At 63.1% G+C, this 230,686-nt stretch carries 187 protein-coding genes and 1 tRNA gene (2 of these 188 cut by a window edge); 82 read left to right on the top strand and 106 right to left on the bottom strand.

All coding sequences use genetic code 11. The features are described from left to right. Nucleotides 1-793, bottom strand: partial view of a 5-dehydro-4-deoxy-D-glucuronate isomerase gene (gene kduI, locus B0919_RS07790; protein ID WP_078011670.1) — the 5' portion only. The gene continues 26 nt to the left of window position 1, outside the view; the window shows 793 of its 819 coding nt (coding positions 1-793); its start codon is at nucleotides 791-793; the stop codon falls past the left edge of the window. A 101-nt stretch (nucleotides 794-894) separates the two neighbouring features. Beyond that, the gene (gene kduD, locus B0919_RS07785; RefSeq protein ID WP_078011669.1) at nucleotides 895-1,668 is read right to left on the bottom strand and encodes a 2-dehydro-3-deoxy-D-gluconate 5-dehydrogenase KduD; all 774 of its coding nucleotides are present in this window, start codon (nucleotides 1,666-1,668) and stop codon (nucleotides 895-897) included. A gap of 275 nt (nucleotides 1,669-1,943) precedes the next feature. Here kduD and B0919_RS07780 point away from each other — a divergent pair, with 275 nt between their 5' ends. Then, complete coding sequence (locus B0919_RS07780) at nucleotides 1,944-2,972, top strand: LacI family DNA-binding transcriptional regulator (protein WP_078011668.1); 1,029 nt, start codon at nucleotides 1,944-1,946, stop codon at nucleotides 2,970-2,972. A gap of 80 nt (nucleotides 2,973-3,052) precedes the next feature. Here B0919_RS07780 and B0919_RS07775 read toward each other — a convergent pair whose 3' ends face one another. From B0919_RS07775 to B0919_RS07765, 3 genes are all read right to left on the bottom strand, one after another. After that, entirely contained in the window at nucleotides 3,053-4,117 is a 1,065-nt protein-coding gene (locus tag B0919_RS07775) for a T9SS type A sorting domain-containing protein (protein WP_078011667.1), read from the bottom strand. Between the two features lie 261 nt (nucleotides 4,118-4,378). Beyond that, complete coding sequence (locus B0919_RS07770; RefSeq protein ID WP_078011666.1) at nucleotides 4,379-6,325, bottom strand: glycoside hydrolase family 88 protein; 1,947 nt, start codon at nucleotides 6,323-6,325, stop codon at nucleotides 4,379-4,381. 174 nt (nucleotides 6,326-6,499) lie between these two features. Then, nucleotides 6,500-8,152, bottom strand: coding sequence for a glycoside hydrolase family 28 protein (locus B0919_RS07765; RefSeq protein WP_078011665.1), 1,653 nt, complete (start codon nucleotides 8,150-8,152; stop codon nucleotides 6,500-6,502). A gap of 342 nt (nucleotides 8,153-8,494) precedes the next feature. Between B0919_RS07765 and B0919_RS07760 the strand changes: the two genes are divergently transcribed. The 9 genes from B0919_RS07760 to B0919_RS07720 all read left to right on the top strand — a co-directional run bounded on the left by B0919_RS07760 (nucleotide 8,495) and on the right by B0919_RS07720 (nucleotide 17,359). Next, nucleotides 8,495-10,039, top strand: coding sequence for an aldehyde dehydrogenase family protein (locus tag B0919_RS07760; protein ID WP_078011664.1), 1,545 nt, complete (start codon nucleotides 8,495-8,497; stop codon nucleotides 10,037-10,039). Nucleotides 10,040-10,350: 311 nt separating this feature from the next. Then, entirely contained in the window at nucleotides 10,351-11,013 is a 663-nt protein-coding gene (locus tag B0919_RS07755) for a hypothetical protein (protein ID WP_078011663.1), read from the top strand. Nucleotides 11,014-11,536: 523 nt separating this feature from the next. Next, nucleotides 11,537-12,181, top strand: coding sequence for a sensor histidine kinase (locus B0919_RS25175; RefSeq protein ID WP_176132919.1), 645 nt, complete (start codon nucleotides 11,537-11,539; stop codon nucleotides 12,179-12,181). After that, nucleotides 12,181-12,900, top strand: a complete 720-nt coding sequence (locus B0919_RS07745; RefSeq protein ID WP_078011661.1) for a LytR/AlgR family response regulator transcription factor — start codon at nucleotides 12,181-12,183, stop codon at nucleotides 12,898-12,900. Before B0919_RS25175 ends, B0919_RS07745 begins: the two co-directional genes overlap by 1 nt. 158 nt (nucleotides 12,901-13,058) lie before the next feature. Next, the gene (locus B0919_RS07740) at nucleotides 13,059-13,877 is read left to right on the top strand and encodes a carboxypeptidase-like regulatory domain-containing protein (RefSeq protein ID WP_078011660.1); all 819 of its coding nucleotides are present in this window, start codon (nucleotides 13,059-13,061) and stop codon (nucleotides 13,875-13,877) included. 77 nt (nucleotides 13,878-13,954) lie between these two features. Further along, nucleotides 13,955-14,425 carry a hypothetical protein gene (locus B0919_RS07735; protein WP_078011659.1) on the top strand — a complete coding sequence of 157 codons (471 nt, stop codon included), beginning with the start codon at nucleotides 13,955-13,957 and terminating at the stop codon, nucleotides 14,423-14,425. Between the two features lie 101 nt (nucleotides 14,426-14,526). After that, complete coding sequence (locus B0919_RS07730) at nucleotides 14,527-15,726, top strand: pyridoxal phosphate-dependent aminotransferase (protein WP_078011658.1); 1,200 nt, start codon at nucleotides 14,527-14,529, stop codon at nucleotides 15,724-15,726. Between the two features lie 274 nt (nucleotides 15,727-16,000). Next, nucleotides 16,001-16,666 (top strand): cytochrome b/b6 domain-containing protein, encoded by a 666-nt coding sequence (locus B0919_RS07725; RefSeq protein WP_078011657.1) that lies wholly within the window; start codon nucleotides 16,001-16,003, stop codon nucleotides 16,664-16,666. Between the two features lie 177 nt (nucleotides 16,667-16,843). Further along, the gene (locus B0919_RS07720; RefSeq protein ID WP_078011656.1) at nucleotides 16,844-17,359 is read left to right on the top strand and encodes a hypothetical protein; all 516 of its coding nucleotides are present in this window, start codon (nucleotides 16,844-16,846) and stop codon (nucleotides 17,357-17,359) included. Between the two features lie 175 nt (nucleotides 17,360-17,534). On the opposite strand, the gene B0919_RS07715 is transcribed toward B0919_RS07720, so the two are convergent. Then, the gene (locus B0919_RS07715) at nucleotides 17,535-18,578 is read right to left on the bottom strand and encodes an NAD(P)-dependent alcohol dehydrogenase (RefSeq protein ID WP_078011655.1); all 1,044 of its coding nucleotides are present in this window, start codon (nucleotides 18,576-18,578) and stop codon (nucleotides 17,535-17,537) included. A 102-nt stretch (nucleotides 18,579-18,680) separates the two neighbouring features. Here B0919_RS07715 and B0919_RS07710 point away from each other — a divergent pair, with 102 nt between their 5' ends. Further along, complete coding sequence (locus B0919_RS07710; protein ID WP_078011654.1) at nucleotides 18,681-18,983, top strand: DUF3817 domain-containing protein; 303 nt, start codon at nucleotides 18,681-18,683, stop codon at nucleotides 18,981-18,983. A gap of 161 nt (nucleotides 18,984-19,144) precedes the next feature. Here B0919_RS07710 and B0919_RS07705 read toward each other — a convergent pair whose 3' ends face one another. The 3 genes from B0919_RS07705 to B0919_RS07695 form a co-directional block, all read right to left on the bottom strand. After that, complete coding sequence (locus tag B0919_RS07705) at nucleotides 19,145-19,819, bottom strand: DUF1990 domain-containing protein (RefSeq protein WP_078011653.1); 675 nt, start codon at nucleotides 19,817-19,819, stop codon at nucleotides 19,145-19,147. After that, the gene (locus tag B0919_RS07700; RefSeq protein WP_078011652.1) at nucleotides 19,806-20,381 is read right to left on the bottom strand and encodes a DUF1990 family protein; all 576 of its coding nucleotides are present in this window, start codon (nucleotides 20,379-20,381) and stop codon (nucleotides 19,806-19,808) included. Before B0919_RS07700 ends, B0919_RS07705 begins: the two co-directional genes overlap by 14 nt. Before the next feature lie 92 nt (nucleotides 20,382-20,473). Beyond that, nucleotides 20,474-21,121 carry a dienelactone hydrolase family protein gene (locus B0919_RS07695; protein WP_078011651.1) on the bottom strand — a complete coding sequence of 216 codons (648 nt, stop codon included), beginning with the start codon at nucleotides 21,119-21,121 and terminating at the stop codon, nucleotides 20,474-20,476. 271 nt (nucleotides 21,122-21,392) lie between these two features. On the opposite strand from B0919_RS07695, the gene B0919_RS07690 reads away from it, so the two are divergent. After that, nucleotides 21,393-22,970, top strand: a complete 1,578-nt coding sequence (locus B0919_RS07690) for a serine hydrolase (RefSeq protein WP_078011650.1) — start codon at nucleotides 21,393-21,395, stop codon at nucleotides 22,968-22,970. A 212-nt stretch (nucleotides 22,971-23,182) separates the two neighbouring features. Continuing rightward, a complete protein-coding gene (gene nfi, locus B0919_RS07685) occupies nucleotides 23,183-23,872 on the top strand; it encodes a deoxyribonuclease V (protein WP_078011649.1) in 690 nt (229 codons plus the stop codon). On the opposite strand, the gene B0919_RS07680 is transcribed toward nfi, so the two are convergent. The 7 genes from B0919_RS07680 to B0919_RS07650 form a co-directional block, all read right to left on the bottom strand. Continuing rightward, nucleotides 23,853-24,782 (bottom strand): glutamate--tRNA ligase family protein, encoded by a 930-nt coding sequence (locus B0919_RS07680; protein WP_078011648.1) that lies wholly within the window; start codon nucleotides 24,780-24,782, stop codon nucleotides 23,853-23,855. The genes nfi and B0919_RS07680 overlap by 20 nt on opposite strands. A gap of 292 nt (nucleotides 24,783-25,074) precedes the next feature. Continuing rightward, nucleotides 25,075-26,256 (bottom strand): efflux RND transporter periplasmic adaptor subunit, encoded by a 1,182-nt coding sequence (locus B0919_RS07675; RefSeq protein ID WP_078011647.1) that lies wholly within the window; start codon nucleotides 26,254-26,256, stop codon nucleotides 25,075-25,077. 334 nt (nucleotides 26,257-26,590) lie between these two features. Next, nucleotides 26,591-31,060 (bottom strand): CusA/CzcA family heavy metal efflux RND transporter, encoded by a 4,470-nt coding sequence (locus B0919_RS07670; protein ID WP_078011646.1) that lies wholly within the window; start codon nucleotides 31,058-31,060, stop codon nucleotides 26,591-26,593. A 129-nt stretch (nucleotides 31,061-31,189) separates the two neighbouring features. Next, the gene (locus B0919_RS07665) at nucleotides 31,190-31,600 is read right to left on the bottom strand and encodes a hypothetical protein (RefSeq protein ID WP_078011645.1); all 411 of its coding nucleotides are present in this window, start codon (nucleotides 31,598-31,600) and stop codon (nucleotides 31,190-31,192) included. A 322-nt stretch (nucleotides 31,601-31,922) separates the two neighbouring features. Next, entirely contained in the window at nucleotides 31,923-32,930 is a 1,008-nt protein-coding gene (locus B0919_RS07660) for an NADP-dependent oxidoreductase (protein WP_217701012.1), read from the bottom strand. 77 nt (nucleotides 32,931-33,007) lie between these two features. After that, on the bottom strand, nucleotides 33,008-33,457 hold the full coding sequence (locus tag B0919_RS07655; RefSeq protein ID WP_217701008.1) for an organic hydroperoxide resistance protein: 450 nt from the start codon (nucleotides 33,455-33,457) through the stop codon (nucleotides 33,008-33,010). 34 nt (nucleotides 33,458-33,491) lie between these two features. After that, on the bottom strand, nucleotides 33,492-33,941 hold the full coding sequence (locus tag B0919_RS07650) for a MarR family winged helix-turn-helix transcriptional regulator (RefSeq protein WP_078011643.1): 450 nt from the start codon (nucleotides 33,939-33,941) through the stop codon (nucleotides 33,492-33,494). Nucleotides 33,942-34,123: 182 nt separating this feature from the next. Here B0919_RS07650 and B0919_RS07645 point away from each other — a divergent pair, with 182 nt between their 5' ends. From B0919_RS07645 to B0919_RS07625, 5 genes are all read left to right on the top strand, one after another. Continuing rightward, nucleotides 34,124-35,446, top strand: a complete 1,323-nt coding sequence (locus B0919_RS07645) for a serine hydrolase (protein ID WP_078011642.1) — start codon at nucleotides 34,124-34,126, stop codon at nucleotides 35,444-35,446. Between the two features lie 407 nt (nucleotides 35,447-35,853). Then, complete coding sequence (locus B0919_RS07640; protein WP_078011641.1) at nucleotides 35,854-36,372, top strand: hypothetical protein; 519 nt, start codon at nucleotides 35,854-35,856, stop codon at nucleotides 36,370-36,372. 6 nt (nucleotides 36,373-36,378) lie between these two features. Further along, nucleotides 36,379-37,140 carry an LVIVD repeat-containing protein gene (locus tag B0919_RS07635; protein ID WP_078011640.1) on the top strand — a complete coding sequence of 254 codons (762 nt, stop codon included), beginning with the start codon at nucleotides 36,379-36,381 and terminating at the stop codon, nucleotides 37,138-37,140. Then, on the top strand, nucleotides 37,140-37,841 hold the full coding sequence (locus tag B0919_RS07630) for a hypothetical protein (RefSeq protein ID WP_078011639.1): 702 nt from the start codon (nucleotides 37,140-37,142) through the stop codon (nucleotides 37,839-37,841). Before B0919_RS07635 ends, B0919_RS07630 begins: the two co-directional genes overlap by 1 nt. A gap of 234 nt (nucleotides 37,842-38,075) precedes the next feature. Continuing rightward, a complete protein-coding gene (locus B0919_RS07625; protein ID WP_078011638.1) occupies nucleotides 38,076-40,511 on the top strand; it encodes an alpha/beta hydrolase family protein in 2,436 nt (811 codons plus the stop codon). 87 nt (nucleotides 40,512-40,598) lie between these two features. Here B0919_RS07625 and B0919_RS07620 read toward each other — a convergent pair whose 3' ends face one another. Then, entirely contained in the window at nucleotides 40,599-40,898 is a 300-nt protein-coding gene (locus B0919_RS07620) for a winged helix-turn-helix transcriptional regulator (RefSeq protein WP_254846509.1), read from the bottom strand. Nucleotides 40,899-41,140: 242 nt separating this feature from the next. On the opposite strand from B0919_RS07620, the gene B0919_RS07615 reads away from it, so the two are divergent. From B0919_RS07615 to B0919_RS07600, 4 genes are all read left to right on the top strand, one after another. Beyond that, nucleotides 41,141-41,857, top strand: a complete 717-nt coding sequence (locus tag B0919_RS07615) for a pirin family protein (RefSeq protein WP_078011636.1) — start codon at nucleotides 41,141-41,143, stop codon at nucleotides 41,855-41,857. A gap of 51 nt (nucleotides 41,858-41,908) precedes the next feature. Next, complete coding sequence (locus B0919_RS07610) at nucleotides 41,909-42,307, top strand: OsmC family protein (protein WP_078011635.1); 399 nt, start codon at nucleotides 41,909-41,911, stop codon at nucleotides 42,305-42,307. A 285-nt stretch (nucleotides 42,308-42,592) separates the two neighbouring features. After that, entirely contained in the window at nucleotides 42,593-44,329 is a 1,737-nt protein-coding gene (locus B0919_RS25930; RefSeq protein WP_078011634.1) for an OmpA family protein, read from the top strand. A gap of 174 nt (nucleotides 44,330-44,503) precedes the next feature. Then, nucleotides 44,504-46,099, top strand: a complete 1,596-nt coding sequence (locus tag B0919_RS07600) for an OmpA family protein (RefSeq protein ID WP_078011633.1) — start codon at nucleotides 44,504-44,506, stop codon at nucleotides 46,097-46,099. A 328-nt stretch (nucleotides 46,100-46,427) separates the two neighbouring features. Here B0919_RS07600 and B0919_RS07595 read toward each other — a convergent pair whose 3' ends face one another. After that, entirely contained in the window at nucleotides 46,428-47,027 is a 600-nt protein-coding gene (locus B0919_RS07595) for a nitroreductase (protein WP_078011632.1), read from the bottom strand. A 214-nt stretch (nucleotides 47,028-47,241) separates the two neighbouring features. On the opposite strand from B0919_RS07595, the gene B0919_RS07590 reads away from it, so the two are divergent. Both B0919_RS07590 and B0919_RS25630 read left to right on the top strand, forming a co-directional pair. Further along, nucleotides 47,242-48,108, top strand: coding sequence for a hypothetical protein (locus B0919_RS07590; RefSeq protein WP_078011631.1), 867 nt, complete (start codon nucleotides 47,242-47,244; stop codon nucleotides 48,106-48,108). 154 nt (nucleotides 48,109-48,262) lie between these two features. After that, nucleotides 48,263-51,094 (top strand): class I SAM-dependent DNA methyltransferase, encoded by a 2,832-nt coding sequence (locus B0919_RS25630; protein ID WP_078011630.1) that lies wholly within the window; start codon nucleotides 48,263-48,265, stop codon nucleotides 51,092-51,094. Between the two features lie 203 nt (nucleotides 51,095-51,297). On the opposite strand, the gene B0919_RS07580 is transcribed toward B0919_RS25630, so the two are convergent. Further along, nucleotides 51,298-51,783 (bottom strand): hypothetical protein, encoded by a 486-nt coding sequence (locus B0919_RS07580; protein WP_078011629.1) that lies wholly within the window; start codon nucleotides 51,781-51,783, stop codon nucleotides 51,298-51,300. Nucleotides 51,784-52,004: 221 nt separating this feature from the next. On the opposite strand from B0919_RS07580, the gene B0919_RS07575 reads away from it, so the two are divergent. Continuing rightward, the gene (locus B0919_RS07575; RefSeq protein WP_078011628.1) at nucleotides 52,005-55,787 is read left to right on the top strand and encodes a T9SS type A sorting domain-containing protein; all 3,783 of its coding nucleotides are present in this window, start codon (nucleotides 52,005-52,007) and stop codon (nucleotides 55,785-55,787) included. A 277-nt stretch (nucleotides 55,788-56,064) separates the two neighbouring features. Here the strand turns inward: B0919_RS07575 and B0919_RS07570 are convergent, their stop codons facing one another. The 4 genes from B0919_RS07570 to B0919_RS07555 all read right to left on the bottom strand — a co-directional run bounded on the left by B0919_RS07570 (nucleotide 56,065) and on the right by B0919_RS07555 (nucleotide 63,148). Next, a complete protein-coding gene (locus B0919_RS07570) occupies nucleotides 56,065-59,298 on the bottom strand; it encodes an efflux RND transporter permease subunit (protein WP_078011627.1) in 3,234 nt (1,077 codons plus the stop codon). A gap of 242 nt (nucleotides 59,299-59,540) precedes the next feature. Then, nucleotides 59,541-60,782, bottom strand: a complete 1,242-nt coding sequence (locus tag B0919_RS07565; RefSeq protein WP_078011626.1) for an efflux RND transporter periplasmic adaptor subunit — start codon at nucleotides 60,780-60,782, stop codon at nucleotides 59,541-59,543. 23 nt (nucleotides 60,783-60,805) lie between these two features. Beyond that, entirely contained in the window at nucleotides 60,806-62,164 is a 1,359-nt protein-coding gene (locus B0919_RS07560) for a TolC family protein (RefSeq protein WP_176132918.1), read from the bottom strand. 249 nt (nucleotides 62,165-62,413) lie between these two features. Then, the gene (locus tag B0919_RS07555) at nucleotides 62,414-63,148 is read right to left on the bottom strand and encodes a DUF72 domain-containing protein (protein WP_078011624.1); all 735 of its coding nucleotides are present in this window, start codon (nucleotides 63,146-63,148) and stop codon (nucleotides 62,414-62,416) included. Between the two features lie 132 nt (nucleotides 63,149-63,280). Between B0919_RS07555 and B0919_RS07550 the strand changes: the two genes are divergently transcribed. Together B0919_RS07550 and B0919_RS07545 are read left to right on the top strand one after the other, a co-directional pair. Beyond that, on the top strand, nucleotides 63,281-64,081 hold the full coding sequence (locus B0919_RS07550; RefSeq protein WP_078011623.1) for an SDR family NAD(P)-dependent oxidoreductase: 801 nt from the start codon (nucleotides 63,281-63,283) through the stop codon (nucleotides 64,079-64,081). Between the two features lie 170 nt (nucleotides 64,082-64,251). Beyond that, on the top strand, nucleotides 64,252-65,205 hold the full coding sequence (locus tag B0919_RS07545; protein ID WP_078011622.1) for a 1-phosphofructokinase family hexose kinase: 954 nt from the start codon (nucleotides 64,252-64,254) through the stop codon (nucleotides 65,203-65,205). An 88-nt stretch (nucleotides 65,206-65,293) separates the two neighbouring features. Here B0919_RS07545 and B0919_RS07540 read toward each other — a convergent pair whose 3' ends face one another. Further along, nucleotides 65,294-66,034 carry a DUF72 domain-containing protein gene (locus tag B0919_RS07540; RefSeq protein ID WP_078011621.1) on the bottom strand — a complete coding sequence of 247 codons (741 nt, stop codon included), beginning with the start codon at nucleotides 66,032-66,034 and terminating at the stop codon, nucleotides 65,294-65,296. A gap of 170 nt (nucleotides 66,035-66,204) precedes the next feature. On the opposite strand from B0919_RS07540, the gene B0919_RS07535 reads away from it, so the two are divergent. Next, entirely contained in the window at nucleotides 66,205-66,771 is a 567-nt protein-coding gene (locus tag B0919_RS07535) for a hypothetical protein (protein WP_078011620.1), read from the top strand. Between the two features lie 107 nt (nucleotides 66,772-66,878). Here the strand turns inward: B0919_RS07535 and B0919_RS25170 are convergent, their stop codons facing one another. The 4 genes from B0919_RS25170 to B0919_RS07520 form a co-directional block, all read right to left on the bottom strand. Next, entirely contained in the window at nucleotides 66,879-67,019 is a 141-nt protein-coding gene (locus B0919_RS25170; protein WP_176132917.1) for a hypothetical protein, read from the bottom strand. Between the two features lie 95 nt (nucleotides 67,020-67,114). Next, a complete protein-coding gene (locus tag B0919_RS07530; RefSeq protein WP_176132916.1) occupies nucleotides 67,115-69,124 on the bottom strand; it encodes a gliding motility-associated C-terminal domain-containing protein in 2,010 nt (669 codons plus the stop codon). Between the two features lie 90 nt (nucleotides 69,125-69,214). Beyond that, nucleotides 69,215-69,706, bottom strand: a complete 492-nt coding sequence (locus B0919_RS07525) for a DUF2243 domain-containing protein (RefSeq protein WP_078011618.1) — start codon at nucleotides 69,704-69,706, stop codon at nucleotides 69,215-69,217. An 18-nt stretch (nucleotides 69,707-69,724) separates the two neighbouring features. Continuing rightward, on the bottom strand, nucleotides 69,725-69,937 hold the full coding sequence (locus tag B0919_RS07520) for a hypothetical protein (protein ID WP_078011617.1): 213 nt from the start codon (nucleotides 69,935-69,937) through the stop codon (nucleotides 69,725-69,727). A 145-nt stretch (nucleotides 69,938-70,082) separates the two neighbouring features. Between B0919_RS07520 and B0919_RS07515 the strand changes: the two genes are divergently transcribed. Next, nucleotides 70,083-70,670: a hypothetical protein gene (locus B0919_RS07515; protein ID WP_078011616.1), complete on the top strand. Its 588-nt coding sequence runs from the start codon at nucleotides 70,083-70,085 to the stop codon at nucleotides 70,668-70,670. An 85-nt stretch (nucleotides 70,671-70,755) separates the two neighbouring features. On the opposite strand, the gene B0919_RS07510 is transcribed toward B0919_RS07515, so the two are convergent. After that, nucleotides 70,756-71,388 carry an HPP family protein gene (locus B0919_RS07510; protein ID WP_078011615.1) on the bottom strand — a complete coding sequence of 211 codons (633 nt, stop codon included), beginning with the start codon at nucleotides 71,386-71,388 and terminating at the stop codon, nucleotides 70,756-70,758. A gap of 394 nt (nucleotides 71,389-71,782) precedes the next feature. Between B0919_RS07510 and B0919_RS07505 the strand changes: the two genes are divergently transcribed. Both B0919_RS07505 and bla read left to right on the top strand, forming a co-directional pair. After that, nucleotides 71,783-72,706: a DUF808 domain-containing protein gene (locus tag B0919_RS07505; protein WP_078011614.1), complete on the top strand. Its 924-nt coding sequence runs from the start codon at nucleotides 71,783-71,785 to the stop codon at nucleotides 72,704-72,706. A 244-nt stretch (nucleotides 72,707-72,950) separates the two neighbouring features. Next, a complete protein-coding gene (gene bla, locus B0919_RS07500; protein ID WP_078011613.1) occupies nucleotides 72,951-73,700 on the top strand; it encodes a subclass B1 metallo-beta-lactamase in 750 nt (249 codons plus the stop codon). 146 nt (nucleotides 73,701-73,846) lie between these two features. On the opposite strand, the gene B0919_RS07495 is transcribed toward bla, so the two are convergent. Next, nucleotides 73,847-74,512 carry a hypothetical protein gene (locus B0919_RS07495; RefSeq protein ID WP_176132915.1) on the bottom strand — a complete coding sequence of 222 codons (666 nt, stop codon included), beginning with the start codon at nucleotides 74,510-74,512 and terminating at the stop codon, nucleotides 73,847-73,849. A gap of 431 nt (nucleotides 74,513-74,943) precedes the next feature. On the opposite strand from B0919_RS07495, the gene B0919_RS07490 reads away from it, so the two are divergent. From B0919_RS07490 to B0919_RS07480, 3 genes are all read left to right on the top strand, one after another. Then, the gene (locus B0919_RS07490) at nucleotides 74,944-75,639 is read left to right on the top strand and encodes a hypothetical protein (protein ID WP_078011611.1); all 696 of its coding nucleotides are present in this window, start codon (nucleotides 74,944-74,946) and stop codon (nucleotides 75,637-75,639) included. Between the two features lie 169 nt (nucleotides 75,640-75,808). Beyond that, entirely contained in the window at nucleotides 75,809-76,060 is a 252-nt protein-coding gene (locus B0919_RS07485; protein WP_078011610.1) for a hypothetical protein, read from the top strand. Further along, nucleotides 76,057-76,503 carry a type II toxin-antitoxin system VapC family toxin gene (locus tag B0919_RS07480; protein WP_078011609.1) on the top strand — a complete coding sequence of 149 codons (447 nt, stop codon included), beginning with the start codon at nucleotides 76,057-76,059 and terminating at the stop codon, nucleotides 76,501-76,503. Before B0919_RS07485 ends, B0919_RS07480 begins: the two co-directional genes overlap by 4 nt. A gap of 166 nt (nucleotides 76,504-76,669) precedes the next feature. On the opposite strand, the gene B0919_RS07475 is transcribed toward B0919_RS07480, so the two are convergent. Beyond that, nucleotides 76,670-78,550, bottom strand: coding sequence for an SIR2 family protein (locus B0919_RS07475; protein ID WP_078011608.1), 1,881 nt, complete (start codon nucleotides 78,548-78,550; stop codon nucleotides 76,670-76,672). Between the two features lie 263 nt (nucleotides 78,551-78,813). On the opposite strand from B0919_RS07475, the gene clpB reads away from it, so the two are divergent. Continuing rightward, nucleotides 78,814-81,429: an ATP-dependent chaperone ClpB gene (clpB, locus tag B0919_RS07470; RefSeq protein ID WP_078011607.1), complete on the top strand. Its 2,616-nt coding sequence runs from the start codon at nucleotides 78,814-78,816 to the stop codon at nucleotides 81,427-81,429. 115 nt (nucleotides 81,430-81,544) lie between these two features. After that, nucleotides 81,545-82,250, top strand: a protein-coding gene (locus B0919_RS07465; protein WP_410503616.1) for an IS1 family transposase whose coding sequence is annotated in 2 segments (ribosomal slippage) — nucleotides 81,545-81,828 and nucleotides 81,827-82,250 — 708 coding nt in all. Because the reading frame shifts where the segments join, the coding sequence is not laid out codon by codon here. Nucleotides 82,251-82,286: 36 nt separating this feature from the next. Here the strand turns inward: B0919_RS07465 and B0919_RS07460 are convergent. Beyond that, nucleotides 82,287-83,048: an IS5 family transposase gene (locus B0919_RS07460; protein ID WP_078011606.1), complete on the bottom strand. Its 762-nt coding sequence runs from the start codon at nucleotides 83,046-83,048 to the stop codon at nucleotides 82,287-82,289. A gap of 88 nt (nucleotides 83,049-83,136) precedes the next feature. On the opposite strand from B0919_RS07460, the gene B0919_RS07455 reads away from it, so the two are divergent. Beyond that, nucleotides 83,137-83,439, top strand: coding sequence for a hypothetical protein (locus tag B0919_RS07455; protein WP_078011605.1), 303 nt, complete (start codon nucleotides 83,137-83,139; stop codon nucleotides 83,437-83,439). Nucleotides 83,440-83,676: 237 nt separating this feature from the next. On the opposite strand, the gene B0919_RS07450 is transcribed toward B0919_RS07455, so the two are convergent. The 8 genes from B0919_RS07450 to allB form a co-directional block, all read right to left on the bottom strand. Beyond that, entirely contained in the window at nucleotides 83,677-84,876 is a 1,200-nt protein-coding gene (locus B0919_RS07450) for a tol-pal system protein YbgF (protein WP_078011604.1), read from the bottom strand. A gap of 392 nt (nucleotides 84,877-85,268) precedes the next feature. Further along, nucleotides 85,269-85,820: a hypothetical protein gene (locus B0919_RS07445; protein WP_078011603.1), complete on the bottom strand. Its 552-nt coding sequence runs from the start codon at nucleotides 85,818-85,820 to the stop codon at nucleotides 85,269-85,271. 69 nt (nucleotides 85,821-85,889) lie between these two features. Then, nucleotides 85,890-87,326, bottom strand: a complete 1,437-nt coding sequence (locus B0919_RS07440; RefSeq protein WP_078011602.1) for a DUF6986 family protein — start codon at nucleotides 87,324-87,326, stop codon at nucleotides 85,890-85,892. 275 nt (nucleotides 87,327-87,601) lie between these two features. Beyond that, nucleotides 87,602-87,943: a hydroxyisourate hydrolase gene (gene uraH / locus B0919_RS07435; RefSeq protein WP_078011601.1), complete on the bottom strand. Its 342-nt coding sequence runs from the start codon at nucleotides 87,941-87,943 to the stop codon at nucleotides 87,602-87,604. Next, nucleotides 87,940-88,446: a 2-oxo-4-hydroxy-4-carboxy-5-ureidoimidazoline decarboxylase gene (uraD, locus tag B0919_RS07430; protein WP_078011600.1), complete on the bottom strand. Its 507-nt coding sequence runs from the start codon at nucleotides 88,444-88,446 to the stop codon at nucleotides 87,940-87,942. Before uraD ends, uraH begins: the two co-directional genes overlap by 4 nt. 122 nt (nucleotides 88,447-88,568) lie before the next feature. Continuing rightward, nucleotides 88,569-89,318, bottom strand: a complete 750-nt coding sequence (gene allE / locus B0919_RS07425; protein ID WP_078011599.1) for a (S)-ureidoglycine aminohydrolase — start codon at nucleotides 89,316-89,318, stop codon at nucleotides 88,569-88,571. Next, complete coding sequence (locus B0919_RS07420; protein WP_078011598.1) at nucleotides 89,319-90,569, bottom strand: allantoate amidohydrolase; 1,251 nt, start codon at nucleotides 90,567-90,569, stop codon at nucleotides 89,319-89,321. A 4-nt stretch (nucleotides 90,570-90,573) separates the two neighbouring features. Further along, a complete protein-coding gene (gene allB, locus B0919_RS07415) occupies nucleotides 90,574-91,908 on the bottom strand; it encodes an allantoinase AllB (RefSeq protein WP_078011597.1) in 1,335 nt (444 codons plus the stop codon). 234 nt (nucleotides 91,909-92,142) lie between these two features. Here allB and B0919_RS07410 point away from each other — a divergent pair, with 234 nt between their 5' ends. Further along, entirely contained in the window at nucleotides 92,143-93,552 is a 1,410-nt protein-coding gene (locus tag B0919_RS07410; protein ID WP_217701007.1) for a urate hydroxylase PuuD, read from the top strand. 6 nt (nucleotides 93,553-93,558) lie between these two features. Here the strand turns inward: B0919_RS07410 and B0919_RS07405 are convergent, their stop codons facing one another. The 8 genes from B0919_RS07405 to B0919_RS07370 form a co-directional block, all read right to left on the bottom strand. Further along, nucleotides 93,559-94,431 carry a hypothetical protein gene (locus tag B0919_RS07405; protein WP_139361974.1) on the bottom strand — a complete coding sequence of 291 codons (873 nt, stop codon included), beginning with the start codon at nucleotides 94,429-94,431 and terminating at the stop codon, nucleotides 93,559-93,561. 51 nt (nucleotides 94,432-94,482) lie between these two features. Next, on the bottom strand, nucleotides 94,483-96,534 hold the full coding sequence (locus B0919_RS07400; protein WP_078011595.1) for a beta-N-acetylhexosaminidase: 2,052 nt from the start codon (nucleotides 96,532-96,534) through the stop codon (nucleotides 94,483-94,485). A gap of 102 nt (nucleotides 96,535-96,636) precedes the next feature. After that, nucleotides 96,637-98,001, bottom strand: a complete 1,365-nt coding sequence (locus tag B0919_RS07395; protein WP_078011594.1) for a DUF58 domain-containing protein — start codon at nucleotides 97,999-98,001, stop codon at nucleotides 96,637-96,639. A 231-nt stretch (nucleotides 98,002-98,232) separates the two neighbouring features. Next, nucleotides 98,233-99,267, bottom strand: coding sequence for an AAA family ATPase (locus B0919_RS07390; protein ID WP_078011593.1), 1,035 nt, complete (start codon nucleotides 99,265-99,267; stop codon nucleotides 98,233-98,235). Between the two features lie 87 nt (nucleotides 99,268-99,354). Beyond that, nucleotides 99,355-100,599: a DUF4350 domain-containing protein gene (locus B0919_RS07385; protein WP_078011592.1), complete on the bottom strand. Its 1,245-nt coding sequence runs from the start codon at nucleotides 100,597-100,599 to the stop codon at nucleotides 99,355-99,357. Beyond that, nucleotides 100,599-101,372 carry a DUF4129 domain-containing protein gene (locus B0919_RS07380; RefSeq protein ID WP_078011591.1) on the bottom strand — a complete coding sequence of 258 codons (774 nt, stop codon included), beginning with the start codon at nucleotides 101,370-101,372 and terminating at the stop codon, nucleotides 100,599-100,601. The genes B0919_RS07385 and B0919_RS07380 overlap by 1 nt, the downstream gene beginning before the upstream one ends. Then, nucleotides 101,372-102,310 carry a hypothetical protein gene (locus B0919_RS07375; RefSeq protein WP_078011590.1) on the bottom strand — a complete coding sequence of 313 codons (939 nt, stop codon included), beginning with the start codon at nucleotides 102,308-102,310 and terminating at the stop codon, nucleotides 101,372-101,374. The genes B0919_RS07380 and B0919_RS07375 overlap by 1 nt, the downstream gene beginning before the upstream one ends. Before the next feature lie 67 nt (nucleotides 102,311-102,377). Next, entirely contained in the window at nucleotides 102,378-103,370 is a 993-nt protein-coding gene (locus tag B0919_RS07370) for a stage II sporulation protein M (RefSeq protein ID WP_078011589.1), read from the bottom strand. A gap of 80 nt (nucleotides 103,371-103,450) precedes the next feature. Here B0919_RS07370 and B0919_RS07365 point away from each other — a divergent pair, with 80 nt between their 5' ends. Continuing rightward, complete coding sequence (locus tag B0919_RS07365) at nucleotides 103,451-104,197, top strand: RDD family protein (protein WP_139361973.1); 747 nt, start codon at nucleotides 103,451-103,453, stop codon at nucleotides 104,195-104,197. A 70-nt stretch (nucleotides 104,198-104,267) separates the two neighbouring features. Then, a complete protein-coding gene (locus B0919_RS07360) occupies nucleotides 104,268-104,636 on the top strand; it encodes a hypothetical protein (RefSeq protein ID WP_078011587.1) in 369 nt (122 codons plus the stop codon). Between the two features lie 153 nt (nucleotides 104,637-104,789). Here B0919_RS07360 and B0919_RS07355 read toward each other — a convergent pair whose 3' ends face one another. From B0919_RS07355 to B0919_RS07345, 3 genes are all read right to left on the bottom strand, one after another. Next, nucleotides 104,790-108,377, bottom strand: coding sequence for a M36 family metallopeptidase (locus B0919_RS07355; protein WP_139361972.1), 3,588 nt, complete (start codon nucleotides 108,375-108,377; stop codon nucleotides 104,790-104,792). A 245-nt stretch (nucleotides 108,378-108,622) separates the two neighbouring features. Further along, nucleotides 108,623-110,377 carry a bifunctional GNAT family N-acetyltransferase/carbon-nitrogen hydrolase family protein gene (locus B0919_RS07350; protein WP_078011585.1) on the bottom strand — a complete coding sequence of 585 codons (1,755 nt, stop codon included), beginning with the start codon at nucleotides 110,375-110,377 and terminating at the stop codon, nucleotides 108,623-108,625. A gap of 144 nt (nucleotides 110,378-110,521) precedes the next feature. Next, on the bottom strand, nucleotides 110,522-111,631 hold the full coding sequence (locus B0919_RS07345) for a hypothetical protein (RefSeq protein ID WP_139361971.1): 1,110 nt from the start codon (nucleotides 111,629-111,631) through the stop codon (nucleotides 110,522-110,524). Nucleotides 111,632-111,777: 146 nt separating this feature from the next. Between B0919_RS07345 and B0919_RS07340 the strand changes: the two genes are divergently transcribed. Further along, nucleotides 111,778-115,329 carry a fibronectin type III domain-containing protein gene (locus B0919_RS07340; RefSeq protein ID WP_078011583.1) on the top strand — a complete coding sequence of 1,184 codons (3,552 nt, stop codon included), beginning with the start codon at nucleotides 111,778-111,780 and terminating at the stop codon, nucleotides 115,327-115,329. Between the two features lie 71 nt (nucleotides 115,330-115,400). On the opposite strand, the gene B0919_RS07335 is transcribed toward B0919_RS07340, so the two are convergent. The 12 genes from B0919_RS07335 to B0919_RS07280 all read right to left on the bottom strand — a co-directional run bounded on the left by B0919_RS07335 (nucleotide 115,401) and on the right by B0919_RS07280 (nucleotide 131,359). Next, on the bottom strand, nucleotides 115,401-116,060 hold the full coding sequence (locus B0919_RS07335; RefSeq protein WP_078011582.1) for a CoA transferase subunit B: 660 nt from the start codon (nucleotides 116,058-116,060) through the stop codon (nucleotides 115,401-115,403). 17 nt (nucleotides 116,061-116,077) lie between these two features. Continuing rightward, complete coding sequence (locus B0919_RS07330) at nucleotides 116,078-117,388, bottom strand: serine hydrolase domain-containing protein (RefSeq protein WP_078011581.1); 1,311 nt, start codon at nucleotides 117,386-117,388, stop codon at nucleotides 116,078-116,080. 22 nt (nucleotides 117,389-117,410) lie between these two features. Beyond that, complete coding sequence (locus B0919_RS07325; RefSeq protein WP_078011580.1) at nucleotides 117,411-118,115, bottom strand: CoA transferase subunit A; 705 nt, start codon at nucleotides 118,113-118,115, stop codon at nucleotides 117,411-117,413. Between the two features lie 66 nt (nucleotides 118,116-118,181). Continuing rightward, complete coding sequence (locus B0919_RS07320; protein WP_078011579.1) at nucleotides 118,182-119,438, bottom strand: carboxypeptidase-like regulatory domain-containing protein; 1,257 nt, start codon at nucleotides 119,436-119,438, stop codon at nucleotides 118,182-118,184. 18 nt (nucleotides 119,439-119,456) lie between these two features. Next, complete coding sequence (locus B0919_RS07315) at nucleotides 119,457-120,863, bottom strand: T9SS type A sorting domain-containing protein (protein WP_078011578.1); 1,407 nt, start codon at nucleotides 120,861-120,863, stop codon at nucleotides 119,457-119,459. Nucleotides 120,864-121,198: 335 nt separating this feature from the next. Then, nucleotides 121,199-122,452, bottom strand: a complete 1,254-nt coding sequence (locus B0919_RS07310; protein WP_078011577.1) for a carboxypeptidase-like regulatory domain-containing protein — start codon at nucleotides 122,450-122,452, stop codon at nucleotides 121,199-121,201. 30 nt (nucleotides 122,453-122,482) lie between these two features. Next, a complete protein-coding gene (locus tag B0919_RS07305) occupies nucleotides 122,483-123,436 on the bottom strand; it encodes a bifunctional riboflavin kinase/FAD synthetase (protein WP_078011576.1) in 954 nt (317 codons plus the stop codon). Nucleotides 123,437-123,686: 250 nt separating this feature from the next. Continuing rightward, the gene (gene truB / locus B0919_RS07300) at nucleotides 123,687-124,520 is read right to left on the bottom strand and encodes a tRNA pseudouridine(55) synthase TruB (RefSeq protein ID WP_078011575.1); all 834 of its coding nucleotides are present in this window, start codon (nucleotides 124,518-124,520) and stop codon (nucleotides 123,687-123,689) included. Continuing rightward, a complete protein-coding gene (locus tag B0919_RS07295; protein ID WP_078011574.1) occupies nucleotides 124,517-125,323 on the bottom strand; it encodes an undecaprenyl-diphosphate phosphatase in 807 nt (268 codons plus the stop codon). The genes truB and B0919_RS07295 overlap by 4 nt, the downstream gene beginning before the upstream one ends. Nucleotides 125,324-125,332: 9 nt before the next feature. Continuing rightward, nucleotides 125,333-125,632, bottom strand: a complete 300-nt coding sequence (locus B0919_RS07290; RefSeq protein WP_078011573.1) for a DUF3098 domain-containing protein — start codon at nucleotides 125,630-125,632, stop codon at nucleotides 125,333-125,335. A 138-nt stretch (nucleotides 125,633-125,770) separates the two neighbouring features. Then, nucleotides 125,771-126,664: a cell division protein FtsX gene (locus B0919_RS07285; protein ID WP_078011572.1), complete on the bottom strand. Its 894-nt coding sequence runs from the start codon at nucleotides 126,662-126,664 to the stop codon at nucleotides 125,771-125,773. Between the two features lie 102 nt (nucleotides 126,665-126,766). Beyond that, nucleotides 126,767-131,359, bottom strand: coding sequence for a translocation/assembly module TamB domain-containing protein (locus B0919_RS07280; protein ID WP_078011571.1), 4,593 nt, complete (start codon nucleotides 131,357-131,359; stop codon nucleotides 126,767-126,769). 237 nt (nucleotides 131,360-131,596) lie between these two features. Between B0919_RS07280 and tsaD the strand changes: the two genes are divergently transcribed. From tsaD to B0919_RS07255, 5 genes are all read left to right on the top strand, one after another. Then, the gene (gene tsaD / locus B0919_RS07275) at nucleotides 131,597-132,616 is read left to right on the top strand and encodes a tRNA (adenosine(37)-N6)-threonylcarbamoyltransferase complex transferase subunit TsaD (RefSeq protein ID WP_078011570.1); all 1,020 of its coding nucleotides are present in this window, start codon (nucleotides 131,597-131,599) and stop codon (nucleotides 132,614-132,616) included. A 79-nt stretch (nucleotides 132,617-132,695) separates the two neighbouring features. Further along, nucleotides 132,696-133,289 carry an SMI1/KNR4 family protein gene (locus B0919_RS07270; protein ID WP_176132913.1) on the top strand — a complete coding sequence of 198 codons (594 nt, stop codon included), beginning with the start codon at nucleotides 132,696-132,698 and terminating at the stop codon, nucleotides 133,287-133,289. 198 nt (nucleotides 133,290-133,487) lie between these two features. Further along, a complete protein-coding gene (gene smpB, locus B0919_RS07265; RefSeq protein WP_078011568.1) occupies nucleotides 133,488-133,958 on the top strand; it encodes an SsrA-binding protein SmpB in 471 nt (156 codons plus the stop codon). A gap of 297 nt (nucleotides 133,959-134,255) precedes the next feature. Next, nucleotides 134,256-135,059: a C40 family peptidase gene (locus B0919_RS07260; RefSeq protein ID WP_254846508.1), complete on the top strand. Its 804-nt coding sequence runs from the start codon at nucleotides 134,256-134,258 to the stop codon at nucleotides 135,057-135,059. Nucleotides 135,060-135,429: 370 nt separating this feature from the next. Further along, the gene (locus B0919_RS07255) at nucleotides 135,430-135,927 is read left to right on the top strand and encodes an HNH endonuclease (protein WP_078011566.1); all 498 of its coding nucleotides are present in this window, start codon (nucleotides 135,430-135,432) and stop codon (nucleotides 135,925-135,927) included. 355 nt (nucleotides 135,928-136,282) lie between these two features. On the opposite strand, the gene B0919_RS07250 is transcribed toward B0919_RS07255, so the two are convergent. Further along, nucleotides 136,283-137,182 (bottom strand): alpha/beta fold hydrolase, encoded by a 900-nt coding sequence (locus tag B0919_RS07250; RefSeq protein ID WP_078011697.1) that lies wholly within the window; start codon nucleotides 137,180-137,182, stop codon nucleotides 136,283-136,285. A gap of 241 nt (nucleotides 137,183-137,423) precedes the next feature. On the opposite strand from B0919_RS07250, the gene B0919_RS07245 reads away from it, so the two are divergent. Both B0919_RS07245 and B0919_RS07240 read left to right on the top strand, forming a co-directional pair. Next, nucleotides 137,424-138,635 carry a DUF3298 and DUF4163 domain-containing protein gene (locus tag B0919_RS07245; RefSeq protein ID WP_078011565.1) on the top strand — a complete coding sequence of 404 codons (1,212 nt, stop codon included), beginning with the start codon at nucleotides 137,424-137,426 and terminating at the stop codon, nucleotides 138,633-138,635. A 213-nt stretch (nucleotides 138,636-138,848) separates the two neighbouring features. Next, nucleotides 138,849-139,925 carry a fatty acid desaturase family protein gene (locus B0919_RS07240; RefSeq protein WP_078011564.1) on the top strand — a complete coding sequence of 359 codons (1,077 nt, stop codon included), beginning with the start codon at nucleotides 138,849-138,851 and terminating at the stop codon, nucleotides 139,923-139,925. 149 nt (nucleotides 139,926-140,074) lie between these two features. Here the strand turns inward: B0919_RS07240 and B0919_RS07235 are convergent, their stop codons facing one another. After that, nucleotides 140,075-141,616, bottom strand: a complete 1,542-nt coding sequence (locus B0919_RS07235) for a hypothetical protein (protein ID WP_078011563.1) — start codon at nucleotides 141,614-141,616, stop codon at nucleotides 140,075-140,077. A gap of 433 nt (nucleotides 141,617-142,049) precedes the next feature. Between B0919_RS07235 and B0919_RS07230 the strand changes: the two genes are divergently transcribed. From B0919_RS07230 to B0919_RS07180, 11 genes are all read left to right on the top strand, one after another. Beyond that, nucleotides 142,050-142,949, top strand: a complete 900-nt coding sequence (locus tag B0919_RS07230) for a branched-chain amino acid transaminase (protein WP_078011562.1) — start codon at nucleotides 142,050-142,052, stop codon at nucleotides 142,947-142,949. A 138-nt stretch (nucleotides 142,950-143,087) separates the two neighbouring features. After that, entirely contained in the window at nucleotides 143,088-143,792 is a 705-nt protein-coding gene (gene gpmA, locus B0919_RS07225) for a 2,3-diphosphoglycerate-dependent phosphoglycerate mutase (RefSeq protein WP_078011561.1), read from the top strand. A gap of 341 nt (nucleotides 143,793-144,133) precedes the next feature. Next, nucleotides 144,134-145,300 (top strand): 2-isopropylmalate synthase, encoded by a 1,167-nt coding sequence (locus tag B0919_RS07220; RefSeq protein WP_078011560.1) that lies wholly within the window; start codon nucleotides 144,134-144,136, stop codon nucleotides 145,298-145,300. A 171-nt stretch (nucleotides 145,301-145,471) separates the two neighbouring features. Beyond that, nucleotides 145,472-146,920: a 3-isopropylmalate dehydratase large subunit gene (gene leuC, locus B0919_RS07215; protein WP_078011696.1), complete on the top strand. Its 1,449-nt coding sequence runs from the start codon at nucleotides 145,472-145,474 to the stop codon at nucleotides 146,918-146,920. A 13-nt stretch (nucleotides 146,921-146,933) separates the two neighbouring features. Beyond that, on the top strand, nucleotides 146,934-147,530 hold the full coding sequence (gene leuD / locus B0919_RS07210) for a 3-isopropylmalate dehydratase small subunit (protein ID WP_078011559.1): 597 nt from the start codon (nucleotides 146,934-146,936) through the stop codon (nucleotides 147,528-147,530). Continuing rightward, nucleotides 147,518-148,639, top strand: a complete 1,122-nt coding sequence (leuB, locus tag B0919_RS07205; protein WP_078011558.1) for a 3-isopropylmalate dehydrogenase — start codon at nucleotides 147,518-147,520, stop codon at nucleotides 148,637-148,639. The genes leuD and leuB overlap by 13 nt, the downstream gene beginning before the upstream one ends. 151 nt (nucleotides 148,640-148,790) lie before the next feature. After that, entirely contained in the window at nucleotides 148,791-149,051 is a 261-nt protein-coding gene (locus tag B0919_RS07200; RefSeq protein ID WP_078011557.1) for a hypothetical protein, read from the top strand. 50 nt (nucleotides 149,052-149,101) lie between these two features. After that, entirely contained in the window at nucleotides 149,102-149,464 is a 363-nt protein-coding gene (locus tag B0919_RS07195; protein WP_078011556.1) for a hypothetical protein, read from the top strand. A gap of 265 nt (nucleotides 149,465-149,729) precedes the next feature. Next, nucleotides 149,730-150,794 (top strand): fatty acid desaturase family protein, encoded by a 1,065-nt coding sequence (locus B0919_RS07190; RefSeq protein ID WP_078011555.1) that lies wholly within the window; start codon nucleotides 149,730-149,732, stop codon nucleotides 150,792-150,794. 642 nt (nucleotides 150,795-151,436) lie between these two features. Further along, complete coding sequence (gene rpsA, locus B0919_RS07185; RefSeq protein WP_078011554.1) at nucleotides 151,437-153,479, top strand: 30S ribosomal protein S1; 2,043 nt, start codon at nucleotides 151,437-151,439, stop codon at nucleotides 153,477-153,479. Nucleotides 153,480-153,666: 187 nt separating this feature from the next. After that, a tRNA-Cys gene (locus B0919_RS07180) sits at nucleotides 153,667-153,740 on the top strand. A 145-nt stretch (nucleotides 153,741-153,885) separates the two neighbouring features. Here the strand turns inward: B0919_RS07180 and B0919_RS07175 are convergent. The 6 genes from B0919_RS07175 to B0919_RS07150 form a co-directional block, all read right to left on the bottom strand. Continuing rightward, nucleotides 153,886-154,104 (bottom strand): hypothetical protein, encoded by a 219-nt coding sequence (locus B0919_RS07175; RefSeq protein WP_078011553.1) that lies wholly within the window; start codon nucleotides 154,102-154,104, stop codon nucleotides 153,886-153,888. A 240-nt stretch (nucleotides 154,105-154,344) separates the two neighbouring features. Further along, the gene (locus tag B0919_RS07170; RefSeq protein WP_078011552.1) at nucleotides 154,345-154,785 is read right to left on the bottom strand and encodes a hypothetical protein; all 441 of its coding nucleotides are present in this window, start codon (nucleotides 154,783-154,785) and stop codon (nucleotides 154,345-154,347) included. A 216-nt stretch (nucleotides 154,786-155,001) separates the two neighbouring features. Continuing rightward, nucleotides 155,002-155,832, bottom strand: coding sequence for a DUF4097 family beta strand repeat-containing protein (locus B0919_RS07165; RefSeq protein ID WP_078011551.1), 831 nt, complete (start codon nucleotides 155,830-155,832; stop codon nucleotides 155,002-155,004). After that, nucleotides 155,829-156,710: a DUF4097 family beta strand repeat-containing protein gene (locus B0919_RS07160; RefSeq protein WP_078011550.1), complete on the bottom strand. Its 882-nt coding sequence runs from the start codon at nucleotides 156,708-156,710 to the stop codon at nucleotides 155,829-155,831. Before B0919_RS07160 ends, B0919_RS07165 begins: the two co-directional genes overlap by 4 nt. After that, complete coding sequence (locus tag B0919_RS07155) at nucleotides 156,658-157,578, bottom strand: HEAT repeat domain-containing protein (RefSeq protein ID WP_078011549.1); 921 nt, start codon at nucleotides 157,576-157,578, stop codon at nucleotides 156,658-156,660. The genes B0919_RS07160 and B0919_RS07155 overlap by 53 nt, the downstream gene beginning before the upstream one ends. Nucleotides 157,579-157,587: 9 nt before the next feature. Continuing rightward, nucleotides 157,588-158,112, bottom strand: coding sequence for an RNA polymerase sigma factor (locus B0919_RS07150; RefSeq protein WP_078011548.1), 525 nt, complete (start codon nucleotides 158,110-158,112; stop codon nucleotides 157,588-157,590). 750 nt (nucleotides 158,113-158,862) lie between these two features. On the opposite strand from B0919_RS07150, the gene cphA reads away from it, so the two are divergent. Continuing rightward, entirely contained in the window at nucleotides 158,863-161,508 is a 2,646-nt protein-coding gene (gene cphA / locus B0919_RS07145; protein ID WP_078011547.1) for a cyanophycin synthetase, read from the top strand. Between the two features lie 97 nt (nucleotides 161,509-161,605). Here cphA and B0919_RS07140 read toward each other — a convergent pair whose 3' ends face one another. Then, nucleotides 161,606-162,553 carry a hypothetical protein gene (locus tag B0919_RS07140; RefSeq protein ID WP_078011546.1) on the bottom strand — a complete coding sequence of 316 codons (948 nt, stop codon included), beginning with the start codon at nucleotides 162,551-162,553 and terminating at the stop codon, nucleotides 161,606-161,608. A gap of 125 nt (nucleotides 162,554-162,678) precedes the next feature. Between B0919_RS07140 and B0919_RS07135 the strand changes: the two genes are divergently transcribed. Together B0919_RS07135 and kdsA are read left to right on the top strand one after the other, a co-directional pair. Then, nucleotides 162,679-163,275, top strand: a complete 597-nt coding sequence (locus B0919_RS07135; RefSeq protein ID WP_078011545.1) for a methyltransferase domain-containing protein — start codon at nucleotides 162,679-162,681, stop codon at nucleotides 163,273-163,275. Nucleotides 163,276-163,430: 155 nt separating this feature from the next. Further along, nucleotides 163,431-164,255 carry a 3-deoxy-8-phosphooctulonate synthase gene (kdsA, locus tag B0919_RS07130; protein WP_078011544.1) on the top strand — a complete coding sequence of 275 codons (825 nt, stop codon included), beginning with the start codon at nucleotides 163,431-163,433 and terminating at the stop codon, nucleotides 164,253-164,255. A 245-nt stretch (nucleotides 164,256-164,500) separates the two neighbouring features. Here kdsA and B0919_RS07125 read toward each other — a convergent pair whose 3' ends face one another. Both B0919_RS07125 and apaG read right to left on the bottom strand, forming a co-directional pair. After that, entirely contained in the window at nucleotides 164,501-165,310 is an 810-nt protein-coding gene (locus B0919_RS07125) for an O-methyltransferase (RefSeq protein ID WP_078011543.1), read from the bottom strand. Nucleotides 165,311-165,322: 12 nt separating this feature from the next. After that, nucleotides 165,323-165,709, bottom strand: coding sequence for a Co2+/Mg2+ efflux protein ApaG (gene apaG, locus B0919_RS07120; RefSeq protein ID WP_078011542.1), 387 nt, complete (start codon nucleotides 165,707-165,709; stop codon nucleotides 165,323-165,325). Nucleotides 165,710-165,830: 121 nt separating this feature from the next. Between apaG and B0919_RS07115 the strand changes: the two genes are divergently transcribed. Further along, entirely contained in the window at nucleotides 165,831-166,493 is a 663-nt protein-coding gene (locus tag B0919_RS07115; protein ID WP_078011541.1) for a uracil-DNA glycosylase, read from the top strand. Nucleotides 166,494-166,811: 318 nt separating this feature from the next. Here the strand turns inward: B0919_RS07115 and B0919_RS07110 are convergent, their stop codons facing one another. The 7 genes from B0919_RS07110 to B0919_RS07080 all read right to left on the bottom strand — a co-directional run bounded on the left by B0919_RS07110 (nucleotide 166,812) and on the right by B0919_RS07080 (nucleotide 173,513). Beyond that, nucleotides 166,812-167,729, bottom strand: a complete 918-nt coding sequence (locus B0919_RS07110) for a helix-turn-helix domain-containing protein (protein ID WP_078011540.1) — start codon at nucleotides 167,727-167,729, stop codon at nucleotides 166,812-166,814. Between the two features lie 122 nt (nucleotides 167,730-167,851). Next, nucleotides 167,852-168,757 carry an SDR family NAD(P)-dependent oxidoreductase gene (locus B0919_RS07105; RefSeq protein ID WP_078011539.1) on the bottom strand — a complete coding sequence of 302 codons (906 nt, stop codon included), beginning with the start codon at nucleotides 168,755-168,757 and terminating at the stop codon, nucleotides 167,852-167,854. A gap of 468 nt (nucleotides 168,758-169,225) precedes the next feature. Beyond that, complete coding sequence (gene lepB / locus B0919_RS07100; RefSeq protein ID WP_078011538.1) at nucleotides 169,226-170,380, bottom strand: signal peptidase I; 1,155 nt, start codon at nucleotides 170,378-170,380, stop codon at nucleotides 169,226-169,228. A 192-nt stretch (nucleotides 170,381-170,572) separates the two neighbouring features. Next, entirely contained in the window at nucleotides 170,573-171,292 is a 720-nt protein-coding gene (gene dapB / locus B0919_RS07095; RefSeq protein WP_078011537.1) for a 4-hydroxy-tetrahydrodipicolinate reductase, read from the bottom strand. Nucleotides 171,293-171,297: 5 nt separating this feature from the next. Beyond that, a complete protein-coding gene (locus tag B0919_RS07090; protein ID WP_139361970.1) occupies nucleotides 171,298-171,999 on the bottom strand; it encodes a DUF5683 domain-containing protein in 702 nt (233 codons plus the stop codon). Between the two features lie 19 nt (nucleotides 172,000-172,018). Continuing rightward, on the bottom strand, nucleotides 172,019-172,969 hold the full coding sequence (locus B0919_RS07085; protein ID WP_078011535.1) for a ParB/RepB/Spo0J family partition protein: 951 nt from the start codon (nucleotides 172,967-172,969) through the stop codon (nucleotides 172,019-172,021). Nucleotides 172,970-173,150: 181 nt separating this feature from the next. After that, a complete protein-coding gene (locus B0919_RS07080) occupies nucleotides 173,151-173,513 on the bottom strand; it encodes a hypothetical protein (RefSeq protein WP_139361969.1) in 363 nt (120 codons plus the stop codon). A gap of 123 nt (nucleotides 173,514-173,636) precedes the next feature. Between B0919_RS07080 and B0919_RS07075 the strand changes: the two genes are divergently transcribed. Together B0919_RS07075 and B0919_RS07070 are read left to right on the top strand one after the other, a co-directional pair. Then, on the top strand, nucleotides 173,637-175,634 hold the full coding sequence (locus B0919_RS07075; RefSeq protein WP_217701006.1) for a site-specific DNA-methyltransferase: 1,998 nt from the start codon (nucleotides 173,637-173,639) through the stop codon (nucleotides 175,632-175,634). 203 nt (nucleotides 175,635-175,837) lie between these two features. Next, nucleotides 175,838-178,567 carry a DEAD/DEAH box helicase family protein gene (locus B0919_RS07070; RefSeq protein ID WP_078011533.1) on the top strand — a complete coding sequence of 910 codons (2,730 nt, stop codon included), beginning with the start codon at nucleotides 175,838-175,840 and terminating at the stop codon, nucleotides 178,565-178,567. A 141-nt stretch (nucleotides 178,568-178,708) separates the two neighbouring features. On the opposite strand, the gene B0919_RS07065 is transcribed toward B0919_RS07070, so the two are convergent. The 3 genes from B0919_RS07065 to B0919_RS07055 all read right to left on the bottom strand — a co-directional run bounded on the left by B0919_RS07065 (nucleotide 178,709) and on the right by B0919_RS07055 (nucleotide 180,796). Beyond that, on the bottom strand, nucleotides 178,709-180,058 hold the full coding sequence (locus B0919_RS07065; RefSeq protein WP_078011532.1) for a D-alanyl-D-alanine carboxypeptidase/D-alanyl-D-alanine-endopeptidase: 1,350 nt from the start codon (nucleotides 180,056-180,058) through the stop codon (nucleotides 178,709-178,711). A 102-nt stretch (nucleotides 180,059-180,160) separates the two neighbouring features. Continuing rightward, on the bottom strand, nucleotides 180,161-180,556 hold the full coding sequence (locus tag B0919_RS07060; protein WP_078011531.1) for an OsmC family protein: 396 nt from the start codon (nucleotides 180,554-180,556) through the stop codon (nucleotides 180,161-180,163). A gap of 27 nt (nucleotides 180,557-180,583) precedes the next feature. Further along, entirely contained in the window at nucleotides 180,584-180,796 is a 213-nt protein-coding gene (locus tag B0919_RS07055) for a hypothetical protein (protein ID WP_078011530.1), read from the bottom strand. Between the two features lie 620 nt (nucleotides 180,797-181,416). On the opposite strand from B0919_RS07055, the gene B0919_RS07050 reads away from it, so the two are divergent. Continuing rightward, on the top strand, nucleotides 181,417-182,277 hold the full coding sequence (locus B0919_RS07050) for a T9SS type A sorting domain-containing protein (protein WP_078011529.1): 861 nt from the start codon (nucleotides 181,417-181,419) through the stop codon (nucleotides 182,275-182,277). 108 nt (nucleotides 182,278-182,385) lie between these two features. On the opposite strand, the gene B0919_RS07045 is transcribed toward B0919_RS07050, so the two are convergent. Both B0919_RS07045 and B0919_RS07040 read right to left on the bottom strand, forming a co-directional pair. Then, on the bottom strand, nucleotides 182,386-182,967 hold the full coding sequence (locus B0919_RS07045; RefSeq protein ID WP_176132911.1) for a helix-turn-helix domain-containing protein: 582 nt from the start codon (nucleotides 182,965-182,967) through the stop codon (nucleotides 182,386-182,388). Between the two features lie 254 nt (nucleotides 182,968-183,221). Then, nucleotides 183,222-183,569: a nuclear transport factor 2 family protein gene (locus B0919_RS07040; RefSeq protein WP_078011527.1), complete on the bottom strand. Its 348-nt coding sequence runs from the start codon at nucleotides 183,567-183,569 to the stop codon at nucleotides 183,222-183,224. A 333-nt stretch (nucleotides 183,570-183,902) separates the two neighbouring features. Between B0919_RS07040 and B0919_RS07035 the strand changes: the two genes are divergently transcribed. After that, the gene (locus B0919_RS07035) at nucleotides 183,903-185,000 is read left to right on the top strand and encodes a hypothetical protein (RefSeq protein ID WP_139361967.1); all 1,098 of its coding nucleotides are present in this window, start codon (nucleotides 183,903-183,905) and stop codon (nucleotides 184,998-185,000) included. 161 nt (nucleotides 185,001-185,161) lie between these two features. Here the strand turns inward: B0919_RS07035 and B0919_RS07030 are convergent, their stop codons facing one another. The 3 genes from B0919_RS07030 to B0919_RS07020 form a co-directional block, all read right to left on the bottom strand. Then, nucleotides 185,162-186,154 (bottom strand): transglutaminase domain-containing protein, encoded by a 993-nt coding sequence (locus tag B0919_RS07030; protein WP_078011525.1) that lies wholly within the window; start codon nucleotides 186,152-186,154, stop codon nucleotides 185,162-185,164. A gap of 10 nt (nucleotides 186,155-186,164) precedes the next feature. Continuing rightward, a complete protein-coding gene (locus B0919_RS07025; RefSeq protein ID WP_078011524.1) occupies nucleotides 186,165-187,103 on the bottom strand; it encodes an alpha-E domain-containing protein in 939 nt (312 codons plus the stop codon). 85 nt (nucleotides 187,104-187,188) lie between these two features. Beyond that, nucleotides 187,189-188,643, bottom strand: coding sequence for a circularly permuted type 2 ATP-grasp protein (locus B0919_RS07020; protein ID WP_078011523.1), 1,455 nt, complete (start codon nucleotides 188,641-188,643; stop codon nucleotides 187,189-187,191). 478 nt (nucleotides 188,644-189,121) lie between these two features. On the opposite strand from B0919_RS07020, the gene B0919_RS07015 reads away from it, so the two are divergent. Next, on the top strand, nucleotides 189,122-190,201 hold the full coding sequence (locus B0919_RS07015; protein WP_078011522.1) for a putative zinc-binding metallopeptidase: 1,080 nt from the start codon (nucleotides 189,122-189,124) through the stop codon (nucleotides 190,199-190,201). A gap of 81 nt (nucleotides 190,202-190,282) precedes the next feature. Here the strand turns inward: B0919_RS07015 and B0919_RS07010 are convergent, their stop codons facing one another. From B0919_RS07010 to B0919_RS06995, 4 genes are all read right to left on the bottom strand, one after another. After that, entirely contained in the window at nucleotides 190,283-193,015 is a 2,733-nt protein-coding gene (locus B0919_RS07010) for a PAS domain-containing protein (RefSeq protein WP_139361966.1), read from the bottom strand. Between the two features lie 649 nt (nucleotides 193,016-193,664). Further along, complete coding sequence (locus B0919_RS07005; protein ID WP_078011520.1) at nucleotides 193,665-194,504, bottom strand: DUF3667 domain-containing protein; 840 nt, start codon at nucleotides 194,502-194,504, stop codon at nucleotides 193,665-193,667. A gap of 110 nt (nucleotides 194,505-194,614) precedes the next feature. After that, nucleotides 194,615-195,496: a DUF3667 domain-containing protein gene (locus B0919_RS07000; RefSeq protein ID WP_078011519.1), complete on the bottom strand. Its 882-nt coding sequence runs from the start codon at nucleotides 195,494-195,496 to the stop codon at nucleotides 194,615-194,617. Between the two features lie 88 nt (nucleotides 195,497-195,584). Further along, the gene (locus tag B0919_RS06995) at nucleotides 195,585-197,120 is read right to left on the bottom strand and encodes an alpha/beta hydrolase family protein (protein ID WP_078011518.1); all 1,536 of its coding nucleotides are present in this window, start codon (nucleotides 197,118-197,120) and stop codon (nucleotides 195,585-195,587) included. 253 nt (nucleotides 197,121-197,373) lie between these two features. Between B0919_RS06995 and B0919_RS06990 the strand changes: the two genes are divergently transcribed. Further along, a complete protein-coding gene (locus tag B0919_RS06990; RefSeq protein ID WP_078011517.1) occupies nucleotides 197,374-198,393 on the top strand; it encodes a sensor histidine kinase in 1,020 nt (339 codons plus the stop codon). Continuing rightward, entirely contained in the window at nucleotides 198,390-199,112 is a 723-nt protein-coding gene (locus B0919_RS06985; RefSeq protein WP_078011516.1) for a LytR/AlgR family response regulator transcription factor, read from the top strand. The genes B0919_RS06990 and B0919_RS06985 overlap by 4 nt, the downstream gene beginning before the upstream one ends. Before the next feature lie 174 nt (nucleotides 199,113-199,286). On the opposite strand, the gene B0919_RS06980 is transcribed toward B0919_RS06985, so the two are convergent. Then, on the bottom strand, nucleotides 199,287-200,318 hold the full coding sequence (locus B0919_RS06980) for a hypothetical protein (RefSeq protein ID WP_078011515.1): 1,032 nt from the start codon (nucleotides 200,316-200,318) through the stop codon (nucleotides 199,287-199,289). A gap of 349 nt (nucleotides 200,319-200,667) precedes the next feature. Here B0919_RS06980 and B0919_RS06975 point away from each other — a divergent pair, with 349 nt between their 5' ends. The 3 genes from B0919_RS06975 to B0919_RS25165 all read left to right on the top strand — a co-directional run bounded on the left by B0919_RS06975 (nucleotide 200,668) and on the right by B0919_RS25165 (nucleotide 205,950). Beyond that, a complete protein-coding gene (locus tag B0919_RS06975; RefSeq protein WP_078011514.1) occupies nucleotides 200,668-202,329 on the top strand; it encodes a CTP synthase in 1,662 nt (553 codons plus the stop codon). A 392-nt stretch (nucleotides 202,330-202,721) separates the two neighbouring features. Beyond that, the gene (gene yidC, locus B0919_RS06970) at nucleotides 202,722-204,557 is read left to right on the top strand and encodes a membrane protein insertase YidC (protein ID WP_078011513.1); all 1,836 of its coding nucleotides are present in this window, start codon (nucleotides 202,722-202,724) and stop codon (nucleotides 204,555-204,557) included. Nucleotides 204,558-204,696: 139 nt separating this feature from the next. Beyond that, complete coding sequence (locus tag B0919_RS25165; RefSeq protein ID WP_176132909.1) at nucleotides 204,697-205,950, top strand: DUF6438 domain-containing protein; 1,254 nt, start codon at nucleotides 204,697-204,699, stop codon at nucleotides 205,948-205,950. A 74-nt stretch (nucleotides 205,951-206,024) separates the two neighbouring features. On the opposite strand, the gene B0919_RS06960 is transcribed toward B0919_RS25165, so the two are convergent. Next, nucleotides 206,025-207,728, bottom strand: a complete 1,704-nt coding sequence (locus B0919_RS06960) for an ABC transporter substrate-binding protein (RefSeq protein ID WP_078011511.1) — start codon at nucleotides 207,726-207,728, stop codon at nucleotides 206,025-206,027. Nucleotides 207,729-207,815: 87 nt separating this feature from the next. Between B0919_RS06960 and B0919_RS06955 the strand changes: the two genes are divergently transcribed. The 3 genes from B0919_RS06955 (at nucleotide 207,816) to B0919_RS06945 (ending at nucleotide 211,336) form a co-directional block, all read left to right on the top strand. Next, the gene (locus tag B0919_RS06955; protein WP_078011510.1) at nucleotides 207,816-208,496 is read left to right on the top strand and encodes a metal-dependent hydrolase; all 681 of its coding nucleotides are present in this window, start codon (nucleotides 207,816-207,818) and stop codon (nucleotides 208,494-208,496) included. 92 nt (nucleotides 208,497-208,588) lie between these two features. After that, nucleotides 208,589-209,395 (top strand): ParA family protein, encoded by an 807-nt coding sequence (locus B0919_RS06950; RefSeq protein ID WP_078011509.1) that lies wholly within the window; start codon nucleotides 208,589-208,591, stop codon nucleotides 209,393-209,395. A 300-nt stretch (nucleotides 209,396-209,695) separates the two neighbouring features. Further along, nucleotides 209,696-211,336, top strand: coding sequence for a PA14 domain-containing protein (locus tag B0919_RS06945; protein WP_139361965.1), 1,641 nt, complete (start codon nucleotides 209,696-209,698; stop codon nucleotides 211,334-211,336). Between the two features lie 90 nt (nucleotides 211,337-211,426). On the opposite strand, the gene B0919_RS06940 is transcribed toward B0919_RS06945, so the two are convergent. Then, a complete protein-coding gene (locus B0919_RS06940) occupies nucleotides 211,427-212,023 on the bottom strand; it encodes a hypothetical protein (protein WP_078011507.1) in 597 nt (198 codons plus the stop codon). Nucleotide 212,024: 1 nt separating this feature from the next. Continuing rightward, the gene (serA, locus tag B0919_RS06935; RefSeq protein ID WP_078011506.1) at nucleotides 212,025-213,926 is read right to left on the bottom strand and encodes a phosphoglycerate dehydrogenase; all 1,902 of its coding nucleotides are present in this window, start codon (nucleotides 213,924-213,926) and stop codon (nucleotides 212,025-212,027) included. 120 nt (nucleotides 213,927-214,046) lie between these two features. Here serA and B0919_RS06930 point away from each other — a divergent pair, with 120 nt between their 5' ends. The 3 genes from B0919_RS06930 (at nucleotide 214,047) to B0919_RS06920 (ending at nucleotide 215,536) form a co-directional block, all read left to right on the top strand. After that, nucleotides 214,047-214,487 carry an alpha/beta hydrolase gene (locus B0919_RS06930; protein ID WP_078011505.1) on the top strand — a complete coding sequence of 147 codons (441 nt, stop codon included), beginning with the start codon at nucleotides 214,047-214,049 and terminating at the stop codon, nucleotides 214,485-214,487. A 42-nt stretch (nucleotides 214,488-214,529) separates the two neighbouring features. Beyond that, nucleotides 214,530-214,721, top strand: coding sequence for an alpha/beta hydrolase (locus B0919_RS06925; protein WP_176132907.1), 192 nt, complete (start codon nucleotides 214,530-214,532; stop codon nucleotides 214,719-214,721). A gap of 101 nt (nucleotides 214,722-214,822) precedes the next feature. Next, nucleotides 214,823-215,536 carry a hypothetical protein gene (locus B0919_RS06920; RefSeq protein WP_078011503.1) on the top strand — a complete coding sequence of 238 codons (714 nt, stop codon included), beginning with the start codon at nucleotides 214,823-214,825 and terminating at the stop codon, nucleotides 215,534-215,536. A gap of 88 nt (nucleotides 215,537-215,624) precedes the next feature. On the opposite strand, the gene B0919_RS06915 is transcribed toward B0919_RS06920, so the two are convergent. The 3 genes from B0919_RS06915 to B0919_RS06905 all read right to left on the bottom strand — a co-directional run bounded on the left by B0919_RS06915 (nucleotide 215,625) and on the right by B0919_RS06905 (nucleotide 217,676). Next, nucleotides 215,625-215,957 (bottom strand): hypothetical protein, encoded by a 333-nt coding sequence (locus B0919_RS06915; protein WP_078011502.1) that lies wholly within the window; start codon nucleotides 215,955-215,957, stop codon nucleotides 215,625-215,627. Nucleotides 215,958-216,276: 319 nt separating this feature from the next. Beyond that, complete coding sequence (locus B0919_RS06910; RefSeq protein WP_254846507.1) at nucleotides 216,277-216,681, bottom strand: DUF983 domain-containing protein; 405 nt, start codon at nucleotides 216,679-216,681, stop codon at nucleotides 216,277-216,279. A gap of 131 nt (nucleotides 216,682-216,812) precedes the next feature. After that, nucleotides 216,813-217,676: a helix-turn-helix domain-containing protein gene (locus tag B0919_RS06905; RefSeq protein ID WP_078011501.1), complete on the bottom strand. Its 864-nt coding sequence runs from the start codon at nucleotides 217,674-217,676 to the stop codon at nucleotides 216,813-216,815. Nucleotides 217,677-217,959: 283 nt separating this feature from the next. On the opposite strand from B0919_RS06905, the gene B0919_RS06900 reads away from it, so the two are divergent. Then, nucleotides 217,960-218,928 carry a transglutaminase-like domain-containing protein gene (locus B0919_RS06900; RefSeq protein WP_139361978.1) on the top strand — a complete coding sequence of 323 codons (969 nt, stop codon included), beginning with the start codon at nucleotides 217,960-217,962 and terminating at the stop codon, nucleotides 218,926-218,928. Between the two features lie 186 nt (nucleotides 218,929-219,114). Continuing rightward, the gene (locus B0919_RS06895) at nucleotides 219,115-219,513 is read left to right on the top strand and encodes a DUF3224 domain-containing protein (RefSeq protein ID WP_078011499.1); all 399 of its coding nucleotides are present in this window, start codon (nucleotides 219,115-219,117) and stop codon (nucleotides 219,511-219,513) included. Here B0919_RS06895 and B0919_RS06890 read toward each other — a convergent pair. After that, nucleotides 219,510-223,058, bottom strand: coding sequence for a PAS domain S-box protein (locus B0919_RS06890; RefSeq protein WP_078011498.1), 3,549 nt, complete (start codon nucleotides 223,056-223,058; stop codon nucleotides 219,510-219,512). The genes B0919_RS06895 and B0919_RS06890 overlap by 4 nt on opposite strands. Nucleotides 223,059-223,160: 102 nt before the next feature. Then, entirely contained in the window at nucleotides 223,161-223,979 is an 819-nt protein-coding gene (gene proC / locus B0919_RS06885) for a pyrroline-5-carboxylate reductase (RefSeq protein WP_078011497.1), read from the bottom strand. A 148-nt stretch (nucleotides 223,980-224,127) separates the two neighbouring features. On the opposite strand from proC, the gene B0919_RS06880 reads away from it, so the two are divergent. Beyond that, nucleotides 224,128-227,133, top strand: a complete 3,006-nt coding sequence (locus B0919_RS06880) for an ATP-binding protein (RefSeq protein ID WP_078011496.1) — start codon at nucleotides 224,128-224,130, stop codon at nucleotides 227,131-227,133. A 123-nt stretch (nucleotides 227,134-227,256) separates the two neighbouring features. Here B0919_RS06880 and B0919_RS06875 read toward each other — a convergent pair whose 3' ends face one another. The 4 genes from B0919_RS06875 to B0919_RS06860 form a co-directional block, all read right to left on the bottom strand. Beyond that, nucleotides 227,257-227,991 carry a LytR/AlgR family response regulator transcription factor gene (locus tag B0919_RS06875; protein WP_176132905.1) on the bottom strand — a complete coding sequence of 245 codons (735 nt, stop codon included), beginning with the start codon at nucleotides 227,989-227,991 and terminating at the stop codon, nucleotides 227,257-227,259. A 523-nt stretch (nucleotides 227,992-228,514) separates the two neighbouring features. Then, nucleotides 228,515-229,231: a DUF421 domain-containing protein gene (locus B0919_RS06870; RefSeq protein ID WP_078011494.1), complete on the bottom strand. Its 717-nt coding sequence runs from the start codon at nucleotides 229,229-229,231 to the stop codon at nucleotides 228,515-228,517. 105 nt (nucleotides 229,232-229,336) lie between these two features. Further along, nucleotides 229,337-230,320 (bottom strand): pectinesterase family protein, encoded by a 984-nt coding sequence (locus B0919_RS06865; RefSeq protein WP_254846506.1) that lies wholly within the window; start codon nucleotides 230,318-230,320, stop codon nucleotides 229,337-229,339. Between the two features lie 20 nt (nucleotides 230,321-230,340). After that, on the bottom strand, nucleotides 230,341-230,686 hold the 3' portion of the coding sequence (locus B0919_RS06860) for a pectinesterase family protein (protein ID WP_078011492.1). Its footprint extends 608 nt past the window's final position; only the last 346 of its 954 coding nucleotides appear in the window; the start codon falls outside the window, past its right edge — the gene reads right to left on this strand; it ends in the stop codon at nucleotides 230,341-230,343.

Genomic DNA, 230,686 nt, shown 5'->3' with positions numbered 1-230,686 from the left:
GGTCCATGTCGGTGTATTCGAGGTTTTCGCCGGCCATACCCCAGATGAAGGCGTAGGCCGCGGTGCCGCAGCCGGTGTGGATGGACCACGGCGGCGAGAGGATGGCCTGCTCGTCGGACACCCATAGGGGGCGCGTCTCGCTCGGCTCGCCCATCAGGTGCAGCACGCGCTGGTTTTCGGGCAGGTTGAAGTACAGGTAAGCCTCCATGCGCCGCGTGTGCGTGTGGCTCGGCATGGTGTTCCACACCGAGCCGGCTTTCAGCTGCGTCAGGCCCATCACCAGCTGGCAGCTTTGGATGCCCTCCGAGTAGATGTACTTGTAGATGGTGCGCTGATTGGCCGTTTCCATAGCGCCCATTTCCACGGGCGTGGCTTCGGCTTGCGTTTTCAGCGTGGTGGGGTATTCCTTGTGGGCCGGGGCCGACAGCACGTAGTACTTGGCGCCCGCGCCGGCGAAGCTCACTTCCTTCGAGCCGCGGCCCACGTACAGACAGTCCTGGTTGCCGAGCTCGTAGGTCTGGCCGTCCACCGTCACCTGGCCGGGCTGGCCGATGTTGAGGATGCCCAGTTCACGGCGCTCTAGGAAGAAGTTCGCCTTCAGCTCGTCGGGGTTGGGCAGGCTGATGATTTGGCCGGCCGGTTCCACGCCGCCCACAATCATGCGGTCGTAGTGGGTGTACACCAACGTGATGTCGCCGCTGACGAAGAGCTGCTCAATGAGAAAATGGTCCCGCAGCTCGGCGGTGTTCATCTGGGCGGTTTCGCGGGGGCTGACGGCGAAGCGTTGGGTCATCGGGAGAAGGAAGAAGGAGAAATAAAACAGGAGGAATGAAATCGTGCGAAGGCTAGGATGTGGGTGGGGCTCCTTAGTCCTTCTTCATTCCTCATTAGAGCTTAGCGGCCCATCCAGCCACCGTCGACGGTGAGGATGGTGCCGTGCACGTAGTCGGCAGCCGAGGAGGCGAGGAACACCGTCGGGCCTTTGAAGTCGTCGGGGGTGCCCCAGCGGCCGGCCGGGATGCGGCCGAGGATGCTGGCGGAGCGGTCGGGGTCGTTGCGCAGGGCTTCGGTGTTGTCGGTGGCGATGTAACCCGGAGCAATGGCATTAACGTTCACGCCGCGGCCAGCCCATTCGTTGGCCAGGGCTTTGACCACGCTACCGATGGCGCCTTTGCTGGCCGCGTAGCCCGGCACGTTGATGCCGCCCTGGAAGGTGAGCAGCGAGGCCGTGAAGATGATTTTGCCGCTCCCCTGCTGTAGCATGCGCCCGCCGATGGCGCGGGCCAGGCGGAACGGCGCGTCGAGGTTGATCTGCAGCACTTCATCCCACAGCTCGTCGGAGTGCTCGGCGGCCGGGGCGCGCTTGATGGTGCCGGCGTTGTTGACGAGGATGTCGAGGCGCGGGAAGTCCTGCAGCACCTGGGCAATGAAGGCGTCGACTTTGGCGCGCTGACTGAAGTCGCACTGGTAGGCGGTGAAGCGGCGGCCGAGGGCCTGCACCTGCTGCTCGGTGTCGCTGCCGCTGAGCGGCATGCTGGCCGATACCCCGACGATGTCCGCGCCGGCTTCGGCCAGGCCCAGCGCCATGGCTTGGCCAATGCCTTTGTTGCAGCCCGTCACCAGGGCTACTTTGCCAGCGAGACTAAACCATTCGGGAACGTGGGCCATGTGGGGCGGGGTTAGTAACTTTTCGGGGTTCAATCAGCTGGCAACGAAGTCGTTTGAAGCCAGCTGGTTTGTTAATTTTCATAGCTCCCCGCACAAAAGGAAACGGCCTTCTGACTTTATTTGCGCAAACGTTATCGGGAACGTTGCCATCCGGCGCAATAAGTCAAACGCCAACAGTTTGACTTTCGGACTCTGCTGTACCCACCTGCTTCGGAGCCAAAAAAAAGCCTTAACTACGCGTCCCGATTAATTGTACTTTCACCAGCCCACCCGTCTTGGATACCGTCACCATAAAAGACATTGCGCGCGCCCTGAACCTGTCGACCTCCACGGTTTCGCGGGCTTTGCGCGGCAGCTACGAAATCAATCCGGAAACCAAGCGTCTGGTGCTGGAGTACGCCGAGCGCCTGAATTACCGCCCCAACCCCATTGCGCTGAGTCTCAAGGGCAGCAGCTCCCGGGCCATCGGCGTCATCGTGCCGCAGATTGCCAATTACTTCTTCTCGCAGGCTATCAACGGCATCGAGGCCATTGCCTACAACCGCGGCTACCACGTCATCATTTTTCAGACGCACGAGTCCTACGAGCGGGAGGTGGCCAACGTGCAGCAGGCCATGTCGCGCAAGGTCGACGGGCTGCTGATTTCCCTGTCCAGCGAAACCTCCGACGTGGAGCACCTGCGCGAACTACAGGAGCGCAACATGCCCATCGTGCAGTTCGACCGCGTATCGAACGAGCTGAACACGACCAAGGTGGTGGCCGACAACTTCGCCGGGGCCTTCGCCGCCACTGAGCACCTGATCAAGGCTGGGCGCAAGCGCATTGCCCACCTGACCATTCCGCCGTGGATGTCCATCACGCAGGACCGCCTGGCCGGCTACCGCGCCGCCCTGGAGCAGTACGGGCTGGAGTACGACGAGAACCTGGTGCGCTACGGCACTTTCGGGCCCGACGAGGCCACCGGTATGGTGGACGAGCTACTGGCTCAGTCGCCGCGCCCCGACGCCTTCTTTACCGCCTCCGACCGCCTGGCCCTGGGCGCGCTGGCAGCCCTGCAGAAGCGGCACATTGCCATTCCGCAGGAAGTCTCGCTGATCGGCTTCACCAACCTGAACGTGGCCGACCTGCTCTCCCCCTCGCTGAGCACGGTGGTGCAGCCGGCCCAGGAAATCGGGCAGATGGCGGCCGAGCGTCTCATTGAATTGATTGAGCGGAAGCAAAAAGCCGCCCCGCCGAGCACCATCACCATTCCCTCGCACCTAGTGGTGCGCGAATCGACGCGGCCCGCAGCCGAAGCACTGTAGCCCCCGATGGGTATTAACGACCGAGCGCCGACAGGAAAGTCCTGCCGGCGCTCAGTGCTTTTAGGGGTACTTGGCGTAGCTTATTCCTTCACCAGGCGCGACGTCACGCGGGCGTTGTCGCTGGCGTACTCCACCAGGTAGATGCCCTTGGCCAGCTCAGCCGTCGAAATGGGCGTCTCGGTGGTGTTAGGACGGGTTACGAACGAGGCTACTTTCTGGCCGGTAGCGGCGTACACGTTGATGCGGGCAGCCGTGCGGGTAGCTTCGTGGTTTACCGTCAGCTTGTCCTGCACCGGGTTGGGGTACACGGCCAGGCCAGCGGTGGCTTTCGGCACTTTGGTGCCAGTTACCAGGCGCTGCGTGCTCTTCACCAGCACGTCCTTCAGCAGGGCGTAGCGCGAAGCGTTGGCGGCGTTGGCGCTGCAGCTGTAATAGAGGCGGATGCTCAGCGTCTGCGGGGCGGTTACGGTCACGCCGGCGGCATTGTTCAGGGCCAAGCGGTAGGTAGCAATGTTGCCGGTGGTGGTGTTCACCTGCGACAATGCAATGGGCGCCGGGCCATCGGCGGGCAGCGTAGCCGTGGCCGGGAAGCCGCCACCGACGGTGTTGCCCGAGGGGCTCTTGCCGCCAGTGATGGTGGTAGAGTCGCTCACAAAACCCGATTTCGAGTAAGCCACTGCCAAAAAGGTGTTCGAGGAGGTCAGCAGGAACATCGTGTTGGCAATCAGCGAATCGACGCGCACCGTGGAGCCGGTAGTCGGCGTAACGTTGAACTGCACGTAGAAGCGGCGGTTTACCGTGCCGCCCGGGCCGTTGAGGCTGCTGTTCCAGCCGCTGCCATCGGCCGCCGGCGCGAAGGCCATGCCGTACTTGCTGGAGTACGTGGGCACGGGGTTGCGCGTGGTGCCGTTGTCGTTGATGCTCTGGTTGTTCGACACCACCAGACGCTTGAGCGTGGGCGTGGTAGCCGAGACGTTGGAGGAGCGCACGGCGGAGCTATCCTGGTTGTTGACGCGCAAGGACCAGAACTGGTACACCGGCGTAGCCGTCTGAGCTACGGCTTGCGTGCCCAGGCCCGAGAGCAGTGCCGCGGCACAGGCCATGCCAACCTTGCGAGTGAGTTGCGAGAGTAGGAGTTGTTTCATAGAATTTATGTAAGGGAATGGTTCAGATGAGCTGGCCTAAAGATTAAGTTGGCCAGAAACTGACATGTAAATTGCACTATTTACAATGTATTCACGCAGACCCGGTCTTAATAATTTACTGCAAACGTTATCGGGAACGTTGCCAACGACTTTTTAGCCGCATTTTGTGCAGAGTGAGTAATCACTAAACAGCGCGGCGCGGCTGCTTCGCCAAGGAAACAACCGCGCCGTCTATGGTATAATTCACAGAACAAGCTGTGCCTACCTGGCCTGCTGTAGCAGCCAGGTAGCAAGGTCCTTGGCAGCGGCGAAATTCTGGAACTGCGCCGGAATCTTGCGGCCGTCCACGTACTCGGTGTACAGCCACGGGTCGCCCACGGCGAAGACGGTGCCCTTGCCCACCTTGGCCGAGGCCATGATAACGTACTTGTCCTTGCTGATGACCGGCTTGGCCGGGCCGCTGAGCGTGAGCGGGGCCAGCTCCTTGATGTAGGCAGCGCGGGCGGTCTTAAACACCGGGTTGCCGGCCGGCAGCTCCACCAGCCCCTGCTCGAACTGGCTGCCTTTCACCATGTTCAGGTTCACCGCGTCGAAGTGCATGCCGAAGGCTTCAGCCAGCTTGTTGAAGCGCGGGATTTCGCAGTTGCTCGTGTCGTTGGCCATCAGCACCAACACGCCGCCGGCTTTCACCCAGTCGGTCACGGCCTTGATGTGCGCGGGCTGCACGAAGTTGGGCTGCGGTGTTTCCTTCCTGGTGTCCGGATCGACGATGATGTACACGTCCACGTTCTTGAGCGAGGCCGCGGTGGGTGCCGAAGTCACATAGTTGGTTTGGGCGCCCAGGTCGCGCCACTGCGTGCCCCAAAAGTAGAAGCCGCCGTGGGTGCGGTCGTCCCAGGTGTAGTGCCAGGTTTCCTGCTCGCCGGTGATGGGGTTCTTGCGCAGTTCGTGGTTGAAGTAATTGTCCACGGCCACGGTCTTGCTCTTGCCTACGGCCTGGTCGCCGGCCGTTTCCATCTCGATGCTGGCCAGGATAAACGGGCCCACGCCCTTCAGGTCGTTTTTGCGCAACGGCTCGGAAAGGTAGTACTCGAAGGAGCCGTCGCGGTAGGGGTTGCCGCCCAGGCCGCCCACGCTCACGGTGCCGTTCAGGGCCAGGGCGCCGCTTTCCTCCGCTACGAAGGTTTTCAGCAGGCCGTCGTAGCCTTTCCGGGCGGCGTCGGCGTACTTCTTGTCGAGGTAGCCCATGCGCACGCCCTTCTGCAGAAAGTACACAAACATGCTGCTGCCCGAGGCCTCGGCGTAGTTGCCCTTGCGCGAAGCCTGGTCTACCACCAGCGACCAGGTGCCGGTCTTAGCATCCTGGTACTTCACCAGCACCGGCGCGAGGCGCTGCACGTCCTTGATGAGCTGCTGGCGCTGCGGATGGTTCTGCGGGAAGTAGTCGAGCACATCCACGAGGGCCATGGCGTACCAGCCCATGCCCCGGTCCCAGAAGTTGGGTGACTGGCCGGTGGTTTTGTTGGCCCATTTCTGCTCCTTGCTCTCGTCGTAGCCGTGGTAGAGCAGGCCGGTTTTGGGGTCGACAAGGTTCTTTTCAATCAGCGCAAACTGCTTGGCGACGTCGTCGAAACCCTGGGGCTGGTTGAAAACCTTGCTGTACTCGGCGTAGAAGGGCTCGGCCATGTACAGGCCGTCGAGCCACATCTGGTTCGGGTACACCTTCTTGTGCCAGAAGCCGCCCGCTTTGGTGCGCGGCTGCGCGTCGAGCTGCTTGCGCAGGAGCTGAGCCGCCTTCACGTACTTCTGCTGGGTATTGGCACTGCCCAGCGACACCTGGCTCATCATCAGCACGGCGTGGCCGGTGGTGAGGTTGTCGAGGTTGTAATCCTCCAGCTTGTAGGTGCGGATGGTGCCGTCCTCGCGGATAAACTGGTCGAGGTCCTTCTGGATGTAGCTGTAGTATTTCGGGTCGCCGGTGCGCTGCCACACGCGCTCCAGGGCCTTCAGCATCAGGCCCTGCTCGTAGTCCCAGCGGGCCGTTTTGCGGTTGCCGATGACGATGGAATCCGGAAACCAGCCCATAAACGAGTCAGCCATACGCTGCGACATAGCGGGCTTGGCGGCGGCCGGGGCTTGTTGGGCTTCGGCGGCCGGACTCAGCGCCAGCAAGCCTAGCAGCGGGAAAAGACGAAAACGGTTTTTCATTCTTGTAATGGAGAAGCTTGGAGCTAAGCCAGAATTAGCTCCCCTCCTCAGAGGAGGAGGGGCCGGGGGTGGTTGATTAATCGTTGAACGACTTCTAGCTCTAGCTTTCTATTTCTAGCCTTTCAACCACCCCCAACCCCTCCTCATCTGAGGAGGGGAGCTAGCTTGTAGTTTTTAGCTTTTGCTGATCGACACGGCTTTCTTGGGAGCGTTGGCGCCCATTTCCACGTCTTTCTTGGCCGACTTGGTGTTGGTGTTCGACACCTTCACGTTTTTGGTCCGGTCGCCACTTACGCGCAGCAGCACGTCGGCGCCGTTGGCGTACTTGATACCGTCGAGGGTAATGTCGCGGGCATTCTGGACTTCGAGTACCGGCTTGGTTTCCTTGGAAAGGATGGTCACGTTCTTGAGGCGGATGTTCTCGGCCTCCTGGCACACCAAGCCCTTATCCGACTCCAGCACCGCGTTTTCGATGCTGATGTTCTTGATGGCCATTTCGGGCAGGCCGCGCACCAGGATGGCGGTTTCGGCACCCTTGCAGGTCACGTTCCTGATCTGAAAGTTGCGGAACTGCGGCGTGCCCTCCCCTACCGGCTCGGCCTTCATTTCGGGCGGCGCCGTCGATTCGCCTTTCAGCGGCACGGGGTCCTTGGCGGCGTAGTACATATCGAACAGGATGGCCTGGCCGGCAATGTCGGTCATGTCCACGCCGTCGACGAAAATGTTTTCGACAATGCCGCCGCGGCCGCGGGCCGTCTTGAAGCGCAGGCCTACATCGGTGCCCATGAAGGTGCAGTTCTGCACGTAGAGGTTGCGCGCGCCGCCCGACATTTCGGAGCCAATCACGAAGCCGCCGTGGGCCTGGTACACGCGGCAGTTGCGGAAGAGGAAGTTCTCGGTCGGGATGCCGCGCTTGCGGCCCTGCTCGTCGCGGCCCGACTTGATGCAGATGCCGTCGTCGCCCACGTCGAACACGCAGTCCTCCACCACGCCGTTGCGGCAGGATTCGAGGTCCAGCGCGTCGGTGTTCTGCCCGTACCAGGGGTTGCGGGCCGTCACGCCGCGGATGATGATGTCGTCGCAGAGCAGCGGATGGATGGTCCAGGCCGGCGAGTTCTGGATGGTGAAGCCTTCCAGCAGCACCCGCTTGCAGCGCTGCAGGCTGAGCATGTTGGGGCGCAGGAAGTCCTTCACGTCCTGGAAGTCCTTGATGTCGGTTTTCGAAGCCGTCAGCACGCCGGGCTTGTCCATGGTGGAGGCCTTCAAGGACTGCTCCGAGGGGTACCAGGTGTCCTTTTTGGCGTTCAGCGCGCCGCCCGAGGCCAGCAGCTTATCCCACTGCGTGTCGTTGAGCTTGCTCTTCTTTACGGGGCGCCAGGCGTCGCCAGCCCCGTCGAACGTGCCCTGGCCCGTAATGGCAATGTTCTCCAGGTCGGCGCCGTAGAGCGGCGAGAGGTTGCGCACGGCATCTAGGCCTTCCCAGTTGGTTTTGATCAGCGGGTAATCGTTGCGGTTGGCCGAAAACTGCACCAGGGCACCTTTGGCCAAGTGCAGGTTCACGTTGTTTTTGAGCACGATGGGGCCGGTGAGCCACATGCCGCGGGGCACCAGCACCACCCCGCCGCCGGCCTGCGAGCAGGCGTCGATGGCTTTGCGGAAGGCTTCGGTGTTGAGCGTCTGGCCATCGGCCACGGCGCCCTGCTTCGCGATGGAGAAGGTATCGGCGCGGAAAGAAGTGGTTTTGACGGCGGGCAGGTTCGGGACCTGGGCCTGCGCGGCGACGGCGCCCGCGAAGCTGAGTAAACCAGCGACAAGCAGTGTTTTCATGTACGCAATGGGTGGGAAAAGACGGCGGATAGCGGCCCACTGGAGGCCCGGCAAACGAGGTTGTGGCGCGCCGGAGTGGCCGCGTGGTGGCAAAGCAACCCTATTCTACATGCTGATATTAGGCCAAACCGCGCGGGCGCGGCGAAACGGGCCGCGCTTTTATTTGCGCAAACGATATCGGGAACGTTCTCACAAACATTCCCGCCGCTCTATCTGTAGGAGCGTAGTATTTTCTACGTTCTTCGGGCGGTCTTACTCACCGGCCGGCACGGCAGGCGCCGCGGCCGCCCCATCGTCCCACAGTTGCGCCCCGGTAGCCGGACGGCGCTTTACCGCAGTACCATGCCTAAAATCGTTTCCCCCCAAGTCGAGTTTGCCGAGCTGATCCGGCAGGTGAAGCAAGTCACCCCCGAAATTTTCGACCAGGACGGCAAGTACCTCAACCTGATGGAAGGCCGCTGGCAGGAGCCCGGCAAGCCGCAGGACTTCGTCTCGCCCATCGACGGCTCCGTGCTGGGTGCGCTGCCCATGCTGGACCGCGCCACCGCCCTGCGCGCCGTGCAGGCCGCCCACCGCGAAGCCGCCGACTGGGGCCGCGTGGACCTGGATGAGCGCAAGCACCGCGTGCAGGATACCCTCGATCAGCTGCGCCAGCACGCCGAGCTCATCGGCAAGCTGCTGATGTGGGAAATCGGCAAAACCTACAAGCTGGGCTTCACCGACATCGACCGCTGCATCGACGGGGCGCAGTGGTACGTGGACCACATCGAGAGCATGCTCGGCCGCCGCGAGCCGCTGGGTGTAGTATCGAATATTGCCTCTTGGAACTACCCCTTCTCGGTGCTGATGCACGCCGTGCTGGTGCAGGTGCTCTGCGGCAACGCGGCCGTGGCCAAAACGCCCACCGACGGCGGCTTTATCTCGCTGAGCCTCGCCTTTGCCATTGCCCGCCGCGCCGGCCTGCCCGTGACGCTGGTGAGCGGCTCGGGTGGCGAGCTGAGCGACGTGCTGGTGAAGGACCAGGCCATCGACTGCCTGTCGTTCGTGGGCGGGCGCTACAACGGCCGCAACATCGCCGACGCGCTGGCCTCGGTGCACAAGCGCTACATGCTGGAAATGGAGGGCGTGAACACCTACGGCATCTGGAATTTCAGCGACTGGAACGCCCTGGGCGACCAGCTGAAGAAGGGTTATGACTACGGCAAGCAGCGCTGCACGGCCTACGTGCGCTTCGTGGTGGAGCGGCGCCTGTTCCCGCAGTTCCTGGAAACCTACCAGAACTCCATCCGCAGCCTGAAAGTGGGCAACCCCACGCTGTTGGACAACCCCGGCGACAAGCTGCCCGACCTGGCTTTCGGCCCGGTCATCAACCGCCGCCAGGCCGAGGACCTCGACCGCCTCTACGCCGACGCGCTCAAAACCGGCGCTACGCCCTTCTACGAGGGCAGGCTCGACGACTCGCTGTTTTTGCCCGATCAGGACCGCTCCGCCTACCGCGCCCCGCGCGGGCTGGTGAACCTGCCGCGCCAGAGCGAGCTGTACTTCAAGGAACCCTTCGGCCCCATCGACTCGGTGGTGCTGGTGGACCGCGTGGAGGAGCTGGTGGGCGAAATGAACATTTCGAACGGTGCGCTGGTGGCCGCCGTAGCCTCCGACGACCAGAAATGGGCCCAGCGCACGGCCAAGGAAGTGCGCGCCTTTAAGGTGGGCATCAACAAGCTCCGCTCGCGCGGCGACCGGGAAGAAGTGTTCGGCGGCCTGGGCGAGTCGTGGAAGGGTGCTTTCGTGGGCGGTAAGCTGCTGGTGGAAGCCGTGACGCAGGGTGCCCCCACCGAGCCGGTGCTCGGCAACTACGAAGACGCCATTCTGCTGCCGGAGACGACCTAAACAAGGCGCCCGAACCGACGCAAACGAAAACCGCAGGCTCATCGGCCTGCGGTTTTTTTATGCTCAATCGGCGCCGGTGTATAGGCCGGGCTCAAAGTCAGGTGAGGCGAAAAACTGCCTGACTCAGGCGCGGGAAGCAGGCAGCTGACTAGGGTTGGTCCTGCCAAACGCGGCGTTGGTGTAATAGTTTTTGGCGGGCCTGCTGGCCGGTATAGGTTTGTTCCATCATCAGCGCCAGTTCAGCCAACGACACTCCCCGGAGCACTGATGGATTAGTATTCAGCCCTTTTACCCCTTACTAACCCTTACCCATGCGTACCAACCTTTACCTCTGTGCCTCGATTTTTACGGCTAGCATTGGTGCTCCGGTAGTGTCTCAGGCGCAAGCAAGCCAGGAACTGGCCGACCCGACTTCGGCGGCCACGACGCCGGCCCCGGCTTTTACCTCCACCTCTCTGGTCAAGCTGGGCACCGGTCTTACCCGCGGGCTCACCATTGGCGGCTACCGCGGCACGGCGCTGCCGGTGGTGCTCGGCGTGGAGCGGCAGCTCACCCCGGCGTGGGCGGCCTATGCCAACGTCTCCAGCGCATGGCGGGTAGGCGCGCGCACCGCCGCCCCCGAAGCGGGCCGCAACGCCATCGTCACCGAGCTGGGCGTGGATGCCGGCGCGCGCTACTACTACCACCAGGAAAAGCGCCGGGCCGAAGGGCGCGCCCACGGGCCTTTCGTGGGCAACTACCTAGCAGCACAGGCCACCACCAGCTTCACGCCTTTTTACGCGCCGCGTTTGCACCACGAAGTCACAGCCCTGTCGGTGCTATGGGGCACGCAGCACCGCGTGGGCGGCCACGGCCTGCTCGACGCTTACCTGGGCGCAGGGCTGGAAACGCGCCGGATGGGACTGACCAGCTACCAAGGGCTGCGGCTGGCTCCGCATCTGGAAGCCGGTATCAAAATCAGCTTGGTGCACTAGGCGCCCGAACCGCGCAGGCCAGTAAGCCAGCCCCGCACGGGCAGTTTTTCGCTAGACACTTCGCGCTTTGCTAAGTCACGCTGGATTTATGAACACCTTTGCGCTATCCTCCGATACTCCACTCCGGCTAGCAATTAACGTGACGCGCCTCAAGACTATCCTTTCTCATCTGGCCGTTTGGATAGCCTATTACCTCTACGAAGTCGCTTATATCATCGGGGTGCAGATTCCGTTTCCGCACCCCGTAGATTCCCTGTTTCAATTCTCCTTGTATGCAGGCTTGGTGTACAGCCACAGCGAATGGCTGTTTCCGCGCTTTTTCATTCCCAAAAAGTATGGCGCATACACGGCCGGCGTCATTGGCCTGCTCGCAGCTTATATAACGATTCGTTATTTCACGACTTCGCTGCTTGACTACTTACATATCCCGCTGCTTATCCCCAACCGTAGCCTGCGCATCCTGCTTTCTTATGGCATACTTCGCGGGGTACTATTCTACACTTATAGTTTAGCTTACGCTTACATGAAGCACGCGCTTGGCATCCAAAAGCAGCTGCGCGTGCAGGAGCAGCGGTTGCGGGAGCAGGAGCGCGGCTTGCTGGAGGCCGACATTGCCTTTCTCAAAAGCCAGATCAACCCGCACTTCCTTTTCAACGCGCTCAACTTCCTCTACGCCCAGGTGTATCCGCTTTCGGAGCCCACGGCCAAGAGCGTGCTGCTGCTCTCCGACATCATGCGCTACGCCCTGAACGAGGGCGGCGAACAGGGCAAGGTGATGCTGGACAAGGAAATTCAGCACCTGCGCAATTACGTGGCTCTGAATCAGCTGCGTTTCGGCCAGCAGCTACAGGTGCGGTTTGAGGTGCAGGGCAGCACGCAGTTTCTGCTGATTCTGCCGCTGGTGCTCATCACCTTCGTGGAGAACTGCTTCAAGCACGGCGAGCTGTTCGATGCGGCGCACCCGCTGCTGGTGCAGGTACGGGTGGAAGAAAACCAGCTGTGGCTGTACACCAGCAACCGCAAGCGCACCGGTCCGGTGGAACACTCCACCGGCATCGGGCTCGACAATACGCGCCGCCGGCTGGCCGCCATTTACCCCGAGCGCCACCAGCTCACCGTTCACGACGGCCCCGACTCCTACACTACCCACCTTCACCTGGTCCTCTAGTGATTAAGTGTCTTATTGTCGACGATGAGCAGGGCGCCATCGATATTCTCCAGCAGTTTGTGCAGAAAACGCCCTTTCTGGAGCTGGCGGCCAGCACCACCAACCCAGTGGAGGCCCTGCGCATCGTGGCCACGCAGCCCGTGGACCTGGTGTTTCTCGACATCCACATGCCCCAGCTGTCGGGTCTCGACGTGATGCCGTTGCTGACGGGCAAGTGCCAGGTCATTCTGACCACGGCCTACAGCGAGTTTGCCCTCAAAGGCTTCGAACTGGAAGCCCTGGACTACTTGCTCAAGCCCATTGCCTTCGAGCGGTTTCTGAAGGCGGCACAAAAAGCGCTGAAGGCCCAAGCCCCCGTAACCCAGCCCGTGACCCTGCCCCCCGATAACTACATCTTCGTCAAGACCGAAAGCAAGGGCAAGATGCGCAAGGTGGCCTTCGAGGAAATCGTGTACGTGGAGGGGCTCAAGAATTACGTGTCCATTTACACCGAGCAGGAGCGCATCATCACCTTGCTCAACATCAAAGACCTGCAGGACCGGCTGCCGGCCACGCAGTTCATGCGCGTGCACAAGTCCTACATCGTGTCGCTGCCCAAAATCAAAGCCCTGGACGGCAACCAGATCCTGTTTCAGGACGGCAAGGCCAGCGCCCCGCTCGGCGACACCTACCGCCGGGGCTTCTTCGAGGCCTTGCAGCGCCACGTGGTGGGCGGCTAAGCACCCGCCGCAGCTGCCGATTACTCCCAAAGTCCTGCTTTTCTCAACCGCTGCCTGCTAAATCAGCCAGCGCCCGGCTCATATGGCCTTGGGAGTTGCCCTAATAGGCTTCCCGGCCTCTTATCTTCTTCTACTTCAGCTTCATCTTCCTGACTACGATGCTTACGTTCTTTTCCTCCTGCCTTCGTACCGTTGGTGCTTTATTTGGCCTGGTCCTGGCCCTGTTGCTGAGTTCGTGCTCCACCAAGGAGTCGGTGCCCCCCGCGCCCACTACCGGCAAGGTGCAAGGCGTAGTGACGCCGCTCGGCGCCGCTACCAGCCTGACACTGACAGCCGCCGATGGCACCTATAACACGGTGGCCCCCAACGCCACGACGGGCGCCTTTGAATTTGCAGCAGTACCGATCGGCACTTATTCCCTCACGGCAGCGCCCATCACGGGTTATAGCCCGACTACGCCGATAGTATTGATGGTGCAAGCCGGCCAAACCACAACCGCCGGCATGCAGCTGGTGCGCGACGGGCGTATCCGCGGCACCATGAGCTGGGAGCAGGATGGCGTGCCGCAACAGGCCGGGGCCTTGTTTTACGGCCAGATCTACGACTCCTTTTTCTCCCTGGAGGGCAGCACAGTCGCCGCGCCCAACGGCGCTCATCAAGCGGTTTCGCTGGTACTGCCGCACTTGGTACGGGCACCGGGCACTGCTTTCCAAGGCGTCGGCAACTACACGCTTGGCGTGGCAGAGTACCCGTTTGCCATGGTCAGCAACTACCTGGACCGTTTTGGAACCATGGACCGCCACGCCACCAGCTACGCCAACCAGCCCGTGGGCACGGTGCACATCACCCGCTTCGATCTGACCAACCGGACGGCCGCCGGCACCTTTGAGTTCGTGGCCGATCTGACCACTAACACGTCCGGCACCGCCGCTGCTAAGGTGCGCATCACCAACGGCCGCTTCGACATCACCTTCTAGCCCGGCCGGAATTATTCTACCCTCCAGGCGCATACAGCGCCAGCAACGGCAGCTACTTATCTCATTACCTGTCTATTATGCCACGCATTATCCTACTGTGGACGCTCTTTCTTTCCGGCCCGGCCCTGGCGCAGCAGTTACCCGCCGCCGATAACGCTCTACCGGCAGTAACGCGGCCTTCGAGCACTGCCGACACGGCCCAGGCGGTGCACCGTCTTTTCGTCCGGCACCGCCGCCTGGGCGCCCTGCTGGCGGGCGGGGCCATAGCCGCCGATTTGACGCTGGCCGGCGTGGCTACCGCCAGTCAGCCCGATGCCTCCAGCAGTTCGGGCGGCGGGTTTGGCCTAGGTGGGACGACATTTCGGCTCGGCTTTGGTCAGCACGCCCTGGTTTTTGGTGTGCTGATGGCCCCGATAGCCGGGGTAGGCGTGCAGCAACTCATTGCGTACCGCCCGGAGCGCGAAACCCAGGTTCTGGCCGACCACGCGGCGCACGGCACACTGCCTGCCCGCGTTCGGCGCCAGCTGCGTCGGTATTTGCGCCAGTAGCGCGGGCCTGAGCGCTTCGCCGGCTGCGGCCCGGCGGCTCCGCTTTTTGCCTGAGCAATTTAGCTGCTGGTTAAAATGCCCTGGCGGCTATCTTTAGGCCCATGCCCCAAGTCTCCCAGCGCGGCGCGGCCATGCCCATGTCGCCGTACCGCAAGCTCACGCCCTACGCCGACGCAGCCAAAGCCCGCGGCATTCACGTGTACCACCTCAACATCGGCCAGCCCGACATCGAGACGCCGGCGGCCGTGCTGGCAGCCGTGCAGCAGGCCGATATCCGGGTGCTGGAGTACTCGCACGGGGCCGGCAACCTGAGCTACCGCCAGAAGCTGGCCAGCTACTACCAGCGCAACCACATCGACGTGACGCCCGATGACCTCATCGTGACGACGGGCGGCTCGGAGGCCATTCTGTTTGCCCTGCTCAGCTGCCTCAACCCCGGCGACGAAGTCATCGTGCCCGAGCCTTACTATGGGGCCTACACGGCCTTTGCCATTGCGGCGGGCGTGCACCTGGTGCCGGTGCTTTCGCACATCGAAACCGGCTTTGCTTTGCCGCCCATAGCCGATCTGGAAGCGCGCGTGACCGAGCGCACCAAGGCCGTGCTCATCTGCAACCCCAACAACCCCACCGGCTACGTGTACACCCGCGCGGAGCTGGAGCAGCTATTGGCTTTCTGCCAGCGCCACCAGCTGTTTCTGCTCTCCGACGAAGCCTACCGCGAATTCTGCTACGACGCGCCCTACGTCAGCGCCCTGCACCTGGGACCCGCGGCCGAAGCCCACGTAGTGCTGCTCGATACCATTTCGAAGCGCTACAGCGCCTGCGGGGCACGCATCGGGGCCCTAGTTACCAAGAACCCGCAGGTGCACGACGCAGCCTTCCGCTTCGCCCAGATGCGCATCAGCCCGCCCGGCCTGGCCCAGCTGCTGGGCGAAGCCGCCGCCGAACTGCCCGACTCTTATTTCGACCACACCAAGGCCGAGTACCAGGCCCGCCGCGACCGAATGGTAGCGCGCCTGCGCGAAATGCCCGGCGTGCAGTGCCCCGTGCCCGGCGGCGCCTTCTACGTGATGCCCCACCTGCCCATCGACGACTCGGAGCGGTTTGCGCGCTGGCTGCTGGAGGCGTTTCAGCACGAGGGCGGCACGGTGATGCTCTCGCCAGCCACGGGCTTCTATGCCACGCCAGGCGGCGGCCGGCAGGAGGTGCGCCTGGCCTACGTGCTCAACCTGGCGGCCATCGACCGGGCCATGGATTGCCTGGCCGAAGCGCTGCGCGTGTACCCTGGTCGTCAGCATTGATACCGTTCTTCCTCTGATCAGGAACAAAAAGCCTATCCGACAAATGCAGATCGTCATGTCGAGCTGGTCGAGACATCTTGCTGGCTAATATTCTTCTCGTGGAGCTACTATCGGGCATCAGCACGCGAACTGTTTTCGACTGCGCTCGGCATGACCGCCTGTTTCAGGCTGTTCCACTTGTCGGGCAGGCTCTAAACCTGGCAGCTGGCTCACTGTCGAAGCGGTGGTTTTTCTAGCTTAGCGGCCGCCCACCGCGGGCTTACCTTCTTCTGTCATGTCCCAATCGTCTGCTCCCATCACGGAAGCTCCTGCCACCAGCAAATACTCCGGTGCCCTGCGCATCTGGCACTGGAGCAATGCGGCCATCATTTCCGGCCTGCTGAGCACCATTTTGTTTTTGCGCGTCATCATCAACATGCGCGGGCAGCTGCCCAAAATCCAGGAAAACCTGGCCAAAACGGGCGTCACGCTGAGCCAGGAGCAGGCCCGCGGCATTGGCCGGGTGGTGAGCCACCGCATCTGGGACTGGCATATTTACCTCGGCGTGACGCTGGCCGTGCTGCTGGGCTGGCGCCTGGTGGCCGAGCTGGCTGCTCCGGCGCTGCAGACGTTCCGCCACCGCCTGCGGCGCTCGAAGGAGTACCAGGCCGAAGAGCACGGCGCGTTTCGTATGCGCCACTCGGTGCTGGTGAAGTACTCCTACGTGGTATTCTACCTGCTGCTAACGGTGATGGTGGTAACGGGCCTCATCCTCACGTACGCCGACGACGTGGAGGCCCTGCACAAGATCGAGCACACGGTGAAGGAAATTCACAACGTGAACATGTACCTCATCATCGCCTTCGTGGTGGCCCACATTGTGGGCGTGGTGTGGGCCGAGCTGCACAAGGATAAGGGCATCACCTCCGATATGATTCACGGGGGCGAAATCCGCAAATAGGCTTCATCGGAACCCCTGTACGCTGGGCCGGCCGCTGCAAGACCTCGGGTTTTGCAGCGGCCGGCCTGGTTGTTTTGGCCGATGGTGGCACGGTTTTGCGTCGGCGGCTGCGTGGCGGACGCGGCGCCGGCCGTATTTTCGGCTGCCTGCTCTTTTCCCCGCCGGCCGCTTACCTGCATGAAGTCCCTGTGCCGCTTCCGTCTGCCCGCTTTTCTGGGGTTGCTGACCCTCACCGCCGCTGCCAGCTACCCGCGGCAAGTCCCTCCCCTGCCCCACCACCTCACCCTGCGCCTCAACGGCGCCCCGGTGCTCGTTGATACCACTTATTCGCGCATCGAAGCGTCGTCGGGTGCGGGCAAGGTGCTCACGCTGAACCTGATTCGGGCCGATGCCCCCGACGACCCCGGCCTGACCATCCTGGTGGACGAGTTCAAGCCCGTGCCGCAGGTGTACCGTTTCAAGGAAATCCTGAGCGCCCACGTGCGCGAGGCCACTTACCGCGTGGGCGAAACCACCGCCGAATCCATGGCCTGCGGCGTCAACGACGGCGAGGTACGCGTCACGGCCGTGGATACCAAGCAGCACGTGCTGACGGGCACTTTTCGGGCGGTGGTGTGCTCCACCAGCGCCCCGCGCAACGCCAAGAAGATGACATTTGAGGGCAGCTTCCGCTTTCCGTACGAAGTGCGGTAAACCCTCCTGCTAACTAGCACTAGTAGCTGCAAGAACGCCTGTCATCCTGCCGAAGGAAGGACTTTACCACCCATGAACGACCATCATTGTTACGACTCGTTCTGGTGTGATAAGGTCCTTCGCGTTCCGCTCAGGATGACAGGCGTTTTTACTACTCTGTTCTTGCTATGATGCCTTACAGCGTGGCCAGATCAATCACAAAGCGGTACTTCACGTCGCTGCGCAGCATCCGCTCGTAGGCCTCGTTGATGTAGTCGATGGGAATGACTTCCACATCGGACACGATATTGTGCTCGGCGCAGAAATCCAGCATTTCCTGCGTTTCGGCAATGCCGCCGATGTGCGAGCCGGCTAGGCGACGGCGCTGGCCCACCAGCGGAAAGATGCCGATTTGCGGGGCTTCGGGCGGCAGGCCCACCATCACCATCGTGCCGTCGAGGCGCAGCAGTAGCAGGTACTGATTCAGGTCCATATTCGAGCCGACGGTATTGATGATCAGGTCGAAGTAGTTGCGCTCCTGCTTGAGCACCTCCGGGTCCTTGGTTACCACGAAGCGGTGGGCGCCCAGGACTTTGGCGTCGGCTTCCTTGGAGGGCGAGGTGCTGAGCACGGTCACTTCGGCGCCCATGGCGGCGGCCAGCTTTACGGCCATGTGGCCCAGACCGCCCAGGCCCACCACACCCACGCGTTTGCCGGGGCCGACGCCCCAGGTGCGCAGCGGCGAGTAGGTGGTAATACCGGCGCAAAGCAGCGGTGCTACGCCTTCCAGCGGCAGCTTATCCGACACGCGCAGCACGTAGTTTTCGTCGACCACCAGCTGCTTGGAATAGCCGCCGTAGGTGCGCGTCTGGCGGTCCTGCAGGGTGCTGTTGTAGGTGAAGCTGATGTGCGTCTCGCAGTACTGCTCCAGGCCCTGCTGACAGTTGGGGCAGGTGCGGCAGGTATCCACCATGCAGCCCACGCCCACCAGGTCGCCGGTCTTGAACTTGTTTACCTGGCCGCCCACTTCGGTCACGCGGCCCACGATTTCGTGGCCGGGCACCATGGGGAAGGTCGAGCCGCCCCACTCGTCGCGGGCCTGGTGCACGTCGGAGTGGCACACGCCGCAGTACAGTACTTCGATTTGCACGTCGTGCGGGCCGGGGGCGCGGCGGTCTAGCTGAAAGGGGCCGAGGGGCTCGGTGGCGGAAGGAGCCGCGTAAGCTTTGGTTTCACTCATGGGAGTTGCTTGAAGAAGGGATGACAAATATCACCGCCGCGGGCGGCTACCGCGGCGGTGGATGGTGGTAACTTTGCTGCGAAGGTTTTTGTTGGTACGCCGATGCTGTTTCGTCTGTTTTCTTCTTCGCTGGGCCGCCTGCGCCTGGTTGGTTTTCTCGAAGGCTTGTCGTTTCTGGTGCTACTGGGCATTGCCATGCCGCTGAAGTACCTTTTCGGCCAGCCCGAAGCCGTGCGCGCCGTAGGTATGGCCCACGGCCTGCTCTTCGTGCTCTACGTGCTGCTGCTCATCATTTCCACCATCGAGTACAGCTGGTCCTTCCGCAAAGCGGCGCTGGGCTTTGCCGCCTCGCTGGTGCCACTGGGCACGTTCTGGGCCGATAAGCGGCTGTTTCGGCCTGAGTAAGGCTTTTTTCAGATCCTCAGAACGTCATTCCGAGCCTAGCCGAGGAATCTTGCGTGCTGACGTCAGGTAGCAATTTGCTCGTTCCACGAGAAGCTAACTATCTGGCTAAACACGCGAGATTCCTCGGCTGCGCTCGGAATGACGTTCTTTTTTCGCCGTGCCTATGCGGGCTTAGCCACCTTGCCCTGCCGCAGCTGTGCCACTACTTGCTCGCGCATGCGCTGCATGGAGCCGCGGGCAAACCGGCGCTGCAATGAGCGGCCGAACAGCTTGAAGCCGATGCGGTAAAACGGGTTGCTGATGCGGTCGGGCTGGGAGTAGGCTTGCACCTGAAACTTCACCTTGCCGGTGCGCAGGTTTTTGTGGATGGTGAAGGTAATCTGCCCCTTTTCGAAGTGGCCTTTCAGGGTGCGGTAGTTGTAGCCCCACACCTGCTCGGGGCCGTCGGGTGAGTCGCGCTGCTCGTCCGTCACGCCGCCGATGCGCACCCCAAACCAGAAGGTGAAGAACAGGAAGTGCGCCCGCAGCAGCATCACACGCTCGGCCAGGGGCTGATCGGGCACGAAAATGCCGGTAATCAGGTCGGGCGGCGGGAAGGAGTAGTTCAGCAGCACCTGCTTGGCCGCCTCGAAGCTGCCGCCGGCCACGGGCGGACCGGGCGGCTCGGTAGGCAGCAGGGTGTGGTAATCGTCGAGGCGCCAGCCGGCGGCGGCCGTGTACTCGCTCACACGGTCCAGGTCGTAGTTGATTTGGGCTTTGCTGTAGGCGTCGAGCTGGGTTTTGTAGCGCTGCCAGAGGGGCGGAGCGGTAGCAGTGGCGGGGCTAGTCGCGTTCATGGCGTTCGGTGTGCTTGCCGGAGGCTTCGTGCTCCGTGGTTTCTACCTGCACCGGGCCCAGGATTTCGCCGCCGCTGGCCTCGGCTACGCGCTGGCAAAAGGTGACCCAGGTCTGCTCCTGCACCTGCTTGCCCACGCCCAGGGTGCTGTAGGCAAACGCCACCAGCCCGTCGCGGGAGCGGGCCCGGGAGCGGATTTCGAAGCGCAGGGTATCGGCTTTGTTGGGCAGCTGGCGCAGCGAGAAGCGGATGGTACCGGCCTCGGGGTGGCCTTCCAGGGTGCACAGCTCGAAGTGCTGATCGGCTACTTCCGTCACGCGCACCGAGCCATTCCACGGCCCGAGAATCTTGATGTGAAACTCGTCGCCGATGCGCAGCTGGTGCTCCTCGCCCTTGGCCTTGTGGAAGTCAGCCAACAGGTTGGGGGAAAACTCTTCGATGTGGCACTGAATGCGGTGCATCAGCGCCGGCGCGGCCTCCTTGGGCCGGGCCACGTCGATGTAGTAGCGCCGTTCGGTAAACGGGCCGGCGCCTTCTTCGGCGGATTGAACGTCCTGACTCATGTAAACCGCGCCGCCGGGGGTGGTGAGGGAGGGCGACGCTGCTGCTGCAAACGTGCCCGCCGCTGGCTAGGTTGGCTTAGTCGGCCCCGAGGCTACGCCAGGTGCTGCTGGCACCAGCTCACCGCCAGGTCGCCGACTTCGGCCAGGGTGCCGGGTTCCTCAAACAAGTGGCTGGCGCCGGGCACCACGCACAGCTGCTTGGGTCCGGTAAGCGTTTGCAGGGCCTGCTCGTTGGGCCCCATCACGGGCCAGTCCTGCCCACCCACGATCAGCAAGGTGGAGGCCTGCACACGGCCCAGCGTGGCGGGCAGGGCAAGGTCGGGGCGGCCACCGCGCAAAATCACGGCGCCTACGTGGCTGCCCAACTCGGCAGCGGCGTTCAGGGCCGGGGCAGCGCCGGTGCTGGCCCCAAAAAAGCCTAACCGCAAATCGTGCAGGCGCTGCTCGCGGCGCAGCCAACTGGCCGCGCCAAGCAGGCGGCGCGTGAGCAGGTCCAGGTCGAAGCGGGCTTCGAAGGCGTTGTCCTCCTCGGGGGTGAGCAGATCGAGCAGCAAAGTACCAAAACCGGCTTGCTGCAGGCGGCGGGCCACATACTGATTGCGTGGGCTAAGGCGGGAACTGCCGTTGCCGTGCACAAAAACCACAATACCAGGCGCTAACGCGGGTATGACCAGCTCGCCGGGCAAGGTGGCGAAGGGAAGCTCCAGGCGTACGGGCCTGGGAGCAATAGAGGGGAGCATAACCGGGATGCGAAAAGGCGAAAACGCGGCAGAGTGCTTACGCAAATGTGGTGTATTGCGTTGGCTTTGTGCCGGCTCGCCCGATGTTATTGGCTAAAAGCAGGTTCGCCTACTACTTTTGCCTGAATTACCTTGCCCTCATACTATCTTCCGCTGTGCCGGTGGATGCAGCCTTCGCCGTCCGCTCGCGGCCTTTACTGCCCCGGTCCCGCAACGGTCGACCCAGCGGCCGTGTCCTTTTGCTTCTGTTCTTTTTTCGCTTGCCTCGTTGATGCAACGTTTCCCTTTCCGCCGGTTGTTGCGCGGCTTGTCCGCTGCCGCCCTGACCGCCCTGCTGCCCGTGGCGGCACTAGCTCACTCCTCGCCCACCGCTACCGCCGCCGCTGGCAACCAGTTTGTGGCCGATAGCCTCGACCAGTACGTGAAGCGCGGCCTACGCCTGTGGCAGATTCCGGGTCTGGCTGTGGTGGTGGTGAAAGATGGCCAGGTGGTGGTCAGCAAGGGCTACGGCGTGCGCGCCGTGGGCCGGCCCGAGCCCGTGGACGGCAACACGCTGTTCATGATTGCCTCGAACTCCAAGCTGTTTACCGGCACGGCGCTGGCGGCCCTGGAGCAGCAAGGCAAACTTTCGCTAAATGACCCAGCCAGCAAATACCTGCCCGGCTTTCAGCTCTACGACCCCATCAGCTCCCAGCTGGTGACGGTGCGCGACCTGCTGGGGCACCACCTCGGCACCAAGACCTTCCAAGGCGACTTTGCCTTTTGGGACAGCAACTTTTCCCGGCAGGAAATCATCGACCACATGCGGCTGCTGAAACCCGTGACGCCTTTTCGGCAGGACTACGGCTACTGCAACGCGGGCTTTCTGGCCGCCGGGCAGGTGATTCCGGCCGTAACGGGCGGCACCTCGTGGGAAAGCTACGTGGAGCAAACGCTACTCAAGCCGCTGGGCATGTCGAACACCTACATGCTGACGGCGGGCTTTGGGCAGCGCCCCAACATTGCCCTGCCCTACTCCAACGCCTACGGCCCGCTGGCCGTGCTACCCTTCGACCAGGTAGACAACCTCGGCCCGGCGGCCAGCATGGTGTCGTGTGTGAATGACCTAGCGAAGTGGCTGCAGTTTCAGCTCGACAACGGCAAGTACCAGGGCAAAGAAGTGCTGCCCGCGGCGGCCCTGCGCCGCACCCGCGACGCCAACACGGCGGTATCGGCGCGCAAGTCGCCCATCCTGCCGGAGCACTTCCGCACCTACGGCCTGGGCGTATTCGCCGCCGATTACAACGGCAGGCAGGTGTTCTGGCACACGGGCGGCGCCAACGGTTACGTGACCAACACCTGCTTCGTGCCGGAGGAAAACCTGGGTATTGCGGTGCTCACCAACCAGGACACGCAGAGCTTCTTCGAGGCGCTGCGCTACCAGCTGCTCGACGCCTACCTGGACATGCCCTACCTCGACCGCAGCCGCCAGCTGTGGCAGCGCAGCGCCCCCGGCTACGCCGAAACCAAGGCCGACATCGAGAAGCTGGCGGCCCGCGTGGCCAAAAAGGGCAAGCCCGAGCTGGCCCTGAAAGCCTACGCCGGCCAGTACACGCACCCGGTGTACGGCCCCGTGACCATCGAAGCGAAGGGCAAGCAGCTGCTGGTGCACTTCAGCCACCATCCGCAGCTTATCGGCACGCTGGATTATATGGACGGGCAGCAGTTCCGCACCACCTACTCTAACCTTGCCTACGGCATCTACCCGGCTACTTTCACCGTGGCCGAGGGGCAGGTGAAAGCGGTGGAGCTCCGCGTAAATGATGGTATCGACCAAGACCCGTACGTGTTCAGCCGGGTGAATTCGTAGGCTGAATCTGGAATGACAGCAAGGGCCAGCTGCTTGAAAAGTAGCTGGCCCTTGCCATGTTAGGGGCTGGTCATTCTAGCAGATCATTTTCGCCCGCTGCTCAACGTAGATTACCTCGCTTAAGCCGCCGCGTCGCTTGCGTTGGGGCAAATAGTAGCCGCGCCGCCCGCGCCCTGCGTATAGCCCGGCACACCCACCCGCCTGCCTCCCCCATGGCCTACTACCGTCCCTACCACCCGCCCGCCGACCCCGAGCTCGTCCGCACGCTCACCCAGCAGCAACACGACATGCGCCAGCAGCAGCGCCTGGAGCCGCTGGCGCACCCGCCTAAGCTGATTGCCGGCCTGGATTCGTCGTTTCCAACGGAAGACACCATTCTTTCTGTCATCGTGGTGCTCCGGTTTCCGGAGCTGGAGCTGGTGGAGAAGGTGTACAACTACGGCCCGGTGGACATGCCGTACGTGCCCGGCTTCCTCTCCTTCCGCGAAGCGCCCAACCTCGTGCACGCCTTTGCCAAGCTGCAACACCAGCCCGACGTGCTGATGGTAGACGGCCACGGCTACGCGCACCCGCGCCGCATGGGCATTGCCGCCCATATCGGCATCTTGCTCGACAAGCCCAGCTTCGGCGTAGCCAAGCAGGTGCTGACCGGCCAGCACCCCGAACCGGAGGCAGCACCGGGCAGCACGGCCCCGCTCACCGATAAGAAAACCGGCGAGCTTATCGGGGAAGTATTGCGCACCAAGGAACGCGTAAAACCAGTATTTGTCAGCCCCGGGAACCGCATGGACCAAGACACGGCTACGGCCTTGGCCTGGCACTGCACCCGCGGCTACAAGCTACCCGAGCCTACGCGCCTGGCCGACCACTGGGCCGAGCAGTTCAAGAAAGAGGTACGCTGAGCGGCTTAGCTCCAGCCGCTTTCGCCACCTTGTCGCGCAGCCTAGCAAATGACTCCCCATCGGCCGCCGGCAGCCCGAGCAGCTGCGCCACCGCCTCGTATACCGGGCGCGGACCAGCGGCGGCGCCCATGATGCCGCGGTCCAGCGGCTGTTGCTGCGACTTGCTGAGCTTGCGGCCGTCGGCCCCTGGCAGCAGCGGGTGGTGCAGGAACTGTATGCGGTCGGCGTTGAACGCGGCTGTTTCGGGCAGTTGCCGGGCTAGCCAGAGCTGCGCGGCGGTACTTGGCAGCAAGTCTAGCCCCCGCACGATAAGGGTGGTACCGAGGCGCAGGTCGTCGGCAATGCTGGCTAGCTGATACGCCGCTACCGCGTCTTTCTTGCGCAGCACGAAATCGGGCATGGCGCGGTCCAGGGCGACGCTCACCGGGCCCTGCCAGGCATCGGCGAAACTGATTTCCGTATTTGGGGGCACTGGGGTGCGCCATGCCACGCCAGGCGTATCCAGGTCGGCGGGCACTTCCGCGTCTTGGGTGCGGGAGCGGGTGCTGGCGTGCAGCAAGCCGGCGCGCAGGCGCAGGCGGCGCAGCAGCGTGTTGTATTCGGGCAGGTGCAGCAGCTGCGAGTGGTGGCGCAGGAAGTCGTCGGGGCCGCTGGGGCCGTGGTCGTAATCAAGGCCCAGCCACTCGATGGTGCGGAAGATACTCTCCAGATAGGGTCGGCGGAGGCGGTTGCGGTCCAGGTCGTCGATGCGCAGGTGCAGCTGGCCGCCGCTGCGGCGCACCAGCAGCCAGGTCAGCACGAAGTTGACGGCGTTGCCCAGGTGCAAGTAACCGCTGGGCGTGGGCGCGAGGCGGCCTACCAGCGGGGCCGTCGGCCGGGCTGGCACGGCAGCGGCAATGAGCTGATTCATGGTTCGAACTTACGACCGAACGCGCGGGCTGTCGTCGCTGCAAACGAGCGGTAGCACCGGCAGTCATTGCGAGCGAAGCGCGGCAATCGTTCCTCTCGCGGCACAACGCCAACACTGGCAGCAACTAAAAACAAGCACCGCCCGAAACCGCAGATGCTAGTTTCGGGCGGTGCTTGTTTTATCGGCGTACCTACAAACCAAAACCGATTGCTTCGTCGTGCCTCCTCGCAATGACAGCGGGGTGGTGCCGTCGTACTCCTCAAAAGTATTGCGGAGCATACCCCGGGCTGCATTATTCCTCTGCTTCCGAAGTATTCTTCAGCTTGCCGAGCAGGCTGTATGCGCCATCGGTTACTACCAACGTTTGGGCAGTGATGCTGGCGGGCAGTACCACGGGAACTAGCCCGTTTTCCACGGCCCCACCGCGGCGTACTTCCACCATGCGGTAGTGAGTTGCGCCGGGAGCGGGCTGCACAAAAATGAAGCTCCGGCCCTCGTAGTCGACCACGGCGGCTTCGGGTAGCACGGGCGCGGTGCGCCCCGCGGCGGCCTGCGTTTCCACCAAGGCTCGCACGAACATACCGGGCAGCAAGGCCGGGTTGTCTTCCTCGTCGGGGTGGGCGTGCACGCTCACGGTGCGCGCCTCCGGGTCGACGGAGCGGCTGACCAGCGTAATGCGACCGGTGTGCTCCTTGCCTGCCGAATCGGACGCCAGCGTGAAGCGGATGCGTTGACCCACTTGCAGGCGCGGGGCATCCTTCTCAAACACCGTCAGCTCCACGTGCAGGTGGGTGGGGTCGACCAGCTCGGCCACGGGGTCGGTGGCGGAAACCGTCTGGCCCGTGGTGGCGCGCACGTGCCGCACAAAGCCGCTGATGGGCGCGCGCAGCTCGGCGGTGCTAGCCATAGCACCGCTGGCGCGCACCGGCAGGCCAGCCAGGCGCAGGCGCGCGGCCAGAGCGTCGCGCTGGGCTTGCAGACTGCGGTAATCAGCTTCGGCGCGCTGCAGGTTTTTGGCCGGCGCCACTTCCTCGCGCACCAGCTCGCGCTGCCGTTCCATATCCGTGCGGGCGTACTCCAGCTGACTCAGCACTTGGCGGTAATCCTGCTGCACCTGAATAAACTCGGGGTTACGTACCACAGCCACGGCCTCGCCCCGCTGCACGTGCGCGCCAGGCAGCAGCGGCAGCCGCTCGATGTAGCCGCCGAGCGGAGCACTGAGCACCACTAAGCTTTGCGGCGGGGCTTCCAGGGAGCCATTGACGCGCAGCAGGCCAGCCGCGGCTTCGTAGCTGACGCGGCCGGTGCGCACGCCGGCCACACGCAGCTCGTCGGCCGAAAGGCGTACTTCATTGGGTGCCGCCGGCGCGGCAGCGGTGACTTCGGCAGCCGGCTTCTCGGCCGGGGCCGACTGGCAGGCGGATAAGGCGGTCAGCACCGCCAGTGGAAACAAAGGCTTCGAAAAGGAGAGCATCGACGGAAAGAAATCAACAAAAGCGTGGGCAGGCAGGACGCCCGCAGAAAAAGGAAGCCGAGACCAGGCTTGCGCCCCGGTTAAAGCCGCCCCAGCCCGGGCCGAAGCGCCCGCCGCGTCCGAAGCCCCTACTGACTGATCTACCGGAAAGACTTCGGGAGGGGCGGAAGGCGCTTCGGACACGCGAGAAGGCACTTCGGAAAGGCGAGAAGAGGCTTCGGACACCCGGGAAGAAGCTTCGGAGGGACGGGAAGGTGCTTCGGACGCGCCGGGAGAAGCTTCGGGCGGGGCAGCGGGTGGTTCGGACAGGAGAGCAGCGCGTTCGGGCGGGCACCTAGTCGGTGCGGCCGAGTAGGTATTCTACTTCGAGCACCGTCTGGTTGTAGGCCAGCACGGCGTCGAGGTAATCGGTGCGCAGGCGCTGGGCGCGCTCGGCGTGCAGCAGGTACTCGGCAAAGGGCATTTCGCCTGCGCGCCAACCTTTGCTGGCCAGACGCAGAATCAGGGCGGCCTGCGGCAGGCCAGTTTGCTGGTAGAAAGCCATGCGCTCCTGCTGTTCCCGCAACTGGCTGAGCAGCGCCGATTGGGTAGCGGCTACCTCGGCCACGCGGCGGCGGTAGGCAGCCTCGGCGGCCAGGGCCTGTAGGCGGGCGGCCTCTTCGCGGGCTTTGTAGGGGCGCGTGAGCAGCGGCAGGCTCAGGCTGAGCTGCCCGGCGTGAAAGCGGTTGCCGACGCCGTAAAAGCGCTCCTCGCCCTTGTACTGAATATTGCCGCGCAACGACTGGTTCAGGTAAGTCAGGCCCAGCTCGGGCCGGCGACTGCGCTGCTGCACCACCACTTCGGCGCGGCGCTCGGCAGCCTGGCGGGCCAGCAGCTGCGCGGTAGGATCGGCAAGGTTGGCGGTGTCAGCGGGCGGAGCGGGCAGCTCGCCTAGCAGGGCCGTCAGCTCAGCGGGCAGTACCAAGGGCTGCAGCAGGCTGTCGGCTACGGCGGGCGGGGCGGGCAGTTGCAGCAACCCCTGTAGCTGCCGCTGCGCCGTCGTTAGCTCCGTACGCGTGCGGGCCATAGCCAAGCGGGTTTCACCCTGCTGCACCAGGGCCGTAGCCGGCTCGATGCGGGCGGCTTCGCCGGTACGGAACCGCACCTCGGCCGAGCGTCGAAACTCGCGGCTCAGGCTGTCCTGCGCCCGTAGCAGATGCAAGCGGTGTCGGGCGTGCACGGCCTGCTGGTAGCTCAGGCGCACCTGCCGCCGCAGGGCCGCCCGGCGCACGGCCAGGTCCGATTCGGCCACGGCCAGCTGGGCGCTGCTCAGCCCTACCAGGGCGCGGTAGCGGCCGAGGCCGGGCAGCGGCTGGGCAATGGAAAACTGGTTATCGGCGTAGGGAGAGTTGAACTGCCCGTAGCCCGCCTGCAGCGTGGTGCGCGGCAGCTCCCACACCGCCCCGCGCAAAGCCGACCGCGCCGCCTGCTCGTACGAAGCGGCCTGCACGTCGCCGCTGCGCCCCAGCGCCGTTTGCACGGCCGAGGTGGCGGTCAGCGGCGCCAGCGTGGCATCCGGCGCGGGCGTTTGGGCCGAAGTCAGCCGGGGCAGCAGCAGCAGCCCCGCTCCTACCGCCGCCACCGTAACCGGGTGCGGCGCGCGGCCCAGCAAGGTGCGCCAGAAGCCGGCTTCCGACTCGCTCAGGTAATACAGCACCGGCAGCACCAGCAGCGTGAGCAGCGTGGCCGTCAGCAGCCCGCCGATAACGACGGTAGCCAGAGGGCGCTGCACTTCGGCGCCGGCCGTGCCAGCCAGGGCCATCGGCAGGAAGCCCAGCGAAGCCACGGTGGCCGTCATCAGCACCGGGCGCAGGCGTTCCTCGGTGCCGCGCAGCACCCGCTCGCGCAGGTCACGCACGCCCGCGTCGCGCAGCTGGTTGAAGGAACTGAGCAGCACAATGCCGTTGAGCACGGCCACGCCAAACAGAGCAATAAAGCCCACGCCGGCCGAAATGCTGAACGGCAATCCGCGCAACCACAAAGCCAACACGCCACCCACGGCGGCCAGCGGAATAGCCGTGAAGATGAGCACCGCTTGCTTCAGCGAACCGAACGTGAGGTAGAGCAGCCCGAAAATCATGAGCAACGCCACGGGCACAGCTACGCCCAGGCGGGCATTGGCCTGCCGCAGGTTTTCGAACTGCCCGCCGTAGGTGACGGTGTAGCCCGTGCCGAGCTTGACGTGCTGGCTTACCAGAGCCTGCACTTCTTCCACCACGCGCTCCACATCGCGGCCGCGCACGTTGAAGCCCACCGTGATGCGGCGCTGGGCGTTGTCGCGCTGAATCTGGCTGGGGCCGACGAGGTACTCCACCTGCGCCACCTGCTCCAGCGGCACTTGTCCGCCCGCGCCGGGCAGCGGCACGTTCAGGGCGCGCACCTGCTGGATGTCGTGGCGGTACTGCTCGGCCAGGCGCACCACCAGGTCGAAGCGCCGGTCGCCTTCGAACACCTGCCCCGCCCCGGCACCGGCAAAGGCGGCGGCAATGCTCTGGTTGAGGTCGTCCACGCTCAGGCCGTACTGGGCCAGCCGCTCCCGGTCGGGCCGCACCACTATTTGCGCGAGGCCGGTGGCCTGCTCCACGTACAAGTCGGTGGCACCGGGCACCTCGCGCACCAGCTGGCCCACGCGGCGGGCGTAGCCGGCCAGCTGGTCAAGGTCTTCGCCGTAAATCTTCACCACCACGTCCTGCCGCGCCCCGCTGATCAGCTCGTTGAAGCGCATCTGAATAGGTTGCTGAAAGCCAAACGTGACGCCCGGCAGCACCCGCAAGGCCTCCGACATGCGCGCGGCCAGCTCCTCGCGGTTGCCAGCCGACGTCCATTCCGCGCGGTCTTTCAGCACGATAATCAGGTCGCAGGCTTCCAGGGGCATGGGGTCGACGGGTATTTCCGAGGAGCCGATTTTGGCCACGACTTCCTTCACTTCGGGAAATTTCTCCTTGAGCAGGTCCGAGGCCTGCTGGGCTTGCTTGATGGTGTAGTCGATGGAGGAACCGGGCAGCACCCGCGTTTCCACCGCAAAGTCGCCTTCTTCCAGCGTGGGGATAAACTCGCCGCCCAAGGTGCTTAGCAGCAGGGCCGCGCCCACCAGCAGCAGCACGGCGGCGCTCAACACCAGCCGCGGCACTTGCAGCACGCGCACAATCAGGGCGCGGTAGTGGGCCGCCAGCCGGGCCAGCACCTTATCCGACCAGCCGCCGTGCACGCCCTTGCGCAGCACCAGCGACGACATCACCGGCACATAGGTCAGCGAGAGGATAAAGGCGCCCAGGATGGCGAAGGCCACCGTTTCGGCCATGGGCCGGAACATCTTGCCTTCGATGCCGGTGAGGGCCAGAATGGGCAGATACACCATCAGGATGATGAACTGCCCGAACGTAGCCGACTGCTGAATGCGCGAGGCCGCGTCGTACACCTCGTCGTCCATTTCCTCGGGCGTGGGGTCTTCGTTGGTCAGCACGATTTCGCCCGCGCCGTGCGCCTGCCCGAAGCGCGTGGCCAGCCGGTGCATGGTAGCTTCCACGATAATTACCGCCCCGTCCACGATCAGGCCGAAGTCGATGGCGCCGAGGCTCATCAGGTTGCCCGACACGCCGAACACGTGCATCATGCCGATGGCAAAGAGCATGGCCAGCGGAATCACCGAGGCCACCACCAAGCCGGCGCGCAGGTTGCCGAGGAAGAGCACCAGCACGAAAATCACGATGAGCGCGCCTTCGGCCAAGTTTTTGGCGACGGTGTGAATGGCCTGATCCACCAGCTTGGTGCGGTCGAGGAAGGGGCGGATTTCCAGGCCCGGCGGCAGCGTCTTTTCGATGGCGGCCATCTTGTCCTTCACGGCTTGCACCACTTCCGAGGAGTTGGCCCCGCGCAGCATCAGCACCAGCCCGCCTACGGTTTCGCCCACGTGGTTGCGCGTCATGGCCCCGTAGCGCGGGGCAGCCCCAGCGCGCACCGTGGCTACGTCGCGGATGAGAATGGGCCCGCGCCCAGGCGCTGCTGGCCGCACCACCGCCCGCCCGATGTCGGCCTCGGACTGCGCCAGTCCTTCGGTGCGGATAAACCATGACTGCGGGCCGCGCGTGAGGTAGCCACCGCCAGCGTTGCCGTTGTTGCGGTTCAGGGCCTGCTGCAGATCAGCCACCGTGAGGCCCTGGCTGCGCAGCCGCGCTGGCTCCACGGCCACCTCATACTGCCGCTGATAGCCGCCAAACGACGACACATCGGCTACACCGGGCGTGCCCAGCAACTGCCGGCGCACCACCCAGTCCTGCAGGGTGCGCAGCTCGGCCAGCGTGTACTTCTTCTCGAAGCCCTTCTTGACGCGGATGGTGTACTGATAAATCTCGCCCAGGCCGGTGGTGGCCGGTCCCATTTCGGGCTGACCCAGTCCCGGCGGTATCTGCGACTCGGCCGTGCGCAGCCGCTCGGCCACCTGCTGGCGGGCCCAGTAGTTGTCGATGTCGTCGCCGAACACGATGGTAACCACCGACAACCCGGCGCGCGAAAAGGAGCGCACGTCCTGCCGGCCGGGGATGGTGGCCACGCTCTGCTCCACCGGGAAGGTGACAAGCCGCTCCACGTCGGCCGCACTCAGGGAGGGCGACACGGTGTAGACGATGACCTGGTTGTTGGTAATGTCCGGCACCGCGTCGATGGGCAGGTGCCGCAGGGCGTACAGGCCCCACACCAGCAGGGCCGCTACGCCGATGCCCACCCCCAGCTTGTGCCGGAGGCTGAGCAGTATCAGCTTATTGAACATGGAATTCCACAGGCGGCCACTGGCTTCCCGCCAAGGGAAAGCAGCCGCGTTCAGGAAATGCCAACTGTACTCGTAACGGGATGCGCTGCTTCAGTGCCGCGCACGCGCCGCCCAAGCCCGGCCGCTGGCCTACGCCCGGCTCGTGGGAAGAACGAGCGGGGTGCGCGGGGGCTGAAAGCAGGGGCGCGAAATGCCGCGCGGGGCCGAGGCCACGTACTCACCGCCGTAGCACTGCGCTTCGTCGAACACGGGGGGCTGGAGCGGTAGCACCAGGCGCAACACCGGCGGCAGCGCCATGGCCGGCGCCGTATGCTGGCAGCAGTGCAGCGGCAGGGCCTCATGGTCGCGCTGGTGCTCCTGGTTGTGGCGGCCAGCGTAGTGGTCGTACAGGAAGCGCCACACCGAGTTGGTGGGGTGTTGCTGCTGGTAGTGGCTGATGAGCACAGGCAGCTTGACCAGCTCCACCGCATTGCCGGCGGGCAACAAGCCCACCACAAACAGGTGCAGGCTTAGGAGCGTTATGGCCAACTGCTTCGTCATCTCAAGGACAAAGATACGCCGCGTTGCCGCACCGGCGAGCAGCGTATTGCGGGTAAGGCTTCTGCGGAAAAGCGGAATGTCTTGGTAAATGCAGCCGAAGAGCCTCTACTGCTTCGCTGAACGACTCGTATTAGCTCGTCTTAGAACGTCATGTCGAGCGCAGCCGAGGCATCTCGCGTGCTGATGCTGGATAGCAACCTATGCTGTCCAACGAGGAAGTTACCACCCGAGCGAGATGTCTCGACAAGCTCGACATGGCGTTCTGTTTGGGCCGTTCAGCGAAGCGAATTGCTTCGGCTTCGTTCGGCACGACGCCAAGCAGCTACTCAGGGTCAGCCACTTTCACCACGGCTTTGCCGGTATTCTCGCCGCTGAACAAACCCAGGAATGCCTGCGGAATCTGCTCGAAGCCTTCCGTCACGGTTTCCTCAAACTTCAGCTGGCCCTGTTGCAGCCACTGCGTCAGGGCGCGCGTGCCTTCGGGCCAGCGCTTGTAGTAGTCGCCCACGATAAAGCCCTTGAGCAGCGTGCTCGTCTTGAGCAGCTTGGGCTCGGGACGCGGCCCCACAGGCGCTTCGGTGGCGTTGTAGGACGAAATCTGGCCGCAGAGCGCAATGCGGGCGTGCTTGTTGAGCAGGTCGTACACGGCATCGGTCACGGCGCCGCCCACGTTGTCGAAGTAGCAGTCCACGCCGTCGGGGCAGGCCTGGGCCAGCGCGGCGGCCACGTCGTCGGTTTTGTAGTTGATGGCCTCGTCGAAGCCCAGCTCGTCTTTCAGGTAAGCCACTTTTTCGGCCGAACCGGCCGTGCCCACCACGCGGGCGCCGTGCAGCCTGGCCAACTGGCCCACCACCGAGCCCACCGCCCCGGCCGCCCCGGATACCACCACGGTTTCGCCGGCTTTGGGCTGGCAGATATCGAGCAGGCCGAAGTACGCCGTCAGGCCCGGCATGCCCAGCAAGCCGAGGTAGTAGCTCAGCGGCGCCGCATCCCGGGGCACCGCCTGCAGGCCCTTGGCCGGGGCTACCTGGTATTCGCTCCACGCCAGGTTGCCGACCACCACCGTGCCCACCGGCAACTGCTCGTTGCGGCTTTCCACCACCTGCGCCACCGCGCCCCCGCTGATGGGCTGGCCCACCTCAAACGGCGGCACGTAGGACTTGCCCTCGTTCATGCGGCCGCGCATGTAGGGGTCCACGGATACGTAGAGCGTTTTGAGTAGCACTTCGCCCTCGCCCGGCTGCGCTACGTCGGAGCTGATGAAGCGAAACGTCTCGGCGGTAGGCTGGCCCTGCGGGCGGTGGTCAAGTAGAATGGTGCGGGAAGTCATGGTCATTGGGTGGTAAGTGAGCAAAAACAAGGGAGCCGCCCCGGCGTGCGGAGCGGCTCCCTTGCTAAACTGTCAAACTAGGCTGCGGGTTGAGCTTCGTTGTTGGTGGCGAACAGGTTCACCTCAATGTTGCCGCGGGTAGCGCGCGAGTACGGGCAGATCTGGTGGGCAGCTTCCACCAGCTCCTGGGCTTGCTGCTGCTCCACGCCGGGGATGTTCACGTGCAGGTCGGCGGCGATGCCGAAACCGCCATCCTCCGCCTTGCCGAAGTGCACGAAGCTTTCGATGGTCACGTCCTTCAGGGTTACTTTGGCCTGACGGGCAGCTACGCCCAGGGCGCCTTCAAAGCAAGCGGCGTAGCCGGCGGCAAACAGCTGCTCGGGGTTGGTGGCGCCTTCCTTGCCCATGCCGCCCATGGCTTTGGGCGTGCTCAGCTCCAGGGTCAGGGCGTTGTCCTGGCTGGTTACCTGACCGTTGCGGCCGCCTTTTACGTGGGCTTGGGCCGTGTACACTTTCTCGATTTTCATCGCGGCAGAGAAGTTTAGTGAAGCCTTCCCGGAATTAGGAAAGCAGGGTTAGAATGCGGTTGAGTTGGGCGCGGAGCGCCTCGAATTCGGTGGGGGTGAGCTGCAGCTTTTCCGCCAGCTGCTCGGGTATGCAGCGGGCACCTTCCTGCAGGGCCTGCCCCGCGGGCAGCAGCCCGATAATGACGGACCGCTCGTCGCGCGGGTCGCGGCGGCGACTGAGCCACTGCTTCTGCTCCATGCGCTTGAGCAAGGGCGTGAGCGTGCCCGAATCGAGCAGCAGCCGGTCGCCCAGCTCCTTCACCGTCAGCTCGCCGTGCTCCCAGAGCAGCAGCAGCACCAGGTACTGCGGGTAGGTCAGGCCCATCTCCTGCAGGTAGGGCTGGTAGGCCTTGGTAAACTGCCGCGACACGGCGTACAGCGGGAAGCACAGCTGGTTTTCCAGCTTCAGAGCTTCGATGACGGCGGTGTTAGCAGGCTTGTTCATGGCTTTCGGTAAGCAGAAGCAAATGTATGAGCGGAATGTTCGATTGCACACAATTAAATTTTACACAATACACCAACCTGTTGACCCTCAGCCATATTTTCTAGCTGCTTACATATAAAAAAGACTATACCAGCTAAACTCAGCTGGTACTTCGGCCTCCAAGCAACACATTGCTGCCTTCTATGAAATACCTGTTACTCTGCTGCGCGCTGCTAGGCCTGCTGACAACGGCCCGTGCCCAAACCGCGCCCCTGTATTTTCCGCCCACCAGCAACACCGCTACCTGGGCTAGCGTCACACCCCAGAGCCAGGGTTGGTGCCAGCCCCAGCTCGATTCGCTGCTGGCCTACCTCGGCCGCCAGCACACCAAGAGCTTCGTGGTGCTCAAGGACGGCCGCCTCGTGGTGGAGCAGTACTACGGCAGCTTCACCCGCGACTCGCTCTGGTACTGGGCCTCGGCCGGCAAGTCACTTACCAGTACGCTTGTCGGTATTGCCCGGCAGGACGGTCTGCTCAGCCTCTCCGATTCGGCGTCGCGCTTCCTGGGTCGGGGCTGGACTGCGGCGCCACCGGCCAAGGAGCGGCTCATCACCGTGCGGCACCTGCTCACCATGACTGCGGGCCTCGACGACACCCCGCCCGCACCCTGCGACAACGAAAGCACCAACGCCGCGTGCCTGCTCTACCGCACCGATGCCGGTGCGCGCTGGGCCTACCACACCGGCCCCTACCGCAAGCTGCAACCGCTGCTGGCAGCCGCCTCGGGCCTGACAATGAACCAGTACACCAACCAAAAGCTGGGCAATATCATCGGCATGGGCGGGGCATGGGCGGGCGACGTGTACTACAGCCGCACCCGCGACGCCGCCCGTTTCGGGCTGCTGATGCTGGCCCGCGGCAGCTGGAACGGCACGCCCGTACTGCGCGACACGGCCTACTTCCGTCAGATGACGCACCCCTCGCAGGCGCTTAACCGCAGCTACGGCTACCTGTGGTGGCTCAACGGCCAGCCGAGCTACATGCTGCCCCAGACGCAGCTGGTGCTGCCCGGCCCGCTCGTGCCCTCGGCCCCCGCCGATATGTTTGCGGCCCTCGGCAAAAACGACCAGAAGATCTACGTGGTGCCGAGCCTGGGCCTAGTGGTAGTGCGCATGGGCAACTCCGCCGGCCAGTCGCACCTAGCGCTGTCTTCCTTCGATATGGAGCTGTGGCGCCGGCTGATGGCCACGATTCAGTGCCGCCCGCTGGCAGCCACCCTGTCTGCCGCCGCTGGTGTAGCGGTATACCCCGTGCCGGCTCCTGACCGGCTCACGGTACGCCTGCCGGCCTCCATACCCGCCGCTCGCCTGCGCCTGCTAGATGTGCTGGGCCGCCCGGTACGCGAGGGTTTCGCTGCCGGCCCGGAAACTTCACTCGATCTACACGCGCTGCCCGCAGGGGCCTTTTCTCTGCAGATTTTTGACCCGCAAGGTCGCCTGCTGACCACCCGGCGCGTGCTCCATTAGGCTGCTGGCCGACCATATCCGTGCTAGCCACAGTCTGCCCTCCCGAAAAACCCGTACGGACACGGATTGCCGATGCTTTTTGAGCGCCGTTACTTTGCTAACGCAAGCTCTCATTACCCGCTCACATTACTACTTCTTAGCTCTTTCCCAGCCGCCTACGTTCGCCTGACTCGTTTTCGGTCTTCCTAGCTAATTAGTGATATATCACTTCGCAAGAGTGGCCCCTCCGCCGGTACGGAGGGGCTTTTTTGTTTTTCATCCGCCCGTACCGCCCGCACAACTCGTGCGCCTGGGCCAGTAGTTATTTCGCTATACACGGGCTGCGGCTTGCAACTATTTCTATTGCGGCGGGCTCCTGCTTACGCCCGCAGCTCTTGGCAGCGGGCGTACTCCTTACCCTTCTCTCTATGCCCAACCGCTACGCTTTGCTGGCTGCCTGTAGCTTACTGCTGAGCCTATCAGGTTGCTACATCGAAATCGAACCGCAGACCGAGCTGCCGGTCTACCGCCCGCTGCTGATGGCGCGGGCCAACCTGGAGCAAGCCGTGGCGCTGGTGCCCGCGCAGGGCATTCACAACCCCGGCAAAATGTACCTGAAAGGCCAGTACGCTTTTATCAACGAGCGGTACGAGGGCATTCACATCATCGACAACCAAGACCCAACGCAGCCGCGCAACATCGGATTTCTGCGCATTCCGGGCAGCTTGGACATTTCCATGCGCGGCAACCTGCTCTACGCCGACAACGCGGTGGATCTGGTGACGCTCGACCTGAGCAACCCCACCCAGGTGCGCGTGGTGAGTCGCCTGCGCAACGTGTTTCCCGAGCTGGCCCCGCCCGAGCAGGCCACCATCGAAGCCGGTTACCAGCCCGACAACCGCCCGGCCGACGCCATTGTGGTCGGCTGGCAAAAAGTCAACCCCTAAGCAGCCATGGCACTCCCATTCGCCTTATTCCGGCGCGGCTGCGCCGCCCTGCTGCTGGCCCTGCTGTTGGGCGCCTGCTCCAGCGCCGACGTCAGCCCGCGCATGACCGATTCGGGCCGAGCCGGCTCTATGTCGCGCTTCGCCATCCTGGGCAACATGCTCTACGCGGTGGACAACCAAAATCTGCGCGTGTTTGATCTTACGCCCACGGCCTCCACCAACGGACCGCAGCTGATCAATACCACGTCGCTGGGCGTCGGCATCGAAACTATCTACCCCGAGAGCGGCTACCTGTTTATCGGCACGCAGGCGGGCATGTACATCTACGATACGGCGAACCCGCGGGCGCCGCGCCAGCTGGGGTACTACCAGCACGCCGTCAGCTGCGACCCGGTGGTGGTCGACGGCCGCTACGCCTATATCACCCTGCGCTCGGGCCGGCCCTGCGGCGGTGGCGGCAACCAGTTGCAGGTGGTGGATTTGCAGGATCTGTCGCAGCCGCGGCTGGCTCAATCCTACCCCTTGCAGCAGCCCTATGGCCTGGGCGTGGATAGCGCCCGCCTTTTCGTGTGCGACAACGGGCTGAAGGTGTTCGACAAGACCCAAACGCCGCAGCTCACCCAGCGCGACTATTTCCAGATTGAGGCCTACGACGTGATTCCCTATCAGGGCAGCGTGTTCGTTATCGGCAGCGCCGGCCTGTACCAGTACCGCTACCTCAACCACACGCTGAGCCTGCTGAGCGTGCTACCCGTCACGCCCCGCTGATGCGCCCGGTCTACGCTATTGGTTGGGCCGCCGGGTTCCTGCTCAACGCAACGCTGATCAGCCCAAGCCGGGCGCAGCAGCTCATACCGGCCGCTACGCCTGCCCCCAAGCAGGCGCGCACGTGGGTGGTGAAGCTCAACGCGTTTCAGCCTTTGGTGCGCGGCTACCACGCAGAAATCGAACGGGTGTTGCCGGCCCATCCCCGTACCAGCCTGGGCCTTACGCTGCAGGCTTACCGCGGCTCGGTCACGGAGTTCGGCGTCCGCCGCGAGGTGCAGCCCGACGAACGGGTGCGCGGCTACGGTGCCGAGCTGCTGTACCGCGTGTATCTGACCGGGGCCGACCCAACGCCCCTAACGGGCTTCTACGTGGGCGCCGGGCCACAGCTGCAACGGTTCAAGATGACTTTTCAGGCCGATGGCTGGCAGAACCTGCTGGCCGATAATGGCCTGTACTACCTGCAAAAAGGCCCGGTACCTTATAACGAAACCATCACCCGTTACGGTGCGGCCGCGGTGGCCGGCTACCAGGGCCCGCTCGACATCGGTCCGCTGTTCCTCGATTTTTACGTGGGACTGGGCTGGCGGCAGTCCTCCTTCCGCTCGGCTTTTCCGGAAAGCCGCTACCGCTCCTCCTCGTTTGATTACGCCGCGCGCGGCCTTTACTTACCCGCCGGCTTCAAACTGGGCATAGCATTCTAAAACATCATAGCTAAATACAATTACCCCTGCCGTAGCGCGTCAAATAAGCTTTCTGACGCACTGGGCAATTCTTATCTGATAATCAACCCGTTCGTTTGCCCCTGAACCGACGCGCTTCCCAGTGCTTCGGTGCGGGCCGTACTGCCTTCACACAATTTAAGGTTTGGTAGTACTGCCCAATTGCTTAGTATATTTGTGGTGCCGCACGAATTGACGCTAGCATAGTTCAGTTGCATGAAACACTTTATACTCGCAGGTTTGCTGAGCCTGTCGGCCGTTGCCCAGGCCCAGGACGTAACCTACCAGACTCCGCCCAAAGCCATTGCCGACCTGGTAGATGCGCCCCTGACCCCGCGCTTTAGCCTTTCCTCGGACGGCAAATGGATGGCGTTGCTGGCTCAGCAATCCATGCCGACGGTAGCCGAACTCTCGCAGCCCGAGCTGCGCCTGGCCGGGCTGCGCATCAACCCGCGCCTGAATACGCAGAGCCGTATCAGCTACGCCACGGGTCTGATGCTGCGCCGCTTGGAAGATGGCAAGGACATGGCAGTACTGAACCTGCCCAACCAGGCCCTCATCAACGAAGTTGTCTGGTCGCCCGACAATAGCAAGCTGGCCCTGTCCATTGCCAACGCCACCGGCGCCGAAGGCCGCACGGAGCTGTGGGTAGTCGACATCAATACGTTTGCGGCCCGGCGCATTGCCGGCGTGTCGCTGAACTCGGTGTTCGGTACGCCCTTCGAGTGGCTGCCCGACAACCAAACGCTGGTGGTACGGGCCCTGGTGGCCGGTCGCGGCGCGGCCCCGAGCACTACGGCGGCCCCCAGCGGCCCGGTGGTGCAGGAAAACGTAGGCCGCAAGGCCGGCGCCCGCACCTACCAGGACCTGCTGAAAAACCAGATCGACGAGCGGCTGTTCGAGTACTACGCCAACTGCCAGATGGTGAAGGTGAACCTCGACGGCAAGCTGCAGCCCATCAGCCAGCCCGGCCTGATTCAGTCGGCGGTGCCCTCGCCCAACGGCCGCTACCTGCTGGTGAAGACGCGCCACCGCCCTTTCTCCTACACCTTGCCGGTGAGCAGCTTCCCCGTGCGCGTGGAGGTATTCGACCTGACCACCGGCGACCCGGTGAAGATGCTGGCCGACCTGCCCCTGGCCGACAACGTGCCCACGGCCTTTGACGCGGTGCCCACCGGGCAGCGCAGCCACGGCTGGCGCGCCGACCTGCCCGCTACGCTCTACTGGGTAGAAGCCCAGGACGGCGGCGACCCCAAAGCCGAAGTCGCCATCCACGACAAGATATTTACACTATCGGCGCCCTTCAATGGCACGGCCGAAGAACTCGCGGCTCTACCCCTGCGCTTCAACGGCATCACCTGGGGCAATAGCTCGGTGGCGCTGATTTACGGCTCGCGCTGGGCCGACCGCAAGGAAATCACCTGGCGCGTGACGCCGAGTGCGTTGCCTTCGCTGTCGATTCTGTTCGAGCGTTCGTCGCAGGATAAGTACAACGACCCGGGCGAGGCCTACACCCACCGCAACGCGCAAGGCAAGCAGGTGCTGCTGACCGACGGGCTGAGCAAAAGCATCTACTTCTTGGGCCAGGGCGCTTCGCCCGAGGGCGACCGGCCCTTCGTGGATGAGCTGGACCTGGCCACCAAGAAAACCACGCGCTGGTGGCGCTCCGACGCGCCGTTCTACGAAGTGCCCCTGGCTATTCTCGACGCCGACAAGCACCGCCTGCTCACGCGCCGCGAATCACCGGACCAGAACCCGAACTACTACGTGCGCGACCGGAGCGGCAAGCTCACGGCCATCACCAAGTTCCCGAACCCGTACGCGGCTTTCGGCGGCTCTTTCAAGAAGCAGGTGCTGCACTACAAGCGCGCCGACGGCGTGGACCTGACGGCCAACCTCTACCTGCCCCTGAACTACAAGCCCACCGACGGCCCGCTGCCCACGCTGATGGAAGCCTACCCGGTGGAGTTTAAGGATAAGAGCAACGCCGGCCAGGTGTCGGGTTCGCCCTACACCTTTACCCGCGTGGGCTACGGCTCGCCCATTTTCTGGGTGACGCAGGGCTACGCCGTACTGCAAGGCGCCAGCATTCCGATAGTGGGCGAGGGCACCAAGGAGCCCAACGACACTTACACCGAGCAGCTGGTGAGCAGCGCCAAGGCCGCCATCGACGAGGGCAAGCGCCTCGGCGTGGTCGATCCGAACCGCGTAGCCGTGATGGGTCACTCCTACGGGGCCTTCATGACGGCCAACCTGCTGGCGCATTCTTCGCTATTTAAGGCCGGCATTGCGCGCAGCGGCGCTTATAACCGCACGCTGACGCCCTTCGGCTTCCAGGGCGAGGAGCGTACCTACTGGCAGGCCCCGGAGGTGTACAACGCCATGTCGCCGTTCAACTTCGCCGACAAGATCAAAACGCCGATTCTGCTGATCCACGGCGAGCTGGACAACAACTCGGGGACCTTCCCTATCCAGAGCGAGCGGTTCTACAACGCCCTGAAAGGCAACGGTGCCACCGCCCGTTACGTGGTGCTGCCGTTTGAGTCGCACGGCTACGCTGCCCGCGAGAACATCATGCACATGCTGTGGGAGATGAACGCTTGGCTCGACAAGTACGTGAAGTCGCCAGCCACGGCGGCCGCTGCTAACTAAGTGCTGCTAAGTCAACAAAAAAGCCCTGTATCAGTCGATACAGGGCTTTTTTGTTGATTAATGCTGTCCGTCACTACCACAGCAGTACTACTCTTGAGCGTCCAGGCTGCCGCTGATAACAGCCTGATTCTTTAGGCCCCACTCCTCGATGGCCTGCACGATGGGCGCCAGCGTGCGGCCGCACTCCGTGAGCGTGTACTCCACGGTGGGCGGCACGGTAGCGTAGGCCTGCCGCGACACGATGCCGTGCGCCTCCAGCAGCTTCAGCTCTTTGATGAGCATGCGCGGGGTGATGCCGGCCACGTCGCGCTCCAGCGTTTTGAAGCGCAGCGTGCCGTGCTGCAGCAGGCTGTGAATGATGGCAAACTTCCATTTGCCCTCCAGCATGTCCAGCGTTTGGCGAAAGGCGCAGCCGCCGGCAAGTTTTTTTGGATTTTTGCTTTTCATAACTGCGTGATTCCGTGCAAAAGTTACATAGAGTATATTGATATACATGCGTGTAACTACTTGCAAAAGTATAGTAAAGGCCTGCACATTTGTTGCGCCCACCGGGCCGGCAGCCGCCGGCGGACGGGGCCTCACAAGCTACCCGGCCCCTATCTACGGCTGCCGCAAACGCCGACTTTCCTATGGCACGTACCGTTCTGCATTCTGCCAATACCCGCGGCCACGCCAACCACGGCTGGCTCAACTCCTACCACACCTTCAGCTTCGCCGGCTACCACAACCCCGAGCGTATGCACTTCGGCGCCCTGCGGGTGCTCAACGATGACACTGTAGCCGGTGGCATGGGCTTCGGCCGCCACCCGCACGACAACATGGAAATCATCAGCATTCCGCTGGCCGGTGACCTGGAGCACCAGGACAACATGGGCAACAAAACCGTCATCCGGCAGCACGACGTGCAGGTGATGAGCGCCGGCACGGGCGTGGCCCACAGCGAAAAAAACCACAACGCCGCCCAGGAAGTGAAGTTTCTGCAGATCTGGGTGTTTCCGAACAAGCGCAACGTACAGCCGCGCTACGACCAGCAGACCTTCCGCCCCGAAGACCGTCACAACCGCCTGCAGCAAATCCTCTCCCCCAGTGCCGACGACGCGGGCGTGTGGATTCACCAGGACGCGTGGTTTCACCTGGGCCAGCTCGACGCGGGCTTCAGCACCGAGTACGCCTTCAACAAAGCAGGCAACGGCGTGTACGCCTTTGTGCTGGAGGGCGACGTGACCATCAACGGGCAGGCCCTGCACCGCCGCGACGGGTTTGGCGTGTGGGAAACCGACCAGCTCGACATCCGGGCCGACAGCCACGCCGAGCTGCTGCTGATGGAAGTGCCGATGATCGGCTAACCAATCGGGGCCGCCCGCAGTTTACTGATTGAACCCTCTTCGCTCCCTGCTATGCCTATCGTCACCGGCCACCTCGGCACCGACCGTTTCGTAACGGACCTCACCACCGACAGCGGCCACGCGCTGCTGGCCGACGAGCCTTTGGCGCAGGGCGGCGAAAACATGGGCCCCTCGCCCGGGGAGCTGCTGGCCGCTGCCCTGAGCGCGTGCACCTGCATTACGGTGCGCATGTACGCCAACCGTAAGGGCTGGCCGCTGCTGGCTGTGGATGCGCAGATCACCTTCGAGCGCGCCGACGACCACGTGGTGCGCCACCTCGACCGGGTGGTAACCTTTCGCGGGGAGCTGACACCCGAACAGCGGCAACGCCTGTTGCAGGTAGCCAATGCCTGCCCGGTGCACAAGGCCCTAACGGCTTCGGTGACCATTGCCACTAGTCTGGCTGAATAAGCTCATCAAGGTGAATTTTTACTGCCGGTTTTGGGTGGAGCGCTGCTTCCCCGAAACCGGCAGTTGCCGTTGGGCCTTGCCGGTTTTGCTACGTTCCTACGACCGGAAAGTCCAATTCAGCCGGCATCGGCCTACAGGCTGGTTGTGGGCTTAGTCGGGGGTGTGAGAACAGAACTCGGGGGTTAAAGCCGGAAATGCTGTATCATTAGTACAACTTTTCGCGCAAGCACGGGTATACGATTGTACTTGCCAAAGGACAATTTGGGCCCGCAAACTTCTGCCTCGATGAAGCACCCTGTATTCTCTTTCCGGCTATGGCTGGCGCTGCTGGTGGGCGCCCCGCTGGCTTCGGCAGCCCAGACGGCCGACCGCCCCACCAGCATCGGCGTGAACCTCAATGCGCTGCAGTTTCGGGGCACGTTTGCCGACGACTACTGGAAGTTCGACCAGAACAAGTACGTCTTCGGGGTGGCCATCAACCAGTACCTGTACAAGGGCATGGACCTGAACGCGCAGGCGTTCTACGCCGAGCTGACCGGCACGCGCAACTCCACCACGAAGTTCAACACCAACGTGGTGAACGTGAACCTGGGACTGAAATTCAAGCTCAATAACGGCTGGCTGTTCAAGGAAAGCTCGTTTATTCAGCCTTACCTGCTGGCCGCGCCGGGCTGGACCTACGCCAGCCGCGAAGGTTACTTCGACGGCCGCCGCATCGACGACAACCACAGCTACCTCGACCTGTTCGGCGGGGCGGGCATCAACTTCCGCCTCGGTGGCGGCGTGGGCCTGTTCGTGCAGAGCGGCCAGCACCTGCCCCTGGGGGCCAACTTCGATGGGCTGCCCACCCGCGACGAGGACAATTGGGACGACCGATTCCTGCAGCACACCGTGGGCCTGACCTTCAACCTGGGCCAGGGCAAAGACCAGGACCAGGACGAAGTGCCCGACCGCAAGGACCGCTGCCCCAACACGCCCCCCGGCGTGCCCGTGGACGACTACGGCTGCCCCATCGACACGGACAAGGACGGCGTGGGCGACTACCAGGACGAGTGCCCCAACGACCCCGGCACGGCCGAGCTGCAGGGCTGCCCCGACCACGACAACGACGGTGTGCGCGACGCCGACGACGCCTGCCCCGACGTGCCCGGCGCGCCCGAATCCAAAGGCTGCCCCGATGCGGATAAGGACGGCGTAACCGACGCCGAGGATAAGTGCCCCGACACGCCCGCCGGCACCACCGTAGACTTCACCGGCTGCCCGCGGGATACCACCAGCAGCACCGTGCCGCCCGCTTCCAGCGCCACCGCCGATACCGATAACGACGGCGTGACCGATGCCGAGGACCGCTGCCCGACCAGTGCCGGCCCCGCTTCCAACAAGGGCTGCCCGGAAATCAAGGCCGAAACGCGCGCCCGCCTGAAAGCCGCCACCCGCTTTATCGGCTTCGAGCTGAACAAGGCCGTGCTACTGCCTGCTTCCTATGCCACCCTCGACGGGCTGGCCCAGATTCTGCGCGACTACCCCGATTACTCACTCAGCATTGCCGGCCACACCGACAACCGCGGTCCGGCGGCCTTCAACCAGCGCCTCTCGCGTGAGCGGGCCGCCGCGGCCCGCAGCTACCTCGTGAGCAAGGGCGTGGGCGAAGACCGCGTGCAGCTGCGTGGCTACGGTGCCGCGCACCCGCTTACCACCAACACGACCGAGGCTGGCCGCGCCCAGAACCGCCGCGTGGAGTTTGACCTGTTCCTGACCGGCGACCAAAACGCGGCCGAGGCCAAGTACGGCCCCGAATCGGGTGCCGCTACTGCCCCGGCCAAGGCGGCCCCGGCGAAAAAAGCCGTTGTGAAAAAGGCGCCGGTCCGGAAGGCCGCGCCCGCCAAAAAGACTACCTCTGTCAAGCGGCCCGCATCCGCCAAACGGACGGTAACGCGCCAAAATACGACGGCCAAAAAGCCGGCGGCCAAGCGCCCGGCAGCCGCCCCGGCGAAGACGCCATCGGCCAACCGTCAGCGCTGATATTCTGCGTTTTTAGCTCAACAGGCCACGGCCAGCCCACTGCGGGCTGGCCGTTGGTGTTTTAAATGAAGGCTAGGTGAAGTCTGATCCAGGAATATAACCTTCGGGGGAAAGCGGTGGTATATGGGCTCAACTCCGAAGCGGGCAATGTCGCCCGCGGAGTGCCGCCCTTCTATGAAAAACCTTATTCCCAACTTCCGACGCTGGCTGCCCTTGGCGTGCCTGGCGGCCGGAGCGCTTTCGGCGCAGGCCCAGACGGCCGACAAGAAAACCAGCATCAGTCTTAGCGGTAGCGCCTTTCAGTACAAGGGCAACTACGGCTCGGACTACTGGAACTTCAGCAGCAACCACTACGGCCCGGGCATTGCCATCAGCCGCTACCTCTCGCCCGGCTTCGACCTGGGCCTGCACGGCAACTACGTGGAGCTGAAGGGCACTCAGAACGCGGGCAACACCTTCGCCACCAACGTGGTGAATGTGAACCTGGGGCTGAAATTCAAGCTGAATAACGGCTGGGCCTTCAAGGAAGACGCTTTCGTGCAGCCCTACCTGCTGGCCGCCCCGGGCTGGACCTACACCAGCCGCGAAAGCCTCTTCAACGGCGCCCGCAACGACGAGGACAAGAGCTACTTCGACTTGTTCGGAGCGGCCGGTATCAACTTCCGCCTCGGCGAGGGCGTGGGGCTGTTCGTGCAGACGGGCCAGCACATTCCGCTCAACGCCAACATCGACGGCGTGGGCAACCGCGACGCCAACAAGTGGGACGATAAGTTCCTGCAGCACACGGTGGGTCTGACCTTCAACATGGGCCAGGCCAAGGACGAAGACGGCGACAAGGTGCCCGACCGCAAGGATAAGTGCCCCGGCACCCCAGCCGGCGTGCAGGTAGACGCCAACGGCTGCCCCATCGACACGGATAAGGACGGCGTGGCCGACTACCAGGATCAGTGCCCCACCGAGGCCGGTAAGCCGGAGCTGCAGGGCTGCCCCGACCGCGACAACGACGGCGTGGCCGACAAGGACGACGCTTGCCCCGACACCCCCGGCAAACCCGAACTAAAAGGCTGCCCCGATGCCGACAACGACGGCGTCATCGACCAGAACGACAAGTGCCCCGGCACCCCGGCCGGCGTGAAAGTGGATGCTTCCGGCTGCCCGCTCGATACCGACGGCGACGGCGTGCCCGACTACCAGGACCGCTGCCCGAACCGCCCGGGTCCGGCCTCGAACCGCGGCTGCCCCGAAATCAAGGCCGAAGCCAAGAAGCGCCTACAGGAAGCCACGAAGTACATCAACTTCGAGTTCAACAAGGCTGTGCTGCTGCCCTCCTCGTACCCGACTCTGGACGCCATCGTACAGATCCTGAACGAGTACCCGGACTACACCCTGAGCATTGCCGGCCACACCGACAGCAAGGGCTCCGACCCGTACAACCTGCGCCTCTCGCACGACCGCGCCGCCTCGGCCCGCACCTACATGCTGAGCAAAGGCATTCCGGACGCCCGCATTGAGTCGCGCGGCTACGGCGAAACCAAGCCCATTGCCGACAACGCCACCGAGGCCGGCCGTGCCCTGAACCGCCGCGTGGATTTCGACCTGTTCCTGACCGGCGACCCGAACTCGGCCGAAGTGAAGTACGGCCCTGAGCCGGCCATGCCGAACATCACTATCCCGAGCACGCCCGCTAAGGCCACTCCGGCCAAAAAGACGACCACCAAAAAGGCGCCGGCCAAGAAAGCCCCCGCCCGCAAGCCGGCCCCACGCCGCTAGGCTCATCGGCTTACCATCAAAAAGGCCCGCTGCACGATGCAGCGGGCCTTTTTTTGCGTTTTGCAGTCGAATAGAATAAGAGCGCCGCGTAGGCCCAGCCCGTCATGTCGAGCGCAGTCGAGACATCTCGCTCGGGTACTAATCCACTCGTTGTACGACTTGGAAAAGGTTCGTCCTATCGAGCGCAGCCGAGACATCTCGCGTGCTGGCGTTCGGTAGTAACCTGACGATTAAGAATTACTAGCCGGCGAGATGTCTCGGCTGCGCTCGATAGGACGGACTGGATTGTCGCCCGACAACGGGCAACCCACAACGGGCAATGCGGCCCCTACTCCCGCACCCAGGTTACCTTTTCCTCGATGGGTTTGCGGATGTTGCGGCCGGGCGCGTTTTGCACGTAGCCGAGGTAGAAGAAGCCGAGCAGCTGATCCTCCTTATCCAGGCCGAAGAAGGGCTTGGCCGCTTCCATGTAGGTGATGCCGCCCGAGCCCCAGTAGCCGCCCAGGCCGTGGGTCACGGCCGAGAGGTGCAGGTTTTGCACGGCGCAGGCCACGGCTTCCACTTCCTCGATTTCGGGCAGGATGTGGTGGCGCTTCAGCCCGATAGCAATGACATGCGAGGCCAGCAACGGGTTCTGAGCCAGCTTCTGCGCCTTCTTCTCGTCGACGGACGCGCCGGCCCAGCTGCGGTACAGCTCCGACTGGAACGTGGCCAGCCGCTGCAGGCCCGCCCCGGTGAACACCACGAAGCGCCAGGGCTCGGTGCGCTTGTGGGTGGGCGCCCAGTTGGCGTTTTCCAGCAGCTCGCGCACCACCTCGTCGGGCACCACGCGGCCGGGCTCGAACTGCAGGGGCTGAATGCTGCGCCGGGCGCGAACCAGGGCATTGAATTGTTCGGGGGTCGGCAGGGCAGTGGTTTGGTTGGACATTGCCGGGCAGGGAAGAAGTGAAGAAAACGGGCACGGAAGCGGCCGGTTTGGCAAGGTAAGCCGGTTCGGGAAACGAATGTTCCGCCGCCCGGTCCGCCGCGCGGCGACTTACCGAATTGCGTCGTTGCCCTACCAAAAGCCAGCCGTGACTTATACAGCCGGGCCAGCCCGCCCGAAGCGGCGCACCTTGGGCTGCTATTCGCCTCCAGCCCCCATGAAAACACTTTATCCGTTCCTATTTCCCCTACTGCTCGTCGGCACTGCGGCCTACGCCCACGCACCTGCTGGCTCCGTCGGTATCGGCACCACTACGCCCAACCCCAAAGCCGCCCTGGACATCAGCGCCTCAGACAAGGGCCTGCTCATTCCGCGCCTGGACTCGGTGCAGCGCACCGGTATCAGCGCCCCGCCCGACGGGCTGATGGTGTTCCAGACCGACGGGCGCAAAGGCTTCTGGTACGCCCTCGGCGGCCGGTGGTTCTACATCCCCGACAAAACCAAAACCGGCGACAACCTCGGCAACCACACCGCCACCCAGCCCCTGCGCTACAGCACCAACGACGCCGACAAGATCTATTTCACGCAGGGCGGCGGCGCCAACGGCTCGAAGCTCAGCCACAGCACCGGCGGGCAGCTCGATTACTACGCCGGCCCCAACAACGCCAACGTGGGCGTGCACCGCTTTTTTACCGGCACCGCCCTTGGCTGGCAAGAGCGCCTGCGCATCGCCGCCAGCGGCAACGTGGGCATCGGCACCGTCAATCCGCAATCGACGCTGGACGTGAACGGCGACGTGGCCGTGCGGGGCCAGGCCCTCCTGGGCTATACCCAGCTAGTGACTGATCAAAACGTTTTGGGCAACGGCCTCAAAAATATCATTCTCTCGTGCCCCGGCGGGATGCGGGTGCTGGGCGGCGGCGGCGGCCACCGCGACTTCAATTCGGCCGTCAAGGACATTACCGTCAACTACAGCGGCCCCGACCCCGCCGACCCCGAGCACAGCTGGCGCGTCACGGTTACAAACGCGTCTTCCAGCGGCCGCGCCGTTCGGGCGTACTGCACCTGCGCCCGCCTGCAGTAGGGCTGCGCCCCGCCCGGTCCCGCCCGGCCGCTGCCTTGCGCAGCGGCCGGGCGTTTGTTTGCCCCCTGCCACCCGGGGGCGTATCTTCCGCCCCTCCCATCCCCCAAACGCCCACCCACCTACTCTCCCAAACTCGCCCCTCCTACTCTCCCCTATGCCCCTTTCCCTATCCGAATTAAAAGACCGCGCCATCCGCTTTGCCCAGGAATGGCAGGGCGAAACCCGCGAACATGCCGAGGCCAAGGCCTTCTGGATCGACTTCTTCAACGTGTTCGGCCTGAACCGCCGCCGCGTAGCTTCCTTCGAGGAGCCCGTCAAGAAGCTTTCCGGCAAGCAGGGCTTCATCGATTTATTCTGGAAGGGCACTTTGCTGGTGGAGCACAAGTCCAAGGGCAAAGACCTGGACCGCGCCTACCAGCAGGCCATCGACTACTTCCCCGGCCTGAAGGACTATGAGCTGCCCAAGTACATTCTCGTCTCCGACTTCGCCCGCTTCCGCCTCTACGACCTGGAGGAAGGCCAGCAGCACGAGTTTCCGCTGGAAGAGCTGCACCAGCACCTGCACCTATTCGCCTTCCTCACCGGCTACCAGAAGCGCCAGTACGCCGCCGAAGACCCCGCCAACATTCAGGCGGCCGAGCTGATGGGCGCCCTGCACGACGCCCTGCTGCACAACGGCTACCAGGGCCACAAGCTGGAGGTGCTACTGGTGCGCGTGCTCTTCTGCCTGTTTGCCGAAGACACCGGCATCTTCGAAAAAGACGCCTTCCGGGCCTTCCTCGAAGAGCACACCCGCGAGGATGGCTCCGACGTGGGCACGCGCCTCGCGCAGTGGTTTGAGGTGCTCGACCAGCCCGCCGCCCAGCGCCAGCGCACCCTGCCCGACTACCTGCGCGAGCTGCCCTACGTCAACGGCAGCCTCTTTACCGAGTACTTCCCCTTCCCGGCCTTCGACGCGGCCCTGCGCCAGCAGCTCGTGCGCTGCACCTACTTCGACTGGTCGCGCATTTCGCCGGCCATCTTCGGGTCGTTGTTCCAGTCGGTGACCGACCCGGTGAAGCGCCGCAACCTGGGCGCGCACTACACCTCCGAGACGAACATCCTCAAGGTCATCCGCGGGCTGTTTCTTGACGAGATGGAGCAGGAGCTGCACGCCGCCGGCCACGACCGGCGCAAGCTCGATGCCCTGCACCGCCGCCTGGAGCGCACCCGCTTCCTCGACCCCTCGTGCGGCTGCGGCAACTTCCTGGTGGTGACCTACCGCGAGCTGCGCCGCCTGGAGTTCGAGATTCTGGACCGCCAGTACCCGGCCGGCCCTTCACGCCAAACCGTCAACCTCACGCTGCTGGCCCGCGTGCAGGTCGACCAGGCCTACGGCATCGAGGTGGAGGAATTCCCCGCCCGCATTGCCGAAGTGGCCATGTGGCTGATGGACCACCAGATGAACATGCGCTTCTCCGAAGCCTTCGGCACCTACTACGCCCGCCTGCCCCTGACGCGCACCGCCAAAATCGTGCACGGCAACGCGCTCTTGGTGAATTGGAAAGATGTGCTGAACTTGAACGATTTACAATACGTCGGCGACTCGGCGACTCGGCGACTCGGCGACTCAAGCGGCGTAGGGGCGGATACCTACATTCTGGGCAATCCGCCGTTTATCGGCTATCATCTCCAAAACAAAGAACAGAAAGCAGAGCTTACGCATTTGCTTAAAAGCATAGGCTCTGCTGGCTTATTGGATTACGTAGCAGGCTGGTTTTATAAAGCATCTCAGCTTATGCAGGGCACAGCTATTAAAGCTGCCCTGGTAAGCACGAATTCAATCGTACAAGGAGAACAAGCAGGCATCCTATGGGGTGAATTGACCGGTCGCTTCGGCATCCAAATCCACTTTGCTCATCGAACCTTTAAATGGAATAATGAAGCGAGGGGAAATGCGCAGGTTTTTTGCGTCATAGTTGGTTTTGGGCCGCAAGACGTTCCATCTCGCGTGCTTTTTGACTATGAGACACCTAAGTCAGAACCACTGCGGCGGGTTGTCAGCCATATTAACCCATATTTAATAGACGCTCCAGACGCCTTTGTAATAGGTCGCACCAAGCCGTTGTGCCAAGTGCCGGAAATGGTAAATGGAAATAAGCCTGTCGATGGTGGACACTTCTTTCTGACCGATTCTGAGAAAGAAGAATTATTAGCTGCGGAGCCAGCAGCCGGTCCTTATGTCAAACCATTTCTAGGTGCCCAGGAATTTCTACGTGGTGAAAAGCGCTGGTGCTTATGGCTTGCCGGAATAGCTCCCTCGGTCCTAAAAAAGTTGCCCATCGTTGAGCAACGGGTTGAACAGGTACGCACCTTCCGACTTGCTAGCACGAAGGCCGATACTGTAAGAATGGGGCAGTTCCCTACCCTGTTCGGCCAGTCTCGTCAGCCTACTAGCGACTACCTACTCATTCCGCGCCATTCCTCTGAAAACAGACGGTACATTCCCTTTGGCTTCCTTCCATCAGAGGTGATTATCGGGGACTCATGCATGTGCATTCCCAATGCCTCACCTTATCTGTTTGGTCTGCTTTCCTCAGCTATGCATATGGCGTGGACGCGACAGATATGCGGCCGAATCAAGAGCGACTTCCGCTACTCCGGCACCCTCGTCTACAACAACTTCCCCTTCCCCACCGCGCCCACGCCCAAGCAAGTAGCGGCCGTGGAAGCCAAGGCCCGGCAGGTGCTGGCGGTGCGGGCCGGGTTCCCCGCCGAGTCCCTGGCCACCCTCTACGACCCGCTCACCATGCCGCCCGCGCTGGTGAAGGCCCACCAGGAGCTGGACCGCGCCGTGGACCTCTGCTACCGCCCCGCGGCCTTCCCCACCGAGCTGAGCCGGCTGGAATTCCTTTTCGAGCAGTACCGGCAGCTGGCCGCCCCGCTGGCCCCGGCGCCCAAGCCGGCCAAAACCGGCCCGCGCCGCAAGGCCGCTGCCAGCAGCTAAGCCGGCGCAGTAGCCGCGGCGACTAACTCAGTAGCCCAAAAGACGAACGAGTTCGGTGCCGCGGCCAACTCGTTTGTTCCGGCGGCTACCGCAGCAGCCACCGCGCCGAACCGGGTAGCCGCGGTGGCTACTCCGTTGCCCAAAAAGACGAACGAGTTCGGGTCGGACCCGAACTCGTTCGTCTTTTTGGCTACCCGGTTGGCTTAATTGGCCGCTGGCTTGGCGGCCGGGGCCTTGCGCTGGCCCTGGCCGGCGAAGCGCTGGCGCAGGTCGTCGAAGGCGGCCTGGGCGCCGGGCTGCCGGTTCTGGGCCATAAACTTGATGTTGTTGTAGATGGTCAGGGCGTTGCCGTAGGCCTCGGAGCCGGCCGTCATCATGGTGGAATCCACGTCGAGGGCCAGCTGCTCCAGCTGCTGGTGCAGGGGCGTGAGGCCGTCGAGGGCGGCCGCGTCCTGTTTCAGCTCGGCCAGCTCCACGAAAGCGGGCACGAAGGCGGGGTTGGTGGTGGCGTAGTCGGTGGTCTTCTGCACGAAGGCCACGGTTTTGTCGGCCATGCGCAGCATGGTTTTGCGCTCCTCGGGGGTGAGCGAGACGAGGTAGGGCGCCAGCTCGGCTTTGATGGTGTCGAGCGCGGACTGGACGCGCTGCAGCACGTCGGCGGGAATGTCCTGGTGGAATGTGTTGCCCATAACGGCGGGTAAGGGGTAAGAATGGTTGAAATAAGACAGGCGGCCGGGGCGGGGTAAGCGCGGTGTGTAAGGGGGCCCGGGCCAGGCGGATAGGACGGGGTAAGTGGGGGTAAAGTGCGTAGAAAATAGAAGTTGCACAATACCAGCTTTGGGTTGATGCCTAACTTTTTCTACCTGAACTTTACCAGCTTATCCACCTGTCTTTGCCACCTACTTATTGCATGAAGCACTTTTTCTCTTCGCGCCTATGGCTGCTCTTGCTGCTCGCCTGCGGGCTGCTGGCCCCGCCCCTGGCCGCACAGGTGCTGCCCGGTACCGTTAGTGCCGGCGGCAACCACACGGTAGCCATTCACCCCGACGGCACCCTGTGGGCCTGGGGCAACAACACCAACGGCCAGCTCGGCGACGGCACCACCACCACCCGCTCCACACCGGCCCAGGTGGGCTCGGCCACCAACTGGAAGAGCGTCAGCGCGGGCACCAGCTACACCGTGGCCCTCAAGACCGACGGCACCCTGTGGGCCTGGGGTTACAACATCTCTGGCCAGCTCGGCGACGGCACCACCTCCCAGCGCAACGCCCCGATACAAATCGGCACGGCCACCGACTGGAAGAGCGTCAGCGCGGGCAACAGCCACACGCTGGCCATCCGCGCCGACGGCACGCTCTGGGCCTGGGGGCAGAACGGCAGCAACCAGCTCGGCGACGGCGCTACCACCGACCGCACCAGCCCCACGCAAATCGGCACGGCCACCAACTGGAAGAGCGTCAGCGCGGGCAGCAGCCACACCGTGGCCCTCAAGGCTGATGGCACGCTCTGGACCTGGGGGTTCAACGGCGCCGGCCAGCTCGGCAACGGCACCAACGCCCGAAGCATCACGCCGGTGCAGGTGGGCACGGCCACTGACTGGGCCAGCACCGGCGCGGGCGGCAGCCACACCGTGGCCCTTAAGGCTGATGGCACGCTCTGGACCTGGGGCCACAACTTCTACGGCCAGGGCGGCGACGGCACCACCGTCAACCGCCTCACGCCGGGGCAAATCGGCACGGCCACCGACTGGAAGAGCGTCAGCGGCGGCGGCAGCCACACCGTGGCCCTCAAGGCTGATGGCACGCTCTGGACCTGGGGTATCAACGGCGCCGGCCAGCTCGGCGACGGTACTACCACCCAGCGCAACGCGCCGATACAAATCGGCGCGGCCACCGACTGGGCCAGCGTCAGCGGCGGCAGCAACCACACCCTGGCCCTCAAGGCCGATGGCACCCTCTGGACCTGGGGCAACAACGCCAGCAGCCAGCTGGGCACGGCGGCCTATTCCCAGACTTTCATTTCCAGTCCTTCTCCCTTGGAGCCTCTGGCAGCTACCTGGGCTAGTATCGATGCTGGCACCAGCCACACCGTGGCCCTCAAGGCCGACGGTACCCTGTGGGCCTGGGGGCAGAACGCCAGCGGCCAGCTCGGCGACGGCACCACCACCCAACGTCCCACGCCCGGGCAAATCGGCTCCGACACCAACTGGAAGAGCGTCAGCGCGGGCACCAACCACACCGTGGCCCTCAAGGCCGACGGCACGCTCTGGGCCTGGGGGCAGAACGCCAGCGGCCAGCTCGGCGACGGCACTACCACCGGCCGCACCACACCGGTGCAAGTGGGCGCGGCCACCGACTGGGCCAGCATCAGCGCGGGCGGTACCCACACCCTGGCCCTCAAGGCCGACGGCACCCTGTGGGCCTGGGGGCAGAACACGAACGGCCAGCTCGGCAACGGCACCACCACCGGCCGCACCACACCGGTGCAAGTGGGCGCGGCCACCGACTGGGCCAGCGTCAGCGCGGGCGGCAGCCACACGCTCGCCCTCAAGACCGACGGCACCCTGTGGGCCTGGGGGCAGAACACGAACGGCCAGCTCGGCAACGGCACCACCACCCGCACTACCACACCTACGCAGGTGGGCGCGGCCACTAACTGGAAGAGCGTCAGCGCCGGCAATGGCCACACCGTAGCCATCCGCGCCGATGGCACCCTGTGGGCCTGGGGCAACAACAATACAGGCCAGCTCGGCGACGGCACCACCACACAGCGCAACACCCCCGTTCAAGTGGGCGCGGCCACCGACTGGGCCAGCGTTAGTACCCGCAGCAACCACACCGTGGCCCTCAAAGCCGACGGCACGCTCTGGACCTGGGGGCAGAACGCCAGCGGCCAGCTCGGCAACGGCACCACCACCGGCCGCACCGCTCCCGTGCAAGTGGGCGCGGCCACCGACTGGGCCAGCATCAACGCGGGCGGCAGCCACACCCTGGCCCTCAAGGCCGACGGCACGCTCTGGACCTGGGGGCAAAACTCCAACGGCCAGCTCGGCACCGACTACAACTCGCGCACCTACATTCCCACACCCGCCCAATACGATGCGGCCCTGGTCACGCTGAACCTGGCGGCTTCCAGCAACGCCTTCGGTGCGGGCATCCGGCCCAACGGCGTGCTGGTGATGTGGGGGTCAAATGGTATGGGTGAGCTGGGCGACGGCACGACCAACGACCGCATCATACCCGCGCCGGTTGATCTGGCCGCTCGTTGGGTGCAGGTTAGCCTTGGCGCCTACCATGCCGTGGCCATACGCGCTGACGGCACGCTGTGGGCCTGGGGCTACAACCTCTTCGGCCAGCTCGGCGACGGCTCCACCACCGGCCGCTCCACGCCGGTGCAGATTGGCACCGCCACCTGGAAAAGCGTCAGCGCCGGCAATGGCCACACCGTGGCCATACGCGCCGATGGCACGCTGTGGGCCTGGGGCAACAACGGCGTTGGCCAGCTCGGCGACGGCACGGCCACCAACCGCACCAGCCCTACGCAAATCGGCACGGCCACCACGTGGACGCAGGTCAGCGCGGGCACGCAGCACACGGTCGCGCTCAAGGCCGACGGCACGCTTTGGACCTGGGGCTACAATCAGTACGGCCAGCTTGGCAACGGCAGCTTTAGCTTCTCACCGGAATTCACTGGCCCAGTGCAGGTCGGCACCGGCACCAGCTGGGTGCAGGTCAGCACCAGCACGGACCACAGCGTAGCCCTGCGTGCTGACGGCACCCTGTGGAGCTGGGGCAAAAACGACTACGGGCAAGTAGGCAATGGTACCGTATCCCCCCAGCAGCCTAGCCTGGTGCAAATCGGTACGTCCACTGCCTGGACGAACATAAGCGGGGGTGGTTTCCACACCGCGGCGCTCAAGGCCGACGGCACCCTGTGGGCCTGGGGCAACAACAGCTTTGGCCAGCTCGGCGACGGTACCACCACCGACTCGCCCAGCCCCGTGCAGGAAGTCACCTTGCGCACCGACTGGCGGGCGGTAGCAGCGGGTTATGTTTTCACCCTGGGCCGCACCACGCAAGGCTACGGCTTCCTGAGCACGGGCGGCAACTACAGTGGCCAGCTCGGCGACGGCACCACGGACAATTCCACCCGCTTCGACCGCGTGAGCCCGCTGCTTTCGGTGCAGCCGCTGCCCGTGACGCTGGTGCGCTTCACGGCCCGCCGCGCTTCGGCCGCGCAGGTGCAGCTGGCCTGGGCCACGGCGCAGGAGCAGCACAACGCCGGCTTCCGCGTGGAGAAAAGCTACGACGGGCAGCGCTGGCAGGCGCTGGGCTTCGTGGCCGGCCACGGCAACACCACCACGGTCCAGCAGTACGCCTACCAGGATGCCGAAGCCGCTGGGGCATACTACCGCCTGGTGCAGCAGGACCAGGATGGTGCCGAAACCCGCTCCGAAGTGCGCTTCGTGGCCGGTGGCGCCACGGCCGCGGTGCAGCTCTTCCCCAACCCGGCCACGACCTCGGTGCAGCTCGTTGGGGCCGCGGCCACGGCCGAGGTGCAGCTGCTCACGCTGCAGGGCCGGGTGCTGCGCCGCTTCCCGGCCGGCACCGCCCGGCTCGATTTGCGCGGGCTGCCCGCCGGCCTCTACCTGGTGCGCTCCGGCCAGCAGGCCGCACGCCTCGTGGTGGAATAAACATCCCCCTAGTTGCAGAACGGAGCTAAGGCTAGCTCCCCTCCTCAGCTGAGGAGGGGCTGGGGGTGGTTGAAAGGTTATAGCTAGAAGTCCAGGACTAGATGACGGCCAAACGTCAAGGCCAACCACCCCTAGCCCCTCCTCAGCTGAGGAGGGGAACTAACTCCAACTCTAGCTATAGTCCTCGGCTGCTCCACAGCTTGCGCCCAAAGCACGAACGGCCGGCCTCCCACGCGGGAGGCCGGCCGTTCGTGCTTTCTTTCAGATGCAAGCGCCGTTACGCCGGCTGCGGGGCCGAGTGGTTGCCCTCTCCGGCCGGCTCGTCGCCGTCACGGTGGGGGCCGCCGTGCTCCTCGTCGGGCTGGTAGTTGGCTTCCAGCTCGGCCAGCTTGGCCTTGCCGTAGGCCAAGCGCGTGATGAGCACGTAGAGCACCGGCACGATGAAGATGGCCAGCAGCGTAGCCGAGAGCATACCGCCGAGCACCGTCCAGCCGATAGTCTGGCGGCTCTGGGCGCCAGCGCCGGAGGCAAATACCAGCGGCAGCACGCCCAGGATAAAGGCCAGCGAGGTCATCACGATGGGGCGCAGGCGCAGGCGCACGGCCTCCAGCGTAGCATCTACCAGCGGCATGCCCTTGTCCACGCGTTCCTTGGCAAATTCGATGATCAGGATGGCGTTTTTGGCCGACAAACCAATCAGCGTAATCAGGCCGATCTGCGCGTACACGTTGTTGGTGAGCTTGGGCAGGAAGGTCAGCGCCAGGATAGCCCCGAACGCGCCCACCGGCACGGCCAGCAGCACCGAGAAGGGCACCGACCAGCTTTCGTAGAGGGCGGCCAGGAACAGGAACACGAACACGATGGACAGCGCGAAGATGTAAATCGTCTGCCCGCCGGCCAGCAGCTCCTCGCGCGTCAGGCCCGAGAATTCGTAGCCGTAGCCCTGGGGCAAGGCCTGCGACGCCGTTTCCTGCAGAGCCCGGATGGCGTCGCCGGACGAGTAGCCTGGGGCGGCGTTGCCGTTGATTTCGGCCGAGCGGAACAGGTTGTAGTGCGAAATCAGCGGGGCCGACTCGGTGCGCCGGTACGAGGTGACGGTGCTCAGCGGCACCATGCCGCCCTGGTTGTTGCGCACGTAGTACTGGCCCAGGTTCGAGATGTCGCCGCGGTAGGCCGAGTCGGCCTGGGTCACGACGCGGAAGTTGCGGCCGTAGAGCGTGAAGTCGTTCACGTAGGCCGAGCCCAGGTAGGTGCGTAGCGCCGTGCCGATATCGGCAATGGACACGCCCAGCTTCTTGGCTTTTTCGCGGTCGATGGTGAGCTGGTAGCCCGGGGTATTGGCGGTGAAGAACGAGAACGGCCCGGCCAGCTCCTTGCGCTGGCGCAGCGCGCCCATGAAGCTCTGCAAGGTGGCGTCGAAGTTCTTGATGTCGCCGCCGGCTTCGCGCTCCTGCAGCACGAAGCTAAAGCCGCCGGTGTTGCCCAGGCCCGGAATGGCCGGGGGCGAGATAACCACCACGTTGGCTTCCTTGAAGCGCCCCAAACGCTGCTGCACCTGCGTAATCAGGCCCTGCAGCTGCTCCTCCTTGCTCTTGCGTTCCTCCCAGGGCTGCAGCTGGCAGAAGATGGTGCCGCTGTTCGACTTGGAGGAGAAGTTCACCGCGTTCAGGCCGCCGAGGGCGGCGTAGTGGCGGATGCCTTTTACCTGCGCCAGTTCCTTCATCATCTCGTGCAGGGTGTTCACGGTGCGCTCCGTGGAGGAGGCTTCCGGCAGGTTGAAGGTCACGATCAGGCGGCCTTCGTCCTCGGTCGGGATAAAGCCCGAGGGCTTGTTCTTAAACAGCAGCCCGGTACCGGCCACGATGCACACCAGGATGATGACCACCAGCCGCGAGTGACGAATGCCGCGGCCCACGCCGTTGCCGTACTTGTTGGTGACGCGGTCAAACCACGTGTTGAACTTGAAGAAGAACTTGTCGAGGCCGCGCGAGTGCTCGTCGCGCTTGTGGGGCTTGAGCAGCAGCACGCACAGGGCCGGGGTGAGCGACAAGGCCACGAAGGCCGAAATCAGCACCGAAATGGCAATGGTAATGGCAAACTGCTGGTACAGGCGGCCCGTGATGCCGGGGATGAAGCCTACCGGCACGAACACCGCCGCCAGAATCAGGGCAATGGCAATTACCGGGGCCGAAATTTCGCGCATGGCCGCCAGCGTGGCGTCCAGCGGCGAGAGGCCCCGCTCGTTCATGTTGTGCTCCACCGCTTCCACCACCACGATGGCGTCGTCCACCACGATACCGATGGCCAGCACGAAGCCGAACATGGTAAGTGTGTTGATGGTGAAGCCCAGCGGGATGAAGAACAGGAAGGTACCCACGATGGACACCGGAATGGCCAGCACCGGAATAAGCGTGGAGCGCCAGCTCTGCAGGAACAGGTACACCACAATCACCACCAGCACCAGGGCCTCGACGAGCGTATGGAGCACCTCGTTGATGGACACCTTCACCACCGTGGCGGCCTCGAAGGGCACCACGTAGTCGAGGTCGGCCGGGAACTGCTTCTTGAGCTGGGTCATGGTGTTGTTCACGTTCTCGAAGGTTTCGAGCGCGTTGGCGCCGGGCGCCTGGTACACCAGCAGGTAGGCGGCGCGCTTGCCGTCCACGAAGGAGTTCGAGGAGTAGTTGAACTTGCCCAGCTCCAGGCGGGCCACATCGCGCAGGTACACCACCGAGTTGTCCTCGGGCCGGGTTTTCACGATGATGTCGCCGAACTCCTCAATGGAAGCCAGGCGGCCCTTCACGAACACGATGTACTCAAACGTCTGCCCCGTTTGGGCCGGCGGCGCCCCGATGGAGCCGGCGGCAATCTGCGCGTTCTGCTCCTGAATGGCGGCCGTGACTTCCTGGGCCGTCACGCCCAGTTGCGAGAGTTTGTCGGGGTTGAGCCACACGCGCATCGAAAAGTCGTCGGCGCGCGACACGATGTCGCCCACGCCCTTGGTGCGCAGCAGGGCGTCCTTGATGAAGAGGTTGGCGTAGTTGTCGAGGAAGGTGGTGTTGTGCGAGCCTTTGGGAGCGTACAGGGCTACCAGCATCAGAATGCTGGGGTTACGCTTGCGCACCGTGAGGCCCAGGCGCTGCACTTCCTGCGGCAGGGTGGGCAGGGCAATGCCCACGCGGTTCTGCACGTCGAGGGCGGCGATGTTGATGTCGGTGCCCACTTCGAAGTTCACCGTCATGCTCATCTGCCCGTTGCTGGTGCTGTTGCTCTGCAGGTAGGTCATGCCGGGCGTGCCGTTTACCTGCACTTCCACGGGCGTGGCCACGGTCTGCTCCACCGTCTGGGCATCGGCGCCGGTGTAGGTGCCGCTCACCGATACGGTGGGCGGCGTGATTTCCGGGTACTGCCCCACGGGCAGGTTCAGGATGGCCAGCACCCCGACCAGCACAATCACCAACGAAATGACGATGGCCGTGACGGGGCGCCGAATAAAGGTTTCTGCAATCATATTGCCTCACCCCCCGGCCCCCTCTCCGAAAAAGAGAGGGGGAGCCTGACGATTATGGGGGGTTGGTTACGTCAGATGAATGCTTGGTTTCTTGTGCTAGCTTGTTGCTAACTCCCCTCCTCGGCTGAGGAGGGGCGGGGGTGGTTGATTTTGACAGCTCGGTGGCTTCTCGAACTAGCTTTTTGACTCTAATTCTTCAACCACCCCTCCTCATCTGAGGAGGGGAATTAGCTCTGGTCTGCCTAGCGCGTATTGTTGCCGCTGTTGCCGACGGCAGGAGTGCCGGTGCTGGCGCCGTTGTTGGCGGCCGAGCCCGCGCCCTGGCCGGCAGCGCCGTTGGGCTGGCCCGGAGCGCCACCGGCGGCGGCCTGGCCCGGCGAGCCGGCCTGAATCAGGCCGCCGTCGCGCAGGCGGTTCAGGCCCTCGGTCACCACCTGGTCACCTTCCTTGATGCCGCCGAGGATGACAATCTGGTCGCGCAGGCGCGGGCCGAGCTGCACCTTGCGCTGGCGCGCCTTGCTGCTGTCGCCGGCCACGAAGACGAAGTTTTCGCCCATCTGCTCGGTCACGGCCTTGAACGGGATGACGATGCGCTGGCCCGACGTCTCGTTGAGCACGCGTAGTACGCCGCTCATGCCGTCCTTCAGCTTACGGTCGGGGTTCTGAAACTGCACCCGCACCTGAGCGGTACCGGTTTGCTGGTTGATGCCCCGGTCGATAGCCAGTATCTTGCCCGGCTGCAGGTAGCTGGTGCCATCGGGCAGCTGCAGGCGGAAGGTGGAGTCGCCGCGGCCGGTGCCCCGGCGCTGCAGCTCGGCAAAGCGGTTCAGGTCGGCTTCGGGCACCACAAAGTCCACGCCCATGGGGTCTTCGCCGCTGATGGTGTTCAGCAAAGTAGAGCCGGGGCTGACCTGGGAGCCCAGGCGCACCTGCGAAATGCCGATGCGCCCCGTGAACGGCGCCTTGATGAGCGAGTAGCCCAGGTCGGTGCGGGCCGCATCGAGGGCAGCCTGGGCCACGGCCACCTGGCTCTGAGCGGTGGCGTAAGCAGTCTGCGCGTTGTCCACGATCTGGCGGGCAATGGCGTCCTGCTGGGCCAGCCGCTCGTAGCGGTCCAGGTTCACGCGGGCATTATTGGCCGTGGCCTGGGCGCTGCGCACGCTGGCCTGGGCCTGCTGCACGGCCGCCTCGTATTTGCGCCGGTCAATTTCGTAGAGGGTTTTGCCCTTGGGCACCACCTCGCCTTCCTTAAAGAAGATGCCGGTGATGAAGCCCGTTACCTGGCTGCGCAGCTCCACGTTGTTGAGCGCTACCACAGTGGCGGGGTATTCGTCGTAGTACACGGCCTCGCTGGTGCGGGCTTCCACCAGCGTCACGGGCGTGGCGGGCGGCGGGCCGGCGGGTTTGTCGGCCTCTTTGTTGCCGCAGCCGGTCCAGGCAAACAGCCCCGCGGCATAGCTCAGGGTAAGAATGGTCTTCTTCATATCAAACGGGAAGCAGCAAAAGCTTAGTAAGTGGTGGGCAACGTGCCCTGGGCGCGCAGCAAATCCACCTTGCTGCTCAGCACCTGAAACAAGGCGCTGTAGTAATTGAGCTGCGCGGTGCGCAGCGTGGACTGGGCCACGATGACGTCGAGGTAGGTCTTGATGCCCTCGCGGTACTGCAGGTTCACTACCGAGTACACTTCCTTCGACAGAGCGAGGTTGCGCTGGCCCATCACGTAGTTTTCGTAGAAGCCCTTGTAGTTGGCCAGCGCCTGCTCAAACTCAGTGTTGATGCGGTTGCGGGTAGCTACCAGGTCCTGGTCGATGCGCTGATCCTCCAGCCGCTCGCGGCGCAGGTTCTGCAGGCGGCGCGTGCCCGTGAAGATGGGCAGCGAGAGTTGCAGGCCGGCGTAGGAGTTGGGCAGGCGCTGGTTGTAGAGCGTGCGCAGCTCGTTGCTCAGGAAGGCCGTGTTGTAGTTGCCGAAGGCCGACACCGAAGGCAGCCAGCCGTACTGGTAGTAGCTGATCTGGGCGTTTTGCAGGGCCTTTTGCGTCTGCAGCTGCTGAAACTCGACGCGGTTGGCCGGCTCCAGCGCCACGGTGGTATCCACGGCCGCGTCGCGCATCAGCCGCAGGGTGTCGTACTGCAGGGCCAGGGGCTGCTGACCGGCCAGGCCCATCAGCTCCTTTAGGAAGGCGGTTTTGCTTTTGATGGCTTCCTGGGCCTGCTTGCGGTCCACCAGGGAGTTGTTGAGCAGGATTTCGGCCTGCTTGTAGTCGATTTTGTCGACGATGCCGGCCTCGTAACGGGCGCGGGCATCCTGCAGGCTGCGCTGCAGGCGCACGATGTCCTCGTTGAGCACATCGAGCTGCCGCTGCGAGAGCAGCACGTCGTAGAAGGCCTTGCTCACGTCCGACACCACATCGATGCGCACGCCCACGGTGTTCTGCTCGTAGAAGCGCCGCGACGGGGCCGCGCTGCGCAGGGCCAGGCGCACGTCGTTGTTGTAGATGGTCTGGGTGGCGGCCAGCCCGATGGTGGACTGGTTGCGCAGGCCAATCTGGCGCGGCGTATTGATGCCGTCGATGGGAATAACGGTGTAGGGCAGCTGGAAGTAGTGCTGCCCGGTGGCATTCAGCGCCACCTGCGGCAGCCAGCCCGCCAGCCCGATGCGGACGTTGGCCTCGTTGGTTTCCTCATCGATGCGGGCCTGCCGCAGCACGGGCTGGTTCTGGAGGGCAAACTGCAGGCACTGCTCCAAAGAAAGCGGGCCGCTCGGGGGCGGCGGGGTGGTTTGGGCCTGCACGGAGGGCGTGCTCAGGGCGAGGCAGAGGCCGCCCAGCAGGCCGGCGGCACGGGCCGCCCGGGGGAAGTAGCGCATGAAGCCAGGGCGCCTGGGGCGCGCAAAATGCAAAGGGGCTTGGGGTAGCGACATCACAAAAGTATTCCGGGAACCGGCGGCAGGTGCCGCCAATCAGCTGTACCGCTGCCAGGGGCAGCGACAAAGCCACGCCTAACCGGCCGCGGCGTGGCGGCACGAATCAGGTAAACCAAGGACGGGTGGGTGGGTAAGCGGGGGGTGGTAGGCTCTGTTAAACCGAGACCGGGCTGAAATGTTCGGCGGCGAGCTTTACGGACTTCGTTGGTCAACCAATTGCTGCATCTGCCGGGCGTTGTGAATGGCCGAGGCGTCGATGTCATTGTTGAAGTACAAGAACGCCTGTTCGGTGCCCGGGGCTGCATCGGCGGCCGCTTTTATGCCCTGCAAAAAGTCCTCGTCGTAGGGCGAGTGGTAGAGCAGCGGCACGCCGTGGAAGCGGTAATAGAGCGTGGGCGCCGTGGTTACCAGCGCGTTGGGCAGCTCGGGGTGGCTCTGCCCGCAGAACACCACGCCCCGGGCCCGCAGCGCGGCGTACACGTCCTCCTGCCACCAGCTGGGGTGGCGAAACTCGAGCACGTTGGTAAAGCTGGGATTAAGCGCCTGCAGGATGCGCGCCAGCCGCTCGGGGGTGTACACCGTGCGCGGCGGCAGCTGAAAGAGCACCGGCCCGAGCTTTTCCTGCAGGCCATCCTGCACCGTGCCGTAGAAATCGGTGAGCAGCGCGCCTACCTCGTTGAACTGCTTATAATGGGTAATCAGGCGCGGCGCCTTCACGGCAAACACGAAGTCGGCGGGGCTGATCTGGTACCAGTTCTGCAGAAACGAGAGCTGCGGAAAGCGGTAAAAGGTCACGTTCAGCTCCAGGGTGCGAAAGTGCTGGGCGTAGAACTCGAACCAGCGCCGCATGGGCAGCTTCTCGGGGTAGAAACGCCCGCGCCAGTGGCGGTAGTGGTAGCCGGAACAACCGATGTGGTACAGGGGCATGGCAGAGGGGCCGCTAGTGCACGGAACTGCCTTGTACGCAACCTGCTGCCCGCGCGCTGCCTCCGGCCGGCCACAACTCTTTGTCGGCTCCACCAGTAGGTAAACACCACAACCAACCACACCTGATTAGCTATGGCTACTTCCCAAACTGCCCTTATCACCGGCGCCAGCAGCGGCATCGGCTTCGAGCTGGCCCGCTGCTTTGCCCGCGACGGACACCGCCTGATCCTCTCCGCCCGCGAGCAAGCCGGCCTGCAGGAGGCCGAGCAAAAGCTCAAAAGCGAGTTTCCCGAGCTGCAAAGCACCAGCATCGCCGCCGACCTGAGCACCCACGAAGGCCCGCAGCAGCTCTACGACGCGGTGAAAGCCCAGGGCCTGCAGGTAGACATCCTCGTCAACGACGCCGGTTTCGGCGAGGCCGGGCTGTTTACCGAAACCGATCTGCAGAAGGAAATCGGCATCGTGCACGTCAACGTGATGTCGCTGATGTACCTGACCAAGCTGTACCTGCGCGACATGGTGGCCCGCAACAGCGGCAAAATCATGCAGCTCGGCTCGGTGGTGTCGTTCCTGCCCAATCCGCGCCAGGCCGTGTACGCCGCCACCAAGGCCTTCGTGCTCAGCCTCTCCGAAGCGCTGCAGCAGGAGCTGAAGGAGCAGCAATCCGACGTGGCCATCACGGTGCTCTGCCCGCCCGCCACCGAAACCAACTTCTTCAAAGTAGCCGGCGCCGAGGACACCAAAATCGGGCAGAGCAAGAAGGCTACGCCCGAGGAAGTGGCCGAGGCCGGCTACAAAGGCCTGCTGGCCGGCGAGGCGCGCGTGCTGCCCACCTTCGGGGCCAAGATGAACTTCGCCAGCAGCGTGTTCTTCCCCGACTCCATGCTGGCCACGATGATGGACATGCAGATGCAGCCGGAAGAGAAAAAATAACTTTCACTTATCGTGCAGGTGCTGCGGGCCGGGGTCAGTCTTTATCAGGACTGACTTCGGCCCGCGGTTGCGTCAGGCCCCTGGCCCGACCACAACCCTACCCGCGCGCAGCTAGTACATTGGCAGCGCGGCCCTTCGGTTGCGCCGCCCTCTTTTTCGCCTTCTCTCCGATGAAACGCATCGTCACGCTTACCCTCAACCCCACCGTCGACAAGAGCACGACGGCCGACCAGATTGTCCCTGATCAGAAGCTGCGGTGCACGGCGCCCAAATTTGAGCCCGGTGGCGGCGGCATCAACGTATCGCGCGCGCTGCGCCGCTTCGGTGCCGATTCGGTGGCGGTGTTTCCGGTGGGCGGGCCCTCGGGCATGCTGCTGCGCGAGCTGCTGGAGCAGGAGCAAATTCAGCAGCAGCCGGTGCAAACGGTGGGGCGCACCCGCGAAAACTTTATCGTGGTCGACTCCACCACCGGCCAGCAGTACCGCTTTGGTATGCCCGGCGCCGAACTGACCGCCGAGGAGCAGCAGCAGGTGCTGCACACGCTCCGCAACCTGCCTGATGTGCCCGAATTCCTCGTCATCAGCGGCAGCCTGCCGCCCGGCGTCGAGCCGGAGTTTGTGGTCCGAATCGTGCGGGCAGCCAAGGGCCTCGGCATTAAGGTGGTCGTCGATACTTCCGGCCCGGCCCTGCACCAGGTGCTGGCCGAGGGCGTGTACCTGGCCAAGCCCAACGTGGGCGAGCTAAGCAAGATGGCCGGCGTGGACGAGCTCGACAGCGAAGCCGTAGCCGCTGCCGCCCATACCCTGGTGCAAGACGGCAAGTGCGAAATCGTGGTGACTTCGCTGGGCCCGCAGGGCGCCTGCGTCGTCACCCGCGACCTGGTAGACCATATCCCCGCCCCCGCCGTGAAAAAGCGCAGCACCGTGGGCGCCGGCGACAGTATGGTGGCGGGCCTGGTGTACGGGCTGGCCACCGGCCTGTCGGTGCGCGAAACGGTGCGCCTGGGCGTGGCCTGCGGCACGGCCGCTACCATGAACCCCGGCACCGAGCTGTTTCGCAAGGAAGACGTGGACAAGCTCTACCGCTGGCTGCTGCAAACCACCCTGCCCGCCGCCGCGGCGTAGGGTTTTAATGAAGAAGGAGGAATGAGGAAGGAAGAGTGGGTTTTGTCCCAGTCATCCTTCCTCATTCCTCCTTCTTCATTACTTTTTATCATTTCTCCTTCTGCATCAACCCTTGCATCTGCTGCGCATTCAGCGCCCCTACCCCGCCGATGCCGTTGTTGAAGAACACGTAAGCTTCCTGCACACTGGGCGCGGCGCGTACGTCGTCGGCCAGCTGCTGCAGAAAGGCGGGGCTGTAGCTGGATTTGTAGAGCTCCGGCACGCCGTGCAGGCGGTAATACAGCAGCTTGCCGGTGCTGATGACTTCGTCGGGCAAGGGCATGGGGTGGCTTTGGCCGCAGAAGCTGATGTCGTGGCGGCTGAGCGTGCGAAACACCTCCCCGTCCCACCAACTGGGGTGCCGAAATTCCAGCACGTTTTGGTAAGCTGGGTCGAGGTGCTCCAGGATGCGGCCCAGCAGCTCTTCGGTGTAGGCGGCTTTGGGCGGTAGCTGAAACAGTACCGGCCCGAGCTTGTCGCGCAGCCCCTCGCGCACGATGCCGTAGAAATCGGCCAGGACGGGCGCGGCTTCGGCATTAAACTTCTTGTAGTGCGTGACGATGCGCGGGGCCTTCACGGCGAAGCGGAAGTGTGCCGGGCTCTGCGCGTACCAGCTTTCAAAGGCCGATAGCTCCGGCATGCGGTAAAAAGTCACGTTCAGCTCCAGCGCGTTGAACTGGGTGCAGTAGTACTCAAACCATTTACGCGGGGGCAGCTCCGGGGGGTAAAACACGCCTTTCCAGTCGCGGAAGTGAAAGCCGGAGCAGCCGATGTGGTAAGTAGCGGGCATAGTAGCAAAAGCCTGAAGGGCGGCTCGGGAAAACAGCCGCGGAGCTTGGCATACGCGCCCCAGCGGCCGGTGGCCATAACCTCAGCCGCCAATTCGCAGTACTGACTGCCTCCGCAGGCTGTTTTTCGGCCGGCGTACTCCGCTCCGTTTTCTTCGCATTCCCGCATTCCATGAGCTATTCGCGCACTTTCCGTGCTGAGACCGAAGCCGAGCTTTGGCCGCAGTTGCACGCCGACCTGACCACCACCGACCTCGTCGACTACCAGGCCGACCTTGACCAGGGCCCCTACCAACTGCAGCTGGAGCTGCAGGTAGATGCGGCCGCTGGCACCTACTCTTACCTCAAACTCGCCGCCCGCGTGCCGGGCCGGCCGCTGCTGCGCTTCGCCCTGCACGAGCAAACCTGGCTGCAGGAAATCGGCAAGTTGCTGGGCATGGAAGACGTGGAGCTGGGCTTCCCCGAGCTCGACGCGGCTTTCATCATTTCCACCAACGACACGGCCACGCTCAAAGACCTGCTGGCCGACAGCGCCGTGCAGGAACTGCTGCTGCGCCACCGCGCCCTGCGCCTGGTGCTCACGCCCGCGTCGCTGGCCGCCGGCGCCGATGTGCTGCTGACCGCCACCCACACGCAAGGCCCGCTGGCCATCGAACAGGTGCAGGAAATCTACCACCTGCTCAGCACCCTGGTGCAGCGCATTGCCGCCCGGCGGGCATCCTCCGTGCTGCTGGCCTGAGCCGTTATTTGGCCGAGGCTACAAGCGCCGCTGCCGCGCTTCGGATTACTGTTGGGCAGTTCCGGAGTGCGGCAGCGGCTTGTTTTGGCGGGTTTATCCTGACGGCCTCAGTGCGAGGGAATGACGTGGAAGAACCGCAGCACCCACCCAAACAGGTAGAAGGCAACTAGCAGCATGATATAGAACCACCACGGCACGCCGCCGCGAAGTCCACCGAAGCCCCTGTACTTTTTCTGTTGCGTTTCCATAAAGCAGCCGGCTGAAAAATGGTGTCTATTAAATATAAGCTATTGCCATTCCAATAGCAACACCACGCGGTACTATTGCCGGAGGCGCCGCCGCATCAGCGCAGCAGCTCAAACCAGCCCTTGTATATTTTTCCGTCGGGCAGCTGGCAGAGATAATAGTAGGTGCCGGCTGGCTGCGCATCGCCCTGCCAGGTGTTGTGGTAGTCGGTGGCCCGGTACAGCTGCCGGCCCCAGCGGTTGTAGATGGTGAGCTGGTTGCCGGGGTACCGCTCAATGTTTTCGATGACGAAGGCATCGTTCAGCCCGTCCTGGTTGGGCGTCATCACGTTGTAAAAAGCCAGGCAGAACTCGTCGGGCCGAATGAGCACCTCGCCTGGGCAGCTGTTGCTCGTAGTGTTGATGACCCGCAGGGTGGCCGAGGCGCCGCGCACCACGTCCACCACCACCTCGGCCGTGCCCTGCCCACTCACAATGGTGCCGTTGCTCACCGTCCAGCGGTATAACGCCCCGCCCGCATCAGGCACGCGAAAGCGCAGCCCGGCGTTGCCCTTGGGGCAGTAGGCCGTCGTGCCTTCGATGGCTGGGCCGGGCTGCAAACGAACCGCTACCCCGGCGGAATCAGTGGGGCAGCCCAGCGCCGACAGCGCCTGCGCGCTGATGCTCCCGCCGCTACTACTGCCCCATTGCACCTGCACGGTGCGGCCGGTAGCGTTGCCTACCAGCGTACCGCCGCGCACGCGCCAGCGGTAGGCCAGGGCTACGGCTCCTTCGGCCGTGTAGCGCGCGGTAGCCAGGGCGCACAGCACGGAGTCGCCACGGACGCGCGTGGGGGCCGTCATCGTGGAAAGCACCCGGATGCGAAACACTTCCGCAATGGTCTTGCCCGCACAGGCATTGGTGGTCACCGTCACCACCACATCGTAGGGCGCTTCGCGGGCCATGCCGCACCCGGGCACGAAGCGGAACGCGCCGTTGATGCTGGCCAGGCCCGTCAGCGTCACGGAGCCGGCCGCATTGCCGTTGCCGGGGGTGCCGGGGTTGTTGTTCACCGTGGCATCCGTGGCGCCGGGCCCGTCCAGCAGCGTACTCACCACGCGCATATGCAATGGATTGGCCCCCGGGTCGGTAGCCTCTATAGTGAAGGCGAGTGGTTGTCCCTCGGTCACGGTGAAGTTGCGCGCGGCCAGCGTGGCGGCCGTGAAGGCCGGGGGCCGGGGCGGAGCGCCCGGGCAGGCCTGCACAATCAGCTGAATGTCGCGGCGGGTAGTCCCGAGCAGCACTTCCTGGCCGTTTATGCGGCGGTACTCGCTCACATCCACGGCCAGCACGTAACGCCCTTGTTGCCGCGCCACGTACCGGGCCAGCCCGGTATTGGCATTGAGCTGGGAGTAGCCGGAGGCGCCAAAAGGCTGCGTCGCGCTGTACCCCTGCTCGTACGTCACGGGGACTACCATACCCAACGAAATAAAGCTGCTGGGCGTGGCGAAAGCGTATACCAGCCGGTCGCCATCCGCGTCGTAGGCATTGTTGAGCAGGGTGCTGGTATCGCCCAGGCAGATAAGCGACACGGCTTCGTCGGAAAAGACCGGTGAGCTATTAAGCAGGGGCACGGGCGGCATACTCATGCTCAAGGCCATACTCATCGCACCGGGGGCAATGAGATTGGAGATATCCAGGTTCCGGGCCCCTTCGCTATACACCGCCAGGTAGCCCTGACTGGATGCCGGCAGATTCACGATGCCCGAATACCGCGCCAGCGTCACCCGCGGAATGGCATTGGTGCAGCCCCCGGCCGACGTAGGCGTAATTTCGGTAAAGCTGATTCGCTCGCACCCCATCCGGCGCGGGGCAGCATTGGGTTGCGTCTTATCAAAAAACGACACCATGATGCTCGGCACCCCGTCGGGCGCCGCCGAACCAACGTCCTTGTTGAAGTACACCACGGCATTGATGCGGTACCGGTAGGGCGCGTTGCCGGGGCCATTGGCGTTGAGGTACTGGTAGTTGATTTCGCCGCCGAGCAGGTGCGTGGCCCAAACCATATGGCCACTCGCCAGCAGCGCTGCCGTCAACACCCAGCGCAGGTACCGTAAAACATGATGCATAGATTGCCGAATTACACAATAACAGGATGACTCTGGATTTAAGGTAACCAAAGCCCGCCAATAGTTGCGCATTCGGCCTGCCGGCGTCCTTTAGCCCGCCGCCCGGGTAAGCCCATCGGCCCGGCCCGCCCGAATCAGGGCCCAGCCACCCAGCAGCTGCAGCACGCCCAGGGCCAGGAAAGCCAGGTCCCAGGGCAGCTTGTTGTCGGTGTACTCGTACACGTGGTGAAGGCCCAGCAGCTCGTGGTCGATGAGGCCCTCCACCACGTTGAACAGGCCCCAGCCAAGCACCAGCGCTCCGCTGAACGTGCGCCCCGACCACGGCACATCGGCGCGACGGCCCACCGCCCAGAGCAAGCGCAGGCCCAGCACCGTCATTACCCACACGCCGGCGTGGAATACGCCGTCCCAGTACATGTTGACTTTAGCTGCCACCAGATTGTCGGGCGGCAGCTTGCCGGAGAGCATGTTGTGCCACTGCAGCATCTGGTGCAGCACGATGCCGTCGACAAATCCGCCGAGGCCGGCGCCCATCAGCAGGCCGGCCGCAATGAGAGGAGTACGCTGAGGAGAATCAGTCATAGGCGTTCGGAGGCTTGATCAGAAGAAGCGCCGCTTCACATCGGCGGCGAAGTACACGGCCAGCCCGCCGCCGATCAGCAGCGCCACCGGCAGCAGCAGCCACAGCAGGTTGGCCGCGTAGTCGGCGGTATGAATGCCGGCCTGCACCCGCGGGCGGCACACGCGGCACGCCCAGGCCGGCTGGCTCAGCCAGCCGCTCAGTAGGCCCGCACTTAGGATCAGCCGTTTCATGGGTCGCTGGTGCTATAGCAGCCGGTACGGCCGGGGCTGGGCAGAAGTTTATACGGTCCGGCTTGCCAAGGTCCGCGCCGGGGCGCATGGCCGAACCACAGCCCGCTCGTATCTTGTCCGACCGCCCGATTTGTTACCTGGTCCCATGCGCGCGTTCGGCTTCTTCCTCGCTTTGCTCACGCTGGCTCTGGGCCAGCCCTTATCCGCCGCGGCGCAGTGGAGCGTCACCAGCTGGGTGCCCACCGAGCTCGATGAGCACGTCACCGTGCAACTGCCCTACGTGACCGAGCCCGCGCCCATCGACGGCATGCAGGGCAGCCGGCAGTACACTACCGACACCGAAAACATCGTGCTGTACGTGGGCAGCCTCGACCTACGCTACCAGCCCACTTACAATCCCAACGGCGTGGTGACGGTGGAGTCGCTCAACAAGTTCTTCGACCGCCTGATCCGCACCAACGTGAAAAGCTTCCGGGCCGACCACATTCGGCTTGTGTCGCAGGGCAACGCGGTATTTGCCGGCAGCCCCGCCCGCGTAGCCCGCTTCAGCTGCTTCGATGAAGTGCGCCAGCAGCCGGCCTACCTCGACTTCATCTACGCCTGGCGCGGCGACGTGCTCTACATGTTCGGCAGCGCCTACCGCCTGCCCGAAACCGAAGCCACGCTCGCCGACAAAAAACGCTTCCTCGAATCCGTCCGCTTCGACAACAAAGTACCCGCCAAGGAGCTCTAGCGCGTCGCCTGACGCGGGCTGAGGCATGTCTCGACAAGCTCGGCATGACCGCCTGTTTCAGTCCGTGCCACTTGGCGGATAGGCTCTAAACCACCTCCGCGGCCTCCACGACTATTTCCACCCGCCGGCTTCTGGGCCGGCGGCGGTAGCGCCGCCACACCTTGTACCAATGCCGATTGTTTGGATAGCGCCGCGAGCCGGGCAGGTTATTTACCAGCAGCGCCACGGCCAGCAGTAGCAGCACGCCCAATAGCACCGGCATCAGCACGTAGCCGTAGCCCAATGCCTTGATGTGCTCCGAGCCCACCACCGCAATCAGCGCGGTAGCCCCGCCCGGCGGGTGCAGGGTTTTGGTTATCTGCATCGCCACAATGGACAGCGCCACGGCCACGGCGGCCGCCAGCCACAGCTCCCCGCCCAGCCACCTCTGCACCGTCACGCCCACCAGGGCGCTGAATACATGCCCGCCCAGCAGGTTGCGCGGCTGGGCCAGCGGGCTGTTCACCACCCCATAAATCAGCACCGACGAGGCCCCGAACGAGCCCACCAGCAGCAGCGTATCGGCTGGCCCCAGCCAGTAGCGGTTGAGCAGTCCGATCAGGCCGATGCCCAAAAACGCGCCCAGAAAGGTCCACAGGTGCTCCTGCCAGTCAAACAAGGTTTCGCGGTACACTATCACCCGCACCCGGCGGGCGTGGCCGCGCAGTCTTCTTCGCATACGTCAGAGTGGCGAGCCGGCCCGCCGTGCTTCTTCGGGCACAAAGGTAGGACGCAGGGCCAACCCAGCCCCGGTTGTCGCGCCGCGGCGAGCCGATTGCCTTCCTGATTCGGCAGCAAAGCCCAGCCGCCGCGCCCTCGGCCGCTTTGGCCCGACGGAGCGCACCGCTACTGAGGGAAAGCCCCCGGAGCGGGTCTGGCGCCCGTGCGCGGAGGCCTCAGCCGGAGCAGCCACCCGACCGCGAAGAAGGAGTTTGCCTACCGCCGCCCGCCCAGCCCGTAGAGGGCGTGCATACCCCGTTTGCGAAACCGCGCCATAACTTGCCGCCCGGTTTCGCGGTGCCACCACGCGCACTCCTTCCAAAACGAAACCCCAAGCAACGAATAGAGAAAGTATGGCTTCAGGTCTTTTTGCGCTGTTAGACGACATTTCCGCCCTGGTCAAAGTAAGCGCGGCCAGCCTGGACGACGTGCCCGCCCAGGTAGCCAAAACCACCGGCAAAGTTTCCGGCATCGTCATCGACGATACCGCCGTTACGCCCAAGTACGTCGTCGGCCTCGACCCCTCCCGGGAGCTTTCCATCATCTACCGGATAGCCAAAAAATCAGTAATCAATAAGATCATCCTGCTGAGTCCGGCGGCCCTGATCCTGGGCTATTTCGCCCCCTGGGCCATTACGCCCATTCTCATGCTGGGCGGGGCGTATCTGTGCTTCGAAGGCTACGAGAAGGTGCACTCCATGTTCAGCAAGCACCACGAGGTGGATGCGGAAAGCGAGCAGGTACAAACCATTACGCCGGAAGAGCTGGAGGAGCAGCGCGTGGCCAGTGCCGTACGCACCGACATCATCCTCTCGGCCGAAATCATGGCCATTGCCTACAGCCAGGTCACCGATCAGCCCATCCTCAACCAGATTGTCGTCATGCTGGCTGTGGCCGTGTTTATCACTGTGGCCGTGTATGGCTTTGTGGGCCTGATTGTGAAGGCCGACGACATCGGTCTGCACCTGGCCCAGGACAAATACCACCCCGCCACGCAGAAACTGGGGCGCGGCATCGTCAAGTTCATGCCGCACTTCCTGAGCATCCTCAGCTACGTGGGCACGGCCGCCATGCTCTGGGTCGGCGCCGAAATCATTGCCCACGGCATCCCATTCACCGCGCATCTGCTGCACGAGCTGGAAGAAGGCTTAGCCCACATCCCGGCTGTGGCCTGGCTGGCCAAGGCCCTGGCCTGCGCTATCGGTGGCTTGGTTATCGGCTTCGTGGTGGAGAAGCTGGTGCTGCTGGTCAAGAAGGTAATCGGCAAGGGCCAATAAGCTCCCCACCTTGCCTGAACAGGCAGGCCTGGGCTACCGCTTCGTTGCCTCATATAGTTCGTCCTATCGAGCGCAGTCGAGACATCTCGCTGGATAGTAATTCCCTCGTTGAATGAGGTCTACTACCTGACGTCAGCACGCGAGATGTCTCGACTGCGCTCGACATGACCGCCTGTTTCAGTCGGTGCCACTTGTCGGATAGGCGCCCAACGATTGCCGAAGCCTCCGCCTTGCACTCCCGCTTATGAAACTGCTGCTCGCCCTTGCCCTGCTGCTGACGCTGGTCACCCCGCCCTGCGTTAGCCAAACCGCGCCCGCCGCCAGCAAAACCGTCTACCAGTCCAGCGCCCTGACCGTCACGCAGGTTGCCCCGAACGTCTTTGTGCATACCTCGTTTCTGGCCACCGACACCTACGGCAAGGTGCCCTGCAACGGCATGATTGTGCGCAGCGGCCAGCAGACGGTCATCTTCGATACGCCTGCCAACAACCCGGAATCCGAGGAGCTGATCAACTGGATCAGCAACGAGCTGCACTGCCAAATCAAGGCGGTAGTGCCCACGCACTTCCACGACGACTGCGTGGGCGGCCTGCCGGCGTTTGCGCGCCACCGCATCCCCTCCTACGCCAACGCGCAGACCATTGCCTACGCCCGCCAGCGCCAGGCCAACGTGCCCCAGCACGGCTTCCGCAACCGCCGCACCCTGAAAGTGGGCCGCGCCAAGGTCTACGCCACATTCTTCGGCGAAGGCCACACCCGCGACAACATCGTGGGCTACTTCCCCGACGAGCAGGTCCTCTTCGGCGGCTGCCTCGTCAAGGAGCTGAACGCTACCAAAGGCAACCTCGCCGACGCCAACGTGCAAGCCTGGCCCGCCACGGTGCAGCAGGTCAAGCAGGCCTACCCCCAGGTGCAGGTAGTCATTCCCGGCCACGGGCAGGTCGGCGACCAAAGCCTGCTCGACTACACCATCCGCCTTTTCCAGCAGCCCTAGCGTCGCCCAGGTGCCTCGTCGGTCAAGCAGTCCATTGAAGCGGCTTTCCTCCGCTGATACACGCGCAAACCACCCCTATGGCTTCGTCAGGCTCCCCCTCTCCCTTTCGGAGAGGGGGCCGGGGGGTGAGGCGCACACGAGGCGCCTCATTCCCCGGTAGCCACCGGCCGCGCCTGCTGCTCCGCCGCGCCTTCCTTGCGCAGCCGCACGACGTAGCACGTATCGTAGGGCGCCGCGCAGCTTTTGTAGAACATCAGGTACGAAAGCGAATCCAGGTCCTGGGTTTCCAAATGCTGCGCAAACGCGTCCGCCCCCCGCAGCTCCACCGCCAGTTTTCCGTTGTGGGTATCCACCAGGCGCCAGCGCCCCGCGTAGCTTTTCTGGTACCGCGGCAGGGTGGTAGCCAGGGAAAAGGTACTGTCGGCGCGCAGCGAGAGGTCGAAGCGGTAGTCGCCGGCCCGGGGGTAGGTGCTGGTCGCCGTATCCAGGTGATAAGTAGTCAGCAGCTGCTCCCGCTGGGCCCGGTACCGATCCTGCAGCGCCCCCAGCCGCTGCTGCTGCCCTACGATGTTACTCACTAACAAGAACAATAACACGCTGGCCGGTAACACCAGCACCACGCCTCCGGCCCAGCTCGCCAGCGTCGCCCCCCAATTCACCGACGCGTCGGCCCGGCGCACCGGCTGCCGCAGCCGCCGCCAGCCCTTGTAAGCCATCCACGCAACCAGCACCACCAAGGCCACGCCCAAAATGGTCATTGCCTTCTTTACAAAGGCTATTTCGCGGTTTAAATCTAAGTCTAGTAAAATCATGGCAATACCAGCGGGGTATAAGCCTTCAAAGGTAAAGCACCGCTTCGACTGCCCGGCACCCGCGACGCACCTCTCCCAACCCCGGCCCCACTCACCCAAAGCTCAGTCCCGAGCGGCCAAAGCACGGCCCCACTCTTCCAAAGCCTAACCCGAGGCATCCAAAACCCGGTCCCAAGCGCCCAAAGCCCGGACACACCCGCCAAACCCCGGCCGCAGCCATCCAAAGCCCGGCCCCAGTCATCCAAAGCCCAGACGCGACCGTCCAAAGCTCAGCCCCAACCGTCCAAAGCCTGGTCACACATTTTCCGGCGGTGGTATTACCATAATCTTCCCGAATATTCCTATTCTTGAGCTTCGCCCCTATCCTACCACTGCGCACACCTATTCGCTTCGTCTGATTTCCACTTTTACCCCATACCCGCATTCCCCTTATGCTTACTGCCAAACAAGACAACCGGCTCACCGCCGCCCAAAACACCCTGCTCGCCCTCCAGCAAGACCCCGGTCCCTACCAGCAGGACAAAGCCCTCCAACTAGCCCTCGCCGAGCTGCAGCAGCTCACCAACGACCTCGGCCCGCTGCGCCAGCAAACCCAGCGCCTCAGCAAAGGCAAAACCGCCGCCAAGACCGACCGCCGCGAGCTGCTAGCCACCAGCGCCGGGGAAATAGCCGGCGACCTGTACGCCTACGGCACCGCCCTGAAAGACCGCACCATCCAGGCTGCCGCCAACCACAGCTACGGCACCCTCATCAACCTGCGCGCCACCGCCCTCACCGACGCAGCCCAGGACCTCCTCGACCTCGCCAACGCCCACACCAAACCCCTCGAAGACTACGGCGTAACCCCGGAGCGCCTGCAGGAGCTGCAAGACGCCCTCACCGCCTTCCAGGGCAGCAAAAACGACCCGCGCCAGCAAATCAGCGACGCCAAAGCCGCCCGCCTCGCCATCAAAGCCAAGTTCTCCGACCTGGCCACCCTCCTCGAAGACCGCCTCGACCGCAGCCTGCGCAAGTACGCCCGCTCCCACCCCGAGTTCTACCAGCGCATCCAAGCCGCCCGCCTCGTCATCGACCGCAAAGGCAAGCACAAAGGCGGCAACGACGGGACACCGGAGAAGCTGGGGTAACTTGGCAACTATACAAAGAACGTCATGTCGAGCTTGTCGAGACATCTCGCGTGCTGACGCCAGATAGTTAACCCAACCCGCCGGCCGCACAATCCACCAATCCGGTGAATTTGTGCGGCCGGCTGGTTGGGTTACTGCCTTAAAGCCCTGCCCCGTATCTTAGCTAGCCATGAAACTCGCCCTCGAACTGGAATTTCCCGACGACCAAGCCGCCAACGTGCTGCGCCTGCTGCAAAGCCTGCCCGAAACCACGGCTACCGTCATTCCGCACCCCGCCACCACCACCGCATTATCTGCTGCTGAGCAACAACGCCTGATGCACGAGCTATTTGGGGCTTGGCAGTCCGAAGAAACCGGCGAGGAGTTGGCCAAGCAATTACGCGAAGCCCGTCACTTCCGTGACCGGGAAATAGAGCTATGAGCCGATACCTGCTCGACACGAACATCTGCATCTATTTCCTGAAAGGCGAAGCAGCCTTATCCACCAAATTTGATGCGGTTGGTGTGCAAAACTGCTTCATCAGCGAACTGACCATAGCCGAACTCATCTACGGCATTGCCAAAAGCGCCCCGACGCGCCAAGCAGCCAACCGCCAGAACCTGACGAAAATCCAGCAGCTGTTTGCCAGCCGCATCCTCCCCATTGCCACCTGCTTTGAGCTGTACGGGGCCGAAAAGGCCCGCCTGCGCAGCATCGGCCGCCCACAGGATGATTTCGACTTGCTCATTGGCTGCACCACCCTGGCCTACGGCCTCACCCTGGTCACGCGCAACATCCGCCACTTCGGCGAGCTTGCGGGCATCCGGCTGGAAAACTGGATTGATGCGCCGCCCGCCTTGCCTGCTGGTCAACCGCTGCAGTAGCAATAGCTTTATCATCCCCGGCAAGCAGAAAAGCAGCCCGGAGACGCCGGGGAAGCAACAGTAACGGATAACCACATCAGCAGCCCCAGTCGCCTGTCATCCTGAACGCAGCGAAGCGGAGTGAAGGAACTCACCAGCTTCGCTGCTTTTTTATTCTCAAACTTCACTAAACAGATATATTAAACGGCGGATTGTCTGTCGCAGGATATTCATAATTCAATTGAGCTTTTTTAGACTTGCTACCCACTACATACACCTTACTATTACCCTTTTCCCCTTCTTTTATATAACCATCCATTATTAGATATGTTTTAGCAAACTCTACACCAAACTCCTTTCCATATATTTCAAAGCTCATATTATACTTACACTTAGCAGTAACAACCAAATCACCTTTACCACCTCTAATATTATCCCTTACTAAGGAGGCATTGTTTTCATCTTTATCAACCTTATAAGGCACTTCAAATTTTATTTGCAAAACAGAATTATTAATGATATTAGCCAGCATCTCTACTTCAGAATAATAATTAGACTCAACATCCATATTTTTAAATACAACTGAAAAATGACGTTCTATAGCATTTAAATCATTAAAGTATCTAATCATTCCATCTGCATATTTAACTAACTCTCTCGATTCAATTTTATTAGAATACACTTCACCATCTACATCAAACAACTTAAACGATTCACCAGAAGCAAATTTACTCAACAATGAATATATCTCCTTTTCAGCAGACACTGATTTAAACTTTTTATCATCATGAGTAATTGCAAAGTTTACATCAGAAACACCTTTCCTTATTTTACCTACAGTGAATTCCATTACAACATGCTTGTAACGAACAACTATTTTTATCTTACCCAATGCCCCATACAATTTTATATGCAAGTCAGAATAACTAACACCATCATCAAATAGCAAATCAACTAACTTATCAAATGCTGCTGCTTTTTCGATATAGAGAAATTCAGTGTTTACAGGCAACCTGAAGCCTTCAGCACGAAACTCAATATGCAAAAAATCTGAGTATGGGATTGATATTGCCCCAAGGATTTCACCTCTATCCAACTTACGCAATTGATCTGTATAAACCGAATCCCCTTTCATTGTAAAATTAAGCTCATAGTTATAAGTGCCATCTTGTTTATATAACCCATCTATACTAACACCTTCCTTATTAAGGCTGCCAATAAAATTTAAACCCAAATTTTTCAGCATTGCCCTAGCCTTATCTCCAGAAACAACGCCATTACTAGCATCTAACAATAAATTATCTTTAAAGTATTTAATTAGATCTTCAACAAAATCCTCTCCCGTTGAATTTATATATACAACGTTTTTCATAGCCAATTCCTTAACCTTAATCGTATTAAGGTTCGGAGCTATTAAGTATGCTTCTTTCATCACACTCGGCAAAGACCCCAAAACATATTCAAACATTGACAAAATATTAGGGTCGTCCAAACTATAACCTAAAAATACTAACGTCTTCGTTGCCATCATTCCTTCAATAACTTTCCACAACAGCAAATCCTTCTTTGAATAAAAACTTCTAAAATCTCCTTCTGATACAATTATTGAAGCAGGATTAGCAAGCTCGCCATGCAATTTATAAAGAACCGTCTTAGCGTTGTTTATAAAAGGCAAATCAAGTGATTGAACAACTTTATGAATTCGTTCGTCACCGTAAGCTCTTTCAAAAAGCTCATCATAATTAGTGGTAATTATCGTATCAATAAAAGGCACTTTCGAAAGCATTTCATGATACTTCATCGTCTTAGGTCTGATTCGGAGTTCTTCAACAACCGCTCTTAGAACACTATTCCTATTGCCTAACCGAAGGTTTATACATTTTTCAGTAAAAAGAGGCAATGGCAATTCAGAAGATATTAGCTGCTGTTCTTCTTTGGATAATTTAGAATATATGGATTTTACTAACTGTGCCCCTGTAGGATACCCTGCGTATAAAGAGAAGCCAGCCCCTACCCAAAGCGCGACATCCCCATGTCGTATAGCTTGAAACAAGTTTTCTTTATTCATAAAAAAAGAGTTTATCCGATGTGAAGATACTCAGTATTATTATTTAATGACGCATGTTCCCATGATATTGATACGACCTCTATCTACCGCATTAATCTGCTTCGTTCATATAAAAGCCCCACATCAAGTTATGACAAGTTTGCATACACAGCATCGATCAAAGGCCACAAAACCAGCCAAAAAGTCCGCTTTTCGGAAGTAGCCCGCCATTTGCTAAGCCCGTATCAGCTTTTAGCCAAAGCACCTGAACCGGACTTAGACCTATGAACTTCAACAACTTCACCATCAAGGCCCAGGAGGCCGTGCAGAAGGCCACCGAAATTGCCGGCGGCCATCAGCAGCAGGCCATCGAGACGGGCCACCTCCTGAAAGCCCTCTTTCAGGTGGATGAAAACGTGACCGGCTTCCTCGCTGGGAAGCTCGGCGTCAACCTGAACATCCTGACCCCGCGCCTGGATGCCATCGTCAACGGCTATCCGAAGGTGAGCGGCGGTTCGCCCTACCTCGCCAACGAAGCCGCCGCCGCCGTGCAGCGCGCCAACGGCTTCCTCAAGGAGTTCGGCGACGAGTACGTGTCGGTGGAGCATATGCTGCTGGCCCTCGTGGACGGCCGCGACCAGGTTGCCACCCTGCTCAAGGACACGGGCTTCAACCTCAAAGACCTCAAAGCCGCCATCAAAGAACTGCGGGGCGGCCGCAAAGTGACCTCGCAGTCGGCCGAGGACCAGTACCAGAGCCTGAACCGCTACGCCCGCAACCTCAACGAGCAGGTGCGCTCGGGCAAGATGGACCCGGTCATCGGCCGCGACGAGGAAATCCGCCGCGTGCTGCAGATTCTCTCGCGCCGCACCAAGAACAACCCTGTGCTGCTCGGGGAGCCTGGCGTGGGCAAAACCGCCATCGTGGAGGGCTTGGCCCAGCGCATCGTGGCCGGCGACGTGCCCGAGAACCTCAAGGACAAGGTCATCATGTCGCTGGACATGGGCCTGCTCATCGCCGGTGCCAAGTACAAGGGCGAGTTTGAGGAGCGCCTCAAATCCGTCATCAAGGAAGTCACCGACTCCGAAGGCCAGATCATTCTGTTCATCGACGAGATGCACACGCTGATCGGGGCCGGCGCGGGCGGCGAGGGCGCCATGGACGCGGCCAACCTGCTCAAGCCCGCCCTGGCCCGCGGGGAGCTGCACTCCATCGGCGCCACCACCCTCAAGGAGTACCAGAAGTACATCGAGAAGGACAAGGCCCTGGAGCGCCGCTTCCAGGCCGTGATGGTGGACGAGCCGACCATTGAGGACGCCATCAGCATCATGCGCGGCATCAAGGAGAAGTACGAGCTGCACCACGGCGTGCGCATCACCGACGACGCCGTCATTGCCGCCGTGGAGCTATCCAGCCGCTACATCACCGACCGTTTCCTGCCCGACAAGGCCATCGACCTGATGGACGAGGCGGCCGCCAAGCTCCGCATCGAGCTGAACTCCATGCCCGTGGAGCTCGACGAGGTGCAACGCCGCATCATGCAGCTGGAGATTGAGCGCGAGGCCATCCGCCGCGAGGAAAACAAGGACCGCGAGGCCGTCCTGAACAAGGAGTTGGCCGAGCTGTCGGAAAAGCGCGACTCGCTGAAGGCCCGCTGGCAGGGCGAAAAGGACGTGCTGACCAACATCCAGACGGTGAAGGAAAGCATCGACCGCTTCAAGGTGGAAGCCGAGCAGGCCGAGCGCCAGGGCGACTACGGCCGCGTGGCCGAGCTGCGCTACGGCAAAATCCAGGAAGCCGAAGCCCAGCTGAAGACCCTGCAGGAGCAAGCCAACGCCAACAAGGACGGCGGCTCCATGCTGCAGGAAGTAGTGACGCACGAGGACATTGCCGACGTGGTGGCCAAGTGGACCGGCATCCCGGTGAGCAAGATGCTGCAGTCGGACCGCGAGAAGCTGCTCAACCTCGAAGCCGAGCTGGGCAAGCGCGTGGCGGGTCAGTCGGAAGCCATTGCGGCCATTTCGGACGCCGTGCGTCGTTCCCGCGCCGGTTTGCAGGACCCGAAGCGCCCCATCGGCTCGTTTATCTTCCTCGGCACGACTGGCGTCGGGAAAACCGAGCTGGCCAAGGCCCTGGCCGAGTACCTGTTCAACGACGAAAATGCCATGGTGCGCATCGACATGTCGGAGTACCAGGAGCGCCACGCCACCTCGCGCCTGATCGGGGCGCCTCCCGGCTACGTGGGCTACGACGAAGGCGGGCAGCTGACCGAGGCCGTGCGCCGCAAGCCCTACTCGGTGATTCTGCTCGACGAAATCGAAAAGGCCCACCCGGACGTGTTCAACATCCTGCTGCAGGTGCTCGACGACGGCCGCCTCACCGACAACAAGGGTCGGGTGGCCAACTTCAAGAACACCATCATCATCATGACCTCGAACACGGGCGCCGACATCATCCAGCGCAATTTCAAGGAGCTGAACGAGTACAACCACGAGGAAGTGGTGGACCGCACCCGCGAGGAAGTCATCGAGCGGCTGAAGCAGCACATGCGCCCCGAGTTCCTGAACCGCATTGACGAAATCGTGATGTTCCAGCCGCTCAAGCGCAAGGAGATTCGCAAGATTGTCGACATCCAGTTCAAGCAGATCCAGCAGCGCCTGGAAGAAGCCGGCATCCGCCTGGAAGCCACCGATGAGGTCCTGGACTTCCTCGGCGAGCAGGGCTTCGACCCGACCTTCGGTGCCCGTCCGCTGAAGCGCGTGTTGCAGCGCCTGGTGCTCAACGAGCTGTCGAAGGACATTCTCTCGGGCAAGGTGAGCAAGGACGCCGTAGTGGAAGCCGAGCTGGAAGACGGCACCATCCGCTTCACCAACGTGGACGTGCAGATTCCGGGCGTGTAATTCGGTTAGTTGATTTGAAAGTAAAAGCCCCGCTGGCAGTTTGCCAGTGGGGCTTTTTCATTACTAATATTTTTTTGGTAGTGGCTCAGGTGGGCTGAAGCCCGTATAGTAGAACATGGAAGCATGTTCGTACTGCGGCGCTTCAGCGCTGCGCAAGAATGGGTTGGCGCGCAATGGCAAGCAACGCTACCACTGCCGGGCGTGTGGGCGGAGCAGCCGCTCGGCGCCAGGCCACGGGGCGTACTCGGAGGCGCGCAAAGCCGAAATCCTGCGCGCCTACCAAGAACGCACGAGTCTGCGGGGGCTGACACGCATCTTCGGCGTGTCGCGGCAAACGGTGACGGCGTGGCTAAAAAAAAGCCCAGCAACTGCCGCCGCTAGCTCAGACGCTGGCGCCGGCGCGGCCCGTTGACGGGCTGGAGCTGGACGAGCTGTGCACCTTCGTCGGCCGCCGTAGCCGCAAGGTGTGGCTCTGGCTGGCGTTATGCCGCCGCACGCGCCAGGTCGTGGCCTACGCGCTGGGCTGCCGCAGCCGGCGCACGGCCCGCAAGCTCTGGCGCCGGCTGCCACCCGAGTACCGACGGGCTTGGTGCTACACGGATTTATGGGAGGCCTACACCGGCGTCATTCCGTGGCGTCAGCACTTGCCGGCCGCGTGCCGCGGCACAACTATCCACATCGAGCGGTTCAACGCCACCTTGCGCGCACGCCTCGGCCGACTGGTGCGCAAATCCTTGTCCTTCTCCCGCTCCGTAAAGCTGCTCGACGCCTGCATCAACCTGTTCTTGCACGACTACAACCGCACTCGTCAGCCTATCTGAGCCACTACCTGAGAGGGTTAAGAGCGTGTTGGGGAATTAGGTGATTCGATTTAGGCAGCGCGTGATGTTGGCCCAGAGGATCCACGCGGCGTGGCTTTCGGGCAGGTGCTCGTAGTCGACCACTAGGCGGCGGAAGCAGTTGAGCCAGGCGAACGTACGCTCGACGACCCAGCGCTGGGCCACGGGCACAAACCCGCGGGCCGACGGCGGGCGGCTGGCCAGCTCGTGGCGCAGGCCGCGCGCCAGCAGCCCCTCGGCGAAACGGCCGCGGTAGGCTTGGTCAGTGACCACGGCGCGCAGGCGCGGGCCCCAGTGGCGGCGTTCGAGCAGCAACGGGGCCGCGCCGTGCCCGTCGTGCTGGTGCGCCGCGTGGCTGCGGCAGGCCCACACGCGCCCTTGCGTGTCGACCAGCTGCCGCCGCTTGCGCCCGTTCACGCGTTTGTGCGCGTCCAGCCCGCGGGCTTCGCAGATGCGCGGGGCCAGCTTCACGCTTTGACTGTCCAGGCAGAGCACGGCCGGCGTCGGAGCCCGTCCTTCGCGCACACGCTCAGCCTGCATCAAGCAGCGGTTCAGGCGCGGCAGCGTGCCGTCCTGCTGCCAGCGCCGGTAGTAGTAATACACCGCCGTCCACTTCGGAAATACCGCCGGCAAGCTGCGCCATTGGCAGCCCGTGCGGCATACGTACAGTAGGGCGTTGACGACTTGGCGCAGGCACAAGCGCCGTTTGCGTTGCAGCGGCAGCAGCGGAATCATACCTTGCCACTGCGAGTCAGTAAGGGGTTGAAAGCACTCAACCATACGGGGCCGGAAGCCTAGGAACTCCCGCCCCAACTTACTGGCTCGTTTCTGTTTACCATCTGCTCCATTCCTCAATACGCTCTCCGTTATGGCTGACCGAATTACCAGTGTACCAGCGCTGAGTTGGCTAACGTTGGTTATTATCTACGGTGGGTTACTGGTTCTTATAGGAATAGCCTTAGGCGACGAATGGTCCGGGCAAGCCTCCCTGCTGGCGCTATTTCAGGTGCTCGTGGCCCCGGTTGTCATGGGTACCGTTGCGGTAAGGAATTACCGCAAGCGGGCGGTGTCCGAGCTGCACAAGTGGGCCGCGTATGCTGGTGCGGGCTACTTTGTTGCACTACTGCTGTTGTTCATCGGAGTTGGTCTGAGCGTGCTGAGCGGAGGTTGACAGCACCTTACGCCAATTCCCCAACACGTTCTAAATGATAGACAATTGATTTATACTATAGATAATTCTGAATGTTGATGCTACGCACTATTTAATCCACTTACGTTCAAATAAACGCAGGCTAAAACCTGCGCTACCCCTGTCGAGAATCTGCTAGATACAAAGAACAAACCCATCGGGCCCTTAGTCAGTGCTGGCTAAGGGCCCGATGGGATTTACAATGTCGGCTGCCGGTGGTTATTTCTTCACCTTGTGCGCCTTCAGGTAATTCTTGGCCTCGGTGTAATTAACTGACTTGTGGGGCGCTATGTTGGCCACTTCCTCGTAGTAGCGGCGGGCGTCCCTCACGTTGTTTTCCTTGTCGGCGAGGCGGGCCAGGTTCAGGTTGGCGTAGAGGTAGTAGCCGCCCTTGGTGTCGCTGGTGCTTTCGGCAAACACGATGCAGCGCTGGTAGTAGTCCTTGGCCTTGACCATGTCCTTGTACTTGTTCTGCATCAGCCAGCCCAGGAAATAGGTGGCGTAGCGCCCGCTGATACCTTCGTAGCCGGGCAAGCCACGGTTGAGCTTGTCGAGGATGTCGCGGCTGGTTTGCTCACACTCGCGGAAGTCGCCCTCGTTGAAGCAGAGCAGGGCGTAGAAGCGCTGGAAGTAGCCGTTGTCGGGGTACTTGGTGGCCAGGTTGCGCGCAATGGGCATGGCCAGCGTGGGGTTGTTTTCCTCGTTGTTGAGGATGCGCATCAGAAACACTTTCGCCTCCGGCCCCACGTAGATGCCGTTGTCGGCCACGGTGCGCAGCTGCTGAATGCCGAGCTGCTTGTCGCCCTTGGGAAAGAGCAGCAGCACGGGCTTGAGGATGGGGTAGTTGTCTGGAATCCAGACGGCGTAGTAGTTGAACAGCGCCTGCCCAAAGAGGAATTCCGGGCTCAGGCCGTTGGCTTCCTGGCTCAGCTCCAGGTACTTCAGGGCGCGCTTGGCGCTGATAGTGGCTTTAGGCCAGTTTTTGCGCTCAGCCTGCAGGCGGCCGGCAAAGCCGTAGGAGGCGGCCAGGAAAAAGCAGGCCTCGTAGTTCTTGTTATCTTTCTCGTACAAGGCTTCGGCCTTGGTGATGGCCGTGTCCATGTACGCCTGAAAGGGCTTGTCGTAGAGCTTGCTCTGCCAGTTCGTCGGCACGATTTTCCACCACGTGCTCAGGCCCATCAGGAAGTAGGGCATGGGGTGGTTGGGGTAGCGGCGGCGCAGGGAGCGGAATTGCTTTTCGGCCCGGTCGTACTTGAAGTTGTAGAGGTTCTGTACGGCCCCGTCCAGCTCCAGGGCAATGTCCTGGTTGAGCAGCAGCCAGCCCTTGGTATCCACCGCGTCGGGGGCCACGTCCACGTTTTCCAGGTCGATGTTGCGGATGGGCCGGGCTTTGCGCGTCGTGTCTGCCGTCTGGGCCATAGCCCCGCTCGTCGCCAGCCAACAGCAGAGCACAAGCCAGATACGGTTGCCGGGCAAAAGACAGAGTAGGCGCTTCATTAGGTCGGAAATTGTATTCTGCCGGCGGGTAACAGCTGTTCTGGTACGTAAAACTACACTATGGGATTTAGTTCGGACCAGCGCGCAACTCAACGGCTGCTCTTCGGCGGTATCGGGGTAGCTAATCTGGTAAACTGCTGGCGGTACCTTGACCGGGAAGTAGCGTGGCATTGCCCCATAAGCGGATGCTCAAGGCAAAGGTTTCTATATAACGTTATTTGCTGAATGACTGGTGCGTAAGCCGTTGGTTGCGTATTGCTTACTGATAAAATGATTTGTACTTGCCAATGATGCTGAACATCGGCGCAAACGCACTAAGGGTGGCAGTTGGCATCGGCGGCCAGCTCGCCGCGGCGCTCCAGCGGCTTGCCCGTAAATTCGGCAATAAAGCGCCCCACGGCCAGGTCCTTCGCCTTGGCCAGCCCTTCGCCGATGACCAGGCGGCCCTTGGCGGGCGTGGCGAGGTAGAGCAGGTAGCCGCGAAAATGGTCGTCGGGGTCGTGCTGGGCTTCGAGCACCACGCGGCTGATTTCCTCGAAAGAGCAGAACGGAGGCTCGTCGTTGCGCCGTACCAGCGCCTGCGCCCGATCGAAGATGATCTGGTCGCGAGCCAGCAGCTGCCGACGTAGGCGCCGCAGCAACGCTAGCAGCAGCAGCAGCACGGCTGCGCCCAGGGCCACGGCGCCGACGCTGAGGTAATCCGGTGCCGCGTCGCTCAAGAGCGCCCCAACTTCCACCGCCAGGCACACTGCCGCCAGCAGCAGCGCTGCGCCCAGCCAGTACATATCCCGGCGCAAGGACTTTTTGGTCCGGCCGATGGCCAGCACGGAGTCGCCGCTGGCCAGCACTTTGATTCTGCGGATCATGGGAAAGAGACGGGAAGCAGCTGAATATAAGAACGTCGTGCCGCACGCGGCACGACGTTTTCGGATATCTTACGCCGGTTGCTGCCGTCGACCCTGCAGGATGCGGTAGAAGGAGCGCGACTGAATTTCGTCGGTGGTCAGGCCCGTAGCTAGCACCTCTTCCTCGGTGATGGCGCCGCAGTTCAGGGCGCGCAGGAAGAAGTTCAGCAGGCCCTGTCCGGTGGCTGCGTCGTCGAAAATGTCGCCGGTGAGGGTAGAAATGGCAGCCCGCTCCACGAAGGTTTTGAGGCGGTGCAGCGCGTCGGAGTAAGAGCTGAGGAAGAAGGTGTAGGTGGCTGCGTAGCGCATCGGCAGCTGGGCCGGGTTCAGGTCCCAGCCCTGGTAAAGGCCGTTGATGAGCGAGTGGGTGGTGTGCGCAAAGCCCTGGCGCCAGGCGTTGTGCACCGATTCGCGGTTTTCGCGCAGCTGCTCATAGCTCAGGTTGTCGCCGCGGTGCGGGCCGATGGGCATGACGTTGGTAGCCCCGTCGGAAAGGAAAATGCCGGTGCCGCCCAGCGCCACCTTGGTCATGTGGTGGGCAAAGTCGCAGACGGGGTGCGCCATGGTCTGGTACCGGGCCGTGATGCCGGCCGAGGCCGTGTAATCGTAGGTGCCGAAGTGCGCCGCGATGCAGCGGCCCTCGCTGGCGCGGATGATGCGCATGAGCGGGTTGCGCCCCTCGTCGTCCATGATGATCTGGGTGGCTTCCACCATAGTTTCCATGCGCAGCGAGCCGGCGGGCAGGCCGTTGGCCTGTTCCAGTAGCTCGAAGAGGCGCACCATGGTCGTCATCTGCTCAGGAATGGTCACCTTGGGCAGCATCACCACGAAATTGTCGGGCAGCTTGCCACCGGTTTCGGCCAGCAGCGTGGTCAGGAAAATATCCAGGGTGCGCACGCCGCGCTGCTTCAAATCCTCGGTGAAGGGCTTGATGCGAATGCCGATAAAGGGCGAAATGGTGCCCTGCGTCATGCCCTTGGCCAGCTCCTTGGCCGCCTGCACGGCGGTGGCGTCCTCCTCGTCGTCGGGGCGGTTGCCGAAGCCATCCTCAAAGTCGATGCGGAAGTCTTCCACGGCTTCGGTCTGCAGCTTGCGGATGACTTTGTTGTAGACCGAATACGCCAGCCAGGCGTGCTCCTTCTTGCGCTCGGCCTCGCTCATGGCATCAAGGCGGGCGGTGAGGTCGGCCACGTCGGTGGCCAGCGTGGGCAGGTGCTCGTGACCCTCCAGCCGGAGCACGCGCGCCAGCTCGGCGAAGTTTGAGGCGTAGGTCTGCAGGCTGTTGAGGGCAATGTCGCCCATGCGCTGGCAGGTATCGGCCTTGAAGAGGTTGGCCCCGCCGTACACGGTGTGCACGGGCTGACGGTCGGGCCGGTCGCCGGGATACACTTGCTGAAACTCGCGGTTGGCAGCGCCGAGCTGCTCCAGCAGCTGATTTTTATCGGATTCGGGTAAGCTGAGGTGCATGGGAAGTGGGAAGAAGCTAGAAGCTGGGAATTAGGGGCTGGAATGGTCGTCATGTCGAGCGCAACCGCGACGCGTGCGTCGTTGCACGACTTGAGAAAGGTCGTCATGTCGAGCGCAGTCGAGACATCTCGCTCGATAGTATTCTTCTCGTTGAATGAGTCCGTTTACTATCGGGCATCAGCCCGCGAGATGTCTCGGTTGCGCTCGACAGGACGGGCTTTTTTGCGCAACATGACGCGCTAGAGCGGCCAATATCACGTTTAACAGCTGCTCGCTCAGCTACCCCGGTAGGTGCTGTAGCCATAGGCGTTCAGCAGCAGCGGCACATGGTAGTGCGAGGCATCGGAGACGGTGAAAACGATTTCCACGAAGGGGTAAAACGTCGTGGTAGCGGCGCGGTCGAAGTACTCCTGGGTGAAGAACTTGAGCTTGTAGATGCCCACCGGCAGGCGCATGGTGGGTGAGAGCAGGTCCGGAATGCGGCCGTCGCGGTTGGTCACGCCGCGGGTGATTTCCAGCCACCCGTCGCCGGGCAGCGGGCTGTAGAGCACCACCGTTACATCGGCGGCAGGGCGGCCCTTGGTGGTATCGAGGATGTGGGTGGTAAGCTGACTCATGGCGTCAGGAGCTTTTCAAGCCGAATACGGGTGATTTTGCGCTGCTCATCGGCCGCCACGCGGATTTCCTGCTCCGACGGGTGGGGCAGCCGGGTTTGCAGCAGCGTGAGCATTTCCTCGGCCGACTTGCCGGTGGCGCAGACGATGAAAATGTAGCCGAATTTCTGCTCGTAGGCCTCGTTGCCGGCGGCCAGGGCCTGCAGCGTTTCCTCTGAGGCCTGGCGCACCGCGCCTTGCTCGCCGGCGGCCCAGGTGCTGGTGCTGGCGAATTTTTCCTTCAGCGCGTTCAGGTCGCCGATTTTGGGATGGTGCGTGAAAGCCTCGCGCCAGTCGGCTTCCGTCAGGCCGTCCCAGATGGTATCGGCCTGCCCAAGGAGGGTGTCGCGGTCGGCTACCGGAAACACGGCGAGCATCTGCGTCACCCAGGCCGAGGCGCCGCAGCACTTGCGCAGCGCCTCGGCTAGAGCCGGCCGGTCGAGATGGTTGAGTTCATCCAGGGTCATGGTTTCAGATAGGTATAGAACGTCATGCCGAGCGAAGTCGAGACATCTCGCGGGCTGATGCCCGATAGTAAACGGACTCATTCAGCGAGATGTCTCGACATGCGCGACATGACGTTCTGCCCTCAGACTACTGTCGGGAAGCGGTTGACGTTCTTGTAGTAGATGTACACCGAAGGCTCCTTGCCCATGGCCGTGGCCCACTGCTGGCAATAGGGCGCCATCCAGATGGAGTCGCCTTTCTTCACCGGGTACCACTGCTGATCGAGCATGTAAATAGCCTGACCCTGCAAATACATCAGGCCGTGCTCCATGATGTGCGTCTCCACCATGGGCAGGTGCCCGCCGATGTCGTAGGTGAAGATGTTTACGGCCATGTCGAAGCCCAGCTCGTTGGGCAGCAGCTCCTGAATGCGCAGGGCCTCGTCGTTCATGTACACGGGCGCCTTGCTCAGGTCCCGCTCGCCGAAGTACACACCCGGCACCGCGTGTCCGGCCAGCGGCTCATACACTTTGTGGAAGGTGAGCACCTGCGCACCCTCGCTGGGCTGCCCGAACAGGTAGTCCGTTTTGGTGGGCACGTACACGTACTGGCCTTCGGTGAGGGTACGCGCCTGCTGCCCGGCTATGGTAGCCTGCACCTGCCCGCCGACCACATAGAAGAAAATCTGCGAAGCCTCGGTGCGGCCCTGAAGCTGCCCGCCCTCGCGCAGGGTAATGAGCGTCTGGGCCAGGCGGGCGCCCATCTGCTCGTTGATGATGACGTTGACGGTGCAGTTGGTCCAGCCCGGCACGTTGCTGTTGATGTAGCCGTCGGGGGCAATGACGGCGTGGTTGCGCTTCACGACCGACCGGGTAAGGGCAGAAATTTCCATTTAGCGGGGTTGGGGTTGGGTAAGCAGAAGGGCGAGGAATTGCTCGGCAACCTGTAGCGCCGCGGCCAGATCGGCCGGCTCCACGTTTTCGAGCGGGTTGTGGCTGATGCCGCGGTAGCAGCGCACGAAGAGCATGGTAGCCGGTGCTACCTGCGAAATCGGCACAGCGTCGTGGCCGGCGCCGCTGACCAGCCCGATGACTTCGTGGCCCGCGGCGGCAATGGCCTGACCAAGCAGGCTATTCATTTCGGTGCAGCAAGCCACGGGGGCGGTTTGCTGCACCGGCTGCCAGTGCAGCGTGAGGCCGCGGCGCTGGCACAGGGCTTCGGTCTGCGCCTGCAGCTGCTGGTAGGCCGCCGCTAGCTCGGCTTCGTCGGGGCTGCGCAGGTCCAGGCTGCCGACGACCTCGCCGGGAATCACGTTGCTGGCCGAATGGGGCAGGTGCAGCTTGCCCACGGTGGCTACCAGGCTGCGGCCGTGCTCCCGGGCAAACCGCTCGGCCAGCAGCACAAACTCGGCTGCCCCGGCCAGGGCATCCTGCCGCATATCCATCGGCACGGTGCCGGCGTGGCCCGCCATGCCGCGGAAGGTCAGCTCCACGCGGCGCTGCCCAGCAATGGCCGTGACCAGCGCCACGGGCACCTGCCGCTCCCAGAGCACCGGGCCCTGCTCGATGTGCGCCTCGAAGTAGCCCAACCACTCGGTGGCCGGCAGCGCATCGGCCGCCAGCTGTGCCGGGTCGCCGCCCATGGTCCGGATGGCTTCGGCCAGCGTAATACCGGCTGCGTCAGTGCGCTGCAACAGCTCGGGCTCGAAGGCCCCCGTGACGACTTTGCTGCCGAGGTAAGTGGTATGAAAGCGCACGCCTTCTTCGTCGCTGAAGGCCAGCAGCTCCAGGTGAAACGGCAGCTCTGTACCGCAGGCCGCTAGCTGCTCCAGCAAATCCAGCCCCAGCAGCACGCCCAGCGGCCCGTCGAACTTGCCGGCATTCACTACCGTGTCGATGTGAGAGCCGATAACGAAGGTTTGGGCGCCGGGCCGCGGGCTGCGCAGCCGTGCGCGCAGGTTACCGATGCTGTCTACGCGCACGTCTAGGCTGGCCTGCTGCATCCACTGCTGCACCAGGGCGCGGCCCTGCAGAAAGGCCGGCGTGCCGAAGGTGCGCGTCACCACGCCCGGCTCTTCGCTGATGGCGGCCAATGCTTCGATGCGGCGCATGAGCTGCGCCGCGCGTTCGGGGTAGTTGCTCATGCGGCTAGCGGGTCAGGATTTGGCCTTGGTTCAGGCGCACGAACTCGGGGTGCTGGTACGCCAGCTCACCCGCCAGGTAGGTTTGCTCCACCACGCCGCGCAGCTGCTCCCCCACGTAGGGCGACACCTTGTGGCGGTGGTGCAGCAGCTCTTCAGTCACGGTAAAGGTCGCTTCGGCGTCGAGCACCAGCAGGTCGGCGTCGTAGCCGGCTTCGAGGCGGCCTTTGCGGTGCTGCTGCCCAATGAGCTGCGCCGGATTTTCACTTAGCCAGCGCGCCAGATCCACCAGCGAAGCCCCGCGGGGCTGGGCGCCCGTCCAGAGCACCGGCAGCGCCAGCTGCAGCGAGGCAATGCCGCCCCAGGCGGTGGTGAAGTCACCGGTGTCAATCTGCTTCAGCGCGGGCGGGGCGGGGGAGTGGTCGGTGGCTACGAAGTCAATCAGGCCCGACTGCAACGCCTGCCAGAGCTGCTCGTTGTTGGCCCGCTCGCGGATGGGCGGCGCGCACTTGTAGCGCGTCTGCCCGTCGGGTAGGTCTTCGGCGTGGAAAAAGAGGTAGTGCTGGCCGGTTTCCACCGTCAGCGGCAAGCCCTCGGCTTTGGCCGCGGCAAGTTGCGGCAGCGAATCGGCGGAGGAGAGGTGCACGATGTGCGTGCGGCAGCCCGTGTCGCGGCACAGGCGGATCATCAGCGCTACGGCTTCGTCTTCCCAGCGTTTGGGGCGCGAGGCGAGGTAATTCTGGTAAGAGCGTTTGTCGCCGCGCATCCACGTGTTGTCGGCCTGGCTTAGCTCGCAGTGCACCAGCAGCGGCAGGCCGTGCCGGGCCAGCACGGGCATTACCCGGCGCAAGTCGGCCTCCGTGGCGTTGGGAAAGTCGCCGATGCCGGAGTGCGTGAGAAAGGCCTTGAAGCCAAGTACTCCGCGGGCAATCAGGCCTTCGATTTCGTGGGCGTTGCCGGGTACCACGCCGCCCCAGAAGCCGCAGTTGACGTGCAGCTGCCCGGCCGTGGCGGCCAGCTTCTGCTCGAACGCCGCTACGGAGGTAGTGACCGGCGCCGAGTTCAGGGGCATATCCACCAGCGTAATCAGGCCGCCGGCCAGCGCGGCGCGGGTAGCCGTGTCGAAGCCTTCCCAGTCGGTGCGGCCCGGCTCGTTGATGTGCACGTGCGGGTCGATGATGCCGGGTAGTACGGCGCGCTCCTGTACGTCGGTGATGGGCACCGCTACGGCAGCGTCCTCGGGCAGCACGGCCGCAATGCGGCCACCTGCCACGAGCACCAGACCCGGCCGCACCCCGACCGGCGTCACTATTTTTTTACTTTTTATTGCGAAATCTGGCATGAAGGCGGGCGGAGTGTGCTACAAAATGAGAATATTTCAAACACGAAGCGCTGCCTTCCATCGGTTCTTCGCGCGGAAAAGTTGAAATTCCGCTGGCATGTTGGTCAACCAGCTGACTGCCAGCCTGCACGGTCGTTGCTTATCTGCTCGGTGGTCGTTGCTGGCTTTCTGTCCACTGCTTGCTTTCTTCCTTAGTACCAGGCCCGTCAGGCGGCGGACCAAGCCTACGCGTTTATGGTTTCCTTGCTCCTTGTGGTGGTTGTGCTGGCGGTGTTCCTGGTCATTCTTGGCATCAGTGCTTTCCTGCACCGGCTGGCCCGTTCGCACGGCCGCGGCGGCGCCCTCGGCGAAGGAGGCCTGACGCTGCAGGGCTTCGGCTACGCCCTCACGGTGCTGGCCGTCATTTTCCTGCTGGCCGTGGGTTACAACTTCGCTGCCGGCTCGCCCTACGAAGGCCACCTGATGGAGTGGCTCAACATCGTGGTGCGGCTCATGCACGTGACCTTCGGCATTGCCTGGATTGGGGCTTCGTTCTACTTCGTATTCCTCGAAAACGCGCTCAACCGCACCGACAATGTGCGCGAGGAGCTGGCTGGCAACCTCTGGGCCGTGCACGGCGGCGGCTTCTACTACCTGGAGAAATACAAGCTCGCGCCCAAGCAAATACCCAAGGCGCTGCACTGGTTTAAGTACGAGGCGTATTTCACCTGGCTGACGGGCTTCAGCCTGCTGTGCGTGGTGTACTACTTCAACCCCACGGCCATGCTCATCGACCCGCAGGTGCTCGATATCAGTCCGCTCGCGGGCGTGGGCATCGGTATCGGGTCCTTCGTGGTGGCGTGGGTTATCTACCACCTGCTGTGTCGCACGCCGCTGGTGAAGAATGGCCCCGCCATGGCCGTGCTGGGCTTTCTGATTGCCACCGCGTTTGCATGGTTTTACTGCCAGGTGTTCAGCGCCCGGGCGGCTTACCTGCACTTCGGCGCCATGCTCGGCACGCTGATGGTGGGCAACGTGTTCTTCATCATCATTCCGGCACAGAAAGCCATGGTGAAGGCCGCCACGGAAGGCCTGCCGCTCGACCCTAAGTTGGGCAAGCACGCCGGGCTTCGCTCCCTGCACAACAACTACTTCACCCTGCCGGTGCTCTTCGTGATGGTCAGCAACCACTTCCCGAGCACCTTCGGCCATAGTTATCCGTGGCTGGTGCTGGCTGCCATTGCCCTGGGCACGGCCGGCGTGAAGCACTGGCTGAACCTGCGCGAAAAGCACCAGGCCACCGGAGTGGTGTTTCCGCTGGCGGCGGGCCTGCTGCTGGCCGTAGCCTTCGTGACGGCCCCGAAAAACGAGGCTGGGGCCGCCGGCGCGGGCTGCACGCCCAACGTGAGTATGGCCCAAGTGCAGGGCATTGTGCAGCAGCGCTGCATCCGCTGCCACTCCGCCACGCCCACCGACGACGTGTTCAAGTCGCCGCCGAACGGGGTGGTGTACGATTCACCCCAGGACATCATCCGGCTCAAAGACAAGATCATGCAGCGCGTGGTAGTGACCAAGACCATGCCCCAAAACAACAAGACGGGCATGACCCAGGAGGAGCGGGACCTGATTCGTTGCTGGATTGAGCAGGGCGCGAAGGCGGAGTAGGCCGTGCTAGCGCTGGCGTACCAGCGTGTAGTGCAGCTTGCCCTGCACTAGTTCGGGCTTCGGCGTCTCGACGACCTTGGCGGCGTACAGCCGCAGCGTGTCGCCGCTGACGCGGAAGGTCATCGTGGAGCCGCTGGCATTGGGCTTGGTGCTGATTTGTAGGTTATCCACATCGTTGGCCAGTATCACCACAAAATCGGTGGTGGGCTGGTACCAGCGCCAGGGGCCCAGGCCGGTGATGCGGCCGTCGGTGGTGAGCTGCACATTGCTGGTACGCCCTGCCGAATCGGTAGCGGCGTAGCGTCCGGCAAAGAGCTGGCGGTTGACGGCATATTCAATTAGATCCATTTCGCGCATGCGTTGGTTGTTGCGCAGTACGCGGCGGTAGCGCACCGCATCCAGCAGGCGTTTGCGCTGATCGTAGTGGTTGAGCACCAAGAAGGTATCGGGACCCGTAATTCGGTACGAAAACTCGTAGAAGCTACCGGTTTTGTCGGGGTCAAAATGATTGGTAGGCAGCGCGTTGGCCTTGATAGCCGGGCGCAAAAACAGGCCCATTGGGTAGCCTTCGTGGTTGTTGAGGCTGGCGGGCACCGGCACACTGTCCCCCACGGCTGCGTTCAGATTGATGCTCAGCTCCGGGACGCCCATCAGCAGGTCCGACGCTTCGTATGGCGACTTGGTGCGGGCCAGCGCATCGAGGTATTCGGCGCTAACCCAGTTGCCATTCATAAACGGTGCAAAGCGCTGGGCCAAGGCTTGGGGCGAGGAGGCATTGTTAGTAGCTTCCGAATTAGCAGGGTGCTCAGCTTCCTGCTGGGTGCTCTGGCAAGCCACCAAACCAGCCACGGCCGCGCCGAGCAACAAAGAATAACGCATGCAGAAAAAGGGAGGGGAAAAGCCGTAAGCTACGGCTGATGGGGCACCGGGTTAGGGCTGAGCCAGCAAGTCCTTGCTCAGCTTGGTGGCCAGGGCCAACTCGGCCTGACCGGCGGGCTTCTTAGCTGCGTCCACCTGCTGCTGGGCCGTGGCTAGCCACGCGGCCGAAGCGGCCTGGCCTTTTTCCAGCTGCTCCAGGCGCTGCAGCAGCAAAGTGGAAACGACGGTGAGCTGGGTGGACAAGGGCGCGTACTCGCGCAGCGCCGGGTTCAACTGCAGCAGCGGCTGCACGCGGGCATCGTTCTGTTGCCAGTCTTTCAGCTGAGCGCGCAGGTAGGCCAGCTGCCGGCGCGTGGCCGGCGTACGGGGCAGCTCCGTAACCTTGGCCCGGGGTGCGCGCAGCAAGGAGTCCAGCGTGGTGTAGAACACGCGCACCGCTTCCGATTCGGCCGGGGCGGCGTCCACCAGGCGATTCAGGGGCGTTTCGGTAGTGTACTTCATGCCCTGGAAGTGGCGCTTGTACTCTTTCACCGGCTCAATCGCGCCGGCCAGGGTTTGCAGCGGCTCCAGCTTCTGCCCGGCGGCCATCATCGTCAGCAGCTGGTGGGGCGCACGGCGGTGCTGCAGGCCCAGGGTTTCCAGCTCGGCCGACACCAGCGCGAGGCGGCGGTACATGTCGTCTACGTTCGTTACCGCGGCCGGCGACCAGAGCCGCTCGGCCACGGCCGCGGCGCGGGGCCAGATGCGCGAGTCCACAATCACCGAATCGGCAAACTCGGCCCACATGGCCGCTTCGCCACCCAGAATGCGCTTTTTCTCCTCGTCGGTGAGCGGCGCGTCGGCGGGCAGCGGGTCGGGGGCGTAGTGCGAGGCGGCGGTGAGGTTCAGGTCGATGTAGTAGCCATTGGAGAGCAGGGTGGTGTGGCCCGCTTTGGCCGCCTCGTACAGGCCTTTTTTGCCCCGCCAGCTCTGAATGACGGCATCCTTGGGCAGGCCCGGGCCGAGGATTTCGTCCCAGCCCACCATTTTCTTCTGGTACTTGCTCACGATGGTCAGCATCCGGCGGTTGAACTGCGTCTGCAGGGCGTGCTTGTCCACGGTCCCGTCGCGCTTCACCATGCCGTTGTCGCGCATGTACTGGGCAATGCGCGGGTTGCGCCGCCACTGCCGGCCGTCGTTTTCGTCGCCGCCGATGTGGAAGTACGGATCCGGAAACAAGGTCGTCATTTCCCCGAACAGCTTATCCAGCAACTGGTAAGTCGTTTCCTGGGTGGGGTCCACGGCAATATTGAGTACGCCCCAGCGCGTAGCCACGCCGTAGGTCGAGTCGTTGGAGGCCAGCTCGGGGTAAGCCGCAATCCAGGCCGTGGTGTGGCCCGGCACGTCGAACTCGGGCACCACCCGAATGCCGCGGGCCTGAGCGTAAGCCAGCACCTCGCGCACCTGCTCCTGCGTGTAGTAGCCCTTGGCGCCGCCCACCTGGTGCAGCTTGGGCAGCACCTTGCTTTCGACGCGGAAGCCCTGGTCGTCGGCCAGGTGCCAGTGCAGCACGTTCAGCTTCACCGCCGCCATGCCGTCGAGGTTGCGCTTGATAACCGACACCGGCATGAAGTGGCGCGCCGCATCGATGAGCAGCCCACGCCACACGAAGCGGGGTTGGTCCTGAATCTCGACTTCGGGGAAGTAAAAATCCTTGCCATCGGCCGTGAACAGCTGCTGCAAGGTGGCCAGAGCACGTAGCGCCCCGAGGCTGGTGGGCGCGTCGATGGTGACGCCGGCGGGCAGCACGCGCAGGGTGTAGCGCTCCTCATCGAAGTTTTCCATGCGGCCCGGCTGCCCGTAGCGGATTTGCAGCTGCGGAGCTTTGGCGCTGGCCTGCGGGCGGCCAGCCTGCCGACCTAAATTTGCTAGGAGGCGTTCTGCGGCGGCGCGCACGGCCGGGTCATCGTCGCGCTCCAGCCGTAGCTGCAGGGGCGCTTTCCAGTACAAGCGGCTTTTGCCCCAGTTGACCTGAGACGGCACGGGCAACAGGGAGCGGGTATTGGTGGGCTGGGCAAAAACGGCCAGCGGCAGGGCCAGCAACAGGAAAAGCAAACGAAGCATGAGGCGAGTTTACGGGGAATTGACCCATGCAGCGCAATTTCTTTGCCGATACCTGCTATGCCCGCCCGGGATACGCCGGTGCAACGAGTTTTCAGCCGCCGCTTAAATCAGCCCCCGCGACTTGAACTCCAGGTAGCGGTTGATGGTATTCACCGTCAGGTTTTGCGGGGTGGTGAGCAGCGCGTGAATGCCTAAGCGCTGTAATTCCAGCACCATGCGGCGCTTGTCCTGCGAGAATTTGTCGGCCACGGTTTGCACGTACAGCTCGTCGGTGGTGCTGGCCGGCGTTTCCAGCACTTGCCGCAGCTCGCTGTTTTCGAAGAACACCACCAGCAGCAGGTGCCGGGCGGCCAGGCGGCGCAGGTAGGGCAACTGGCGCTGCAGGCCGTGCAGGCTTTCGAAGTTGGTGAAGAGCACCAGCAGGCTGCGCTGCTTTACTTGCCGCTGCACCAGCACCGCCAGCCGCTCAAAGTCCGACTCCAGAAAGCGTGTCTGCTGGCGGTAAAGTACTTCGAGCAGGCGCGGCAGCTGGCCGCGGCGGCGGTCGGCGGGCACCACGTCGCCGGGCTCGTGGGCGAAGGTGATGAGACCGGCCCGGTCGTGCTTGAGCAGGGCGATGTTGCTGAGCACCAGCGAGGCATTGATGGCGTAATCGAGCAGGGCCAGCTCGGCGAAGGGCATGCGCATCACGCGGCCCTTGTCGATAATGCAGTACACCTGCTGGGCCCGCTCGTCCTCGTGGTGGTTCACCAGCAGCTGGTCGCCCTGGCCGGGGCGGCGGGCGGTGGCTTTCCAGTTGATGGCGCGTGGGTCGTCGCCGAGGGCGTAAGGGCGGATGTGGTCGAACTCCATGCTCTGACCCACGCGGCGGATGCGCTTCACGCCCACCTCGCTCAGGCGGTTGGAAAGGGCCAGCAGCTCGTAGCGGCGCATCTGCAGAAACGACGGATACACGGCCGCCACCTCGTCCTGCTCGCCGAAGCGGTAGCGGCGCTGCACCAGCCCCAGCGGCGAGCGGGCCAGCACGTTGGTTTGCCCAAACACGTACTCGCCGCGCCGCGTGGGGCGCAGCTGGTACTGCAGCGTGGTGCTGTGCCCGCTGGGCAGGTGCAGCGGAAACACCAGGTCGCGGCGCTGAAACTGCACCGGCACGTCGTCGATGACGTCGAGGCGGGCCGCGAACGGGTAGCGGTTTTCTACCACGATGCGCACGTCGTTGTCGTCGCCGTTGGAGAGGCGTTTGCTCAGCACCCGGCGGGCAAACACGCCCGGCGCCGCGCGAAATACCAGCAGCGCATCGAGCAGCGTGAGCAGCGCCAGGAGCCCGGCCAGCACCTGCGCGGGCACCAGCAGCACCCGCCAGAAGTGCGCCACCGTCAGCAGCACCAGCACGGCAGCCAGGGCCACGAAAAAGCGCGGCGGCAGCAGTACGGCACGGAAAAACTCGCGGAGAGGAGAAGCAGGCATATGTAGCGCGAACGTTCAGTTCGCGTAGGGCAGAACGAGTAAAAAGCCTATCGATTGGCTGGGCAAAGCAGTAATCGGCTCGGGCAAACGGAAGCTGGTTTTCAAGCTGAGGCAAGCCGCTGAAACGCACTCTGGCCCCATGTAGCTGGGGGCAAGCCTCAGCAATGGTAGTGGCCCTACGACTTCAGCTTCGCTGATCTGCGGTTGGGGTCGTAGGGCCACGGCTGGGCTCTACCGCGGCACCTCGACCTGCTGAATCAGCTGGCGCACGAGGTCATCGGGGCCGAGGCCTTCCAACTCCCGCTCCGGCGTGAGCTGAATGCGGTGGCGCAGCACCGGGGCGGCCAGGTGCTGCACGTCCTCGGGCGTCACGAAGTCGCGGCCGCGCAGGGCGGCCAGGGCCTTGGCGCCGTTGAGCAAGGCCAGCGAGGCCCGCGGCGAGGCACCCAGGTACAACGACTTGTGCGTGCGCGTCAGCCCGACGAGCTTGGCCACGTACTCGAACAGGCGCGGCTCCACGTGCTGGCGGCGTACCTGTTGGCGCAGCGCCTTCAGCTGGTCCGACGACAGCACCGACTTGACTTCTTCCAGCGGCAAACCGCCTGGTCCGGCATGGTGACCCTGCAGAATCAGCACTTCCTCGGCCTCGGTAGGGTAGGGCACCAGCACCTTGAAGAGGAAACGGTCGAGCTGAGCTTCGGGCAGGCGGTAAGTGCCTTCCTGCTCCACGGGGTTCTGAGTGGCCAGCACCAGGAAGGGCTCGTCGAGGTTGTAGGTGGTGCCGTCGTAGGTGACGTGGCGCTCCTCCATCACCTCAAACAAGGCCGACTGCGTCTTGGCCGGTGCGCGGTTGATTTCGTCGATGAGCACCACGCTGGAGAAGATGGGGCCGGGGCGAAATTCGAAGGCGCCCTTGGCCGGCACGTACACCGAGGTGCCCAGCACGTCGGAGGGCATCAGGTCGGGGGTGAACTGGATGCGGCCGAAGGGCACGTCGAGCGTGCGGGCCAGCAGCTTGGCCGTAAGGGTCTTGGCGACACCGGGCACGCCTTCCAGCAGCACGTGGCCATCGGCCAGCAGGGCTACCAGCAGCAGCTCTACCAGGTCGTGCTGGCCCACGAGCACCCGGCCCACTTCCCGGCGCACCGCCTCGGTGGTGCCCGCCAGCTGGCTCAGGTCGGTGCGGTTCGTGAAGGCCAGCGTGTCGGCAGCGGCCGGCGTGTCAGGGGCGTTGGGTTCGGGCGAATGATTGGTCGAAGGTTCCATAAGCAGAGGCCGCGGCCTACGCTCCTGGGGAGGAGCCGGCGGCAAAGCGGCGCGGGGTAAGGTCAGAAACGAAGCGGGTAAGGCAGCTTAGCTTTCGGCCCGGCGGCGAAAATCGGCGAGCAGGCGGTGAAGTTGGTGAAGTTCGGTTTCGGAAACGTGGCCGGCATCTAGGTAGCCGTGCAGGCGCGCCAGCAGCGAGCTGACTTCGGCTGCGGGCACGCCGGTGCGCCGGCTTAGGCGCGCGGGGTACTCCGCATCGATGCCGAGCGGCAGCGGCTCCTGAAAGCGGGTGCGCAGGTAGTCGAAAAACAGCCGGATGCGCAGTGCGGCCAGCGGCTGGTGGTTGCGCCCCTGCCGGTACAGCCCCGCAATGGTGCGCACAAACTGAAGGGTGGTGTTCGGCAGCGGTTGGAGCGTGGGCACCGGGCGCTGGCGCCGCCGCGCGCCGAGCACGGCAAAGAGCACGCCGCCGATCAGCAGCCCGTTCCAAGCCCAGCTCAGCGCGGGGCTCTCATCGACCACGCGTAGCAGCGAAGTACTGCCCGCGCGGCCTTGTTTGTAGAATTCGTCCCAGTAAATGGTGCCCGCCGGCAGGTAGGCCAGGGCACCGGCGGCAAAGTCGGCGTTGCGGCGGTAGAGCAGGCCGTAGTTGCTGAACAGGGCTGGTACGGTGCATAGGTACAGGTGGCCGCGTTCCACCGGCAGGTGCACCAGCACCGGGCGGTTGCCGGTGGTGCGGGCCAGCACGGTGGCGTCGCGGCGGTGGCTGAGCGAGTCGGGACCGTCAAACACAAGGGCACCGGCGCTGTCGTGGTCGAACGAGGTTCCCAGCACCCGGTTGGGCAGCACGGCCGGCGTTTCGGTAGAAGTCAGGCGCGGGTCGGTCAGCCGGATATGGCCCGAATCCGGCACGATGCTCACCAGCTGCGAGGGCAGTTCCGTCCGCTCAGGCAGGTACCACAGCGAATCGAGGCGGCCGCGCAGCTCGAAGCTGTTGGCGGCCAGCCACACCGTGCCCCCGGTGCGCAGGTAGCGGTAGAGGGCGCGGGCGTCGGCGCCGCCGGGTTTGAATTCGTTCTGCACCAGCACGTAGGCTGCAGGAGGGTTGGCGGAGTCGCTCAAGGCCACAAAGGGCGACTCGCGCACGGTGCGCAATGAGGAGCCGGGCCGGCGCAGCAGGTGGTACAGGGCGTAAGTGCCCAGGGGCTTTTTCTGGTCGCTGCGGTAAGTGGGCGTCCAGTCCAGGGGCTTGGGCGAGTAGTATCCTACCAGGGCCCAGAGTAGCAGTAGCCCACCGAGCACAGCCAGGGGCCAGCGAATGGAGCGAAGCATCAGGCGGCGCGGTGGGTTTCGAGGTCGGATAAAAAGGCCTGCCGATCGGCCTGCACCAGCTCGTACTGCGCGGCCGTCAGCTCAAACTCCCCGTACCACACGTACTCAAACTGCCGGGTAAGCTCGGCAAAGGACGGCTGGCGCTGCGGGGCCGCGGCGCGCAGCTCGGTTTGGTACTGGTGGTTGGTTTTGTTGGGCTGCCAGTAAATCAGGTCGCGGTCGGTAAGAGCCTTGAGCACCAGCAAGTAGCCCAGGCGCGTGGCCAGGCGCCACTGCTGCTGCTGCTCGGCCTCGAGCAGGCGCGCCGGCAGGGTTTCTTCGTGCACGTCGTCGGTGAGCTGCTCGAAGGGGACGGGCACGCGCCGGCCGCGGCGGCGCAGCAGGCCGTTGAGGTCCAGGCCCAGCAGCTGCGACACAATCAGGGCCAGGGCCACGGCCGCCAGCGTGTAAAATACCAGCTTCCACCACGCCCCCGAGCCCGGGCCGAACAGGTGCTCGGCTACCCAGCGCCAAAACTGCTGCCACCAGCGCAGTAGCGGGTTTTGGGCGGGTGGCGCTTCGCGGTACTGCAGGTCGTCGTCGGCGCGCAGGCGGGCCAGCTCCCGCGCCGGCAGGGTGCGGGTGGGCCCCAGCGGGGGCAGGTTGGCCTGCGTTACCGAATCGGCTGGGGGCGCCGGTGCGGCTACCGACGGCAACGCGGCCGAGGCCAGCAGCAGGCTGCCTGCCAGAGCGTACCGTCGCCACACCGGCGCTGCAAAAGAGAGTAGGGGCATTAGTACGTCTGGTCGCCGTAGCTGGGGCGGAAGAGAGTATCGTCCTGCGTGTCGGCTTGGTGCGCCTTCGGCTCCTGGCCCAGCTGGTCTATTTTCCACTGCAGGCTCACCCCGTCACGGCGCTCCACCAGGTTGAAATACTGGAAGGCAATGAGCACGAAAATAACGGGGTAGGCGGCGTAGTTGATGATGAGGCGGGCAATGGTGCCGGCCGTAAAGCCCGGGGAATCCAGCGACAACGGCCCCGGCGAGAGCAGTGCCACGATCAGGCCCACTATGCCCGCAACGGTCAAGGCCACGAGGCCAATGGCCATCGAGCCCACCAGGATCAGGCCAAACGTTGACCACCACTTGCCCTGAATCAGGCTTAGTGGCCGGCTGATGGCTTCACTCAGGCCCGCATTTTCGAAGATGATGACGCAGGGAAGCAAGGCAAAGGCGTAGGCCAAATAGATGCCGGGGATAAACAGCAGTACGAAGCCGACGCCCATCAGCAGGGATACCACAATGCCGTAACCGATCATCGGCAGGATGTAGCCGCGGCTGGCTGCCCACACTTCCGCCGGTGTAATCGGGGCATTCGGGTCCTCTTTCTCCATGCGGCACTTGATGAAACCGAACAGGAGTACCGTCATCAGAAGAAACGATACCATGAGGAATAGGCCGCCTGCGCCAAAGCCCGTGGCTATCATGCCCATCGTTGCATCGGCGGGAAGGGTAGTGCTGCCGGGCTTGAGTTCGTTCATGAACGGGAAGACGCTGAGGCCCATGATGATCATGCCGATGACGAATGGAATCAGGCTCAGCAGCAGCACGCGGTACAGGTTGCCGCCGTGGTGTTTGAAGAATTCAATCGTGGCTTCGAATTTCCGGCCGAAGTCACGTAGCTGGTAGTAATCCTGCGGCCGGGTAAAGGGGCGGGGGGCTTGGGGTTGCATGCTCAAAAAGAAGAGTAAAAATCAGGCAGAGGCAGTTGAGAAGCAGTAAGATACTGAATAAGCAGGGCTAGAGCGGGGCTTCGTCGTCGGTGTCGGGCAGCACCAGCTCGGCGCGCGCCACGCGGCGGTGCAGCCACCACGGGTACACCACGAAGTAACCGATGACCAGCACCAGCGACAAACCGATGATGGGCAGGCTCACGGCATAGGGATGCGCGGGCGCAAGGCGGGTGAAGAAGCCCTCGATGAAGGCCGCCAGTACGATGAGCGGCACCAGGCCTACGGCCAGCCGCACGGCGTCGCGGGCGCCGCGCCGCAGCGACTCGCCCCGCGGAAACGACCCCGGAAACAGCCAGCTGTTGCCGAGCACCATGCCTGCGCCGGCCGCCAGCACGATGCAGCTGATTTCGATGGTGCCGTGCACCCAAATACTCAGCAGCGACGCCACGCCGTGGCCCTGCTGGAAAAAGAAGTACTGAAAGCTGCCGAGCATCATACCGTTCTGAAACAGCACGAACAGGGTGCCCACGGTACCCAGAATGCCCAGCGCCAGCGCCGCCAGGGCCACTTTCACGTTGTTGAAGGCAATCAGCAGGAAGCTCACCGACTCGGGCATGGAGCCGTACACGTCCATGGGCCGGCCGCGCCGGATGTTTTCCAGCGTCATGTTCACGTAGTCGTCGCCCAGCACCAGGCGCACAAACATGTCGTCTTCGGCCGCCGAAAGCCAGCCCAGACCTGTGAATAGCAGAAACAGGCCCAGCGCCACGAGCATGGTGCGGCGGTGACGCGCCAGCAGCAGCGGCAACTCGGTGAGCCAGAAGTAGCCCAGGCCCTGCCGGGCCTGCGCCCGGCGGCGGTATAGCTGCTGGTGGAAGTTGGCGGCCAGCCCGTTCAGGTGCTCGGTGATGGGCGCGCGCGGATAAAACGTGCGGGCGTAGGCCAAATCGTCGGTAAGGGCCACGAACCGTTCGGCCAGCTCTTCGGGCGTGGTGGCCGGAACGTGCTGATACTGATGCCACCGCTCCTGATTGCGGCGAATGAATACGGCTTCACGCATAAAGAAGCGCCGTGTGGGCGCAGTACGAGCCCTAAGATGCTACATTTACCTTGATTTACGACTACTTCGCTGGCCGCGCCATGGCACAATTACGCATTCAGACTACCCAGAACGTCTCCATCAGCTACGAAACTGCCAGCGTCGGCGAACGAATTGCCGCGTACCTGCTCGATGGGGTGGTGCAGGTGGGCTGGGTGGTGTTGGGCATCCTGCTGGCCGCCGCCATGCGCAGCGCCGTGGGCACGGCCGGCGACACCGGCATCATCGTACTGGTCTGCGTCATTGGTTTGCCCATTTTCGCTTACCACCTCGTGAGCGAGGCGCTATGGAACGGACAGAGCATCGGCAAGCGGCTGATGAAACTGCGCGTGGTGAGCCTGAACGGGGCGCCGCCGCGCTTCTCGCAGTACCTGCTGCGCTGGGTGTTGCGTCTGGTGGATATCAACCTGTTTTCGGGCATCATTGCCATTGTCACCATTGCCAGCAGCGGCCGCGGCCAGCGCGTGGGCGATATAGCCGCCGGTACGGCCGTGGTGCGCACCACCCCGCGCGAAACCCTGGATACCGGTCTGTTCGGTACGGAAGTACCCGAAGAAGAGTACCGCGTGCGCTTTCCGCAGGTCACGGCCCTGTCCGACCACGACATCCGGCTGCTGCAGGAGCTGCTAAGCCATTGCGAGCAGCGCGGCTCCTACTTCCCGCTTATTGCCGCGGCCCAGCGCGTGCGCGAGCTAACCGGCATTCAGACCACCATGGCCGATTACGAATTCCTGCTGGTGGTGCTGCGCGACTACGCGCACCTGGCCACGCAGGGCGCCGAGCGGTAGCCTAACTTCCCGCTCCTGGGTTGCGTACTGGTAAGCGCCGGCGAGTTGCATTCCACCGGCCTCCCTACCCATGAACAACGAATCGAGCTTCCGCCAGAACCCTGACGAATTCCACGGCCTCAACGGTGAGGGCGACGAAAACATCCAGCGCGGCAAGGATGCGCTGAAGAAAAATCCCGAAGAAGGCCAGACCGGCCCCGCTACGGTAGGTCACGGCAACCAAAGCCCTAACTACGGGGAGTTCGGCAAGCCTGGCACACCTACCAGCGCCCCCGGCGGCTCCGACGCTACCGCTGAAGGCTTCGTGCCGCGCTACGGACAGGAGTCCCCGCCCGAGCTCGACGATACCCACCACGGCGACGACCGTTTCCGGCGCAGCGGCACCCACAACTGGGAAACCGACGAGCCGGCCAACCCGCACCGCGGCGCCGAAGAATAAGCTCAAGCCCCAATGCAAAGGCCCCATCTCAATCGTGAGATGGGGCCTTTGCATTGGGGCCGTTCTTAATTCTAATAGCTGTGACGGCATGGGATAGTAAAAAACAACGGGCCGCAGGTAATGCGGCCCGTTATTTTTGGTAGCTCCCGAAGGCTACTCGCGGACCACGCGCACGGTGCTGCTGCTGCCGTCAGCGAGGCTGATGCGCACCAGGTACAGGCCGGCCGGCAGTTTGGCGGCTTCGGGCCAGGCCACGGTGCTGGCGCCGGCGCCCACCTGCTGGGCCGTGCGGCGCATTACCAGGCGGCCGGTTACGTCCAGCAGGCTTAGCTCCACCTGGCTTTGGGCAGTGGGCAGCTGCAGCGCCAGGCGCAGGCCCTGCGCGCCGAAGGGGTTGGGCTGGGCCGTAAACTGGCTGATTTTGGCCATCGAATGCTGAGCCGTCACGCCGGCGGGTACCAGGTAGGTGATGGTCGAGCCGCTGCCGACTACGGCGTTAGCCGGGTCGCGCAGCTCCACACGCTGGGTACCGCCGCAGCCGTTCAGCACCTGAATGTCGTCGACGAACCAGCCTTCGAAGGTGCCCGGGCTGCCCGTGTCGGTGCGCACGCGGAAGCGCACCCGCAGCGGGGTGCCGGCAAAGGAGGTCAGATCCAGCAGCGAGCGGATAAACGTGTTGGCGGTGGTGCTCACGCTACGGCCCGAGAAGCAGCGCTGGCCGGGTGCCGAGGTCGATGCGTCGAAGGTGCTGTTGTAGCCGTTGGCCACCAGGTACTGGCCGGCGTTGGCCCAGGTCGTGCCGTTGTCGGTCGACAGCTCCACGGTACCACCGTCGTAGCTGCCCTCGAAGTTGAAGTAGTGGTAGAACGAAAGGGTGGAGAGGCCCGTGGGCGTAAACGACGCCGACGTCAGCACAAAATCCGTGGGCGTGGTAGGCGCGGGCGCGTTCCAGGCGTGCGTGGGGCTGTAGGCCAGCGCGGTGCTGCTCGTCCAGTTCGTAGTACCCGTCAGGGCTTGGCTGGTGAAGCTGCCCAGCGTGGCACCGTCCTGGTTGTCATTGACGGGCAAGGCCACGGCGCAGGCGGCTGCAGCATCGGCCTGCGCCTGAAAGCGGAAGGTTTTTACTTCGCCCGGGCTGGTGAAGGTCACGTTCGGGAAAGTAACCTTGTTGTTGCTGAACGTACCGCCCACACTGCTTACGTACTGCATGCCGGCGGGCAGCTCGTCGGTGAGGGTGTAGGGGGCCGTCGGCACCTGGCAGTTGCACTTTGCGCTCAGCGCCACGTCGAAGGTGTTGCCGGACACGAAAGCCGTGGTACGCTGCAGCGTTACGGGCGGCGGCATGTCGAAGGCGGGCGTCTGGTCGGTGGCGCTGGTGGAGGTGCCCTGGCGGGCGCTGTAGCCCATACCGCGGCGGGCAAAGGCGTTCCAGATGGCGCATTGGTAGCGGCCCTGGTAGAGCAGCGAGTCCGCTTTCAGAATGGCGTCGCGGGCGTCGAGGAAGCCGGGCTGGCAGGGCTGCAGCTTCATGCCCTGCATCACCAGTTGCAGCGAGGTGATGTTGCCACCGTTGCCGGCCGCGTTGTACAGGTTCGGCTCGATGCGGTTCTGCTGCTGGATGATGTTCCAGGTCATATCCCAGAGGGCCGCGCACCAGATTTCCCCGATGTTGTGTACCTCGGGCGCAGGGGCCACATCGGCATACGTCAGCGGGTTGGTGCTCATCGATGTGGAATAAGCGTAGCGGCGGATGCCCAGGCCCGACATCGGTTGGCCCGAGGCATACGCGCCCACCGCGCGCGGCCGGGGCCCGTCGGTAAGCTGAGCAGTGCTCCAATCGGTGTTGAGCATCAGCGAGAGGTAGTCGCTCCAGCCTTCGCCGCCCTGCTCAGCGTTGTTGAGGCAGCTGCTGTTGGCCGGGCCGCCCGTCAGACGAATGGACACGCCGTGGCCGTACTCGTGCACCACCACGCCGTTGTCAAAGTCGCCGTCGAGCTGGGGCGCGTTGGCGGTGGGGCCGCTCAGCGTTACCGCCACGCCGTTGGCCAGCTGCGCGGTCAGCAGCGCGCCATCCGCCTGCGCAATCATCACGGCCGGAATGGTCACCGTGTTATCGGTGCCGCCCATGCTGATGGGCGCGCCGCTGGTGTTGTTGATAACGATGGCGGCAATGGCGCCGGCCAACTGGGCATTCTTTACCTTGGCCGCAAAGCCGCAGGTGCCGCCGCGGGTAATCAGGGCAATCTTGCCGGTGAGGGGGGCGCCGCTGTGGGCCACGCAGGCAATGCTGGTAGTCGGGGCGCTGCCCGCGTCGGTGTACAGGGCTACCTGACCCGAGACCGGCCCGACGTTGGCCAGCTTGTTGGCGGTGCTAAAGACGCTTTCGACCATGGAGTAGCTGCCGGCCACGGCCGCCGGGGCCGTCACCTGCAGGGGCGGCGTGGCCGCGCGCCACAGGTACATCTGCATGCGGCCGCTGGTGCCGTCGGGCGGGGCGCTGAAGTTGGCGTTGTTGGTGCCGCCGCCGTCCTGGGCCTCGGCTTTCACGTGGTCTTCGCCGCGGCCGCCACGGCCCAGGTTGTCGCGCTGGTAGTTGCCGGCCGCTTCCGTGAAGCCGTACTGGTAAGTCACATCGTGCACGATGTTGTTCCAGTAGAACAGGTTTACCACGGCCGCGCTGCGGTTGCCCGCCAGGCTGGGCGAGGTAGTGAAGTCGGGGGCGTAGTTGAAGGCCAGCCCGCTGCCCGTCGACTGCGAGTTGGTGTAGTTGCCGGGGTTATTGGTGTTGCCTGCGTCGTCGTAGGCGGCCACGTTGTTGCCGCGGGTATAGGCGTAATCCAAGGCGCCGTCGAAGTGCCAGCCGTGGGTAGTAGCGTCGTTGCCGGCACCGGCTTTCAGCCACGGATCGGTTTCTAGCTGCAGGGCGCCCGCGGAAGGGCTCAGGCGAGGGTACGGCACCACCAGGTACGAGGCCGTAGCGGTGGCGGGCGGCAGGTAAGCGGCCGCATAGGGGTTGCGGGCCGCCGTGGCGGCGAAGCGGGGCGTCTTCAGGGCCGTAGTGACCGTGGTGGCCGTGTGGTCGGCCGGGACTTCCTGCACGGTCCAGTTGTCTTTCGCTACCACGGTGCCCGTGGCCGCGTCTACCTGCACGTTCCACCAGTCGGGGGCGTGCAGCAGCTCCACGTTCACGTTCCAGGCCAGGTGGGCGCGGCCGGTTTCGTCGAGCACCCATACCAGGCTGGTTACGATGTCGCGGCGGGCTACGCCGGCGCCGGAAAACGTGTGCAGGGCCTCGGGGCCGCCGGCACTACTGATCGGGGCCGGCTCACCGGCGCTGCCCGGAGCCACAGCCTGCAGGGCCGCGCGCACGGCCACGCCCGCGCTGATGGCAGGCGCAGCAGCCAACCGCTGCAGTTGCTTGGTCGACAAAAACGCGCCCATGTGCGAAGCCAGCCGGCCGTTCAGGAAGGCCAGCGACGTTACGCGGTTGTACACCGGGATGCCGCGGTACACCTGCTGCACGTAGGCGTGCTCCAGCCCGTTGGCATCGGCGTAGGCGCTGCTCAGGCGCATGTCTTCGGCCGAGAAGCCCGATCCGGCCCACTGCACGCGGGTCTGCAGGGCTTTGGCGTAGGCCGACTCGTCGGTAGCCGATTGGGCGTGCACGGCGGGCCAGGGCAGAAGCAGGCCCAGCGCAACTAATCCCAGACGGCGAAGGGTAGAAGTTTTGCTCGTAATCAAGATAGTGGGGAATGGCGACTACAGTCCTGGCCGCCGGATAGGGAGCAAAGCAGGGGGCTATAATCCTGGTGAGTGATGCAGCCAAATTACACCTGGTGGCAGGGAAATACTATTAATATGACAAGAAAATGCTTACTTCATTTGCATTGCAATCAGCGCGGCAAAGTGCCAGGCGGCCATAAACGCAACCGGCCCACTGCAAGCAGCGGGCCGGTTGGCTACATAAAAAGTGCAACTAACGGGGCCTAGCCAGCCGTGTGCTGCAGCTTGTTTTTGCGCGCCGGGCGCAGGCTGCCGCGCTCCTCGCCCTGAGCCAGCAGCTCGTCGTCGCGCTCGGTTTTCTTTACCCAACTCACCGAGTACAGGTCCTTGCGCCGGTCGCGCAGGTTGCGCACGGCCCCGGAGGTGTTCAGATCCTTGAGCAGGTCCAGGTCGAGGTCGGCGATGAGCGTCATCTCGGTGTTGGGCGTAGCCTCGGCCACGATGGCGTCGTGGGGGAAGGCGAAGTCGGAGGGGCTGAACACGGCCGACTGCGAGTACTGGATGTCCATGTTCTCGATGCGCGGCAGGTTGCCCACCGAGCCGGTAATGGCCACGTAGCACTCGTTTTCGATGGCCCGGGCCTGGGCGCAAAGGCGCACGCGCTGGTAGGCGTTTTTGGTATCGGTCCAGAACGGCACAAACAGAATCTTCATGCCTTCGTCGGAGAGCATGCGCGAGAGTTCGGGGAACTCCACGTCGTAGCAGATCAGGATGCCGATTTTGCCGAAGTCCGTGTTGAAGCACTTGAGCTTATTGCCCCCGCGCATACCCCAGGCCGAAGCCTCGTCGGGCGTTACGTGCAGCTTGTACTGCTCGTCCACGGTGCCGTCGCGGCGGCATAGGTAGCTCACGTTGTGCAGCTTGCCGTCGGTGTAGAGCGGCATGGAGCCGGCAATGATGTTGATGTTGTAGCTCACGGCCAGCTCCATCATCTTGGCCACGATGGACTCGGTGAAAGCGGCCATGGCGCGAATCGCCACCGAGGGCGAGTCCTCGTTGGTGAGGGCCATCAGCGGGGCGTTGAAGAACTCCGGGAACAGCACGCAGTCGGCCTTGTAGCCCGACACGGTGTCGACGAAGAACTCAATCTGCTGAAACAGGTCCTCCAAGCTCTTGGTGCCGCGCATCTGCCACTGCACAATGCCGATGCGCACGTTCGACTTCTGGTTGCCGATCAGCTTCTCCGAATCCTCGTCGTAGTACACGTTGATCCACTCCAGCAGGGTAGCGTAGGCCTTGGAGTCGCCGTCGTAGGGCAGGTAGCCTTTGATGAGCTTGCGGACGTAGAATTCGTTGGCCAGCTGAAAGGTGAGGATGGGGTCGGTCAGCTCCTTGTTGCGCACCATCTCCACGTACTTCTGCGGGGTCATCTCGCTGGCGTACTGGGCGTAGCCGGGGATGCGGCCGCCGGCCACCATGGCGCGCAGGTTCAGGTTTTCGCACAGCTCCTTGCGCGCGTCGTAGAGGCGGCGACCCAGGCGTAGGTTGCGGTACTCGGGGTCCACGAACACGTCCACGCCGTAGAGCGTGTCGCCGTCGGGGTTGTGGGTGTCGAACTTACCGTTGCCGGTAATTTTGGTGTAGGTGTGCCGGTCGCCAAAGTCGGAGTACTGCACGATGATGGCCAGGGCAGCGGCTACCACGCGGCCATTGTCCTCGATACAGATCTGGCCCTCGGGAAACTTGCGGAGAAGGTTGTTGTACTCGTCCTGGGCCCAGGCGCCTTCCATGTTGGAATACACCTGGTCCATGATGTCGCGCACGGCCTTGTAGTCGGAGCGACGCAGCGTGCGCAGCACGAGCTTGTGGGCAGCTACGGCCGGGGTAATGGGACGTGCATCTTCGGCAGGCGTGCCCGCTGCTAGCGTGCCCACCGTGGTAGCCCCCGTTTTCTTATCGGTTTTATCAGCGGCCTTTTTGGCCTGGCCGTTGGATTTGGCAGAGGAAGTCGAAGCCATGAGAGCAGAGAAGTGAATGCGCCATGCAAAAGTAGGCAGCCGGGGCGGCGCCACTGCGCAAGCTATAGCAACGCAAGCCGCGGCGGTGGTGTTCCGCAGCAGTGCACAACAAATGACTCGCCGGCCTACTCCGCAATGCGAAGTTTAGTACCGCACCAGCTTGCCCACGCTAACGGCGCCGTCCGCTTGCTGCACGCGCAGCACCAGCGTGCCCTGCCAGGCCGGGTGCAGCGGTAGCACCTGCCGGCCGGCCGGCAGCTGAAACGCGCCCAGGCACCGTCCGGCCAGATCCGTCACCAGCACCGTGGCCGCCGTGGGCAGTTGTAGCCTCACGGCCTCGCCGGCGGCCGCCGCGGTGGGCCAAGCCGTCAGGGGTGCGCGCTTGGCGGCATTGGCCGGGCTCGTCACACGCACGCGGCGGTAACTGTCGCGGTATTCGATGTTGGTGATGACTTCGCGGCCGGCCACCACGTTGGTGGTGATGGTGAGCACCGGCACGTGCACTGTCTTGGCCAGCCACTTGTACTCGCGCTGCACCGGCAGCGTCAGGCCCTGACCCGGGTCGGTACCCACGGCCACGCTGTCGTGGTCTTCGAGGCGCGTCACGAGGCGCACCGTCTGGAAGGTGCCGAAGGGCGTGGTGAGCGTACCCCAGGCGTCGGGCTGGTTTACGCGCTTGCGCTGGCGCGAGAGGTAGCCCGTGCCCGGCACGCTGATCTGGAAATACGAGTTGCTGGAATCGGCCGGGCTGCTGTAGCTGATGGGGAAGCGGTAAATCACGTCCTGCAGCGCCTGGCTCTGGTACGTCACGGGCAGGCCAAAGCCGCTGACCGTGGCCCCGAAGCCCACGGAGCGGAAGTCCGTGTTGGAGAGGTTGTAGAACTCCACCGGGTCGGTGACGGGCAGCGTGAGGCCGGGGGTGGCCGGCAGGTTTTGCGGCGACACCAGCGTGGCGCGGTTCACCCCGCCCAACGGCCCGAAGGCAAACTGCAGCGTGGCGGGCGTGGTATTGAGGTTGTTGTAGCGCTCCACCCGCTGGCTCACTGGCGTCAGTGTGCTGTAGTCCCAGGTTTGGTTGGGGCCGCGCCGCGTCAGGGGCGGGGCCGAAGCCGGTAGCACCGGCGCGGCCTGGCTCAGGCGCAATGAATCCCCGATGACGGGCATGTCGGTGCGGTCGATGCTGGGTGAGGTCTGGGCCGTGGCGGCCGTGCTCAGCGACAACAGCAGCAGAAGCGGGTAGAAGTAACGGCGCATAGGCAGCATGGTTATGAATCAGCAATATAGCGCCGCGGCTGGGCGCCGGGAGTTTCCGGGTGTTAAATCGGTTCAGTGATGTATATAATCCCGACAGTATAGTAGCTTCACGCGCCCTGATTTTATTCTGTCTCTAACGCATCCGTATGACCCGATTTTACTCGCTGCTTATTCTGCTCTGGTGGCTAAGTGCCACCGCTGGACGAGCCCAAACGCTCAACGGCTACACGTTTCAGGCCGCGGCCGGTACGTACGCGCCGCTGAGCACGGGCGCGCAGCCGCTGCCCGCTCTCCAAACCGACGACGCGCTGGCCACGCGCGTGCCGCTGGGCTTCAGCTTCGTGCTGGGTAGCTACTATTATACCGACGTCTCCATATCGTCGAATGGCTGGCTGAGTTTCGACGCGCACGGTGTACCGACGAGTTCAAGCCCTGAATCCGGGTCCTTGTATTTCAGACGGGTCGGCGACGCGTTTCTGGCGCCACTGTGGGCCGATTTGAGCGGGGCCGGCGGCACGGCGCGGTACGCCACCACAGGCACGGCGCCCAACCGCGTCTTCGCCATGGAGTGGCTGAACTGGCGCTGGGGCAAAGGCGCCCCGCAGGCCGTGGTATCGTTTCAGGTGCGGCTCTACGAAGGGGCCAACCGCATCGAGTACAGCTACCGCTCGGAAGCCGGCAGCGTCGACAATACGCAGCCCTACAGCGCCGCCTACGTGGGGGTGAGCCTCTACGATTACGCCCTGCGCAACGACCGGACCCTCATGGTAAGCGACCTGAGCGCCGCGCCTGCGTTGAACCCCAGCGGGTCGTACACGGGTATTCTGACCAAACCAGCGAGCGGGCAGCTGTTTCGCTTCACGCCCACGCCCAATACCCAACCGTCCTGCGTTGGTCCGCAATCCGTGAGCCTGGACCGCCTGGGCCGCACCACGGCCAAGGTCACGTGGATACGAAGCCAGCAGGGGGCCGGCGGTACGGCGCGGGTGTACTACGGCCCTCCGGGATTCGTGCCCGGCAATGCCGCTGCGCAAGTGGTAGCCGGCGTCCCGGGTGATTCGGCTACGCTGACGGGCCTGCTGCCCGATACCGATTATGAATACTTGGTGGAAATGGACTGCGGCAGCAGCGTGACGCCGGCCCTCAGCACCCGCAGGAGCTTCCGCACGTACACGCCCGCCGCCAACGACGAAGGCCGCAGCGCCGTGTGGGTGCAGGTGTCCAAGACCACCCGCGAGTCCAACCTCACCGGCGGCAACTGCCAGGATGCCTCCGTATCGTTGCCCGCCAGCACCACCTGCGGCGGCCCCGCCGATGCCCGCGACGTGTGGTACGCCTTTCGGGCAACCGAAACCACCCACGAAATTCAGGTGAAGGCGGGCAGTGGCCACACCAATGCCTTTGTGGTAGAGCTGCGCGACAATTACGAACCGGGGCGCGGCAGCCTGGCGTGCGCCGTCAGCCCGGCACCGCTGCGCTACACCAACCTGAACATCGGGCAGACCTACTTTATCCGCGTGTACCAGCTCACGCCCGGTTTCACCTGGTTTTCGCTGGTAGTGCTGGGCGGCGCGCCGCCGGTGCCGGCCAACGACAACTGCGCCAACGCCCAACCCTTGGTAGTGGACCCGGCCCCGGGCAGCGCGGGCACGGCCGGCACGGTGCGGGGCGCTACCGCCAGCGGCGTGGGCCAGTCGGGGCTGGGCGCGTGCGCACTCGGTGGGGGCGGGCCGTCGAAGGATGTGTGGTACCAGTTTGTGGCCCCGGTCGGCGGCGTGGCGGAGGTGCAGCTGCGGCCCCGCTTTCAGGCAGCCGTGGAGGTGCTGAGCAATTGCACCACCGGGCCAGTCAATTACCAATTGTGCGTGGTGGTGCCCGCTAATAGCCTCGGGCGCCTGCCACTGACGGGCCTTACGCCCGGCACCACCTACCTGCTGCGGGTGTACAACCAGTGGGAAACCGTGCAGCTCGAAGACGCGACGTTTATCGTGGCCGTAAGCCGGCTGGCCGCGCCACCCGCCAACGACGACTGCGCCGGTTCCGTGCCGCTGACCGTGACGCCGCCGCTGGCGCCGGGTACCCCGGGCACGCTCGACGGGGCAACTACCCTCACCGGTCCGCCGCGCCCCACTTCGCCCTGCTACGCCGCGCCCACTTCTTTGCCTAACCCGGCGCCCAACGGCGGCTCCGACGTGTGGTATTCCTTCGTGGCTACGGCCACGCGCCACGCGCTGCACCTGAGCACCACCCGCGACGCGGTAATGGAAGTCCTTGATAGTCCGAATGGGCCGCCTTGCGCCACCGGCGCCACCCCGCAGCGGTTGGCGTGTGCCCTGGCCCGGGCCATCGACCCGGTCTTCTCGGGGCAGCCCAATCCTTCGTCGCTGCCCGGGCGCCTGCTGCTCTCGGGGCTCACGGTGGGCCGCACGTACTGGGTGCGGGTGCTGACGGTGGCTTGGCCTACCGCCACCAAGCCCGATGGCGAAGCTACCTTCGAAATAGCGCTGAACGATTGGCCGGCACCAGCCAATGACGAAGCTGCCGGCGCTTTGCCGCTGACCATGTCGCAGTCGGCCGGGGAGTGCACCAGCCCCACGGCCTTTACCCTGGACGGGGCCACGGTCTCGATTCCGCCGAGCGGCACCAACGCGCCGCAGCGTGACGTGTGGTTCAGCTTCGTGGCGCCGGCCGCACCGGCGGGCCGCACATCCTCGGGCATGGTCCTGTATCTGCGCGGCGACCAGGTGCTGCAGGGCGGCATGGAGCTACGCGAATCGCCCACGCAGAGCTCCGCCGGGGCCACGTCGTGGACCGGTGGCATCCGCGTCACCAGTCCCCGGATCGGCTCCAACTTCCTGGTGCCGGGCCGCACCTATTACGTGCGCATCTTCAGCACCCTGCCCGACCCGGAGCCGGGCCTGCGCTTCACGCTCTGCCTGCGCTCCGTAATCACCAACGACGAACCCTGCGGGGCGCTGCCCCTGGCCCTCGACGCCTCCGGGCAATGCACTGCGCCGGTAGCGGGTACCACCACCGGCGCCAGCAGCTCCACCACCACGCCTGGGGTGCGCATGCCGGTATCCAACTGCGGGTACACCGGCGCGGTGGATGTGTGGTACCGCGTGGTGCCCACCAGCACGGCCTTCACCCTGCGCTGCGAAGACGTCACAGTAGCCTCGGCCCGCCTATATCGCCCCGTTACGGCTGGCGGCACCTGCAGCGGCCCGCTGCAGCTAGTGAGCTGCCAAAACACCATCGTGGAAAACCTGGCGCCGCGGGCGCTGGGCACCGTGTTGTTCGACGCCCTCACGCCGGGCCAGCCGTACTACTTGGCCGTGGCCAATGGCTCGTCGGGCCAAAACGTCATCGGCGACTTTACCCTCTGCGTGCAGTCGGCTACGGCGCTGCCCGCCCGGGCTGCGGCCGCCCGTTCGCGGGTGGAGCTGTGGCCCAACCCGGTGCCCGCCGGCCATCTGCTTACGGTGAAGCTGCCTGCCGGCACCGACGCCGCCAAAACGCGCGTGGAGTGGCTTTCGCCCGTGGGCCAGCGCGTGGCCGCGCAGGCCGGCAGCCTGCGCGCTGCCCGCAGTGGCGAGTGGCAACTGCCTACCGCTGGTCGGGCCGCGGGGCTGTATTTGCTGCGCATCTGGCTGCCCAACGGGGAGCCGCTGCCGGCCCAACGGGTCATTATCCAATAGCTCTGCCAATGAAAAGGCCCGCTGCGAATCCGCAGCGGGCCTTTTCGTCAGGGTTGGTTGGCAGCTGGGCGCTACACACCCGTCATTTCGGGCACACCGGCCGCCGGAATGACGAGCTTGCCGGCGGTGGCCTGCTGAATCTGCTCCACCGTCACGCCCGGCGCCCGCTCGCGCAGCACGAAGCCGTCGGGCGTCACGTCGAGCACGGCCAGCTCGGTCACGATTTTCTTCACGCAGCGCAGGCCGGTGATGGGCAGAGTGCAGTCGGTAAGCAGCTTGGAGGAGCCGTCCTTGGCCACGTGCTGCATGGCTACGATGATGTTCTTGGCAGATGCCACTAGGTCCATGGCGCCACCCATGCCCTTCACCATCTTGCCCGGAATCTTCCAGTTGGCAATGTCGCCGCGCTCGGATACCTCCATGGCGCCGAGAATGGTCAGGTCCACGTGTTCCCCGCGAATCATGGCAAACGACTCGGCCGAGGAGAAGAGCGAGGAGCCGGGCAGCGTGGTCACGGTCTGCTTGCCGGCGTTGATCAGGTCTGGGTCGACTTCCGCGTCGGTGGGGAAGGGGCCCATGCCCAGCAGCCCGTTCTCGGATTGCAGCACCACGTTGATGCCCTGGGGTATATAGTTGGCCACCAGCGTGGGAATGCCGATGCCGAGATTGACGTAGTAGCCGTCTTTTACTTCTTGCGCGATGCGCCGGGCAATGCCGTGTTTATCAAGCATGGAGGTGGGAGCAGAGGTTAGTTGGTCGAGGGGGCCGACGCGGCCGTTACCGCCTGCCGCACCTGCTGCTTGAACTTGGCGGGCAGGTCGCGGGCGGTGGTGTTGGGGTATTTCTGGGTGTAGAGCAGGGCCACCACCTTCAGCTTGGGGTCGACCCAGTAGGTGGTGCCGAAGATGCCGCCCCACTCGTAGCTGCCTTCCGAAAGGCCGGATTTCGCGGCCGTGGCCGCCGTGGTGATGCTGAAGCCCAGGCCGAACTTGTTGCCGCCCTGTTCGAGGGCCCCGATCTGGTTGGTGGTCATCAGGCGCACGGTGGCGGGCTGCAGCAGGCGCCGGCCGCCGTACTCGCCCTCGTTGAGCAGCATCTGCAGCAGCACGGCGTAGTCATCGATGGTGGACGAGAGGCCCGCGCCGCCGGAAAAGTACGTGCCGGCCGCTTTGGGGTAGTCCGGCGTCATGTTGCCCGTGGCCGGCATGGGCACCGTCTTTTTCGTTTGCGCGTCTTCGGTGTAGAGCACGGCCAGCCGGTTTTGCCGGTCGGCGGGCAGGTAGAAGTAGGTGTCGCGCATACCCAGCGGCTCAAACAGGCGCCGCCGCAAGAACGCATCGAGCGGCTGTCCGCTGAGCACTTCCACCAGCCGGCCCACCACGTCCACGCTCAGCCCGTAGGTAAACCGCTCCCCCGGCTGGTGCAGCAGCGGCAAAGCGCCGAGCTTGTCCATCGAGGTAGCCAGCAGCCCACCGGGCGTGCCGATACCGCTCGGAATACCGGCTTTGGCATAGATGGCACGGGCTTCCGGGCTGCCGATAACCGGGTAGCCCAGCCCCGAGGTGTGCGTGAGCAGCTGCCGAATGGTTATTTCCGACCGGGCCGGCACGGTGGTGTAGCTGGAGTCTTTGGGGTTGAACGAAGCCAGCACCTGCGGGTGAGCAAAAGCCGGCAGGTACTTGCTCACCGGGTCGTCGAGCTGAAACTTGCCCTCGTCGTAGAGCAGCATCAGCCCCACGCTGGCCACAGCCTTGGTCTGCGAGGCAATGCGGAAAATGGCGTCGGGCTGCAGCGGCGTTTTGGCCGCCACGTCGGCGTAGCCGAAGGCCCGGCAGTAGATAACCTTGCCGTTTTGCGCCACCAGGGCAATAGCGCCGGGCTCCCGCTCCGTGCTCGTGTACTCCTGCAGGAGCTGGTCGAGGCCGGGCTGGGGGCGGGGCTGCGCTACCAGCGCAGGCGCGGCGGTGCGCTTGGCCTTTTTGGCCGGCGCGGACGTTTGGGCCACGGCGCCGTGGCCGAGTACCAGGGCAAGCAATAGAACGGAAGCGGCCTGTTTCATAGCTTTCGGAAGATGGGGCGGGTTACTGCGCGGCGGCGCGCACGGTGCGCTGCTCGATGCGCTTCTCGTAGTCCTTGCCCTGGAAGATGCGCTGCACGTAGATGCCGGGTGTGTGAATCTGGTTGGGGTCCAGCTCGCCGGCGGGCACCAGTTCTTCCACTTCCGCCACCGTGATTTTGCCGGCCGTGGCCATCATTGGGTTGAAGTTGCGGGCCGTGCCCTTGTAGATGAGGTTGCCGGCCGTGTCGCCCTTCCAGGCTTTCACCAGGGCGTAATCGGCGTGCAGGGCGGTTTCCAGCAGGTACATCTTGCCGTTGAATTCGCGGCTTTCCTTGCCTTCGCCCACTTCCGTGCCGTAGCCCGCGGGGGTATAGAAGGCCGGAATGCCCGCCCCGCCGGCGCGGCAGCGTTCGGCCAACGTACCCTGCGGAATCAGCTCTACTTCCAGCTCGCCCGAGAGCAGCTGCCGCTCAAACTCGGCGTTTTCGCCTACGTAGCTGGAAATCATCTTCTTCACCTGCCGCTGCTGCAGCAGGAGCCCGATGCCGAAGTCATCGACGCCGGCGTTGTTGGAGATGCACGTCAGGTTCTTGACGCCCAGGCGCAGGATTTCCTGAATGCTGTTTTCGGGAATGCCGCACAGGCCGAAGCCGCCGAGCATCAGCGTCATGCCGTCGGTGAGGCCCTGCAGCGCGGCCTGCGCGTCGGCCACTACTTTATTGATCATAGAGGTTGGGAATGGGGAAAGAGCGAGGCTAAGGCCGCGCGGCAACGCCGCGCGGCCTGCGCAAACCTACTCTTTCTTGCCCGCACCCCCAATGACCACGGGCACCAAGGCGGGTTCGTAGTCGAAGGGCAGCAGCTCGCCCACTTTTTCAAAGCCCCAGTAGCCTTCCGTAAACACCGCCAACGGGTTCTGCAGCTGGCCCGAAGGCGAAATGATGGATTGCGGGCCAATCAGGTGCAGCACCGAGATTTGCTCATTGGGCTGCGCCGCGGCCTGCCCCGTGCCGGGGCGCGGCGTGTAGGCCGGATCGGGCTGCTCGCCGGAGTAAGTCACCTGCGTCAGGTGCGGAAAGTACAGCTGTACCTGCTCACCGCCCGGCAGCACGCGGCGGAGGCTGTCGGCGGGCAGGGGGCGGGTGTAGAGGTAGCCCAGCTGCTGCGGCTCCTGCGAGTACAAGCGCATCAGCGAGTCATTGGGGTACCATACCTTGCCTGCGTGGGCTTGGCGCTGCGCTTTCAGGGCGCTATCGGCGCGTACCCAGCGCGGGTTAGGCACGCGCCGCAGCCGGTTGGCCACGAAGCCTTCCTCGGCTAGCCGGTCGGTGCGCACGCAGCGCAGAAAATGCGTCAGGGAGCCAAAATAAGCGCGGCGCCGGTTGGCGGCCCACCGGGCCCGCTGCGCCGCGCTGCGCGTCGGCAATTCCTCAAACACGGGCCAGGCATAGTACGCCAGCAACTGGCTTTGGTAGCTCAGGTGCAGGCCATAAAACCTGATGCGGTAGCCCAGCGCGAAGTTGTCGACCTGCAGGTACTCCGGCGCTTCGGCCGTCAGCTCGCTGGATTTCATGTCGAAGTCTACGCGCACACCGTCAGGGTTGCGAATGCGGCACTGACGCGAAAAGCTTGTGCGCCCCAGCAGCAGGTCGGCAAAGACCTGGTAGTCCTCGGGGCGGTTGCGGTGGCGCCGGGCCCGGATGACCACGCCCGCCAGCTGCTTGCTGACCGGGGCGGGCCGCAACTGCACGCTCACTGGCTGCTTGCCTACCAGCACGCTTTGCGTGGCCAGGCGGTAGCCCAGGTATGATACTATCACGTCGTAGCTGCCCTCCGGTACGTTCGACAACTGGAACCGGCCGGCTTCATCGGTAGTGGTGCCGCGGGTGGTATTGGCCAAAAACACGCTGGCGAAGGGCAGCGGCGCCTGCGTCACGGAGTCGCGTACTTCGCCGGTGATGGTGGTTTGGGCCACTGCCGGCCGCGCCAGGACGCAGGCGGCCAGCCACAACAGCAGCAGAAGACCGCGGCAATAGAGTCTGGTGGCCATTCGCCTGAGCTGCCGAGGTTACCGCTTGAAGATGCGTATGCGCGCCGGGCGTCCTTTGCCGTCGGTGCCGGCGAGGGTATATACCCCGGCCGGTACGCCCCGTAGCGAGAGCCGGGCCGCGCCAGTGGACGCCGCCGGCCAGGATTTTACTTGCCGCCCCTGCGTATCGTACAGCGCCAGGGGGCCGCTCGCGGCAACGCTCCCCTGCACGTGCAGCTCGTCGGCATCCGCTGCGGGGTTGGGCCAGGCCTGCATGGTCGCGGGAACGGGGGCAGCCAAGTCGGCCAACGAACCGCCGCGCATAAACACTTCCTCGGTTTCGGCCCCGCTTTCGCGCGAGCCGGTTACCACGTACGCGCCCGTGCCGGGCTCGGCAAACAGGCCGCCCAGGCCCAGGTGCAGGCCCGCGCACAGCGTGACGACGGCCTGGTTGCCGGAGCTGCTGGGCTCCTGCAGCAGGCCGGTAGTCACGTCGAGCAGCAGCAGATGCAGCCGGGCCACGTGGCTGCCCAAAATGGAGCTGCCGTACAGCAGGCAGCTGCCGGTAGGCGTCAGCACGCCGTAGCGGGCCATAAAAATGCCTTGTTCGGCCGAAAGCTGACTGGTCCACTGCACAGTATTCTGGCCGAGCGTAAACCGGTGCACCTTCTGCCCCAGCGCCAGGTAGTCATTGCCTCCCAGCGGCACCAGCCCGTAGGCCGGGTCGACGTTCGGCAGAGTCGTTTCCGGGCCGCGGGTGCCTTCGTACGAGTAAAAAACCAGCTTAGCCTGCGGCCCAGCCGATTGTATTCCCGTCCGCACCGACAAGAGCATGCCGCCCGGCACCGGGAAGATTTTCTCAATCCAGGTGCGGTCGGTGGCCAGCGAGGCATTGATGGGCTGCTGCCGCAGCTGCGTGCCGTCGGCGGCGAGGTAGAGTAGGGCCGCGCCGGTGAGCGAGTTCATGCCCACGATAAAGCCGCCATTGGGACTGGGGGCCAGGTCCTGCGCCCAGCGCAGATCGGCCGTCGGCGGAAAGGTGCGCATCCAGCGCGTGACGCCGGTAGCACTCGTTTGCACCAGGTAATTCGTCTGCCCTTCGATGCCCTCGGTGTAGAGGGCCAGGAGCAGGTCGCCCGCATTGTTCTGCGTAGCCTTGCGGAGCACGAAACCAGACAGCCCCGGAATGGCAACGTGCCGCTCCCACAGCTGCCGGCCGTGGGCCGTGGTGAGCAGCAGGTACAGGCGCCGGGCTGCGTAGGAGCCGCTTTCCCCGATGAGCAGGTAGCTGCCGTCGGGCTGACGCAGGGTCTGCGTGCAGGTTTCGGGCGCGGAAGTGCCGTAGGATTGTTCCCAGCCGGCGTTTTGCGCACTTAGCTGCAAAGTGCTGCCGCTGAAGAGCAACAGCCAGGTCAGCGGCCGGATAAAGCGTAAAATATGTGCCATACAAATCCGGAGGCTACAAGAGGAATTAATGGTTGCCCTGCTCTGATAATGCAACGCCCCCCGCTACGATTAAGACAACGAATATTATTCTTTTTCCACGCAAAATAGGCGTGTACTGCCTGACTGCTAGGGTATGCGGGCAGCAAACAGAAGCGCGTCCTGCTGAGCCTTTGCCATCTTTCCGTGACGGCTCACAGATCTTCTAGACTAGCCGTTTGGCGGAAAGCCGGTCAGGCCATAGGCACCGCAGATAACGCCCGCTTTAAACGCCCGACTGCCCGCGCCCCGGGAGTAAGCCACGGGCCGCGGGCAGTCGGCATAAGCAAAGGCCGAAACTAGTTATTGGGCCGCTTGGGCGCGGGCGCCGCGGTGGCGGTCGGCACTACGTAGTCGAAAGGCAAAAATTCGCCGATTTTCTCGAAGCCCCAGTATTCACCCACCGACACATCCAGGGGGTTCAGCAGCGAACCGTCGGCCTGAATTTCGGCCTGCCGGCCGTTCAGGCGCAGGCGCGACACCTGCCGGGGCGTGGGATAGGGCGTGCGCGACGGCCCCAGGGACGACATCGTGCGCTTGTAGCGCGAATCGGCCTTTTCGCCGAAGTAGGCTACCTGCAGCTCGCCGGTGAAGCGCAGGTACACGTGCTTGCCGTCGGGCGATACGCGACGGATGCTGTCGATGGGCAGGGCCGCCGGGTTGAGCGTGGCGTAGATCGGGCCCGAGCGGCTCCAGAGGTCCAGCGAGTCTTTCTCGGCTTTGGTCAGGTCGCTGCCGTCGGGGTGGCGCTCCAGCATCACCTGGCGCAGGCTGTCGGTCAGGCCAAAGCGCTTGTTCACCGTTATCTTGATCTGCTGGGCCATGAAGTTCTCGGTGCGCAGCTTGTTGCGGTACACGCTGCGCAGGAAGTGCATGAAGGAGCCCTTGTACGCCGTCAGGCGGTTGGCGGCCCACAGCTGCCGCTGCGCTTCGTCCTTGGGCTTCATTTCCTCGAACACCGGCTGGCCGTAGTAAGAGACAGACCGGTCGTCGGTGTCGTAGGAGAATTCCAGCCCGTAGTACTTCAGGCGGTAGCCGAGCGCGTCGTTTTGCACCTCCGCGTACTCCTTGGCGCGGGCCGTGAGGGTGTGTTCCTCCTCGTCGTAGAAGACGCGAATGGCCTCGGGGTTGTTGATGTGGCACTGCTCGGAGAAGGCCGTGCCACCCAGAAACAGCGTCGAAAACTGCTGGTACTCCTCGGGCTTGTTGGGCTCGGGCTTGATAACCACTTCGCCCAGCTTGTTGCCCACGGGCGCCAGCAGCAAGGTCAGCTGCTGCGGGCCGTTCACCGTCAGGCTCTGCTTGGTGAGGCGGTAGCCCACGTAGGAGCACACCAAATCGTAGGTGCCGGCCGGGACGCGGTTGATTTCAAATTTGCCCTGCTCGTTGGTCGACGAGCCGAAGGTGGTGTTGGCCAGAAACACGCTGGCGAATTCCAGTGGCTGCTGCGTGAGCGAGTCGAGCACCACGCCGCTGAGTTTGCCCTGGGCCTGGGCGGCGGTGCTGACCAGAAGCCAGCAACTCGCCAGGAAAAGAAGTCGGAAGTAATTCATGCAAGGAGGGTGGTGCAAAAAGCGGGCCCGTTAGCCGCCCACCAAGTGCTGGCGGGCCGCATCCGCATCGAGGGCAAGCTGGGCCTTCAGCGCGTCGAGGCCGCTGAACTTCTGCTCATCGCGCAGGCGGTTCACAAACTGCACGGTCAGCGGCTGGTCGTACAGGTCGCCGTCGAAGTCGAGCAAGTGCGCCTCCACCGTTTCCTGCAGGCTGCCGCCCACCGTGGGCCGCACGCCAATATTGAGCATGGCCGGGTGCCGGGTGCCCGCCGCCGTGGTGGCCATTACGGCGTACACGCCGCGGCCCGGCACCTGCTTCAACGTTTCTTCGCACTGAATATTGGCCGTGGGGTAGCCAATCGTGCGCCCGAGCTGCTGGCCGCGCACCACCGTGCCGGTAAAGGGGTAGTCGTAGCCGAGGTAGCGGTTGGCTGTGCCCACGTCGCCCACTTCCAGGGCGCGGCGGATGCGGGTGCTGCTCACGCCCACTGCATCTACGTCGGCGCGCGGGATTTCCTCCACTTCCAGCCCGTACTCGGCCGCGTGTTGCTGCAGGTACTCGAAGCTGCCTTCGCGGTTTTTGCCGAAGCGGTGGTCATAGCCGATGACGAGCTTGCTGGTGCCCACCGTATCGAGCAGCAGCTCGCGGATGTACTGCTCGGAGCTCCACCCGGCAAACTCCTCCGTGAAGGGCACAATCAGCAGGTAGTCCACGCCGTAGGCATCGAGCTTTTCGATGCGCTCTTCCAGCGTATTGAGCAAGTACAGCGTCTTGGGCTCGGGGTGGGAGGGCGGCGGGGCCAGCACCAGCCGCGGGTGCGGCCAGTAGGTGATGACCACGCTGGGGCCGCCGGTCTGGCGGGCTACTTCCTGCAGACGCTGCAGAATTTTCTGGTGGCCCAGGTGCACGCCATCGAAGGTGCCACTGGTCACTACGGCGTTGGTCAGACGCGGAAAGGCGGCGGGGTCACGGACTACTTGCATGAATCGCGGATTACGGCTGATTGCACTGAGTACGCGGATTGCGAAAGGAGGGTCAACAGCAGCCGGCAGAGAAAAGGCGTCGGAAAGGGTTTTGGCGGCGCGAAAGTAGGCACGAACGGCTGTAGGCCCGCCCGTGGCGCGGGCTAATCGTCGTTACGGGAGCATTTGCCCTTTGTCGCTGCCCGTGCTGGGCTGATGGATGCGTCCCAACAACAAGCCCGCGCCAGGGCGCGGGCTTGTTGTTGGGACGCTACTGCTGCGCCGGTTGCTCAGCGCCCGCATCAGGCGCCTGCTGCGTCGCATCGTAGTGCTCGATGCCGGCGCGGCGCTCGACGCGGGGCATGCGCGCCCGGCGCGGCCGCTCGGCTTCGCCCTCGGGGCGGGGCGGCCGCTGGGCTTCGATATCGGCCATGGACAGCGCATTTTCCAGGCGGTACTCGCCAATGCGCGTGCGCACCAGCTGCGTCAGATGGGCGCCGCAGCCCAGCAGCTCGCCAAAGTCGCGGGCGAGGCTACGGATGTAGGTGCCCTTGGAGCACACGATGCGGAAGTGCACGTTCGGTCCGTCGATTTCGGGCAGTTCGAAGGCTTTGATATCGACGGTTTTGCTTTTGATTTCGGCCACGTCGCCGCGGCGGGCCACTTCGTAGGCCCGCTCGCCGTTGATTTTCACGGCCGAAAACAGCGGCGGCGTCTGCTCGATCAGGCCCGTAAGCTTAGCAGCAGCGGCCAGCAGCTGCTCGCGGGTGAGGTGCTCCCAGGGCTGCTCGCTGTCCACGGCGGTTTCCAAGTCAAACGACGGCGTGGTCTGGCCCAGGCGGAAGATGCCGGTGTACTCCTTTTCCTGCGCCTGAATCTGGTCGATAGTCTTGGTTTTCTTGCCCGTGCACAGGATCAGCAGGCCGGTAGCCAGCGGGTCCAGCGTGCCGGCGTGGCCGATTTTGCGCGGCTTCAAGGCGTACTTCACCTTCTTCACCACGTCAAACGACGTCCAGCGCAGCGGCTTGTCGATGAGCAGTACCTCGCCAGGTTCTTGCTCGGGTTGGGGCCGCTGCGGCTTGCGGGGAGGCTGCGCGTGGCTCATAGCTGGTTCAGGGGAATGCTCAGGCCGATCATGGTCAGGATGATCAGGCCCACGATGATGCGGTAAATGCCAAACGCCCGGAAGCCGTAGCGCGCCACGAAGTTCACGAAAAAGCGAATGGCCAGCAGGGCTACTACAAAGGCCACCACGTTGCCGAACGCCAGGAGCTTCAGGTCGTTAGCCGTCAGCACGTGGCCTTCCTGAAAGTAATCCAGCAGGTCCTTGGCGGCGGCAGCGGCCATGGTGGGCATGGCCAGGAAGAAGGCAAACTCGGCGGCGGCGCGGCGGGTGAGCTTCTGCGTCAGGCCGCCGATGATAGTAGCCGCCGAGCGGCTCACGCCCGGTACCACGGCAATACACTGAAACAAGCCGATGATGAAGGCCTGCCGCCAGCCGGGATTGGTGACGGGGTGGCCGTGGTGCTGCGGGTCTTCCTGCGGAAACCACTTGTCGATGAAGACCAGCACGATACCGCCGAGCAGCAGCGTAACGCCCACCGTCGTGACCGATTCCAGGAAAGCGTCGATGTGCTTTTTCAGCAGCAAGCCTACCACCACGATGGGCAGAAAGGCTACCAGCAGCTTCAGGTAAAAATCAAAGCTTTGGAAAAAGCGCCGCCAGTACACCACCAGCACCGACAGAATAGCCCCGAACTGGATAACCACCAGGTAGAGCTTGGTGAAGGCCGTGGGCGGAATGCCTAGCAGGGCGGAGGCAATAATCATGTGCCCAGTGCTGGACACGGGCAAAAACTCGGTTAAGCCCTCGACAATAGCGAGCAGCAGGGCATGCCAGTAGTTCATCCGAAGCGGTTAGCGGCGCTGGTACGTGGGCGGCGTGGGAGCCGCCGTCGGGGCGAAGGACGTGCCGGTGGCCTCAGCGGTAGACGGGGCCACGGGGGCCGGACCCGATTTGGCCATGATGGCAAAAAACTCCACCACGAAGCCGGCCGCCAGCAGCAGCGGCCCGAGCGTCAGGCCCAGAAATCCTTCGCCGTAGTCGGCCCCGTCGAGGCTCATGGTGATAAAACCAGCCGCCAGTAAGGCAAGCCCGATAAACATCAGGCGGTAGTTGCGCGGCCCGAAGGCGAAACGGGGAGGAGTAGCAGACATAAGTCGGGAAATACGGAAAAGTGAAGGCCGGACGGCAGACCGCTGCAAGGCGGGTGCAGTCCGCAGATGCAAAGCTACCGCTTTAGGGTTGCCCGGGCAGCAAGTAACAGGGCTGAAAAGCTCATCCTGCTAGCATTCCTAGTACAATTCATCCAGCGACATGCGCAGGTATTTGCGCACGGCCCGGTACGAGCTGAAGAAGCCGATAACGCCGCCCAGCACCAGCAACGCCACGAGCATGGCCCCGATGAGCCGGTCGTCGCGCAGCAGGCGCAGCTCGTCCAGCTGGTAGTAGGCGTACTGCAGCAGGGCCAGCAGCAGCAAGGCCGCCAGCGCTCCGCTGATGATACCTTGCCAGGTGGCCCGGCGCAAAAACGGCTTCTGGATAAACCACGGCGTGGCGCCCACCAGCTGCATGGAGCGAATGAGGAAGCGCTGCGAGAACAGGGCCAGCTTGATGGTGTTGTTGATCAGCACCGCTACCACCAGCGTCAGTAGCACGGCGAAGCCCAGCAGCAGCAGGCTCACCTTGCGCACGTTCTGGTTGATGGAGCTGATCAGGCTCTGCACGTAGGTTACTTCGTACACGCCCTGCTGCTGGCGCAGATCCTGGCTGATGCGGCGCAGCTGCACCGAATCGGCGTACTCCGGGTTGATGCGCAGGATATAGGCGTCGCGCAGCGGGTTGTCGCCCAGAAACTGCTGAAACTCCTCGCCCGTCAGCTCCACAAACTGCCGCGCGCCCTCCTCCTTCGACAGAAACCGCACCTGCGGCTGCTCGTCGCGGTAGGCGATGTAGGGCTTCTGGGCCAGGGTGCGCTGCAGGCGCAGCAATTGGGTTTCGGGCAGGTCGCGCTCCAGGTACACCTGCATTTCCAGGTTTTCCTTCACCGCCTCCGAAAGCTTGTGCGCGTGCGCCAGCAGCAGCCCGAACAGCCCGATGACCAGCAGCGCCATGGTGATGCTGAATACCACCATGGTATGCGGGTACGAACCGAGTTTTTTCTTACGGGCAGGGCGAAACTGGGGCATGGAAGCGTAAAGGTAAGTTGTGAACTAGTGAGATGGTGAACTAGCGAGTGCCGTTCCGTAGGAACATCAGACTCACTAGCTCACCATCTCACTAGTTCACCGTCAAAGCGCCGTGCGCGGGTCATCGTCGATGATGAGCTGTTCGCGGGCCTTGCGGCGGGCCTGCTCGCGGCGGCGCAGGCGCTTACGGGCAAAGAGCTCGGTGAGGTTGTCGAACTGCTCGGTTTGCACCACCGAAAGGCCGGCGCGGGCCTGGTTGGCGGTGATGGCGGCCGTGTACTCGCGCGGCGTGGTTTCGTAGCGCAGGCGCACGCGGTACTTGCCGTCCTGCCGCACGAAGTACTCCAGGCCCAGGTCGCCGATGAGCGAGGTTTGGGGGCCGGGCGTGGGCGTGCCGTTGTTGGTAGTGGTGTTGTTGGTGATGCCGCCGAAGCGCGTTACGCGCAAGCGGCCCTGCAACAGGCTGTAGCTCAGGCGTACCTGCAGGTTGCGCAGCTCTTCCTCGCTCACGCCGTCCAAGTTGAAGGCAATTTCCAGGTTCTGGTCGATTTGCGAGGTCAGCAGCCCGAGCTGCGTCGACAGAATCTGGCCCAAGCTGTTCTGCACGGCGCTGCTGCCCGTAGCCAGGGCGGCGTTGCTGAAGCCGCCGATGGAAGTAAGCTGGCGGAACAGCAGCAGGGAGAATACCTGCCGGTTCAGCTCCTGCTCGTCGTTGCGGATGTTGGAGAGGAAAGAGGTCAGCTGGCCTTCGATGGACGAGGGCGCATCGTTGAACTCCAGCCCAAGCTGAATGCGGGGCAGCAGCATGTCGCCCGTCAGGTGCATCACGGCCGTTACGCTGGCGTAGGCCTGAATGCCGCTGGAGCCGTCGGAGCCGGCGCTGCCGCCCAAGATCGGGGCCAGCGAGGTGCGCTGGGTGTAGGCCGCCGTCACGTCCATCTGGCCCTGCATCGGGTCGCCGTTAAAGGTGAGCGTGCCGCCGGGGCGCACCTGAAACTCCTTATTAACCAAGCCCTGCAAGGTGAAGTTGTAGGCCCCGCGCACCACTTCCAGCTGCCCGTACATGTTGAATTCGCCGCGCGTGTCGATGTTCATGCGCAGCTGCCCCGTGGCCGAGCCGCGGATAACGTCGCCGGTGGTTTCGTCCAGAATCACCTCCATGTAGGCGTCCGGCGTCACGTCGAAGGTGGCGTTGAGCATAATGCCCGACAAATCCACCGCCGGCTTGGCCGCCGTGGTATCGGTGCGGACGGTGTCGGAGCGGTTGTGGTTGACGAACTTGATGTAGCTGGCCTGCTGCACCGTGGTGGCGTTGTCCAGCGGCAGCGACAGGCGCGTACCGGCTTCGCTACGGGCCCGCACGTTGATGACGAGGTTGTCGGTGGGGCCGGTCACGGTGGCGTCGCCGGTGGCGAAGGCCGTGCCGAAGTACAGCTCGTTTTGCCGGCGCGTGGTGTTGAGCACCTGCATGCGGCGGAAGTTGGCCTTCAGGGCCAGGCGCATGTTCTGGAAGCCCTGGTGATAAATGGTGCCGTCGAGGGTGCCCTGGTTGCCGAGCACGTCGCGCAGCTTGATGCTGCGGAACACCATGCGGTCCTCGAAGAAGCGAATCTGGTCGTCGAAGGTGTAGGTCGTGTTCAGGTAGGCGAAGGTCAGCTGGCCCCTGGTCACGTCCACGGTGCCGCGTAGCGAGGGCCCCGCGAAAGGCCCGGTAAGGCGCAGGGTGCCGCGGCCGGTGCCACCCAGGTTGGTCAGTACGCCGGCCAGGAAGGGCTCGGCCAGCTTCAGCGGCGCGTCGTTCAGGGCACCGGTCAGGTTAAGCTGGTCCTGCGGCGCCCCGGTGGGCGCAATGGTGCCGGCCACGCTCAGCACGTTCTGCCCGTCGCGCGTCACCGAGAGGTTGGTGCCGAGGCGCGAGGCCTGGTTGTCCCAGCTGGCCACGCCGGCCACGTTGCCGATGAGCGTGTTGTCGAAGTACAGCGAATCGACGGTGAGGCGGGCAGCCGTGACCAGCTGCCCGAACACCCCGCGCACGTCGCCGGTGGCATTCACGCGGCCGCGCATGTTCTGGTTGGTCAGGGGCGAAAGCGTGGCCAGCTCCAGGTTCTTTACCTCCAGGTGCAGGCTGCGCGCCGGGTCTTCCGACACCTCACCCGTGGCCAGAATCTGCTGCGGACCATTGGAGAGCGAGAAGTTCGGCACCGTGATTTCGTGGCCGCCGCCGGCAATAACAATGGCGTTGTCCTGGGCAATGATCCACTCGCGCCCCAGCAGGTTCACGCCCGACTGCCGGAACAAGATCTGCACCGCGTTGGGCAGGAAATCCAGCGCCCCGTTGATCTGGGCGCGGTTGGTGGTGCCCGTTTGGGCCAGCGAGGAGGAGAAGTTGATTTTGTCCTGGTCCCACACGCCTTCCACATAAAACTGCTCGGTGCGGCCCAGCCCCGGCAACTGCTGCCGGGTGCTGGTCACGCTGGCCTGGGCCAGTACGTCCGGAGCATCGGGCAGCTTGGAGGTGAGCAGGTCAAAGGACACCTGCTCGGCCCGGATGCTGTCGTACTGCACCGCGCGGGCCGAGCCGCCCAGCTGCAGAATGGAGGTGGCCCCGTTGCGGAACGAGCCCTCCACGTGGGTGGAGTCGCTGAGCGTCAGCTGGGGCATGAAGACGTGCAGCAGCGGGTTGGGCCGCCGCAAATCCAGCGAGAGGTTGATGTTGTAGTCGGGGGTGGCTTCGCGGCGCTTGCGGCGGTAATAGGCGGCCGTAGCGGCCGCGTCGCCCTGGAAATTCAGGCGGTACTCCTCCACCAGGCGCTGCACGTCGCGCAGGGCCTGGGAAAACTGGTAGTTGCCGCGGGCCCGCAGGCGGAAAGCTTCGGAGCGCATGGCCAGCAGCCGGTCGCCCTCGCGGCGGGTCGCCAAGAGGTCCAGCGTGTCGAGGTGTACGGTGCGGCCCTGCAGGGTCAGGCGGGTGTCGCGCAGATGAATGCGACCTAGCAGCTCGTCCAGTGTCAGGCCCTGAAAGCGGACATCGGCCTGGGTGCTCAGCACCAGCGGCTGGCTGATGATGCCCAGCGCCTGCAGGTTGGCGTGGCGCACGCTGCTCACCAGGTCGAAGGCCTGCTTGCCGCGGGCCCAGTTCACGGTGCCTTCGCCCACGAGCTGCAGGTTGGGGTCGTTGATGCTCACGCGTCCGTCGAACTCTTGCCGCGTCAGGCGGCCATTGGTCACCACGATGTTGCGGTAGCGGTAGCCTCTCACCCACACCGAGGCAATGTTGGCGTTGGCCTGCACGCGGGCCGCGTCCGGGTCGAAGCCCACGCCGGAGACTTTGCCATTCACGGCCACGTCGCGGATCAGCGACTCGTCGCCGAGCAGCTTGCCCAGCTGGAAGCCGGCCGTGCGCACGGTGCCCTCGTAGCTGGAGTTGCGCGGATCATTCCTGAACTTCAGGTTCACGTCGGCCGTCAGGTTGCCCAGCCGCGTTTTGAAGTCGCCGTTGGCCACGAAGTCGTTGTAGAGCCCCAGGAATTGCCCGTTCAGCGTAACGGTGCCCAGGCGCTGGAAGTAGGGGTACACCGAGGCCGGCAGCACCGGCTTCAGGTCCACGGGATTGACCACGGTGCCGGGCCGCAGGCGCAGATCGGCGAAGGTTTCCTGCCAGTTGGGCAGTCCTTGCGCCGACACGTTGCCGAGGATGCGGGTGCCCCCCTTGCTGTAGCGCAGGTCCAGGTTTTTGGCCGCGAAGTCGCGCACGTAGCCCTTGGCCTCGCCCGAAATCAGCACCTGCTCGCCCCAGCCCCAGAGCTGCGGGGCAAACAGGGCAATGTCATCGGAGTACACGCGGCTGGGCTTGAGCCGGGCCGTCACCTTCACCGAGTCGTTGAAGTCGGTGAAATTCAGGAAGTGCTGGTAATCGAAGCGGACGTAATCGGCGAGGTGTGAGCGGCCCACGCGCAGGTTGAGCTTGTCGAACTCCCAGAACTTGGTGGCGTAGGTCATGCCGGCCGTCAGCTCGCGCAGCCGCGTTTTCGACGGTAGGTCAATAGCGCGCAGCCCGTCGACCTGGGCGTGGATGGTGTCGCCCCGAAACCAGATCTGCGAGAGGTCGGCGTACACGCTGTCGATGTACATGTGGGCATAGTCCATGGACTTGCCGTACTCCGGCACACGCGGCACGTTTTTGCGGTCGAGTACAAAGCGGGCGTTGCGCAGCCCCACCGCTTCCACCTTGAAGTCAAAAGGCTTGCTGACCTTGGTAGTATCGGGGGCGCCGAGCAGGCGCTGAAAGGCCGTCAGGAACTCGTCGAGGTTGGTTTGCTCGTGGGGCGAGTTGGGGTAGGTCACCAGCTCGAAGCGGGGCTCGGTGAGGATAACCTTGCTGAGGTAAAGCTTGTTGGGGGTGAATATCGAGAACGTGCTGATGTCGGCCTCCACCTCCCCGATGTAGAACAGGTTGCCGCCGCGCTTGTCGAGCACCTGCACCCGCTCCAGCACCACCTTGGTAAACGGCCGGATATCCACGCGCCCGATGCTGACGGGCTGGTCCAGCTTGTCGGAGAGGATTTCGGTGGCCCGCTGTGCTACCTCCGTTTGCACCGCCGGAATGCGCAAGGCCAGCACGGCCGCACCCACTAGCAGCGCCAGCAGGAGCACGAGCCCCAGCAACACCTTCAGGATGGCCTTTATAACTTGCACGCGGTTGTGGGCGGTGTGGTAAAAAACGGGCCGGACACGAAGCCGCCCGGCAGCAAGACGTAAACGCCGGCCGGATGGATGCTCATACGCTCCAACCGAACGGAAATTCTGCAAAAAAAGCTAATAAGCTAGACATGAGTATGAAGACCTGAGAAGTCAGCCTGATAAACCAGCGGCTAGTCTGCCGGCTCGACGGGCTGTTTCTCCTTGATACTCACGTCTCACTTCTCAATACTCATGTCTACGAACCCAAGCCCAATCATTCTGGCCATCGAGTCGTCGTGCGACGACACGGGGGCGGCCGTTATTGCCGGGGGCAACATCCTGGCTAATGTGGTGGCCTCGCAGCAAGTACACGAACAATTCGGCGGCGTGGTTCCTGAACTGGCCTCGCGTGCCCACCAGCAGCACATTCTGCCGGTGGTGCAGGCTGCCCTCTCCAAAGCCGGCATCAACAAGGAAGACCTCGACGCGGTGGCCTTTACCCAGGGGCCGGGCCTGTTGGGCTCCCTGCTCGTCGGTGGCATGTTTGCCAAAAGCTTCGCGCTGGCCCTGGGCAAGCCGCTGATTGCCGTCAACCACATGCGGGCTCACATTCTAGCGCACTTCATTGAGGAGCCGCGGCCGGCCTTTCCCATCCTGTGCCTGACGGTGAGCGGCGGCCACACCCAGCTGGTGGTGGTGCGCAGCCCGATGGAGATGGAAATCATCGGGCAGACGCAGGACGACGCCGCCGGCGAAGCCTTCGACAAGACGGCCAAACTGCTCGGCCTGCCGTACCCCGGCGGCCCCCGCCTCGACAAGCTGGCCCAGCAGGGCGACCCGTTGCGCTTCCCGTTCCCGGTAAACCAGATGCCCGGCTACGACTTCTCCTTCAGCGGGGTGAAAACGGCTGTGATGTACTTCCTGCGCCAGCAGACGCAGCAGAACCCCAAGTTCATCGAGGAAAACCTGCCCGACCTCTGCGCCAGCATCCAGCACACTATCCTGCAGACGCTGATGCGCCAGCTGCGCCGCGCCGCCAAGGACTACGGCCTGACCAACATTGCCATTGCCGGCGGCGTAGCGGCCAATTCCGGCCTGCGCGCCGAGCTGCAGCGGCTGGCCGGGGAGCTGGGCTGGCAGGTGTTCATTCCCGCCTTCCAGTACTGCACCGATAACGCCGGCATGATTGCCATGGCAGCGCACTTTCAGTACGAGGCCGGCGACTTCGCCTCGCAGCTGGCCAGCCCCGACCCGCGGCTGAAGCTGGCGTAAGCAAACCCAGCAGCCGGCCATGCTTGCTCTGGCACCCGGTAGCCGAGCCCACCTAGACAAGCCCAAACCTGTCAATCCGATGACTGATGCCGATATCGATGTAGTTCACCAGTTTGTCGATAATGCGCTGGACTACTTGAGGCAGACTCCCATCATGCGCGGGCCGCAGGAGTTGATTCCACTGGAAATGCAGGAAGACGCTGAGGAGGACGAGGAAGGCAACGTGCCCTGGAAAGCCATACCCAGCACCGTTACCGCCGCAGACATCGAAGAGCTGGAAAGCCGACTAAACCTGCGTTATCCGGCGTTGTACAAGCAGTTCCTGGGCTACCAGCACTTTTGGGAGTTGCTGCCGGTCGACGGCATTACCTTCTTTCGCCACAGCATTCGGGAGTGGAAGAAAGGGCTGCTCGACCACTACTTCGGATACCCTGAGTCGGCCAGCCTGGTGGCGAAAGGCTACATCCCGTTTGCTGACTACTTCGACTGGGGAGTGGTCTACTTTGACACCAACCACCAGAATCAACCCGACAAGGATTGCCCCGTTGTGATGCTTGACCACGAGCTGTTTTACGACGAGCCCCTTCCTATGAAAATGCTCTATCCATCCTTTGCGGCAATGATGCACAGCCTGGTGGCACAACAAGGGAACCCCAAGCCGCCCGAAGACTAATAAGTAGAAGCGCCGCCAACACCTTCAGCAGAAGGCAGCTGCCCCGCCGCTCCGCCCTTCGGGGCGAAACCCTGGAGGCCCCTGCTACCTTTGCCGCCCCGCCAACGGCCCGCTGCCTGCGTATTATCCGTACACGAATGACGCCGGCCTCGGCCGCTACCGCTGCTTTCATCCTCCCCGCGACTCCCGACCCATATCATGGCCAAAGCCAAAGAAACCGCCCCGCGCAACGTCAATATCCAAAACCGCCGGGCGGGCTACGAATACTCCTTCCTTGCCAAGTACACCGCCGGCATGGTGCTGGTGGGCACCGAAATCAAGAGCCTGCGCGTGGGCAACGCCAACATCACCGACGGTTATTGCACCTTCGGAGGCAACGGCACCCTGTGGCTGCACGGGGTGACCATCGCGCAGTACACCCAGGGCACCTACAACAACCACGAGCCCACCCGCCCGCGCCAGCTGCTGCTCACCAAGAAGGAAATGCGTCAGCTGCACGACAAAAGCCAGGAGCAGGGCCTGACCATCATTCCGCTGCGCATTTTTATCGGCGAGCGGGGCTTTGCTAAGGTGGAAATTGCCCTGGCGAAGGGCAAAAAGCTATTCGATAAGCGCGAGGACATCAAAGCCCGCGACGTGAAGCGCGAAATGGACCGCAGCCAGTACTAGCGGCTCCTCTCGCTGTCATTGCGAGCAACGTGCGGCAACCGCAGGAAGGCGTTAGCCAATCCGTCTTCTGGTAACAACGCTGATAAAATACCCGCCAACCGAAAAACGGCCCCGCCCGAAGCCTGCAGCTCAGGTTTCGGGCGGGGCCGTTTTGGGGTAGTGCGAGTGGCCTCGACGTGCCGCGAGGGGAAGGCGGTTGCCGCGCGTTGCTCGCAATGATGGCTAAGGGCCCCGCCAGCGCTGCTTGCTGCACCATTTCCTTCCGTACCTTGCAGGCTGATTTACCCCTGATTATCATTGGAACACGGAATTTGTGCTCTGAGCGTCGTGCCGGTGCGCGCCGAGCCTTCGGACAAAGCCGAAATCGTAACGCAGCTGATTTTTGGCGACTGCTACAGCGTGCTGCTCGCCCAGGGCAACTGGCAGCAAATCCGCACCGCGGCCGATAACTACGTCGGGTGGATGGACCTCAAGCAGCACCAGCCCGTTTCGGCTGAGTACCTGGCCGCCTGGAGCGCGCAGGACCACCCGCGCAGCCTCGATGTGGTGCAGGTAGTGAGCAGCTCGGCGGCGCGCATCCCCGTCACGCTGGGCGCCCGTCTGCCGTTTTTCGACGGCATGACCCTGCGCCTCGGCGAAGATTCCTACTTCTACAACGGGGCCGCCACCAACCCGCTCAACGGCCACGGCCTGCACGGCCCCACCGACAAACGCACGGCCCTGCTGCTCAAAGCCGGGCAGCTGTTTCTGAAGGCGCCGTACCTGTGGGGCGGCCGCACCCTGTTCGGCGTCGACTGCTCCGGGCTGATGCAGCAGCTCTACGGCCTCATCGGCGTGCAGCTCCCGCGCGACGCGCGCCAGCAGATTGACCACGGCCGCATCGTGCACTTCGTGTCCCAGACGCAGGCCGGCGACCTGGCTTTCTTCGACAACGCGGAGGGCAACATCGTGCACGTGGGCATGGTGCTCGACGACCAGCAGATTCTGCACGCCAGCGGCGAGGTGCGCATCGACCCGCTCGACCACAACGGCATCTACAACCGCCAGCGGCAGAAGTACACCCACAAGCTGCGCCTGATCAAGCGCCTGCTGCCCGAGTAGCGGTTCGGCCCGCAGTCGTTGCGAGCGAAGCGCGGCAATCTTTCCTCCCGAGGCACAGCGGCTCAACTGGCACTACCCAGAACGGCCCTGCACGAAACTTGCGTCTGCGTTTTCGTGCAGGGCCGGCTTCGTGCTGCCGACTTTGAGGCATATAAGTATTGCGTCGGCGGTGCTACTGAAGGAAGGATTGCTTCGCGCGGCTCGCAATGACGGCCGGTGCTGCCGTAGTCTGCCAGTGGTACCGCTATTATGCTCATACCCCTGTGGAGCCGCTTCTTGAAATGAACCAACCTCCACGTGGGACGGTTGCGTAAACAGCCGGAAACCCCTAGCTTACCGCTAGTTCCGGCCGTTTACCACCATCGTGCGTATGGACCAAAAAGTGCTCGTGCTGAATGGCGACTATACCGCCATTACCCTTTGCAGCGTGCAGAAGGCCTTCGTGTTGCTTTACCTCGACAAAGCCGAGTTGATTGCCAACAAGGAGGGCGCGTTTCTGCGCACCGTGTCGAAGGCATTTCCCAAACCCAGTATCATCAAACTGCAGCGCTACGTGCGGGTGCCGTACAAGGGCATTGCCCTGAGCCGGCACAACATCATGAAGCGCGACAACTTTGAGTGCCAATACTGCGGCTCCACCAAAAACCTAACCCTGGACCACGTGATGCCCAGGAGTAGGGGCGGCGACTCCAGTTGGGGCAACCTGCTGACGGCCTGCGCCCGCTGCAACCACGCCAAGGGGCACAAAACGCCCGAGGAAGCCGGCCTGATCGTCAGACAAAAGCCCAAGAAACCCACCTTGGCCAGTTTCCTCAAGCTCAGTGCCGGCACCATCGACCAGACCTGGCACGCGTATCTAAACAACTGAACCGGCGTAGCGTCTGCTACCCGGTTTTTTTGTTGCCCTGTTTAAGCACAAAAGCTAGAGTTAAGGTTAGTTCCCCTCCTCAGCTGAGGAGGGGCTAGGGGTGGTTGGCCAGTCATCAGAACGTCCGACAAAGCTCGTCATCGTCATGTCGAGTGCAGCCGAAACATCTCGCGGGCTGATGGCGGATAGTAACCTTAACCCTAGTCTTTCAACCAGCCCCTCCTCAACTGAGGACGGGGAGCTGAGCTAGCTCTAGTCTTGGCGACGAAACAACTGCGACGCCAGGCACAATAACGCAACACGCCCCGCCAGAATAGCTCTGACGAGGCGTGCGGCGGCGGGAAATCAGGTGTGGTTATGCTTGGCGGCTGGCGGCGTTGTAGCCGCCCTCATCGGTGCTCGTGGGCGAAGTACTGGCGCCCGTAAAGCTCAGCAGGTCCTGAGTCAGGCGGTCCTTACCATCTTCGGTGGCGAAGAGGCCGTGCGGCTCGCCGTCGTAGCGGATGTAGGTGGCGTTGGGCAGCATCTTGGCCAGTAGGTCGCCGCTCGAATCCACGGGCACAGTCTTGTCGCTGGTGCCGTGGATGATGAGCGTGGGTACCTGGATGGCCGGCACGTCCTGGCGGAAGTCGGTTTCGCTAAAGGCGCGGATGCAGGCTTCGGTGGCGTGCGGCGCGGCCTGCAGGCAGATCATCTGCATCCAGTCCAGTGTGGCTTGGCTGACGGGCTTGCTCACCACGCCCACGCCGAAGAATTGCTTGCCGAAGGTTTGCAGGAAGTCGGGGCGGTCCTTGCGCAGGTTTTTTACCATATCGTCGAAGGTGTCCTTGCCGACGCCGTCGGGGTTGTCGTCGGTCTTGAGCAGGTAAGGCGTCACGGCCGAAATAAAGGCCACTTTGCTCACGCGGGCGCCGCCGTAGCGGCTCATGTAGCGGGCCACTTCGCCGCCGCCCATCGAAAAGCCCACCAGCGTCACGTTTTGCAGGTTGAGGCCTTCGAGCAGGGCGTTCAGGTCAGCTGCTAAGGTGTCGTAGTCGTAGCCGTTCCAGGGCTTATCCGACTTGCCGAAGCCGCGGCGGTCGTAGGCAATGACGCGCTTGCCGTAGTGAGCCAGCGTATGCGACTGGTGCTCCCACATCTGGTGGTCGGCGGGCCAGCCGTGAATCAGTACTACCGGGTCGCCCTGGCCCCAGTCCTGGTAAAACAGGTTGATATCGTTGCCTTGGGTGTCTTGCCCTACTTTAATAAAACTCATGGAAGTGGTGTGGTTGCGGTTGGATTTCCCCAAGACATACTATAAAAGCTCCGATGCGGTTATTGACCCTGCCTATGCCAGCGCCTCAACGGTAAGCTCCTTGCGCCACCAACGAGGCATATCGATCGGCAAACCCGTCGGATGCGTCGGTAAAATTTTTTTGATTGAGCTACTTAGCCCAGCTTTGCTGCCGCCAACGTAGCACCGAACGCCACGCCCACGCCGCTATCCACCACACCATATGTCTTCCCTATCCTCGCTGAGCCGGGTCCTTGGGGCCGCTGCACTGCTGACCGCCTGCAACTCCCAACCTGATAAGCAAGCCACCACCCAGGCCCGCCGCCCCGCGCCCGCCGCCACTGCGGAAGCTGCCTCCGCTAACCCGCCCGGGGCCTGGTACCGGCAGTACCGCGGCTTGCTGCCCGGCACCACCGACAGCCTTACTCTGCACCTTACCTCTATTCCCGCCGAGGGCAGCACCGACGACCTGCCACGGCTCTACGAAGCCTACATTGCCCCCGACGGCGAGCCGCAGGACGTGGCCGTGGAGCTGACCACCGAAGCCGACCTCAAACCCGTCCCCGAGGACGAAGACAGCGGCCCGGTGCTGCGCGTGCGCGAGGACGGCAACGAGCTGGTGGGTTTCCTGGGCATGAAACCGGTACGCCTGCGCCGCGTGAAGCCAGTGGGCAGCCTCCACTTTGTGGCTCACTTTTTTACCGATTCGGTGGCTGCCTTCCCGGGCAAGAGCAGCTCCCCCTACGCGCATCAGACGCTGCACGTACTGCTGCCCATCGACGGGCCGGCGCCGCTCACCGCGGGCATTTTGCGCACCCTGCGCGGCGACACCACCGATGCCAAGCCGGCGCCCGTGCTGAAGCAGTACTGGCAGGAGCAGCAGCGCAGCTACGCCCGGGATTACCGCGCCGATGCGGCCGATTTTGCCTCTACCGCCGACGACTCTACCGAAATGCCCAGCTACGCCCTGCGTTACGATTCGCAGGAGCTCACCTACGTGCTCTGGAACCAGGCGCCGCTGCTGAGCCTGGGCTTCATGGACTACAGCTACACCGGCGGTGCCCACGGCAACTACGGCACCAGGGTCATCAGCTTCGATACCCGCAGCGGCCGGGCCCTGCGCTACGCCGACATCTTCCGGGCCGGCAGCGAGGCCCGGCTGGAGCCCATCCTGGACCGGGCAGTGCGCCGCATCATGCACCTCGCGCCCACCGACAAGCTGGATGAGACCCTGCTGGTCGACCGCATTCACGTCACGCACAACGTGTACCTGACCAGCGGCGGCGCCATGTTCGTGTACCAGCCGTACGAACTGGCCTCCTACGCCCAGGGCGAAATCCGGGTGTACCTGCCGTTTGCCGAGCTACAGCCGCTGCTGCAGCCCGGGCTGCCCGTGGGCGCTGCCGCCGACGTAGCCCTGCTGACGCGGAAGTAGCACCGGTGGCGCCGACAGGCACACCGTCTTTTAGCCAGCAGAACAGGGCATTGTAGCTGAACGGGCAATTTGCCAAGCTGATACGGAACGAGTCGCCGGACGGCGGTGTCTGACAAAACTCATGTGCGCCGGCGCGGTTGATTTCACGTCCGCCAAACCCGCCGCCGCATTTCTGCCGTACCTTTGCGGCCCCAATCCTGTTTTCTTTACTGCATGTCCGTACCCAAGTTTGCCGCCGTCCGGCAGCACGAATCGTTTCACCAGGAGCTGAAGCGTCGCGTCAACGACTACTTCGAGCAGGCCGGAAAACCCACCACCGGCAACGCTACGCTCTTCACCAAAGCCGCACTGCTCACCGGGGCGCTGCTGTTCCTTTACGTGCACCTCGTGTTCTTCACGCCCTCGGCCGGCTGGGCCATTCTGGAGTGCGTGCTGATGGGCGGGGTAGGGGCCGCCATCGGCTTCAACGTGATGCACGACGGCTCGCACGGCTCGTTTTCCGAGCACAAGTGGCTGAACCAGACCGCGGCTTTCACCCTGAACGTATTCGGTGGCAACTCCTTCATGTGGAACATGAAGCACAACCTCATCCACCACATGTATACCAACATCGACGGGGTGGATGACGACATCGACGCCCAGCCCTGGCTGCGCCTGAGCGAGACCCAGCCCCGCCGCGCCCTGCACCGCTACCAGCATTACTACTTCTGGTTTCTGTACGCGATGTTCTACCTGGCTTGGGTGGTGATGATGGACTACCAGAAGTACTTCAAGGGCAGCATCGGCTCGGTACCGCTGAAGAAGATGGAACTGAGCGACCAACTCGTGTTCTGGGGCTTTAAGGTGCTGTACCTGGGGCTGTTCGTGGCCCTGCCCATTTACATGGTCGGCTTCGGGCCGTGGGTTATCGGCTTCCTGATTTTTGCCTGCGTAGCCGGTTTCTCGCTCAGCCTGGTGTTTCAGCTGGCCCACACCGTAGAGCCCGCCACCTTCCCCGTGCCCGACGCCCAAACCTATAAAATGGAGGACGAGTGGGCCATTCACCAACTCAAGACCACGGCCAACTTCGCCACCAACAACAAAGTGGTAACCTGGCTGCTGGGCGGCCTGAACTTCCAGGTGGAGCACCACCTGTTCCCGAAAATTTCGCACGTGCACTACCCGGCCATCAGCAAGATCATCAAGCAGGCCTGCGTGGAGTTTGACGTAGTCTACAACGAATTCCCGCGCATGCGTTCGGCCGTCGTGTCGCACGTGCTGTTCCTGCGCCAGATGGGCCGCGCGGCGTAGCAACAGGCGCTGTTCGTAGCTGTCATCCCGAGCAAAGCGAAGGACCTTCTCACGTTGGATAGTAATCCATCTGGCGTGAGAAGGTCCTTTGCTTTGCGGACGCCAGATAAAGGATGACAGTTCCGTTTCAGGGTTTTGCCAAAAACGCTCTACTTCATCCGGGCGAATTTGCGCCGCATGATTTCTTCTACCGGCACGTCTTCAATCTTGCTTTCCAGCCAGGAAATGAGGTCCAGGTAGAGGAAGGGGCGCCGCTCGTACGGGTTTTCTGATATTTCCAGCAGCCGGTCTTTCAGAGCACTGAACGCATCCTTGAGCTGGTGCGGAGCCAGATGACCCACGCCGCGCAGGAAGCGGAATATCTCCACCTGCATCTGCTGCTGCTCGTTCATCTTGCCCAGGAAGCGGTACACCGATTTGATCTGGTACTCCAGCATTTCGTCGTGGCCCGCCTCGTAGTGGGCTATCAGGTTCAGGATGCGCGCAAAGCACTGAATGTCCTCGCGCAGGGTGACGTCTTTGTACTGAATGATTTTGTTCAGGTACTCTATGGCCTTGCGGTAGTTGCCGCTGCCGAAGTACAGGCTGGCAATCTTGTAGTAGAAAATCAGCCGGCGGTGCAGGTCGAGCTGCGGCTGAAACAGCACCAGCTTTTCCAGTAGGTCGGGCATGAGCTGCAGGCTGTCGGCGAAGCGGCCTTCCAGGAAAGCGGCGTTGATTTTGTGCGTGTAGATGTATTGAAAGAGCAGCACGTCGGTATTCGGCGTGGGGCGCGTGAGCGAGGCGGCGAAGCTTTCCAGCTTGGCCAGTACCGCCGTGAATTTGCTGTAGTAGAGTAGGTTGTAGAGCGAGGCCAGCAAGTTGTGCAGGCCTTTGATATAGAGCATGGGCTGCTGCTCCATCATGTCGGGCGCCTGCTCAAACAGGTCCACCCACTTCTGCGCGTAGCGGTAGCAGGCCCGGAAATCCTGGATGATGGTGTAGTACCACACCTGTGCCTGGTAGTAGTACAGGCACTCGTAGAAACCGCCCTGGCTGACGTCAATCCCGGCTAGCGCCGCCCGAAAACGGTCGGTTATCTGCTCGGCATCCCGCTGGCTGCGGGCATGGCCTACGCGCAAATACAGGCCGTACATGCGCAGTGCTACGTTGCTGAGCCGGTGCAACTGCGTGACGTGCTGCACCGTGTCCAGGGATTCGGCCGACAGATCTTCGGCCCGGCCGCGCAGGCTGCGCGTGATGTACTGCGACTCGATGAGCTTCTCGAAGTCCAGGGCGAGAAGGGCCACGTGCGGCAGCCGTGCCTGCTGGGCCTGCTGCTTGGTGCGCTCCAGCATCCGGAGCGCCTGCTGGTAGAAACCCTTGTTGTAGAGCACGCGGGCGTAGTCGAGCTGCTCGTGGAGCTGAATGTCGATGTTCTGGCCGGCGTGGTATTGGCGCAGGCTGCTCAGCAGCTGCCGGTAGAGGTTGGCCTTGAGGTTGGCCAGCTGCACCTTCCGGATGGCCGGTACCTGCGCCAAGATGCGCTCCTCGTCGTACTGGCCCAGTGCATCCAGCGCATCGAAAAGCTGCATGAACTTCAGGTCCTCCGCCGACCCCGAGCGGCCCGAAAACAGCCGAAAGTGCCGCTTCTCGGAGCGAGTCAGCGACTTAACAAGCTGAAATACGGGGTCGATACTGCCGTTTGGCATTGTAGCGGGGCTTATTGCAAGGTTGTGATAATGAGTTGGTTGGTTGGCGGGCGCTAGATTTTAGAAATAGTAACTACTCCCAAAACCGGTTTTTGCTGCGGCGTACGCGGCTTGTACTTGCAGGCCACCAAGGGACGGCTGCGTTGTGTAGTGCCGGTCCACCAAGTGCTTCACGCTCACGCCGCTGCATCCGATGGCAACTGGCCACCCGGAAGGCGCAAGCTAAAGAACAAACCGGCCTGCACGGCTCCCCAAGGCTCGAAAATACTCCTCCGCCACCCTCTATTTCACCCCCGTGCAGAGCGTTTCGCTCACGGTTCCGCACGCCTGCCCGCCGTTACTGAAATGTATGGCCGGAGCTGCCCGGTCGTCGTTTAGGGCGCGTGCCGAAAGCATTTACTTCTTACCTGCTGCGTTACTACTGCCCGTACCGATGTACTTCACCAGCAATACCGTCGCGTTTCTGGACGGCGAGTTTGTTTCGGCCGAGCAGGCCACCTGCGGAATGTATGCCCAGTCGCTGCACTACGGCTACGCCGTATTTGAGGGCATTCGGGCCTATAACACGCCCAGCGGCACCCGGATTTTCAAGCCCAAGGAGCACTTCGAGCGGTTCCATTACTCCTGTCAGGCCATCGGCTTGCCGCTGAGCTATTCGGTGGCGGAGCTGACCGAAATCAGCTACCAGCTATTGGCGAAAAACGGGCTGAGCGACGCCTACATCCGCCCGCTGGCCTACGCTGCCGCGCCCAACATGAGCCTGAAGTGTCCGCCGGCCGGCAACCTGCTCATGGCCGTGTGGGACTGGGGTAGGTACCTCGGCGACCAGTCCCTGCGTCTGACCATTTCGCCCTACGAGCGGCCCAATCCCAGGGCCGTGCCCATCGAGGCCAAGGTATCAGGGCACTATGCCAACTCTATCATTGCCAGTACCGAGGCCAAAAACCGCGGCTACGACGAGGCCCTGCTGCTCGATATGCACGGCTACGTAGCCGAGGGCCCGGGCGCCAACTTCTTCTTCGAACGCGACGGGGAGCTGTTTACGCCGTCGGCGGGTAGCATTCTGCGTGGCATCACCCGCAACACCATCATCGATCTGGCCCGCGAAGCCGGCATCCGGGTCACCGAAACGTTTTTCCGCCCCGAGGAGCTGCGCGGCGCCACCGGCGCCTTCATGACCGGCACCGCCGCCGAAGTCGTTGGCGTGGCTTCGGTGGACGACATCGTGTTCGGGAAGCCCTTCGCTGAAACTCTCGGTGCCGAGCTGGCCCGCCGCTACACCGCTCTCGTGACGGGCCAGGCGGTGGAGGCTATAGTGGAGGCGCGGGAGTAAAATGACCGCAAATCAGGTCATTCCGAGCAGGCTTAAAGGCCGAAGGGCCGCGCTGCCAGGCAGGCCTTGCGTGCGGCGGATGCCGGCTACCCGTGCTTGCTAATCGTTACCTCATGCGCGCCGGGCTTATTTTCCGGCATGAAGAAACTGGTACTGCTCCGCCATGGCGAGAGCGTGTGGAACCTGGAAAACCGCTTTACCGGCTGGACCGACGTCGACCTTTCCGCCGCGGGCGCCGCGCAGGCCGTGCGCGCCGGCGAAACGCTGCGCCAACACGGCTACAGCTTCGACGTGGGCTTCACGTCTTACCTGAAGCGCAGCATCAAAACCCTGCACCTGGCCTTGGAAGCCATGAACTTGCTCTGGATTCCGGTGGAAAAGTCCTGGCGCCTCAACGAGCGGTTTTACGGCAGCTTGCAGGGGCTCAATAAAGCTGAAATCACCGCCCAGTACGGCGAGGCGCAGGTGCAACGCTGGCGCCGCGACCCGCAGGAGCACCCGCCCGCTCTCACCCCCGACGACCCGCGCTTTCCCGGCCACGACCCGCGCTACCACACCCTCACGCACCGGGAGCTGCCGCTGACGGAGAACCTGAGCGAAACCATGACGCGGGTATTACCCTTCTGGACGGAGCACATCATGAAGGCCGTGCACCAGGGACGCAACGTCATCGTGTGCGCCCACGGCAACAGCCTGCGCGCGGTGGTGCAGTACATCGACCACCTCTCCGACGCGGAAGTTGCGCAACTGGACATTCCCACCGGGGTGCCGCTGGTGTTTGAACTGGACGAGCAGTTCAACCGCATCCGGCACTATTACCTAGAAAGCCAAAATGGGGCGTAGGCGTGCGGGCTGCCCGTGGCGCCTGTCCAGCCGGGGGCTTAAAGCTCTGGCACGGTTATGCTTCGGTAAGCAGACGCCATATGGAGCATGATGTTCGGGGAGGCATTAACGTCTTTTCAGAAGCCCGTTAATCCAAGTAATCTGCCTTTCCACTGTGTGCGGCAGACGTCAGCAGCGCGTTAGCCGTTGTATTTCGATGTTTTATAAATACTTGATATGCAGACCTATGTAGATATGGATTTGGCTTTTAGAAATAGTAGCCCTGTGAAAAAATAGTTTTTGGCGCCGGGGTTACGCGGTGTTCTTGCGGCCTGCAATCCGCTGAACCGAACCTCACGCTCATGGCAGCTCAGAAAGTACAGATCTTCGACACCACCCTGCGCGACGGCGAACAAGTGCCGGGGTGCAAGCTCAACCGGGACGAAAAGCTGGTCATTGCCGCGCAGCTGGAGCTTCTGGGCGTCGACGTCATCGAGGCGGGCTTCCCGGTTTCCAGCCCCGGCGACTTCGCGGCCGTGCAGGCCATTGCTGCCCAGGTCAAGGAAGCTACCGTCTGCGGCCTTTCGCGCGCCGTCGAAAACGACATCCGTGTGGCGGCCGAGGCGCTGCGCGGCGCCCGCCGGCCGCGCATTCACACCGGCATCGGTACTTCCGATTCGCACGTGCGCTTCAAGCTACAAACCACCCGCGAGGATGTGCTGCAGCGCGCCGTGGCGGCCGTGAAGCTGGCCAAGAGCTTCGTGGAGGACGTGGAGTTCTACGCCGAAGACGCCGGCCGCACCGACAACGAGTTTCTGGCCCGCGTGTGCGAAGCCGCCATTCGCGCCGGTGCCACCGTGCTCAACATTCCCGACACTACCGGCTACTGCCTGCCCGGGGAGTACGGCGCCAAAATCAAGTACCTGCGCGAAAACGTGCGCGGCATCGAGGGCGTGACGCTATCCACGCACTGCCACAACGACCTGGGCATGGCCACCGCCAACTCCATTTCGGGCGTGCTCCACGGGGCCCGCCAAATCGAGTGTACCATCAACGGGGTAGGGGAGCGGGCCGGCAACACGGCCCTGGAGGAAGTAGTGATGGTCATGCGCCAGCATCCTTACCTGAATCTGCACACCAACGTCAACACACGCCTGCTGGCTGAGACTTCGGCCATGGTCTCGCACCTGATGAGCATGCCCGTGCAGCCCAACAAGGCCATCGTGGGTGCCAACGCCTTTTCGCACTCCAGCGGCATTCACCAGGACGGCGTCATCAAGCACCGCGAAACCTACGAAATCATCGACCCGCACGAAGTAGGTGTGGCCGACTCCTCCATCGTGCTGACGGCCCGCTCCGGCCGCGCTGCCCTGGCTTACCGACTCCAAAAGCTCGGCTACGACCTGGAGCGTACTGCCCTCAACAAGGCCTACGCCTCCTTCCTGACCCTGGCCGACCACAAAAAAGAGGTAGTAGATCAGGATTTGCACGTGCTCATCGAGCAGGAAAACCTCATTACGGCTGGTTAGAACAAGCGGAAAAAGCTCGTCATGTCGAGCGCAGCCGAGACATCTCGCGTGCTGACATCGGATAGTAATCCTGCTCGTCCAACGAGACGATTAGCACCCGAGCGAGATGTCTCGGCTGCGCTCGACATGACGGACGAAGTAGCCCAAAAGCCTAATCCCACCCCGCCCATCATGGCCAAGACTCTCTTCGACAAAATCTGGGACGCGCACGTGGTCAGCTCCATTGCGGGCGGCCAGGACGTATTCTATATCGACCGGCACCTCATCCACGAAGTCACCAGCCCGCAGGCCTTCGACGAACTGGAAGCCCGCGGGCTGCCGCTCTTTCGCCGGACGCAGATGGTGGCCACCGCCGACCACAACGTGCCGACCCGCAACCAGCACCTGCCCATCGAGGACGAATTATCCCGCTCGCAGGTGGATAAGCTTACCGAAAACTGCGAGAAGTTCGATGTGGAGCTCTACGGGCTGGGGCACCAGCGGCAGGGCATCGTGCACGTCATCGGGCCGGAGCTAGGCCTCACCCAGCCGGGCATGACCATCGTTTGCGGCGACTCGCACACCTCCACGCACGGTGCGTTCGGCGCCATTGCTTTCGGCATCGGCACCAGCCAGGTAGCGCAGGTCATGGCCTCGCAGTGCCTCTTGCTGAGCCGGCCCAGGCGCATGCGCATCACCATCGACGGTCAACTGCGCCCCGGCGTCACAGCCAAAGACCTCATCCTGTACATCATTGCCCAGCTCGGCACGGGCGGCGCTACCGGCTACTTCGTGGAGTATGCCGGCGCGGCCGTGCGCGGCCTGAGCATGGAAGGCCGCATGACGGTCTGTAACATGAGCATCGAGATGGGCGCCCGCGGCGGCCTGATAGCCCCGGACCAAACCACCTTCGCGTATCTGCAGGGCCGTCCTTACGCTCCGCAGGGCGAGCGGTGGCAGCAGGCCCTGGCCTACTGGCAGACGCTTTACTCCGACGCCGACGCTGAATTTGACGCCGAAGTGCGTTACGACGCGGCCGACATTCAGCCCATGATAACCTACGGTACCAACCCTGGGATGGGCATTGCGCTGAGCACGCCCATTCCACTGGCGGTGGCCGAAAGCGAAGCCGTCGGCTTCAGTAAAGCCCTGCAGTACATGGGCTTCGCGCCCGGCGAGTCCTTGCTGGGCAAGGAAATCAGCCACGTATTCATCGGCAGCTGCACCAACTCCCGCATCGAGGATTTGCGCACCGTGGCCGCTTACGTGCGCGGCAGGCAGAAGGCCCCGCACGTGGAGGCCATCATCGTGCCCGGCTCCAAAGCCGTGGAGCAGCAGGCCCGGGCCGAAGGCCTGGACAAAGTGCTGGCCGAAGCCGGCTTCGAGCTGCGTGAGCCGGGGTGCAGCGCCTGCCTGGCCATGAACGAAGACAAGATTCCGGCCGGCGCCTACTGCGTGTCCACCTCCAACCGCAACTTCGAAGGCCGCCAGGGGCCCGGCGCCCGCACCCTGCTGGCCAGCCCGCTGGTGGCGGCCATTACCGCCGTCGAAGGCCGCCTGGTGGACGTGGCCGCCCTGCTCGAAACCACATTTGTCACCGAATCCGAAGGGCAGCTCGTCGACGCGGCCGCCAGCTTCTAAGCGCCTTTAGCTCATGGAAAAGTTTGAAGTTCTGCGCTCCAGCGCCGTGCCGCTGCCCGTCGAAAACGTCGACACCGACCAGATTATCCCGGCTCGTTTTCTGAAGGCTACCTCGCGCGAAGGCTTCGGCGAAAACCTGTTCCGAGACTGGCGCTACCAGCCCGACGGGCAGCCCAAGGTCGATTTCGTGCTGAATAACCCACGCTACGCGGGCCAGATACTACTGGCCGGCAAAAACTTCGGCTGCGGCTCCTCCCGGGAGCACGCCGCCTGGGCCCTCTACGACGCGGGCTTCCGCGTGGTCATCAGCAGCTACTTCGCCGATATCTTCCGCGGCAACGCCCTGAACAACGGCCTGTTGCCGCTGCAGGTCTCCGATGAAGTGCTGCAACGACTTTTTGCCGAGGTGGAACAGGAGCCCCACACTGGCTTTATCATCGACGTGGCTGCACAGCAGCTTTTCGTGCCGGTGTGGGAGAAAAACATTCCCTTCGACCTCGACCCTTACAAGAAGGAATGCCTGCTCCACGGCTACGACGACATCGATTTCTTGGTCAACCAAAAAGAGGCCATCGAGGCCTACGAACAGCAACGGGTATGGGCATTCTAAGCAAGAAAATCACCGTACTGGCCGGCGACGGCATCGGCCCCGAGGTCTGCCGCGAAGCCATCAAGGTGCTCGATGCCGTGGCCGAACGCTTCGGGCACGAGTTTGACTACGACTACCAGCTGATGGGCGCCTGCGCCATCGACGCCACCGGTAGCCCCTTGCCCGATGCCACGCTGCAGGCCTGCTTTCAGGCCGACGCGGTGCTGCTCGGCGCCATCGGCGACCCGAAGTACGACAACGACCCCGCCGCCCCGGTACGCCCCGAGCAAGGGTTGCTGCGCCTGCGTAAGTCGCTGGGCCTGTTTGCCAACATCCGCCCCGTCACGGCCTACGACGTGCTGCTGCCGCACTCGCCGCTGCGGCCGGAGCGTATTCAGGGCACCGACATGCTCATCTTCCGCGAGCTGACCGGCGGTATCTACTTCGGCGCCAAGGGCCGCACGGCGGACGGCTCGGCCTACGACCACTGCACTTACTCGCGCGAGGAAATCGAGCGCATTGCCCGCTTAGCTTTCCAGGCTGCCGAAACGCGCCGCCGTCGACTCACCTTGGTGGATAAGGCCAACGTGCTGGAAACGTCCCGCCTCTGGCGCGAAGTAGTGCAGCAACTGGCGTCCGAGCACCCCGGCGTGCAGGTTGATTACCTGTTCGTCGACAACGCGGCTATGCAGGTGATTCTGAACCCGAAGCAGTTCGACGTCATCCTGACCGAAAACATGTTCGGCGACATCATCAGCGACGAAGCTTCGGTCATTGCCGGCTCACTGGGCCTGCTGCCCTCGGCGTCGGTGGGCAATACGGTGGCGCTGTTTGAGCCCATTCACGGTTCTTACCCGCAGGCGGCCGGCCGGGGCATTGCCAATCCCATTGCCACCATCTTGTCGGTGGCCCTGATGCTGGAGCACTTCGGCCTGCTGCAGGAGGCCGACACGGTGAAGGCCGCCGTGCAGAAAGCCCTCGACCACAACGTCCTCACGCCCGAACTGAACCCCGAGGCGCCGTACACCACCGAGCAGGTGGGCAGCTACATTGCCTTTCAGGTGGCCGAGCGGCTGGAGTCGCCGCTGTACCGCGAGAATATCGAAGTAGGCCTGAGCACGATTATCTGAGGTCGGCGGGAGAGGGGAAAGGCAAACTGCCGGCCGGGCAGCGTCAACGTGACGCCGCCCGGCCGGCAGTTTAGTTTATCGGACCGACGAGAGTCAACCCTGAAGCTTGCTTGCTGCGTAGTCATGGCACAACCCACTTACTTCCCTCACCATGCTTACTCCTGATTCCACGGCCAATAACAACCAACTCGTGCGCTACCACCTTGCCCTGCCGGATATGACCGACGACGCGAGCCTGGTAAAAGCCCGCGAGCTGCTCCAGCAGCACCACTTGCTGGTCGACCGCGTCGCGCCGGGCGAAGCGGTAGTAGCCTCCGCTACCGGCGCCGAGCCGGAATGGCCGGCTATCAAAAATGCCCTGCAAGCCGCCGGCTACCCCATCGCACACACCACTACCGTTGACGAAAGCTGAGGGCCGCGTGCAGCTCATCCGGTCTTCCTGTTGATTCCTCCTGTTTACCCATGAAGGCAAAACCCATCGGCCCCACGGCTCACGGCATCATTGATTACGGCTTTGTGGCCCTGCAGGCCCTGGCGCCGACGCTGTTCCATCTGCGTGGGCCAGCCCGCCGCCTTTGCTACGCCTTTGCCGGTGCGCAAGGCGTGCTCAATGCCCTGACCGATCATCCGGTGGGCCTAAAGCGGGTGGTGCCTTTGCGGGTGCATGGGCAGCTGGAAACCCCGTTTGTGCCCGCGTTGCTTTTGTTGCCCTGGGCTACCGGCGCCCTGAAGCAGCGCAATGCCCGCCGCTACTTTGTCTCCTTCTTCGCGGTGGCGTTGGCCAACTACTTGCTGACCGATTACCGGGCCAACGAAAAACGGTAGGGCACGCCGAACGGCTAGCTCTGCGGGCTTGTCATTCAAAAATACTTCCAGGGGTGAATACTAGCCGTAGGGCTTGGATTCACCCTTTTTGGCTATTGCAGAAGAGGTGCCGCGCCAAGCATATGAACCAGACTATCTAGCCCGCCGTTGGAATAAGCGTAACTCGCGGTGGAAACGCTGCCGCTGGAGCTGCGACCTATCGTCGGAGGGGTTCTTCGGCTCGGCCTCGGCGCTACTGGCGGCCGGGGCGCATCACCATTGCCGAATGTCACTCCCCAAATTTGCCGCCTCGCGCTCCTTCCACGCCGAGCTAAAACGCCGCATCAGCCTCCACTTCGAGGAATCCGGAAAATCCACCGCCGGTAGCACTGGCCTGCTCTCCAAGGCTGTCTTGCTGCTCGCAGGCTTCGTGGCGCTATACGTGCACCTGGTGTTCTTTACCCCGCCCACGGCCGTGGCCTTGCTCGAAGCCGTTCTACTTGGCGGCTTCATCGCCGCTATCGGCTTCAATGTGATGCACGACGGCGCCCACGGCTCCTTCTCACAGCACCGCTGGCTAAACCACTTCGCCGCCTTCACCCTGAACGTGCTCGGTGGCAGCAGCTTTATGTGGAATATGAAGCACAACGTGGTGCACCACGCCTACACCAACATCGACGGCATTGACGACGACATTGACGTGCAGCCCTGGATGCGCCTGAGCAGCACCCAGAAACGCTACCGCCTGCACCGCTTCCAGCACCTGTACTTCTGGTTCCTGTACTGCATGCTCTACCTGTCGTGGATTTTCGTGATGGACTACCAGAAGTACTTCAAGCGCAAAATCGGCTCGGTAGATCTGAAGAAGATGGCCCTGAGCGACCATCTGGTATTCTGGGGCTTCAAGGTGCTCAACCTTGTGCTCTACGTGGCCCTGCCCATCTACACCCTGGGCTTCCTGCCCTGGCTCGTCGGCTTCCTGACAATCACCTGCGTAGCCGGCTTCGTACTGAGCCTGGTGTTTCAATTGGCCCACACCGTGGAGCACACTGCTTTCCCCATGCCCAATGAAGCTTCGCTGAAGATGGACGACGAGTGGGCCATTCACCAGATTAAGACCACCGCTAACTTCGCCACCAACAGCCGCGTCATCAGCTGGCTGGTCGGCGGGCTGAATTTCCAGGTAGAGCACCATCTGTTCCCGAAGATTTCGCACGTTCACTACCCAGCCATCAACAAAATCATCAAGCAGGTGTGCCAGGAGTTCGACGTAGTCTACAACGAATTCCCGCGCATGCGCTCGGCCGTGCTGTCGCACGTGCTGTTTTTGCGGCAGATGGGTCGGGCGTAAACTTGGTTAATAGAATGGCAGCAGCCTGCTTTAATTGAAGCAGGCTGCTGCTTTTTTGTGTGCGTTCGTGGAAGATATTTGCGTTCTAGTGGAACGCAACAAATGCGGCGTAAGAATAAACAATCAAGTCTGACGAAGCTCTTGAGCTTTATCCAAGTATATAGGAGAGACCTTGCTTTGCTAATCGGGCTGCTGGTTTTATTGGTAGCAATAGAGTTAATCAGACGAGAATGGCGAAATGGATTGCTTCAGAATGGAAAAGAAGCATACAGTGTTATTCTAAGTGTAACCAGTAGGAATACTCGGGTTAGGTATAAAGTCAATGGTGGTACTGCCGATGCAGTTGTATCAACTACCTCGGTTTATGAATTTAAAAGTGGGGACACGTGTGAGCTCAAGTACAATCCGCACAACTTCCAAGAAGTTGTCTTGATGCCGGAGTAATACCATCAATACCTTCTCGAGGTATTGAAGCGTAAAAATTCTTGCATTTCACCACTGCTGGTTTTTACTCGCTCAAAATTCGTATCTTTGCGGCCCGCCAAGGTGGCGGAACGGCGCTTTGGCGCTGGTAATCAACCAACAACGCGTTCCGGAGGCGGGCCCTGCGCCGGACGTGTAACGAGGGCCAACTGCAATATCATGGCAGAAGTAGTAGACAACTTCGATTGGGACAACGTCGGAGCCAACAGCTTCGGTGGCATCTACTCGAAAGAGGAGCGCGCCCGTCTCGAAGAAATGTACGCCGGCACCCTGACCACCGTAGAGGAGGAGCAGGTTGTGAAGGGCACGGTCGTTTCGGTCGGTGACCGCGACGTAATCGTGAACATCGGCTTCAAGTCGGATGGTCTGGTTCCGCGTTCGGAATTCCGCGACCTGGCCGACCTGAAAGCCGGTGATGAAGTGGAAGTCTTCATCGAAGACCAGGAAGATGCCAACGGCCAGCTGATCCTCTCGCGCAAGAAGGCGAAGATCAAGCAGGCTTGGAAGGCCATCTACGACGCCCTGGAGAACGACACCATCCTGGAAGGTGTGGTGAAGCGTCGCACCAAAGGCGGTCTGATCATGGAGCTGGACGGCGTAGAAGCCTTCCTGCCCGGCTCGCAGATCGACGTGAAGCCCATCCGCGACTTCGACATCTATGTTGGTCGTCGCATGGAAGTGAAAGTGGTAAAAATCAACGCCGCTTTCGACAACGTGGTTGTTTCGCACAAAGTCCTCATCGAGAAGGACCTGGAGAAGCAGCGCGAAGCCATCCTCAACAACCTGGAGAAAGGCCAGATCCTCGAGGGCGTTATCAAGAACATGACCAACTTCGGCGTGTTCATCGACCTCGGCGGCGTCGACGGCCTGCTGCACATCACCGACATCTCGTGGGGCCGTATCGCTCACCCGTCGGAAGTTCTGCAGCTCGACCAGAAGCTGAACGTGGTAGTACTGGACTTCGACGAAGCCAAGAAGCGTATCTCGCTCGGCCTGAAGCAGCTGACCCCGCACCCGTGGGATTCGCTGCCGCAAGACCTGCAGCCCGGCTCCAAAGTACAAGGCCGCATCGTGAACGTAGCCGACTACGGCGCGTTCATGGAAATCGTGCCGGGTGTTGAGGGCCTGATCCACGTGTCGGAAATGTCGTGGAGCCAGCACCTGCGCAACCCGCAGGACTTCATCAAGCAGGGCGACGTAGTGGAGGCTCAGATCCTGACCCTCGACCGCGAAGACCGTAAGATGAGCCTGGGCATCAAGCAGCTGACCGAAGACCCCTGGACCCGCGCTGACTTCGGTTCGAAGTACGCTGTAGGCAGCAAGCACAACGGCCTGGTGCGCAACCTGACCAACTTCGGCCTGTTCGTGGAACTGGAAGAAGGTGTGGACGGCCTCGTGCACGTATCGGACCTGTCGTGGACCAAGAAGGTGAAGCACCCCTCCGAAATGGTGAAGGTGGGCGACCGTCTGGACGTGGTAGTGCTGGAGCTGGACGTAGCCAACCGTCGTCTGGCCCTGGGCCACAAGCAGCTGGAAGAAAACCCCTGGGATACCTTCCAGACGGTGTTCACCCCCGGCTCGACCCACAAGGCGACCATCACCGAGAAAACCGACCGCGGTGCGGTGCTCGAGCTGCCCTACGGCATCGAAGGCTTCGCTTACCCCAAGTCGCTGGCCAAAGCTGACGGCGGTTCGCCGGAAGTGGGCGAGTCGCTGGACTTCCGCGTAGTGGAATTCTCGAAGGACGACCGTCGCATCGTGCTGTCGCACACGGCCACCTACGGCCAGGGCCAGCAGGATGAGGACAACCGCATGTCGAAGTTCACCAAGAAGAAGCCGACCGGTGGCAACGCTGGTGGTGCTTCGGCCCAAGGTGAAGGCAAAGCGGCCGACCTGAAGAAAGCCGAGAAGTCGACCCTGGGTGACCTGGACGCCCTGAGCGCCCTGCGTGACCGGATGATGGGCAACGAGCGTGAGGCTGCTGAGCAGAAGCTGAGCACCCCCGCTGCCAAGCCGGCCAAAGCTGAAGCCGCTCCCGCCGAGGAAGCTGCTCCCGCTGAAGGTGGTCTGCTGAGCACCATCGCCGACGCCGCTTCGGCCGTGGTTGACAAAGCCAAGGACCTCGCTGGTGACGTAGTTGACACCGTGAAGAACCTGACTTCGTCGGACGAAAACGCTGACGACAAGAAAGACAACGCTTAATTGCTGCGTCTGCCTTGCGTAGGCTAGAAGAAGCCCCCGGCCGCGAGGTCGGGGGCTTTTTTGTGGCCGCTTGGCTGATTTTTTTGCGCACGAAACCAGTCGCTTACCCGTGCAGCGGGGAAATCTGCGGGTTTTAGTTTGGTAAACGCGCCGGATGCCGTATGTTTGCGGCCCTAAGGCCCATCAAGGTGACGTGACCGAGTGGCTAGGTAGAGGTCTGCAAAACCTCCTACAGCGGTTCGAATCCGCTCGTCACCTCCAGTGAAAAAAGCCCCGCAGCTGAGCAGTTGCGGGGCTTTTGCTTTTATTGGCCGGAGGTAGATGCTAAGGCGTCAGGTGTTGGCCGTTCAGGACAACCTGCGTCCTATCAATGGTCCGCAGGAATGCCTTTAGGCCCTAACGGGCATCAGACCTCGGAAGCAGAGGCACTGAGCAAATCGACCTGATACACCTTGTGTTCGGGCCCGCCAATGCGCACGGCGACGGAAAAGCCTGCGGGCATACGGTACACGTTGACGGTATCGTGGCCCTCCTGGTGGGTGGATACCTGGGTAGCTTCGTCCCAAATGCAGGCGCACTGGTCCTGCAGATCGAACAGGCGGAAGATTTCTACGGGAGTTGCCATGGCGGCAAGAAACAAAAACTATCCTCATTACCGCGCTACGTGCTTGCTAGTAGGTACGTATACCGCCTCATTGCTTGGTAGGAATGCTTCGACAAGCGGACGTCAGATGAAGCATGACGCGTTCTTTGGCTTACTGCTCACACAGCCTAGCTGCGCAGTCCTCAAAAACACCAAACCCTCGCTCAGGGAGCAAGGGTTTAGATAAACTTAGCGTCGTTGGTTTAGAAGCTAAAGTTGCGCCTAGCTATGCTGGGTGAGTTTCTCAGGTGAAACGCCGTTCTGTTCAGCCAGCCAGGCGCCGGCCGGCTCGGGGTCGGTGAAATACCGGAAGGAGAGGGACGTTTGTAGGGCGTTGCCCACATTGCGGGCCGGGGCGCTGGTTTCGGGCAGCACGCCCTCCACAATGGCGCAGTGGCTGTAGCCCGAGGCGCGCACGGCCGCAGGTATCCATTCGCGCACAATCCACTGCTGCGCCTCCACCGGCAGTGGCTGCCGCGCGCGCTGATCCGTGAGCAGCTTGCTGCTGCGGTAGTGTGTCAGGGCGTGGAGGGTGTGCGTGTAAAGGGCGCGCAGCTCATCCTCAGCAATGGCGGCGTTGCTCCAGGTAAGGCAAACGTAGCCCGAGGCGTGGTACGAGACGGTAGCCAGGGAATTGTGAAAGTAAACGGAAGCGGCAGACATGGTAAGCAGATGTGGCGAGGCTGCATACGGTTGAGCAGCGGACGCGTTACAGCCGGGAAAAGCAAAACCCGACTGTAGGCAGTCGGGTTTTGCAAAAGGCTGCCGGGTAGCAAAATACCGGTGGCCGGGGCTGGCGGGTGCGCGGGAGCTACTCATTCACCCAAACACCAAGCAGAAGTCCGCCGCTCCGGCCGGGCTAGTCGGAGCAGGTAAGCGTTACTTGGCCTTGCGGATGACGATGTCGCCGTTGAGGGTTTTCATCATGAACTCGGCGCCGCCGCCGTTGATTTTGCCGTAGGTCCAGCTGTCGGTGCTGATGCGGTAGGTACCGTCCTTGCCGGTACGGTTCACCTTGGGTGTGCCGGCGGCATCGGTGCTCATGTCGAAGTCGCTGAAGATGTCGCCGCGGTCCGACTTCAGCTTCAGGCTGGCTTTGGTCTTGGTGGGCAGGCTCACGTCGATTTTGCCGTTGACGGTGGAAAAAGCCATGGGCGTGCCGCTCGTCAGGTCATTGAACTTGGCCGTGACCTCGCCGTTCACGGTGTTCAGCACGGCCGAGCCGGCCACGTCGTCCAGGCGAATGTCGCCATTGACGTTGGATAGTTCCAGCTCCCCGCTCACGTTGTCGACGGTGATGTCGCCGTCGTTGACGGTGGCCAGGGTTAGCGAAAACTGCCGCGGCACCTTGATGGTGAAATCTATCGGGCTGGAAGGCGGCGAGAGGCTGCGCACATACACCGTGTTGTCGCGCTCCTGGGCCGAGATGTCCAGGCCCGACACCTTAGAGAGCCGGCGCATACCGGGCGGGGTGGGCGTGGTCGGGCCGGTGTCGCGGCTGTTGCTGCGCTGGGCCACGTCGATGACCACGTCTTTGCCGTTGTAGCCCTGTACTTTGATGGAGCCGTTGACCAGTTTCAGTTGCAGGCGGCCGGGCTTGCCGGGTGCGCTCAGCGCCACTACCAGTTGTTCCTTGGATTGGGCGGCCAGCGGCAGCGCACCGGTCAGGCTAAGCAGGAGCAGCAGGGTGGAGGAAGCCAGAAATTTCATCGGGGTTGCTGTTTGATGGTGACGTCGCCGTTGAGCGTCTCGAAGCGGAAATCGGGTCCGCCCTTGCCCAGCCGCACGGCCGTCTCTTTGCTGAGTTTGTATTTGGTGCCCTGGCCGGTGTTCTGCTGGTTTTGCGACACGCGCGCCGGCAGCACTTCGGCCGAGGGAAAATCGGTGAACATCTCGCCGTGCATGCTCTTGAAGTAGAGGTCGGCCGATACGTTCGGCGGGTAGCTCACCACGATGTTGCCGTTGATGGTGTGGTAGGAGGCCGCATTGGTAGGCGCTGCGGCGTAGCTGACTTCCACGTTGCCGTTGACGGTGTGGGCCAGCGTGGCCTCGCGGGCGTTCTGGATGACCACGGCCCCGTTGACGTTGCGGGCCTGCAACGGGCCGGTCACGTTCTGCACCAGCAGCTTGCCGCCGTTTACCGTCGACACGTCCACCTTCATGCCTGCGGGCACCTTCACCACGAAGTTGAACTCGTAGCTGTAGTCGATGCGGCCGTGGTACTCGTTGCGGCGGTGCGTCAGGCGCTGGGGCCGCGAATCGTGGGGCCCCTGCAGGTACACCACCACGCTGTCGTTGCGCTGCATAAAGCCGACCTGGGCCTCCTTTTTGCCTTGCTCCAGCAGCTGAGCGTTGTCGGCCCTGATGGTTTTGGTGGCTTCCACCACCACGCGGTTGCCGTTGTAGCCTTCCACCGTCACCGAGCCGTTGATGTTGTACAGGGCCAGGGTGCTGCGGCCGGCGTCGCCGGTCAGGGCAAACTCGCGGCTGATTTTCTCGGTGCCTTCGCGGTCGGATTGCGCCTGGCAGGGGCCGCTAGATAACAAGGTCAGCAGGCTGAGCAGGCTGGGTATGAAGCAGAGTTTCATGGGTGCTTGGAGTAAGGTTGGAGTCGTCCCCAGACAGGGACCGAATGCTTTCCTGAAGTTTGTTTTTGACGGCCTCGTTCAGATCGGGCTGGGCCAGCAGACGCCGCAAGGGCTTCACCGAGTCTTTTTCCTGCAGCTGCACCATCACATCGGCCAGCGCCGACTGCACCAGCGGCGAGTCTTGCTGCGAGAGGGAGCGAACCAGGCCCAGGCGCACCTTAGGGTCGGCGGGAGCCAGCTCGGCCAGGGCTTCGAGCGTAGCGAGGCGCACGTTCACGTTGTCGTCGTGGTTGAGCGTGCTCAGCAGGGCCTCTACTACCCGCGGCTGGGGCCGCTTCAGCTCTTTGGTGTAGCTCACGGCCCGCAGGCGTTCCGTGGCCGAGGGGTCGTCGATGAGGGAGAGCAGCATCACCTGCCGCATTTCCTGCACCTGGCTGCTGAGCGCCGCCAACTGCTGTTGCTGCCCGGTCGAGGCCGAGGCCGCCTCCTGCCGCTGCGTGGTGAGCCAGTAGCCACCGGCTACGCCCAGCACCAGCAGGCACACGCTGTAGGCCACCTGGCCCACAAACTGCGGCGTGAACACCGCTTGCAGCCACTGCCGTACCTCCACCCAGGCCGAGGGGCGTTGCGGCTTCAACTCCTCTTCCTTAAAGGAAGCGAGCATGGCGTAGAAGGCCGGACGAATATGTTCGCTGGGCTCCGGTGCGGGCACACTGCCCAGCTTCTGCCACAGCTGCTGGGTGGTATGCAGCTCGATCTGGCAATCGGGGCACCCAGTTAGGTGCGTTTCCACGGTTTGCCGTTCGTCCGGGCTCAGTTGGTGGTTCAGGTAATCGAGCAGGTGCTCCTGGGTATGTTCGCAGCTCATGGCTTCCCGTCAGTTTTCGATTTTTAAATACATGGCCTTCAGCTCGTGCATGGCGCGGTGCACGCGCACCTTCACGGCGCCTTCGGTGATGTCCAGCACCCGGGCTATTTCCGCGTACTTCAGCTCCTGAAAGCGGCTAAGCACGAGGATTTCGCGGTGGTCGGCGCTGAGCCGGGCCAGGGCCCGGTGCAGCGTGGCCACTTCCTGCTCCTGTTGCAGCCGCTCATCGGCGCGGGGGCCCCCGGCGATGCTTTCAGCCATAGCCGCCACATCGGTGTGGCGCACGGCGTGGCGGTTCTGCTTCAGGTGGTCGGCCAGCACGTTGCGGGCCAGGTGGTACATCCAGGTGCGAAATTTCCCGTCGCCGGTGTAGGTGTGCCGGTACTTGAGCATGCGGTAGAACACTGTCTGCACCAAGTCTTCGCTGGCCTCGGCCCGGCCGAGCATGTGGTAGAGAAAAGCGAAGAGCTTGCGGTGGTAGCGTTCGAAAAGCAGGCCCATGCGGTCCACCTCACCGGCCTTGACCTTCAGCATAAGGGCGTTGTCCGACAGGGATTCCAAGGCAGGGAGGCGCTAGCGGGTGGGTTATTTGCTTGTGGACACCGCGCTAGTTCGGGAAGGTTACAGCGGCTTCCCGACTTTTTTGGGGATATGTATGGCTTCGTTAGATAAGTATTTGATAATAAATGCAATAATACTTAAGCACGTAGAAGACCAAGCGGCTATAAACGCACAAAGCCCTCACTTAATAAGTGAGGGCTTTAGCAAACCTAGCGTGCCGGCTAAGCCGGTCTGCTATACTTACGGGGCCGGGCAAGGGGCTGGATTGCACGGCGGCAAAACTTTTTTGCGGGGGCCAAAACGAAAAAAACCGTAGCCCAATGAGCAACGGTTTTTCTCCTTATTCCAAACAAGGTGCTGGTCGGCACCCTGCGCATAAAACCTCGGGAAAAGCGAATAAGTGCCTGAAAAACTGGCAGAAATCGAAGGGCTAGTTGACTGTTTTGAAGGAATTTACGGGAAGCAGGCCCGCAAGCTCCACCGTAACATGGCCGTGCCCGATACCTACCCGACGGCATATCCCCGCGAAGGCATCGACGCAGCAAGCTCCGGCTGGTACAATACGAATACGGAGGAAAGCTAAGTAGCCAGCTGCCCAGCCGGTGAGATATATACCGAAAAGCAGCTAAAAAGTGCCCGTAAAGCTAACTCAGGCATATCCCAAGGCCACTCGACAACGTAGAAGCGGGCACAATTCCCTCCCTCTTCTCAACACCCGTTCTTATGAAAATCGTTGACCTCCGCACGATGCGCGGGCCGAGCTACTGGTCCGTGAAGCACCGTAAGGTTATCGTAATGAAGCTGGACCTGGAAGATCTGGCCGACACCTGGAGCAACGCCGTGCCGGGCCTCGACGGCCGGCTGATTAAGCTGCTGCCGGAGCTGGAGCTGCCCTGCAGCAAAAACACCCGTACCGCCAGCAAGCGCCCCCCGCTTACGCGCGAGGAGCTGGCCGACGGCGAGCCGTGGGGCCACGTGGTCAAGCATGTGGCGCTGGTGCTGCAGCGCATGGCGGGCATGCCCGTGAGTTGGGGCAAGGCCCGGTCCGCCCACGAGGATGGCGTGGATATCGTCCTGTTTGAGTACCAGGAAGAGCGGGCGGGCCGCGTAGCTGCCGAAGCTGCCGTAGATCTGCTCAACGCTCTGATTCGCAAGGAAAAATATGACGTGCGTGCCATCGTGGATGAGCTGCACGAAATCCGCGAAGACGAATTCTTCGGCCCCAGCACCCACAGCATCGTGGCCGAAGCCGCTTCGCGCGGCATTCCCTACATTCAGCTGGAGGGCTCCAACATCATTCAGCTGGGCTACGGCGTGAACCAGAAGCGCATCTGGGCCACTACCTCGTCGAACACCTCGCACGCGGCGGTGGAAATAGCCGGCAACAAAAACCGCACGAAGCGCATGCTGCAGGCCTCGGGCGTGCCCGTGCCCCGCGGCACCACCGTGTACGACGCCGACGAACTGAAGCAGGCCATCGAGGAGCTGGGCTTCCCCATCGTGACCAAGCCGCTCGACGGCAACCACGGCAAGGGCGCCACCATCAACATCAAAAACTGGAAGGAGGCGCTGGCGGGCCTGAAGGCGGCGCAGGTATACTCCCAGGCCGTCATCGTGGAGCAGTTCATCGAAGGCTTCGACTTCCGCCTGCTCGTCATCAACGGCAAGCTGGTGGCCGCGGCCAAGCGCACCCCAGCGGCCGTGACCGGTGACGGGGTGCACACCATTCAGGAGCTCATCGACGAGATTAACAAGGACCCGCGCCGCGGCATCGGGCACGAAAAGGTGCTCACCAAAATCAAAATCGACAAGCATACCAACCAGATCCTGAAAGCCCGGGAACTGACGCCGAAATCCATCCTGCCGGAAGGGGAGGTGCTGTACCTGAAGAGCACGGCCAACATCAGCACCGGCGGCACGGCTACCGACGTGACCGACTTGGTGGACCCCTACAACGTGCTGCTCGCCGAGCGCGTGGCCGGCATCATCGGCCTCGACATCTGCGGCATCGACGTGCTCACCACCGACATTGCCATTCCGCTTAACGAGACGCGCGGGGCCGTTATCGAGGTCAACGCGGCGCCGGGCTTCCGCATGCACATTTCGCCGGCCGATGGGCTGCCGCGCAACGTAGCCGCGCCGGTCGTGGACATGCTGTTTCCGCAGGGCTCCCGCTCGCGCGTCCCGATTTTCGCGGTGACGGGCACCAACGGCAAAACCACCACCACGCTGCTGCTGGCGCATATCGTGTCGGCCAAAGGCTACAAGGTGGGCCACACGACTACTTCGGGCATCTTTATTCAGGGCCGACAGCTGCAGAGCGGCGACTGTACCGGCTCGCAGAGCGCCGAGTTTGTGCTGAAAGACCCGACGGTGAACTTTGCCGTGCTCGAAACTGCCCGCGGCGGCATGCTGCGCTCGGGCTTGGGCTTCAACTACTGCGACGTGGCCGTGGTCACGAACGTGGCCGCCGACCACCTCGGGCTGAAGGACATCCACACGGTGGAGGAAATGGCCGAAGTGAAGAGCGTGGTACCGCGCACCGTGCGCAAGGGCGGTTGGGCCATTCTCAACGCCGACAACGACTACACCTACGCCATGCGCGAGCGGGTAGACTGCCGCGTGGCTCTCTTCAGCATGGACGACGACTCACCGCGCATCCGCGAACATATGGAAGCCGGGGGCGTGGCCGCCGTGTACGAGGAAGGCTACATCACCATCTACAAGAACACCTACAAGCTGCGCATTGCCCGAGCTGAGGAATTGCCGGTGACCTTAGGCGGCCGGGCCCGCTTCAACATCGAAAACTGCTTGGCGGCTTCGTTGGCGGCGTATTGCTACGGCTTCACCAAGGACGACATCAAGACGGCGCTGTGCACCTTCGTGCCCTCGGCCACCAGCACGCCGGGGCGCATGAACATCTTCCGCTTCTCCGGTTTCGAGGTCATTGTCGACTACGCCCACAACACGCACGGCATCGAGAAATTCGGGGAATTCCTCGATGCGACGCAGGCTACCCACAAGGTGGGCATCGTGTCGGGCCTCGGCGACCGGCGCCCGCAGGACACCATCGACTACGCCCGCGTGGCCGGCCGGATTTTCGACGAGGTTATCCTGCGCCAGGATCAGGACCTGCGCGGCAAAACTGCCGAGGAAATCGAGGCGCTGATGCGTGAGGGCCTGACTACGGACAAGCCCGATCTGCCCATCACCTACATCGAAAACGAGCCTGACGCCATCGACTTTGCTCTGCAGAACGCCCGCGAAGGTTCGGTCATTACCATCTTCACCGAAGACATCAAGAACACCATCGCGAAGCTGGAAGCCTACGAGGCCAGCCTCAAGCAAGCACAGCCGCAGCACGCGTAAAGCTGGGCATCAGCAAGCCGCACGAAAAAGCCCCGCCGGACATTCCGGCGGGGCTTTTGTTGTTGGCACTACTGCCTAAAGCTTTAGTTCCTACGGCCTATTTCAGCGTAAACGTGGTCTTGCCGATGAGGTAACCGTCGGCGTACAGCTCCACGGTGTGGGAGCCGGTTTTGTAGTCGGTGCCCTTGGCGTACACGAACTGCACGGGCTGGCGGGTATTGTCATACACCAGCTCCTGCTTGGCCGTGTAGAAAGCCTCGTTGCCGTCGATGAGGAAAGTGCCGCCGCCGGTGCTCAGGTTGTAGAGGGCCGCGCCGTCGGGCTCCAGCAGGCGCATCATGATCTGCTTGGTTTCCTTCGGGGCCACGTCGTTCTGGGCCAGGTTGAAGGTCACTTTGATCTTCTCTACCTTCTTGGCCTTGAACTCGTTCTTGTCGTCGTCGTCCTCCTTGTTGCGGCGGTTGATGACGCCCACCCGGATGTTATCAGCCCGCAGGCGCGAGGCAATAGCCACTTTCTCGCTCAGCTCCTGGTTGGTGCGCGCAATGCTGCCGATGGTGTCCGTTAGCTTGTTCTGGCGCTCCTTCAGGGTCTGCGTCTCGGTGAAGAGCATTTCGTTATCCTTCTTCAGCTGCGCAATTTCGGTGTCTTTCTGGCGCAGCTGCCGCTCGAAGTTCTGGGCGCGCTGCTGGAAGCGCTTCTGATCAGAAATGGAGAACGAACCAGCGCGGAAGGAGCGCAGCTTCAGCAGGTCGGCGTTGACGGAGGCAATCTTGGCTTCCAGCGAATCGTTGGCCAGTCCCATGCTCTGCAGCTCCTGGCTCTGGCGTTCGAAGTCGGCCTTGAGCGTTTCGTACTGCTTGATTTGCTCTTCCAGCTTGGTGTCCTTCACCTTGATGTCGGCGGCCAGCTGTTCGTTTTGCTTGCTCTTCTGCTGGTTCATGTAGAAGAGAATGCCGTTGATGCCGACAAGCACGAGCACCAGGGCCGCTAGCAGGAGCCAGCGGTTATTATTGCGGCGTTCGGGGGCTTGTTGTTGTTCCATAAAGCGGGGGAAAGTGAATGAAGCCTGGCCGTCCGGAGCCGGCCGGGGTATTACCTTGTACGCCAAAAATACACGGATATTATAGCCGGACAACTTTATTCGCCCCGCGCCGTGCCCTTCAGCGTATGTTTCAGTCCAATTTCGACCCCGCGTACTGGGCCGGGCGCTACGCCGCCGGCCAGGACCAGTGGGACGCCGGTGCCATCACCGAACCCTTGCGCGCGTACTTCGCCCAATTGGGCCCACCCGATGCGCGCCGCATACTTATTCCCGGCGCCGGCCGTGCCTACGAGGCTGAGTACCTGCACCGTGGCGGCTGGCCCAATGTCTTTGTGGCTGACTTTGCCGCCGAGCCACTGCACGCCCTGCAGCAGCGCGTGCCCGATTTCCCGGCCGAGCACCTGCTTCAGGCCGATTTCTTCGCCCTGGCCGGTCCGTTCGACCTCATCGTGGAACAAACGTTCTTTTGCGCCCTCGACCCGGCGCTGCGCTCCGACTACGCCCGCCACTGCGCCGAGCTGCTGCGTCCGGGCGGCAAGCTGGTGGGCTTGCTGTTTGAGGGCAAAGTCGGGCCCGGGCACGAACCGCCCTTTGGCGGCACCCGCGAGGAGTACCGCGAGCTGTTTGCCGCGTACTTTGAGTTTGTGCACTTCGAGGCGGCGTACAACTCCATTAAACCCCGGCAGGGGAGGGAGCTGTTTATCTGCCTGCGGCGGAAGTAGCGCCAATTCGCAGCGCGAGCAGCACAGAACGACAGTGGTTCCGCCGTCGGCTCCATCAGCGACGATACGCGAAGTAAAACTTGACGACGAGAACCAGCGGTTCGCGCTACATCCCGACCTTTGCCTGACGTTTCTTCCAACCGCGCCTTCATTCCATGATTGATACCCTCGCCAACGCCCTGCCGCACTTCCGCAACACCAACTCCGGTCAGTTCTTTCTGATGGCCGGACCCTGCGTCATCGAAGGCGAAGACATGGCGCTGCGCATCGCCGAGCAGGTGCGCCAGCTCACCGACCGTCTGCAGATTCCCTACATCTTCAAGGGGTCTTACCGCAAGGCCAACCGTTCCCGCATCGACTCCTTCACCGGCATCGGCGACGAGACGGCGCTGAAGATTCTGCAGAAAGTAGGCCGCGAAATCGGGGTACCCACCGTGACGGATATTCACGAATCGAGCGAAGCTGCTTTGGCCGCCGAGTACGTGGATGTGCTCCAGATTCCGGCCTTTCTGTGCCGCCAGACCGAGCTGCTGGTAGCCGCGGCCGAGACGGGCAAGGTGGTCAACATCAAGAAAGGTCAGTTTCTGTCGGGCGAGGCCATGGGCTTTGCCGTGGATAAGGTGAAGCAGTCCGGCAACCCGCACGTCATCCTCACCGACCGCGGCAATTCCTTCGGCTACACCGATCTGGTGGTGGATTTCCTCAACATCCCCGCCATGCAAAGCTTCGGCGTGCCGGTGGTCATGGACGTGACGCACTCCCTACAGCAGCCCAACCAGAGCAGCGGCGTGACCGGTGGCAAGCCCGAAATGATCCAGACCATTGCCAGCGCCGCCATTGCCGCCGGCGCCGATGGGCTGTTTATCGAAACGCACCCCACGCCTGCTACGGCCAAATCCGACGGCGCCAACATGCTGCAGCTCGACCGCCTGGAAAAGCTGCTGGAGCGCCTCACCCGCATCCGCGAAGCCGTGCGTTAGCGCTGCAAAGAGCCGACGGCTCACCGCGCTGTCATTGCGCGGAGAAACGACATTCCGCGCGTCAATCGGCGTCAATCGGTCCTGACCAATGAGCCACCCATAAAAAAGCGCACCGCCCGAAACTAGCGTCTGCAGTTTCGGGCGGTGCGCTTTTTGGGTTGGTGCATATTGTACCGTTGTGCCGCGAGAGGAAAGGTTACTTCGTGATTCTTCCTCGCAATGACAGCGGGCTGAGTCGTAGTTCCTTAAACACCCAGCCCGCGCTCCTCAATGCGCAAGGTGAAATGCTGTTTGGGCGCGTTCTTGCGGAAGAACACCAAGCCGATAAAGAACAGGTCGACCGTTACCGTTACCGCCGGGTGGGCTTTGATGGCTTCCCAGGCCCGGTCCATTTCGCCCGACCAATGAATGTCGTCGAAGACAAATACCGATTCCTCCGTGGCATAGGGCAGGCACTGCTCCAGATAGCGTAGCGTCGGTTCGTAGCGGTGGTTGCCGTCAAAGAAGGCGAAGTCCAGTGGCTGCTGGAGCTGGGCTAGGGTTGCGGGCAAGGTCTCATCGAAGTTGCCTTCGATCAGCTCCACGTTCTGCAGGCCTAGCTGCGCCAGTGTCTCGCGCGCGACGGCCGCCGTTTCCGGGCAGCCTTCGAAGGTGAGTACCCGGGCTTTGGAAGAGGCCGCGGCCAGATAGGCCGTCGTCAGCCCCAGCGAGGTGCCCAGCTCCAGCACGGTGCGGGGCTGGCGGTAATTGACGAGCCGAAACAGCAGCTGGGCCAGGCGCGGGGGCTTGGCAGCATGGCGGGCAATGTCGCGCACAGGCCGCTCGCGCCCGGCGCCGGTTTGCGAGCCGGCACCGTAGTCGGTGATGCGCAGGCGCCGCTCATCGGCGAGCAGGGCCGCCCGGCGACTTTCAATGGCCTCGAAGGCGCCGTACTCGCCTGTGTGGCAGACGACGTCGAGGTACAGGGAAAAAACAAACGGGGAATGCAGCCCGTGTGCATTCCCCGAACGAAACCGGTAACGGATGTAGCGCAGTGCCTGCGGCAGTAGCGACAAAGCGGAAGCGAGTTAGTTGAGGCGGAACGGTACCACGAGGGTAAACTCGGGAATTTCGACCTCAAAGGTACGGCCGTCCTGAATGCGTTCCATCAGGTAGGTGCCGCGCATCTTGCCGATGCCCGTCTTCAGGTTGCACCCCGATACGTATTGGTGTCCGTCGCCGGGCTCCAGGGTGGGCTGCTGGCCCACTACGCCTTCGCCCTCCACTTCGCGCACCACGCCGTTGGCGTCGTAGATGTGCCAGTGGCGGCGCAGCAGCTTCACGGTGTACTCGCTGTGGTTGCGGATATCAATCTTATAGGCAAACACGAAGTGCTCCTGCTGCGGGCTGGAATACTCCGATAGGTAGCTGGTCGAAACGCTGACCGTGACGCCTTGCGTGGTTGTAGAATTCATGGCGCGGGAATGACAACAGGTGTGGCAGTATGGGAGCTAACAGCAGCCTTTCAGATTTGGTTTACGTACGCTCCTCGGCTACGTTTGGCTCGCCGAACCGCATTCCGTTACCCCAAGAGGCATGAATGTAAAGATAGAAGAAAGCTGGCGCAAGGTGCTACAGCCCGAGTTTGAAAAGCCCTACTTCCAGGAGCTGATTCAATTTGTTAAGAACGAGTATACTACTCAAACAGTGTACCCGGCTGGCAGTCAGATCTTTCACGCCTTCGACGCCTGCCCGTTCGACCAGGTTAAGGTCGTTATCCTGGGCCAGGACCCCTACCACGGCAAGGGCCAGGCGCACGGACTGGCCTTTTCGGTACAGCATGGCGTGCGCACGCCACCTTCGCTGATCAACATCTTCAAAGAACTGCAGGACGACTTGGGCACGCCGCGCCCGCCCGACGGCAACCTCGACCGGTGGGCCGAGCAGGGCGTGCTGCTGCTCAATGCCACGCTCACCGTGCGCGCCGCCACCGCCGGCTCTCACCAGAAAAAGGGCTGGGAGGAGTTTACCGACGAGGTTATTCGCAAGGTATCGGAGCAGAAAGAGCACGTGGTGTTCATCCTCTGGGGCGCCTACGCCCAGAAAAAAGCGGAGCTGATTGACCAGCGCAAGCACCTCATCCTGAAAGCCGCGCACCCCTCGCCCTACGCCGCCGACAAAGGTTTCTTCGGCTCCCGCCCCTTTAGCAAGACCAATAAGTACCTGCAGGAGCACGGCCTGGAGCCGATTCAGTGGTAAAAGGCAGCACCGCGCTGTCATTGCGAGGAGGCACGACATTCCGCGCATCAAGCGGCGTCAATCCTTCCTTCAGTAGCAGAAACGGCGCAAAGAGCACCGCTCGAAACTGTCGCGTGAACGACTGGTTTCGGGCGGGGTTGTTTTGTACCGCTCCTCGGTTGCTGCCGGCTGCAGTGGCAGTGCTACTGGAGAAAAGATGGCCTTGGTTAAAAGTTGGGTACGAAAGTTAAACGCTTCGATGTCGTCACGCTCGCGGATAGCTAGCTGAACGCAGCAGGTTTGCCGCTCGCGCTCCAACGGGCCCGGGGCTGCAGCGAGTTAGTTGAAGGACTGCCGAAACTGTAGCGGCGACTGTTGGGTCTTGCTTTTGAACAGCTTGCTGAACGACTGCGAATGCTCAAAGCCGAGGGTGTAGGCAATTTCGCTTACCGAGAGCTGCGTGCCCGCCAGCTGCTCCTTTGCTTTTTCAATCAGCTTGTGGTGAATGTGCTGCTGGGCGTTGAGGCCCGTCAGCGCGCGCAGCATGTCACTCAGGTAGCTGCGGGAAAGGTGCACGCGCTCGGCCAGGTACTGCACGGTGGGCAGCCCTTGCCGCAGCGCCTCGTGCGTGGCGAAGTAGTCGTCCAGCAAGGCCTCTACCTGCTGGAGCAGCCCCCGGCTGACTGTGCCGCGAGTAATAAACTGGCGCTGATAGAAGCGCTGCGCATAGCTCAGCAGCAGCCCCACCTGCGCCAGCAGCACCTCCTGGCTTAAATCGTCGAGGCGGCTGTGCAGCTCGTTTTCCAGGCTGCGGAAAAGGGAGACAATGGTGGTCTGCTCCGGCTCGGAGAGGTGCAGGGCTTCGCTGGCCGCGTAGGAGAAGAAGCCGTAGTGCTTGATTTTTTGCGCCAGCGGGTCGCCCAGCAGAAAATCCGGGTGGATGAGCAGGATGTAACCCGACTGCGGATGCCGTTCCTCGCCGTGACCGATGAGCTGGTTCGGCGCCGCGCACAGGAGGCTGCCTTCCGTGAAATCGTAATGAGCCTGGCCGTAGGAAAGCGCCCCGCTACCGCCCGTTTTGTAGGCTATCTTGTAAAAAGACAGCACATGCACCCCGGACGACGCGGCCGCCTCGATTGGGGTAGCGGTGGCATTCACCACGCTGATGAGCGGGTGCAACGGCTTCGGCAGGCCAAAGGCGTGATGCGCTTCGGCCAGGGAATGGAACCTGTGCGGGTGGCTGGCGGGCGTTTTCATGGCAACACATTGGGGCGATGAGCTGCTGGCGACGAAGCGGCTGGCTTCTCGCTGCTGGCGGCTTGGGGAAAATCCGGGGGCTCGGGGCGAGGCGAGCGGTCCGGGGATGAGCAAAAGTGAAGTTAGTGCCCGGCGCTGGTTTGAGGCCCGCTGGGCGTGCCTTGCGCAGCATTCGATACGGGCGCCCACGCTTCCCACGTCGCGAGGCGCTCGGCGTAGACCGCACGCGCAAGGGGCAGCGACTGGTTGCCCAGAAACAGGCGCAGAGGGGGATTCGGGGCATCCACGAGGGCAAACAGGGCCGCGGGTGTTGCTTGAGGGTCGCCTTTGCTGGCGCTCTTCAGGCCCTCCATCAGCCGGGCTTTGAAGTCGGCATACACGTCGAGGCCGGTGCTATGCTTGAGTGACTGCGGCGTGCCGAACTCCGTATCGTAGGCCCCGGGCTCTACCAGCGTGACGTGCAGCCCAAACGGCTTGATTTCGGCGGCCAGACTCTCGTGAATGGCTTCAAAGGCCCATTTGGACGAGCAGTAGTACCCGATCAGCGGCATGGCAACCAGCCCCAAGGTGCTGGAAACGCCGATGATGTGCCCGTGGCCCTGGGCCCGCAGCAGCGGCAGGGCCGCCTGAATGACGGCCAGGCTGCCAAAGATATTGGTGTCGTAGAGTGCGCGCACGTCCGCGGCGCTGGCTTCCTCAATGGTGCCCACCAGCGAATAGCCGGCGTTATTGACCACCACGTCAAGCCGCCCGAAGTGCGCGTGCGCCTGTCGTACGGCCGCCGTTACCTGTTCCGGGTTGGTCACATCGACTTCCAGGACCAGCAGCTGGGAGCCGTAGGCCTGCTGTAGGTCGGCCAGGGCGGCGGGGGTGCGGGCCGCCGCGGCTACCCGGTCACCCCGCTTCAGGGCCGCCTCGGTCCAAATCCGGCCCAAGCCGCGTGAGGTGCCCGTGATAAACCAAATTTTGCGCGGTGCGCCGGCCGTGGTGGCGGCGCTGGTGGGCCGTGCTTCCTGTGACTGTGCCATAGTTTCCTGTGCGGGTGGAGTTAAACAACATGACAAAGGTCCCCAGCCCCGGGCGCGTAACTGTAGGCAAAACGGGGTATTGCGTAGCCAAAATCAGGTAGTGAGCGGCGCCGCGGGCTACCCCTTGCTCGGGCGACCTACCAGCCGTTCAAGTGGCCCGTCTCTCGCTGGCTCCAGTCAATCAGGAAGCCGTTGCCCGACTCCTGCACTTGCGCGGCCAGCCTGTAAAGCGAATGTGTCTTTTCCGACGAGGGCCGGAAAGGTTTCCCTCAGGTTGACTGGGATGTACGCTTTGCCGTTCACGGATAGCCCGACCCGCTCGATGAACTGTTGCCCCAAACTTTTAACCGCGAGGCCAAGGATTGACGTGCATTGCTCACAATGACAGCGAGAGGAGCCGCTGCCTTGCTTAAACTAAAACGGCCCGGTTATTCACCGGGCCGTTTGGCTAACTACAGAAGTCAGTACTTAATCAATCGTGTTGAACAAGCGGCTCCAGCGGATTTTGCCGCTTGCGCCGGCATTGGGGTCCACCGACATCCAGATCAGCACGGCCTTGCCCACGATGTGGTCAGCCGGCACGAAGCCCCAGTAGCGGGAATCGAGCGAGTCGTGGCGGTTGTCGCCCATCATGAAGTAGTAATCCTGTTTGAAGGTGTAGCTGGTCAGCGGCTTGCCGTTCTGCAGAATCTGGCCGTTCTCGAACGTAATGCCTTCGTTGTGCTCGTAGCGCAGGATGATCTTCTGGTAAATCGGAATATTCTGCGCCGTGAGCTGCACCGTCTGGCCCTTCTTGGGCAGCTGCAGCGGGCCGTAGTTGTCGCGGTTCCAGTTGACGAGCTGCGTGGGCGTGCTGTGCGGGTAGTCGGGGTTGTTGGGGAATACCTCCAGTTCGGCCTGGCCGGCCGCCGACTTATCTGGCACTACGGCCTTGATGTAGGGCTGCTGTTTGAAGAAAGCGGCCGTGGTAGCCGTCATATCCACCATGTAGGCCGGACCGGTGGGCAGGTAGCCCATCTGCGGGGCGCCGTCGGGTGAGTTGTAATCGACTACGCCGTGCTCCTGGAAAATTTTCGGGCGTACGGGCTCGGTCACCTGCAGGTAGTAGCGCGTCTGCGACTCGGCCGGCGTGCCCTGCGACTTGCCATTGATGAACACCTCCTGGTCACGGATTTCCAGCACGTCGCCGGCTACGGCCACGCAGCGCTTGATGTAGTTGGTGCGCAAATCGGCCGGGTGCTGGTCCTCGAAGGGCACGTTGAATACCACCACGTCGCCGGCTTTCACCTCCGAGAAGCCTGGCAGGCGGAAGGAGGGCAGCTGAATCAGGTCGGAGTAGCTCTTGATGCCGGTGCCCCAGAGCGTCTGGTGCGTCAGAGGAATCTGCAGGGGCGTTTGGGGGGTGCGCGGGCCGTAGTGCAGCTTGCTCACAAACAGGTAGTCGCCCACCAGCAGGGAGTGCTCCATCGACGGCGTAGGGATGGTGTAGGCCTCAAACGTCGCCCAGCGGATAAGCGTGGCGGCCACTACCGCAAACAGGATAGCGTCGCCCCATTCGCGCCAGAAGCCTTTGGGCTTGGCCGGCTGCTCAGCCGGTTTTTTCTTCCAGAAAGTAACTGCCATTGAAAATCAGCAAAGCGGCCGGGCCGCCTTTGGGTGTCAAAAAAAGAGGATTCGCGCGGCTGAATATCCGACTTTCCCCGTCTACTGATGCTGGCGGCGCCAAAAAGCTGCGGCCAACGGTGGCCCTTGCCCCCAGGGATATAAAAAGAACGCGCCGAAACGCGTTCCTGGTAAGCGCAATAAATGGTGGGCTTAGAGCCCGAGCAGGTCTTTCATGCCAAAGACGCCCTGCTTGCCGGGCAGCCATTCGGCGGCCAGCACGGCGCCGTGCGCAAAGCCTTCCCGCGAAAACGCTTCGTGTTTCAGCTCCAGCGCGTCGACCGGGGAGGTGTACGTCACCACGTGCGTGCCCACCGTTTCGGCCAGGCGCTCCGATATAATGGCCAGCTCCTCCGGCGCCTGGGCCGGGTCGTTGCGCCATTTCTTCTTGCGCGTGTAGTTGCGCATGATGCCGTCGGCCACCGTGAGGGCCGTGCCGCTGGGCTGATCCACTTTGTGCACGTGGTGAATCTCGCGCACCTGCACGTCGTAGCCGCCGAACTGGTGCATTTTGCCGGCGATGTACTCGTTGAAGTGAAAAAACAGGTTCACGCCCACGCTGTAATTGGAGGCATAGAATAGCGCCCCGCCTTTTTCCTGAGCCAAGGCTTTGGCTTCAGGGAAGTGATGCAGCCAGCCCGTGGAGCCGCACACCACCGGCAGGCCCTGCCGCAGGCAGGCCATTACGTTGCCGAAGGCTGCGTCGGGGTGGGTAAATTCGATGGCTACGTCGGCGTTGTGCGGGCCGAAGTCGCTGAGTTGCGCCTCGGGGCGCGACGGGTCGATAATGCCGGCAATCTGGTGGCCGCGGCTCAGGGCCTGCGCTTCAATAGCCCGGCCCATTTTGCCGTAGCCAATCAGGAGAATGTTCATGGTTGCTAGAAACGGTGCGAACCGGTGGATGGAGACCCGGGGCGCAGCGTAAAGGTAAAGGCCGCGCCGACAGCGGGCGCGCCATACAGCGGCAGCGCGTACGGCTGCACGTTCAGAGAAAGATTGTCGCTTACGTCGAAGTCGTGCAGGTTTGCGTCCACCAGGGCGTCCAGGATCTGTAGCCCGTAGGCCAGCCCGATGTAGGCGAAGAAGGTGTCGCGGCGGGTGCGGTAGGCGTTAAAGACCTGCTGCTGAAGCGCATCGCCGTTGGCGTCCTGGGCATACTTCTTCGACTCGTTGCCGGTATCCACCGATGCCGGCCCCGTGCCGCCCTGGCGGCGGAAGCGGCGCGCCCGGTACCCGTCGCGAAACTCGGTGTAGCGCGTGAAATAGAACCACTCGCCGTAAATGGTGCCGCCGAGGGCGCCGTACACCAGCGGGAGTTTCCAGTACTTGTGGTTGTAGATCTGCCCGGAGCCGGGCAGCACGGCCGCCAGAATCACCGCCTTTTGCGGGCGCGTCATCCGCATGCCCAGCAGCTTCACGTTGCGGCGCACCGAATCGGGCACGGCCGGACCGGCCTGCACGCGGACCGAGTCGGGCCCGGCCGTTACCGTTTGGGCCCGCGCCGTGGCAGTCAGACAAAACAGCCCCACTGCCGTGAGCAATGGGGCTTTTTGCAAAAACTGTTGGATAGGGTTGCTCATAATGCCTCCCACAACGCCGCTACGCCGGTTGCAGTATGCTGATGATGCGGTGCATGTCCTCAGCCGAATCGAAGCTGATGCGAATCTCGCCCCGGCCCTGCGCGGTGGGTTTTACTTGTACGCGCGAACCAAAGCGGTCGGACAAGTGCCGCTCGGCGCGCTTGATTTCGGCCACCGGCACCACGGGGGCATCCGTTGCCGGTGCTTCCTGGCCGTTTTTCGCGCCCGGCGCCGGTACGCCCAGCCGCACCAGTTGTTCCACCTTGCGCACCGACATTTCCTCGGTCACGATGCGGCGAAACAGGTTCAGCTGCGCCGCCGCGTCGTCGACGCTGAGCAAGGCGCGGGCGTGGCCCATCGAAATGACGCTGTCGCGCAGACCGATCTGGATATCGGGCGGCAGCTTGAGCAGGCGCAGGTAGTTGGTCACGGTCGAGCGGTTCTTGCCCACCCGGTCGCCCAGTTCTTCCTGCTTCAGGTTGCACTCGCTCACCAGGCGCTGGTAGCTCAGCGCAATTTCGATGGCGTTGAGGTTTTCGCGCTGAATGTTCTCAATCAGCGCCATTTCCAGCATCTGCTGGTCGTCGGCCTTACGGATGTAAGCCGGAATGGCGTCGAGGCCGGCCAGGCGCGAGGCCTGCAGGCGCCGCTCGCCCGAAATGAGCTGGTAAGCGGCCGGGCCGGTCTGGCGCACGGTGATGGGCTGGATGATGCCCTGCACCCTGATGCTTTCGGCCAGTTCCTGCAGCGCTTCCTGGTCGAAGTGCGTGCGCGGCTGGAAGGGGTTGGCTTCAACCTGATCCGTCGGAATCAGACCCACGGAATTGGCGGGGTGGGGCACCAGGCCCAGCCGCTCGCTCTTTTTCTCGTAGCTGCCTTCGATGAGGGCGTTCAACCCGCGACCCAGGCCACCCACGCGGCGCTTGGCCAGCGGCGTCGGGGTGGTTTTCTCTTCGTGCTTCTCTGACATACTCACTCTGAGGTCCTGCGGCCAAGTAGCAGCCGCTGGGAAACCAAAAATAGCATAAACCGCCGGTAAAGCTCCTATTAATTTTGTGGAACGTTAGAGCGTTGGGTTATTAACATGCTTGTATTGAGTTGTTTGTTCGTGGAACATTCTGCTCCGTGCGGCTAGCTCTTGGGTGCGTCAGCTATTCGTTGCGGTCGGCCAGCAGGGCGTTGTAGCGCTCAAGCAGGTCGGTATAAAGGCCGTACACGTAGAGCAGCCGGTCCTTGCAGTCGTCCAGATTGGTAAGCTGGTAGGGCAAGATGGGTTCGGCCAGCAGGGCGGTCGGGGCAGACAGTTCCTTGAAGTCCTGGGCGAAGTTGTGCTTTATCACTTCGCCCACGCGCCGGATGAAGTCGAAGCTGAGGTTGGGGTCCTCGAAGCGCCGATACAGCGTGGGCCGACTCACGCCCAACGCGCGGTGCAGCTGGCTCAGCTTGACGCCGCTCTTGCGCACGGCCGCGGCAACAATCTCCCCGCGGTGCTGCATTGCCATAATCAGTCGCATTTAACTGAGACAAAATTGGCAAGTTTGTGTCCGCGGCTGATTTACATGTAATTGCCAAATGTGAGCTATAAAACGGGTTTTTTGTTTCAAATTTGTAACTGTTTCGTATCAAATTCACCCCGCATGGACGGCCTTAGCCTCGACGTCACCGCTGAACATATCCGCCAGCTGCAGCAACTTTTTCCCGCCGCGGTAAGCGAAGGGCGCGTTGATTTTGACCGCCTGCGGGCCGCGCTTGGGTCCGCCGATGCCTTGACGCCCACCGGCCCTGAGCACTACGAACTGCGCTGGGCCGGCAAGGCCGCCGCCCGCCGCGAGGTGCAGCAGCTTACCACTGCCACCCTGCAGGCCGACGCGGCCGCCAGCGTCGATTTCGATACCACTGGGCATGTACTCATCGAGGGCGAAAACCTGGAGGTGCTGCGGGTGCTGCAGCGCGGCTATTTCGGCAAAGTGAAGATGATTTACATCGACCCGCCCTATAACACCGGCAGCGACGCCTTTGCCTACCCCGACGACTTCGCTGAGGAGCGCGAGGCCCATGACCAACGCTCCGGCCTGCGCGACGAGGCCGGCCGGCTGCGGGGGCAGGACGTGTGGGGCCGCAACATGCGTGAGAGCAGCCGCTTTCACTCGGCCTGGCTGTCGATGATGTGGCCGCGCCTGTACCTGTGCCGCAACCTGCTGCGCGAGGACGGGGTCATCTTCGTCTCCATCGACGACAACGAGGTGCACAACCTGCGCCTGCTGCTCAACGAGGTGTTCGGAGAGGAGAACTTCGTGGCGCAGCTGACCTGGCAGCGTTCCAAAAAGGGCGATGCCAAGTTGGTGGCCTCCGTGCACGAGTATATGCTCTGCTTTGCCCGCGACAAAGCGGCGCTGCAGGCCAAGGGAAACTGGCGGCTGAAAAAGAAGGGCGTCGAGGCGGTGCTGGCGCAGTACGAGACGCTGCGGCAGCAGTGGGGCCCCGACCACGCCAAAATCCGGGAGGCCATGCAGGCGTGGTTCCGGGCCCTGCCCGAAGGCGACGCCCGCAAGGCGCACAAGCACTACAACTGGTCTGATGACCGGGGCCTGTATTTCGCGGCCGACTTCGCGGGGCCCGACGACGGCCGCGCCTCTCGCCCCCGGCACGACATTCTGCATCCGGTGACAGGCAAGCCGTGCAAGAAGCCCTCCACCGGCTGGCGCTGGGACGAGGCCAAAACGGCCTGGGCCCTGGCGCAGCAACCGCCGCGCATTCACTTCGGGCCGGACGAAACCACCATTCCGAACCGCAAAAGCTACCTGGTCGAAATCAGCAGTGAGCCGTACTCGTCGGTGTTTTACCGCGACGGCCGCTCCGCCACCCTGGAGGTCGAAGGGCTGGTGGGTAAAGGGGTGTTTCCCTTCCCCAAAAACACGGAAGTGCTGTCCGAGCTGATTGAGCTGGCTACCGGCCCCGACGACCTGGTGCTGGACTTCTTCGCCGGCTCGGGCACCACCGGCCACGCGGTAATGGCCCTGAACGCCCAGGACGGCGGCCGGCGGCGCTTTCTGCTGGTGCAGTACCCCGAGCCGGTGGAAGAGAAGTCGGAAGCCCACAAGGCCGGCTACCGCACCATTGCCGACATCACCCGCACCCGCCTCAGCAAGGCCAGCCAGCAGCTGCGGGCCCGGCCCCAAACTGATGCGGCCGCGCCGCCCGCCGACCTGGGCTTCCGCTACTACCGCCTGGTGCCCTCGAACTTCCGGCAGTGGCGCCCGCGCCTCACCGAGCCCGACGAGCTGCTCACGCAGCTGGAGCTGTTTCAGCAGCCCCTGCGCGACGGGGTGGCGGCCGGCCCGGCCATGCTCACCGAGCTGCTGCTGAAAATGACCGGCGGCCCCGAGCTGCTGCCCCTGTCGGTGCCGGTGCAGACGCGCCGCCTGGGCACGGCTGAGGTGCAGGATGTAGCCGGCGGGCTGCTGTGGCTGGCCCTGGCCGGCCTCACGCCCGAAGTAGTGGCCGCTGCCGTCGAGGCCCGCCCGCAGCGCCTGCTGGTGCCCGGCCACGAGTTCGGCGTCGATAACCCCGACGAGCTGGTCAGCAACGCCCGCCTGCAACTGGCCGACGCGGGCGTGCAGTTGCAGCTGCTGTAACCCCACCCCCGGCCCACCTCGCTTGATGCGCGACATCCAAAGGAGAGGGGCGACAGACGTCAGCAACGACAGCCGTTGTTTAGGCCCCTCTCGAAGTGTTTTAGCTCTGCTTCCGCCTGCAAGTAGGAGCGTTGTCTATCAAAACGCACCCCTCCCTACGGGGGAGGGGCCATGGGTGTCTTACACGTTTTCGATTTCTTCCAATGAAGCTACAGTTCGACGCCGAGCAGGGCTACCAGAAGGCCGCCGTGCAGGCCGTGGTCGATGTATTTGAGGGGCAGCCCCTGAGCCCCACGCCGCTTGAGGTATCGGTGGGGGCGGCCGGGCCGGTGGGCTCCATTGCCTTCACCGAAACCGGCATTGCCAACCGCCTGGTGCTGTCGGAGGCGCAGTTGCTGGAAAACATCCGGCGGGTGCAGGCGCGGCAGGGGCTGCCCGCTTCGGAGCGGCTGGAGCCCTGCCCGGTGCCGGGCCCCGACGGCCAGCCCGACCCCACGCTGCTGCCGCTGAACCTGACGGTGGAAATGGAAACCGGCACGGGCAAAACCTACGTGTATCTGCGCACCATCTACGAGCTGTACCGCACCTACGGGCTGCGCAAGTTCGTCATCGTGGTGCCCTCGGTGGCCATCCGCGAGGGCGTGTGCAAGTCGCTCGACATCACCCACGAGCACCTGCAGGCCCTGTACGGCTTCCCGCCGGTGCGCTACGAGGTGTATGACAGCGGCCGGCTGACCACGCTGCGCAACTTCGCCGTGGGCGACGCGCTGCACATCCTGGTCATCAACATCGACGCCTTCACCAAGGACAGCAACATCATCAACAAGGTGCGCGAAACCGGCGTGCGGCCCATCGAGTACCTGCAGGCCACCCGGCCCATCGTCATCGTCGACGAGCCGCAGAACCTGGAGTCCGAGGCCCGGCGCGCGGCCCTGGCCGAGCTGCGGCCGCTGGCCCTGCTGCGCTACTCGGCTACGCACCGCCACCCCTACAACCAGGTGTACGCTCTCAACCCCGTGCAGGCCTACGACCTGGGCCTGGTCAAGCAGATTGAGGTGGACGGCATCACGGCCGACGGCAACTACAATGCGGCCTTCGTGCGGGTGAAGGCCGTGGAGCGCACCAAAACCATGCTCCGCGCCAAGCTCAGCCTCTACAGCAACGAGGCCGGCGGCGTGCGGCAGAAGGACGTGACCGTGCGCCTGGGCAGCGACCTGTACGCGCTCAGCAAGCAGCGCGACATTTACCGCACCGGCTTCATCGTCAACGAAATCGACCCCGACGAGCAGAGCATGACCTTCTCCGGCGGCCTGCGCGTGGTGGCCGGCGAGGATGTGGGCGGGCTCACCGAAGCCGTGCTGCGCTACCAGCTGGAACGCACCATCAAGTGGCACTTCGAGAAAGTGCGCCGCCTCAAGCCCCGGGGCATCAAGGTGCTGTCGTTGATATTCGTGGACAAGGTAGCCAACTACCGCCTCTACGACCCCGTGGCGAAGCAGCGCCGGCCGGGCCCGTTTGCCCAGTGGTTCGAGGAGCTGTTTGCCGGGTACGCGGCCCGGCCGGAGTACGCGGGCCTGATTCCGCACGCCGCCAGTGCCGTGCACGACGGCTATTTCTCCCAGGACAAGGCCAACCCGGCCGGCAAGGACACCCGCGGCGACACGGCCCTGGACAAGGACACCTACGCGCTGATTATGCGCGAAAAGGAGCAGCTGCTGAGTCAGGACGAGCCCCTGCAGTTCATCTTCTCGCACTCGGCCCTGCGCGAGGGTTGGGACAACCCCAACGTGTTCCAGATCTGCACGCTCAGTGAAACCCGCAGCGACATCCGCAAGCGCCAGGAAATCGGGCGCGGGCTGCGCCTGCCCGTCGATGCCGGCGGCCAGCGCGTGCACGACCGCGCCCTGAACGTGCTGACGGTGGTGGCCAACGAAAGCTACGAGGACTTCTCGGCCGCCCTGCAGCGCGAAATTCAGGAGGAAACCGGCGTGGCCTTCACCGGGCGCACCCGCAACGCGGCCGAGCGCCGCCGGGTGAGCCTGAACAAGGAGCTGACGCCCGAAAACTACCCCGCGTTTTTCCAGATATGGCAGCGCCTCAAGCACCGCACCCGCTACCAGGTGCGCTTCAGCACCGAGGACCTGATCGAGAAGGCCGTGGCCGAGCTGCAGGACCGCACCCGCACCCCGGCCACGCACTACCCGCAGCTGCAGGCGCGCAAGGGCCGGCTCCAGTACACGGCCGCCGGCATCGACGGGCAGCTGGCCAGCGAGGCCCAGCACGAGGTGCAGGGCGCCGCCTTCGCCGTGCCCGACGTGTACGGCTACCTGCAAAGCCGCGTCGACGTGACGCGGCCCACGCTGTTCCGGATTCTGCAGCAGTCGGGGCGCCACGCCGAGCTGCTCATCAACCCGCAGATGTTTCTCGACAACGTGGTGCGCGCCATTCGCCGGGCCCTGCAGCAGCTGCAGGTGGCCGGCATCAAGTACGAGCGGGTGGCGGGGCAGGAGTACGAGATGCTGCTCTTCGAAGACGAGGAAATCGAGCAGTACCGCAGCCAGCTGCACGAGGTGGCCGTGCCCGGCCGCACGCTCTACAACTACGTGCCCGTCGACAGCAACACGGAGCGGGCCTTCGCCGCCAGCTGCGAAGCCGACGAGCGGGTGGAGTTCTACTTCAAGCTGCCCCGCGGCTTCCTCATTCCCACGCCCCTGGGCCACTACCGCCCCGACTGGGCCATCGTGTTCCGCGGCGACCAGCGCGTGTATTTCGTGGTCGAAACCAAGGGTTCGGCCGGCGAGGAAGCCGTGGACCCGCTGGCGCTACGCGGCAAGGAAGAGCTGAAAATAGCCTGCGGCGTGGAGCATTTCGCCGTGCTCGAGCCGGAGGGCGTGCACTACCAGGTAGCCTCGGAGCTGAAGCATGTGCAGTAACTGGCGGCATCCTTCATCTGCCGTGTTTCATCTGTCATCCTAAGCGCAGCGAAGGACCTTCTCACGTCAGATAGTAATGTATCCAAACGTGAGAAGGTCCTTCGCTGCGCTCAGGATGACACAGACAGCTACAACTACAACTCACAGCTGCTCGCGCGTCATGGTCAGAATCCGCTCCATTTCGCGGCGGATGACGGTGGTTTCGGCCAAGTGGTTGTTGTTGAGGAAGCTAAAGGCCAGCAGGCGGCCCGAGCGGGTGCGCAGGTAGCCGCAGAGGTTGTGGTTGTTGGTGAGGGTGCCGGTTTTGCCCCACAGCCACGGACCCTGCGGGTCGCGGTAGGCGCGTTTGAGCGTGCCTTGGCGGCCGCCGGCGGCCAGGAGATTGAACAGGCGCGGCTCCGGCACGAGCTGGTACAGCTTTAGTAGCAGGGCCACTTGGTTGCGCGGAGTCGTGAGGTTCTGGCGTGAGAGGCCCGAGCCGTCAACCCAGGCCACGGAATCGGGTAGCTCGCGCAGCCAGCCTTGCCGGCGCACGTACCCGATGGTGCGGGCAATGCTCAGCGTGTCGTGGCCGAGCTGGGCGGAGCAGAGCAGCAGGGTTTGCTCGGCCAGGAAATTGTCGCTGACGCGGATGCAGCGCCGCAGCAGCGAGTCCACGTTCAGGCCGTAGTAGGTGCGGGGCGTTTCGCCGGGGCGCAGGCGCCAGCGGGCGGCTTGTACCGGGCGCTTCAGGGTGTCGCGCAGCAGCGTGAGCAGCAGGTTGCGGTCGGTGCGGAAGGGCACTTCATCAACCCAGGGCTTCGGGGCGGGGTACCAGGTGTAGCGGTTGGCTTCCAGCTCGCGTTGCACGTGGTCGGGGCTGCTGGTGCCGCGGGCGGCCTTGCGGATGGCTGAGTTAAACCACGCCGGGCGCACCGCCACGCCCAGGCCGGGCTTGCGGTAGTAGAAGCGCACGGTGTGGCCGTAGATGGGAAAGGAGCCCCGCTCAGGCTGGAAATAATACGGGTAGTCGTCCCAGCTCCAGCCCGGGCCCAGTTTGGCGTCGGCCATGGGCGTTTCGGCGTAGGCGAGCTTGCCGGGCCAGCGCTGCAGCAACTGGTAGGCGCGCGTGCTGGGAATGTCGCCGTGCAAAAAGCTGGGGTCGGCGGTGCCGCGGAACAGCAGGGTGTCGCCGTGCACCACGTAACGTAGGGCGGGCACCGAATCGGGCAGGATGCGCAAGGCGGTGTAGAGCGTGAGCAGCTTCTGGGTGCTGGCTGGCACAAAATACTTCTCGGCGTGCCACGCTACCAGACTCTCGCCCGTAGCAACATCGGTGAGCTGCAGGCCGGCGTGGTGCTGGCGCAGAATGGGGGAGTTGTCCAGCTCGCGCACCAGCCAGTCGGCGGGGGCAGCGGGCAAGGGCGGCGGGGCGGCGGGCGGGGTAGTCTGGGCCGAAGCGGCGAAGGCAAAACCGGCTAATCCGGCCAGAAACAAGAACAAACGGCGCATGAGGCGCCTAAACTACGGCGAATGCCGCAAACCGCAGCCTGGAGCGCGTAGCGGGCCGCTACGTCGAAAAAGAGCTTCTTCGTGGTAGTAGGCGCGCCGCAATCAGGTTAGGGTAATGGCTACGCCGCGGCGCAGGGTATTGTGAATTTCTGCTACCCGATCCGTGTGCTGGATCAACGCCTCGATTTCGGCTGCAGACGCATCTGCCGTCGCTTGAGCCTGGTACCGAAAGTTGGTGCCAGGCTCGCCGGCCGCGCCGAATTCTGCGGAGCACTCAACCGTCACGCTGGTCAGCTTCAGGTTGCGTTTGGCGGCTTCGCGGTACAGGTCGTTGCAGAAGCAGGTGGCCAGGGCGAGCAACAGCAACTCTCCGCCGTTCACGGCCGAGCCCTCGCCCGTGGGCTTGGGCAGCAGGGAGAGGGTTTGGGCTGCGCCGTTGGTTTGCACTGAGGGCTGCAGCTGTCCGGCGGCACTTTGGATGCGGGCAGATATGTGCATACCACTTCAGGCGCCAAGACAGCACAATCAGCGTAGCAGCTCGTTGCGCCGCATCGCCCGCGAGTAGGACGACTCTTTCTTTTTGCGCGGCGCAAACAGCGGCGCCCGAAGCTTCTTGGCTTTCTGCACCTTGGCCTTGCTGGTTTCGGCCGGTGCTTTGCTGGGCTCGTCGGGCAGCGTGGCAGCGGTAGAAACGAAGGTGGCCGAAATCAGCAGCAGTAACAGAGTAGCAAGTTTCATAGGAGAATGGTTGTGGGTGAGGAATGGACCAGAAGGCTGCCCGAGCTGGAAATAGCCGTAGTGTGTGCCGTGTAGCTCCTAGGCAAGGCCTTGTTGCCGGCTTAGGCTACACGTAAAGACCACCTGCTCCGTAAACCAGAGAAGCTGGACTGGTGCTATACGTGCTTGGGTTTGTATGGATGCAAGTAATAGTTAAAAAAATTAAATCAAAAATTATAAAAAACTAGTTAATGCTTTCAGCCGGGAAGAACTGGGCACTGGTACTTGGAGGAGTGCTCGTAGCTGAGCCACAGGCAGCGGCTGGCACGCTTCGTAATCGAGTGTTCTGCTCAGTTCCAAATCAGATTAAAGGTCTGGTAATGACCATTGTTATACATTTTATTTATATATTCATAATTCACGTTCAACACACAGCTATGACAAACTTCATCCCACCTCTTTTCGCACGGAAGCCAGTGCAGCTTACCTCCGCTCACTTATGGTCATCTGCCTGCCTGTTGGCTTTGGCGACAACCCTGGCAGCAATCCAGCCCAGCCAGGCGCAGGACGTGTCCAGGTATCAGTTTGCGGCTAGTAATGGCACTTTTACACCCCTGTCAGGCGGCACACCGGTCAGTAATTTGTCGGCCAACGACGCTATTTCCACCAACATTTCCCTGCCATTCGCCTTTACGTACGGTGGCCGCGCTGTCACCACGCTGCAGGCTACTACCGATGGCTACATTGATCTGCGGGGCAGCAGCACGTACTCCCAGTCCATCAACGCTCTGGGCATGGGCCTGACCACCATTGCCCCCTTCTACGACGACATGACCGGCGTAAACGGTACGGCCTCGTACGCCGTTTCGGGCGCTGCGCCCAACCGAGTGTTCACCTTCGAGTGGCTCAACTGGGCCGACGGCTTCGCGGCTACTGCGCCCAGCCTCTCGTTTCAGGTAAAGCTGTACGAAACCACCAATGTCGTTCAGTTTGTGTACCGCCCGGAAGCGGGGCCCTTCGACAGCAGCACCGCCAGTGCCTCTATCGGGCTTGATGGCGGCTCGGCAACGGTGAGCGGCCGCGGCAACTTTATTTCGCTGACGAATGCCTCGGCCAGCCCAGCCATCGTTGATAATACCACCGCCACTGCGCCGGTAAATACCATCAATACCCGCCCGGCCGCGGGCCAGACCTACACCTTCACGCCTGCTGCCATCCTGGCCACGCACCAAGGCCAGCGGGCGGGCCGCATCGAGGTGTTCCCGAACCCTGCCCAACGCGCCTTCACCCTATGCCTGCCCGCGCTGGCGGCCGAACGCACCGCGCAGGTCACCCTCCTCAACAACCTTGGTCAGCCGGTCCGGACCCAAGCGTTGTCATTGAACCCGGACGGTGCCCCTACCCAAACCCAGGTGGAGGTCAGCGCGCTGGCAGCCGGGCTGTATACCATACGCGTGCAAGCCGGGGGGTACTCGGCAACGCAGCAACTGGCAATAGAATAGCCGTTGGCAACGAGAACGGATGGCTGCGGACGTGGCGGCGCATTGGCCGGCTTACCCGTGCCGGGTGGCCACAAAAAAGCCCCGGCTACCCACACCCGCAGCGGACGGCTAGGCCCCTGCTGCCAGCAAGGCTTGCAGCGCCGCCGCTTCTGCTTCCAGGGCTTCGGCCTGCAGGCGCAACAGGTGGTAACGGGCGCTCAGATCGGGCGGTAGGGCGGTGCAGCGCTGATCCAGCCAGCGGTGCCGAAACCAGGTAAGCCAGGCCGGCCAGTCGGTAGCCGGATCGGGCTTGGCCGCCGGGCCGGGGTCGGGCGGGAGGGCGGCGCGCAGCGCGGGCAGAGTTGCGGTCCAGCGGGCGGCCACGGTGGCCTGGGTTTCCAGAGGCCGGAGTTGCCGGCGCAGGCGCTGGGCGTGCTGCTGGCAATAGTCAAGACGAGCTTGGAGCGGGGCGGCCTCGGGCGAGGCCAGGGCCATAACGGGCGCCGGAACCGCCAACGAGGCCAGGCGCAGCACAGTAGGAGCGGGGCTGCTAGGCGGCAACTGCCGCAGCAGCGGGGCCAGGGCTTCAGCCGCGGCTTCGCTGAGCCCGCGCCGGCCCGATTCGAGGTGGCCCGCCTGGGCTTTGCTAATGCCCAGCCACGCCGCTACCTCCTGCTGACTCAGGTGGAAATATCCCCGCAGCAGAGCCACAGCGGTATCAGTCGATAAAGGAGCGCGAGGCATCGTGTAGACTTTGTGTTAGTAGGATAGAATAAGTCTACAAGGGTTTGTGTACTTATTTCTTTCTCAGTTAAACGAAGTCTACAACGGACTTCAGAAGCGGTAGTTGCCGCGTGTAATGCGGTGTCACGCGTTCCGGGAGCTGCTTGTGCTTCAGGTTCTCTACCGGCAGGTCGGGTCCGAACACCAATCCCCGCATCCGGTGAAAAGCTCTTCGCCTAAAGCTAGGGCTTGATGACGAAAGCCCTTAGCTCGGCCATTTTACCGTCGCGAAACCGCCAGACGTCGCAATAGGTATGTTCAACCGCTGCCCCGCTTTCGTCCGGCAGCGTGATGGTACCGAGCGCCGTCACAAAGTCCTCCTCCGCAATCAGGTGCTCGACCCGAAACCGGGGCGGCTGCTGGTACGCGGTGGCCATCCACTGCCGCACCGCCTGCTTGCCCCGCAGCGTCTGCTCGCCCACAAAAGTCCACTCAGTATCCTCGGTGCAGTGGGCCAGGAAGCCTTCGTAGTCGCCGGCCGTGATGGCGGCGTTGGCCTTTTCTAGTATGGTTTTGTTGGTTTCTGGCATAGGAGCTTCAGGTATGTTGGCGTTTAATTTAGTGGGGTTTGCGGCCCATCGGCAAACAAGCATTAGTGGCAGCTGAAGGTCGCTGCATTCTTGTCCATGCAACTCAGGCGGTGTTTGTGGTTGAGCCGGTAGCCCCATCCCGCTGCAGTACCTGTGCCGCACCAGTTGCTGGTAGTGATTACTCTTCCCACTGATGGCAAGATAGTGGGCTATGTTAGGTGAATCGGGCCTTCACTAGGCCAGGCCGCCGGGCACAAGGGCAAGAAAAGGTAGATTTAACAACCCAACCCCCTCGCCGACATGAGGACTGTTCTTCACACCATTATCCTGCTCATGCTGCCAGCTTTCACGGTCGGTGCTAACGCGCAGACGGCGAGTGTCCTCCCGGCTTGCTTTGGCGAGAGGCGCGACATAACTATTGCACGGCAGATGCCCTACATTCCGGTGAAAATGGGCGCGGCCGAGGGCGAATTCGTGCTCGACTTTGGGAGCAACATCTCGTCAATAGACCCGGCGGGATTTAAAAATGGGGTGAAGCCCGTGCCGACGAATGGGGCTGCTATGATCTACGAACAGCCCTATTTCTTTGACCAGTTTGATTTCTTTGGTCGCACGGGTGGGGTAAAGCTGCTGGCCCGCAAGACCACCGTTACCGACCTAGGGCTTCAGCAGGCGGGCATACTGGGCACCGACTTTTTCATGGAGTTCATTTTCACCCTGGACTACGCGAACAAGTTCCTCTATAAGTCGACCCGGCAGGCGTTTTGCCAGGACGCCGACCTACTCAAGGCGGGATTTAAGCCGGTTTCCACCGCGGGGTATTACGCCGACCAGTTTAGCCGCTTGCTCGATCCAGCCACCACCATCAATGTGCCGACGGTGCCGGTCAGAATAGGGCGCGTCGCGGCGGTAGCCCAGATTGACCCCGGTTATGACGACAGCGTGTATCCCCACACCGTCAACGTTAACCGCGCGTTTTTTGCGGCTCTGCAGGCTGCCGGCGTGGCTCTGGTACCCGTCCCGAATGTTATGCTGTCCACCTGTAGCGGCGAGCATGAAAAAGGCACGGCTTACCGGCTCGGCCCGGGATATAGCTTCGAAATAACCGGCACGGATGGCCAGCCCGTGCTCATTGAGCGTGGTGCTTTTATCATCGTCAAAGAAGGAACTGCGGCCCATGGATGCGCGGGCATTGGCACCTGGGCTATTCCGGCCGCGCAGATTGGTGCTTCCTTTCTGGTTGACGCCCAGCAAGTAGTTTTCGACCCATTTAGCTCCCGGGTATGGTTTCATACAGGCCCCGGCGCTAAGCTCTCAAGGGGCACTTATGCTCCCGGTCAGCGCCGGCTTAAGGAGGTGCCGCAGGGCCCTTCACGGGGCAAGCCCGGCAATAAAACGCACCCTAAGAAAGCCCTTTCAATCCCGAAGTAGCTGCCGAAATAAGCCGCTCACACGCGCAGAAGCGTAACGAAAAAGCCCCGGCCTACCCAGGCCGGGGCTTTTTCGTCCATATTCATTTGAGGCCTTGTTCACTACAGGGTGGCTAGCCTTTGCGGCTGCTCTTACTGGCGGGCCAGCCTGGTTTCGCAGCCTTATTGCTGCTGTTGCATCTGCTGCTGGTAGAGGCGGAAGGAATTCGCCGGCATCTCCGGGTCGGGCACCTGGTACACGGGAGCCGGCGCCAGGGAGGGGGCTTCTGATTTCTCGGGCTTCGCGTACTCTATCTGCACCGACACGTGCAGCTTGTGGGTGCCGATGCCTTTGTACGTGCCCTTCACGGGCGTGCAGTCCGGGAAATTGCGCCCGACGGCCATCCGCACGTGCCCGTCGTTCACGATGGTATTGTTCGTGGGGTCGAGGCCGAGCCAGCCGTAGAAGGGGATGTAGGCTTCCACCCAGGCGTGGGTAGCGCCAATGCCCCGCACCTCGGCTTCGCCTTCCTCTTTCTTGGGGCACACGTAGCCGCTCACGTAGCGGGCCGGAATACCAATCTGCCGCAGCAGGGCCAGCAGAATGTGCGCAAAGTCCTGGCACACGCCGGCTTTCAGCTGCCAGATGTCTTCGGCCGGGGTTTCCACGTTGGTCACGCCCTGCCGGTACTCGAAGTGGTCAAAGACGTATTCGGACAGCAGCAGCGCGTTCTTCAGGGGCTTTTCCGCTTCACTGGTCAGTTGGCGGAGAGTGGCCTGGACGTCGGCCAGCGACTTAAACTCCTCGTGGGTCAGGAAGTCGATAAAGGCCGGGTCGAACTGCCGGCTGTGCAGGTCCTGCCACTGCCGCTCGGCCGGCTCCTCGTCCATCGGAAACTGGATGGGCTGCGTCGTGACGTGGGCCGACGACTCGATGACGAGCACCGTGTGGGGCTCCAGCAGGGTGAATACGCCCACGGTGTTGCCGAAGGCATCCACGTAGGTGTCGATGGGCGTGCCCTTCAGGGTGCCCGCGTCGCTGGACACGCAGACCTCGTGCCGCGCCACCTGCAGCCGCTCATCGGCCAAAGGGTACAGCATGATCTGGTTGGCGCCGTCGATGACTTCGGCCGCGTAGGAGTAGCGCGTGACGTGCTTGATGGTGTAGGATGGCATACGCGAGCGGTTAGCTTCGTCCCAAATAGTTCTTGCCCAAGGCCGTGGCAATGCCCAGCAGCTCCTTGCGGATGTGTAGCAGAAACTCGTCGAGCTGCTGCGCGTTGCGAGCCGACACGTCGCTGTACTTCACCTGGTTGGCCAGGCGGCCGATCAGAAACGCCAGCTGCTCGTGGCTTTCGGGTAGGCTGTCCGATTTCAGCCGCTCGAAGTACCAGCTCAGCCGGCTCAGGCAGGAGCGCAGCGAGTGGGTGAAATACGCGTTGTGCAGCACGAACTGCAGCACGCTGTCGGGGTTGAAGTTGCCGCGGTAGGTTTTCAGGTATAGCTCCTGGCCCGAGAGGGAGTGCACCAGGTAGCGCAGCTGCGGAATCTCGGTGTCGGGCTGAGCCTGGGTGGTCATATTTGCCCACTGAATCCGCAACGTGTCTGTGGTTTGCAGGGCGCGCTCCAGCTGCTTGCCCAGGTTCAGGTAGCCGTAGCTTTCGTCGCGCGGCATGGTGTTCTGCACCGCCCCGAGAAAGACCAGCCCGTGGCGCATCAGCCCGTCGATGCCCGAAATGGGGTCACCGAAGCGAATTTGCTCGAGGATTTCGCCGCCCCGGATGGCGTGGTAAAAGCTGTTCAGGCACTGCCATACTTCCTGCGTGATGTGGTCCTGGACGGCGCGGGCGTTTTCGCGGGCCTGTAGCACGTTGTTGTAAACCGAAGTCGGGTTGTCCTTGTCCAGCAGCAGGCGTTCCAGCACCCGGGGCGTGTTGCGCTCCAGGGCGGCTACTTCCTCCAGCGTCAGCGAGCCGCCGTAGCTGTAGAGCAGCGGGCGCCAGCTGAATTCGTGGGGGCTGTCCTGGGAAGCGTGGTAGTGCGTCCGGATGACCTGCAGCATGGCCTGGGTGCGGTCCATGTAGCGAGCCAGCCAGTAAATAGTGTCAGCAACGCGACTGAGCATATGTCAAAAGAGGAGTGAGGAAGCAAGAAGAAGGAGGAAGCCGTCCTGCCGAAGCAGTTCTTCATTTCTCCTTCTTCCTTCGCAATTAATTTTCCGGTCCCAGCACCCAGGTGTCTTTGCTGCCGCCGCCCTGGGAGGAGTTGACCACCAGCGAGCCTTCCTGCAGGGCCACGCGCGTCAGGCCGCCGGGCACGATGTCGATGCCCCGCGGGCCGTACAGCGCGTAGGGCCGCAAATCGACGCGGCGGGGCTGCAGCACCCCGTTGAGGTAGCAGGGCGTAGACGAGAGGCTGATGATGGGCTGGGCAATGAAGCTGCGCGGGTCTTGGGTAATGGCCTCGCGGAACTCCTGCATCTGCTGCTCCGTGGCGCTGCTGCCGATCAGCATGCCGTAGCCGCCCGACTCGTTGGTTTTCTTGATGACCATCTTATCCATGCGCTCGAACACCATCTTGCGCAGGTCCGGGTCGCTCATCTGGTAGGTCGGCACCGATTTCAGGATGGGTTCCTCGCCCAGGTAGTAGCGAATCATGTCGGGCACGTAGCAATACACGGCTTTGTCGTCGGCCACGCCGTTGCCCATGGCGTTGACGATGGCCACGTTGCCCTTGCGGTAGGCCGCGTAGATGCCGGGCACGCCCAGGGCGCTGTCGGGCCGGAACACCAGCGGGTCGAGGAACTCGTCGTCGACGCGGCGGTAAATCACGTCGACCTGCTGCAGGCCCTTGGTAGTTTTCATGTACACGTAGTGGTTATTCACCACCAAGTCGCTGCCCTGCACCAGCTCGATGCCCATGAGCCGGGCCAGGGCGGCGTGCTCGTAGTAGGCCGAGTTGTAGATGCCCGGCGAGAGCAGCACCACCGTGGGGGCGCTGACGTGGCGCTCGGCCAGATCCAGCAGGTTGCGAAACAGCAGCTCCGGGTACTTGCGCACGGGCTGCACGTTGTTTTTGGGCAGCAGATCGGGGTAGAGGCGCGAGGTGATGCTGCGGTTTTCCAGCATGTACGACACCCCCGACGGGGTGCGCAAGTTGTCTTCCAACACGTAGAACTGCCCGTCCGAATCCCGGATCAGGTCGACGCCCGCAATGTGGGTGTAGATGTCGTGGGGCACCTTCACGTTCATCATCTCCCGCAGAAACTGGGGGCAGGAGTAAATAAGCGTAGCCGGAATCAGGCCATCCTTGAGGATAAACTGCTCGTGGTAGATGTCCTTGAGAAACAGGTTCAGGGCCTTCAGTCGCTGCGTGATACCGGCCTCGATGTGCAGCCATTCCGCGTGCTGAATGATGCGCGGAATGATGTCGAAGGGGAAGATCTTCTCGATGCCCTCCCCGCTGCTGTATACCGTGAACGTAACGCCCTGACTCATAAAGAGCTTACGGGCCAGCTCGTCCTTGCGGGCCAGTTCCGCGTTGGGCAGGTTCTCGATGGCCGCAACAAAGTTGCGGTACTCCGGGCGGATGCGGTTGGCGTGAAACATCTCATCCCAGATGTTGGGCTGCTCTTGGTAAGCAGTCAACAAGGAATTCTCTTTCATAAAGGGAGGCAGCAGGGGTGGGGTGGGCAGCGCCGGAAAACAGGATAACCGTCTACGATGCTGGTTTTATTAAAGTTGGATTTTATTGACCCTTGGGACAATTATACCGGTTTGTCTCTACCTACCTGCGGTAAGGCTATAGGAGCTCCGTACACGTTGGTTGTACTTTAAGTACTTTGCGCAATACGCCGTTGGAAGTACTTAAAGGCGCGTTTTATGGGTTTTTACTATAGCCGGGTAACCAGCAACTGCGGATTTAACTAGTTAGCTTAGTACCAATGCTTTCCTAATAGGGGTTACTTTGTTTTTGTGCTTGAATTATGAATATATATGGATAGCCATAAGACGGTTAAGCCACGCGCATTTCTGTCGAGAAGGCCCTCTAGGCAAACTAATGCCGAAGGCCTTCGTTTGAAATTGGCTCACGACTTCGTACCCGATATCCCGTAATCGGCCTCCTCTTTTCGGCCCTTGTTATATGAAGCTCTTCAATTGTACGCACTGCGACCAGGTCGTCTACTTCGAAAACGACTTGTGCGAGCGGTGCCAGCACGCCCTGGGATTTGAGGTACAGCAGCAGCAGATGGTAGCATTACGGCCGCAGGGGCAGCAGTACGTGGCCGTACACGGCCAGGAGCAGGGCAGCGCCTATAAGTACTGCGCCAACCACGCGCAACAGGCCTGCAACTGGCTGCTGCCCGCTGCGGCTGTGGAGGAGCTTTGCCAGGCCTGCGACCTGAACCGTACCATTCCCAAGCTCAACGAACCGGAGCACATTGCGCGTTGGCAAAGCCTGGAAAGGGCCAAGCACCGCCTGGTGTTCAGCCTGCTGCAGCTGGGCCTACCGGTGGTCAGCAAAACGGAAAACGAGGAAACGGGCCTGGCCTTCGACTTTCTGGCCGACGAGCAGAAGCCCGAGGGGGAAAAGGTGCTGACCGGTCACGACAACGGCCTCATTACCATCAACATCAAGGAAGCCGACGACGTGGAGCGGGAAATGGCCCGCAAAAACATGCACGAGGTCTACCGCACGCTGCTGGGCCACTTCCGGCACGAAGTCGGGCATTATTACTGGGACCGGCTCATTGCCGACTCGCCCCACCTCGCCGAGTACCGCCGGCTGTTCGGCGACGAGCGCGCCGACTATGCACAGGCCTTGCAGCGGCACTACGACCAAGGTGCGCCCGCCGATTGGCAAGAGCATTTCATCAGCGCCTACGCCACCATGCACTCCTGGGAAGACTGGGCCGAAACCTGGGCCCACTACCTGCACATCATCGATACGTTGCAAACGGCCTCGGCCTTCGGTATCCGCGTGCAGCCCCGGGTCGGCGAGGAAGCGGATAACCTGACCGTAGCCGTTACCCAGGACCCTTACCAGACCGAGGGCTTTGAGGACATCATCGAGCAGTGGACGCCCCTGGCGCTGGCGCTGAACAGCCTTAACCGGAGCATGGGCCTGAAGGATTTGTATCCTTTTGTCATTCCACCGGCCGTGGTGGAGAAGCTGGCATTCATCCACACCGTCTGTCGCCAGGATGCCCGGCACCAAGCGTAGTAAAATGTGCGCTGGTCGTCAGATGAGTCGCCTGAGCTTTTAAGGCTCGGCAGCGGCACAAGAAAGAGCCGGCGCAGCACGCTACGTCGTGCCTAGCCGAATGCGGAACGTGGCCCCTTCGCCGGGCTGGCTCTCTACCTCGACGGAGCCGCCGCTGGCCTCCACGATGCGCTTGACCAGGTAGAGCCCAACGCCGCTGCCGGGGGCGTGCGTATGCAGCCGGCGAAAGAGCTGAAACAGCTCCGCGCCGTACTTCTGCGCGTCGAAGCCCAGGCCGTTGTCTTCGACCGTCAGCACGCACCGGCCCTGCACCATCTGCACCGAGACGTGGATGCGCGCCGGGCGCGCCGGATCAGCGTACTTAAGCGCGTTGCCCAGCAGGTTGAGCAGGATGGTGCGCAGGTTTGCGCGGGCAAAGGACAACGCCGGCCGCGCCGCAAAGTCGGTGGTGATGCGCGCCCGGGCCGCCTGCACCTGCGGCTCGAGGGTGCCGACCACTTCGGCCGTGAGCTCGGCCAGGGAAACCTGCTCCGCGGGCGCGTGGCTCATTTGCTGCGCCTGGCCCAGGGCGGCCAGCTCGTCGATGGTGTTGCTCAGCTGCTGCAGGGCTTCCTGCACCATGGGCATGAGCAGCTGCTCTTCGGCCGGATCGGCGAAGGTGACGCCGCGGCGCAGCTCTTGCAGCAGCAGGGCAAGGTTGTTGACCGGCTGCTTGAGGTCGTGGCTGGCGGCGTACACGAAGTTGTCCAGGTCCCGGTTCGTGCGGGTGAGCTGTTCGTTGGCTTGTTTGAGCGCGGTGATGTCAATGGCCGAGCCCACGTAGCCGTACAGCTCTCCGTTGGGGTAGAAGCTGGGCGCGCCCTGCGCCAACAGCCAGCGGTACTCGCCGTCGTGGCGGCGCATTCGGTGCTCCAAGGCGTACATCGAGCGGGTCCGGATGGCGTCCGCCAGGGTGCGTTGGGCGAGGTGCAGCTCCTCCGCCGGCAAGTAGGCCGACCAGCCCGTAGCCGCGTACTGCTCCAGGTTTTCCACTCCTACAAAGTCCAGGAAGGCCTGGTTGGCGTAGCGGATGCTCGAATCCGGGTTCACCGCCCATACCTGGTTGGGGGCGGCGTCGGCCATGATGCGGAAGCGGGCCTCGCTCTCGCGCACGGCGGCAATGGCCTGCTGCTGGGCCGTGACTTCAAACACGAAGGCCAGAATGCCGTCGATCCGGCCCAGGTCGTCGCGGCGGGCTTGGTAGATGAACGTAAAGTACCGGTCTTCCAGCGCCCCATCCGCCGGTCGGGCCAGCGGGACGAGCATCGCCTGCTCCTCGTGCGTGTGCCCCGTGGCGTACACGCCGCGCAACATGGCGGCAACGGCGGTGTGCTCGATTTCGGGCAGGGCTTCGAACACAGGCCGCCCCAGCAGTTCACGCTCCGGCAGCAGCAGCTGGTAGCTGGGATTGACGAACTCAAACACCAGCTCCGGTCCGGCCAGAATGCAGATGCCGGTGGGTGCCTGCTCGAACAGGGTGTAGAACTTGTGCTGCTGGGCCTCGCGGGCCTGGCGGGTCAGCACCTGCTCGGTCACGTCGTAGGCAAACACGGAGATGCCCGTCACCTGCCCGTTTTCGCGGTACGGCTGGTAGGTGAAGTTGAAGTAGGTTTCGCGGCGTTGGCCGTCCGGCTGGTTGATAGCGAGCGGCAGTTCCCGGCCCACGAAAGTTTCCCCGGTCTGGTACACACGGTCGAGCAGCGCCAGAAAGCCTTGCTGGGCGGCGTCGGGCTGAATCTCGGCAATGGTCCGGCCGCGCATCCGGCGGCCGGGAAACAGCTGCTGGTAGGCCTCGTTGTGGTACTCGACGCGGTGCTCGGGCCCGCGCAGCAGCACGATGCTGGCCGGGGTTTGCTCAAACACCTGATAGAAGGTTTCGCGCTCCTGGGCCCGGCGCTCGGCCACCGCCAGCGCTTCGGCTTGCAAGGCAACGGCCTGCTGGCGGGCAACTACCTGCTGGGTAATCTCGGTGGCCACCACAATCACGCCCGTCACCACGCCGTGCATGTTGCGCCAGGGCTGGTACACGAAATCGAAGTACACCGGCGCCCGCTGCCCGTCGCGCGTCAGGTTAGCCGACATCTGCTTGGCCACGTAGGGTTCCCCGGTTTGCATCACGCCCATCAGCAGTTCCTCGTAGCCGATGCGCCGGAATTCGGGCAGGGCCTCAAACAAGGGTTTGTCGAGCACGTCGGCCGCGGTTTTGCCCCAAAGGGCCAGGTGGTCCCGGTTGGCCAGCTTGATGACGTGGTCCGGCCCCTCGAAAATGGCAATGGCGGCTGGCGCCTGCTCGAAAATGGTCGTCAGCTCCGCGCGTTGCGCTTCGGCCTGCGCCCGGGCGGCTCGGGCGTGCGCCTGGCTTTGGCGCAGGGCCTGCTCCACCGCGTTGCGGTCCTGCTCCTGGCTGAAGGAAAAGCTCACCAATAGGTGCTGACCGAGGCGCCGACCGTTTACGCGGCAGTACGTGTCGTGGTCGGGCCCTTGGTAGTTCAGCTCGAAGTGGCGCGGCTCCGCTGAGCTGTAAGCCTCGCAGTGGAAGGCAAAGGCCGCAAACGGGGGTGGTTCGGGAAACACTTCCCGGTACGTGGTAGCAGGCTGGGCGGGCAGGCCCAGCACGCGCTGGGCAGCGGGGTTGAGGTAGGCAAATGCAAAGTCCACGATCTGCCCGGTCGCATCGGTCAGGGGCGCGTAGCACACCACCCCGCTGACGGAGAGTTCCAGCAGCGCCGGTAGAAATGCGTCGGCGGGAACGGCGTCGGGAAAAGAAGAGGCCACGGCAAGCAGCGCTGGCAGCAAAGAAGAAGGTGAAACAAGGAACGGGCCCAGTTACGGCTGCGCCTACGCTCTACTTTTGCAAGGTACACACTTGTACTGAAGTCAGTTTTAGTGCTCTGCTTTCTGTTGGCAGCGGAAATCAGCCACTACCTCCTTGCCGCCAAGTAGTGCCATTTGGCAGGAATACAGCGCCCCATGCTTCATGCAGGGCTGTTGCTCGCGCAGCACGCAGACTAAGCCGTTTGGCAGGCAGATATACCTGGTTGGGAGTGATTAGGTAGCAGCGTTCATTCACTGCGACTTAGGCTTCCACCAAAATCAGCTTCATCTTTTCTTCATCCTGCCGACGGGCGGGAAGAGGTATCTTACGCCATAGTTGCAATGGCAAGACAAGGAATGCCGATGGTTTTCGCCTGTTTTCACGCCAAAAGCCCCGACGTGGTGGTCGGGGCTTTTTTGTAGCATTGCCGTGAGTAGCGCCGGTCAATGGTAGTGGGCGCACGAGCACAATCCGCGTCATCAGCAGCCCGGCCGGCGCGAGCAGGAAATGCCGCTGGAAAAGCAGCTGCGGCCGGCGTGGCGGGATAGGCCAGCTTGCCCCGGCTAAGGTGGGCTGTTACTCATTGCCGCCCGCGGTAGATTCTGGCTATTAAATAAAAACTACAAAGGCCACAATCCCATATACCACCAACACGCCCGCGTACCCGCCCAGAAATATGATCAATGCCAGGAGCCCCTGGCCATTGGTTAGCTGGAGGACGCGTTTAAAGAATCGTTGCAGTAAGTACAGAACCATCAGCAAGCAGGCCGCCACTACGCTGATGAACAGGGTCTCACTGGCAAAAACCAAGTAGACCGAACTGGTCAGCAGGCTGGCAAAGGTGAAGAACCCAATGATGATGAGTGAATTCAACTCCAGCGAGGCAATGCCCATGTCAAAGGCGGTGAGCCTGTAACTGCCTTTGAATCGAGTGCTTGCCAAAGTAACGAGCCAAAGTACCGGGATGGTGAGCGGGATAAGCAGGAATGTAAGAAGCTTGCCGTACGCATGTTTCCTCTTGTCGTAACTCCCGGCCACTTCCTGTTCCGTCAGCCGCTGTTTTTGCATCTTCCCTGCGGCTATTTCCCTTTTGAATTTCCCCACTCCGCCGCCCTGAACCTCCTGCCGGTACGAGGTGACCATATTACTACTGATGAGGTAGTTGTTGGGAATGAGGAAGTACAGCAGGGTGCCGATCAAAAACAGTGAACTGAGTTTAAAGTGCCGGACGGTAATGCCCTGGATGGCGTCTTGGGTCATGAGGCCCGGCTGGGTAAAGAGGCTTTTAAGCGAAGAGAGGAATTTGCTATCCAGGTGGGTGAAGTAATGGAAGAACTCCCCGGCGATGTAGTGCAGCTGCCGTTCCTGCGGCAGGATTTGCTTCTGCCCGCATACGTGGCAGTAGCGTCCATACAGCGGAGCCCCGCAATTCTTACAACTGCTCGTCATGGTCGCACTGGTTTGTTCCTGTCTTATTCTCTGGCTTACCCGCCGCAGCTAGGTTGGGCGGCTCCAAGGCATGCCGTCTGGTCTGGGCGGAGTCCTAGCTCAGCTCGGCTTCACTCTGTGGCTTTCGGGTGGGAAGAGCGCGGCTCGCTGACCTTGCCTGGCCCTTGGTGCTCGGCTTCCCAGGTTTGCCGGTCCATCATTGCGTACGCCCCCAGTACCAAGAGTATTATCACCACGACGGAGCCCAGCAGTCCGCAGACCTGGGTCAGAAAGCCCCGCAGCAGCCGGGCCGGCAGGGTAAGCGTCGTGTGCTGGAGCAGACTGGTGTAGGCCCAGGTAGAATACAGCATGACCGCGCCCAGTAGGATACTGTTCGTGGCGGGCAGATGCCCAGCTCCCCCGTAAGCGTAGCTGATCGGCAAATACAGCAGGGCTATGAAGTTGCCGCCGGCCGTGACGAAGGCGACGAGGTACAGGCATTCGGCGTAATTGAACCGGGCCCGGCGCAGAAACAGGCGCGCACAGGCGGCCACGCAGGGGACCATGGCCACGTATACCCACCGCAGGTACTTAAAGAAAACGGCCGTCATCGATTCCTGCATCTGCCGAAAAGCCTCCGAAACCGCCGGGTCATCGGGCACCGTGAGCGGAATGTGTAGCAGCGAAAAGGCAAACGAGTAGGCGCCCGTCACGAGCAGCAGCAGCGACAACGGGTGAAAATAATTCACCCGCTGCCCCGCCAAGTACGTGAGCAGAGTTGGCCCCGGCCGGAGCAGGATGCTTTTCAAGGTGAAGAGCACACCCTTGTCGACGTGCCACACCGAATGCGGCAGGTGATGCATCAGGTGCTGCAGAGTAAGGCGCTGGGTGTGATGCGCGTCCTGCGCGCAGCGGCCACAAAACCGCTCGGGTACGTCGTGCCCGCAGTTAAGGCAGGTCGCCGCCTGTGGCAGAGGTAGCGCCGGTACTTCGGCAGTTTCGTGGCGGAACATGCTAAGGGGAGGAGATAGATATGCGCTCAGGTAGCCGTGCAGATTTAGGCAGTGCGGGCTGAGTACCCGGCGCCAATAAGCCCGGCCCTCACCGCGTGCCCAGGTGCTGGGTAACCCAGGGCGTCAGCGTGGCCATCAGGGAGTGGGGCAGCGTGTAGGTGGGCAGGTAAGCCCACTGAATGCCGGCGCGGCCATCCGGGTCGGGAAGAAAGATGTGGTTCAGGTCCGGAAACAGCCGCACCGTCACGTCGCGGTTGCCACCGGCGCGGGCCGCAGCGGCCAACGCCGCTGCGTGCCGGGGCGGAATCTGCCGGTCGTTGGCGCCGTGCAGCACCAGTAAGGGTTGGCGCAGCTGCCGCGCCGTCGTCAGCGCCCCGTCGTATTCGACGATGGAGCGGACTTTGGCGGGGCCCGTGCGCGCCTCGTGCAGCTCCTGCGCAATAACCGAATCGCGCCGGGCCGGCGGGATGGCGGCGTTATGCTCCGTCGCGTAGGCAATCTGGTAACGGGCCATTTCCGCGCCGCTGCCCCCCAAGCCGGCCAGGCAGATGATGGCCGCCAGGCTCGGGTCGCGCACGCCCAGCAAGGGCGCGATGATGCCACCCTCGCTCAGGCCCAGCAAGCCCACCCGGGTAGGATCGATATCGGAGCGCTGGCGCAGCCACCGCACGGCGTCTTCGATGTCATTGGCTTCCTCCTGCAGCGTCGAGGTTTTCCAGTCGCCGGTGGAGGCGCCCGTGCCCCGGTCGTCCAAACGCAGCACGGCCACCCCGGCCCGGCTGAGCTCATCGGCCAGCTGCCGGAAGGGCACGCTCGGAGGGCCGCCGTTGTTGCGCGTGCTTTGCCCCGATCCGGTGATAAGCACCAGAGCGCCCTTGCGAGCGGCGCCCCCTCGGGGCAGGGTAAGCGTGCCCGCCAGCACATGGCCCGCGCGGGCCGATACGTGCACTTCCTCCGCCGAATACGGCGCGCCCACCGGGGCACCCAGCAGCGGCTGCAGCGCGTAGGCCGACGCCCGCAGCGCCGGCACGCGCTGGATGCGCATGCCGTAGGCGGGCAGGATAGCCGTCTGCACGTGGTCCTGCGCATCCAGCTGCACAAGGTACCGCCGGCCTTCCAGCTCGATTTCGGCGCGCCGGCGGCCTTGGAAGCGAACTACAGCCCACTGCGTTTGCTGCGGGATGGTGCGAAACACCGGCACCCGCACGGTGGACTGGTGCCGGGTGCGGGCGTAACGAATGGTTTGTTCCAGCAGTACCACCGAGCGGTCAACCCACGGGGCGGCGGCCCAACGCGACGAGGCCGTGCCCACCGAATCGGCCCGAAAACGCGTCGTGTCGGCTGGAAAGGCTTGTTCGTACGTGCGGTTTTGCTTAATCAACCGACTGACCTGTTGGGCTGGGGTGATGGTAGCCGCCAGGGAGGTTTGCAGCACGCGGTTCGTGACCATACTGCTGCGCACTTGCCCGGCCGCGTACGTAAAGCGCTCCACGGCAGCCGTATCCGCGCCGTGCAGGGTAACAAAGGCGCCGCCCTGCTCTGCATCCGCGCCAGGCAGTGCCGGACGAACGGCCGTACAAGCTGGCAATAGCAGGAGTAAGAAGAACGAGGGCGTGATTTTCATGGATGAACAGGCTCAGGTCGCTCGGTCGGGAGCCCTGCGACTATGGTGGTTCGGCAAATCAATAGCGCCCCGGGCCGCCGCGCCGCCGTATTCGACACCTACCAGCTTAAATTCGACAATCAGCCGAATCAAGGTCCTATTCCAGTGCGGCAGCCAGTCGAATAAAAGGCCCTACGTGTCGAATAATCACGCGAGGCGAATGTGAAAGAGAGGCCCGGGCGGTAGTTTTATCATTCCCCAACCGCCAGTATTTGTGCTCACCTTTCTGCGCCAACACCGGGTGCTGCTCCTGCACCTGTCTTTCTGGGCCCTGTACTTCTCCTGGTACTTCTACCAGTTTCAGGCGCAGTATAGCGTCGTCGCCGCCGTGTCCTACACGTTGCTGTCCATTGCGCTGTACCTGCCCCTGGTGTACGGCAACTACTTCTGGCTGCTGCCCCGCTGGCTGCGCCACCAGCGCAGCGGCCGTTACCTGCTGGAGTTTGCGGCAGCTTTTCTGCTCTCAGTTACCGTGCGGGTCTACGTGCTATGGCAGTTTGCCCCCAGCGACGTGCCTCAGGACTACCTGTACTCCACCCAGTACGTCTTGGGGCTGGGCGTCAGTACCTTGTTCATCGTCGTTTTCGTGAGCATGCTGCGCTTTGCCGTGGGGTGGTTTGAGCTGGAAGCCAAAACCAAGGCGTTGGAAAACGCCCAGCTGACGGCCGAGCTGCAACTACTGAAAGCGCAAATCAACCCGCACTTCCTCTTCAATACGCTTAACAACCTCTACTACCTGGCTTATACTCAGTCGCCGAACACGCCGGAAATCATTGCCAAGCTGGGCCAGATGATGCGTTACATGATTTACGACTCCAACCACCCGGAAGTCGCCCTGAGCGAGGAACTGGAGTACATGCAGAACTACATCAGCCTGGAAAAGCTGCGCCTGAACGCCGACAATACCGTAACCCTGGAGGTCATCGGCGACCCGGAAGGCGCTCAGATTGCGCCTCTTATTCTGGTGAGCTTTCTGGAAAACGCCTTCAAGCACGGCCTGGCCAACCACGAGCACGGCTGGGTGCAGGTGCGGGTGCAGCTGGAAGGCGCGGCCTGCACCTACCAGGTGGCCAACAGCCGGTTGCCAGGTTCGGCGCAGCCCACCAGGTATTCCGGCGCGGGCCTGCAGAATGTGCGCCGCCGCCTGGACCTGAGCTACCCCGGTCGGCACTGGTTGAAAATCGAAGAGCTACCCGACGAATACCGCGTGCACCTAAGTCTGGCCCTGTCATGAAACTCAACTGCCTGATTCTCGACGACGAACCGCTGGCCCGCGAGCTGCTGGTGGAGTTTATCAAAAAAGTGCCGTTTCTGCACGTGCAGGCCACTTGCTCCAGCTCCCTGCAAGCCATGGAAATCCTGCGGGCTGAGCCGGTAGACGTGTTGTTTCTGGACGTGCAGATGCCGGAGCTAACTGGCCTGGAGCTGCTTAAGGTATTGCCCCGCAAGCCCTTGGTCGTGCTCACCACTGCCTACTCCAAGTATGCCCTGGAAAGCTACGAGTTCGATACCGTTGACTACTTGCTCAAGCCCATCACCCTGGAGCGCTTTCTGCGGGCTGTGCAAAAGCTGCGGGCCCGCGTGCAGTCCGCCGAGCCGGAAGCAGGGCCTGGGCGCAGTAGTTCCCCGTTTTTGTTTGTGAAAGACGGCGTGAAGCTGGTGAAAGTGCGCTGGACGGACATTCTGTACGTGGAGGGGCTGCGCGACTACGTCACGATTCACACCCGGGACCAGAAAATCGTGAGCTTGCAACGACTCAAGTTGCTGGAGCAGCAGCTGCCCGCCGAGCAGTTCGTGCGGATTCACCAGTCCTTTATTGTCAGCCTGGAAGGCATCCAGGCCATCCACAAAGACAAGGTGCAGGTCGCCGGGGAGCGGTTTCTGCCCATCAGCATTTCCTACCGCAAGTCGTTTAAAGAATTCATCGACCGCAACTTTCTGCAAGCGGATTAACCATTATGCGGCTTCTCGGCTGTTTTCAGATGCTTGCAGCGGAAGAACGGTACAGGTATATCCTCTTGGCCTGACGCCAGTGCCGGCCGGTACGCGGAGGTGGACATGCCAACGCATTCATCGGGCGCTAATGCGTTCAAACGCCGCCTATTGCAGTAGCTGCGCTTGATGAACTCAGCGGTTCTTGCTGCTTTTTCCCACGTACTTGCTGGTAGATTCGAGCACGGCCTTTTGCGCTTCGTACAGCTTATCCGAAGCCCCAATACGGGCAGTGTAACGTTGCATTTCTTTGTTTACGTGCTTTAGGCTAGCCTTTACCTCGTCGCGGAGCGCGTTTGAGTCCTTAGTCATTTCTTGGCTAGCGGCAGTGGCAGTCAGGCGGTTAAAATCCATTACTGCTTTGGCTAGCTGATCACCGGCCGCTATTTTCTCGGCTTTGGCCGCCTCCAGAATGATTTGGTTGGCCGCGGCTTGATCGAATGCATCCTTGGCCAGCATCTCATCGAGGCGGCTGACCGAAAGAGGAGCCGTAGCGGGTGGGGCTGAGGCAATGTCAAACTCCAGCAGATGGCTGGTGAGCACGGTAAGATTCTTGCCGTACGCCGCCAGTTGCCCTGCCAACTGAGCGTTATCGTGCTGGTTCCACCAGGAGTTGCTCAGCAGGTCCTGGCTAATGCCATGCCAGTCCGCGTGGGCCTTCGGCGAGAGGCGGCGTGCATGCAGGGCGTTGAACACCTGCCCGGGCAGAAACACCTCGCTGTAGTTTTGCACGCTCAGCTGGGTAAGCAGCTTGGCGTCTTCCTGCTGTTGGGCCTCCGCCTGCTGCGCATCCGCGGCCGGATGCTCCTGGCGCTTGCGTTGCAGCTCCTGCGTTAAGCGTGCCAGTTTTTCATTGGCTTTCTGCTCAGACTCCTCTTGTAGGGCCTGCGCCCGCTCCAATTGCTGCTGGGTGGGCACGGGCCGCAGCAGTACGGCCTGCTGCGACCGTGCAACAGTGGCCTGTTGCTGGTTACGAAATTGCTGCTGCTGAAAAAGCATGCTCTGCTGAGCCTGCATCCGCTGGAACGTCTGGTGAGCCTGCTGCTGGCTGCGTTGCTGTACTTGGTAGGGGGTAGGGCTGATGCGGGGTGGGGCAGGGGTGTAGCTTGGGCGATACTGGGCCACGCACTGCAGCGGTAAAAGCAGTAGGAGTAAAGAAAACTTCATAGAAAAATCGAGTCAGGGTCAAAAGATACTACTTAACCCGGGGCCGGAGTAGGTTCAGCGCATAAAATGGTCGCGCGCACATCGACCAGGGTGCGTCTGAAAAGCCGGTTTGAGGTTATTGAATGTCATGTTTCGACAAGCGGCCGCCAGATGAAGCGTGGTCAGCCTGGGGTTTTAGATGGATAATGCCTGATTATAAGCTGCGTGGTCGGTTAGGCAACAGCCGTGCGGTCGATCCTCTTTTGCAGGCGTGCCCTGCTAGGCTTACGAGGAAAAAGTAGCGACCCGCACCGAAACCCGTCGTCGTCTGCCGCCCCGCCCAACTCTTTCCCTACCTTTGTTTCCCGTTATGCCAGACCGAACCCCCACTTCCACGGCTGCCACTACGGCCAAGTTCATTTTTGTCACGGGCGGCGTGACCTCCTCGCTGGGCAAAGGCATCATTTCGGCCTCCCTGGCCAAGCTGCTGCAAGCCCGCGGCTTCCGGGTCACCATCCAGAAGTTCGACCCCTACATCAACATCGACCCCGGCACGCTCAACCCCTACGAACACGGGGAGTGCTACGTGACCGACGACGGGGCCGAAACCGACCTGGACCTGGGCCACTACGAGCGGTTCCTGAACGTGCCCACCTCGCAGGCCAACAACGTGACCACCGGCCGCATCTACGACTCTGTGATTCGCAAGGAGCGCGAGGGCGCCTACCTCGGCAAGACCGTGCAGGTCGTGCCCCACATCACCGACGAGATTAAGCGACGCATGCTGCTGCTGGGCCAGAAAGGCGAGTTCGACGTGGTCATCACCGAAATCGGCGGCTGCATCGGCGACATCGAGTCCTTGCCCTTCGTGGAGGCCGTGCGCCAGCTGCGCTGGGAATTGCCCCCGACGGATTCCCTGGTCATTCACCTCACGCTGCTGCCCTACCTGGCCGCGGCCAAGGAGCTGAAAACCAAGCCCACCCAGCACTCGGTGCGCGACCTGCGCGAAGCCGGCCTGCAGCCCGACATCCTGGTGTGCCGCTCCGAGCACTCCATCCCGGCCGAGATGCGCAAGAAGATTGCCCTGTTCTGCAACGTGCAGGTCAACTCCGTCATCGAGTCGCTCGACGCCGACAGCATTTACTCTGTGCCGCTGCTCATGCGCAAGGAAAAGCTGGACGAGCGCGTCATCAAGAAAATGAAGCTGGTAGGCGGCGCGCAGGAGCCGGACCTCGATGTTTGGAAAGATTTCCTCGGCCGCCTCAAGAATCCCACGGAGGAAGTTACCGTGGCCCTCGTCGGCAAGTACGTGGAGCTGCCCGATGCCTACAAGTCCATCCTGGAGGCCTTTGTGCACGCCGGCGCCCAGAACGAGTGCAAGGTGACGGTGCGCATGATTCAGTCGGAGCATATTTCGGCCGAAACCGTGGCCCAGCAGCTGCACGGCGCCGATGGCGTGCTGGTGGCGCCGGGCTTCGGGGAGCGGGGCTTCGAGGGCAAGCTGGCCGCCATCCGCTACGTGCGGGAGGCGGGCATTCCGTTCTTCGGCATTTGCCTGGGCATGCAGTGCGCCGTGGTCGAATTTGCCCGCAACGTGCTGGGCCTGCACGGCGCCAATTCCACCGAAATGGACGCTGCCACGCCCTACCCGGTCATCGGGCTGATGGAAGAGCAGAAAACTATCACCCAGAAGGGCGGTACCATGCGCCTGGGCTCCTACGTGTGCGAGCTGCGCAAGGGCTCAAAGGCCGCTAAGGCCTACGGCGCCAACCGCATCGAGGAGCGCCACCGCCACCGCTACGAATTCAACAACGAGTTCCTGCAGCAGTTCGAAGCCGCGGGCATGGTTGCCTCGGGCCTGAACCCCGACACCGGGCTGGTGGAAATGGTGGAGCTGCGCGACCACCCGTGGTTTGTGGCCGGGCAGTTTCACCCCGAGCTGAAGAGCACCGTGCAGGCGCCGCACCCGCTGTTCGTGCGCTTCGTGCGCGCCGCCATTCAGCACCACAAGCAGCAGGTGGCCGTGGCGTAAGCCGCTGGCAGAACGACCCAATAATCAGAACGTCATTCCGAGCGAAGTCGAGGAATCTCGCCTGCTTGGTCGGATAGCAACTTCAGTCGTTGAGTTTGCTACCTGATGCCAGCACGCGAGATTCCTCGACTTCGCTCGGAATGACGTTCTGCTGTTAATGCTCTGGCGTTGACGTTCTTTTTTGGCGGGCACCTATCGTCGCGTAACCCTTGCGGCGGTCAATTTGGCATGCCGCCCGGGCTGCGCGCGGTTGTTGCAGACGCGGCCCCGCCGTGCAGTTCGCGGCGGGTGTAGTCACTTCACTGATTACCACGTACTTTTGCGGCTCCATTTGTTGGCGCTGAACTGCTTAGGCGGCGCTAACTGCTTTTTACCCAATACCTAATCCATTCATGGATAAGAATCAGGCCACGGGCCTCATGCTCATTTCGGCCCTGCTGCTGGCGTACCTGTTCTTCTTCAAGCCCAAGGCCGAAGAACAAGCCAAGCAAGCCGAGAAACCGGCCGCTGCGGCTGCCGCCCAACCCGCCGCGGCGCCCGCTCCGCTCGACTCGGCCGCTACTGTGCGCCTGCTTGGCGCTTTTGCCGCCGCCGGCCAGGGCCAGGAGCAGAATGTGGAGCTGCGCAACAACAAGCTGAGCGTGGCGCTGAGCACCCGTGGCGGCCGCCCGCAGGTGGTGCTGCTGGAAGGCGAAAAGACCTTCAAGGGCCAGCCGCTGTACCTGCTCGACAAGCAGAGCGCCGACATCGACGTGCAGGTGCCCACCTCCGACGGGCGCCGCGTGAAGCTCAGCAGCCTCTATTTCCAGCCCTCGGCCGTGACGCCGGTGACGGAAAACGGCAAGAAGGGTCAGCGCGTGCAGTTGACGGCTGAAGTGGCCCCCGGCCAGCAGATTCAGCAGACCTACACCCTCTACGACGACTCGTACCAGCTGGGCTACAACCTGAAGCTGGTGGGCCTCAACGGCCTCGTGACGGCCGATCCGCTGACCTACACCTGGGTCGACCACGTGCGGCAGACCGAGCAGAGCGCCAAGCAGAACCGCAGCCACACCACCATCAACTACTACCTGGCCGAAGACGACCTGGGCTCCATTGCCGAGGCCAGCGAGAAGCCCGAAGAGCAGACGGCCCCCGGCCCGGTGAAGTGGATCGGCCACAAGCACGACTTCTTCACGGCCGGCCTCATTGCCGAGAAGCAGTTCCCGAGCGGCAAGTTCAACTCGAACGTCAACATCGCCGACTCTACGTTCCTCAAGACGCTGCAGAGCACCGTGCAGATTCCCGCCGCCGATGTGCAGTCGGCTACGGGTGCCAGCTTCCAGTACTACTTCGGCCCGAACTCGTTTCCCATCCTGAAAGACGTAGCGCCGCACTTCGAGCGCAACGTGTACCTGGGCTGGGGCATCTTCCGCTACGTCAACCGCTTCCTGGTTATCCCGGTTTTCAGCTTCCTGGAGCAGTACATCGGCAACTACGGCCTGATCATCGTGCTGCTGGTGGTGCTCATCAAGCTGCTGTTCTGGCCCCTGGTATACAAGTCCTACCTCTCGCAGGCCAAGATGCGCGTGCTCAAGCCGGAAATCGACCAGATCAAGGAGAAGTACGGCGACGACCAGATGAAGGTGCAGCAGGAGACGATGAAGCTCTACCAGAGCACCGGCTCCAGCCCGCTGGCCGGCTGCTTGCCCATGCTGGCTACGCTGCCCGTACTGCTGGCCCTGTTCCAGTTCTTCCCCAACGCCATTGAGCTGCGCGGCGAGTCGTTCCTGTGGGCCAAGGACCTGAGTACCTACGACGCGCCCATCCTGCTGCCGTTTACGCTGCCGTTCCTGGGCAACCACATCAGCCTGTTCACGGTGATGATGACCATCTCGACGCTGCTGATGACCTGGCAGAGCAACCAGATGAACCCGGCCGCCATGCAGGGCCCGATGAAGATGTACAGCTACCTGATGCCGCTGATTTTCTTCTTCGTGCTGAACGACTACCCGGCCGGCCTCACCTGGTACTACTTCGTATCGAACGTGGTAACCTTCGCCCAGCAGGCCATTACCCGCCGCTTCGTCGACGAAGACAAGCTGCACGCCCAGCTGCAGGCCAACAAGGAGAAGAACAAGGATAAGAAACCCGCAGGCTTCCAGGCCCGCCTAGCCGAAGCCATGAAGAACGCCCAGGAGCGCGAGGCCGAAGCCCGCAAGAGCGGTCAGCAAGCCAAGAAGAAATAATTTTTTGCTTCTGATTCAATGACTTAAAAGCCTTCTGGTGTCAACCGGAAGGCTTTTTTGTGCCCGAATATTAGCTACTTGCCGTATTGGTCCGCTTTTTGGAAACAAGCCCTCCGAACCCTTCTCTCAGTAAGTTATTATGAACTCATCCTTACGCCCATTGGCGCTGGCCGCCCTGCTGCTTGGCACGTTGCCGGCCTGCACCGTGAATTATTACGTGGGCGGCCGCCGCACCGCGCCGCAGCCCAGTTACGACTACGACTATCCGGTCCCGGCACCCGGGCCAGTAGTCATTAACGGCCCGGTGCGTACCCCACCGCCCGTGCGCACACCCCCCCCGCCGGTACGGACGCCGCCCAGCGCGCCGCCCGTTCGTACCCCACCTACGCGTCCGCCGCGCAACCCTCCGGTAGGGCATACGCCCGCGCCCGGCAACCCTACCCACAGCCCAACCACGCCCAACCCGGCGCCGGGCCAGGGCAATGGCGGCGTGCTGCTGCCCACGGCGCCGCCTAAGCCAGCACCGCCCATACGCAACGAGCCGCCGGTAAAGGCCCCAGCCCCCGAACAACCCACGAACGGTACCATACTGCTGCCGACGGCTCCGCCGAAGCCGGCGCCCACCACGCCGCCCATCAAAACCAGCCCGGAGCAGCCTGGCACCGGCGGGGTGCTGTTGCCGACGGCCCCGCCCAAGCCCGCACCCACAGCTCCGGCGTCGGAAGTGCCGCCCACCCGGCAGCCCGACCTGCTGCCTACGGCCCCACCCAAACGGGCCCGCGTAGACGAAGTACCGGCTCCGGAGGCACCGGTTTCGCAACCGGTCCTGCTGCCCACCGCGCCGCCTAAGCGCGCCGAAGTGGAGCCCACGCGCAGCACCGAGGCTGCCCCAGCCGAAAGCGGCGCGGGCACTCCGCAGCTCCCGACGGCCCCGCCTAAACGCGCCCGCGTGGGCGAGAAGGAGGGCGGCCTGGGTTTTGAGTTGGGCGCGCCGGCCCAGTCGGCCGGCGCGCCCGCCTTCGTCTTCCGCAAAACACCGTGCCTGGGCCCGTGCCCGCACTTCGAAGCCAGCATCTACGCCGATGGCCGCGTGCACTACGTGGGCTACCGCAACGTGCCGAAAGTAGGTACCTACGAGCTGCGCCTGGCCGTCGAAACTGTGCGTGACATGATGCGCCAGGCCGACGAGGTAGGCTTCGGCAACCTGCAAAGCCAGTACCTGAGTGGCGTTACCGATATGCCCTCCACGTTTGTGACTTACAACTGCCCCGGCCAGCCGGGCAAAACCGTGCAAGTGGAGCAGGAAGCACCCGCCGAGCTAGCCAGCCTGCTCACTTTCATCAACAACGAGATTGAACGTATCAGCGGTGGCACCGGCGCTGCCGAAAACTAACGGCCCCGACTCCGGCAAGCAAAACGCCCGGCCATGCAGATGGTCGGGCGTTTTGCTGTTTATGGGGGCTAAGCCTAGTCCTTCCAGACGCGCTCCAGCACCAGTTGATTCATCGGGTTGGGGGTGAGTCCGTGCACGTTGTTCTGCGTCAGGCGCACTACCTGGTCGTAGTACAAAGGGATGACGGGTACGTCGCGCACCACGAGGCGGTCCATGGCCTGGTACAGGGCCCAGCGGCGTCGGTCGTCGCGCTCCAGCTTGGCTTGTTCGTAGAGGCGGTCGTACTCCGGGTTTTTGTAGTGCGTTTTGTTGGGGCCGGCGGGGCTGAAGTTAGGGCCGTAGAACAGCGCCAGGTAGTTTTCCGCGTCGGGGTAGTCGCCCAGCCAGCTTTTGGTGAAGAAGGCCACGCGGCCGTTGTCCACCACTTCCTGCTGCGCTGCCGACTGGTTCACGTCGATATTGACCTGCACGCCGACTTCGGCCCACTTCTTCTGCAGATACTCGCACACTTCCTTGCGCTCCGCCACCGTGGTCAGGGTCAGCGTCAGAGGCTTGCCCGGGCCGTAGCCCGCCTGCCGCAGCAGCTGCCGGGCCTTATCGGGCTGAAATGAGTAGCCCGGCACGTCTTTCTCGCTGAACGAGGGCAGCGACGACGGCACGAAGCCAGAGCTGCCCGGCACACCCACGTTGTTGAGGAAGTAGGCCAGCATCTCGGGCTTGTTCAGGGCGTAGTTCAGGGCCTGCCGCACGCGTCGGTCGCGTAGGGCGGGCTGGTCGGCGGCGCCGCGCAGGTTGGTGGGGTCCTGCTGAATGCCGAGGTACTCCGTGTTCAGGTACGGTACTTTCTCGAAGCGAAACTTGCCGGCAAAGTCCTCGCGCACCTGCCCGTTGGGGTACAGAATCAGGTCGCGGGAGCCGGCCCGGATGCCCGAAAGAAAGTCCAGCTTGCCTTGCTGAAAAGTCAGAAACTCCGATTTGCGGTCGGCAATAAAGCTGATCTGCACCGCGTCGAGGTAGGGCAGGGGCTTGCCCTGGGCGTCACGGCGCCAGTAGTGCGGGTTGCGGTGGTACACAATGGCCGAGCCTTCGTCCCAGCGCTTGAACACGAACGGGCCCGTACCCACGGGATGCTCGCGGAAGTCCTTGCCGTAGCGCTGCACCGCCTCCTGAGGCACCACGTAGGCGTAGGGCATCGTCAGAATGCCCAAAAACGGGATGAACGGCTCCTTCAGGTAAATACGCACCGTGGAGTCATTCGCGGCCACAAACGCCGTATCAGACGGCTCCCCATCGGGCTTTTCCAGGATTTTGCCGCGAAAAATCCAGCCGCCAGGGCTGGCCGTGGGCTTGTCGAGGATGCGGCGGAAGGAGTATACCACGTCCTGCGCCTTTACTTCGCGGCCCTTGCCGCCGGCAAATACCTCCGAATCGTGAAAGTGCACGCCGCGGCGCAGCACGAAGGTGTAGGTCTTGCCGTCGGGGCTGATGCTGTAGCGGCGGGCCAGGGCCGGGCCGGGGCGCAAAGAGTCGTCCAGCTCCACCAAGCCGTTGTAGAGCTGGGTCACGGCCCAAATGTTGGCCTGATTGCGGGCAAAAGCCGGGTCAAGCGAGGTCAGGGCCTCCGGCTGGTTGTAGCGGAACACGCGCCGCGCGTCGGCCGGCTTATCGGCCGAGCCGCAGCCCGCTAAAAAACTTAGGCTGAGCCCCAGCAGTATGCCGGCGCCGGAGGATGTCGAAGAACCCTGAACACGGCCCAAACGGGCCAAAAAGCGGGGCATGCGAACGGGAAAGAGGTGTATATTTGTAGCAAAGTACGGCGAAATCCGCGGGCTGCCGCGGCCGTATACAGTAGCTAACCTCGTCGCATGGAACTTACTTATTACGGCCACGCCAGCTTTGGCCTGCAAGTGGGCGGCTCCCACCTGCTGTTCGACCCCTTCATCCGGCCCAATCCCTTGGCCAAGGAAGTGAACGTGGAAGAAATCCAAGCCGACTACATTCTGCTCTCCCACGGCCACGGTGACCACGTCGCCGACGTGGAGGAAATCGGCCAGCGCACGGGCGCCGAGCTGGTGGCCATTGCCGAAGTAGCCGGCTGGTTTGGGCAAAAAGGTCTGAAAGCCAGCTACCCGATGAACATCGGTGGCAAGGTGAAGCTGCCCTTCGGCACCGTGAAGATGGTGGCCGCGCTGCACAGTTCCTCCATGCCCGATGGCTCGTACGGCGGCATTGCGGCGGGTTTCGTCATCGAAAGCGGCGAAGGCACCCTGTACTACGCCGGCGACACGGCCCTGACCTACGACCTCAAGCTCATCGGCGAGCAGCATAAGGTGGACGTGGCCCTGCTGCCCATCGGCGACAACTACACCATGGGCATCGACGACGCGCTGACCGCGGCCAAGTGGGTAGGCGCCAGGAAGGTCATCGGCATGCACTTCGATACCTTCCCGGTTATTGCCATCGACCACGCCGAGGCACTGCGCAAAGCCGAAGCGGCCGGCATCGAGCTGGTGCTGCCGACCATCGGCCAAACGATTAACTTGTAAAGTCGTCGGGCGTTATTTGTCAGTTGGCAGTTTCTTACCTTCGAAGACTGAACACTGACACCGGACACCGGACCACTGTCAACTAGAACGAAATGGGTAAAATCATTGCGGTAGCAAACCAGAAAGGCGGCGTGGGCAAAACCACCTCGTCCATCAACCTGGCGGCCTCGCTGGCGGCGCTGGAATACCGCACCCTGCTGGTCGACGCCGACCCGCAGGCCAATGCTACCTCCGGCGTCGGCTTTGACCCGAAGGACATTCAGCACAGCATTTACGAGTGCATGGTCGACGGCATCAACGCCCAGGACATCATCCTGCAGACCAACATTCTGCCGCACCTGGATCTGATGCCCTCGCACATCGACCTCGTCGGGGCCGAAGTGGAGATGATCAACCTGCCCAACCGGGAAGAGAAGATGAAGGTGGCGCTGGAGCCCATTGCCGACCAGTACGACTTCATCATCATCGACTGCTCCCCCTCGCTGGGCCTCATCACGGTAAATGCCCTGACGGCGGCCAACTCGGTTATTATCCCGGTGCAGTGCGAGTACTTCGCCCTGGAAGGCCTGGGTAAGCTGCTGAATACCATTAAGATCATTCAGAGCCGCCTGAACCCACAGCTAGAAATCGAGGGCATCCTGCTCACGATGTACGACGTGCGCCTGCGCCTCTCCAACCAAGTGGTGGAAGAGGTGAAGCTGCACTTCCAGCAGCTCGTGTTCGACACGATCATTCCGCGCAACGTGAAGCTGTCCGAGTCGCCGAGCTTCGGCATTCCGGTTATCCTGCACGACGCCGAGAGCAAGGGCTCGATCAGCTACCTGAATCTGGCCCGCGAAATCGTGGAGAAAAACATCGTGGCCGGCGGCCCGGCCTACGCCGAAGACGACGCCGCGTAAGCGGTAGCTCAAGCCCGAAACGCCCGCGGCGCCCCGAACCGAAATCCGGTCCGGGGCGCCGCGGGCGTTTCGGACCGGTGAGTTTTGCGCCGGCCACTGCGGCGGGCTACGGACTGGGACATGCCCACGAAGTATTTAGCTATTAGCATGAAAGCGAGCCGGAATGTGCCGCGCTGCTGGTAAGGCTGCCGCAGAAACTGTAAATTCATGCCGCCGCGGATTTACCCAATAAGTTCGCCGACGTCCATCGACCCGATGGAGCCGATTTTTTCGGTGCCTTTACTTTAAACTCCTCATCCCGTGCGTAGCCTGATACTCTGCTCGCTGGTGGCCGGGCTCAGCTCCGGAAGTGCTCTGTTGGCTGATGCGGCCTCATTGGTCCCGGCCAGCACCATTGGCCTGTTGCAGCCGATGCGGTTGCCGGTGCAGCCCGTCCAAACAGCCGGGACTGGCTTGACGGCCAGCTACTTCTCCAACGGCACGCTGGCCGGAGCTCCCGTGGTGCGCCGCCTGGACCCGTCGCTTGACTTTCAGTGGGGCAAGGGCGCCCCGGCCCCCGGCGTGCCCGAAGATAACTTCTCCATTCGGTGGGAAGGCCTGCTGGCGGCTCCTTCCACGGGCAGCTACCGCTTCGTACCCAAGACCACCGGCGAGGTACGCCTGTGGGTGAACGGGGTGAAGGTGCTCGACACCTGGAACGGCAACAAGAAAGGCAGCGAAGGCTCGGTGAGCCTCGCGGCAGGGGAGAAGACGTCCATCAAGCTGGAGTTTGCCGCCGGTGAAGGCGACGCCCGCTTTCAGCTGCAGTGGATGCCCCCCGGGCAAGCGCCGCAGCTCATCCCCACCAGCTACCTCTACCCGTTAGGCTCGCCCACCACGCCCGACCCCGTAATGCCGGCTGCTCCGGTAGCAGCAGCTCCTGTGGCCCCGGCCGCTCCTGCCAAGGCCGAGCCCAAAGTAGCCAAAGCCGCCGCGGAAGCCGATAAAGCCGAAGCCAAGGTGGCCAAAGCCGAAACCAAAGTGGCTAAGGCCGAGAACAAGGTAGCCCAGGCGGAAACCAAAGTAGCCAAGGCCGAAACCAAAGCCGACAAGGCCAGCGCCAAGGTAGCCAAGGTGGAGACGGATGCGGCCAAAGCTGGCGACGAAGCAGCTCCGGCCATTGTGGAGCCCGGCGTGTACATCCTGACCTCACGCACGACCGGCAAGCCGCTGGAGGTGCTGGACCCCGCCCGCCCCAACAGCCGCGCTTATCAGGCCGCTGGCCTTACGCCGGTGGAAGCCGCCAAAACGGCCCCGCAGTGGCGCATCGAAAGCCTGGGCAACGGCTACTACCGCCTGTTGGTGCCCGGCAACAACAAAGTGCTGGAAGTGCTGGGCAGCTCTACCTCCAACGGCACGGCCATGAACGTGTGGACCTACTACAGCGGCAACAACCAGCTGTGGCGCATCGAGCCCACCGAGCACGGTTACTACAAGCTGCTGGCCAAGCACAGCAACAAGGCCCTGAGCGTGCGCGACTCGGTGGACGGCGTGGTGCAGTGGCGCTACAGCGGCAAGGAAGGCCAGATGTGGAAGCTGACCCCGGTGCAGGAAGAAGCGCCCGCCCCGCTGATTATGGCCGGTGCCCGTCCGGGCGTGGGCGCCAACAAGATGAGCATCTACCCCAACCCCAGCAACGGCGTGGTGCAGCTGCGCTACGAGCTGCCCGAGGAAATTCCCACGGGCTGGGTGCTCTACAACCAGAACGGCGCCCCGGTGCGCGTGTCAGACTACCGCCGCCAGTCGGCCGGGCCGCACCACCAGACGCTGGACTTCACCGGCCTGCCCGCCGGCGACTACAACCTGCGCATGACCGTAGGCACCGTGACCACGCGCGAGCAGCTGCAGCTGCGCAAGTCGTCGGCCCCGGAGGCCGGCGCGCCGGCTCCGGCTGGGGAGTAGCTTATTATCGGTCATCAAACGCACAACGGGCGGCCCTGCTACCAGGGCCGCCCGTTGTGCGTTTGAGTTGATTAGGCATCAGGCGGTAGTTTATAGTGGAGACTTATAAGTCTGATCCACCTGTGTAAAGTACTTGTCGAGCAGGATATAGGCCGCCTGAGTAGTAAACAGTTCATCTAGCGGGTGCAGCGTGGCATCGGGTACCAGTTGTGGCCCGTTGCGGCGTAGCAGCTGAGCCACGCCGCGTTTTAGTACTGCCGGCTCGAATGGCCCCTGCATGTTGTCCAGTACGTCCAAGCAGGCCACTACCGGCTCGCCGGGGTCGGTGCTGCGAAGCAGGAGGCGCACGAAAAACTGCAGATGACGGGTGCAGTCGTAGGCGCTACAGGCCCAGATGAAGTTGGCCGTGTAGCCCACGTTGGCAGGGTCGGCAATGGCCCGCATTAAGGGCCGCAGCACGCGCTCATCCTTCACGGTTTCGAACACCCGGCTAATAAAGTACTTGGTTTCGAAGTGAGGCGTAGCCGCCAGCCGCTTCATTAGCAGTCCGACGGCCTGCTTCCGCGGCTGTTCCAGCTCGTGCAGTACCTGCACGAATTCCCCGGCCAGCGCGGTATTGCCGGCGGCCTGGGCCTCGCGCAGGTACTGCTGCGCCCGTTGACGGTGGGTCAGTCGCTTCTTCGTCATGCTAATACAGCACCCGGAACTTAATCGTGTGCTCCACCGCGCGCAGGGCCTGAATCACGTCCTGGTCGTACTGCCGGTTCACGTCGGTAATCACGTAGCCGATGTGCTCGTTGGTTTTCAGGTACTGGCCGAGGATGTTCACTTGGTGCTCGGCCAGCACGTTGTTGATGCGGGCCAGTACGCCGGGCACGTTGGCGTGGATGTGGATGAGGCGGTGCGCCTCCAGCTGCGCCGGCAACTGAATGTTGGGCAGATTTACGCTCTGCTGCGTATTGCCGGTATTGATGTACTGCATGATGCGCTCCGGCACGAACTCGGCAATGTTGCGCTGGGCCTCGGCCGTGCTGCCGCCGATGTGGGGCGTGAGCAGCACGTTCGAGAGGCCGCGCAGCTCGTTCTCAAACGTCTCGTTATTGGTTTTGGGCTCGTAGGGAAACACGTCCACCGCCGCGCCGCCCAGGTGGCCGTTGCGCAGGGCCGCTGCCAGGGCCGGCACGTCCACCACGTGGCCGCGGGCGTTGTTGATGAGCAGGGCGCCGGGCTTCATCAGGGCCAGCTCCTCGGCCCCGATGAGGGCAGTGTTTTCCTTGCGCCCGTCCACGTGCAGGGTCACGATGTCGGCCTGTTGCAGCAGCTCCGGCAGGGTGCGGCATTTCACAACGTTACCCAGCTGCAGCTTTTCGGCAATGTCGAAGTAGAGCACCTGCATACCCAGGTTTTCGGCCAGCACCGACAGCTGCGCGCCGATGTTGCCGTAGCCCACAATGCCCAGCTTCTTGCCGCGCACCTCGAAGGCCCCGGCGGCCGACTTGTCCCACTCGCCGCGGTGCATCTTCTCGCTCTTGACGGGCAGGCGGCGCGCCAACGCGATGATTTCGCTGATGGTCAGCTCTACCACCGAGCGGGTGTTGGAGAAGGGAGCGTTGAACACGGCAATGCCGCGCTGCATGCAGCCGACAAGGTCAATTTGGTTGGTACCAATGCAGAAGGCGCCCACGGCAATGAGGCGGTTGGCCCGCTCCAGCACCCGCGGCGTCACCTGCGTCTTCGAGCGGATACCCAGGATGCTCACGCCCTCGATGCGCTGCATCAGCTCCTCTTCATCGAGGCCGCCCGGCACGATTTCCACTTGGTAGCCTTCTTCGCGGAACAGCCGCTCGGCGGTGGGTTCGATGTTTTCGAGCAGCAGGGCCTTGATGCGGTTCTTGGGGTAGGAGAGGGTCATCGGAAGCTTATTCTGGTAGAGAAACTCGTCGAAGGTGGGGGCCACCTGGTCGGCGTTGGCCACCACGGCGGGGCGGCTCACGTTTTCGGTGAAGGCGTAGAAGCGCGCGGCCAGGCCGGCCTCGCGGATCTGGTAATCGGTGATGCCGTCGCCGAGCACGTAGACTTCGGCGCCTTCCAGGCCCAGTTGCTCGAGCTGCCGGATCTTGCCGCCGTCCTGGCTAAGCGGGTTGGTGGGGTCGAAGCCGGTGATGTTGCCGTCGGCGTCGAAGGTGAAGGTATTGGCCAGCACCTGCTCGGGCGGAATGCCGAACTCGGCCACCACCGGCTCGATAAACTCCCGAAAGCCGCTGCTGACGATATACACGCGGTCGGCGTGCTGGTGGAAAAAGCTCTGGTTGCGCCGGATGCTGTCCGTAACCTTGGTGCGCAGGTGCTGCACCAGCTCGGCGAGGTGCTCCCGGCGGGCCGAAAGCAGGGCCACCCGGCGCTTCAGCGACTCGCTGAACGAGAGGGAGCCGTCCATACCCGCGTCGGTCAGGGCTTTGATGTCGGCCACAACCCGGGCCCGCTCGGGGCGGCCGCGCAGGGCAATGTCGGCTAGTTCATCCAGGGCTTCTACCTGGGTAAACGTGCTGTCGAAGTCGATGACGAGGTAAGGCAGGGCAGCGGTAGTCATGGCCGCAATATCGGACAGAACCGCGGGCAAATGACCCCGATATGCCCTAAACCCGGCAGTATCCAAATTTTCGCTCCAAAGTACACCTACTCAGGTTGCTTCTCTTTACCTCCTACTACCATGCCTGCCACCCCCGAGCGCGTCGAGTTTGTGTTGGAATCGGTCACGCACCACGGCTTTGCCGATGAGGTAGAGGAGCTGACGCTGCACACCAATGCCGGGGATTTGCCGGCGCGCCTGCACGCCGCGCCGCCGGGCGCACCGGCCGTGGTGTGGGTCGGCGGGGCTGGCGGCGGGCTCGACGGCCCGGCTTGGGGTATGTACCCGCGGCTGGCCACCCAACTGGCGGCCGTGGGTATTGCTTCCCTGCGCCTGCACTACCGGCATCCCAATGAGCTGGAGGACTGCGTGATGGATACGCTGCTGGCCGTGGAGTACCTGGTGCAGCAACACGGCTGCCCGGCGGTGGCGCTGGTGGGGCACTCTTTCGGGGGCGCCGTGGTCATCACCGCCGGGGCTCTCAGCGACGACGTGACGGCCGTGGTGGCCATGAGCAGCTAGACGTACGGCACGCGCCTGGCGCCGCAGGTAAGCCCGCGCCCGTTGCTCCTGGTGCACGGCACCGCCGACGAAATTTTGCCCGACGATTGTTCGCGCAACATCTATCAGCGGGCCCGGGAGCCCAAAGAATTGCGCCTGTACCCGGGCTGCCGGCACGGGCTGGATGAGTGCCGGCAGCAGGTTGATGGCGACGTGGTGGCGTGGCTGACGCAGCGACTGAGCCCGCCGCGGTAATACCCGGCGCGCATTTTGGGGGCCATGCAACCGCGCCCGCGCAGTTGGGCTCGGTTCTTCAAGAGCAGCGTAGCTGCTCAGTCATCTTTTAGCTGTTCAGGATGCGTTATTTCTTACTCCTACCGGGGCTGCTCACGCTGTGGGCTGCTGGCCCGGCGCAGGCCCAAACCTTCGAAACCTCCGTGCACCTGACGGGCGGTGGCTTTAATTTTCGGGGTAACTCGGCCGTGCGCGAAACCGTCCTCATCTCGGTGCGTACGGCCGACAACGACGGCTACACCAACAACCCGTACGGCGCACGGCCGGGGTTTTCGTACGGAGCGGCGCTGCAGTTGCAGCGGGTTACCAAAAGCCGCCTGCTGCTGGGGCTGCAGGCCGGGTACGAGCGGCTGCGTAGCCGCGTCGACCTCATCCTGATCGGCGGACCCTGGGATGATAACCTGGCTAACATCAAGGGGAAAACCACGCTCACCAACGAATTCGTCAACGCCCACCCTTTCGTGGGGCGCCGCTTTGGGCTGGGCAATGTAGACCTGGACCTGAGCGCCGGTGCCGACCTGGGCTTGCTGTTCTACAGCAGGGAGAAAGGCCGGGCCACGGATGAAAACGGCCGGGTGTACAGCGTCGACCAGGGCCGCGACCAGCCCGCGCTGGATGCCCGCGCCCGGCTGGACCTGACCGCCTATTATCAGCGCTTTGGGTTGGCGCTGAGTTACTCGCACGGCCTGAGCAACTACCGCCGCGACTGGGTGGGCGGCGTCAACGACGCCTACGCGCAGGTGTGGCGCGCGGGCGTGGTGTACCGCCTCCAGTAGACCAACACGGACTAACGCAAAAACACCCGGCCGCCCATCCAAGGGGCAACCGGGTGTTTTTGCTGAGTACGGCTTGAGCCGCACAAGCTTAGTCGTTGGCTTTGGCCTTCGACTTGCGGCGCTTGTCTTTCACTTTCACGTCATCGGTGCGGGGCGAAACGGTGCCCTGCGTAACACCGGTGCCGCCTTGCGTTTGGATGCTGCTGCCACCGCCCGTGGTGGTCGATTCCACCGTCGTGGTGGTCGTTTCGGTGGTCGTGGCCGGGGTGGGCTGCGTCATTACCGGGGCCGGGGTCACGGTAGTTTGCGTTTGCGTCGGGGTAGTCGTGGTTTGCTGCGTGGTCGTGGTGGTACGGGTTTGGGCGTTGGCCGCTACGGTACCGGTGACGAGGAGGGCAGCAAGAACGAGGAGCTTTTTCATGGGAGTTGAGTCGTTTAGTGAAACCATCCCGCTCGGCCGTGGGAAGCCGAACAGTAGTTTGCCTTAAACGTGGCTCCGCAGCAAGGGTTGAGTTTGCGGGTGGTTTGGCTAGCTCAGCACCGCTAAGTTGGGCCTGAATTTTGGCGTTGCACTGAGCCTGGAAACCCGCCTGAACCACTGCAGTGTCAGCTTGTATTTGTGAAAAAATAACCTGGTAGCGGTGCTGGTAAATAGTTGTAAATAAGAAGAATGTAGAAAAAGCCTGGGCCCCGTCAGCCATGACGGGCCCAGGCGTTGAAATCAATTTCAGTTGGGCTGGCTAGCGGGCCGAAGTGTGAGCCGCCTTACGACGCGGGTCGTAGTGCACGCCGCCGAACAGGTAGAGCATGATGGCGCGCGAGTAGCGGAACACCAGCGGCGTGGTGAGCAGCGTCACCACCGCCACCGACATGACGTACACCCACAGGTCCGGGTCGCCAGCCAGGTAATAGAGCAGCACGCCCGTCACGGCAAAAATGGCCACGGCAAAGGCAAAGCTGATGTACATGGCGCCGTAGTAGAAACCGGGTTCGGGCTCGTAGGTCTGCCCGCACACGGGGCACTGCCCGGGCATATCCGAAAACTTGGTGATGTTCCAGGCCGAATGCGTGAACAGCGGGCCCTCGTGGCAGTGGGGGCAACGCAGCTGCAGCAAAGCCAGGGCGGAAGAATCAGTAGTAGCCATGAGCGTAAAATCGGGTTAGGTCCGGAGCGGCCGCCCCACGCCGCAGCGCCGGGCAGAGCTATATCGTACGGCAAAAGTACCCCAGTGGTGCTCCACAGTAGTGGACTACTTGGTGGGAGTTCTGGCACAAATCACCGCTGCTGGCGGAATGCCTCGGGCGTGCGGCCGGTGTACTTGCGGAAGTAACGCCCGAAGTACGACGGATCGGTGAAGCCCAGCTCGTAGGCTACTTCGGCCACCGACAACGCCGTGGTGGCGAGCAGGCGCTGGGCTTCCACTACCACCCGTTCGTGAATCAGGGTGCTGGCCGTCTTGTTGAGCACGCGGCGGCAGATGGCGTTCAGGTGGTTGGCCGTCAGGTGCAGCTGAGCGGCGTAGTCCTGCACGGTGCGCATGGTGCGGTAGTACTGATTCAGTAGGGCGCCGAACTGCCGGATTTGTTGCAGGGCCAGATTGCCGCCGCCCGCCGGAGCCGCCGGGAAGTGCCGCGCCGCCAGCTCCAGGCACAAGTGAAGGTAGGAGCGGATGATTTCGGCTTGGTGAGGAAAGGCGGTGGTGCTTTCGGCGTAAAGGCGGGCCAGCAGCGGGTGCAGCTCCGGCTCGTCGGGAGCCGGGAGGTAGAGCACGGGCGGGTGGGCACCGGTAAAAAACGGGTACTCGTAGAGCCGCGGGCCGGGGTAGCGGAACAGGTAAAACTCGGCGTCGAAGAACACCACGTAGCCGCGCACTTCGGGGGGCAGCTGCCAGTGGTGTACCTGCCCCGGCGCCAGAAAAAACACGCTTCCGGGGCGCAGCTCGTAGCTCACCTGGTCGATGGTGTGCGTGCCGTAGCCGGCCTCGATGTACACCAGCAGGTAGAAGTCGTGGGCGTGCGGCTCGCGCACGTGCGGAAACCGCGCCAGGTGCACTTCCAGGCGCTCCACGTAATAAGGCCGGCGGGCCGCGGGCTGCGGAAACGCGGCCAGATCAAAAACGGGTGGGGCAGGGGACTTCATGGCGCAAAACGGGCCCTAAAGCTAGCCGCTACGTTCCGACTCTGCACCGGCCGCCCACTCGCCCGGGCGAAGCCCGCGGGAGCGGGCCGCGGCGCCGCCGCCGGAGCCAGCTTCTTGCTGTACCTTCGCCGCGTCGTTCGGCCCTGCGTATAGCGGTAGTCAAGCATCTGATTGCCATTGTTATCGTTGTTGCCGACGGCCTGATTCCTGCTCCATGCTCTCTTTTTCTGTTGCCGCGCCGCGTTGGCGGGCGGGCTGCCTTTCCTTTTGCCTGGGTTTGCTGATGCTGACCACGCCTGCCACTGCGCAGAAGACGCCCGCGCCGGTGGTGCCGCGTACGCGCACCTTCGCCTTCGATTACCAGACCACCGTGGCTGCCGCGCCGGCCGGGGCCAAAACCCTGGACCTGTGGCTGCCCGTGCCCCACGCCGATGCCTCGCAGGACGTCACGGGCCTGCAGATTGAGTGCCCGTTTCCCTACCGCGTGGAGGCTGGCCAATACGGCAACCAGATGCTGCACCTGCGGGTGGCGCCGCCCGCCGCGTCCTCTACCGTGGCTCTGCACTGCCGCGTTACGCGTCGGGAGCACATCAACCCGCTGCTGCCCAAGGTAACCGGCCGCAAAAAAGCCGCCGAGCCCGCCGACCCGAACATGGGCCGCTGGCTGGCCCCCGACCGCCTCGTGCCCCTCGACGACTCCATCCGCCTCTGGGCCCGGCGCGTGGTGGCCCAGGCCCACGCCAGCACCGAACTGGAGCAGGCCCGCGCCATCTACAACCACGTGGTGAGCACCGTGACGTATGACAAGAGCGGGCAGGGCTGGGGCCGCGGCGACATCTACTACGCCTGCGACGCCCGCCGCGGCAACTGCACCGATTTCCACGCCGTGTTCATCGGCTACTGCCGGGCCCTGGGCATTCCAGCCCGTTTTAGCATCGGCTTCCCGCTGCCGCCCGAGCGTGGCTCGGGGGAGGTGAAGGGCTACCACTGCTGGGCCGAGTTCTACACCAGGCAAACCGGCTGGGTGCCCATCGACGCCTCCGAAGCGGCCAAGAACCCCGACAAGCGCGAGTACTTCTTCGGCCACCACGACGAAAACCGCGTGGAGCTGACCCGCGGCCGCGACCTGGTGCTGACGCCCGCCCAGCAGGGCGAGCCGCTGAACTACTTCGTGTACCCCTACGCCGAGGTGGATGGGCAGGCCTACCCCGGCCTCACCAACCAGTTCCGCTACCGCGACGCGACGGAGTAAACTGCCTAAAGGCGCATGGAGTGGCCTTCAGTGCAATTTTCTCTTTGCTGCTCACAGTCAAGGCGTTTGGCTGGTGGTTTAAGCATGGGGGCGAAGTGAAGTATTTTGCTATTTATATTAGTAATATTGGCTATATTATTTAGTGGTGGTTATCTTTGGTCCCGACCACGCTAACCTACCACGGCTATGAACGAACGCGCACTAAGTACCCTGGAGCTTGGGGTCTGGACCGAGCAGGCTTGCCTCGAAACCAACGGCCAGCCTACCCTGGCCCGGGCCAGTGCCACCCAGCTGTTTCGGGGCGACATCGAAGGCGAAGGCCGGCTGGAAATGCTGCTCACTTACCATGCCGATGGCTCGACCAGCGCCGTGGGGCTGGAGCGGGTGGTGGGGCGCGTGGCCGGCCGGCAGGGCAGCTTTGTGCTGGAGCACTCCGGCTGCGTGGAAGAAGGCGTTGCCAAGGCCAACTTTGCCGTGGTGCCCGGTTCCGGCACCCACGACCTGGACGGCCTGCGCGGCCGCGGCTGGTTTGTGCGCCACCCCGACCGCCCGGGCGCCCTCACCCTGCACTACGAGTTTGGCTAGGGCTGCTCTTCGGAGTTGGCCGCTAGCTGAGCTACCGCAGGCGGGCTGCTCGGCAGCGCGTTGGGCAGGTAGAGGCAGAAGGTAGTGCCCTCGCCCACCACGCTTTCCACCGTCAGGCGGCCGTGGGCCTGCTGCACGATGCGGTTGACCAGGTACAGGCCCATGCCCGAGCCTTCTACGTGGTCGTGGAAGCGGCGAAACATCTTGAAGAGGTTCGTGCCGTGGCGCTGCAAGTCCAGGCCGAGGCCGTTGTCCTGCACGCGTATCACGGGCGTGCCGTTTTCCAGGGTCGTGCTCACCTCCACGCGGGCCGGGCGGCCGGGCATGGCGTACTTCAGGGCGTTGCTGAGCAGATTGTAGAGCACGCTCTGCAGGTTGGGCCGCACGAAGGAGAGTACCGGCACGGCGGCAAAGTCCAGTACCAATTCGGCGTCGGGGCTGGGCTGCTGATCCAGCACCAACCGCACGATTTCCCGCGCGAAGGGCCTTAGCTCGATGGCTTCGGCCGGGAGCTGCTCGTGCTGGCGCTGCACCTGCACCACCTGCGCCAGGTCCTGCACCGTGTCGTGCATCTGGTGCAGGGCGCGCTCAAACATCCGCACCAGCGTCTGGGCGGCCGGGTCGGCGAAGGTGGCCGTGCGCATCAGCTCCTCAAAGATGCCGGCCATGTTGGTAACGGGCTGGCGCAGGTCGTGGGAGGCCGTGTACACGAAGTTGTCCAAGTCCTCGTTGATGCGTCGCAACTGCTCGTTCTGGGCCTGCAGCTGCTGCTGGGCCTGTTTGGAATCGTGGATGTCGGTGCTGGCTCCAAACCACTTCACGATCTGGCCCTCGGCGTTGCGCATGGCCGTGGCCCGGTGCAAAAACCAGCGGTACTGCCCGTCCTTGGCCGAATACAGCTGGCTTTCCTGCTCGTAGTCGTGACCGGCCCGGATGTCGTGCAGAAACTTGCCGACCACCGTATCCACGTCTTCGGGCGGTACCAGGGCGGCCCAGTCCAGGTTCAGGGCCTGCTGCATGGGCCGGCCCGTCAGCTCTTCCCAGCGCTGGTTCATGTAGTCTATCGAGCCGTCGGGCTCGGCCGTCCACACCAGCTGCGGAATGCTTTCGGCCAGAAAGCGGTACCGGGCTTCGCTGCGCAGCAACTCGTGTTGCAGCTCCTTCTGGGCGTGGTTGTCGACCAGCGTGCCGTACCAGCGCACGACCTGTCCATCGGGGCCAGGCTCGGGCACGATGCGGCACACCTGCCAGCGGTACTGCCCATCGGCTTGCCGCAGGCGGTACTCAAACTCCAGCGCTTCGTTGGCGGCCAGGGCCCGGCTGTAGGTCACGTAAGCGTTGTCCCAGTCGTCGGGATGGATCAGCGTGGGCCACACCGCGTCCACGTCGGTAGCCTGGGCGTAGCCGGTGAGCGAGTACCACTGCGGGCTGACGTACTCCAGGCGCATGGCTGAGCCGAGGATAAACGATATGGCGGGCAGCGCCTCGGTGAGGCGGCGCAGGCGGCGGTCCTGCCGGTGCACTTCGGCTTGCAGGGCCTGGGCGCGCTGCCGGGCCTGCACCTGCTCCGTCACGTCGATGGCGAAGGAGAGGATGCCGCGGGACTCGGGGCGGCTGACCAGCTCGGGCAGCAGTTGGTAAGTGAAGTTGAAGTAGTGGGGCTCCAGCTCACCGGTGACGGGGCTGATGATGTTCACGCGCTGCTCCGTAGCCGTGAACGGCTGGCCGGTGCGGTATACCTCGTCGAGCTTGCGCAGGAATCCCTGTTCGACCAACTCCGGCAGGGCATCTGCCATCCGGACGCCCAGGTACACCCGCTCGCCGAACAAGGACTTGATCTGCTGCGAAATGTAGGTGTAGCGGTGCTCAGGCCCTTCCATGGTGTTGACGATGGCCGGGAAGCTCTGCAGCATGCGCTGAAACTGTTCGTCCTTGCGCTCCAGCTCCTGCTGAAAGCGTTTCTGGTCGTCGATGTCGGTGTTGGAGCCGTACCAACGCAGCACCTGCCCGTCGACGTTTAGCTCGGGCGTGGCCTGGTTCAGAAACCAGCGGTACTGCCCGTCGCGGCCCCGGAAGCGCAGCTCGATGCGCCAGCCGCGGCGCTCCTGCCGCCCGGCCCGGTACTCGGCCTCCACGCGCGGCAGATCATCGGGGTGCGTGACCTCGCGCCAGTGCGAGGCGATGGACGAGCCCTCCGGCAGGCCCGTGTAGGCGTACCACTGCGGGCTCACGTAGTGGCCCTCGCCGTTGGCTTCGTTGATGTAGGTGATGATGGGCAGGGATTCGGCCATGCGCCGCAGCTGCTCGGTGCTGCGGTGCACCTCGGCCTGCAGGGCCTGGGCGCGCTGCCGGGCCTGCACCTGCTCCGTCACGTCGATGCCGAAGGCCAGAATGCCCTGGGTGCGGCCCTCCGCGTCGAGCAGCGGCTGGTACGCCAGGTTCATGAAGTACTGGCGGGTACCGCCGGTGGCGGGGTCGTGGAGCTCAGCGGGTATTTCCAGGCCCACGTAGGGGCGCTGGTTATGGTAGACTTCGTCGAGCAGGGCAATGTGCCCCTGGGCGGCCACTTCGGGGAGCAAATCGGCGGCCCGCTCGCCCAGCCGGATGCGCCCGCCCATCTGCTGCTGGTAGCTGGGGGTGAAGAAGCTGTAGCGGTAGTCGGGGCCCACGACAGTGGCTACCGACGCGGGCAGCTGCGTCAGGATTTGCAGCAGCTGCTCATCCTTGGCGGCCAGCTGCTGCTGGTGCACCTTCTGCGCGTGGATGTCCGTGCCCGTGCCAAGCCAGGCCGTAATGGCGCCGGCCGCGTTGCGCTGGGCCACGGCCTGCACCAGTATCCAGCGGTACTGCCCGTCGTGACGGCGCAGGCGGTACTCCACCTGATAGTCGTCGCCGGTTTGCAGCGCGCGTTGCCAAGCCTCGTTGACGCCGGGCCGGTCGTCGGGGTGCATGTCCTCGATCCAGCCCCAGCCCGCGGCTTCCTCGATGCTGCGGCCGGTGAAGCGCAGCCACCAGGGGTTCTGGTAATCGGTCCAGCCGTCGGGGCGCGTGGTCCAGATCATGATGGGCAGCGACTCCAGCAAGAGGCGGTTGCGCTCCTGGCTTTCGGCCAGCTGGCGGCGGTGCTGCGCGGCCAAGTGCTGCGCCGTCACGTCCTCCGTCTGCTGCAGAATAAAGCGCAGCTGGCCGTCGGGGCCGGGCACGGGGTAGTGGGTGGCCTGCCAGTACCGTTCTTCCAGGCCGCCGCCCAGCGCGGCGGGCCGCTCCAGGTCGTAGCGAATGACGGGCATGGTGTGCGCCTCGTGATGCTGGCGCACGTGCTCCAGCGAGGCGCGCAGCACGGCGGCTTCGTTCTGGTCGGCGGCGGGGTAGGCCTCGAAGATCGGGCGGCCCACCACGTCGGCCCGCTGCTTCATCGAAGCGGCCGCGTGCTGCTCCGTGTGGTCCACGACGGTAAAATCCGCGTCGGGGGAGAGCAGCAGAAAGCTACCGGGCAGGTGGCGAAACAGAGCCAGGTAGTCGCCAAAATCAGGAAGCACAGTCATGCGAGAGGGGGAAGCAAAGCAAGGTAAGCAGGGTTACTCGCACGGACCGGCCGCGGCCGCGCTGGTCGGGCGCTGATAACGCCCGGTCAGCCCAAAAAGCGCTCAGCCTTCCTGGTAGAGCTTGCCCGCTTTGTCGGCCGATACCTTGATGCCTTTGATCATGGCCGAGCTGAAGCCCTGGTGCTCCATCTCGTTGAGGCCGGCAATGGTGCAGCCCTTGGGCGAGGTGACTTTGTCGATTTCCTGCTCCGGGTGCGAGGCTAATTGCAACAACAAATCCGCGGCGCCTTTGGCGGTTTGGGCGGCCATTTTCAGTGCGTCGTGGGCGTGAAAGCCGATTTCGGTGCCGCCCTGCGACGCGGCCCGGATGGCCCGCAGGAAAAACGCCACCCCGCAGGCGCATAGCGCCGTGGCCGAGGTCATCAGCTCCTCGTTGATGCGCAGGCTCACGCCCACCGTGTTGAAGAGCTGCTCCACCAGGGCCACGTCCGCGGCCGGGGCGTCGTCGGTGGCAATGCAGGTCATGGACTGGCCGATGGCAATGGCCGTGTTGGGCATAGCGCGCACCACCCGCACGGGCAGCTGCACGCGCTGCCGGATTTCGTGGCAGCTCACCCCCGATACCACCGACACGAGCAGGCGGCGGGCCGGGTCCAGGTTCGGTCGAATGTCATCGAGTAGCTGGTTGAGCTGCTGGGGCAGCACGGCCAGCACCACCAGTTCGGCCTGCTCGATGGCGGCCCGATTGTCGGTGCCGGTGGCGTAGCCGGCCTGCGCCAGCGGCGCCAGGGCCGTGGTGCTACGGCGCGTGAGGGTAATGTCGGCGGGCGCGGCCATGCCGGCTTTCACCAGGCCCTTGGCCAGGGCCAGGCCGATGTTGCCGCTGCCCAGGACGGCAAGGCGAAGGGAAGGAGTGTTCATAGAATGCAATACTACGCGGGACAAGCACAATTTCTTTCGGCCAGCAAAAGCAGCCGTTGGCCTAGCCAGCTCAGCCATTTAGCGAGGAAAATTAAAAGATACCTATGCAGGCGGGTATCTTCGGAGTTGACTAGGTTTTTCACTACGTATGTCCGTTTCTTCTACCTCCTCAGCTGAGCTGACGGCGGCGCTGGCCCAGGCCGAAGCCCGCATTGCTGAGCTGTCCACCGCTTTTGCCCAATCCAACCTGCTGCTAACCACGGTCACCGAGCGCCTGGCCGTGGGCCTGTTGTACGTCGGAGCCGATGGGGTGATAAACGCCGTGAACGGTCCCTTCCTGGGGCTGCTGGAGTTGGATGTGGAAGCCGGTACGTGGGTAGGGCGGCCGGCCACCGAGCTGGAAGAGCTGATTGGCCGCTACGGCATCGGCCATTACAGCCGGGCCGCCGAGGAGAGCAGCACCGACCGTACCATCGTGCTGCCGGCGGGCCAGGTGCTGCGCCACCACCGCCAGGTGCTGCCCGACGGCGCCTATGTGGAATACCTGCGCGACAACGCCCACGAAGACCTGAAGCAGGGCATCTTGGCCGCTGCCAGCGTGCCCGAGCAGAGCCCGTACCCGATGATTCGCTATGCAGCCGACGGCGAAGTGCTCTACGCCAACCCCGCGGCCTGGCGCCTGCGCCAGGAGCTGGGGCCGGAGTACTCGATGGCCACGCGGGCCCGGTTTTTCGCACTGGCCGACGACGCCATGCAGGAGCACACCACCCGCCAGGTCGAAATGACTATCGGTGACCAGGAGTACCTCGTGTTCGTGGCGCCGTTTCCCGGTGAGCAGTACATCAACGTGTATTTGCTCGACATCACCGACCGCAACGCGGCCCAGGCCCACAGCCGCGCCTCGGAGGAAAAGTTGCAGGAACAGCAGGCCTTCACTCAGTACATCCTCGACAACATTCCCAACACCGTGGCGGTAATCACGGCCGCCGGTCAGACGGTGTTTGCCAACCAGGCGTACCACCAGCTACTGGAGCAGATGGATATGGGCGAGGAAGCGGCGCACCGCCTGCACGCCGCCACCGCCCGCGTGCTGCGCACGGGCCGCGACGAGTCCATGGATTTTGCCGTGACCCTGCGCGACGGCTTGCAGCGCTGGCTGCACCTGGAGCAGCGACGCCTGGCCCGCCCCGGCTACGAGCCGGCCGTGCTCATGGTGAGCACCGACGTGACGGCCCTGACCGCTGCCCAGCGCGAACTGGCCCGCAACGAGCGCCGCTACAACGAGTTGATGGACTACGCGCAGGCCTTGATCTGGACCCACGACCTGGACGGCCGCGTGCTGACGGCCAACCCCGCGCTGAGCACCATGATTGGCCTGGAGCCGGCCGGTATGGTGGGCCGTCCCCTGCACGACGCGGTGGAAGATGCCCGCCTGCAGGACGTGGCCGATTACCTGGAGCACATCCGGGCGCAGGGCGAGCACGCGGGCGTGGTGAAGCTGCGCGACCAGCAGGGCGGCCTGCACTATGTGCAGCAGTACAGCCGCCTCGTCGATGAGTCCGACGACGCGCCGCACGTCATGGCCTTCGGGCACGAAATAACGGAGCGCGTACTAGCCGCCCGCGAAATGCAGCGGGCCAAGGAAGCGGCCGAAGCCGCCGCCACGGCCCGGGCCAACTTTCTGGCCAATATGAGCCACGAAATCCGTACCCCGCTCAACGGCGTGCTCGGCATGGCCACGCTCCTGGCCAAAACGCCGCTTGATTCGCGGCAGAGCCACTTCCTGGAAGTTATCCGCAGCTCCGGCCAGCACCTGCTCGGCGTCATCAACGACGTGCTGGACATGGCCAAAATCAGCTCCGGCAAGCTGGACTTCGAGCAAACCGCCTTCAACCTGTGCGACTCCATGGGCCAGGCCATTCAGCCGCTGGTGCTGCAGGCCGCCCAGAAAGGCCTCACCTTCAGCGGCACGCCCCTGCGCACCACCTGCTCGTATCCGTGGGTGCTCGGCGACGCGCACCGGCTCAACCAGATTCTGATCAACCTCACGGCCAACGCCATCAAGTTCACCGACGCCGGGGGCCACGTGGAGGTGGTAGGCCAGCAAGTCAGCGAAACCGAGGACACGCTTACCGTCACCTTCCGCGTGACTGATACGGGCCCAGGCATTCCGCCCGAGCGGCTGGAGCGCATCTTCGACTCCTTCACGCAGGCCTACGCCGATACCTCGCGCCGGCACGGCGGCACCGGCCTGGGCCTGACCATCAGCCGGGCGCTGGTGGAGCAGATGGGCGGGCAGCTCACGGCCAGCAGCGAAATGGGCAAAGGCAGCGTATTTGCCTTTACCATCACCTTACCCAAAGCCGACCGCCACACCGTGCTTACGCCCCTCGAACTCGACACCAGTGCCCTGCACGGCAAGCGCGTGCTGCTGGTGGAAGACAACGAAATCAACCGCGACGTGGCCCGGCTGCTGCTGGAGGAATGGGGCGTGACGGTGGACGAAGCCATCAACGGCGAAGAAGGCGTGCGCCTGTTCTTGGCCGGGGCCTACGACGCGGTGCTGATGGACATTCAGATGCCCGGGATGAACGGGCTGGACGCCACCGCCCAGCTGCGCCGCCACCCCGATGCCCTGCGCGCCGCTACGCCCATCGTGGCCCTGACGGCCAATGCCTTCCGCGAAGACAACGAGCAGTACTTGGCCGCCGGCATGAACGCCTGCCTGGCCAAGCCCTTCGAAGAGGCCGACCTGTACAACGTGCTGGCCCAGGTGCTGGCTCAGCCGCGCGCGGTGGCCCGGCCAGCCTACAACCTGGGCCCGCTGCGCGACATGGCGCGGGGCAAGGAGGCTTTTGTCACGAAAATCATCCGCTCGTTTCTGGCGAACATTCCTGAGAGCCTCGCCGCGCTGCAGGAGCAGGCGCAGGCCGGCCGCTGGGCCGACGTGGCCCGCATCGTCCACCACATCAAGCCCAACCTGACCTCGTTGCGCATCACGGACGTGGACGTTCCCGTTGCGCAGCTGGAGCAGTTCCGCCACGACGTGCCCGTGAACCTGAGCGAGGCCGAACTGCAGCAGGCCGTGGAGCAACTGGTAGCAGCCGTGGGCCGGGCCCTGGCCGAGTTGCCGCGGGAACTGCCGGTGGAGTAACGCCCCGCAAGGCCCTAAAAAAGGCGTGCCGGTCAACTGACCGGCACGCCTTTTTGCTTTCAGAACATCCGCCCAGCAGGCCCGGCCGCCGATAAGAGCTGCTAGGCCTGCTGGGCTTGCGGTTTACAGCCCGCGCAGCTGACGCATGAAATCCTCGGCGTAGGACTTGCCGATGGGCACCTCGTAGGAACCCAACTGCAGCATGTTGTCCTGAATGGAGTCGATGCGGCGGGTATTGACGATGTAGGAGCGGTGCACGCGGCGGAAGTGCGCGAAGGGCAGACGTTCCTCCAGTGCCTTGAGCGTGATGTACACGATGTGCTTCTGGCTTTCGGTCACCAGAATCGAGTACGTCGACATAGCTTCGATGAAGAGCACCTCGTTGAAATCAAGGCGAATAAGCTTGTTGTTGACCTTCACAAACAGCTCCGAGTCGCCGGCCGTGACGGGCGTTTCGGGGGTAGGGGCCGGCGCGGCGCTGCGGCGCTGCTCGCGCACCCGCTCCACCGCTTTCAGAAAGCGGGCGTAGTCCACGGGCTTCACCAGGTAATCGGTCACGCGCAGCTCAAAGGCATCGACGGCGAAGTTGGGGTGCGAGGTGACGAGCACCACCTCCGGAGCCGGAGTAGGCAGCAGCGGCACCAGCTCCAGGCCGCTGAGATGGGGCATTTCGATATCGAGGAAGAGCACGTCGACGGGCTCATCGGTGCTGCGCAAAAAGGCAAGGGCCGAGGGCGCATCGGGCAGGGAGGCGGCCAGCTCCAGCTTTTCTGTCAGCTCGACGTAGTGCTCCAGGGTGAGACGGTTGATTTCGTTGTCGTCGATGATGACGCAGCGCAGGGGCGTGGAATTAGGCATATAGAGCAGTGGGGAAATCAGGCAGGGTGGCGGAGCTGGCATAGCGCAGGGTACCATTCGCACAGAAGACATATGCGCTTGACAAAATACAAAACCAGCACAATAACGCGAAGCTAGTTTCGGGAAAACCTCCCTGGTTCAGCTTTTCGATTACTTCCCGTTTTTGCCCGATGAAACAGTTATTGCTCCTGCTAATGCTTCTGCTAAGCCTATTCCGGGTGACTGCCACCAAACCGCGTGGCAAGAACGCCGCTCGCCGGAGCGCCCTGAGCATTACTCTGTGCCCGACCGATGCCTTACGCCTCTCGCAGGGGCAGGCCGCGGCTAGGCGTTAGTGCACCCAAGCCGAGCTAGAGCACCACGCGCCGATGAGCGCGACTATGGCGCCGGCAGTAGCCGCGCGCTAAGCCCGCTCGCTCGCCAAACAATTTGCCCGCCGCCGGGCGTCGGTGCTGACTTCCGTAAGGATCAGCACCGGCGCTTTGCGCGTTTACCGGGGGCTGATATTGGGGAAAATAAGGCCTCAACCTACGCGGCGCGTCTCGCAGGCCGGCACCCAGGCGTCGGTGCGGCACACGGGGCAGGCCATCACGGCGCCGCGGGCCAGCTCGCGCACGTGTCCGCACTGGCAGCAGGCGTGCGGCCCGGCCGCGCCGACCTGGCGCTGCTCCTGGTCCAGTCGCTCGGGCCAGATGGGCAGGCCCGGCCGCCGCTCGTCGTCCTCGAAGAAGTAGGCGCTGATGTTGCCGGTGGCCTCGATATAGGCGCGGCGCACCTGCCCCAGGTGCTCTACCTGAAGCTGGCGCAGCTCCCCGAACAGCTCCTTCTGCGTCAGGTTTTGGCGGCGGAAGTTGTCCAGCTGAATCTGCCCGTCTGCCACCAGCAGCACCGGCTTGCCCTCCAGCCAGTCGCTGAAGCGCGGGTAGCGTTCGGTGAGGCGGTTGAAGAGCAGGTACATGCCCGAAACCATGGCAAAAACCACCGCCACGTGGGTCAGCGGCACGTCGTCGTAGAACATAGCGTCGCCGGCGGCCGAGCCCAGCGCCAGGATGATGCTCAGCTCGAAGATGGAGAGCTGGCGCACGCCGCGCCGCCCGGTCACGCGCAGGGCCGCGAGGGTGAGCAGGTAAGTGAGGACGCAGCGCATGGCCACTTCCAGCAGGAACAGGGGCGGGGCGTCGTCGGAAAGCAGCATGCGCTGCCAGTCAAATGGATTGATGGAGGTGAGTAGCAACGGCATAGCGGCAACTAGGCAGGCGGTACGGGCCGGGCACAGAAAAACCCGGCATCCAGGTGTGGTGGATACCGGGTGTACGAAGCCCAACGGCTCGTTGCCGAATGCAGGCTACTTTTTCATCGGGTCCCAAGCCTCCTGACCGCCGAAAATGCGCTTGAGCGTGTATCGCTTTGCTTCCCTTTTGGTGAGCTGGTGGCTCCAGCCCACGCGCTGCCCGGGCTGGGCGCCGGGGCCCCTGGACTGGTATTCGGCGAAGTAGGCCGTCTTTTCGTTGGCGGGGTTTTTCCAGTTGTCCCAGCCTGCCGGCGCTATGTGGCCGCCCATGTTGGTGCGCAGATACACCACCCGCGCATGGGGCCGCCACGGCCGGCCCAGGTGCACCTTGGTGGCCAGCGTGGTATCGGCCGTGAGCGTGCAGTCGAGGAACACGAAGCCGTAGGACTGCCGCTCCGTGGTAGAGGCGGCGGTAACGAAGGAGTTCTTCTTGCTGCGGATGGTGCAGTGGTCGAACACGGCCGTGCTGGCCCCGAAGATGAAGTCGGTGGTGCCCTCGATGTAGCAATTGCGGTAGTACTGCCGGCTGTGGTCGGTGGCCAGAAACAGCACGTCCTGGTCGCCCACCAGGCGGCAGTTCTCGAATACGGCCCGGTCGCCCTCCACGTGCAGGGCCACGGCCTGCCCGGCAGTACGCCCCGCGGTGTTCTGGAAGGTCAGGTTTTCGGCCCGGAAGTCGTTGGCCTGCACCAGCACCGAGTGCGAGGTGTACGTATTGATGCCGTTGGCACCGGAGTGGTCGTCGTAGGTGAGGATGGTCGTGCGGGCATCTTCGCCTACCAGCGACACGCGGGTTTTGAGCGCGGGCACCACCAGCTTCTCGCGGTAGGTGCCGGGCCGTACGACGATGGTGATGCGCTGCTGGCTTTGATCGGGCACGGCATTCACGGCTTCCTGCACCGTGCGAAAGTCGCCGGAGCCATCCGGGGCTACGACGAGGCGGGTGCGCGCGGGCGCAAGGGCGCTGGTGCGGGCGGCGTTGGGAGCGGCGGTGGTCTGGGCCTGAGCCGCGCCGGCGAGCAGCAGGGCTGCGGTCAACAGCAAGTAGGGGAGGCGCTTCACAGATCTTGCTGGGGGGGCCAGTTGCGGAAAACGTTTTGAATGGTGTAGCGCTCAGCTTCTTTATCGGTCAGCTGGCGGCTCCAGGGCACGCGTTGCTTGGGCTGGTAGCCCTTGCCGCGGTTCTGGTACTCGGCGTAGTAGGCCGTCTGCTTGTTGCTTTCCTTGTCCCAATGGTCCCAGCCGGCGGGGGCCACCTGCGGGCCCAGCTCACACTGCAGAAAGACGGTTTTGGCGTAAGGTCGCCACGGCCGCCCGAGCCGGAAGCTGCCCGCGGGCGCGTCGCCGCCCACGCGGCAGTTGCGGAACACGTAGCCGAAGCGCGTGCTGTCGGGCGTGGAGGCC

It is taken from the genome of Hymenobacter sp. CRA2 (genome assembly GCF_002007105.1).
GTDB lineage: Bacteria > Bacteroidota > Bacteroidia > Cytophagales > Hymenobacteraceae > Solirubrum.
Note: the sequence above shows the minus strand (reverse complement) of the source record. Positions and strands in the feature narration are given on the sequence as shown.

Coding starts and splice junctions, on each gene's coding strand:
- B0919_RS07755 (WP_078011663.1), top strand. CDS start 10,351: ATGCGTACCAACCTTTACCTCTGTGCCTCGATTTTTACGGCTAGCATT.
- B0919_RS07615 (WP_078011636.1), top strand. CDS start 41,141: ATGGCACGTACCGTTCTGCATTCTGCCAATACCCGCGGCCACGCCAAC.
- B0919_RS07625 (WP_078011638.1), top strand. CDS start 38,076: ATGAAACACTTTATACTCGCAGGTTTGCTGAGCCTGTCGGCCGTTGCC.
- B0919_RS07600 (WP_078011633.1), top strand. CDS start 44,504: ATGAAAAACCTTATTCCCAACTTCCGACGCTGGCTGCCCTTGGCGTGC.
- B0919_RS07670 (WP_078011646.1), bottom strand. CDS start 31,060: ATGTTCAATAAGCTGATACTGCTCAGCCTCCGGCACAAGCTGGGGGTG.
- B0919_RS07775 (WP_078011667.1), bottom strand. CDS start 4,117: ATGAAACAACTCCTACTCTCGCAACTCACTCGCAAGGTTGGCATGGCC.
- B0919_RS07250 (WP_078011697.1), bottom strand. CDS start 137,182: ATGAGTTTTATTAAAGTAGGGCAAGACACCCAAGGCAACGATATCAAC.
- B0919_RS07330 (WP_078011581.1), bottom strand. CDS start 117,388: ATGAAACAGGCCGCTTCCGTTCTATTGCTTGCCCTGGTACTCGGCCAC.
- B0919_RS07230 (WP_078011562.1), top strand. CDS start 142,050: ATGTACTTCACCAGCAATACCGTCGCGTTTCTGGACGGCGAGTTTGTT.
- B0919_RS07015 (WP_078011522.1), top strand. CDS start 189,122: ATGAAGCTCTTCAATTGTACGCACTGCGACCAGGTCGTCTACTTCGAA.
- B0919_RS07490 (WP_078011611.1), top strand. CDS start 74,944: ATGCTTACTGCCAAACAAGACAACCGGCTCACCGCCGCCCAAAACACC.
- B0919_RS07030 (WP_078011525.1), bottom strand. CDS start 186,154: ATGCCATCCTACACCATCAAGCACGTCACGCGCTACTCCTACGCGGCC.
- B0919_RS07195 (WP_078011556.1), top strand. CDS start 149,102: ATGAAGGCAAAACCCATCGGCCCCACGGCTCACGGCATCATTGATTAC.
- bla (WP_078011613.1), top strand. CDS start 72,951: ATGAAACTGCTGCTCGCCCTTGCCCTGCTGCTGACGCTGGTCACCCCG.
- B0919_RS07525 (WP_078011618.1), bottom strand. CDS start 69,706: ATGACTGATTCTCCTCAGCGTACTCCTCTCATTGCGGCCGGCCTGCTG.
- B0919_RS07305 (WP_078011576.1), bottom strand. CDS start 123,436: ATGCAAGTAGTCCGTGACCCCGCCGCCTTTCCGCGTCTGACCAACGCC.
- tsaD (WP_078011570.1), top strand. CDS start 131,597: ATGTCTACGAACCCAAGCCCAATCATTCTGGCCATCGAGTCGTCGTGC.
- B0919_RS06895 (WP_078011499.1), top strand. CDS start 219,115: ATGAACGAACGCGCACTAAGTACCCTGGAGCTTGGGGTCTGGACCGAG.
- B0919_RS25165 (WP_176132909.1), top strand. CDS start 204,697: ATGAACTCATCCTTACGCCCATTGGCGCTGGCCGCCCTGCTGCTTGGC.
- B0919_RS07055 (WP_078011530.1), bottom strand. CDS start 180,796: ATGAAACTTGCTACTCTGTTACTGCTGCTGATTTCGGCCACCTTCGTT.
- B0919_RS07060 (WP_078011531.1), bottom strand. CDS start 180,556: ATGCACATATCTGCCCGCATCCAAAGTGCCGCCGGACAGCTGCAGCCC.
- B0919_RS07695 (WP_078011651.1), bottom strand. CDS start 21,121: ATGCTCCCCTCTATTGCTCCCAGGCCCGTACGCCTGGAGCTTCCCTTC.
- B0919_RS06875 (WP_176132905.1), bottom strand. CDS start 227,991: ATGCCTAATTCCACGCCCCTGCGCTGCGTCATCATCGACGACAACGAA.
- B0919_RS07040 (WP_078011527.1), bottom strand. CDS start 183,569: ATGCCAGAAACCAACAAAACCATACTAGAAAAGGCCAACGCCGCCATC.
- leuD (WP_078011559.1), top strand. CDS start 146,934: ATGGAAAAGTTTGAAGTTCTGCGCTCCAGCGCCGTGCCGCTGCCCGTC.
- B0919_RS07570 (WP_078011627.1), bottom strand. CDS start 59,298: ATGATTGCAGAAACCTTTATTCGGCGCCCCGTCACGGCCATCGTCATT.
- B0919_RS07675 (WP_078011647.1), bottom strand. CDS start 26,256: ATGCTCTCCTTTTCGAAGCCTTTGTTTCCACTGGCGGTGCTGACCGCC.
- B0919_RS07345 (WP_139361971.1), bottom strand. CDS start 111,631: ATGCGCCGTTACTTCTACCCGCTTCTGCTGCTGTTGTCGCTGAGCACG.
- B0919_RS06880 (WP_078011496.1), top strand. CDS start 224,128: ATGTCCGTTTCTTCTACCTCCTCAGCTGAGCTGACGGCGGCGCTGGCC.
- allB (WP_078011597.1), bottom strand. CDS start 91,908: ATGCCAGATTTCGCAATAAAAAGTAAAAAAATAGTGACGCCGGTCGGG.
- B0919_RS06910 (WP_254846507.1), bottom strand. CDS start 216,681: ATGGCTACTACTGATTCTTCCGCCCTGGCTTTGCTGCAGCTGCGTTGC.
- proC (WP_078011497.1), bottom strand. CDS start 223,979: ATGAACACTCCTTCCCTTCGCCTTGCCGTCCTGGGCAGCGGCAACATC.
- smpB (WP_078011568.1), top strand. CDS start 133,488: ATGGCCAAAGCCAAAGAAACCGCCCCGCGCAACGTCAATATCCAAAAC.
- allE (WP_078011599.1), bottom strand. CDS start 89,318: ATGGAAATTTCTGCCCTTACCCGGTCGGTCGTGAAGCGCAACCACGCC.
- B0919_RS07640 (WP_078011641.1), top strand. CDS start 35,854: ATGCCCAACCGCTACGCTTTGCTGGCTGCCTGTAGCTTACTGCTGAGC.
- B0919_RS07590 (WP_078011631.1), top strand. CDS start 47,242: ATGAAAACACTTTATCCGTTCCTATTTCCCCTACTGCTCGTCGGCACT.
- B0919_RS07255 (WP_078011566.1), top strand. CDS start 135,430: ATGGACCAAAAAGTGCTCGTGCTGAATGGCGACTATACCGCCATTACC.
- B0919_RS07450 (WP_078011604.1), bottom strand. CDS start 84,876: ATGGCCCAGACGGCAGACACGACGCGCAAAGCCCGGCCCATCCGCAAC.
- B0919_RS07510 (WP_078011615.1), bottom strand. CDS start 71,388: ATGCGAAGAAGACTGCGCGGCCACGCCCGCCGGGTGCGGGTGATAGTG.
- B0919_RS07315 (WP_078011578.1), bottom strand. CDS start 120,863: ATGGCACATATTTTACGCTTTATCCGGCCGCTGACCTGGCTGTTGCTC.
- dapB (WP_078011537.1), bottom strand. CDS start 171,292: ATGAACATTCTCCTGATTGGCTACGGCAAAATGGGCCGGGCTATTGAA.
- B0919_RS07595 (WP_078011632.1), bottom strand. CDS start 47,027: ATGTCCAACCAAACCACTGCCCTGCCGACCCCCGAACAATTCAATGCC.
- B0919_RS07535 (WP_078011620.1), top strand. CDS start 66,205: ATGAGCTATTCGCGCACTTTCCGTGCTGAGACCGAAGCCGAGCTTTGG.
- B0919_RS07655 (WP_217701008.1), bottom strand. CDS start 33,457: ATGAAAATCGAGAAAGTGTACACGGCCCAAGCCCACGTAAAAGGCGGC.
- B0919_RS07485 (WP_078011610.1), top strand. CDS start 75,809: ATGAAACTCGCCCTCGAACTGGAATTTCCCGACGACCAAGCCGCCAAC.
- B0919_RS07400 (WP_078011595.1), bottom strand. CDS start 96,534: ATGCTTCGTTTGCTTTTCCTGTTGCTGGCCCTGCCGCTGGCCGTTTTT.
- B0919_RS07390 (WP_078011593.1), bottom strand. CDS start 99,267: ATGGAACCTTCGACCAATCATTCGCCCGAACCCAACGCCCCTGACACG.
- B0919_RS06920 (WP_078011503.1), top strand. CDS start 214,823: ATGCGTTATTTCTTACTCCTACCGGGGCTGCTCACGCTGTGGGCTGCT.
- B0919_RS07295 (WP_078011574.1), bottom strand. CDS start 125,323: ATGAACTACTGGCATGCCCTGCTGCTCGCTATTGTCGAGGGCTTAACC.
- B0919_RS07065 (WP_078011532.1), bottom strand. CDS start 180,058: ATGCGCCGTTTGTTCTTGTTTCTGGCCGGATTAGCCGGTTTTGCCTTC.
- B0919_RS07380 (WP_078011591.1), bottom strand. CDS start 101,372: ATGCCCCTACTCTCTTTTGCAGCGCCGGTGTGGCGACGGTACGCTCTG.
- B0919_RS06905 (WP_078011501.1), bottom strand. CDS start 217,676: ATGAAGTCCCCTGCCCCACCCGTTTTTGATCTGGCCGCGTTTCCGCAG.
- serA (WP_078011506.1), bottom strand. CDS start 213,926: ATGACTACCGCTGCCCTGCCTTACCTCGTCATCGACTTCGACAGCACG.
- truB (WP_078011575.1), bottom strand. CDS start 124,520: ATGAGCCACGCGCAGCCTCCCCGCAAGCCGCAGCGGCCCCAACCCGAG.
- B0919_RS07270 (WP_176132913.1), top strand. CDS start 132,696: ATGACTGATGCCGATATCGATGTAGTTCACCAGTTTGTCGATAATGCG.
- B0919_RS07375 (WP_078011590.1), bottom strand. CDS start 102,310: ATGCAACCCCAAGCCCCCCGCCCCTTTACCCGGCCGCAGGATTACTAC.
- B0919_RS07035 (WP_139361967.1), top strand. CDS start 183,903: ATGCTGCCAGCTTTCACGGTCGGTGCTAACGCGCAGACGGCGAGTGTC.
- B0919_RS07740 (WP_078011660.1), top strand. CDS start 13,059: ATGCTTACGTTCTTTTCCTCCTGCCTTCGTACCGTTGGTGCTTTATTT.
- B0919_RS07765 (WP_078011665.1), bottom strand. CDS start 8,152: ATGAAAACACTGCTTGTCGCTGGTTTACTCAGCTTCGCGGGCGCCGTC.
- B0919_RS07705 (WP_078011653.1), bottom strand. CDS start 19,819: ATGAACGCGACTAGCCCCGCCACTGCTACCGCTCCGCCCCTCTGGCAG.
- B0919_RS07690 (WP_078011650.1), top strand. CDS start 21,393: ATGCAACGTTTCCCTTTCCGCCGGTTGTTGCGCGGCTTGTCCGCTGCC.
- B0919_RS07420 (WP_078011598.1), bottom strand. CDS start 90,569: ATGAGCAACTACCCCGAACGCGCGGCGCAGCTCATGCGCCGCATCGAA.
- B0919_RS07110 (WP_078011540.1), bottom strand. CDS start 167,729: ATGAAAACGCCCGCCAGCCACCCGCACAGGTTCCATTCCCTGGCCGAA.
- B0919_RS07620 (WP_254846509.1), bottom strand. CDS start 40,898: ATGCTGGAGGGCAAATGGAAGTTTGCCATCATTCACAGCCTGCTGCAG.
- B0919_RS06870 (WP_078011494.1), bottom strand. CDS start 229,231: ATGCCGTTGCTACTCACCTCCATCAATCCATTTGACTGGCAGCGCATG.
- B0919_RS06940 (WP_078011507.1), bottom strand. CDS start 212,023: ATGACGAAGAAGCGACTGACCCACCGTCAACGGGCGCAGCAGTACCTG.
- B0919_RS07370 (WP_078011589.1), bottom strand. CDS start 103,370: ATGCGTGAAGCCGTATTCATTCGCCGCAATCAGGAGCGGTGGCATCAG.
- B0919_RS07715 (WP_078011655.1), bottom strand. CDS start 18,578: ATGAGTGAAACCAAAGCTTACGCGGCTCCTTCCGCCACCGAGCCCCTC.
- B0919_RS07365 (WP_139361973.1), top strand. CDS start 103,451: ATGGCACAATTACGCATTCAGACTACCCAGAACGTCTCCATCAGCTAC.
- B0919_RS07235 (WP_078011563.1), bottom strand. CDS start 141,616: ATGCCAAACGGCAGTATCGACCCCGTATTTCAGCTTGTTAAGTCGCTG.
- B0919_RS07155 (WP_078011549.1), bottom strand. CDS start 157,578: ATGAGCTGCGAACATACCCAGGAGCACCTGCTCGATTACCTGAACCAC.
- B0919_RS25170 (WP_176132917.1), bottom strand. CDS start 67,019: ATGGAAACGCAACAGAAAAAGTACAGGGGCTTCGGTGGACTTCGCGGC.
- B0919_RS07340 (WP_078011583.1), top strand. CDS start 111,778: ATGACCCGATTTTACTCGCTGCTTATTCTGCTCTGGTGGCTAAGTGCC.
- B0919_RS07630 (WP_078011639.1), top strand. CDS start 37,140: ATGCGCCCGGTCTACGCTATTGGTTGGGCCGCCGGGTTCCTGCTCAAC.
- B0919_RS25175 (WP_176132919.1), top strand. CDS start 11,537: ATGAAGCACGCGCTTGGCATCCAAAAGCAGCTGCGCGTGCAGGAGCAG.
- B0919_RS07700 (WP_078011652.1), bottom strand. CDS start 20,381: ATGAGTCAGGACGTTCAATCCGCCGAAGAAGGCGCCGGCCCGTTTACC.
- B0919_RS07725 (WP_078011657.1), top strand. CDS start 16,001: ATGTCCCAATCGTCTGCTCCCATCACGGAAGCTCCTGCCACCAGCAAA.
- B0919_RS07085 (WP_078011535.1), bottom strand. CDS start 172,969: ATGTCAGAGAAGCACGAAGAGAAAACCACCCCGACGCCGCTGGCCAAG.
- B0919_RS07165 (WP_078011551.1), bottom strand. CDS start 155,832: ATGAAATTTCTGGCTTCCTCCACCCTGCTGCTCCTGCTTAGCCTGACC.
- B0919_RS06915 (WP_078011502.1), bottom strand. CDS start 215,957: ATGAAAAAGCTCCTCGTTCTTGCTGCCCTCCTCGTCACCGGTACCGTA.
- B0919_RS06980 (WP_078011515.1), bottom strand. CDS start 200,318: ATGAAGTTTTCTTTACTCCTACTGCTTTTACCGCTGCAGTGCGTGGCC.
- B0919_RS07150 (WP_078011548.1), bottom strand. CDS start 158,112: ATGCTGAAGGTCAAGGCCGGTGAGGTGGACCGCATGGGCCTGCTTTTC.
- B0919_RS06995 (WP_078011518.1), bottom strand. CDS start 197,120: ATGAAAATCACGCCCTCGTTCTTCTTACTCCTGCTATTGCCAGCTTGT.
- B0919_RS07075 (WP_217701006.1), top strand. CDS start 173,637: ATGGACGGCCTTAGCCTCGACGTCACCGCTGAACATATCCGCCAGCTG.
- B0919_RS07515 (WP_078011616.1), top strand. CDS start 70,083: ATGCGCGCGTTCGGCTTCTTCCTCGCTTTGCTCACGCTGGCTCTGGGC.
- B0919_RS07115 (WP_078011541.1), top strand. CDS start 165,831: ATGAATGTAAAGATAGAAGAAAGCTGGCGCAAGGTGCTACAGCCCGAG.
- B0919_RS07475 (WP_078011608.1), bottom strand. CDS start 78,550: ATGAATAAAGAAAACTTGTTTCAAGCTATACGACATGGGGATGTCGCG.
- B0919_RS07645 (WP_078011642.1), top strand. CDS start 34,124: ATGAAATACCTGTTACTCTGCTGCGCGCTGCTAGGCCTGCTGACAACG.
- B0919_RS07720 (WP_078011656.1), top strand. CDS start 16,844: ATGAAGTCCCTGTGCCGCTTCCGTCTGCCCGCTTTTCTGGGGTTGCTG.
- B0919_RS07090 (WP_139361970.1), bottom strand. CDS start 171,999: ATGAGCAACCCTATCCAACAGTTTTTGCAAAAAGCCCCATTGCTCACG.
- B0919_RS07105 (WP_078011539.1), bottom strand. CDS start 168,757: ATGGCACAGTCACAGGAAGCACGGCCCACCAGCGCCGCCACCACGGCC.
- rpsA (WP_078011554.1), top strand. CDS start 151,437: ATGGCAGAAGTAGTAGACAACTTCGATTGGGACAACGTCGGAGCCAAC.
- B0919_RS07565 (WP_078011626.1), bottom strand. CDS start 60,782: ATGAAGAAGACCATTCTTACCCTGAGCTATGCCGCGGGGCTGTTTGCC.
- B0919_RS07540 (WP_078011621.1), bottom strand. CDS start 66,034: ATGCCCGCTACTTACCACATCGGCTGCTCCGGCTTTCACTTCCGCGAC.
- B0919_RS07395 (WP_078011594.1), bottom strand. CDS start 98,001: ATGCCTGCTTCTCCTCTCCGCGAGTTTTTCCGTGCCGTACTGCTGCCG.
- B0919_RS07635 (WP_078011640.1), top strand. CDS start 36,379: ATGGCACTCCCATTCGCCTTATTCCGGCGCGGCTGCGCCGCCCTGCTG.
- B0919_RS07550 (WP_078011623.1), top strand. CDS start 63,281: ATGGCTACTTCCCAAACTGCCCTTATCACCGGCGCCAGCAGCGGCATC.
- B0919_RS06960 (WP_078011511.1), bottom strand. CDS start 207,728: ATGCCCCGCTTTTTGGCCCGTTTGGGCCGTGTTCAGGGTTCTTCGACA.
- B0919_RS07220 (WP_078011560.1), top strand. CDS start 144,134: ATGGCAGCTCAGAAAGTACAGATCTTCGACACCACCCTGCGCGACGGC.
- B0919_RS06900 (WP_139361978.1), top strand. CDS start 217,960: ATGCTGACCACGCCTGCCACTGCGCAGAAGACGCCCGCGCCGGTGGTG.
- B0919_RS07710 (WP_078011654.1), top strand. CDS start 18,681: ATGCTGTTTCGTCTGTTTTCTTCTTCGCTGGGCCGCCTGCGCCTGGTT.
- B0919_RS06985 (WP_078011516.1), top strand. CDS start 198,390: ATGAAACTCAACTGCCTGATTCTCGACGACGAACCGCTGGCCCGCGAG.
- B0919_RS07350 (WP_078011585.1), bottom strand. CDS start 110,377: ATGGCTTCGACTTCCTCTGCCAAATCCAACGGCCAGGCCAAAAAGGCC.
- B0919_RS25630 (WP_078011630.1), top strand. CDS start 48,263: ATGCCCCTTTCCCTATCCGAATTAAAAGACCGCGCCATCCGCTTTGCC.
- B0919_RS06955 (WP_078011510.1), top strand. CDS start 207,816: ATGGAACTTACTTATTACGGCCACGCCAGCTTTGGCCTGCAAGTGGGC.
- kduD (WP_078011669.1), bottom strand. CDS start 1,668: ATGGCCCACGTTCCCGAATGGTTTAGTCTCGCTGGCAAAGTAGCCCTG.
- B0919_RS07520 (WP_078011617.1), bottom strand. CDS start 69,937: ATGAAACGGCTGATCCTAAGTGCGGGCCTACTGAGCGGCTGGCTGAGC.
- apaG (WP_078011542.1), bottom strand. CDS start 165,709: ATGAATTCTACAACCACGCAAGGCGTCACGGTCAGCGTTTCGACCAGC.
- uraH (WP_078011601.1), bottom strand. CDS start 87,943: ATGAGTCAGCTTACCACCCACATCCTCGATACCACCAAGGGCCGCCCT.
- B0919_RS07735 (WP_078011659.1), top strand. CDS start 13,955: ATGCCACGCATTATCCTACTGTGGACGCTCTTTCTTTCCGGCCCGGCC.
- B0919_RS07385 (WP_078011592.1), bottom strand. CDS start 100,599: ATGCTTCGCTCCATTCGCTGGCCCCTGGCTGTGCTCGGTGGGCTACTG.
- B0919_RS07170 (WP_078011552.1), bottom strand. CDS start 154,785: ATGTCTGCCGCTTCCGTTTACTTTCACAATTCCCTGGCTACCGTCTCG.
- B0919_RS07770 (WP_078011666.1), bottom strand. CDS start 6,325: ATGAAAAACCGTTTTCGTCTTTTCCCGCTGCTAGGCTTGCTGGCGCTG.
- B0919_RS07575 (WP_078011628.1), top strand. CDS start 52,005: ATGAAGCACTTTTTCTCTTCGCGCCTATGGCTGCTCTTGCTGCTCGCC.
- uraD (WP_078011600.1), bottom strand. CDS start 88,446: ATGACCCTGGATGAACTCAACCATCTCGACCGGCCGGCTCTAGCCGAG.
- B0919_RS07140 (WP_078011546.1), bottom strand. CDS start 162,553: ATGGAACAACAACAAGCCCCCGAACGCCGCAATAATAACCGCTGGCTC.
- B0919_RS07480 (WP_078011609.1), top strand. CDS start 76,057: ATGAGCCGATACCTGCTCGACACGAACATCTGCATCTATTTCCTGAAA.
- B0919_RS07580 (WP_078011629.1), bottom strand. CDS start 51,783: ATGGGCAACACATTCCACCAGGACATTCCCGCCGACGTGCTGCAGCGC.
- B0919_RS07410 (WP_217701007.1), top strand. CDS start 92,143: ATGGTTTCCTTGCTCCTTGTGGTGGTTGTGCTGGCGGTGTTCCTGGTC.
- B0919_RS07285 (WP_078011572.1), bottom strand. CDS start 126,664: ATGCCCCAGTTTCGCCCTGCCCGTAAGAAAAAACTCGGTTCGTACCCG.
- B0919_RS07070 (WP_078011533.1), top strand. CDS start 175,838: ATGAAGCTACAGTTCGACGCCGAGCAGGGCTACCAGAAGGCCGCCGTG.
- kdsA (WP_078011544.1), top strand. CDS start 163,431: ATGATTGATACCCTCGCCAACGCCCTGCCGCACTTCCGCAACACCAAC.
- B0919_RS07320 (WP_078011579.1), bottom strand. CDS start 119,438: ATGGCCACCAGACTCTATTGCCGCGGTCTTCTGCTGCTGTTGTGGCTG.
- B0919_RS07660 (WP_217701012.1), bottom strand. CDS start 32,930: ATGACTTCCCGCACCATTCTACTTGACCACCGCCCGCAGGGCCAGCCT.
- B0919_RS07005 (WP_078011520.1), bottom strand. CDS start 194,504: ATGACGAGCAGTTGTAAGAATTGCGGGGCTCCGCTGTATGGACGCTAC.
- B0919_RS07555 (WP_078011624.1), bottom strand. CDS start 63,148: ATGCCCCTGTACCACATCGGTTGTTCCGGCTACCACTACCGCCACTGG.
- lepB (WP_078011538.1), bottom strand. CDS start 170,380: ATGGCAGTTACTTTCTGGAAGAAAAAACCGGCTGAGCAGCCGGCCAAG.
- B0919_RS07360 (WP_078011587.1), top strand. CDS start 104,268: ATGAACAACGAATCGAGCTTCCGCCAGAACCCTGACGAATTCCACGGC.
- B0919_RS07290 (WP_078011573.1), bottom strand. CDS start 125,632: ATGTCTGCTACTCCTCCCCGTTTCGCCTTCGGGCCGCGCAACTACCGC.
- B0919_RS07495 (WP_176132915.1), bottom strand. CDS start 74,512: ATGATTTTACTAGACTTAGATTTAAACCGCGAAATAGCCTTTGTAAAG.
- B0919_RS07175 (WP_078011553.1), bottom strand. CDS start 154,104: ATGGCAACTCCCGTAGAAATCTTCCGCCTGTTCGATCTGCAGGACCAG.
- cphA (WP_078011547.1), top strand. CDS start 158,863: ATGAAAATCGTTGACCTCCGCACGATGCGCGGGCCGAGCTACTGGTCC.
- B0919_RS07025 (WP_078011524.1), bottom strand. CDS start 187,103: ATGCTCAGTCGCGTTGCTGACACTATTTACTGGCTGGCTCGCTACATG.
- B0919_RS07760 (WP_078011664.1), top strand. CDS start 8,495: ATGCCTAAAATCGTTTCCCCCCAAGTCGAGTTTGCCGAGCTGATCCGG.
- B0919_RS07530 (WP_176132916.1), bottom strand. CDS start 69,124: ATGCATCATGTTTTACGGTACCTGCGCTGGGTGTTGACGGCAGCGCTG.
- B0919_RS07610 (WP_078011635.1), top strand. CDS start 41,909: ATGCCTATCGTCACCGGCCACCTCGGCACCGACCGTTTCGTAACGGAC.
- B0919_RS07560 (WP_176132918.1), bottom strand. CDS start 62,164: ATGCGCTACTTCCCCCGGGCGGCCCGTGCCGCCGGCCTGCTGGGCGGC.
- B0919_RS07405 (WP_139361974.1), bottom strand. CDS start 94,431: ATGCGTTATTCTTTGTTGCTCGGCGCGGCCGTGGCTGGTTTGGTGGCT.
- B0919_RS07440 (WP_078011602.1), bottom strand. CDS start 87,326: ATGCACCTCAGCTTACCCGAATCCGATAAAAATCAGCTGCTGGAGCAG.
- leuB (WP_078011558.1), top strand. CDS start 147,518: ATGGGCATTCTAAGCAAGAAAATCACCGTACTGGCCGGCGACGGCATC.
- B0919_RS07190 (WP_078011555.1), top strand. CDS start 149,730: ATGTCACTCCCCAAATTTGCCGCCTCGCGCTCCTTCCACGCCGAGCTA.
- B0919_RS06950 (WP_078011509.1), top strand. CDS start 208,589: ATGGGTAAAATCATTGCGGTAGCAAACCAGAAAGGCGGCGTGGGCAAA.
- nfi (WP_078011649.1), top strand. CDS start 23,183: ATGGCCTACTACCGTCCCTACCACCCGCCCGCCGACCCCGAGCTCGTC.
- B0919_RS06890 (WP_078011498.1), bottom strand. CDS start 223,058: ATGACTGTGCTTCCTGATTTTGGCGACTACCTGGCTCTGTTTCGCCAC.
- clpB (WP_078011607.1), top strand. CDS start 78,814: ATGAACTTCAACAACTTCACCATCAAGGCCCAGGAGGCCGTGCAGAAG.
- B0919_RS07680 (WP_078011648.1), bottom strand. CDS start 24,782: ATGAATCAGCTCATTGCCGCTGCCGTGCCAGCCCGGCCGACGGCCCCG.
- B0919_RS07245 (WP_078011565.1), top strand. CDS start 137,424: ATGTCTTCCCTATCCTCGCTGAGCCGGGTCCTTGGGGCCGCTGCACTG.
- B0919_RS25930 (WP_078011634.1), top strand. CDS start 42,593: ATGAAGCACCCTGTATTCTCTTTCCGGCTATGGCTGGCGCTGCTGGTG.
- B0919_RS07000 (WP_078011519.1), bottom strand. CDS start 195,496: ATGTTCCGCCACGAAACTGCCGAAGTACCGGCGCTACCTCTGCCACAG.
- B0919_RS07545 (WP_078011622.1), top strand. CDS start 64,252: ATGAAACGCATCGTCACGCTTACCCTCAACCCCACCGTCGACAAGAGC.
- B0919_RS07325 (WP_078011580.1), bottom strand. CDS start 118,115: ATGATCAATAAAGTAGTGGCCGACGCGCAGGCCGCGCTGCAGGGCCTC.
- B0919_RS07135 (WP_078011545.1), top strand. CDS start 162,679: ATGTTTCAGTCCAATTTCGACCCCGCGTACTGGGCCGGGCGCTACGCC.
- B0919_RS07160 (WP_078011550.1), bottom strand. CDS start 156,710: ATGAAACTCTGCTTCATACCCAGCCTGCTCAGCCTGCTGACCTTGTTA.
- B0919_RS06930 (WP_078011505.1), top strand. CDS start 214,047: ATGCCTGCCACCCCCGAGCGCGTCGAGTTTGTGTTGGAATCGGTCACG.
- B0919_RS07455 (WP_078011605.1), top strand. CDS start 83,137: ATGGCTGACCGAATTACCAGTGTACCAGCGCTGAGTTGGCTAACGTTG.
- B0919_RS07240 (WP_078011564.1), top strand. CDS start 138,849: ATGTCCGTACCCAAGTTTGCCGCCGTCCGGCAGCACGAATCGTTTCAC.
- B0919_RS07730 (WP_078011658.1), top strand. CDS start 14,527: ATGCCCCAAGTCTCCCAGCGCGGCGCGGCCATGCCCATGTCGCCGTAC.
- B0919_RS07445 (WP_078011603.1), bottom strand. CDS start 85,820: ATGATCCGCAGAATCAAAGTGCTGGCCAGCGGCGACTCCGTGCTGGCC.
- B0919_RS07460 (WP_078011606.1), bottom strand. CDS start 83,048: ATGGTTGAGTGCTTTCAACCCCTTACTGACTCGCAGTGGCAAGGTATG.
- gpmA (WP_078011561.1), top strand. CDS start 143,088: ATGAAGAAACTGGTACTGCTCCGCCATGGCGAGAGCGTGTGGAACCTG.
- B0919_RS07310 (WP_078011577.1), bottom strand. CDS start 122,452: ATGAATTACTTCCGACTTCTTTTCCTGGCGAGTTGCTGGCTTCTGGTC.
- leuC (WP_078011696.1), top strand. CDS start 145,472: ATGGCCAAGACTCTCTTCGACAAAATCTGGGACGCGCACGTGGTCAGC.
- B0919_RS07505 (WP_078011614.1), top strand. CDS start 71,783: ATGGCTTCAGGTCTTTTTGCGCTGTTAGACGACATTTCCGCCCTGGTC.
- yidC (WP_078011513.1), top strand. CDS start 202,722: ATGGATAAGAATCAGGCCACGGGCCTCATGCTCATTTCGGCCCTGCTG.
- B0919_RS07200 (WP_078011557.1), top strand. CDS start 148,791: ATGCTTACTCCTGATTCCACGGCCAATAACAACCAACTCGTGCGCTAC.
- B0919_RS07665 (WP_078011645.1), bottom strand. CDS start 31,600: ATGACGAAGCAGTTGGCCATAACGCTCCTAAGCCTGCACCTGTTTGTG.
- B0919_RS06975 (WP_078011514.1), top strand. CDS start 200,668: ATGCCAGACCGAACCCCCACTTCCACGGCTGCCACTACGGCCAAGTTC.
- B0919_RS07080 (WP_139361969.1), bottom strand. CDS start 173,513: ATGCGACTGATTATGGCAATGCAGCACCGCGGGGAGATTGTTGCCGCG.
- B0919_RS07020 (WP_078011523.1), bottom strand. CDS start 188,643: ATGAAAGAGAATTCCTTGTTGACTGCTTACCAAGAGCAGCCCAACATC.
- B0919_RS07650 (WP_078011643.1), bottom strand. CDS start 33,941: ATGAACAAGCCTGCTAACACCGCCGTCATCGAAGCTCTGAAGCTGGAA.
- B0919_RS07335 (WP_078011582.1), bottom strand. CDS start 116,060: ATGCTTGATAAACACGGCATTGCCCGGCGCATCGCGCAAGAAGTAAAA.